The organism is Carboxylicivirga mesophila, from assembly GCF_018271975.1.
GTDB lineage: Bacteria > Bacteroidota > Bacteroidia > Bacteroidales > Marinilabiliaceae > Carboxylicivirga > Carboxylicivirga mesophila.
The window spans coordinates 57,672-253,169 of the sequence record NZ_JAGUCN010000003.1 but is presented as its reverse complement, the minus strand read 5'-3'; the positions used below and the strand labels follow the sequence as shown (position 1 = coordinate 253,169).

The window sequence follows — 195,498 nt, the reverse complement described above, 5'->3', positions numbered from 1 at the left end:
TTGCGCAAATATGGTGTGGACACCAGCCAAATTATTTATGGTGGAGAGCGATTGGGGATTTATTTTTTAGAAACAGGAGCTGTGGCGCGTGCCAGTAAAGTGGTTTACGATCGTGCGCATTCGTCATTCTCAAGTATCCAAAAAGGGATGGTTAATTGGGAAGAGGTGTTGAAAGATGCCAGCTTCTTTCACTGGACAGGTATAACACCTGCCGTTTCACAAGGTGCGGCCGATGCCTGCAAGGAAGCTATTCAGGTGGCCAACCGTATGGGGGTAACTGTTTCGTGTGATCTGAATTATCGGAAAAACCTATGGAAATACGGTAAAAAGGCATCAGAAGTGATGCCCGATTTGGTAGCTGGTTGCGACATCGTATTGGGTAATGAGGAAGATGCAGCCATGGTATTGGGCATCCATCCCGAAGGTGTTGACGTAACGGGTGGACATGTCGAAGCAGAAGCCTATCGCAGTGTATCACAACAAATCATGCAACAGTACCCTCGTGTAAAGAAGGTCATCACTACGCTTCGCGGTTCCGTCAATGCCAATCACAATACATGGTCGGGTGTACTGTATGATGGCGAAACATTGTTTAAAGCAGCTGATTATGATATCACACACATAGTCGATCGTGTGGGAGGTGGCGATTCATTTATGGGCGGACTCATATATGGACTGCTCACCTATGAAGGTGATGATCAGAAAGCGCTTGACTTTGCTACCGCAGCATCCTGCCTGAAGCATACTATACCAGGCGATTACAACCTTGTGACAGTAGAAGAAGTGGAAAAGCTGATGGCTGGCGATGCCTCAGGACGTGTATCGAGATAATAGTTTTTTGAAGGAGGACTGAACAGTAGTGCATGCAACCAAAGTGTTGCTGCACGCTGATTCGGTCAATTAAAGCAGACTAGATAAATGGCTAAATATTCAAGAATAGAAGTGTTTCAGGCGATGAAGACGACCGGTGTTGTACCAGTTTTTTTTCATCAGGATATTGATGTGTGTAAAGCAGTGGTAAGGGCTTGCTATAATGGTGGCATCAGGGTATTTGAGTTTGTTAACCGGGGTGATTTTGCCCATGAGTTATTTGCCGAACTGAATAAGTATGCCCTGGCTGAATTACCCGGAATGATTTTGGGAGCAGGCTCTATCGTTGAAGAAGCTACTACTGCTCTCTATATCCAGAATGGCGCCAACTTTATTGTTTCACCACTATTGAATGAAAACATGGCACGCATTTGTAACCGGCACAAGATTATGTGGTCGCCAGGTTGTGGAACAATCTCTGAAATCAATATGGCACAAGAACTAGGTGCCGAGGTGATTAAGTTATTTCCTGCCTCAGAGGTTGGCGGGCCATCATTTGTAAAGGCCGTTAAAGCCCCAATGCCCTGGACTGATGTCATGCCAACAGGTGGTGTTACCTGTGATAAGGAGAACTTATCAGAATGGTTTGCAGCAGGAGTGACTTGTGTAGGTATGGGATCCAACCTGTTTCCGAAATCCATTATGGAAGCGGAGGATTGGGCTATGCTTGAACAGAAGGTCACTCTATTGATTAGCACCATCGAACAAATCAGAAACTAAGATATTTTATCATGACAAAATCAACAACACAAGTGTCGAAGTATAGATATCGTATACTGGCCATGCTGGTGTATGCTACAACCATTAACTATTTCGACCGAAGCATTATTGGGGTAATGGCTCCAACCCTGGAAAAAATGTTCCATTGGAGTAACACCGATTACGCCAACATTATGATTGCCTTTAAAGTAGCCTATGCAATTGGGATGCTTACCATGGGAGGGATCATCGATCGCTTAGGAACCAAAAAGGGTTATACTTTGGCCATTGGAATCTGGAGTTTGTTTGGAATGCTGCACGCGGCCGTACGTCCTGCTTTTAGTGTTATTGGTTTTGCGGCAGCCCGTTTCGGATTAGGCTTTGGTGAATCAGGACATTTTCCAGCCGCTCAAAAAACTGTTGCTGAATGGTTTCCTAAGAAAGAACGTGCATTTGCAACAGGCTTATTCAATGCTGCCACCAGCATTGGAGCCATTATGGCTCCATTTATTGTTGGATGGATAGTGGACGAATACACTGGCCAAAACTGGCAGATCCCTTTTCTTTTTACAGGCGTTTTGAGTTTTATCTGGATTATTCTATGGCATCGGATGTATAAAAAACCTGAAGATCATCCGAATGTGACTAAGGAAGAGCTGGTCTATATTAACGCCGATACTACGGCCGAATCAGATGAGAAGATAGCCTGGAGAAAAGTGTTGCCAAAACGTCAGACCTGGGCTTTTGCAACAGCTAAAATTACCGATGCCGTCTGGTGGTTTTATCTGTTCTGGGGAGCTAAGTTCCTGGCCGATACTTTTGATGTGAACATTAAGAACATCGGTATTCCTTTCCTGATTATGTACCTTCTGGCCGATGGTGGCAGTATCTTCGGCGGTTGGTTATCGGGAGCTTTTATGAATAAAGGCTGGACAACCAATAAAGCGCGTAAGATGACATTGTTGCTTTGTGCGCTAATCATTTTGCCTGTAAGCTATGTGGCTATTACAGATAGCAAATGGCTGGCTGTGGTGTTAATTGGTATTGGCGCTGCAGGTCATCAGGCCTGGTCGGCCAATATTTTCACCCTTGTGTCTGATGTCTTTCCTAAAAAAGCAGTAGCTTCAGTAACCGGTATTGGCGGTATGATTGGAGCAGTGGCCGGTATTGTTGGGGATAAACTGTTGGGTACAGTACTTGACACGGCTGGTAATACCGGGTATTTCTGGGCATTTATGATAGCCGGATTCGCCTATTTGTTTATCCTGGGATTGGTACACTTGTTAATGCCAAAAATGACCCAATTGGACGAAAACCTGAATGAAGTAAAAGAATAAGTATAAATAAAGAAGATATGACAACAGTGAATTACGATCGTCGCAGGGCCTGTCATCCGGGTGACGTGAAACAATACGATACAGAGAGATTAAGAAAAGAGTTTCTAGTAGAAACTCTTTTTGTAGAAGACGAGATTAACCTGAGCTACTCACAATATGAGCGTTATATTTTAGGTGGCGCTTTTCCGGTGGAGCAGGCTTTGGCGATGGAAACCATTGATGCCATTAAGTCGGAGTACTTTTGCGAACGCCGCGAACTGGGTGTTATCAATATTGCCGGAGATGGTGTGGTTAAGGTGGATGGAAAAGAGTATCCCCTAACAGCTAAGGAAGCCATTTATATTGGCCGTGGCAGCAAGGAGATTGTTTTCTCAAGTGTTGATAAAAACAACCCGGCTAAATTTTATTTGAGCTCAACACCTGCCCATAAAGAGTATCCAACTACCATTGTGAATAAGGAAAAAGCCAATATTCTGAATATGGGTTCGCAGGCCACCAGTAACGAACGCACTATTTACCAGTTAATCGTTCCGGGTATTGTAGAATCGTGCCAATTGGTGATGGGGCTGACGGAGTTGCACGAAGGCTCGGTGTGGAACACCATGCCAAGCCATACGCATGATCGCCGCATGGAGGCATACTTCTATTTTGAAGTGCCACAAGGGCAGGCCGTGTGTCATTTGATGGGTGAGCCGCAGGAAACACGTCACCTGTTTATGCACAATGAGCAGGCGGTTTTTTCACCTGAGTGGGGAATTCATTCAGGTGTTGGTACCAGCAACTATTCATTCATTTGGGGTATGGGAGGTGAGAACCTCGATTATACCGATATGGACCATATTCAGCCAGACGAGCTGAGATAAGGCGAATTTGAGATGATTACAATTATTAAGAAAAGAAAATAGGGAAAGATGATCAACGAATTATTTAATCTGGAAGGTAAAGTAGCTCTGATTACAGGTGGTACACACGGTATTGGCATGGCCATTGGTAAAGTACTCGGCAAGGCTGGCGCTAAAGTATGTGTAAACGACTTATCGGAAGAAAAACTGGCAGCATGTAAAGCAGAATATGCACAAGATGGTATCGATGTTTATACCCTGGTTTTTAATGTGACTGATGAGGCTGCTGTTGATAAAGCCATCTCGCAGATAGAAGCTGATCTTGGAGGGGTAGATATCCTGGTAAACAACGCTGGTATTATCAAGCGTGTTCCAATACTGGATATGCCTGTTGAAGATTACAAGCAGGTGATTGATGTGGATTTGGTGGCACCATTAATTGTAGCTAAACGTGTGGCGCCAGGCATGATTGAGAAGCGTGCCGGAAAAATCATCAATATGTGCTCTATGATGAGCGTGTATGGACGTAACTCAGTATCGGCTTACGCCTCGGCTAAAGGAGGATTAAAGCTGTTGACAGCCAATATGTGCTGTGAGTGGGCTAAGTATGGTCTTCAGATTAATGGTATCGGCCCTGGTTATATTGCGACTTCGCAAACGGCTCCAATTCGTGAAGACGGACATCCGTTTAACGACCTGGTGATGATGCGTACACCGGCAGCCCGCTGGGGTGAGCCCGAAGATATTGGTAATGCAGCCCTTTTTCTGGCTTCCAAAGCCAGTGAATTTGTTAATGGACATATATTGTATGTCGATGGCGGTATTTTGGCCAACTTTGGCTATGTGAAAGGCGAAAACGATATTGAAGCATAGGTATGAAGCAATTTGTTTTAGTTCTGTCGGTTGTTGTGCTGCTTGTAATGAGCAGCTGCAGCCGGCGGCAGCTACAGGTAACTGTCAGTAACCCGTCTGAGTTAGACAGAAATAATGAACTGGTCGCCATCAGCCTGAACAACAACAAACTGGAAGGTGATGTTTTTTCTGTGAAAGATGAAGTTTCCCATCAGATTATAAAAAGTCAGTTGATTGATATTGATGAAGACGGTGCAGCTGATGAGATAGTATTTTTAGCCAATTTACCAGCCAATGCATCAAAGCAGTTTGTGATTACCACAGGAGGAAAAGCAGATGCTGATGATAGTATCAGAACATTCGCCCGCTTTGCTCCTGAGCGTACTGATGATTTCGCATGGGAGAACGACCGGGTGGCTTTTCGTACTTATGGTCCCGAAGCACAGCGAATGGCCGAAGCTGGCGAGCCGGGCGGTACGCTATCCAGTGGTGTCGATTGCTGGCTAAAAAAGGTGGATTATTCCATTATTAACAAATGGTACCAGGGCAATGTGGATGAGCCAGGCTATTACCATATCGACCATGGTGAAGGACTCGATAACTACCATGTCGGGCCCAGCCGTGGATGCGGCGGAACTGGTGTCATGGTTGACGGTCATCTATATACATCAAAAAATTTTACGAGTTACAAGGTCCTGAATAATGGTCCTGTTCTGAGTGATTTTGTGTTGGAGTATGAGGCATATGCTGCCGATGACCAATTGATTAAAGAAACTAAGCATGTTAGTATTGCATTAGGCAGTAATTTTACCAAATATATAATTGAGGTAGAAGGCACAGATACACTGACGGTTGGACTGACGCTGCACGACAATGAAGGCCTGGTTAGTATCAATGAACCAGCTGGCTGGATCAATTACCACACACCTCATAAAGGGGAGATGCTTAGCAGTGCTATTATTGCACAGCCAGGTTATTTGGCAGGTACAGACATGGTTGAGTCTGATGTGAAAGACGAGAGTCATGCATTGATGCATTTAAAGGTAATAGACGGTAAAGCGGTCTTCTTTGCAGGCTTCAACTGGAGTGCCAGTAAACAGTTTACCAGTAATAAAGAGTGGGAACAACACTTGACGCAACAAGCTAAAGCATTGGCTAGTCCTTTAGAAATAATTGTTCGCTAAGATTTTGATAGTACGTTTAAATGTGATTATCCTCGTCAATGGCTTTGGCGGGGATTTTTTTATCCCCAAAACTGCCCCAGATAATACAATAATGGCAGGTAGTCCTTCAATTCTTTTTTAAGATGCTTCAATGCTTTACTGATATGCTTTTCTACAGCCTTCTCGCTAATATTCAGTTGTGCAGCTATATCCTTGTTTTTTAGGTCCATCCGTCGGCTCATTAGAAACACCTCTAAGCATTTAGGCGGAAGCTGCTGAAGGGCAGCCTCGTATTTCTCGTTGAGCTCTTTCTCGATTAAACTGCTGATGGCATCGTTTTGCATTTCATAATGCTGAACCTCTTTTATTGATAGCTGGTCACTATCTGTTGTTCGTTCTTTTCTTTGCAATTGTTTGAGGCACTTATTGCGGGTAATGCCAAACAAGTAACTGTTCAGTGAAGTATTAATCTCCAATGTGCTGCGTTGGGTCCAGATGGCCATAAATACATCCTGCACCACATCCCGCGCTTCATCCTCATCAATGAATTTGCAGGCATAGTAAAAAAGTGACTTCGAATATTTGGAGAATAACTCCTTGTAGATAGTCACCTCGCCATTCCTGATGGCTTGTAATATGATTTTTTCAGATGGATTCATGGATTCCCTAATGGCCTCAAATATACTTAATCCATAAGTAAAACAAAGGAAAATCAATTTATTCAAAAAAAATCACATTTAGAGGTAGGGTAAATCGCCATTACCGGAACATACTATAAAAACAGAAGTAATGGAGATGAGTGAAGATATATTGATACAGTATATTAAGGGAGAGCTCCCGGCTGATGAGATGGACCACGTTTCATATCAGCTCAGGCAAAACGAAGAGCTGTTTCATCAGTATATTCAGTTGAAGGATATCTGGGATTATACTGGCCTTACAACCGATGTTCACAAGTATGATGTGAAAAGAGAGTGGAAGCGATTACCAATTCGTTCTGCCGGAAGAACTAGTTTTATGAAATTGGCTGGTGTAGCTGGTGTTGCAGCAGCTATGGTTATAGCATTTTTTGTTGGTCAGTTGGTTGAAACAGACTCAGATAGTAATTCGTTGGTAAGTGGCGCACATGTATTCACAGCACCCGAAGGGCAAATTTCTGAACTTACATTGTCTGACGGTTCAAATGTTGTTTTAAATGCAGGTTCCAGCCTTACCATACCATCTAACTTTGGTAAGCAAAATAGGGATGTGCAGCTTTCAGGAGAAGCCCATTTTAATGTTACTAAAAATCCGGATTTAATATTTAAAGTAAAGTCTGGTCAGCAGTATGTTAGTGTGTTAGGTACCATATTTAACATACGAGCCTACCCTGGGGAGACCAAAATTATTACCACCCTTGAAGAGGGAATTGTTAGATGGGAATCAAATGGTCGGCATATTACCCTTAAGCCCGACATGCAGGTTGTTTATGATTTGGAAAATCAGGATGTGGAGCAGATAAGTGTAGACGCGGGCCGTATTGGTCAATGGTCAGTTGGCAGGTATGTGTTTGAAAATGCACCATTTATTGATATCATAGATGTGATAGAGAAATGGTATGATGTAGAGATTGACTGGCAACAAACCGATTTTGAAGGCGAGCATTACAATGGTGTCATTAAAAAATCAGCTTCTTTAAATGAAACACTGGAATTGATAGCAGCTATGACTCCTGTCAGGTACGAAGTTAAAGGGCAACAGATTAGTATTAGGCGTATGAGATAAATAAAAATCGGAAGGTGCTACCAACACCTCCCGATTAAATAACGATGTCTTGCAGGACATCAATATTAGTAATTTAACATTTCAAATTTATGAAAAAAAAGTGGAACTGTTGTTTTCTCTTTAGGAGGAGAACTACAACTAAACTGGTCAGGGTTATGAGACTAACCATGTTATTTTTAATTGTATCATTTATGCATGTGGCTGCCAGTTCATACTCGCAAAGTAAGAACAGCATTACATTAAAGCTGAAGAACGCTACAGTTGAGGAGGCGTTAAAGATGATACAAAACAACTCAGGAATAGATATTTTCTTTCAGTCAGAAATGATTCCGAAAGAAACAAAGGTGGACCTTAATGCAGAGTCATCATCCATTGGTGAAATTATGGATGCGGTGCTGAAGCATACCGACTTGACCTACCGCATGATTGATGAGAACATTGTGATTGTACCGAAAACTTCATCGGATATAAAACCTATTCAGCAAGATGCAATTGTTATTACCGGGAAAGTAATGGATGTTAATGGCGAGCCGTTGCCTGGTGTTAATGTGTTTGAAAAAGCGAATACGACTCACGGGGTAATAACAGGTATTGATGGAACTTATTCTATTAAGCTGAGCGTAAGAGAGGCCGTCCTGACTTTTTCATATATCGGATTTGAGGAGCAAAGTATAGTTGTTGGTGACAGAACCCAACTTGATATCACATTAATTGAAGAAACAACCGGATTGGATGAAGTGGTAGTAGTGGGTTATGGTGCACAAAAGAAAGTTAACCTTACAGGATCAGTTGCTAAAGTGGATGGAGATGCTATTGCCAAAGTGTCTAATCCTAATACTTCTAAGTCTTTGCAGGGATTGGCAAATGGTATCACGGTAATTGACAGGGGTGGTGCTCCCGGAGGTGATGATCCTCAGATTTTTATTCGTGGTGTTGGTACAACAGGCAATTCTAATCCTTTAATTTTAGTTGACGGTGTCGAAATGAGTTTAAGTGATGTTCCGTCGGCCGATATTGAAAATGTGTCGGTATTAAAGGATGCTGCCTCATCTGCTATTTATGGTTCAAGAGCTGCCCATGGGGTTATACTTGTAACAACCAAAAGAGGAAAGGAAGGTAAGATGCGTGTGTCTTACGATGGCTATGTAGGTGTGCAGGACAGAGCCGTAAAGCCTAAAGCGGTTGGGGCCCGAGAGTACATGGAGATGGTTAATGAAGCCAGTGTCAACAAAGGTAATTCACCTATCTTTTCGGAAGAAGATATTACAATAACGGAGTCAGGAAGCGATCCATACGGACACCCTTATGTGGTTTATCCTGACGAAATTTACAATGCTAATTACATTACTGAGCATACAATAAAGGTAAGCGGAGGTACAGAAGAAGGTAAATATCTGCTATCACTGAATTACCTCGATCAGCCAGGTTTAACTGATAACACAAGCTTCAAACGCTACAATATGCGTTTAAACACCGACTTTAAAATCGGTCAGCGCATGGACGTAGGCGCAGATATACAATATCGTCATATGGAGCGTGAATGGCCTGGCGGCCTTGGCAGTGCCCAAAAAACTGCCTGGTCAATGGTGCCCACAACACCAGTGCAATACGAAAATGGTAACTATGCATTGGATGATCAGAATAATAACCCGGTTGCATACCTGGATCCTTCCGTTATAGGTACACAGAACTATAATAGAGATGAAGTATATGCCCAGTTGAAGGCGTCCTATGAGTTACTGGAAGGCTTGAGTGTTAAAGGTGTTGCTGCGGTTAATGGCGGTTGGACCATGGATAAAAACCATAATCGGACGCATAAGTTTTTTGATGAAAACGATAATTACGTTAATACCTGGAATCCACAAAGTAGTGTGTGGGATCGACGCATTACAAGCTACCAGGTAACATTACGTGCTTTGGCCAATTACACCAAAAATTTCAATGGTGTTCATGATTTGAATATTCTTGCTGGTGCAGAGCAAATCAGTCATCGCAGTCACTATCTGACAGGTTCGAGAAGTAACCTTATTTCTGATGATATGCCATATATTTCATTGGGTGATTCAGAATATCAATACGTTTACAGCGATATTCAACGCAATGGTTATTACCCGGTTAAGTATGGACTTAATTCGTTCTTTGGAAGGGTTAACTATGGCTATAAAGAGCGTTACCTGGTTGAAGCCAATGTGCGTCGGGATGGTTCATCTCGTTTTGCAGAAGGCAATAAATGGGGAGTATTTCCATCGGTTTCTGCGGCCTGGCGTATTTCTCAGGAAGAATTTATGACTTCAGCAGATTTTATTACCAACCTTAAGCTGAGAGCTTCATGGGGTCAAATGGGTAATGAGCGAATTGGCGAATTTAAGTACCTGCCCCAATATGCCGTTGAGGATAACGTGATGAATGGCAACCTTGTGACGGGAGTTACTCAGTACGACATGGCCAATTCTGATATTAGTTGGGAAACTGTTGAGTTGTCCAATATTGGGCTTGATTTCTCGCTGTTTAACGGGAAATTGTTTGGTGAGCTGGAGTATTACCGCAAAGATACCAGAGACATCCTTTTAACATTGGGTATACCTACTTACATTGGCCTTGGTGCTCCAGAGCAAAATGCAGGTGTTGTACGTAACAGTGGATTCGAAACGCTTTTAGGTTATCGTAAGAGTCATGGCGATTTTAGATTTACTACCACATTCAACTTTTCATACAATAAAAATGAATGGATAGATCGTGCAAGTGATGATGAATTTATTGATGGCTGGAAAATGCAAAAGGAAGGACACGCACTTGATGCTTATTATATCTTCCGGACTGATGGTTTAATTGCCAACGAAGAAGAACTGGCCGAATACAAAAGCTCTTTTACTGAAGATCCAAGGGGTATCAATGGCCTGAAACCTGGAGATATTAAGTTTGTTGATGTCAATGGGGATGGTGCAATTGATAAGGACGATCGTCAAATATTACATTCCAATATTCCAAGGTTTACGTTCGGATATAACTTCAATGCTGAATACAAAGGTTTTGACCTGAGTCTTTTCTTCCAGGGGGCAACAGGAGCTAATACATACATCTATGGTGAGTGGTACGAAGGTCCTTCATATGGTGCTTTTACTGGTATTCACTTCCGCGATCGCTGGACTCCTGAAAATGAAAATCCTAACGCATCAATTCCTCGATTGGAGGCTGCTTCGGACAGAAACTTTACTAAATACAACGATTTTTTCCTGACAAAGAATAATTACCTGCGATTGAAAAATGCGCAGTTAGGTTATAACCTGCCGTCTGGTATTCTGGAGAAGGTGAATATTGAAAAGGCGCGGATTTATGTTTCAGGAACAAACTTATTTACAATTAGTAACCTTGATCAAGGCCTCGATCCTGAAAGTTTTGATGGTCGTGTAAGATCATATCCTACAACCAAAATTATCTCTTTGGGAATGAATGTAACTTTTTAAATAAGTTGTTAAAAAAGAATTAAGATGAGAAATAATAAATATACTATACTGTTTGTACTTATGGCCCTGCTTGGGCTGCAGGCATGCAACGATAATATTAATCTGGAACCGGAAGGTATTATTACCGAAGAAAATTTCTTTACGTCACCTGCCGACTTTGATAAGGCTCTGGTAGCTGCTTATGCCCGTTGGAACTCTTCAGGCAGGTATCACTGGATGGAATCAACCACAGACAATGCTATAACGACGCATGGTTGGAACCGTGGATATGAACTGGGACATGGCAATGCATCAAGCTTTTCCTATTTTCCAGGTAATAAGTGGTATGAGTGTTATGTGTCAATACAGCGTGTTAATACCATTATCCAAAACATTGGAAACTATGACTGGGCAGCAAATGGTCAGGAAGATGAGAAAGCACGTATTTTAGGAGAAGCTAAAACTATGCGGGCCTTCTATTACTACGAATTAGTTGGTTTGTTTGGTCGTCCAATGATGATTTTGGAGACTCCTTCAACCGTAGAGCAGGCCGAGAGTGTTAAGCAAGCTGCAAATCCAAAGGAAGTATTTGATTTTATTTTAATGGAAATGGAGGAAGCTATTCCAGGCTTACCTGATTATCCTGAAAATAAATCTATTATCGGTAAAGCAGCCGCTCGTACTTTTAGAGCACGCTTTGCCGCATCAGCTGCCGGATACCTTAATGATAATGAGTATTATAAGATAGTGAGAGATGAAACGGCAGAAGTCTTGAAAATGCAATATTCTCTGACTGATAATTACGAGGATCTGTTTACAATGGACAATGAGAAGTTGAATGAAACCATCTTGTTACGTATGTATAACGTTGAGTTTAAAAACTGGTGGGGTGAAAATTACCCGCAGTCAGTTTGGGGATACAGCGTTGTTGTACCAACTAAGTCTCTGGTTGATGCCTATGAGTATATTGCCCCGAAAGTGGAATATCGCCCGTATGAAAATAAAGACCCTCGATTTAAAGCTTCTATTTATGCTCCGGGTATGGAGTTTAGCTGGGGTTATTACAACACTATCCCCAATAATGTATTAGATGGAAAGTTTCATCCTGACCGTGATTATGCTGACCTGAATGATCGTTGGGTTGTTGAAGGTGATGTATTTGGCGAAGGAGGCGGAGGCGAATGGAATAAGACACCTACAGGATTTAATACAAAGAAGAATTTCGCCGAACCAAATACATGGGACACTTATAACAATTTGGTTTTAGTGCGACTGGCAGAGGTGATGCTGCTTAGAGCTGAGGCATTAACCGTTTTGGGGGAGAACGAAAGTGAAGCACGTAGTCTGATTCAGGCAATTAGAGATCGGGCCGGCAATACAAATAATATTGATGACGTGATTACAAACCGATATAACGGAAGTTTATTGGAACTTATTCGTAACGAACAGCGTGTAGAAATGGCCTTAGAAGGAATGCGTCCTTATGATATTCGTCGATGGGGAATTTTTGAGGAGGTTATGAAAGAGCCTGTTGAGGGTATTGAATACCGTCAATTTGTGGATGAGGATGGCAATAACCTGACCGAACCAGTTGATGTTGTTAAACCGGTTATTGATGCGAGCGCGCGTAAGATTGTTGCCGAGAACTATTTCTGGTGGCCAATACCGCAATATGAGATGGATCAAAACGAGGGGCGGATTGAGCAAAACCCTAATTGGTAAATAGGAACCACAGTAAGTGTATCCCGGATATTCTCCGGGGTGCCTTACACTTTATAAAGTTAAGGCCCTTTGAATACAATGCCGTTAAGATGAAAAGTAGAAAATGAATACATTGTGTAGTCATCTTATTATCGGCTAAATAGCTTCAAAAATGAAAATAAAATTGATTGGCCTTTTGGCACTTATAATTATTACAGGTTGCAGATATCGACAAAGTGATTCGAAGCAAGAGATAACATGTGCAACAGTGGATCTGTCGCTTCAATCTGACAATGCTATTTTACAAGAAGGATTCAACTGGGCCGTGCATAAAACCAGTCAGTTTGTGATGACTGGCAAAACCGGATTAGTCAATAAGGATGAACGAACCCCTGATGGAACAGGCACTGCTGTATATATTCCATCTTATTGGGCCGGGTATTATGATCGTACAGCTTTCTATAGTAGAGACTTTGTTCATCAGGCAGTTGGTGCTCAAATTGTTGGATTATGGGATGAAAATTACACCATGTTTAACGCGTTTGCAGCTAACTCTACCGAAGCAAGAGATTGGTGGACACTGTGGGCATTTAATTTTGATGGAACGCCACACCACATTGATTACAGAAGCGAGAAAAAGTTTGTGAAGGAATTGCCTGCTCAGTTTGAGCTGATAGAAAAGGCTTTTAAGCAATACCTTTGGAGTGGAGATGAACGGTACATAAGGGATTCTGTACTTTGGAATTTCTATACCCGAACCTTAACGGACTTTATTACTTTACATGATACCAATAACAACGGTGTTGCCGAAGGTAAAGGTGGTATATGGGCAGGTAGCTGTACCTATAACGAACGGGGCGAGTACCCGATTGAAGCAGGCGATGGCATTGCTTGTCAATACCAGGCAACCTTGGCCTATGCGCATATGTTGATGGCCCGTGGTGAAGAAGGTAAAGCTCAGCTATGGTATGATAAATCAGCAGCACTTAAAGACTATTTTAACAATGAGTGGAGCGTAGCAGATGATGGTACATATGCACGAGGGTTAAATAAAGAAGGGGTGAGATTAACCGGTTTTGGTAAAGAGAACTCGTGGTTTATGCCTTTGAAATTAATCACAGACCCCGGTAAGCGAAATGATGATTATCTGCAGTTTATTGCAGATAATTTAGGACAAGGGATAGGAACAACGCCAACGGCTCCTCCCAATATCGAAGCCTATACTTATTTGCCTGATATGTATTTCCATTACAATTGGAGCGATGAAGCCTGGAAGTGGATGAAATATATTTTGTCTGTTAAAGATCTTCCACACGAGCGTCCTTCTCAGGGCACCAATGGTGATTATCCCGAAATATCATATACCATCGTTTCACAAACAGTGGAAGGGCTGATGGGAATTGATCCAAATGCTAATACGGGTCAGGTAAAAACGTTGGCAAGATTACCAAAGGACATTGGTGCCGTTAAAGTTAATAATGTTCGGTTTGGCGACTATTGTATTGACCTGGAACATGTCGGTGTTCAAAAATCAGTATTAACAAACAAATCTGCACAATCATTAAACTGGGAGGTATGTTTTTACGGAGATTACGATAACATTATTGTGAATGAAATAGTAATGCATGCAGAACAAATGACTATTAATGGCTTGAAAGTCAGTTTTGTTCAGGTGAATGCGGAGGCTGGTTTATCCATCACTGCAGAAGCCCAGATATACTAAAATTCAATAATTCGTCACAAGCATTCGTTTGTTAATCCGTTCAGTGATATTTAATTACGAGCAGTCAACGATGCGCTCCGGAATGGTCTTGTGAAGAAAATTTAAACGATATAAAAGAGCAATGAATCTTAAAAATATAACGTTACTGTTGGTCTTTATAAGCACAGTAATAACAAATAGTAATGCAAAAGAGAACCAGGTATCTTCGCCTGATCAAAATATTAAAGTAACGATTAGTATCGGAGAAGAGATTGCCTATTCGGTTGATTATAAAGGTCAGAAGTTGATTGCTCCATCCGCTATATCTATGGATCTGGGATTTGGTGATGTGCTCGGACATAGGCCTGAGTTGATGGGTAGTAAAACAACAACAGTTAATGAGGTGCTTAAGCCGGTTGTTAAAGAAAAGCGTTCTGAGGTAAAGAATCATTACAATGAATTAATCCTGAGTTTCAGAGGTGATTATCAGCTGGCCTTCCGGGTATTTGACGATGGCATGGCCTATCGCTGGATAAGCAAACGGAAAGGGGATATCACGGTTTATAACGAAGAGGCGAATTTTACGTTTGCCACTAATCAGATGGTTTATTTCCCTGAAACAAAAGGATTCATCACTGCTTTTCAACACACCTACAAGTACCTGCCACTGGATAGTATCTCTAGCAACAGGATGTGTATCACACCTGCTTTGGTGGATGTGGAAAAGGGACCAAAGGTGGCCATTACTGAGGCTGACTTAAGAGATTATCCTGGCATGTTTTTAACCGGTAACAGCAATAATACCTTAAAAGGTAAATATGCTCCTTATATTTTGAAAGGCGACCGACTGGTGAAGAAAGAAGATATTAAACGTGCAGATTACCTGGCAAGAACAACAGGTACACGCAGTTTCCCATGGCGCGTTGTAACAATTGTCGATAACGATGGTGACCTGCTCAATACTGAGATTGTCTACCGCCTGGGAGCGCCGTCTAAAATCAAGGATCCTTCATGGATCAAAAGTGGTAAGATTGCATGGGATTGGTACAATGCCAACAACATTTACAACGTTGATTTTCGCGCTGGCTTAAACTATGATACTTATAAATATTACATCGATTTTGCAGCAGATAATGGTATTGAGTATGTAGTGCTGGATGAAGGCTGGTCAAATACTTATGATATCTGGGAACTGAATGAAGATATGCGCATGGATGACCTGACAGCTTACGCTCTTGAAAAAGAGGTAGGACTGATCCTGTGGGTAGAATGGAGCACCTTCGATGCTGATATGGAGGCCCTGACCGATAAGTTTGTTGAGTGGGGAGTGGTTGGTATAAAAATGGACTTTATGAACCGCGACGATCAGTACATGGTACGTTTGTATGAAAGAGTGGCTGAAACCTGCGCACGTAAACAATTAATGGTCGATTTTCATGGGGCTTTTAAGCCAACAGGTATCCGTCGTACCTATCCTAATATCATGACTTACGAGGGTGTTGCCGGACTGGAGAATTGTAAGTGGGCCGACTATTCTGACCCGGAGTATGATGTAACCTTTCCGTTTATTCGCATGCTGGCCGGCCCGGCTGATTATACGCCTGGCGCTATGAATACAGCACAAAAGAAAAACTTTAAGCCAATCTTTAACCGCCCGATGGGACTGGGTACAAGAGCGCATCAATTGGCCATGTATGTGGTATTTGAAAGTCCTTTGCAGATGCTGGCTGATTCGCCAACTGCCTATATGAAAGAAACCGAATGCCTGGCATTTCTTTCAGAGGTACCTGTTGAGTGGGACGAAACCGTGGTGCTGGATGCTGAGGTGGGGGAGTACATAGTTATTGCTCGTAAACACGGAAACGACTGGTACCTGGCTGCCATGACTGATTGGACCAAACGTGATGTGACCATTGACCTGTCTGAATTAAGCACTGGCACATTTACCCTGGAAGAATATGCGGATGGTGTTAATGCCGACCGAAATGGTAACGACTATAAAAAAACGATTAGAACCATTTCAAGTGATGAAACCATTGAAGTGAAAATGGCACCCGGTGGCGGATGGGCGGCAATCCTTAGGGGTTCTGAAAACTAAATAATTGTGGTAACTTATACATGTCAGTATCGATTTTACTGTTCGCTACAAATTTGATTTAAAGCATAAATCCTATTCATATGAAAAATATCTTCCTAATAGTCTTGTTTCTGATTTCTTTCCAGATAAATGGGCAAAACAATGCTAATATTTGGGAAATAAACAAAGATTGCAGCATCAGCTGGTCAGTCAATGGCGCTGTTTTACCCCACCACGATGATATCGAGATGAGCGGTAAGTTTATTTCTGCCGTGGTAAAATATGGCGTTAATGCCGATAACAGCTTCAGTATTGGTCGTGAAATAGTGTGGCCAATGTTACGCATCATTCCTAATCAAACCCGGGGTGGTTTACTGCGTACCATTAATGATGATGTCGTGGAGGGGATTCATATCGAGGGACGCAGACCAACGCAGGAGCTGGTGCATGAAGTGCAGCACGATGGTACGCTGTCGGTACGAAGAGAGTTGCAGTTTAGCTATTTCAGAACCAGGCCTGTCTTAAAATTGCAGTTGGAGAGTACTCATTTCACCTCATACGACCAGCCTGTTTTTTGTGAGAAATACGTGCTTCGTAATCCTGGTGATAAAGCTGTTTTTGTAGAAATTCCGGAAACCAATAAACAGTGGCTTGCACATGCTGAACGGACTGTGGATGGGCCACACTTTGTGACATATCAAACCATTAATGGTGGTTCAAAAAAGATTGCTGCCGGTGACTCTATCGTTTTTTACACCACTATTTCGGCACATCGTCAGAATGAAAAGGCGGCTGACATAGACGTTGAAGAGGAATTAGTTAAAAGAGCCTCTTTTGTTGGCCAATTGTGCGACAACCTGGTATTGGAAACACCCGATAAGACTTTAAATACAGCTTTTGCATTTGCTAAAATAAGAGCCAATGAAAGTATTTATCAAACCAAAGGCGGGCCAATGCATGGTCCTGGCGGATTGAACTATTATGCGGCTATCTGGGCCAATGACCAGGCCGAATATATCAATCCTTTCTTCCCGTTCCAGGGCTATGATTATGGTAATGAATCGGCCATTAACGCCTTCCGTCACTTTGCCCGCTTTATGAATGATGCGTATGAACCCATCCCATCATCTATAATTGCCGAAGGCATTAGCTATTGGAATGGAGCAGGAGACAGGGGTGACGCTGCCATGATTGCCTATGGAGCTGCGCGATTTGCACTCACATATGGCGACAAAAAAACAGCTGAGGAGTTGTGGCCATTGATCGAATGGTGCCTTGAGTTTAGCCGTCGTAAAATAAACGAACACGGCGTTGTGTCGTCTGATTCAGATGAGCTGGAGGGGCGTTTCCCGGCAGGGGATGCTAACTTATGTACATCTTCATTGTATTACGATGCCTTGCAATCAGCATCGTTTCTGTGCCGGGAGTTACAATTAGGTAACGAACTAGCCGACAATTATGCCACACAGGCTTTAACCTTAAGGAAAAATATTGAGCAATATTTTGGTGCCAATGTAATGGACTTTGACACATACAGGTATTACGAAGGGAATGATATCCTTAGAGCCTGGATATGCATCCCTTTAACAGTTGGTATTTATGAGCGGAAAGCGGCCACCATCGATGCCCTTTTCTCACCCGATTTATGGACGGCTGACGGTTTAGCCACCGAAGCTGGTGATACAACCTTTTGGGATCGTTCTACCTTGTATGGCTTAAGAGGGGTATTTGCAGCCGGTGAAACCAAGCGTGGGCTCGAGTTTCTGAAATATTACTCTAACCGCCGCTTGCTGGGCGATCGTGTTCCCTATCCAGTTGAGGCTTACCCGGAAAATAACCAACGTCATTTATCGGCAGAGAGCGCCTTGTACTGCCGGGTATATATCGAAGGATTATTTGGTATTCGACCAACCGGGTTTAACTCATTCAGCATTACACCTCAGTTGCCAGATGAGTGGGACTACATGAATATTCGGAAAATGCATGGTTTCGGTCAGCAATTTGATGTTGAGCTTATTCGAAAGAAAGGTAAGGTTCAGGTAATGATTAAAGATACTCAGGGTAAAGCATTATTCAGGAAATCAGTGACGAATGGCACTACCATTCAGGTTAAATTATAAAACAGCAATAAGATGACTATGAAACAACTCTTAAAGAATATGCTGGCACTGCTGTTTGGTGGATGCCTGATTCAGCCAGTCGCTGCCGAAGAGCTGAAATTGACATCGTTTGATGGCAATACGGTATTGACGGTGAATGTTGATGAGCAAATAAGCTGGTCGGTGGAAAAATACAATCGTACCATTTTACCGAAGGTGATTGTTGATATGACTGTCAATGGAAATCCCTTAGCGAAATCGCCTAGTCTTAAATCAAAGAGTGAAGTTGACAAGGGCGAATCCTTTGAGGTGATTGTGCCACTTAAAAACCGTGAAGTACCCAATGAGTACAAAGAGTTACAGCTTGACTTTAAAGGAGGTTTCGGTCTTCAATTCAGAGTCTATAACGAAGGCGTAGCATATCGTTTCGTTACATCATTAAGAGGTGATGTTGAGGTTAATAACGAAGTAATGGACATGGTTCTTCCTGATGGTACCAACTCTTATTTTCCCAAAGAGGTATCTACTTATTCGCATTATGAGCGCAATTATTTGCAGTTAAATGTGGATTCTATTCCTGTCGGTGATTTTTGCTCTCTGCCTGTTTTGTTTAATCAGGATAATGATCAGCTTAGGGTGCTTTTTTCGGAAGCCAATGTCTATGATTATCCCAATATGTTTCTGGAATCAGCCGGTAATAAGCAATTGGTATCCAGGTTTCCAAAGGCCGTAAAAGAAACAATTCCTCAACCGGGAGCAGGAGCAGATAGAAATGTGCTTATTACCAAAGAGCACGATTACATTGCCAAAACCAACGGTAAAAGAACGTATCCGTGGCGTCTGTTTGTGATTACTAATGATGATAAATCCTTGTTGGAGCAGGATATGGTGTTGAAATTGTCTGATCCTCTTAAAATCGAAGATACGTCCTGGATCAAGCCCGGTAAAGTCGCCTGGGACTGGTGGAACGATAATAACATTTACGGTGTTGATTTTGAATCAGGCCTGAATACCAAAACCTATAAGTATTTCATCGATTTTGCCTCTTCTTATGGTATTGAATATGTGATACTGGATGAGGGGTGGACCAAATCGACTACCGAGATTCTTGATTTCAATCCCGATATGGATGTGAAAGGATTGATACGTTATGGTGAAGAAAAGGGGGTAGGTGTCATTTTGTGGTGCTTATGGAAACCATTGGATGAAAACATGCAGGAAATACTGGATACTTATGCCGGATGGGGTGCCAAAGGTATTAAGGTGGATTTTATGCAACGGGCCGATCAGTATATGGTTAATTCCTATGAGCAGATTGCCAAGGAATGTGCCGAGCGAAAATTGTTAGTGGATTACCATGGTTCATACAAACCCAATGGCCTTCGAAGGGCCTACCCAAACGTTATTAGTTATGAAGGGGTTAAAGGGAATGAGAATAATAAGTGGAGCGAAGATATAACACCCTTGCATAACACCATCTTACCATTTATCCGTATGGCCGTTGGACCCATGGATTACACTCCTGGTGCAATGATTAACATGCAGAAGGAGAATTTTAATATTTCATTCAGTCGGCCAATGAGTATGGGGACGCGTTGTCATCAGATGGCCATGTATGTAGTTTTTGAAAGTGGCTTACAAATGATGTGCGATAATCCTTCTAACTATTACAAAGAAGAGGAATGTACGCAGTTTATTTCCAAAATTCCGAGTGTTTGGGACAGAACCATTGCCATGCAGGCAAGCGTTGGTGAATATGTGGCTATTGCACGCCAGAACGGTAAAAGTTGGTACCTCGGAGGTATGTCCAACTGGGAAGAGCGAACCATCCATTTGGATTTCTCCTTTTTGCCAACAGGTACTTTCGAACTGGAGCTGTTTACTGATGGTGCAAATGCTAATAGGTTTGCACAGGATTACAAAGTGAAAACTATCACAGTACACAAGGGTGATAAGCTGACTTTGAAACTGGCCAAAGGTGGTGGCTTTGTCGGCATATTAAATCCTTTAGAATAATTTTTTCAATCTGTTTTTTGATTTCTGATTCATTTTAATGGCGTGAGCAATCACGCTGTTAAAACTGAATCAGCAGGGATAGCTATGGCTATTCACTTAGACCATTTTAACTCAAATTGACGTTTGCATAATTCAAAACACATGAAAATGAATAGTTTAAAATCAATCTATAAAAAGTGGCTGGTTGGTATGCTGGCACTGTTGTTAATGAATGCATGCAAAACTGACAATGATTTTAACGAAACCATTGATGCCCGGTTGAAAGGACGTCCTGTGCAAAAAGCTACTGTTTTTGTTTCAGCGCCTGAAGATGGGGCAGCCATCTACTTAAACGGTGTGTATACAGGTTTGAATACACCGGCCACCATTAATGTTGAAGCTGGCACACATGATATTGGTGTTGGTATTGAATCAGCAGTACAATACCTGAGGCGGAGCATTGAGATCACTGATGTGTCATCATCAGTTGATTTGACTCTGACAGAGCAGGATCTTGTGGCACCCAAAACCTGGAGAGCCTTGTTTATTGGCGTTAAACAGGTGACTAATGGTAGCTGTGTAACAAGCTATACAACCGAGCAGTTGGATCAGGCATACAATTTCTTTCAGTGGAGCTTTAATGATGTTGTGGAGCCTTGGTCATATAACACCATGAACTGGGAGTTTGTGCGTCGTGATATTAGTGATGAACTTGTGCAGCTTAGCTCTGATAATCTGATTACACCTTCAGTGCTTGAGACCTACATGCCAGATATTAATGTGGGTGAGTATGACTTGGTGGTGACTTTCTTTAGGGGCGAACAAGCCGCCTGCTCAATAGCCGGTTTTATTGGAATTGCCTGGTATGATGTGACTGCATTGTATTGCCATTCATCTTACTATACAATAAGGTATTATGATGATTTGGAAGGTATGATTCAATACAGTATGGAAAATGATCCTGGAGTGTTTATTCACGAGTGGTTACATACCGTGGCTGAAATGTTTTATCCTGGTCAAGGCGTCAGAGTTCCTTCTTTCAAAGGTCAGGTGGTGCATGCCGCCGAACGTTATGGATATGTTCATCCATGGATGGATTGGTATAAGGATATCATCCGTGGCCAAGTGGAAGAAAGAGATGGCTTTTCAGGTATTGGACCTGATGCCTTTTTGAAGTGCTCAGTTAGTGAAAGTGCCCTTGGGCAATGTCAATAATTGTTAGTATCCCTGGTCTTAACCTCACCATTTATTAATCTAACGCAGACAGATTTTTTGGTTAAAATGGTCTTTTAGTGCTTTACCCTAGGTTATCAGGCTTTTATAAAGCATCTTTTGTCAGGGTAAATGTCAAATATAATGATTATGAAGTTGATACATTTATACATTACATTATTCGGTTTACTGTTTTTAACAGGCTGCCGAATCAATACAAAAACACATTTAGATAATGAAATTAGTTTTAACCTGATAGATATCCCGTTTAGCACAAACGGCGCTTCATTGGCTCTGCATCAGGATGCAGGAGGACACATGCAGAGAAGCTTGATATTAAGTGATGTCAGTGGCAATAGCGATTTTGGTCTGGGACAGTTTATTGAGCTACAGCCTGAGGGACTTGAACCAGGTAGCAATATTGAATGCATTGGCCACCCACATCTGGTTTCGTTCAGTGTAAATAAAAAGCTTGTGTTGGAAGCCTGTTTTGCCTCTTCGAAGGAGATGAGGTTCAGAGGGCAATCAAATACACTTCAACTAAAGTTGGCTGAGCGCCTCATGAATGAAGAACGTTGTGCTGTCAAGCAACTTTCATCAACAGAGTATCATTTAGAATTAAAATTCAGGTTTGGTATATCAAGGTATATCCTAAGCTGTTTGAGCGGGGCCATTACCAGATCCAAAGAAGGTTTTAGAATTGAGCCAACCAATGGTGATAGTTATGAATTGGCTATTAGGGAGACTGATAGTAAGTGGCAGTACACTTATCGGTCAGAAGACTTTGAGGCCTGCACAGCAACTACTGATGAAGCCTATAGAAAATGGTTAATTGATATGCCGGCCATTCCGGAAGCCTATCAAAAAGCAGGGCAGATGGGAGCTTATATTCTTTGGTCATCGATGCTGGCAGAGGAAGGCTATATCACACGACCTGCTATGCTGATGTCAAAAAACTGGATGCACTATATCTGGAGTTGGGATCATTGCTTTAACGCCATGGCATGCTCATATCAGATGCCGGATGTAGCGCTTGATCAATTCCTGATAATGTTCGACCATCAGGATGAAAATGGGCGTTTGCCCGATTTAATCGGAAGGGGACGGGTGATTTGGGATTACCTCAAACCTCCGGTTCATGGCTGGTGTTTAAACAAACTGATGCAACAAATAGATTTGAAACCCGAACAGTCTGAAAATGTGTTGAATAAGTTGGGTAAATGGACCCGCTTTTGGTTGACCCGGATGGATGCAGATAGTAATGGTTTGCCCGAATACACACATGGCAATGACTCAGGATGGGACAATGGCTCAGAGTTCGATTTGAATGGAAAAGCTCATCAGTGGGGGCATTGGGAAAGTGCAAACCTGTGTACCTATCTCATATTGCAGATGGATGTGTTGGCAAAGCTTGCTGACGAACTTAAGGGACCAGAAGAGGCGAAAAGATGGCAACAGCAATCAGACGAGTTGCTGCAACTTATGATCGTACAGCTGTGGAATGGAGAACGATTCATTACCCGTAACATTGACACAGGAGATTATAATCATGAGTCACATAGCTTAATGGCATATCTGCCATTGGTGCTTGGTAGCAAGTTACCATTAAGTATCAGAGAAAAACTTATTGCTGATCTGATGCAGAGCGGACATATTACGCGCTGGGGATTGGCTACAGAGGTTCCTGGAACTGCACTGTATGATGATGATGGGTACTGGAAAGGTCCCATTTGGGCGCCTTCTTCACTAATTATCATAGATGGACTAGAGCAATGTGGGGAACACGAATTGGCCACTCAATTGGCCGAGAAGTTTTGCAAACTATGTGCTGAAAATGGTTTTGCCGAAAACTATAATGCCTTAACGGGTGAAGGATTGCGCGATAAATCCTATACCTGGACAGCCAGTGTGTTTTTTATTCTGGCTCACGAATATCTAAACGATTAAAGCACAATTATATAATTGAAACATTATTAAATCAATAAGTATGAAACCAATTTATCTACAAGTTATATTAGTATTATTTGTCCTGTTCACAGCCTGCGATAGCGGCGAAAAAACTAAACAGGATACCTCATTCACCATTACAGTTAACGCCAGTGAGCCTGGCGCCATTTATCTCGACGGTCAATATACCGGTTACACAACACCAGCTGAATTAAAAGTGAGCGAAGGCCAATATGTGATTGGTGTAGCTACCCAAACGAGCCACTCCTACCTTCGCAAAGAACTGACTATTAATGAAGATACCGATCTGATGCTCACGACTGCCGATAAGCCTGAACCCAAAGTATGGAAAGCGCTTTGGGTAGGTGTACATGAGGTGACAGGATTATCAGAATCTGGTCAGTGCAGTTCGCAATTCAGCAAGGAAGAGCTGGATGCAGGCTATGATTTCTTTATGTGGAGCATTGAGAATCATTTTGAGCCATTCTCGTTTAATACCACAAAATGGGAGGTAGAACGTAAGGATATCAACACACCCATTCAACTGCATAAAGCCAGTAACACCTGGTTTACACTAGAGCCTGAGTCTATTACCGAATTGATACCGGAGATAGATGCAGGTAACTATGATGCAGTGTTTGTTTTCTGGCGCGAAAAAGATGGTTCATGCAGTTTCAAGAGCTCTTATTTTGGACTGGCCTGGATCGATCCTTTAAATGATCCTATCAAAACCGGTTACATCACCATCAAGTTTGATGCCGGCGACAATATTCAGGATAATATCAATTGGTACAAAGAAAATGACCCGGGTGTATGGGTGCATGAGTGGTTACATACCGTTGGCGAAAACTATTTTCAGGACCGTGGTGAGCGTATGCCTGAGAAAGGTGGTGACGGCCTGGTGTTGCATGCCGCAGAAAAGTATCAATATACCTATCCATGGATGGATTGGTACCGCGATTTTATGACCGGGCAGGTCAAAGAACTGGGATCAGGGCATACCTATTGTGGTATTGGACCGGAGGCACTGCTTCAAAAGTCACTTCGTGAATCTGCAATGGAATAGTTGCACACAGTATATGGGCTTTTAATTATCAATTCAATGATTCAAAACAGGCCCTTAACCAATTAATCCTATTGTTTATGGATATATATAATCAAATCTGCCATTGGCTCTGCCTTCTGATTATTACGCTCATGGGTTGTTCTCATTCTGCAACATCGCGCTTTACAACAGATATCAGATTGGCTGACAAAAAAGGGGCTAATACTTTTACTCTTGTCGAGAAGAGCGAGGCCTGCCCGATTTATATCGATACGCAGGATGCTACTGTTGTATTAACGGCTGTTAATCACTTTGCCGATGATGTGAAACTTGTATCAGGTGTCAAACCGGTTGTTTATGAAGATGATGAGGTTCACGGTCATCAAGCTGTTATTGTTGGCACTATTGGTTCTAATAAATTAATTGATCAGCTAATTGCTCAAAATAAACTTGATGTTAATGCTATAAAAGGTCAGTGGGAATCGTCCATCATCGCTACAATAGACAATCCTATGCCCGGGCTCGATAAGGCTTTGGTAATTGCCGGAAGCGATCGCCGTGGTACAGCCTATGGTGTTTTCACCCTTTCAGAAAGTATCGGTGTTTCGCCCTGGTATTGGTGGGCTGATATAATACCGCAGAAAAGGAAGGCATTGTATATCCCTCAGGGTGTTTATGTGCAGGGTTCTCCATCCGTAAAATATCGTGGTATTTTTATCAACGATGAGGGTTTTGGAGGGCTGAATGTGTGGGCACGTAAAACCTATGAAACAGAAATTGGTGATATTGGCCCTAAAACCTATGCGCGTGTTTTTGAACTATTGCTTCGGCTCAAAGCCAACTATTGCTGGCCTGCCATGCATGCCTGTACCAAGCCTTTTTATTATTACGAAGAAAATCCTGTTGTGGCTGATAACTATGCCATCGTGATTGGTACCTCGCATTGCGAGCAGATGCACTGCAATACCATGACCGAGTGGAACGAAAAGGAACAAGGGCCCTGGAACTATAAAGTCAATCCCAAGCGGATCAAATCATTCTGGCATGATCGGGTCGATCGCACAAAGAATTATGAGAATATTTACACACTTGGCATGCGGGGTACCGAAGATATAGAAATGCAAGGGGCTGAGAGTATTGATGAGATGGTGGACATAACACGGCAAACCATCGCCGACCAACGGCAGATTCTGGAAACTTCGGTTGGTAAAAAAGCTGAGGATATTCCACAGGTATTATGCACCTACAAAGAAGTGTTGGTGACCTATCAGAATGGACTTGAGGTGCCGGATGATGTAACCTTATTATGGGCCGATGATAACCATGGTTATACACGTCAGTTATGCACTCCTGAAGAACAGCAGCGCAGTGGCGGTTCGGGGGTGTATTACCACCTCTCTCTTTTAGGCACACCGGAGGGCTATTTGTGGCTCAACACTATCTCACCAAGCCTTGTGGCATACGAAATGACAAAAGCCTATCAGTACGGAGCTGATCGTATTTGGATGTTTAATGTAGGCGATATTAAGCCTCATGAAAAAGAGTTGACCTTTGCCATGCAAATGGCATGGGACATCAATCGTTGGACGCCTAATAACGCTTATTTATTTATGGAAGAGTGGGCTGAAAATACATTCGGAAAAGAAACAGCCAAAGATATAGCTGCTGTGATGGCCGATTATTATCGCTTAGCAGAAGCTGGCAAGCCGGAACACTGCTACCGTCTGGATTACTCACCGGAGGAGTTGGATCAAAGAATTGAAGCATACAGAAACCTGGCTGAGCGAGCTGGTAGAATTAACGATAAATTGCCGGAAGATTTAAAGGCAGCTTTTTATCAATTAGTGGAATATCCGGTTTTGGGTTGTCGTTGGATGAATGAACGTAACCTGCTAGCCAGAAGGAGTCTTCAAAAGGCGGCCATGGGCAATTTATCAGCGCTTGGTGATGCCGGGCAGGCGAAATACTGTCATGCACAGCTGGATTCAATCACCCACCATTACAATGCCGTAAATGCAGGTGGCAAGTGGAATCATATCATGAGCTGGCACCCCTGGATGAGTGACAAAATGCCTGAAGTAGCCACTGATGAATTGGTGCAGAAGGCTCAGTCATCACCATTGGCGCACACGGTCCAACTAAGTAAAGTCAAATGCCACAAAGCCCTGGTATTGAATGATGGAATGTTGCAGGCAGCTAAGGATAGCAAACAGCACGCCGATAGTCTGGTTGGTCACTACACTTGGGATTCAGAAAGAACCGGGCAGGTTCCAGTCTGGATATTTGCCACCATCCCAACCAGCTATGTGCCCTCGTATTGTCTGGCTGTAAATGGCAAAGAGATTAAGAGCCCATTAAAGCATATTGGCAATATCTGGCATACCCAGGCAGCAGCCCCTGTTTGGTATAAGGTGGGGCATGTCAATATTACTAAAGGTGTTAATGCCTTAGCCCTTAGCTTACCTGATTCTCTTCTTACTATTGGCGGTATTCACTTGGGGTGGTATCCGCCTTCTCGACCGGATTATTCACAACATATTATGAGTATCGATTATGTTGCCAGTCACAACAGCAAGGAGTCATCTGTTATGGAGACAAGAGGTTTAGGAATAGGAAGTGGTGTTTCGATTACTCCATTCACATCCCCTTCCTTAAAGGCCCATCAATATGGTGAAGCCGCCTGGATAGAATATGAGATAGCCATTTCAAAGGGACAGTCTGAAATTGAAATCAGAACATTGCCCACACAGCGCATTCACGATGGCAGAGGTTTATGTTATGCCGTGTCAATTAATGATGAAGAAGTACAGGCGTTTAATGTACAGGCAGATGAGTTTACGCCCGAATGGCAGGATAATGTCATTCGGGGCTTTACATCCCGAAAAGTTAATTACAGTGCTGTTAAAGATGAGTCAATACGTCTAAGAATCTACTTTTTAGATCCTGGCTTAGTGATACGTGATATTGTTGTTTATTAACGAGCAGTGGAGTTGTAATTTATAGAGTTAATTAGTGTGATAAATGTCTGGAGGCTGGCTTAACGAAGCTGGCCTCTGTTTTAAAAAGAAAGGCCATCTCAATTGAGACAGCCTTCTGGAAATATATAGAAGATTTGATTCTGATTAAATGTTTGGATTCACATAGCGGAAGTGTGAACCAAAACGGTCGAATGCAGCTTTATCAAGCATCTCCTGGTGATCAGGGTGAGCTACTGAGATAATCAGTTTAGCACGCTCCTGCATTGTTTTACCATACAAGTTAACAGCACCGTGCTCAGTTACAAACCAGTGCATGTTAGCACGTGTAGTTACCACACCTGAACCTTGCAACAGAGTAGGAGCAATTTTAGAGATACCTTTAGCAGTTACAGAAGGCATTGCAATGATTGGAAGCCCGCCTTTAGAGTAACCAGCACCACGAATAAAGTCAATCTGACCACCTACACCAGAGTAGTGAGTTGTACCAATTGAATCGGCACAAACCTGACCAGTGATATCAATAGCTAGGGCAGAGTTAATGGCAGTTACTTTATCGTTCTGGCGAATCACGTTCACACTGTTAGTGTGGCGTACATCCATCATAGCTACCATTGGGTTGTCATCAATAAAATCATATAGTTTCTGAGAGCCCATCAGGAATGAGGCTACCATCTTACCTGGATCGATTTGCTTGCGCTTACCGTTTACTACACCAGCTTCAACGAGTGGCAGGATACCATCGGCAAACATCTCAGTGTGTACACCAAGGTCTTTGTGGTTGCCAAGCTGAGCCAATACCGCGTTTGGAATACCACCAATACCCATCTGAAGACATGCTCCATCTTCAATTAGTTCAGCAACGTTTTTACCAATAGCAATATCCATATCAGTTAATTCACCCATGTCGTGAGTGTATAATGGGCTGTTATCTTCTACAAAGTAGTCGATTTCGCTCATGTGGAATATTGCATCACCCCATGCGCGTGGCACATTTGGGTTCACAGCCGCAATCACAATGTCAGCGCACTCAACAGCTGCGCGTGTAGCATCTACCGATGTACCCAATGAAACAAATCCGTGCTTATCAGGTACCGAACACATAATCATGGCTACATTTACCTTACATACGCCTTCGCGGATTAATTTTTGAGTCTCGCTTAGGAATACAGGAATGTAATCAGCATAACCAGCTTGAGTTTGCTTGCGCAGGTTGCCTCCAACGAAGAATTGTTCCGATACAAATACGCCTTCAAATTCAGGATCTGCAAAGTCCACTTTATCCTCGATATGGATGTGCTGGATTTTAACATCATAGAATTCTTTGTTGCGGCCACGCTCAACCATTGCCTTAATCAATTTGTGTGGTGTTACAGCCACACTACTAAGGTGTACACGATCGCCCGTCTTAATCACTTTTACTGCCTCTTCAGCCGATATAGCTTTATAACTCATGACTTTATTATTTATAGATATTTTTCTTTATTCAGTGGCTGCAAATTTAGAAAATTATGGATGGATGCAAGCGTTTATTAATAATTATTAAGGAGAATCCTCATATTTAAAACAAATCTGAAATAATACACTTTTTAACGATTGGAACTGAAAGTAAACCCCCGATGCATGCTTACCGTATTTTTCTACTTATTGATAAGGTTTTCATGGTGTTAATAATTTTTAACCATTGCTCTTAGTTGTAACTGGTCAGCTGGGTGTAATTGAAATTTTATGTAACTTGTATTGCATACTCTTCAGAAGGTTTGGCTATGAAAACTCTTGTATTTTTTTCGATGTTGGTGGTCGTGTGTATAATTGGCTGTAAAACCACTAAAACAGTTTCAACAGATGAGCTTCCTGCCCAGGAAATAAGTGTTGAAAGTAGTGATTCAACCGAATATGAGTTGATTGTTTTTGACCCGCGGTTCGAAACTTTTTTGGCTACGCAACCCTATCCAAAAGAATTTTATTCAGATAATTATTATCAGCAATGGAATTACCGCTATTGCATAGAGTGGAATATTCGACATACCAATCCTATGCGATATGGTGACTTTTATGAAACGTCCATACCATATGAGCTATCAGTGGATTATGGACTGGATTTCAATTTCAGGCTTTATCAGTATTTTCAGTTTATTGAGCAGGAATATGGCATTGTGTTAATTCGTCGCAGGGGCGCTAATGTTTCTTTTTTGCGGAGAGGCCTATTGCCAGTATGGTGCCCACAATAACCAGTATGGCTCCGGCATAGGCCAGCGGTGATACTTTATCGATGTTAAACCACCTGATATCGAACCATACCATGAGCTCTAACACAATAAAAGTGATAACCGGGTTCATAATTATCACAATGCTTATTTTATTGGCTTCGGTGTATTTAAAAGCGGCCGACAGAGTGCCATAGGCTACAACGGTATTTAATCCAAGGGCAATTAATAATAGCCAAACCCACCATTCATAAGACTGTACGAATAAATTAAAATCTACCCATGGCAGAAAAAGCAGGACTGGCAGGCCAAATATGATGAGGTTAATTTGTTGCGGATGATACTTTTGCACTAATTTTTTATTGAAAAAAGCATAACCAGCCCAGCTACTAGCTGCCCCAAGTATCCACAATACGCCTTTGTTGAGCGCTTCTTTCTGGCTAATCATCTCATTAAGCTGGTGGTAATAGAAGAGACCAAAGCCAACAGTGGCAATACCAAAGCCAATAGCGCGTGTCAGGTTAATCTTTTCTTTGAAAACAGTAAATCCGATAATGCCAAGCATCACAGGGCCAGTTTGTATTATAATTTGGGTGACGGCCGGGCCGGCAAAATTAATACCCTGCATATAGCCAATGTAATTGCCTGCTAATAATATAGCTCCTGCTATCATCATTAATGGAGGTCGCTTATATACCTTAAGCATTTCGGGCTTTTTGAAGGTATAGTATGCGATTAACACCATGGTGGCCACAAAAAAGCGTGACCATACAATTGTGTAGGAGTCAAAGTAGTTTAGCGCAACCTTTAATGCGATTGCTAAAATGCCCCAGAGTAATGCAGTGGTGGCAGCCAGTAGTATCCCCTTCATTGGGTGCTGTTTAGATTAATTACAACAAAATTTCTTCAATTAAATCACCTGTGAAAATTCATGTTGCAAAGGACCTCATATTTCATCATTCATGAACCAAGTTTCACCTAAACACGAACTAAGCAACTTGGTTCATTGGAGGTTAAACTTTGAGCAAATGTAACCAGAATGCCTATATGCGTATGCTGATATTTAGCAGCAGGCCTAAAAATGAATTAATCCGTTAATTTATAGGTATCGCCCGGCAGAATTCTTTTAAAATCAATTATATTTGTTTCATTAATTAAGTGGCTACTTAATCGTTTTGAAATAATAGGTTGTATGTCAGTTAATTAATTGCGGTTATCCCGCCTGGTTCTTAATTGATAACGAGATAATAGAAAACCAAAATTTAAACACATGAAAAGCATTATTCGAATAGCATCTTTTGTTGTTGCCGCTACGATGTTGTTAACTGCCTGTAACAGTAAGAAAGCTAAAAAAGACAAAGCCCCGGAGATAAAGAAGGAAAGTGTTGAGAAAGAGGTAAGAGAATTTGTTTATCCATTGCCAACATCTTTTGAAGTAACAGAAATGCTTAACCGTATTGAAGCTGCTTACATTCTGTCATTGTCAAATCCTGTGGCTAATGTTGATAAGTATCTGACTGAAAAAGCACAGGCTATCAACCTGGGTATTTACAGTGCTGATTTGAGTTATGCCAGTACCTATCGTCAGCAGCAGGAGACTCTGGATTTTATGAATGCTTCTAAAACATTGGTAGATAAATTGGATATCACACCGGCATTAAACAAGGAGTTGCTTGAAGCCATTGAGAATAACTTGGATAACAAAGATGAGTTGGTTAATGTGATCACTAACTCATTCTACAATACATATGAGTATCTGAATAAAAATGACCGTGGTTCAGTATCATTATTGGTAATAGCCGGTAGCTGGGTGGAAGCTTTGTATATTGCCTGCCACATCTCTGAAGAAACATTTAGCAACAAGGAGATGGTGGCTATTATTATGAAGCAGAAAGATCCATTGAACAAGTTAATGTCAATGCTTGAAGTGCATGCTGCTGATGAGAATATTAAGTCAACTATGGATGATTTAAAGATTTTACACGAAATATTTAATAGTGTAGATGAAGGAAGTATCACCATGGAGCAGTTAGACGCCATTGAAAAGAATGTAGCTGTGCTTCGCGAGAAGTATGTGTCGTAAGTGATAGAGCTTAATGATATTTTGGGGGGAGCCAATATCGGCTTCCCCTTTTTTGTGAGGTGCTGATAAAAATTTGCTATCTTTCAAACCAACCCATAATAGTCAAAAATGAGTGAACTTTTTCTGGATGCTTTAATGCAGATCTTTGCACTTCTGACTGACCAGCGCGAGGAACAAAAAACGGGCGATGGTTTTATTGAAGTGAAAAATTTCTTGCTGCGAAATCTGAATAATGAATACGCAGAGCAGGCATTAGAGCGTTACGAATTCTATATAAACGAATATCACAAAGATTCATATAGCAAGGATCAGAAGGTAAGAGATAAGCAGGCGTCAACCAATATGGACCGGCTGGCTAAGATTTGTGATGAACTGAATCAGGAGCTGGAGCAATCAGAAAAGTATATGCTGATTAGCAACATGCTGAATTTTATTATGCGTGATGGCCGCGTATCTGAGGAAGAACGTTTCTTTACCGATGCGTTAGCAAAGCACCTGAAGCTGGATGAAAGAGACTACACAAACCTTCGGAAGTTTATACTCTATTATCCTTTGGAAGTTGATGATAAAGACAGGTTACTTCTGATAAGTGGTCAAAAGGAGAAGCCTGATGAAAACATCAAGCATATTTACAATCCCAAGCAGCAGATATTTGTTTGGGTGCTACATGTGCAGGAGACCAATCTGCTGTTCTTTCGCTACTCCGGTAACCGGAACTTATACCTCAATGGGCATATTATTGAGCAAAACAAGGGAGTGGCTTTCAGGCCCGGGGCAGTGATAAAAACATCTCGTATGGCTCCTGTTTATTATGGCCGGGTGGCAGAGCATTTTATTGCCAGGCCGGGCAGAGCCCGTATCCTTTACAGGGCCCTGGATGTAACCTACAAATTCAATAATAACCAGGTTGGTATTCATCCATTTAGTTTTTCTGGACGCTCAGGGCAGTTGGTGGCTGTGATGGGCGGCAGTGGAACGGGTAAATCTACCTTATTGAATGTATTAAACGGGAATCTCAAATACCATAGTGGCCGTATCCATATTAATGGCTTTGATCTGCATAAAGACGCCGAAGCGCTGGCTGGTGTAATCGGCTATGTACCCCAGGATGATTTGCTGAAAGAAGAGTTAACCGTGTTTGAAAACCTTTATTTTAACGCGCGTCTTTGCTTTAGCCATTTCAATAAAGATGAGATCACGGAGTTGGTAGAGAAAGCCTTGCATGATTTTGATTTGGTGGAGGCGAGGGATTTAGTTGTTGGATCGCCGTTGAATAAGATATTGAGCGGAGGCCAGCGAAAGCGCCTTAATATTGCCCTTGAACTCATCCGTGAGCCATCTGTATTGTTTGTTGATGAGCCCACCTCAGGCCTGTCATCCATGGATTCGGAAAAGGTAATGTTGTTGCTTAAACGGCAAACGCTGAAAGGCAAACTGGTTTTTATTAATATTCATCAGCCAAGCAGCGATTTATATAAGCTGATTGATAAGCTGCTAATCATTGATAAAGGAGGGCGGATTATTTACAATGGTAACCCTATGGATGCTATTACTTATTTCAAGAAAAAGGCCTCCTATGTAAATCCGGAAGAAAAGGAGTGTTATGCCTGTGGTAATGTGCAAACTGAACAACCGCTGCGTATTATAGAAGCGCGTATGGTTAATCCATATGGTAAATTTATTCGTCAGCGAAAGGTATCGCCCCAGGAATGGTATAAGTACTATGTTGAAAACTTTGAGGATAAGTTTGAATGGAAAGAGCCGCAGCACAATGCTAAACGAGAGAAACTGCCGGCCAACCTGTATAATATACCGGGGCGGATGCAGCAGTTTGTTATTTATTTTCTAAGGGATACATTGTCGAAGATCAAGGATAATCAGTACATGATGATTAACATGATGCAGGCGCCTATTCTGGCACTCATCCTTGGGTATTTTACCAAGTTTATCAGTGGCGACGGGGCAGATGATTCGGCATATGTGTTCGCTAATAATGTAAATATACCGGCTTATTTATTTATGTGTGTGGTGGTGGCTCTGTTTTTAGGCCTGATAGTGAGTGCCGAAGAGATATTCAAAGACCGGCGTCTGTTGCAACGGGAGTCATTTCTGAATTTAAGCCGGTTCAGTTATCTGAATAGTAAAATAGTTGTGCTGTTTGCGATATCTGCCGTTCAAACCCTTAGCTTCGTATTAATTGGCAACTATATCCTCGAAATTAAAGGATTGACATTAAGCTATTGGTTGATTTTATTCAGCACGGCCTGTTATGCCAATATGCTTGGACTTAACATTAGTAGCGGGCTTAACTCTGTAGTGGCTATTTATGTGCTTATTCCTTTAATATTGGTACCACAGCTACTGTTTAGTGGTGTGATTGTCAACTTTGATAAGTTACATAAAACAATTTCATCGGAGCAGTATGTACCCCGAATAGGCGATTTAATGACTTCTCGGTGGTCGTATGAAGCGCTGGCGGTTAACCAGTTTAAAAACAACGCATACGAAAAGTACTTCTTTGATTTAGATCAGCAAATAAGTTCTGCTTCATACAATAGTAATTTGTTGATTCCTAAGTTGAAAGACCTGAATGAAACATGTCGTTATCATTTAGAAAGACAGGAGGAAGATGAATTGCAGCATGCATCGCAGTTGCTGGTTGCAGAACTCCTTAAGTTAACAGGGCGCAAAATTTCGCATTACCCATTTTTGGCCTATAATTTAAGTGGCAGATTTGATTATGGAACTGAAGCATATGAGAAGGTAGCAGAGTTGCTGCAGCAAGAAAGTGATAACAACAAAAGCTTATATGCTCAAGGCAAAAATAAAAGGGACCAATTATACGAGGAACTCATAGGTAAATATGGTTCGAAAGAAGCTTTTCTGGAGTTTAAGGATACCTACCAAAATGAAGCTTTGGAGGAAGTAGTGCTGAATAAGCGGGAATTAAAACAGATGGTGGTTACCGGGCATGGCATTATTCAAAAGAAGCATCCAATCTTCAATAAGCCAGTATCAAATTTTGGGCGTTCTCATTTATATGCGGCTGATAAGCGGGTGCTGGATGTTTATATCTCAACACCGCTCTTTAACATGATTATTGTTTGGCTGGGGGTTGCTTTCTTTTATGTCACCCTTTACTTCGATATTCTAAGAAAAGTCATTCGCTACTTCGAAACATTTAAGTTGCGACGACTCAATCAGCGATTACAAAAGATCAGAACTTAATAACCCTAGTTCGATGTAAAATTTAAATAGAACTCAGGTTAATAAAAATGGCTGCTCACTAATGGGCAGCCATTTTTATTATATGTTGTATTTTCTTGCTTAAAATGGGAAGTCTTCTTCAACAGGGGCTGTTGTTTGTTCTTCCTCTTTGGGTTTTTCTGCCGCCTGATGAATAGCATTACCATTGACAAAAATTGCTTTGTAAGGTGCATCGATGGGGCAAGGGTGTTCGCAGGCGCCGCAACCAATGCAAATATCCTGGTTCACCTCAGGGATTAGTAGTTTACCTTCGTAGGGTACCATATTAACGGCTTTTGTGGGGCAATGCTCAGAGCAGGCACCACAGTCGGTTCCATCGGTATATACCACACAATTTTCCTTAACAAATACCGCTTTGCCTAGTTGTGTCAGTTGTTTTTCTTCAATGGTGATGGGTAATATGGCACCAGTGGGGCATATCTGGCCGCAACCCCGGCAGTCGAAATTGCAATAACCCGACAGATAATCCATGTGGGGTTGCATAAAACCTTTTAAGCCATATTGGTTGACAGCTGGTTGCAGCACTTGTGTTGGGCAAGCGGCTACACATAAGCCACAGCCTGTGCAAATGTCGTTAAAACGTCTAATACTGATGGAACCCGGAGGTGCTACAGGATGGTCTTTCTCATTTACCAATAACTTTGATGTGTCTTTCTTTGATTTGACATCAGCCAATACTGTTTGTCCAAGGAGTAGGCCAATGCCAGTGGCAATCACAGTGCGCCTTTCGCTATTGGTTATATCTGCAGATGATTGCTTTTTAGCGGTGAAAGCCAATGCACTATCTTCGCATGCAGTCAGGCAGTTGAAGCAATCAACACATCGCGAATGGTCAATGGTAAAAGTTTTGATGTCGATACATTCGCTTTTGCAGGCGCCAATACACTTTCCACATTTCGTACAGCTATCAGCTTTGAACTGTATCTTCAGAAATGAGATTTTGGATAATAGGCCAAGAAAGGTACCTACCGGACAGATGGTGTTGCAGAACAAACGACCACGCTTGTATGACATGTAAGCGATGGCTACGAGTAATACCAATGAGAAGCTAAAGATAAACCAGGGTGCCATAACCAATTTGACAGGACTTAAGGTGTACACCTCTACTTTGTGTAATAATAAGGATAAGCCATTGTTGACCAACACTACCACAGGCCTGATAAGGTAGGTCATGATTCGTCCGAAATTGCTGTAGGGGTCGAGTAGTGTAACTACCGTTGAAAAGGATAATATCAAGCCAATAATAGTAATGCCAAGTAGCGTGTACCTCAATATGGGGTAACTCTTTTTTTTCTTGTAGAAAAACTTTTTAGTAGAGCGCTTCCTCGCTATCCACGCAAATGCATCCTGCAATATACCCAATGGGCATATGCTGCTGCAATAGATGCGGCCCATAAAAGCGGTCAATGCAATGATGATTAAAAAGCCAATGGTTCCTATCGCAAAGGTGCTCAGAAACTTCATTAGTGACGGGATAAACTGCAGATATAATATTTCCTGAACTGTTTCATTGGCATATTTTTCATAAATATCGAGAAACAGAGAAATAGTGAGAATAAAAAACAAGAGTGATACTATCACCCTTGCTTTCTTAAGTTTGCTATAATTCATTTGCCTGAAAATTTTGAGGCATCTACGCCATTTTTTGCTTGCTGATGCTTAACTCTTCAAGATTCATATTTCCTAAACGCATACTGTGGGCAATTTTGATGTGCCCTATCTCTGATGGTTCCAAACCAAACATCTTTGTTGCAGCTGCATCGGCCGCAACAATATCCGACGATGCAATAAGCGCTTTCAAATTAGTTACATCAGCAACTGATACGCCTCTTGGTCCGTTTTTAGTCATCATGTTGTAGCCATCGATAATGTTTAAATCGGGCTTTTTGAAGGTGCAAAAATCGGCTATACACTGGTGTAGATCGTTGGAATGATAGAATTTACGATCCCATACAACGCCCATCAGGTTTTTCATGGCCAGCGAAATACGGGTGCTGCTGTGGTGTTTCATTACAGGTACATTAATGAACACATCCGATTCGAATATCATTTTGTGCACCTTGGCTTTTTTCAAACTTACACCATTGGGTATGTCCACTTCTTTGTAAAATGATTCGGTATTACCGGGTATCATCTTACCACCGGCAGCTTTCACGGCTTCTTCGATGCCGCTGTTGCGGTAGCAGCGATCCCATTTGTTACAGGTGTTGTCAAAAACATAGACTTCAGAGGCCCCGGCTTCTTTACAACGTTGCACAATGCGGGCTACCACATCGGGGTTGGTGTTGGCTGCTCTTTCGGGTGGTGCATCCCAGCCTATATTGGGTTTTACCACTACTTTTTGTCCGCTTTTTACATATTTTTCTATGCCGCCTATAGCTTCTATGGCGCGGTCAAACATATCGCCACCATTTCCGCCTCTCACTGCTGCCAGATCGTATTCTGTTGATGCAGGCATGCCTTTCACACTTTCCAAGCCGCCAAATAGTGGTAGTGCGCCACTTAGCAGGCTGGCCCCTATACCTGTTCTTAAAAAGTCTCTTCTTTTCATGCTGTACCGTTATTCTGTTAATACCCGTTGTTTTCCTGTAGAGAGGTCACAAACAATGAAATTACTAAAAATAATACTTGCGTTGGTTGGTAATCAGTAATTTAAACCAGATATAAATAAAGAGAGACTGCCAGTTTATGGTATAAAAAAAGCCTCAGCTATTTCTAACTGAGGCTTTTGGGTGGAAGATCGGGTTCGAACCGACGACCTCTGGAACCACAATCCAGCGCTCTAACCAACTGAGCTACAACCACCATTTCTGTTTTGCGATGCAAAGATAGTATTTGTGAACTAATATTTGCAAGAAGAATGAAAAAAAATAAAAAAAACTTTTTCCTTTGTATCTGTTTATTCATGGGAGATATGAAGTTTTTTATTGAAAATCAGAGAGTAGAAAAAGATGTGGAGTGGGTAAAAAATCAGGTGCGTTTGCACATGAATGGTGCTACTACTTCACAAATGGAGAGTCGGGGTATTAATTATCGGGTGAATTATGGTGTTGCTATGCCTCACCTGAAGCAATTGGCGCGCCGGATACGGGTAAGTTATGAGTTGGCAGAAAGGTTATGGTTTCTTGAGATTAGAGAGACCATGCTATTGGCTGCTATCATTGTTCCGGCAGAGGAAATGACTGTGGAACGGTGTGAGGAATGGGCTGCTAAAATTGATAATGAAGATTTGGTGGAGCGAACGGCTATGTTTTTGTGGCCGAGGTTAACGGCCGCCAATCAATTGATGCCGATGTGGTTAAGCGCTGCTGATTCTTATTTATCAGCTATGGCCTGCTATACCTATGGGCATCAGTTGAAAAACGCAAAAGTGACTGGCAATGTTGGGGTCGATGATTTGATGGCATGTCTAAAAGTGCAGAGTAACCCTTTGGTATGTAGATCCGTATCCTTTGCTTTGCGTATGTATATGCGTACTTCTCCTGATTCAATCAAAGAGGTGGAAACATATATTGAAGACCTGAAAAATAGTAGTGAACGATATCAGTTGACTATGGCTGAAGAGTTAAGGGCGGAAATTGATTTTCTGAAGGAAGCATAAGTGCTGTTAGACGAGATGTTCACTCATTTGGTGAAAAATCATGTTGGGTTCCTATTTTAAGATTTATATTTGTTCACCCCTAACTTTTTTCTGGAAATGATAATGCAAGCTACAGGCTTGAAAAAACAGTAAATCCATTTGATTTATGAACGCATTGGAAGCATATTTTGCGAAATTCAGGGAGAATACGATCGGTTGGGATGCTAAGCTACAAACGCCTTACGGGGAAAAACCATTGGTGTATGCTGATTGGATTGCCAGTGGCCGGCTATATGGCCCAATTGAGGAATTGATGAAGAATAAAATTGGACCGATGGTGGCCAATACGCATTCTGAGTCGAGCGATACTGGCATGATTATGACCAATATTTATAAGCATTCTCACAATATTATAAAGAAGCATGTGAATGCCGGTGAAGATGATATTATTATCACGGCTGGTTTTGGCATGACCTATGTGATTAACAAGCTGCAACGAATACTTGGAATGCGAGTGCCTGAGCAGGCACAGCGTTATTGCAGTATTCCGGTTGAGCAGCGCCCGGTTGTGTTTATCACGCATATGGAGCACCACTCGAATCATACCTCGTGGCTTGAAACCAACGCGGATGTAGTGGTGATTGAGCCGGATGATCAGCTGTTGGTTAATCCGGACGCCCTGCGCCGTGAAGTTCAGAAATACCGTAACAGGACCTTAAAAATTGGGTCTTTTATCGCCTGCTCCAATGTGACTGGCGTAAGAACGCCTTATTACGAACTGGCGCAAATCATGCATGAAAACGGCGGGTTCTGTTTTGTTGATTTTGCAGCTTCTGCACCATACGATACCATTAATATGCATCCTGGTAATCCGCTTCAAAGTCTGGATGCGATCTTCTTTTCACCTCATAAGTTTTTGGGTGGACCAGGTAGTTCCGGGGTGATGGTGTTCAATAGGGCCCTTTACCATAATTCGGCGCCCGATAATTCAGGAGGTGGTACGGTGGACTGGACCAATCGCTGGGGTAAATACCGCTATGTGGACGATATAGAGGCGCGCGAGGATGGTGGTACACCTGGCTTTTTGCAGTCAATCAAGGCAGCGATGGTCATCAGGCTCAAAGAGCAAATGGGCGTTGATAAAATACATGATCGTGAAAAGGAAATAGTTGAAAAGATATTTAGGGAGTTTAGAACCATCCCCGGCATGAATATATTAGCCGATAATGTAGAAGACCGTCTTGGAGCTATTTCGTTTTACATCGATAAACTGCATTTTAACCTGGCAGTTCGTTTGTTAAACGACCACTATGGCATTCAGGTGCGCGGCGGATGTTCGTGTGCTGGAACCTATGGGCACTACCTGTTGCATGTTGATTATTATACATCCAATAAAATCACCAGTAAAATCAATAAAGGCGACCTTTCGGAAAAGCCTGGCTGGATACGGATGTCAATTCACCCAACAATGACCGATAAGGAAGTAGATTATTTGATAGATGCCGTTAGGCAGGTTGCCACCAACTGGCAATCTATGAGCCTTGATTATGAATATGTAGCTGCTCACAACGAGTATTTCCATAAGGATGTTCCAGTTAAAAAGCCGGTTGATTACGATTCCTGGTTTTCATTTTAAAAATATTGAAGCGAGCCGCAGTGCTCGCTTTTTATTTGAATACAAACTGCGGTTTGGGTGAAATTATAAAGCGGGAATAAGCGGTCTGCAGGGCGCTATTTATATAGCTTTTCTTAGGATAATTGAAATAAACGGCTATTTTTGCGATGACCCATGCATGATTCACCTTTTTCTAAAAAGCACATAATTAATGAAGATAGTTGAGGTATCAGACAGACGTTCAAGGAAGCAGTTTTTAGATGTTGTTGAAGCCATCTACCATGATGACCCGGCATATGTCAGGCCTCTGGATGCGATGATTGAGGAAGTATTTGATCCCAATCAAAATACATATTTCAATCATGGTACAGCAACGCGTTTTATATTACTTGATAATGATGAGGTAATTGGGCGTGTGGCAGCATTTGTTAATTATAAAAAGGCCAATGGATTTGAACAGCCTACAGGTGGATTAGGCTTTTTTGAGTGTGTCAATAATCAAAAAGCGGCTTTTATGCTGTTTGATGCAGCTCAGAAATGGCTGAAGGAACAAGAAATGGAAGCCATGGACGGGCCCATTAACTTTGGCGAAAATGATAATTTCTGGGGGTGTCTGGTCGAAGGTTTTACACAGCCGGGTTTTGGCATGCAATACAATCCGCCATATTACAAGGACTTCTTTCAGGCTTATGGTTTTGTAACTTATTTTGAGCAGATAACGAACCATCTTGACTTAACGGTGCCATTTCCAGAGCGTTTCTGGAAAATTGCAGGGTGGGTGGTTAAAAAGGAAGGATTTTCTTTTAAGCATTTTAAAATAAAAGAGGCCGACCGTTTTATTGATGATTTTGAAACCGTTTATAACGATGCCTGGCGCTTTCATGAGAATTTTACTCCCATTGATAAAAAGATGCTGAAAGCTACCATGATGAAGGCCAAGGCGTTTATGATGGAAGATTTAATTTGGTATGCATACCACGATAATAAGCCAATTGGCTTCCTGGTATTGTTTCCTGATGTGAATCAGATACTGAAACACTTTAACGGAAAACTGACTTTATGGAATAAACTGCGTTTTCTGTGGATGAAGCGTAAGAAGGTGATGACAAGGGCCCGCGTAGTGATTTTGGGGGTTGTCCCAAAATTTCAGCGTTCTGGTATCGAGTCGGGTCTGTTTTGGCACCTTAAGGGTACCGTAGATAAAAATCCGCATTTGAAAGAACTGGAACTATCCTGGGTAGGAGATTTCAACCCTAAAATGAGGGTGTTGCAAGAGTCAATGGGCGCGGCTTTTGGTAAAAAACACATTACCTACCGCTATGTATTTAATCACAAAAATAATCAGGAGGTTAGAGCCGCTTCTATACCTGTTGATACCAAGTATAATGCGAAAACTGAAAAAGAATTATAAATTTCAGAGATTAAATACATTAAAAGCTTTGCAGGTTAAAATTTATAGTTTACCTTTGCAGCCCGATACGAATAAGAATATTAAAGAATTAAATTATATAACAATGAAACAGGGAATTCATCCAGACAATTACAGGTTGGTAGCTTTTACCGACATGTCAAATGGGGATACGTTCATTACTCGTTCTACTGTTAACACTAAAGATACTGTTGAAATCGACGGAGTTGAATATCCTCAGGTTAAGTTAGAAATCTCAAGTACGTCACACCCATTTTATACTGGTAAGATGAAACTTGTTGATACTGCAGGACGTGTAGATAAGTTCATGAGCAGATACCAAAAGCACTTTGATAAGCGCAAGTAATTGCTGCTTAGCTACAAAATATAAAGCTTCGGAGTTTCCGGAGCTTTTTTTTTACAATTATCGTAAATTGCCTCATGCTTCTCTTGTGAGGATTAAACACATTGAAAAATGAACCTGGTACTTTTTGATAATAACTATCGAAGTGGTATGCTGCCGCTGGCTTTTACCCGTCCGCAAGCAGCTATTCGTATTGGTATATTAACTGTTAAAGAAAAGTGGGAGGTCTGGACGAAAGCCTCTGCCAGTTATTTGGTCGATGATGTGTTGTCACAGAAATTCGCCACTAACATCCAGGAAGATAATATATTTATCTCAGCCTCTGTGCTACCAAACGAGGAATTGGTTCATGCCGTTGGTCAATTGGAAAAGGGGCAGGCTCTGGTTAAGGAAGGACTTCTTATAGCAGTTCGTGCTTCTGAATTCTCCCTGCAAGAAGCACAGGCAAATGCACTTGAAAAATGTGAAGTAATTAACTTTGAAGGTGAATTTGTACTTCTTGATAAGATCTATAAGCTCATTCCACATAACCAGGCTCAGATAAAAAGTGATTATAAGGTACTGACCCGTGATAGACAGTCGCAAGCTATCGACGAAACAGTGACAGTTGTCGGGCTCAATAAAAACCCTGAGTTGATTCATCAGATTTTTATTGAAGAGGGAGCAGAGGTCGAGTATTGCTCATTGAATCCCAAAGAGGGCCCCATTTATATTGGTAAAAATGCCAAAATATGGGAAGGTGCTATGATGCGTGGGCCTATTGCAATTGGCGAGTCGGTGCATATTAGCATGGGTGCTAAAATACTGCCAGGCGCTACCATTGGCCCATGGTCGAAGGTTGGAGGAGAGGTGAGTAATTCGGTTATTACCGGTTATTCTAATAAAGTGCATGATGGTTATTTAGGCGATTCAGTGTTAGGCGAGTGGTGTAATTTAGGCGCCGATACAAATACTTCCAATCTGAAGAATGATTTTGCCATGGTGAAGCTGTGGGATTATTCGGCTGGTAGATTTGGAAAAACAGGTTTGCAGTTTTGTGGCCTGGTAATGGGCGACTATTCCCGGTGTGCCATTAATACCGCCTTTAATTCAGGCACTGTTGTAGGTGTTGGCTCAAATATTTTTGGAAGTGGTTTTCCGCGTAATTTTGTTCCATCTTTTGTAATTGGCGGGCCGCAAGGGTACCGGATTAATAGTTTAAAGGCTGTGATTAATACAGGCGCAAAGGCTATGGCCAGACGTAATGTTGAAATGTCGGAACAGGATGAACAAATTCTGGAGGCTGTTTTTGAGCAAACGAAACAATACCGAATATCCCTCAAATAGGTTTTGGCACGCCAATTGACAATTAACGCAGCGGATGGTTAAATACTTAGCCTCCGACAATTTGTCATTAAATGACATTTGATTAAGAGATGAGAATTATGGATAATAATACATTTGGTTTTGATGAGGTGCTGATGTCTGATGTTTTTGAGTCTGATGCTGAGTTTATTCCAATCGTTACAGATGAGGATGAACAAAATGTCAGTGCGTTTGAGGTACCTGACATCTTGCCAATTCTGCCATTACGAAATACGGTTTTATTTCCTGGTGTGATTATTCCGATATCTATCGGTCGTGAAAAGTCCTTAACCCTGATCAAGGAGATCCAAAAATCTAAGGGCGTATTTGGAGCAGTAGCACAGAAAGATATCAAGGTTGATGATCCGCAGAAAGAGGATTTGTATGACATAGGTACAGTGGCTAAGGTTATTAAGGTGCTGGAGATGCCCGATAACTCTACATCCGTCATCATTCAGGGCAAAAAGCGCTTCCAGATTGAGGAGATGATTACCGATGAGCCCTACCATATGGCAAAGGTAAAAGGGCTGGAGGATGAAAAGGATGAGAAGCAGAAGAATGAATTTGAGGCAGTCGTAAGTTCCATCAAGGATTTATCGCTACGCGTCATCAAAGCTTCTTCTAATGTGCCGCCTGAAGCATCATTTGCCGTAAAAAATATCGAAAACGATGCCTTTCTAATCAACTTCGTTTGTTCCAACTCAGATATTAGTGTTGGTGAGAAGCAACGTCTGTTGGCCGAGAATAAGCTGTTCGACCGTGGTATGTTGCTACTCGAACATCTGGCCAAAGAAGTGCAGATGCAGGAGTTGAAAAGCGATATTCAGAGTAAAGTCAAACTGGATATCGATCAGCAGCAGCGCGAATATATGCTGCAGCAGCAGATTAAGACCATACAGGATGAGCTGGGTTCAAGTCCTATCGAGCAGGAAATTAGGGAGCTTAAGGAAAAAGCCACCAAAAAGAAGTGGAGTAAAGAAGTAAAGGATCTATTCAAGAAAGAACTGGATAAGCTGCAGCGTTTAAATCCAGCAGCAGGTGAATATTCGGTGCAGCATAACTACTTACAGACCTTAATTGATTTGCCTTGGAACGAGTATACCAAGGATAACTATGACATGAATCGTGCAGAGCGTATACTCGATCGCGATCATTATGGGCTCGATAAGGTCAAGGAGCGCATCCTTGAGCACTTGGCTGTTCTTAAGCTGAAAGGTGAATTAAAGTCGCCAATTATTTGTTTATATGGCCCTCCGGGAGTTGGAAAGACCTCTTTGGGTAAATCCATTGCCGAGTCATTAGGACGTAAATACGTGCGTATGTCATTAGGCGGTGTGCACGACGAGGCCGAAATCCGCGGCCATCGCAAAACTTATATTGGTGCAATGCCTGGTCGTATTATTCAGAGCATCAAAAAGGCCGGTGCAGCCAACCCTGTGTTTATTCTTGATGAAATAGATAAGGTAAATGCCAGTGCACATGGTGATCCTTCGGCAGCCTTGCTGGAGGTGCTTGATCCTGAGCAGAATGAGCATTTTCATGATAACTTCCTGGAAGTGGATTTTGATCTGTCAAAAACAATGTTTGTGGCTACAGCCAACACATTAGGTAATATATCACAGCCACTGCTCGACAGGATGGAGCTTATCAATGTAAGTGGCTATATATTGGATGAAAAGACGGAAATCGCAAAGCGCCATCTATTGCCTAAGCAAATGGAGAATCATGGGATTCCTAAAGGAACTATCTCTGTAAGTAAGAAGGTGATGGCGCACATTGTTGAATCATATACGCGTGAGTCGGGCGTGAGGGAGCTGGATAAAATACTGGCTAAATTGTGCCGAAAGATTGCATTGAAGATTGCCAAGGGTGATGAGCTGAAGAAAACCATTACTATAAAAGACGTAGCCGAGTATTTAGGTGTTGTGCGTTTCTCAAAGGATAAATGGCAGGACAATACGACGGCTGGTGTGGTGACTGGCCTGGCATGGACTGCTGTTGGCGGTGAAATTCTGTTTGTTGAAACCAGCCTGAGTAAGGGCAAGGGTAAACTAACGCTTACGGGTAACCTGGGCGATGTGATGAAAGAATCGGCTTTACTGGCTGTTGAATACTTACGGGCCAATGCCGATAAGCTGGGTATTAAGCATGAAACTTTTGATGAGTGGAATGTGCATGTGCATGTACCAGAGGGTGCTATACCAAAAGATGGGCCATCGGCTGGTGTTACAATGGTCACCTCATTGGCATCAGCATTTACACAGCGTAAGGTGCGTGCCCGATTGGCCATGACCGGCGAAATTACGTTACGGGGTAAAGTATTACCTGTAGGTGGTATAAAAGAAAAGATATTGGCGGCCAAGCGGGCCGGTATTACTGATATAATCCTTTCACAAGAAAATCAGAAGGACATTGAAGAAATAAACAATATCTATCTGGAAGGTTTAGAATTCCATTTTGTTAAGGATGTTTCAGAAGTTCTGAGATTTGCTTTACTGGATGAAAAAGTTAAAAATCCACTGAAAATATAATAATAGGCCGGTTCAACCGGCCTTTTTTAATGTCCTCAATTTTGCAAGTGGGTGCCAATGGGGCACTAGTAATTTGATACTACTTCTTCTAGCGGATTAATGAGCTCCTGGCAATAGCTGTTTTCAAACTGGATAAGCACCTTTTCTAATTCATTGTCGAGCCTCGATAAGGATTTTCGCGTAATGGCTTTGGGTATATGTTTGTAATAAGCCTGCGATATGGCACCTGTTATACTAGCTATTGTATTGCTTGGCCCTTCCAGCCAAATGGCTTTACGAATGGCCTCCTCAAAGTTTTCGGCATCGAGGAAAGCAGCTATTGCACAAGGAACAGGCGAGCAATAGTGTTGTTCCATCATTGTAGCGCATTCTTTGCTCAGTGTCTCAGGTAAATCGTATCCGATTGTGTTAATTAAAAAGTCTTTGATGCTGGTTCTGTCACATCCTGTTTTAGCCAGAAAAATACTGCCGCAAAGGGCTTGTGAGGCTTTGATTTTCTCAGCCGTAGGATGTGTAATTGCAGTTGCCTTTTCGGCTTCGGCGATAGCCTGTTCCAGGGAGATGGCCGCAAACCCTATCGGGCTAATACGCCTGGCTGCACCATCGCCACAGCTTTTATATGGCTTTGTTTGGTTAGATAGTGCCCACTCCAGAAATTCTGCTTGATACCCTGCTCTCGGATATTTCTGAGTCCATTCTCTTAGGGCTTGCTCAAATGAGATATGCCTTAATATAGCATCAGCAGTAGCAATGGTTAGTATGGTATCGTCGGTATAAGCCGAAAATGGTTTTAATAGTTGGAAATCAATACTCGACTGTGGCGAGTTTATAAATGCCGAGCCAATAATGTCTCCTACAATCGCTCCTCTCATTAGTAATCTATTAGGTTTTGGTAGGGTAAAAATAGTGTTTAGTTTTTCTGTTAGATAAGATAATATTTATACTTATGGTTAACGTCTTATTTCTCCGGACCAACCGCTATATATTTTTGACTAAAAAAGAAATTTTAATGGTTTACAACTTGATTTTGCTAGATTATTTCACGTGATTCTAAAGTGTAAATTGCACATTATCTACCCGATGGTTGAACGATTAAAATACATGTTTGGATTGCTGCTTGCCATAATAGCCATTGTTGTAATTTGGTACTTCAGGGCTGTAGTCTCTTTTTTAATTGTATCAGCTGTTATATCGTTGGTTGCACGACCTATTTTTGATATCATTCAGAAAATTCGCATACGCTCCTGGAAGCCATCTAATAGTGTGAGTGCTTTGCTGACAGTCCTTACTCTCTGGGTTTTTATTCTGGCTTTCTTCCGCATTAGTGTTCCATTCATTGTAAAAGAAATACATTTTTTATCCAATGTTGATTTGGATGTTGTTTTTGCAAGGGCTGAGCGTCTGCTCGGTTCTCTACTCCAGCCTTTAAGGGATACCGAGTTTGGTAAAGCCGGACTGGATGTTGTTGAAGGGCAGATTAAAGAGACTGCACTGACCTTTTTCGATTTTTCCAGGCTAAGGGGGATATTCGCATCATTAGCTGGCTTTCTTGGTGGCTTATTTATTTTTGCATTTAGTGTGTCATTTATCACTTTCTTTTTTCTGAAAGAAGAATGGCTGATTATCGAAGGGCTGTTGTTATTTATTCCCAGTCATTATGAGAATGCGTTGAAGCATATGCTGGCCTCAATTAAAACTTTATTACGACGGTATTTTATTGGAATTATAGTGCAGATAACGCTAATCAGTGTGTTTGTAACATTAGGTTTAGCCATGATTGGCCTCGAAATGCAGCACGCTGTGATCATTGGTTTATTCTCTGGTTTTGTGAACGTCATTCCTTATATGGGGCCTCTAATAGGCGCTTTCTTTGGGTTTCTGGTAGCTCTGGTGGCATTTGTTCAAACAAGTACGCCTCCTGAATTTGTACCATTCATGCTTGGTGTTATATTGGTCTTTGTCATCGTTCAGTTGTTGGATAATATCGTATTTCAACCCTTTATATTCTCAGCAAGTGTCAGGGCTCATCCCCTCGAAATTTTTATACTCATATTAATGGCAGGTTATATGTCCGGTATTATCGGCATGTTTCTGGCCATACCTGTTTATACAATTATTCGGGTGATAGCCAAGGAGTTTTTCTACAATTATAAACTGGTGCAAAAACTTACCCAGAAAATAAAAGAATAAAAGGTCGGAAATGCTATATTTGTCGCATTAAACAATTTTAGTATTGATTCGTTATCAATGGTTGAAAGTTGAATTGTTAAAAAATAACAATAAAAATTAAAAAAGAAATTGAGGTATAACGGGGCTTTCAGCTGCATATATGATGTAATCCTCAGCAACTAATAGCGACTAATTATGGTAAAGACTTTATCCGGTTCCCTTTGGCGGGGAGAAAAAAAATTAAAGTTTTTCTTTTTGTGCTTCGCCCTGTTTTACTGGGCAGGATTCACAACGGAGGCTTTTGCAAAAAAGCAAGGCCCTCAGCCTGACGTAAAAGTAGGAGAACGCCTGTTTTATGGCTTAATACCAACGGGAGAAGGTTCCAATTCTTGTGTGTCGTGTCATGCTATGTATCCGGCTGATTCGATGAACTGGAATCCATCAGCCATTGAAATGGCCAAGGTAGCGGCAGAAATGGATTTGGCTACTTTTAAAGAGCACTTACTCACACCAACAGGTGCCATGCGCGAAAAGGTGCACGTTAAATATCAGTTAGATGATGAACAGCTATTTCATCTGCAGGGCTATCTGGCAGAGCTGGCTGATACAGGAGTGAAAGAGCAACCTATTTCAATTAATAAATTGCTGATATTCCTTTTGCTGGGTGGATTAATGACACTAGCCCTGGTTGATATCTTTTTTACCAAAAAAATACCTTACAAGGCGGTGCACGTTTTAATAATCATTTTTGGTATCAGCTTTCAACTGAAAATTGTTGCGCACGAAATGATTGACTTGGGAAGAAGCCAGGATTATATGCCCGATCAGCCCATTAAATTCTCGCATAAAGTACACGCGGGCGATAATAAAATTGATTGCTTGTATTGTCACTCCAATGCTGATGAAGGTAAGTCGGCCGGATTGCCGAGTGCCGGCTTGTGTATGAACTGTCACCAGGTTGTACGTAATGGATCTAACTCTGGTCAGTTCGAAATCGCCAAAGTAGTTGATGCATACGAAAACAATAAAGATATCGAATGGGTGAGAATTCATAATTTACCTGATCATGTATTCTTTAGCCATGCGCAGCATGTTAACGTTGGTAAGCGTGAGTGTCAGGAATGTCATGGCGAAGTTGAAAATATGCACATTCTTAAGCAGGAGAATGAACTGTCAATGGGGTGGTGTTTGGATTGCCATAAGAAGACGAATGTTGATTTTCTGGATAACGATTACTACAAAACATTCGAAGCTCTGCATAAAGATTTGGCAGAGGGCGTTCGTGACTCTATCCAGGCAGCCGATATTGGCGCTAACGATTGTATGAAATGTCACCATTAATTAACACAGAGATTTAAGATACAAGATAAAAGACACTGTTACAGGATTTAACTGATTCTAATGTTTTAACTCTTGTTACTAAAGTTACACAATATGAAAGAATACTGGAGAAGCCTTGAAGATTTATTGCCTGAAGAAGACGCTTCGCAAGAAAAAAAATCTTCTGTGGTACTTTCTGATACTAGCGAGTCCTCAAAAAATACACGCCGTGACTTCTTAAAGTATTTCGGTTTTAGTATTGCATCGGCTGCTGTTTTAGCCGGTTGTGAGCGTCCTGTTAAGAAAGCTATCCCCTATTTGATACAACCTGAGGAAATCAGGCCCGGAACGGCCAACTATTATGCATCAACCTTTTACGATGGTGCCGAGATGGTTCCCATTTTAGTGAAAGTGCGTGATGGCCGGCCAATAAAAATTGAAGGGAATGATCTTTGCCAGATGACTGGCGGATCAGCCTCGGCCCGTGTGCAGGCTTCCTTGTTGAATCTGTATGACGAGTCGCGTCCGGCGCAGCCAATGCTAGATGGTAACCCAATACGCTGGGAAGATGTGGATGCTAAGCTGTCGGAAACGCTGGCTGCATGGGATACTTCCAAAGAATTTGTAATTCTGACACCCAGTATTATTAGTCCATCAACTAAAAAACTATTAAAGGATTTTAGTACCAAGTATCCATTTGTGGTGCACGAAACCTTTGATGCTTTTTCATATTCGGCGCTTCGCGAGGCTTATCAAATGAGTTTCGCTCAGCCAATAATACCAGCTTTCCGCTTCGATCAAGCCAAACTGGTAGTTGGCTTTAATGCCGACTTTTTAGGTACCTGGCTGCAACCAACAGCATTTGGTCGTCAGTATGCTTCGGCTCGTAAATTAACAGATGGGCAGCGTGACATGATGCGCCATGTGCAGTTTGAGGCAACCATGACACTTACCGGTTCCAATGCCGATGAGAGAGTCCCAATGCCTGCAGTTGATGAAGCCTACTATTTGGCTGCACTTTATGCTCAACTGGCAAAAGAAGCTGGTATTGCAGTAACTTCTGTTGATGCACCACAAGCTATCGTTAAGGTGGCTGATGAATTAGCAGACGCCAAAGGGAAATCATTAGTCGTATCCGGAACCAATGACAGTAGTATTCAGCGCTTGGTGGTTGAAATCAACTACTTGCTCGAAAATATAGGAAAAACAATCCTTGTGGACCGTCCGCTTAACTTGTTCCAGGGCGATGATAAGGCCTTTGATGACTTGCTAACCCGTATGGAAAACGGTAATGTTGGTGCTGTGATGTTCTGGGAAACCAACCCGGTATATCAGGCTCCTTTGCAGGGGCGTACCGAGGAAGCAATTAAAAAGGTGCCTCTGCGTTTGGCTGTGCAATCACAACAAACCGAAACAGCCCTGCTATGTAACTACCAGCTGCCGGCACCTCATTTTCTTGAAAGGTGGGATGACACCGAGTTGGTTAGTGGTGTTTACACACTGACGCAACCCGCTATTCGGCCACTGTTTAAAACCCGTTCACCACAGGAAAACCTGATGGCATGGGCCGGTTTTGAAGGAAGCTATTATGATTACATCAAGTTATATTGGAAAGAGAATATTTACAGCCTGGAGCTGGCAAAAGGTAAGCAGTTCGAATCATTCTGGAAGGTAAGCCTTAGGGATGGTATTGTGGCTGGTAACCCTACATCAGGTGCAACATCCTATCAAGGAGCCGATATTTCAGCCATAGTTAAGGCGAATGCTGCTGCCACATCAGGTAATGATTTGGAACTGGTATTATACCAAAACGTTCCTGTTGGTGATGGTACCCTGGCCAACAACCCGTGGTTGCAGGAATTACCTGAACCGGTATCGCGTGTTTGTTGGGATAATTATGTGTCTGTCTCGCCAGCTTTTGCTGCGTTACGTGGTTGGACGCAAGGAGATGTAGTCAATGTTAATGGCATTGAATTACCTGTGTTAGTGCAACCTGGTCAGGCTAGAAATACCTTGTCCGTTGCAGTTGGTTATGGGCGTAGTAATGCCGGGCGCGTAGCCAGTGACCTGGGTAAAAATATATATCCATTGGTTGAGCTAAGCAATGGTCATCGTGCTTATGTGATTCCAAAGGTAGAGGCTGTAGCTACAGGATCAACCTATGAGCTGGCCGCAACCCAATCGCATCACTCAATGGAAGGACGTGCATTGGTTCGCGAAACAACGATAGCTGATTACCTGGCCAATCCTGCTTCTGGCAATGAGATGCATGAAAAGGTTGAGAAATTACATACTACATTATATCACGAGCATGAGTACAAAGGCCATCACTGGGGAATGGTGATAGACCTGAACTCATGTATTGGTTGTAATGCCTGTGTAGTGGCATGTTCAGCTGAAAATAACGTGCCGGTGGTGGGACGTAACGAAGTTCGTCGTTCGCACGAAATGCACTGGATTCGTTTGGACCGTTACTACGCTGGTGATTCTGATAATCCGGAGGTGGTTCGACAGCCGGTGATGTGTCAGCATTGCGATAATGCGCCATGTGAGAACGTTTGTCCGGTGGCAGCAACCAACCACAGTTCTGAAGGTATTAACCAGATGGCCTATAACCGTTGTATCGGAACACGTTACTGTAATAACAACTGCCCTTATAAAGTGCGTCGATTCAATTGGTATGATTATACAGGAGCCGATACAATTCCTAATAACCGTGTTGATCCGGCAGGTATGACACTAGATCTGAAACGGATGGTGCTCAACCCTGATGTGACCGTACGCGCCAAGGGGGTTATTGAAAAATGCTCAATGTGTATTCAGCGGATTCAGGATAAGAAACTAAATGCCAAAAAAGATGGTCGCCAGTTAGCCGACGGAGAGATTAAAACGGCTTGTCAGCAGACTTGTCCGGCTGATGCTATCACGTTTGGCGATATGAATGATCCAAACAGCAAGGTGTCGAAACTATTGAAAGATGCCCGTCAGTATGGTTTATTAGAAGAGCTACACACCTTACCGTCGGTTGTGTATTTGACCAAAGTAAGAAATAAGGATAAAAATAAAACGCTAAGCTAATGTACGTATCACCAGTAAGAGAACCGCTCATTAGCGGAGAAAAAAGCTACAGTAAAGTTACCGAGGATATATACGCCCCGATGACCGGTAAGCCTGGCAAATTTTGGTTTGGTGGATTAACATTAGCCTTAATTGCATTAGGATTCGGACTGTTCTCGATCTTCATTACGGTTTGGGATGGCATCGGAACATGGGGACTGGACAGAACCATTGGATGGGGTTGGGGTATCACCAACTTTGTGTGGTGGGTTGGTATCGGTCACGCCGGTACGTTTATCTCGGCCATCCTGTTATTGTTCCGTCAGAAATGGCGGACATCAATTAACCGTAGCGCCGAGGCCATGACCATTTTTGCGGTAATGTGTGCCGGGTTATTTCCACTCATTCACATGGGTCGCCTGCCTTTAGGCTTCTTTATTTTTCCATATCCTAACACACGCGATGTTTGGGTGAACTTTAACTCTCCACTGTTGTGGGATGTGTTTGCTATCTCTACCTACCTGACTGTTTCATTGTTGTTCTGGTATATGGGGCTTATTCCTGATATTGGAACCATTCGCGACCGTTTGAAGGAGGGCATTAAGAAGAAAGTGTATTGGTTCCTGAGCTTCGGTTGGACCGGTTCTGCACGTCATTGGGCACGTCATGAATCAATGAGTTTAATACTGGCAGGTTTAGCTGCTCCTTTGGTGCTTTCAGTACATACCATTGTTAGTTTTGATTTTGCCACGTCGGTGATTCCAGGCTGGCACACCACCATCTTCCCACCTTATTTTGTTTCTGGTGCGGTATTCTCTGGTTTTGCCATGGTGTTAACCTTGATGATTATCACGCGCAAGGCCATTAATCTGGAAGATTACATCACCAAGGCGCATCTGGAGTCAATGAATAAGATCATTATTGCCACCGGTTCCATTGTGGGTATCGCCTATATTACTGAGCTGTTTATAGCTTGGTATTCGGGTGTGGTATACGAACAGTATGCTTTTGTCAATAGAGCTTTTGGTCCTTACTGGTGGGCCTACTGGATCATGATGACCTGTAATGTGATTACTCCTCAGCTCTTCTGGATTAAAAAGATACGGCGTAGTTTTGCTGCCACATTTGTCATATCCATTTTCGTGAATATTGGGATGTGGTTTGAGCGTTTCGTGATTATCGTAACCTCACTGCACCGCGATTTCCTGCCTTCTAGCTGGAGTATGTATTCACCAACCTGGGTTGAGGTAGGTATTTATATTGGTACGTTTGGCTTATTCTTCACGTTGTTCTTCCTCTTTATCCGATTCTTCCCGGTAATTGCTATTGCAGAGGTGAAGAGTGTATTGAAGACATCAAGTGAGAAGTTTATAAAGAAAGGAAAGTAATTATGGCACAGAAAGCTTTTGTATCAGGATATTATCTGGATGATAAGGACCTGGTTGAGGGAATTAAAGCCTTACAGGAAAAAAATATAGAGATTGCCGATGTGCGCACACCTTTTCCCGTGCACGGACTGGATACAGTGCTAAAGATGCGTCGCTCGCGATTACCCCGGGCCGGATTTATTGCAGGTGCCATGGGTGCAGCTATTGGGTTTGGCTTTCAGGCCTGGGTATTTACAGAAGCATGGCCCCTGAACTTTGGTGGAAAGCCATATCTGTCGGTGCCTTCCTTTATTCCGGTTACCTTTGAGTTAACTGTACTGATGGCAGCCTTTGCTTTGGTCTTTGGATTCTTAATCAGCAGTAAGCTGGGGCCCGGTGCCGATAATATCATTTTTGATGAAGAAGTAACCAACGATCGCTTCCAAATTCTACTCGAAGTGAGTGGAGGTAATAGTGATGAGTTACAAGCAGAATTGCAATCTGCCGGAGCCGAAGGTGTACAACATCATGATGTTTAAAAAAGACATAAGCATCAAGACAAAAGACTCTAGACTATTGTTTCTTGATACTTGATCCTTAAATCTTGATACAAATTATTGAACTATGTATAAGTCATTTGAATTTACAAAAAAGATAAAGTCCTTTTTAATTGCGATGTTGGTCATAGGCGCTCTATTAGCCGCGGCAGGTATTGCAATGAATCTGGATCATACACACCGCATTTGGGCCAATGTGTTGCTCAATGGCTTTTTCTTTACAGCCATTGCCATGAGTGCTGCTTTCTTCGTGATAGTGCATGTTTTGGGTGAATCTGGTTGGCACACCGCTGTGCAACGTATTCCCGAAGCCATGTCCTTGTATGTGCCTGTGGGAGGAGTTTTTATGCTATTGGTTTTAGTGGGTATGCATGATATCTACCACTGGAGCCATACTGAACATCTGGACGAGGTTTTGCAGGGAAAAGCTCCTTATCTCAATCCTTTATTCTTCAGCATCAGGACGGTGGCCTACATCGTTATCTGGAGTTTATTGGTGCTTTGGTTCAGAAAAACATCATTAAAAACTGACAGCACAGACGATATTCAGCTGTTTAATAAGCAACGGACGATAGCAGGTATTTTCATTGTCATATTTGCGGTTACCAGCTCAACTTCGGCCTGGGATTGGATTATGTCTATTGATGCCCACTGGTTCAGTACTTTATTCGGGTGGTATATGTTTGTGAGCACTTTTGTGGCGGCTGTTGCAGTTATTATCGTTCTTCTGGTCGTACTTAGAAGAATGGGTTATATGGAGCACGTTAATGAAGAACACCTGCATGATTTGGGTAAATACCTGTTCGGGTTCAGTATATTCTGGGCGTATTTGTGGGTGTCGCAATACCTGTTGATTTGGTACAGTAATATTCCGGAAGAAACAGTTTACTACGTCAAGCGCATTCAGAATTTTGAAACTGTATTTTATGCCAATGTGATCATTAACTTTCTGGCTCCATTCCTGATTCTGATGGCACGCGGTACCAAACGCAAACTCAACTGGCTCATAGCTGCAGCCGTGATTGTATTCATTGGCCATTGGATAGATATGTATCTGGCCATTATGCCAGGTACAACCGGTCATGCCGAGTTTGGTATTCTTGAAATTGGTATGACTGTATTTGTGTTGGCGGTTTTCTTGTTTGTGTTTTTCTCTAGATTTGCCAAAGCACCTGTTGTACCTGAAAATCATCCTTACTTTAAAGAGAGTTTTGATTATGACAATATTCGATAAAGATATGAAGCACCTTCGTTCCTTTAAAATGATTGGCATGGCCATGTTTGTGCTGGTTGTAATGTCGAGCTGCGATAAGAACCGAAATAAACCAGGATATAGTTATTTCCCGGATATGGAACAATCACAGGCTTATGAAACATATACCGATAATCCAAACTGGGAGAACGGGCGCACCAATCAGTTGCCTGTCGAAGGCACCATTCCACGTGAGATGATTCCATATGATTTTGAGAAAACCGAAGTGAACCGTACCTGGGCAGGGCAAGAGCTGGACAATCCATATGCAGATGATAAAAGCATTGTTGAAGAAGGTCACCGATTATACAACATTTACTGCTTGCATTGCCATGGAGATATGGGCGATGGAAACGGGCATTTGTATACTTCACAGAAGTACTTGTTTATGCCAGCTAATCTCAATTCAGAGAAAATTCGGACCAATCCCGATGGAGAAATCTTTCATGTTATCACTGTTGGTTATGGCGTGATGGGCGCCCATGGTGCGCAGATATTACCTGATGAGCGCTGGAAGATTGTCTCATACATTCGCGAGGAGTTGCATGTTAAAGCCGATGAGGCTGCGAAGGTTGCAGAACAAGAACAGAATGAAGAAGTAGCGCCAAGTGAAGCTGAATCGTAGAAAAGTAATTAATTAAATATGGTTGAGAGGCCCGGTTTATTTTAAGCCGGGCCTTTCTAATTCTTATTGGACGATTGTTGAAGTTGTATTATTGAGCCATCAGTTCAAAACGTTCATCATTGGCCTCAATAAAGCCTTTGTCGGCTTCCTTATTAGTAGGTGCTCTTTGTTTCCGCAAAGCCAATGCATTTTCAAGCCTGATACGATAACCGTTCTTATAGGCCATCATATGAGCCTGTTCAAAACCCATTTGTTGAATGATATGCATGAAATTTTGTGCTTCCTCATAGTCTATAAACTCACCCAGGGTAAATTGATTAATGCTGTCGTAGGTGTCTTGCTTTAATCCAAGCATATTCTCTTTATATTGGCTTAAATCCAAATCCTTATAGGCACCAATCTGGATGGCAAACAGGATACCATCGTAATTGTCTTTTGGGATGGCTGCGCTATGGATGCTGTAGGTGATTTTTTGAAGTGAATCTGGGTTTATTTTCTTCTCAATATAAACAGTGTCAATTCGTGGTACTGCCGTTGCCGTTGATTGCTGGCCTGGCACATTGATAAAGCCCTGCGCTAACAGGAGTATGAACAGTGTGACAGAAAAAACAATGGTAAAGTAAAACCATAGCCGCAGCTGGCCAATCTTAGTCGATTGTTTTTGAGCAGTCTCCCTTAATCGACTTAACTCTTTATCCAAGGCTTCAATACGCAATTGTTGCTTCTGTTCCGATATGAAATTTTCGGGTGCTGACATGAGTTTGGGTGTTTAATGACTACTAATTTAATGGATTGCATTAAGCTTGTAAATGTTACCAACCGTTAATTAACTAACAAGATATTAACAGCTTAATGTTTTTATAGGAGAGAAATGGTTTAATAGCCGGCTTTTGCAAATACTTCGCGAATAGAAGGATAGGTGTGATTCAGTATTTCATTAATAGCCTCCCTTTTCACCCAGGTGGCCGATACAATGTTTTCCTCGGTCTGCGGTGTTGGATTTTCAAAGCCAAAGTAGTCCATAAAAAACCAGGCTGTTTCTTTAAGGTAGTGTACCCCTTTTTGCTCGTAGGTATGGAAAGTACATAGCAAAGGGTGGCGAATAACCAGATCGGTGATGCCACATTCCTCTTCTACCTCTCTTAAGGCTGTTTTTCTAAAGCTTTCATCCTTTTCGCATTTGCCCTTGGGCAAATCGTAAACGCCTAAGCGGTGAATCACTAAAAATTCATTTTTGGGATTCATCACCAGACCGCCGGCAGCTGTAATAAATCGAAAGCATTTTTTAAGAGCATTCAGCAAAACCTCCTTCTTACGGCCATACACATAGGCCGCTTTTAACGACGTATTATTTTCAAAGGTGTTAATAAATATCTGGAGCTCATGATGTGATGTGTACTTGTGCAGTGCATCAAAGTTTTGGGAGAGATCCTGCTCCAGTTTATCCGTTAAAAAAAGTGTTCTGTCCTTGAAAAAAACTTTATACATTTGCGGTATGGAAAAATTAGCAGAAATTGTAGCCAATCAGTTGTTGCAAATTAAGGCAATAAAATTGCAACCTGCAAACCCCTTTACATGGGCATCGGGGTGGAAATCACCTATCTATTGTGATAATCGTAAAACGCTTTCATATCCGAATGTGCGTGATTTCATTAAGTTGGAATTTGCACGTCTGGTACTTGAAAAATATCCTGATGTGGATGTGGTTGCTGGAGTGGCAACCGGTGCTATCGCACAGGGTGCGTTGGTGTCTGATGCCATTAATAAGCCATTTATTTATGTTCGGTCGGCTGCCAAAGGCCATGGTTTAACCAACCTGATTGAAGGTGACCTTAAGCCAGGGCAAAAAGTAGTGGTGATTGAGGACTTGATCTCAACAGGCGGAAGTAGCTTAAAGGCCGTGGAGGCAATCCGCGAAGCAGGTGCTGAAGTTTTAGGGATGCTGGCTATTTTTACTTATGGTTTTCCGGTTGCTACTGAAGCTTTCGAAAAGGCAGGCGTTGAATTGACTACTTTAAGTTCTTACGAACAAATGATTCCATTTGCCAGTCAATCGGGCTATGTAACGGCCGATGATGTGGCTACTTTGCAAGAGTGGAGAAAAGATCCGGCTAACTGGAATAAATAGCAAGATATTAGCTGTTAGCTTATGGCTGCCGGCTTAAAAATATTAATTCTGAGCAGGCCTGTTTTAGGCTTGCTCTTTTTCTTTATTAATATAGGTGTGCAGCATGTTAGTTGGCGCCAAACGAATGATAGAGACCATTAGACACTACTGCCTTCTAACTTGCAACTAACAAACTATTTGTATTATGACAACATTCGAAAGCGATATAAAAAAGGCCACTTATCCGGCAGAGAAGATGTTTAATTTCCTATCCGATTTCGATCATTTTGGCGAGGTGATCCCGAAAGATAAGATTAATAACTGGCAGTCATTTGGCGATAGTTGTCGTTTCTCCATCGATCCCGTGGGCGAAGTTGGACTGCGCATTGTTGACACAGAGGCACCCAAGATGATTAAGTTCACCGCTGAAGGCAAAACGCCCTTCAACTTCTTTTTGTGGATACAACTAAAAGAGATGGCTGAGGATGATACCCGTGTGAAACTCACCATAAAAGCCGATATGAACCCGATGATTAAAATGGTAGCCAGTAAGCCCATCAAGAAGTTTCTGGAAGTATTAAGCGATGCCATTGCCAATCATCAGTATTAAAGTCTAGAGCTGTCAGTTAGTGCTTATTAGCTATTGACTGTCAGCTTTGCCCTTTTTCATTACATCACAAATTGCACCTCCTTAAAGGCATATTCACGTTTTTGCTTCTTGGTGTCCACAAGTGTTAGCAAGCCCATCTCATTCACCGAAGCTATCTGTGCCTCAAATGTCTCCTTATCATCCCGGTAGCTGTAAGTGCCTTCTTTACGGTACAGGTTGGTCAGGTAATCGTCATTTATCAATGCCATGCGGTGTGTTTCCAGCTGATGGTAACGCTCAATAATATTGTCGAGCAATAGTTCCAGTACTTGTTCAAGTTCAAAGTGCTGACCAGTTAATTGTTTCAGCGAAACCGGGTTGGGAGCGTCCGATACAAACACTTCCTGGTTAACATTCAGGCCTATGCCCACAATACAATAGTCGAGCGCACTGCCCAGTATCGAATTCTCAATTAAAATACCGGCCACTTTTGAGTCATTAACGTATATATCATTCGGCCATTTAATGGTGGCATCCTGCTGGCTTACTTGCTTAATGGTGTCAATCAGTGCCAGTGACACGGCTTTTGAGATATAAAACTGCAGGTGTGGCGCCAAAAATGTAGGTTTAAGCAGTAGGCTGAATGTGAGGTTACTGTTTGGCTCACTCTCCCATTTATTGCCTACCTGTCCTTTGCCAGCTGTTTGGTAGTTTGTAATCACAACACTATGCTCAGCCAGTTCTCTTTCGCTTAAGAGCCGTTTAAGTTCGGTATTGGTAGAACCCAGTTCGGGGTATACTAAAAAATCAGGTGCTGAATATGTCATCATTACAGTTTATTGTGAAAATATGTCAGGCCAGGCGGCTCATTATCTATTTGACAAAAATAGATGTTTATAATTTTTTAAAAGTAGTATCTTTGAGCAAAAGTATACCATCGCCGGAAAATGTTGATCCAACAGGAGTCGTGCCCCAGGTATATTTTAACCTATACTTTATAACTGCAAAACAAAGCAACAGAAAAGACAACAACTGCGGATGAATGAAGAGAATTACTCTGCTAAACAATTAGCAGATGCTATTGTTGAAGGTATTCAGGATAAGAAAGGCACAAATATTGCTATCTTGGATTTATCAAAATTAGATAACACGATTTGTCAGTATTTTGTGATTTGTGATGGTGAAAGTACTACACAGGTAGATGCGATTGCTGACGGGATTGAAGATTACGTGCGTAAGCATTTAGGCGATAAACCAAATCATGTTGAAGGGCGCGAAAATGCGCTTTGGATTTTATTGGATTACTTCGATGTGGTGGTACATGTTTTCCATAAAGATCAGCGAGGGTTTTATAACCTCGAAGAGCTGTGGGCCGATGCCAAACGTACGGATATTGAAAACCTATTTTAACTAGAAAGTAAGCACATGTCAAACGGAAAACCGAATACACCGGGAGGTGACAAGGATAAGTCAAAGTTTCCGAAATTTAATCTGTATTGGGCATACGGCTTAATAGCCATTGCACTTATATTGGTAAGCCGAATGGACTTCGGACAGGGGCCTCATAAGATTTCCTACAGTGATTTTAAAAATGAGGTACTTGTTGGAGGTGATATCGATAAAATCATTGTTGTACGAAATGAAGGTGTTGCCGAAGTAACCATTAAAGAGGATAAGCTGGATAAGTACAAGCACCTGTTTAATGAAAATTTGACCAATTCAGGTCCGCCAGCTGCAGGTCCACATTTTACCTTTAACTTATCTACCATTGATAAGTTTGATGAAGCGGTGGCATTGGCCGAATCAGAGCAAAACACAACCATTCCGGTAGATTACGAAACACGAACAGACTTCTTTGGTGAGTTTTTTACGTTTATGTGGCCACTGTTACTGTTGGTGGCTATCTGGATATTCATCTTTCGCCGGATGGGTGCACAAGGGGGTGCTGGTGGTGCCGGTAATATATTCAACGTTGGCAAGTCAAAAGCCAAAATGTTTGATAAAGAGTCAGACATTAATGTGACGTTCAAAGATGTGGCCGGTCTGGTGGAAGCTAAGCAGGAACTTGAAGAGATTGTTGAATTCCTGAAGCGTCCTGAAAAATATACCGAGTTGGGTGGTAAGATACCTAAAGGCGCCTTATTGGTAGGTCCTCCCGGAACAGGTAAAACATTATTGGCAAAGGCTGTTGCCGGTGAGGCCAACGTGCCGTTCTTTAGCATGTCAGGTTCCGACTTTGTGGAAATGTTTGTAGGAGTTGGTGCCAGCCGTGTGCGCGACTTGTTTAAGAAAGCCAAAGAAAAATCGCCTTGTATCGTGTTTATCGATGAGATTGACGCCATTGGTCGTGCCCGTGGCAAAAGCCCTAACATGGGTGCCAACGATGAGCGTGAAAATACCCTGAACCAATTACTAACCGAGATGGATGGTTTTGGAACCAACAGTGGTGTTATTATTCTGGCTGCTACCAACCGTGCTGATATTCTGGATCGCGCCCTAATGCGTGCCGGCCGTTTCGACCGTCAGATACATGTTGAGTTACCAGACCTTAAAGAGCGTAAAGCCATCTTTGAGGTGCACCTGCGCCCGCTGCGCCTGAAAGATGATGTGGAGAGTGATTTCTTAGCGAAACAAACACCAGGCTTCTCAGGTGCCGATATTGCTAACGTTTGTAATGAGGCGGCTCTGATTGCGGCTCGTGGTGATAAAAAGATTGTTGAGAAAGAAGATTTTCTGAGTGCCGTTGACCGAATTGTTGGTGGTTTAGAGAAGAAGAATAAGATTATTTCAAAGGATGAGAAAAAGGCTATTGCCTATCACGAGGCTGGTCATGCCACTATCAGCTGGTTGCTGGAGCATGCTCACCCGCTGGTAAAGGTAACGATTGTGCCGAGAGGTAAAGCCCTGGGTGCTGCCTGGTACCTGCCTGAGGAACGCCAATTAACAACCACCGAGCAAATTCTGGATGAGATGTGCTCAACACTTGGAGGCCGTGCTGCTGAGGAAATCATGTTTGGTAAGATTAGTACCGGCGCTTTGAATGATTTGGAGAAAGTAACGAAGCAGGCCTACGCCATGGTGTCCTATTATGGGATGAGCGATAAGGTGGGCAATATCAGTTATTTTGATTCTTCAGGTCAGTCTGATTACTCATTTAATAAGCCATACAGCGAGAAGACAGCTGAATTAATGGATGAAGAAGTGGGGCGTATCATTGATCAAGAATACAAGCGTGCTAAGAAAATATTGGTGGAGAATCATGAGAAGCATACTAAATTAGCTGAATTGCTGCTTGAGAAAGAAGTGATTTTCAGTGAGGATCTCGAAAAAATATTTGGTAAACGCATTTCTGAGCATGTTATTCAGGAAGAGGATGTGAATGATAATGAAGCTGCTGAAGACTCAAAGCCTGCAGCCGAAGCTTCTTCGGATGATAATGCATAATCGTACAAAAATAATATCAGATAAAGCACGGGCCAACATTTTAAGCAGGCTTGAAAGTGCTAGACAGGAAAACAGCGGATTGATGCCTGAAAGGGTGCAGTCCGCTGCTGTTTTTCCGTCACCGGATAATTTGTTATCCACCTTCATTGAAGAGTTTGAAAAGGTCAATGGTCAGGTGTTTGTCTGCGATAATCAACAAGCGGTGGCGAAGCAGTTGGTAACATTGGCTGACGAGCGCTGTTGGAAGAATGTCTTTTGTTTTGAAGAGTCATTGTTGCCCTATATACCCGATTCAATTCAACTAGGTAGTGATGAAGATTTTGAATCAATGCAGGTTGGAATTACCAGATGTGAGATGTTGATTGCGCGAACAGGTTCCGTTATGGTGAGCTCGGCAGGTGCATCGGGGCGCCGCTTAAATGTTTTTCCGCCGGTGCATGTTGTCATTGCTAATGTTGATAAGTTGGTGCCATTTTTAGATGATGCCATTAGTCGTTTCAAAGAAAAATACAAGGGCAATAAGCCATCTCAGGCAACCGTCATTACCGGGCCCAGCCGAACAGCAGATATTGAAAAGACCTTAGTTATGGGTGCGCATGGCCCAAAAGAACTGATCGTACTAATTCATCAATAATGATGATTTTCTTTTTTGGCAGGATATGTTAACTTTGCACCACTAAAGATAATCGATGAATAATTTCTTACAGCGCACTTTAACGGGTATCTTGTTCGTAGGAGCAGTAGCCGGTTCAATTTTTATACATCCCATTGCCTTTTTTCTGGTGTGTTTGCTGGTAGCTGTACTAGGTATTTTAGAATTAGGTCGATTATTGGAGCGTAAATATGGTAAACTCAACATATTTGCATCGCTTCTGCTGGGGCTTACATTTCAGGTGTTAGTGTTTCTCGATTCGCAAGGCTATATTGACCGTACATGGTATGTGATTTTGATGCCAATGGTGTGGTTGCCTTTTGTATATGAGTTATTCAAAGGAGGGGAAAATCCTTTTCAACGCATTGCATTAACGCTGATGGTACCTGTGTATATATCGCTTCCCTTATCGTTTCTGTTTCTAACCGGCTGCATCAATGGCGTTTTTCAGGCTTCCATTCTGTTAGGCTTTTTTATTCTGGTTTGGAGCAACGACTCTGGTGCATATATAGTAGGCGTGAGTATAGGTAAGCATAAATTATTTGAACGAATATCTCCAAAAAAGACCTGGGAAGGATTTATTGGAGGCATTATATTTACAATTGTTGCTGCAGTCATTATTTTTAAGTTATCAGGTATTGCCAGTCTGGGTGTTTGGATAGGAGCAGCCTTAATTGTATCAATTTTTGGTACCATAGGTGATTTGGTTGAATCGATGCTTAAGCGTAATGTTGACATCAAAGATTCTGGTTCTATATTGCCCGGACACGGAGGAGTGCTGGATCGGTTTGATGCAGTGTTGTTTGCAGCCCCAATGGTATTTGCCTTGTTTGTATTATTTGGATAAAAGGATTAAGAAGTAACACAATGACAATTCATAAAGAAGGATACGGAACGATTATCGTTGTGCTGGCTTTTCTGCTGGCACTTAACTATGGAATATTTTTTCTGACAGGTGTTGAGGTCACTAAATTTACAAGTCTGGCCTCGTTTGTTGTATTTGCATTAGTACTCAATTTTTTTCGTAATCCTAAGCGTGAGGCTGTTGTGCAGGATGGAGCTATCATTGCGCCGGCTGACGGTAAGGTTGTAGCCATCGAAGAAGTAGAAGAGGATGAGTACTTAAAAACTAAGTGCCTGCAGGTTTCGATTTTTATGTCGGTATTTAACGTGCATATCAACTGGTTTCCAATCAAAGGTATTGTGAAGTATTTTCGTCATCATAACGGGCGTTTTATGGCAGCTTATCTGCCAAAGTCATCCACTGAGAACGAACGTACCAGTGTTGTGATAGAGAACGAAAAAGGCACGCAGATTCTTGTACGTCAGGTGGCAGGAGCAATGGCTCGTCGGATTGTTTGCTACGCCGAAGAAGAAAAATCGATTGAGCAAGGTCAGCAAATGGGCTTTATCAAATTTGGTTCGAGAGTTGACTTGTACCTGCCGCTCGATACACGTATTGATGTACAATTAGAGCAAAAAGTAATCGGGCGTCAAACCATATTAGGGTGGTTAAAATAATCCCTAGAAACTAACAATATAGAGAGCTGTCCTGCCGGGATGGCTCTTTTTTTTACCCCGATGCAACTTCTATGGCTTAAGTTTGTTATGTACAGGCAAACAGGTTTTAGTGCTTTTACGCATGAAAATATAGGCGCAAAATAGGTAATTAAATACTTTTATATATTTTTATCGCCTTGTTCATACAATAAACATTGAAGCTTGAAGTCGTTAATAAAATCATGTTATTATGAGTCAATCATTATCTATGGCAGGTAATCTATCGGAAAAAAAAGAATCTACGCTAAGTGGCATTTGGCTTTTTATATTTATTGAGTTACTCCTATTTGCAGGTCTGTTTCTGTTATATGGAGTTTATAGGTACAAAAATCCGGTAGCTTTTGACCTGGCAGCAGGTGAGTTAAGTATCACATCAGGTGTACTGAATACCATCATTATCTTAGGGGCGAGCCTCGGTATGGCATATTCATCAGTGGCCATTCGAAAAGGCAATAAGATGGCAACCCTATTCTGGTTACTGACAACGCTGTTTATCGGATTTATGTTTTTGGTGAATCGCTATTTTGAGTGGAAAGGAAGAATTGATTTTGGCTTCTTCCCGGGGAGTGAGGAGCTGGCCCGTTTGGGGCATGGTGATGTGCTATTCTTTGGGTTATATTTCTTTATGACCGGTTTACATGCCATTCATTTACTGGTTGGGTTTATCGGATTAATCTATGTTACCAGCCGCGTTAACAATAATTCTTTAAACGGTGGCAATTATGCATTGCTTGAGAAAACTGGTTCGTATTGGCATCTGGCAACACTCATTTGGGTATTGATCTTCCCACTGTTTTATTTATTGTAAATCTAAAACCTTAAAATTATGGATAAGCAAAATACCATCTCCGCAAAATCATATACCCTTGTTTTTATTGGTTTAGTTTTATTGACCCTGATATCGACCGGGTTAAGTTCACTCAATCTGGGTTATATCAGTACCATTATTGCATTCGGATTAGCCATTGTTAGTGCTCTGGTAGTATTATCAAAGTTTATGAATGTAAAGCTTGATGGCAGTTTCGCTCGCTTGCTTTTAGCCGGCATACTGGCATTGGCCTTACTCATCTTTTTTGTTGGATTTGTAGGTTAAGATCATTTACATATACAAAGAAAGGCGATGGTTACCATCGCCTTTCTTTGTATATGTATAATTATTTTGCTCTAGTGTTCGTCCTCAATATGAACAGGTTTTGATTTCTCTGGTAAAATCAGGTTAAGAACAACGCCTACTAATGAAGCGAGTCCTATGCCGGCCAATGAGAAGTTCCCAAAATCAATTACTGCGCCTCCTATACCAACGGTAAGAATAACCGAGACAATCACCTGATTGCGTGTTTTGGTTAAGTCAGCTTTGGAATCAATCAATGTGCGGATACCTACACTGGCTATCATCCCGAATAAAAGTAGCATAATACCTCCCAGGACTGCCTGAGGGATGGATTTAAGTAATCCACTAATCTTACCAATCAGTGAAAAGCAAATAGCGGTAATTGCCGAAATGCGCAATATTTTAGGGTCTGTTATCTTCGTTAAAGAAATAGCTCCTGTAACCTCTGAATAGGTGGTGTTGGGTACACTACCTATCAGTGCCGCAAAAGATGTAGCAATACCATCGCCTAGCATAGTGCGATGTAAGCCCGGATCTTTTACATAGTTTTTATCAGCAACTGCACCAATGGCATACATATCGCCCACGTGTTCAATAAGTGGAGCAATGGCAACTGGTATCATATATACAATTGCTTTCCAGCTCCATTCAGGCATGGTAAATGGCGGTAGAGCAAACCAGGCTGCTTCTTTAATGGGAGTGAAGTCAACTTTTCCCAGTATCAATGACAACACATAACCGGCCACAATACCCAGGAATATAGGAATCAGTTTGATAAGACCTTTGGTGTAAATAACAACGACAATGGCAGTTAATAAGGATACCACAGCAATCAGCCAGTCAGTTTTAGCCATATCAACCCCTACCGATGCTAATGAAAGTCCAATTACCATAATAACGGGTCCAACTACCACTGATGGGAACAGGCGTTCGATAAAGCCTAATCCACGGGCTTTAATAAGCGCCGATACGGTGATGTAAACGATACCTACAGCAATTAATCCGGATAAGGTGCCTGGCAAACCAAAAAGTTTGGTAGCCTCCACAATAGGCGCAATAAATGCAAAGCTACTACCCAGAAAAACAGGTACCTTGCCTTTGGTGATTAAATGAAAAATTAATGTTCCTACACCGGCAGAAAACAAGGCGATAGATGGATCAATACCTACCAGTAACGGAACTAATACTGTGGCACCAAAGGCCACAAATAAGAATTGAATGCCAATAATGACCTGTTTACTAAGGTGCATTGATGGTTTTGTTTGCTTCATGATGACGATTACGTTATGTGTTTGACGCTGCAAAAGTAAGCATATCAATGTAATTACTTATGAATTAGTTCTTATTTAGTGACTTTCTCAATAAGAATGTGGGATGAGTGTGGCAATTTTTGGGCAAGCCAATTAAAAATATTAGGTTTGTTTGAATTGACAGTAGACCTATGCAGAAAACACTAACAAATCCTAACGCCGGTTTTGGGGCAATGGCCGTTTTTATGACAGCCATTTCTACCATTTTAGGGGCCATTTTGTTTTTACGTTTCGGATATGCTTTAGCAAATGTTGGTTTAGGAGGTTTGTTAGCCATCATCATTATCGGACACGCCGTTACAGTGCCTACAGCACTTGCCGTAGCTGAGATAGCTACCAATCAGCGCGTACAAGGAGGCGGGGCTTATTACATTATTTCGCGTTCTTTTGGTCTTAATATCGGAGGTGCCATTGGTTTGGCCTTATACTTATCCCAGGCTATTAGTGTGGCTTTCTATATTATCGCCTTTGGCGAGGCATTTGACCCGCTCATTCCTTATTTACCTTTTGAGGTAGATGCGCTTATCTTTAAAAAGATTGTGACCCTTGTGCTGATGACTATCCTTTCTGTGGTAGTACTGTTAAGAGGTGCCAATATTGGAATGAAGGCGCTTTACGGAGTAGTGGCCCTGTTGTTTGTATCCATCCTGTTCTTTTTAATGGGGACACCTGTTTCAGAAGGAATCGAACTGAGTTTCAATAATACCATCGAAGGTGGCGACACCTTTTTTATGGTGTTCACCATTATATTTCCTGCTTTTACTGGTATTGCTGCTGGCCTTGGTCTGTCAGGCGATTTAAAAGACCCTAAGAAGGCCATTCCTAAAGGTACTTTGCTGGCGACGGTAGCCGGTATGATTATTTACGTATTGGTGGCTTTTAAAATGGCGCTATCGGCAACACCGGAGGATATGCAGGCCGACCAGCTGATTATGTCGCGTATTTCGGTTTGGGGACCGATTATTCCTGTGGGGCTGGCTGCCGCTTGTTTGTCTTCAGCTATAGGCTCTCTACTGGTGGCACCACGTACTTTACAGGCCATTGGTTTTGATTGTATCATGCCTTTTGACCATTTTAATAACTGGATTGCCAAAGGGCGTGAGGCTGATAATGAGCCCATCAATGGCAGCGCTATTACCATTGTCATTGCTTACTTCTTCATTATCATTGGTGATGTTAATTTTGTCGCCGAGATAATCTCCATGTTTTTCATGATTACCTACGGCTTTATCTGTCTCATCTCATTTCTCGAACATTTCGCAGCCGATCCGTCTTATCGCCCTACCTTTAAATACAATAAATGGTATTTCTCACTGATTGGGGCTATTCTCTCTTTCTGGCTCATGTTCCAAATGAAGTGGACCTATGCAGCGCTGGCATCCCTTTCAATGGCAATTACCTATTACTTTATTACGGTAAGCAACCCCGAAAGGCAAGGCCTTGAAAAACTGTTCAAAGGTGTGATTTTTCAGCTCAGCCGGCAGATTCAGATATTTATTCAGAGGGCCAATAAAGATGAGGAAGAGAGCCATTGGCGACCTTTTGCCATTTGCGTTACAGAAGATTCATTTAAACGACAGGCTGCCTTTGATTTGCTTAGATGGGTTTGCTATAAGCATGGGTTTGGTACTTATATTCATTTTATTAAAGGATTTCTGAATAAAGATACATACGATGAGTCGCAAGAAGCACTGAGCAGGCTGATTAACCAGGCCGAGGGCAGCAAAAGTCGCTTGTACCTCGATACCATCATTAGCCCGTCTTACACATCGGCCATTGCCCAGGTAATCCAGCTATCGGGCATAAGCGGAAAAGGTAATAACCTCATATTATTTGAGTTTTCGCGTAGTAATCCTGAAGCCTTAAAGCATGCGTTGGAGAATTACCAGTTGTTTGATGCGACGGGTTTTGATGTATGTGTGCTCAATTCGTCCTATAAAGGATTTGGCTATAAGCGTGAGATACATGTGTGGATTGGAGCGCACGATTTTCGTAATGCCAATCTGATGATTTTGCTGGCTTATATCATTTCAGGTCATCCGGAGTGGCGTAATGCCGTGATTAAAATATTTGCTTTCTTTCCCGAAAGTCAGGTTGAGAAGCAACGCAAACGACTGTTGGGCTTAATTCAGGAAGGGCGCCTGCCGATTTCACCTTCCAACGTCGTGTTTTTGCCTATGAGCGGCGATGAAACGCCTCGTCAGGTAATTATGCAGCGCAGTACCGACGCTGATTTGGCAATCGTTGGTTTTAAGCCTGAAAATATAAAGGATGCCCCCGAAGCGATGATTGACTTCGGGGATATGAGCAACATCTTGTTTGTTAATACCTCTCACAAAAAGGATATTTAAGAAGTAATGAATTCGAAAGACAGATCTGCCGGCGATGTTTTTTCCGTTGTTGAAGCATGGTGCTCCAGGCATCATCCAATATTGATTGGAAGTATAATGGTGTTGTTCTCAATTTTTTCATTATTACTTTTCAACCTGCGAGTCAGCGAAGGCGGCGACGATAGCACCTACATCATACGGGCCGTTAATTTTATTAATAATGGTACCTATCCTTCATTTCAGGGGCCGCTTTATCCCTTGTTTCTATCACTGTTGGTAGGCTTGTTTGGTATAAAGTTGGGCTTGCTTAAGCTATCGTCATTTGCATTGATGTTGACGGGTATATGGTTTATATACAGAGTTTTCAAAGAGCGTGTTAACTACACATTGCTATTTTCTACTCTATTAATCAGTAGTTTAAGTAGCTTCTATATCTATTTTAGCAGTCAGACCTATAGCGAAGCCCTCTTTATTTTAATTCAGATACCTGTTTTTGCCTTCGTGTTTAAGTTAATTGATGACGCCTCTGATCAATTGGCATGGAAACCACTCATCCTGTTAAGTCTGACAATTGTGGCAGGCTACCTGACACGCACCGTTGGTGTTGGAGCTTTAATAGCTGTACTCTTGTTTATGACCATCAGTAAGCGCTGGAAGGAAATGGGTGTATTGCTAATTTCATGTGCAGGTATTCTTTTCCTGTTTTTACTGATAAAACAGGCTATATGGAGTAATGGGTGGTTCGACGGCGGACAGGCCAGTACACTCATGTACAAGCATCCATATCAACTCGATCAGGGAAAGGAGACGTTATCAGGCTTTATCAGCCGTTTTATTGATAATTCAAACCTCTATCTGTCAAAGCATTTTTTGCATATGATAGGCTTAAAGGATGTGGCTGTCAAATCAACCAACGGATTAATTACTTTAGTGCTGTATGTGCTGTTTTTAGTGGGGAGTTTGCGCGCATTTAAACGTAACAAATACATCCTGTTTACTGCCATCTATGTGGCAACCATGCTGGGCATAACTTTTATAGTGCTGCAAAAGCTGTGGGACCAGTATCGCTTAATTGTACCATTTTTCAGCATGATGCTGTTAGTTGTCCTCTACGGCTTATTTCAGCTGGCTGAAATCAGTAAAAGTAAGATGGTACAGCGATTAGTGTTGGGGCTTGTACTGTTTAGTGCAGGTAGTGCTTTCTCTCATTCTGTTTCGGAGGTGGATTTGCTAACATTAAGAAAAAACCTGAGGGGTGATTTGTATGAAGGGTATACCGACGATTGGCGTAACTATTTGTCGATGGCCGAATACGTGGGCAAAGAGTTGCCTGAACAGGCATATGTAGCGGTTCGAAAGCCCAATATGGCGCGTATCTATGCCAATGGTAAAAAGTTTTATGGGATATACAGGTACGATACCAATGATCCTGACGAACTGTTGAAGCGACTGAAGGAACGTCAGGTGAGTCATGTGATAATGGCCAGTCTGCGTAAGAATCCGGCGATTAATAACGGACAGACGATTAATACTATTCAACGCTATTTATACATTATATCGCAAAAGTATCCATTGGTTTTTAAGCTTGAACATCAGATAGGTACCAGTGAACCGGCTTATTTATTCAGAGTGGATTATGATGCTGCAAAAATTAGTGAATGACAAAAGGGCTGACAATGAAAGTTAACGAGGAGCAGAGAGCTTATTTTGAATCCAGGGCAAAAAACTGGGTAAAATACCGAAAGAGAAGGAGCTACTATTGGGATTCAATTACGCGCTATTGTAATTATTTTATTCATGATGAGAGTTCTGTTTTAGAAATAGGATGTGGCTCGGGAGAGTTGCTGGCAGCTGTCAACGGGAAAAGCAAAACAGGGATTGATTTTTGCGCGCCTATTCTTGAGCAGGCGCGTGAGCAGTTTCCTCACATTCAGTTTGAGCTCATGGAAGCCGAGAATATACAGCTGAATCAAACTTACGATGTCATTATTCTGTCGAATCTGATTGGGGTAATAGATGATATCGAGCACGTATTTAAGCAGCTCAAGAAAGTGTGTCATCCTGAAACCCGAATTATTGTCACCTATTATAATCGTATTTGGGAACCAATTATACGTCTGGCCGAATGGATTGGCATCAAGAAACGGACACCTGAGCAAAACTGGTTGTCAACCGGTGATATTGCCAATCTGTTGTACTTGGCCGACTTTGATGCGTATAAAACCAATCGCAGCATGCTGATGCCTTACCGCATACCACTGGTGTCCGGATTACTCAATCGTTTTGTGTCGCGATTGCCTTTTTTTCAGCTATTTGGATTGAACCAATTTGTGTTTGCCCGGCCCTTTCCACCTCGCCTGACGCAGGAAGAGGTTGACCAGCGTTATTCTGTATCAGTAGTGGTGCCTGCACGCAACGAAAGTGGCAATATCGAAGCAGCTATTCTGCGAACACCACAAATGGGCCGATTCACCGAACTTATTTTTGTTGAGGGAAATTCAACTGATGATACCTGGGCGACCATACAGCAGATGGCTGAAAAATATAAAGAGACGCACCGTATTAAAATTATGCAGCAGGACGGAAAAGGCAAGGGTGACGCTGTAAGAAAAGGTTATGCAGCTGCTGAAGGAGATATTCTGATGATATTAGACGCTGATTTGACGGTGCCGCCCGAAGACCTGCCAAAGTTCTACAACGCTATCACCCGCGGAAAAGGCGAGTTTATCAACGGCGTTCGGTTGGTATATCCCATGGAGAAGAATGCCATGCGCAGCCTAAATACCATTGGTAACCATTTCTTTTCGCGCCTGTTTAGCTGGATACTGGAGCGGCCCATTAAAGATACTTTGTGTGGGACTAAAGTCATGTTCAGGAAAGACTATATTAAGCTGGCGCGAAACAGAAAGTTCTTTGGCGATTTTGATCCTTTTGGCGATTTTGACCTGCTGTTTGGCGCCTATAAGCTCAACCTTAAAATAGTTGATTTACCCATTCGCTATCGCGAGCGCAAGTATGGAGATACCAATATATCGCGTTTTAGTCATGGCTTTATTTTGCTGCGCATGTCGGCTTTTGCAGCAGGTAAAATTAAGTTTTGGTAGATAAAATACCGGTTGATAACTTGTCAGAGCGGCTATTTTTTCCAAATTTTACGGTCTTGTAACTTATTAATGGCACTGCTGTCACCAGACCAAACAACTGGAGCTGGTGCCTTATGATGATACTTAAATAACTATGAAAATAGCCATATTCCCGGGTTCATTCGATCCCTTTACAGTCGGACACGAAGATGTTGTAAGAAGAGGTTTAAGCCTTTTCGATAAAGTGATTATTGCCGTTGGTTATAACTCCAATAAGAAAGATTTCTTCCCGTTGGAAGACCGGATGAAATGGATTCGGGACGTGTTTGTAGACGACGAACGTGTGAGTGTTGAAAAGTATGAAGGATTAACCGTTGATTTTGCTAAAGAGGTAGGCTGTACCCATATCTTAAGAGGTATTCGCACAGCAGCTGACTTTGAGTATGAGCGTGCTATTGCCCAGGTTAATAAGGCAATGAGTGGTTTTGATTCGGTCTTTCTGTTAACAACACCTGAGCACACACCTGTTAATAGCTCCATTGTTCGCGACATTGTTAAGCATGGAGGTGATGCAGGCCAGTTTCTGCCTAAGGCTATTCAGATTAATATCCAAAAATATCTGTAATGCGCTTGTTTGTTCTCCTGATAGCCTTATTAAATATAGGCTCACTACTGGGGCAGCAGCCGCTCAGGTGGGTTACCGTTAAGGGAAATGCACCTGATTATGCCGGCTATGATCTTGTCGTACAAAAGGTCGTTAATCCCATTTCTATGGAAATGGCTGATTTAATGGTTGTCAGGGTGAATGAAAAGGGTGATTTTGAGCAAAGTATCGAACTGGCGGCAGTTACGCATGCCAGTATTGACATGGGGAAGTTTCGGGGCCATATATATCTGGAACCAGGTCAAAGCTATGAACTGGTGCTGCCTCCTTTCAAACCACGCACCGATGCCGATAGATTCAATCCGTATTTTGTACCTGAAGAAATAGAGTTAGGAATAGCCAACGCTGATGCCCAGGGACTGAATCGATCTATTACGGCTTTTGACAACTATCTGACTGACCAATACAATGGTAATGCAGTGCGCATTTTTGCCAACGCCGATGTAAAGCTGGCCAATCATATCATGTCTACAACGGATAGCCTGCATTCAAGCGCTCACCCTTATTTTTCGAAGTACAGGCAGTATGCCTATGGCGAATTGCGCATGCTGGCCTATAAGCGTAATAAGCGAAAAGCCATTTATGAAACGTTCAAAGGCGATTCTATAAGTGTTATGATGCCTTCGTTTATTCAGTCTTTTAATACCTATTTTAAAGGCTTCTTCAATTATTATTTCTCGTCATCGGCCGGTGAAGCCTTGCGCGATGCTTATGCCAAAGGAGCCAGTTTCGACAGTTTATCAAGCGTTTTACAAAAGGACACTTTGTTCGCTGATGGCCTTTTTGCTGAATTGTTATTACTAAAAGGTTTTTACGATGGTTTCTACTCAGGCCGTTATGAGCAGGAAACGATTATTCGCCTCTTTAAAGAAGCTACTGAGCAAAGTGCGTTCTATCGGATTAGAGAAATAGCAGCGGGCTTGCATAAGCAGGTTACCTGGCTGCGAACAGGCTCAGCTGCGCCACAGTTTACGCTTTATCGGCTCGATGGTAAAGAGCGTTCTTTAAGTGATTATGAAGGCAAATTTGTTTACCTCAACTTCATGCATACCAGCAATCATACCTGTAAAGAAGAATTACAGTTACTGAATGTGCTGTATAAACAACTGCGACGTGAATTGACGATTGTCACTGTTATTATGGATGAGGACCCAACTGCCGCTGAACAACTGGTGAAGGCTAATAAGTTTAAATGGGATTTTTTGCATTATGGGGCCATGCCCAAAGTGGCGCTCGACTATCGTATTAAAGCCCTTCCGGCCTATTTTGTGATTGATCCGACGCAGAAGTTGCGCTTATCGCCTGCTCCATCGCCCAAGGAGAGCTTTACCCCAATATTTATGGAGGCTCAGCGTAAGTACCATTATGAGCAATTGCGCCGTGAGCAACCAAAGCAAAAAAGTATTTACGATTTGTAAAACGTTATCGGTTAATAGAGCGGGTAGAAGCATTAATAGGATTAGTGTAAAGTCAATTAGGGTAATTCGGGCGATGTGCAAAATAATTACATTGTACAACCCCGCCGGGGTTGTGGGTTTTTTACCAATTAGATCTATAAATATTTGACACCGCAGGTGTCATGTTTGCAATAAGAGGATGCCGGCGGCATCCCATATTTATAGTAATATTTACGTTTCATTCATCGACCTCAGAGCGGGTCGAATATAACTGAATTAAAACATTACCCGAAACTTGACTTGGCGCTAGTCTTTTTGTTTCTTTTTCGGCGATGGAAATTATTGCGATAAGTGAGAGCAGAGTCAAGCTTGCTTGAACTATGCCGAACAAAGCAATAATCTCAAAGAAAAAGAAAACCCGTCTGGTAAGACAAAGTTCCTTGAAGCCTCAGGCTATGCATAGTGCTGATAAATCAATCATAGCTAAAACTTTTTTAAGTAATTACGGCTTCCCCACAATTATATTCAAGTGATCCGTTTTATCAAAGCAAAGTATTGACTACCTATACGTATGTTTTTGCTTTTTCATGCTTACACTTTTTTATTTTTACTCGGGTCAACGTATGCTTAAACTGGGGTTAAAAATATATTTAACCCGGGTTAAATTACTAAATGCACAGTATGTTTTTTTAAAAGCCTGCTTATGAAAAAACATACTCCTGCTGTATAATTACCAACAATGTACTTTAGAAAATAGAGATAGCTTATTTCTTTACCCGTCCCGGGTTTTTGCTGATAAAGTCTTTCCAGCTTTTAGAACCACCGGATAGAGTTACTCTCTGGTTTTGAAGAAAATGGCAATAGGCAGCTGCCAGTCCATCGGTGGCATCCAGGTATTTGGGTAGTTCACCAATCTTAAGCAGGTTTTGCAGCAGCATGGCTACCTGTTCTTTGGAGGCACGGCCATTGCCCGTGATGGCTTGTTTAATACGGAGTGGTGCATACTCAAAAATTGGCACTGAGCGCGATAGAGCCGCCGCCATGGCCACACCTTGAGCGCGACCCAGCTTCAGCATCGACTGTACATTTTTGCCATAAAAAGGTGCTTCAATGGCCAGCTCATCCGGGTGGTAGGTGTCTACCAATTGTACCACGCGCTCAAATATCTTTTGCAGCTTCAGGTAGTGGTCGCCGTATTTATGCAGTTCGAGCACACCCATGGTCACCATCTCGGCCTTGTTGCCTATAGCGCGTACTATGCCATAGCCCATAACGGTTGTGCCGGGATCGATGCCTAATATAATACGCTCTTTAGCCAAGCTGTACCTCGTTAAGAATAGAACTAAAGGTTAAGCACTTATCGCCAAAGGTCCCCTTGGCGTTGTTAATCAGGATGGCGTTGTATTTATTGATGGTGTCCAAATCAGAGGGGTTATATACCTGCATCTGGCAGGAATAGTTAGTGTTCCCTTCCTCTACAACGGCCATTACCTGGTACAATTCAACACGGATATTCTTAACCAAATCTTTCATGGTTGGCACGTAATTGCGGTTCATCCACTGTTTCCACTCATCAGTGATGGTATCGTCAATCATAAAAGTGGTGTTGAATATATACATAGTCAATTAGTTTATACAGTAATAAATAGGCAGAAGGCAGAAGTCTGTTTAGAAATCTTCTGCCTTCTGCCTTGATTTTTTGTTTACTTGATAATATCAAATCCAGTATAAGGAACCAATGCCTCAGGTACTCTGATACCATCAGGCGTTTGATTATTTTCAAGGATGGCAGCCACAATTCGTGGTAATGCCAATGCACTGCCGTTAAGCGTGTGGGCCAGTTGTGCTTTTTTCTCACCGTCCTCTTTGTAACGCAATTTCAGGCGGTTGGCCTGGTAGCTTTCAAAGTTTGATACTGAGCTAACTTCTAACCAGCGCTCCTGAGCTGCTGAGTATACCTCAAAATCATAGGTGAGGGCAGATGTAAAGCTCAGGTCGCCACCACACAAACGCAGTATACGCCAAGGTAATCCCAGCTTCTCAACCAATGTTTGAACGTGAGCCACCATTTTGTCAAGAATCTCGTATGATTCATTTGGGTGGGCCACTTGTACAATTTCTACCTTGTCGAACTGGTGCAGGCGGTTTAATCCGCGCACATGGGCACCCCATGAGCCAGCTTCACGACGGAAACAAGCTGAATAAGCACAGTGCTTAACCGGCATTTCTGAAGCCTTCAGAATTACATCGCGGAAGATGTTGGTAACAGGTACCTCGGCCGTTGGAATCAAATACAGGTTATCGGCTGTAACATGATACATTTGTCCTTCTTTATCGGGTAACTGCCCGGTGCCAAAGCCCGAGTCTTCGTTTACCACTAATGGTGGAATCACCTCGCTGTAACCTGCTTTTTCAGCTTCATCAAGAAAGAAATTGATCAAAGCGCGCTGCAAACGGGCGCCTTTGCCCTTATACACCGGGAAACCGGCGCCTGTTATCTTGGTGCCTAATTCGAAATCAATCAGGTCATATTTCTTAATCAAATCCCAGTGAGGCTCTTTTACCTCCAACTGTGGCATGGTGCCGCCGTTTTTCACTTCCACATTGTCTTCCTCGCCTTTACCCGGAGGAACAATCTCATTAGGGATGTTAGGAAGGGATACTAACTGCTCGTTCAGCTGCGATGTTATATCATCCAGGGAAGTGTTCAGATCCTTGATCTTATCTTTTAATTCACCGGTGCGTGCTTTAGCCTGGTTAGCTTCTTCAGCTTTACCCGCTTTAAACAACTGACCAATCTCTTTGGATAGGGCATTCATCTCTTGCTGAAAAGATTCAGCTTCTACCTGTGTTGCTTTTCGGCGGTTATCCAATTCGATGATGCTGTCAACGATTGTGCTGGCATCGAAGTTCTTTATTTTCAGTCGCTCAACGACTAATTCTTTATTGTCCTGAATGAATTTTAACGTCAACATATTGTTGTATGGTTAGCGAGTAAAAAAAATCTCCTGAAATTATTACGAAAGTAATAAAAACAGGAGATTTAATAATCTTTTCAAGAATCTTATTCAGCAGTGAATGGTACTACTGAAACATAAGATCTGTTGTCTTTCTTCTTGCGGAAAGCTACAGTACCTGTTACCAAAGCGAATAATGTGTGGTCTTTACCAATACCAACATTCTCACCTGGGTGGTGCTGAGTACCACGCTGTCTAACGATGATGTTACCAGCTTTGGCAGCCTGACCGCCATAAATTTTTACGCCGAGTCGTTTACTTTCCGACTCTCTACCGTTCTTCGAACTACCGACGCCTTTCTTATGTGCCATCTTATTCTAATTTTTTGAGTTTTTAACCTACGATTTCTTCAATCTGAATTTGAGTGAAGTACTGACGATGTCCGTTCTTCTTTTTGTAACCTTTTCTTCTTTTCTTCTTGAAAACGATTACTTTATCACCTTTAACGTGTGATAGAACTTTCGCCGTTACTTTAGCACCTTCTAAAACAGGAGCGCCAATTTTAACGTCACCTTCGTTGTCTGTTAAAAGTACTTTTTCAAATTCAACTGTAGCACCTTCCTCGGCACTCAATCGATGCACAAAGATTTTTCTTTCTTTCTCTACTTTGAATTGCTGTCCAGCAATATCAACAATTGCGTACATGTCACCAATTTTTATGGTTTTATCCAGGAGGTGGACTTCCGTTTTAAAGCCACTTTTTCGACCCCACAGGATTCAATGGAGTGCAAAAGTATATAAAATTACTTTTCGGCACAAATATTTTTGTTACTGACAGCTGAAAATTAGTTTTTTATGGCTTGAAATCGAGGCCGCTGATAGTTATAAAACGGTGTTGGCCTGTCAATGTTAAAAACTAATTGTTATATTTGCTTGAATACAAAGAATAACACTCATTCACTCTTTTTATTGCATTCATTAGCAAAAGAGTGAAGATCTAATAAGCCGCTATGAGTAGAAAAAAAATCAAGTTAAATATTCTTGGTTTGTCATATAGCCAGACTCAATCTGGAGCTTACGCGCTGGTGTTAGCCGAAGAGGATGGAGAAAGGCGTATTCCAATTATAATTGGTGGTGTTGAAGCCCAGTCTATAGCCATTAAGCTTGAAGGATTGGAGCCTCCTCGACCCTTAACACATGATCTCTTTTTAAATTTTTCTAAGTCTTTTAATATTGATGTTATTGAAGTAGTTGTTTACAAACTTGAGGAAGGAATTTTCTATTCCGAGCTGGTTTGTCGTCGGGATAATGAGCAACTGCATATCGATTCGCGTACATCAGATGCTGTCGCTTTGGCTCTGCGTTTTGGCTGTCCTATCTACACTTACGAAGACATTATTGAAAAAGCCGGTATTGTGCTTGATTTCGATAAGAAGGAAGAAGGTCACTCAATTACGCCAGTGGAGCGTAGTGAGAGTAAATCAGTCAGTACAGAGTACAAATCAAAAACGATTGCTGAACTGAAGAAGATGCTTGATGAAGCTATCATGGCTGAAGATTATGAAAAGGCTTCTAAGATCAGAGATGAAATTAACCGAAGAGAAAAGTAGAAGTATCACCCTCCTGAATCATTTACATTATTCAATTTAATCCTAAACCTTATGAAGAAATTTCTTCTAGTAGCTACTTGTCTCCTTATGGGACAGTTGATATTCTCGCAAGATACAACTGAACAAGTGGTGGAAGTTGGCACTGCGGCCTCATTTGATATGATGAGTATCGTGAGAGGCTTGTTTGGTATGGCTGTGTTAATTGGTATAGCCTGGTTATTTAGTCTCGATCGCAAAGCAATCTCCTGGAAAGTGGTGGGTATTGGTTTAGGTATTCAGTTGTTGTTGGCTGTGTGTGTACTATATGTGCCTTTTGTACAAAGCATCTTTGAGTTTTTAGGAAAGCTATTTACACTAGTGCTCGATTTTACTAAAGTTGGGACAGAGTTTCTGCTTGGTGATTTTCTGGATACTTCTAAATTCGGTTATATTTTCGCTTTCCAGATATTACCAACCATCATATTCTTTTCGGCACTAACCAGTGTTATGTTTTACCTGGGCGTTATTCAAAAGGTAGTATGGGCATTGGCCTGGATGTTAACGCGTGCCCTTAAGCTGTCAGGAGCTGAAAGCTTGTCGGTTGCAGGTAACATCTTTCTTGGACAAACAGAAGCGCCTTTAATGATCAAAGCTTATCTGCCAAAGATGAATGCCTCAGAAATGTTTTTAGTGATGGTGGGAGGTATGTCCACAGTGGCTGGTGGTGTTCTGGCTGCCTACATTGGTTTTCTGGGTGGCGATGATCCGGTACAGCGACTGATGTTTGCCAAGCATTTGTTAACCGCATCGGTGATGGCGGCTCCGGGTGCTATTGTTATCTCCAAGGTGCTCGTTCCTCAAACTGAAGAAATAGTTTCTGAGATTAAAATATCAATGGATAAAATTGGCAGCAATATACTGGATGCCATGAGTAATGGAACTACCGAGGGGTTAAAGCTGGCTGCCAATGTGGGTGCTATGCTACTGGTGTTTTTTGCATTTATCGCCCTCATCAATTATGGCTTTGATAAGGTGGGTGAATGGACCACATTAAACAATTCGATTGCGCAGTGGACCAATGGACAATACGAGCACTTTAACCTTGAATTTATTCTGGGCTATTGCCTGGCGCCACTAATGTGGTTGATTGGTGTGCCTTCGCAGGATATTGCTCTAGTGGGCCAATTGTTGGGAGAGAAGATTATTGCCAGTGAGTTTGTAGGCTATACAAGCCTGGCAGGTTTTAAAGCTTCAGGGGCCCTGACAAGTAGTAAATCGGTTATTATGGCTACATATATGCTTTGTGGATTTGCCAACTTTGCTTCCATCGGCATTCAAATTGGGGGTATTGGAGGCTTAGCGCCCAATAAGCGCGAATTCCTTTCTCGCTTCGGATTCAGAGCATTGCTGGCAGGAACTTTAGCATCATTGATGTCGGCCACCATTGTAGGTATGATTATGGGCTAAAAAAAGCCTCTGACTTAATTGCAGAGGCTTGATATTTTGGGTCGAAATCAGGCTATTAGATGCCTCTTGCGTCAACCTTTACTGGTTGCTGAAGAATGAGTGTTAAACCATCTGAGGTTTTACAAACAGCCACAATGTTAAGTGTTTTATTCATCGAACTACCTTGTGGGAGTTTGATGCGTATTTCACCTTTCTTAGATGAAAGCTTATGAGCTGGTGACAAATTTTTGTGGTAGTATTTATCTTCAATCAGTTTGCCTTCATAAAACTCAACCGATTTAATGGTTTTAGCACCTTCTCCTGCCAATGATAAGACTAGGTTATAAGTACCGTTTGTTCTTATATTATCAACTTTTTGTACGTTAATAGCCGGGTCAGGGCGTTGCTTACCAAGATTGGTGTAGCGTTTCAGCCCAACGCCGGGTAAGCCATTTTTATATTCGTACTCGGCTGTTAGCTGGCCATCTCTGTCGTAGCGTTTACAGATGCCGTTTAGTCTGCCATCTTTGTAGGGTTGTTCCTTGTAAACTTTACCGGTTGAGTGGTAGGTAAGGCGCATGCCATCTTTCTTATTGTTGGCATAATTGATGCTCTCCAATAGTTTGCCAGTTGTAGAATAACGCTTGGATAAACCATGGCGAATAGCCGACTTGCTGCCATCTTTAAACTTCATGGATACTTCCCATTCAACAGGAGCATTAGGATCATCGTTAAAGTGGCTCTTCTTGATGAATGTGCCATCGGCATTTTTGTTACCTGTCTTTACGACTTGTTTTTGTGGTCCGAAAAACTGGCAGCTGCTAAAAATCAGCGCCAAAGCGACCGTAATTAAAATTGTCTGTTTCATTTTTAAAGGGGGTAGTTTTAAAATTAAGGATTAAAAAAAGGCTGTCAATTACCTGACAGCCCTTCCTATTTTGTATGCTTATACTATAAAAGAGCATCCAGTTTAGATGCCAAAATAGTTTTAGGAACAGCTCCTACTTGTTTGTCAACTACTTCACCGTTCTTGAAGAACAGGATAGTTGGGATGTTACGAATACCAAACTTCACTGAAGTACCTGGGTTGCTGTCAACATCCATTTTTGTGATAACGGCCTTCTCACCGTACTCTTCTGCCAATTCTTTTACAATAGGAGTTACCATTCGACATGGTCCACACCATTCTGCCCAGAAATCAACCAATACAGGTTTATCTGAATTTAGTACTAACTCTTCAAAATTGGCATCAGTAACTTCGATCAACATAGCAAATCTGTTTTACTTTATTAGTATAAAAATTTTAACTTCTTAATTTGAAAGTGATTGCCAAAGTTATACAAAATAATTTCGGCATGTTCAAAAATACACAATTTTTAGTATATACATGTAACAAAAGAAACCTGATTCTTGTCAAGCACCTTTATGCAATACTCATTTCTATATCTTCATGTTCGTCAATGTATTTAATGAGGTCATCGTTCAGGTCAACCCGCATGCTGCGCGATAAAAATTGCACCGCATTCTTAGTCTCCGGGTCCTGTACTATAAACTTTAACGTTACATTGCCTTCATTTGTTTGCAAAATATTCGATAACTCAGTTATTAGCTCTTGCGAGATGGCGTTAAGCGGTACTTTCAGCGTAATGGTGTTAACCAGTGTATCTCGTAATTCGCTCAGAAACTTAATGTTGTTGATTTTCAGTTCCAGCTCCTCCTGGTTGAAGCGTTTAGGCTGAACACGTCCTTTAACCATTATAAAGTAACCAATCTCCAGATAGGGCAGATACTCGGTGAAATCATTACCAAAGAAAGCAAACTCGTAGGAGCCGGTGTAATCCTCCATGGTCATAATGGCGTATGGATTTCCCTTCTTCGTAGTGCCACGTCTGACATTGACCACACTGCCAGCTACAGTGATATCTCTACCGCGTATTGCCTCCAGATCATCCAGCTGCTTAAGGCGGTGGTGGATGAAGAAGTTCATCTCCAGTTTGTACTGGTCTAGCGGGTGAGCCGACAGGTAAATGCCAATATACTCCTTCTCGTGGTTAAGCTTTTCAATAATGGAGTATTCAGGGCAGTTGGGCATGTCGGGCGTTTTGATTTCAATGCCAGCGCCTATTGCTCCAAAAAGTGAGTTCTGCGATGATGCTTTATCAGCCTGGAAGCGGTTGCCATAGCGGATAAGGTGTTCAATAAAGTTCAGCTCATCGTTCTCTTGCTTGCCAAAGAATTGAGCCCGGTGATAATTACCCATGGTGTCGAATGCACCCGAGTAGGCCAATGCCTCAATGTTTTTCTTGTTGACAGTGGTTAATGGCAAGCGCTCTACAAAGTCATAAACCGATTTGAATGGCCCATTCTTCTCCCGTTCCTGGATGATAGCATCTACAGCTCCTTCTCCAACACCCTTAATACCTGCCATACCAAAACGAATAGCTCCGTCCTTGTTTACCGTGAACTTGCGGTACGATTCGTTTACATCTGGCCCCAATACGTCCATCCCCATGTTTTTACACTCTTCCATGAAGTTGGTAATCTTGGTAATGTCGCTGAGGTTGCGGCTTAATACGCCCGCCATAAATTCAGCCGGGTAGTGCGCTTTCAGGTAACCTGTCTGATAGGCAATATAGGCATAGCATACCGAGTGCGATTTGTTGAAGGCATAACTGGCAAATGCTTCCCAGTCTTTCCAGATCTTTTCAATCAAATCTTCCGGTTTGGCAATGGTTGTCTTGCCATCTTTGCAGGCCTGCACAAATTCCTCACTATCCAAACAGCCTTTAATGAACTTCTCCTTCAATTTGTCCATCATGGCCATTATCTTCTTACCCATCGCTTTACGGAGCGAATCGGAATCGCCTCGAGTAAAGCCGCCTAAGGCCCGTGATTGAAGCATCACCTGCTCCTGATACACTGTAATTCCGTATGTATCCTTGAGGTAAGGCTCCATCATCGGATGGTCATAAACAATCTCTTCTTTACCATGCTTACGGGCAATAAAAGAAGGTATGTATTCCATTGGTCCCGGACGATACAGGGCATTCATGGCCACCAGGTCTTCAAAACGGTTTGGCTTAAGGGCCTTTAAGTGCTTCTTCATCCCGGGCGACTCAAACTGGAAGATGGCAGTGGTTTCGCCTCGGCTAAAAAGCTGGAAAGTCACTTCATCTTCGAGGTTGACATTATTGATATCAACATCTATACCTTTAGAGAGCTTGATGTTACCAAGCACTTCTTTAATAATGGACAGGGTTTTTAAACCCAGGAAGTCCATCTTTAGCAGGCCAATATCTTCAACAAAACGGCCATCGTATTGAGTGGTAAGTAGATCTTCGCCTTTTGTAGGCATTACCGGTACGTGTTCATCAAGGGGGTTTTTACCAATGAGTACGCCACAGGCATGCACACCTGTTTGCCTTACTGAGCCTTCCAGTGCCTCGGCAAACTTGATGGTTTTGGCAATTAGCGGATTGGAGGATTCCTTTTCTTCCAGTAATGCAGGCTCTTCCTTATAAGCTTTTTTGAAACTCATCTTTGGCGCTTCGGGCACCATTTTGGCAAGCCGGTTGGCTTCAGCCAATTCCAGTCTTAGAACACGTGCCACATCCTTAATGGAGCTTTTAGTGGCCATGGTACCAAATGTGCAGATATGTGCCACCTTCTCCTGACCATATTTATCGGTCACATAGTCAAGTACATCCTGGCGTCCATCGTCATCAAAGTCGATGTCGACATCGGGCATGGAGATACGATCGGGGTTCAGGAAACGCTCAAACAGCAAATCGTACTTAATGGGATCGACGTCGGTAATGCCAACACAATAGGCAACGGCGGCACCGGCAGCAGAACCACGTCCGGGCCCTACGAGTACCCCATTGTCTTTAGCCCAGTTAATAAAATCCTGTACAATCAAGAAGTAACCCGGAAATCCCATAGTTTTAATGGTTTCCAGCTCAAACTCCAGTCGTTCTTTTTTATCATCAGTTAACTCATCACCCGGATAACGTTTTTTGGCCCCTTCAAAAGTCAGGTGCTCCAGGTAGTCAGATTCCAGCTTAATGGGTAATACCTTGTCATATCCACCAAGCTTCTCATAGCGTTCTTCGCCAAACTCTTCAATTAATTTAGCTTCATCAAACTGCTCCCTGTACGATTCCAGCGAACCAAAATCCTCAGGAATATCAAAAGGCGGCATAATCGGGTTAGAGTCCAGCTTAAAGTATTCTACCTTCTCAGCTATCTCTGCTGTGTTGGCCAGCGCTTCGGGAACATCAGCAAAAAGTTCATTCATTTCTGCTGTGGTTTTAAACCACTCCTGCTTGGTATAGCGCATACGGGTTGGGTCGTCATAATCGCGTCCGGTACTTAAGCAGACTAGTACATCGTGAGCCTCTGCATCTTCGGGATTCATAAAATGTGAATCGTTGGTGGCGATAATTTTAACGCCCAGTTCAGCACTCAGGCGTCGTATTACTTTATTTACTCTTACCTGGTTCTCCCACACATCGGTTCTTAGGCGCGGATCGTTGTTTCGGTGGCGCATGATTTCCAGGTAGTAGTCCTCGCCAAACACATCTTTATACCATAAAATTGTTTCCCGCGCCTTGTCGATGTTACCGGCCATAATGTTCTGGGCTACTTCGCCTCCCAGACAAGCGCTGCTGACAATCACACCTTCGCTATATTGTTCCAGTAATTCCTTATCAATTCGCGGTTTGTAGTACATCCCTTCGGTGTGGGCAATAGACGTGAGCTTCAACAGGTTTTGATACCCTGTATAGTTTTTAGCCAGTAAAATGATGTGGTGACCTCCCGAATCGGTTTTATCGTCTTTTCGCAAGTGTCCTCTTTTGGCTACATAGGCCTCAACACCAATGATGGGTTTTATGTCAGCCTTGCTACATGCTACGTGAAATTCTTTGACACCAAACATGGAGCCATGATCGGTAATAGCTACAGCAGGCATACCATCTTCTTTGGCTTTGGCGGCAATATCGGCAGTTTTCGCTGCTCCGTCTAGTATCGAATACTGTGAGTGCACGTGCAGATGCACAAACGGTTGTGGATCGATGTTTTTCTTTGCTTCCTCCCACTTGCGCTCTTCCTCTTCAATCGATACTTCATCAAATGCAGAACTGACTTTGAATGATTCGTATTCAATGCCTGCCAGCTCAATGGTGGTTGGATTATTAAGTTTAAAGGCCTGTATTTGATCAGGCGACATATTCAGCAACTGCGTTGGCAGGCCATCCACCCTTATTAGCTCAAGAAAACAGCGTGAGGTAGCCTCCACATCGGCAGCTGCGTTATGTGCTTCGGCAAACGGCACGCCAAATAGTTTCAGGTGCAGTTCGGTTAGTGTTGGATTTTTGAGTTGTCCTTTTCGTTTTAGATCACAATATTCTTTACTGCCCGTCATGGTGTCCAGTGTTGGCGCGTTGACCAACACTTTCTCATCCATTTCACAGCGTAGCAGTTCGCATCCAACAATGTTGATGTCGAAGGATACATTGTGCCCAATCACAAACTTGGCTTGTTTGACGTCTTCAATGAAATCGAGTAAGGCCTCTTTTAACGGAATACCTTTCTCGTGAGCTATTTCTGTAGAGATACCATGGACCGCTACTACGTCTTCGGGGATGGTGTAGCCGTCGGGTGTGATAACATGGTTTTTGGCAAACAGAAAATTACCCTCTGTATCATGACACTGCCAGGCTAGTTGCACCATTCTTGGCCAATTGTCAAAGTCATCTAAGGGGGCTTTCCATTTTTTTGGTAAACCGGTTGTTTCGGTATCAAATATTAAAAACATCTCAGTATCAGAATTTTCTATTTCCTTGCTTATTCGTCTGGGTGGTTGGCGAAGTTAATGAATTAATAGGGGAATGCCGAAGGGAAACAAGTTAATGTGTTGTTAGTATTTAGCGCTTATCAAATCGGAAAAGTACCAGTTTTCAGATGGTTGTTACCGGCTAAAAATAAACGACTTGTATTAATATTTGAGCTCAAAATATTGGCAGATACATTAATTAGCTTTATCTTTGCAGCCGCAAAACGAGTTTTTGCAATTGTTTAATTTATAAAACGTAATACTATGCCTGTAAAAATTAGACTGGCACGTCACGGACGTAAAAGGTATGCTTACTACCACATTGTAGTAGCCGATAGCAGAGCGCCACGCGATGGTAAGTTCATTGAAAGAATTGGTTCTTACAACCCGAACACTAATCCTGCTACAATCAACTTAAACTTTGACAAAGCCCTTGAGTGGTTAGGAAAAGGTGCTCAACCAACAGACACTACCCGTGCGATTCTTTCGTACAAAGGTGTGATGATGAAGAAGCACTTACTGGATGGTGTTAAAAAAGGTGCTTTTGATGAGGCCGAAGCTGAAAAGCGTTACAACGCTTGGTTAGCTGAAAAAGAAGGAAAGATTCAGGCTAAAAAAGATCAATTAGCAGGTGCTAAAGCTGACGCTACTAAAGAGCGTTTAGAGCAGGAAGCTAAGATCAATAGCGAAAGAGCCGAAGCTCTGGCTGCTAAAAAAGCTGAATTAGCTGCTGAGGCAGAAGCTGCTGCTAAAGCTGCTGCTGCAGAGGCTGCTGGCGAAGAAGCAGAAGAAGCTGCTGAAGAAGGAGCAGAAGAAGCTCCGGAAGCTCCGGCTGCTGAGTAATTCAGACCGATCTTTTTCTAAAAATATAAAAGCCATCCGATAGGGTGGCTTTTGTTATTATATGGCTATTGATTGCGCAACAATATCAGGGACGACTTTAATTATGGCTGTTTTATTATCAGTACCTAAAGTCTTTTAAGTCGTTAATTGATCTAGAAAATTAATGAACCTGCAAATACCACCAGCCCACCTAAAATAAAGCCTGTGTGCACTTGTGCTGGCGTGTGTGCTTTAAGATACAAGCGTGCGGTACCCACCATTCCGGCAATAATAAGAGCCAAGGAGAATAGTATCCAAATATCCAGGCCGAAGCGGAAAGAAAGCGCCAGAAGCGCACCAGTTAATCCACCGATACCTATCATATGCATACTGATTTTCCAGAAGAGTGTGATAAGTAATGCTATGGCAATTGCAATGATAGTGGCCAGCATAAAGCTTTGAATAAAGCTTGGCACAACGGGTATGCGGCTTAAAAAGAAATAACCAAGACAATAGAAGAGGCCAGTGAATACCGTTGGAAGAATGCGTTCTTGCCGGTTCTTCATGTATATGCTTTTAATAACACCCAATAGCATAAATAGGGGCATCAGACTCAGCGGCAGTGCACAGGTGCTCAGAAATACAATCAGGTAAATGATTCTTTTATGATCGAGCGGAAGGTATGAGAAGTGACCACCAATATTGAAAATGAGGAACAATCCCAGTGTAGGAATGAGCATGGGATGAAATACGGTGGATACTATTTTTGAAAAGGTGCGCATTGGGTGTATTAAAAAGCCGGTGTTAACCGGCTGTTATTATAATTCTTTTCTTAATCGGGCCACGGGAATATTAAGTTGTTCCCGGTATTTGGCCACCGTTCGACGAGCAATGTTATATGATTTTTCTTTAAGAATGGCTGCCAGCTTATCGTCCGTTAGTGGTTTGCGTTTGTCTTCATTGGCAATGCATTCCTCAAGTATTTTTTTAATCTCCCTGGTACTTACTTCCTCGCCTGAATCAGTTTGCATACCTTCCGAGAAGAAATATTTCAACGGAAAAATCCCAAAGTGCGTTTGGATATATTTGCTGTTAGAAACCCTCGATATGGTCGAAATATCCAGATTAGTTCTTTCGGCAATATCCTTCAAAATCATTGGTTTCAGCTTGGTTTCATCGCCTTCTATAAAGTAATCGTGCTGATAATCGAGAATAGAGTTCATTACGGTCATTAGCGTATTCTGCCGTTGCTTGATGGCGTCGATAAACCACTTTGCTGAATCGAGCTTCTGTTTAACAAACATGACAGCGTCTTTCTTCTCCTGCGTCTGATTCTTTTTGTTGCTGCTGTAATCTTGCAGCATATCCGAGTAGGCATTGCTGATGCGCAGTTCAGGTACGTTTCTGTTATTGAGGCTCAACTGAAACTGTTCGTCCTCAATCTCCAGGATGAAATCCGGAATAATGTGCTGAACAGTTTTGGTCATTGGGTTGCTGTAGGAGCTGCCTGGTTTTGGGTTGAGTTTAAGTATCTCACCCAGTGCATCTTTTAGCTCATCCTCATCAATGTGTAGGCGTTTGGCTATCTTATCGTAGTGCTTTCGCGTAAACTCCTCGAAGTGATGCCTTAAAATCTGGTAGGCATTTTCTATGTCGGGGAAAGTACGGTCTTTACGTTGTATTTGTAAAATAAGGCATTCTTGCAGATCACGGGCAGCCACGCCAGCAGGGTCAAAATCCTGAACAATCTCCAGCACATCTAGGGCTTCGCGTTCGTCAACCTCTATATTTTGAGCAAAAGCCAAATCGTCAATTATCTCATCTACTTCTCTGCGCAGATAGCCATCTTCATCAACATTACCAATGATGTACTCCGCAATATTTCGTTGTCTGTCTGACAGAATACGCAGCCCAAGCTGGGCTATCAGATGCTCGTGAAAAGTAGCGCCTGTTGAAAAAGGGATATCTTCGTGTTTATCGTCCTTTGAAAAGTTACGTGACTGAAGCTTATAGGCTGGAATATCTTCGTTGTTGATGTATTCATCAATGGATAGCTCATCGCGTTCAATTTCCTGCTCAGGTGCATCCATTTCATCCTTATCCGGATCGGGTTGTTCGCGTTCCAGCTCCAGAATTGGGTTTTCTTCCAGCTCTTTTTTTATTCGCTGCTCCAGCTGAACTGTTGGAATTTCCAGCAGCTTTATCACCTGTATCTGAAGAGGTGATAGCTTTTGAAGTAGTTTTTGTTGTAAACTCTGTTTTAACATTCTTCTTGCTTCGTTCTTGTCATGCCTGCGTCGAGCGCACTGCTTACATCCCTTAATAGTGAGTTTCAACAAAATTAAGATTTATTCATCAAAACCTATATACGCACTCCGTTTTTTGATGAATAATAAAAAGAAATGCCGGATATCTGTCATATCCGGCATTTAATATCTTGAAAAACATGCGCTTCAATTAAAATTCAGCTGTTTTTGGTGTACGTGGGAATGGAATAACGTCGCGAATGTTGCCCATGCCCGTTACAAACAGCATCATGCGTTCGAAACCTAAACCAAAGCCACTGTGAACAACAGAACCAAAACGACGGGTGTCGAGGTACCACCACATTTCTTCGGCTGGTATGTCCATCTCCTGCATGCGTGTAACCAGCTTATCGTAGTCTTCCTCACGTTGCGAACCGCCAATGATTTCGCCAATTTGTGGGAATAATACATCCATCGCCCTCACTGTTTTGCCATCGTCATTTTGCTTCATGTAGAAAGCTTTAATGTCCTTTGGATAATCGGTCAGGATAACTGGCTTTTTGAAGTGTTTTTCAACAAGGTAACGCTCGTGCTCCGACTGAAGGTCGCTGCCAAAGCCATCAATTGGGTACTTGAATTTGCCTTTTTTGTTCGGCTTCGAGTTCTTTAGTATTTCAATGGCCTCGGTATATGGCAGACGGATGAAGTCGTTAGCCAATACAAACTGCAATTTTTCAATGAGCTCCATTGAGCGCTCGTCGGCCTTTTTGTTTTTCTCTTCTTCCTGAAGTCTTCTGCTTAAGAATTCCAGATCGTCCATGCAGTTATCCAATGCATATTTGATCAGGTATTTAAGAAATTCTTCAGCCAAATCCATGTTATCATCCAAATCGTAGAAGGCCATCTCTGGTTCAATCATCCAGAACTCCGCCAAGTGACGAGATGTATTGGAGTTTTCGGCACGGAAGGTTGGTCCAAAGGTGTAAATTTCACCCATGGCCAAGGCTGCCAGCTCACCTTCCAATTGACCTGATACTGTCAGGTTGGTGGCTTTACCAAAAAAGTCTTGTGAATAATCAATAGTACCTTCCTCTGTGCGCGGCATTTTATCGTAATCCAGCGTGGTTACTTTAAACATTTCACCGGCTCCTTCAGCATCTGAAGCAGTAATAATTGGGGTGTGAATATTAACAAATCCTTTCTTTGTATAGAATTCATGCACCGCAAAAATCATAGCATGACGAATGCGGGCGATGGCTCCAAAAGTATTGGTGCGGTAACGCAGGTGGGCATTCTCACGCAAGAATTCCAGCGTGTGTTTCTTTGGCTGAATCGGGTATTTTTCCGGATCACAATCTCCCATCACCTCAATTTCTTTAGCCATTATCTCTACCTTCTGGCCGCTACCGGTTGATTCAGTTATCTCACCATTGATAGAAACAGCTGCACCTGTTGTAATACGCTTAAGCAAAGCTTCATCAAAGTTAGGTACATCAACAACTATCTGAATATTATGAATGCATGATCCGTCATTTAGTGCAATGAAATTAACTTGTTTATTACCTCGCTTGGTTCTTACCCAACCTTTCACATTAGCTTGCTTACCAAATTCGGTACTTTTCAGCAGCTCCACAATTTTTGTTCGACGAATCTGTTCCATTTTTAATATCTATTTATATTCAGGTTTGCAAAATTAATGATTTGTTTTTATTGAGCGCTAAGTCACTGGTTAAATGCAAGTGAATTACACATTTTTCTGTCAGATTATATATAAAAAAAGGTGACTCATTGCGAATCACCTTTCCTTTGCCTGCATAAGCAGTTTATTTTTTTGTGAATCGCTCCATTTTATTGTCGTAATTAATATAGTAACGCCCCTTTTCGATACCAGCTACATTTACTTCTGAACCATAGCCCTTAAATACGATGCCTCCATATTCATCATAGATTTCGTATAATGTAGGAGAGGAGAAGCTGATCTTATCATCTACTTTATTGGGTGAGAAGGTTACTTCCGCCTGTGTTGAAATCGTTTTTGTTTCCTGCGAGTAACGAGGCTTATTACGATAGTCAACCTGCTTAATTCTGAATTTATTTTCACCAGTATGCTGACGCACATCAACACTGTAAGTGTTTGATTGGTTGGAACCATTGCCCTGAACTTCACCTACTTTTACCCACTTGTTCCAGCGGTATTGCTCAACAATGAAAGGTAATGCACCGGCTTCTTTTGTGGTCGTCCAGTTTAATTGGTTGTTGGAAACTGTCAGGTTAACAACCTCAAAAGTTGCTCGGGGATTAAGCACCTCAGGATTCAGTACCTTGGGTTCGCAGTCATCTTTAAATTTGATGCCCACAATAATGGCCTCGCCTAAGGTAAACTGAAATACTCCTAAATCAATCTCAAAGGCGCTTGAATTAATTTCGTCAGTTGTCGTTTGGCCGTTTACAGTTACTTCGTATACGCAGAACCCAACACCGGAAGCGGCAAATGGATTCTTTACATACAGGTTTTCACCCTGAAATGTGCCTCTAAGCTCAAGCTCACCAGCTTGAACATTAACCATGGTTAAAACCGTCGCAAAGAATAATAGAAATATCCGTTTCATTTAGGCTAGACTCAATTAGTTATTTTTGGGATACGCAATTTATAAAATTAGACCCACATAGCAAAAAAATCGCTCCGAACGATTCAAAAAATCCACGACCGGACGTATTTCTTTGATTAAAAATCATTTCTGAGGTGGTTCTACCCAATCTCCATGCTCTTTTATCAGGTTAATTAGTTCGTCAACGGCCTCTTCTTTTGAGAGGTTTCGTTTAATCAGTTCACGTTTTTTAAACAGGCTAACCGTATCAGGGCCGGAGCCAATGTAACCGTAGTCAGCATCAGCCATTTCGCCAACGCCATTCACCACACAGCCCATTACTGCCACTTTAAGGCCTTTAAGATGCGAGGTGCGTGCTTTTACCTGTCGTGTTGTTTCCTGCAGATCAAATAAGGTTCGGCCACAACCCGGGCATGAGATAAATTCGGTTTTGGTAAATCGTACCCTTGATGATTGTAAAATACCGAATGCCGTGTTAATGATTTCCTGATGTTTTATCTTCCCCAGATTATGTAAAAACAAACCATCGGCTAAGCCATCTAGAAATAAAATACCAGCATCGGCTGCTGATTTTATCTGAAAATCTTCATCGTTATCGTCCTCGTACTTATTGTTTAGCACCACAGGGTGTGTTAACTGTTGCTCAATCAGTTTAAAGATAAATGCTCTTTGCTCAACGGGCCGGTTGATGTGGGACGATTCAAGAAGAATAATTACTTGTGTGTTTTCACGCAGCTTATCCGTTATTTCATCGTTGAATTCAGGATAGGAGATAGATAAAAAGCTTGTTTTAGGGAGTTCCGGTGTATCGATAAATTCTTCAGCAGTCAATACCGGAATGGTATTATCTGAGGTATTAGCGGTTTTCCAGGCTTTGAACGGTATCAGGTATTTCTGATAATGGTTTTTGACATCATCAGGGCTTTCAATTACCAGATAGTCTGGTTTAAGGGCTTTTCCTGTTGAAAACTCGTCAACAGCCTCGCAAATAACCACAGGAACATTATCGCCACCCATATTGAGTACAGCATGTGTTTTTCGCCTGTTGTATTCAAACGGCGTGAAATACAGCTTGTCCGTTGAAGGTATTGGCTGATGGTTATTTCTGGCAGTGATGTGTTTAACCAGTTTTGTGGCAACCGGCACTTCTTTCTCAGGATCTTCGGTCAATGAAACACGGATGGTATCACCCAATCCGTCAACAAGCAATGCGCCCGAACCAACGGCCGATTTTATGCGTCCCTCATCCTCACTACCTGCTTCCGTAACGCCCAGGTGAAGGGGGTAATTCATATTCTCCTTCTTCATGGCTGATACCAATAACCTGACTGTATGCACCATGATGCGCGTATTGCTGGCTTTAATGCTTAGTACAATATCTCTAAACTCCAGCTCTTCACACATCCGCAGGTATTCCATGCAAGCCTCAACCATGCCTTGAGGGGTATCGCCGTAACGGCTCATAATGCGGTCAGAAAGGGAGCCATGATTGGTGCCTACTCGAATAGCAGTGCCATATTGTTTGCAAACATCCAAAAAGGCTGACAGCTTTGACTTGGCTACAGCCAGTTCTTCGTTGTATTGTTGGTTGGTATAGTCAAGATTGAACTTTTTAGCTCCGCCAGAGAAATTACCCGGATTGATACGGACCTTTTCTACATTGGATGCTGCTACCTTAGCAGCATTAGGATTGAAATGGATGTCAGCTACCAGCGGTGCCTCATAGCCTTTTTCACGTATGATGCGCTTCACTTGCTCAAGTGTGTGTGCCTCACTACGTCCCTGGGTGGTAATGCGCACAATGTCTGCCCCGGCATCCAATATGCTCATCACCTGTGTGGCTGTCGCTTCAGCGTCTAAGGAATTGGTGGTGGTCATCGACTGGATTTGAATAGGACTGTTGCCGCCAATGGTTTTAATACCAACTTTAACCGGACGCGTGGGGTTGCGGTGATAGTTAAATAAATCTTCGCAGTATAATGGCTCGTGTGACATCTGATTGTAAATTGATTCAATGATTAAATGCAAAAGTAAGCATTAATGTTTAGCGGGCTATGCACAATTATCAAAGTAAATGATGACTCGCATTTTTTAGGTCTTTATCCCGATTCATTTCTTTATCGTACTTTTGAGATATTAAATCAATCAGTATGTCAATTGTTGTAAAAAACGTTGTTAAGGAATTTGGGCAACAGAAAGCTCTTAAAGATGTTTCATTCTCCATATCTTCAGGTGAGATAGTTGGTTTCCTTGGACCTAATGGTGCAGGCAAATCGACGATGATGAAGATAATCTCAGGTTTGTTGCCGCAGTCGGCCGGAGAAGTTGAGGTGTGTGGCATTAGTAACACCGATTACAATGAGGTATTTCGTCGGAAGATTGGTTATTTGCCGGAGCATAATCCCCTGTATCTGGATATGTATGTGAATGAATACCTTTTGATGGTGGCTGAACTATACAAGCTGGGTAATAAACGAGCACATGTTGATGAAATGATTGAACTGACTGGTTTAGGATTAGAACAGCATAAGAAGATTGGTGTTTTATCGAAAGGGTATCGGCAACGTGTAGGACTGGCGCAAGCGCTGATTCATGATCCCGAAGTGCTCATACTCGACGAGCCAACCACAGGGCTTGATCCCAACCAGATTCTGGAAATACGTAACCTGGTAAGAACTGTAGGGCAGGAGAAGACGGTGATGCTGAGTACCCATATTATGCAGGAGGTGGAAGCTATTTGTGAGCGCGTAATAATTTTAAACCGGGGCGAATTGCTTATCGACCATCCTTCCACCGACCTGTCTCGATTAGAGGCTGGTAATAGCTCAACGGTGTTTGTTGAGTTTGATCGTCAACCTGTATTGGAAGAACTTCAAGGTATTGTTGGTGCAGGAGAAATCAAAAACGTATCGGGATACGGCTATGAAATTAATGCCCAAGCCGATATCCGTAAGGCTGTTTTTGACTTTGCGGTGGCACAGGGATTAATCATACTGACCTTGACCCGACAAGAGCGGAACCTGGAGAGTGTGTTTCACGGATTGACCAAAGAATAGCATCTGACACCTAAGGTGCCAACTGCCGGATAATCCAGCTGTTAGCCTCTAAGTGGTACTGAAAGCGATCATGCATCCGATTGGCCTTACCTTGCCAGAACTCGATGCTGATGGGCTCAAGTATGTAACCGCCCCAATGCGCTGGACGCGGTATGCTTTGATCTTCATACTGTTTCTTCAGTTGCTCAAATTTATTGGTTAATTGCTGACTGTCTTCAACCACCTGACTTTGGTTTGAAGCCCATGCGCCCAACTGGCTTTCACGCGGGCGCGACTGGAAATATTCATCCGATTTTAGCGAGGGTACTTTTTTAATGGTGCCACGTATGCGCACCTGACGTTCCAGTTCGGGCCAGAAAAAGTTAAGGGCAGCCTTATTTGTTACAGAAAGTTCCTGTCCCTTCTTACTGTTGTAATTGGTGAAAAAAACGAAACCATCCGTTTGTACGTCCTTTAATAACACAATGCGGCAATTGGGCATCAAATCCTCATCTACCGTTGCCAGTGTTACTGCCGTAGGTTCGTTACATTTAGCCTTCAAGGCTTCCTGTAACCAATCATTAAATTGCTGAAAGGGTGAGGTTTTCAGGTTCTCTTTGTGGAGGTTTCCCTTGGTGTATTCTTTACGTATATCTGCCAGTTTGTTCATTGTTCCGTTCTCATTTTAAATTCAGAACAAGAAATGGTCACTATTGTTTACACAAAAAAGAGGCCTTAACTGAGCAAACTTTTTAACGAGCTTTGTGTTTAAGGTTTCTAAACTATCAATTAACAGACAGAATCTATCTTTATGAAGATATATACAAAAACCGGAGACAGAGGACAAACAGATTTGCTGGGTGGCGTGCGTGTTGCCAAAGATGATATCAGGGTGGATGCCTACGGAACTTTTGATGAGGTCAACTCTTTTATTGGGTTGCTTCGTGCTAAGCTCGATCCTAAACACGCATGGCAGGATAAGCTGCATCATTTACAGGTTGAGTTGATGAATACCATGAGTCATCTGGCAACTCCTGCCGAATTGAAGGAAAAGAATACCATGCCCTTGCCCGATGGGATGGATAAATTCTGTGAAGAATGGATTGATGAAATTGAAGCTGGACTAAGCAGCCGATCGGATCATTTTATACTGCCAGGTGGCAATGAAGTATCGGCATTATGCCATGTAGTGCGTTCGCAGTTGCGCAAGGGTGAACGTAAACTCACCACTCTGCATCGGGTTCATCCCGTTGAGCGTTCGATTCTGTTGTTTATTAATCGTTTGTCCGATTTGTTTTTCAGTTTGTCACGAGCGGCTATGGAAGAAGCTCATTTAACTGAAGAGCGCTGGAAAGCTTTTTTGTACAACCGGGGGAAGTGATGGATGGGATATAGCTGTTAGCTTTTTTTCTACCTTTGCAGCAAAAGTATTTCAATGATTGAGAAACATACCTGTCGTCAGATTGGCGTTATTGTTAAAACACACGGCATTGCCGGAGAAGTGGTGCTGCGATTGTTTAATGAATTTTCCATTGATGATGTGGATGTGGAGTTTCTTTACCTTGAACTGGATGGTGGTTTAGTGCCTTTTTATCTGGAGGAGGCACGTGAGAAAAATCAAACCGATGTATTGGCAAAGCTAGAGCAGCTGAAAGATGATCAACAGGCTTTAAAGGTGATTGATGCACCGGTTTATGTCGAGAAACAGGGAGAAGAGGCTGTTGAAGAAGCACCTTTTTCGGCCTATCAGCTGGTGGGTTACGAAGCCCAGGCTGCAGGTCATGGGTATATCGGCGAGATTGTGGCCATCCGTGAGATCTCGAAAAATCCGTTGTTTGAGCTGGATAATGATGGCGAAGAGGTGCTGATTCCGATAGTTGACCATTTTATTGTCTCTATTGATGATGAGCAGCGACTGGTCATTTTTGATTTGCCCGAAGGATTAATATAGCCAACAGCTGCATAAAGCTAGCTGTCGGCAGATTCTCTAAATGCCTGAGTTCAAAATTTAGTTCAAACTCAGGTTAAAAGTCTTTTCCTTCATATTGAGAGATGGTTTTGCGCCATGCCGGCAGCAGCTCCAGTCCTTCTTCGGTGGTTTTGTTGAAGCCAACCATTACTGAGCTACATGTGGCCTTAACGGTTTGTGTGGCGTTGCATACCACCTGTTGTTCCATCTTTAAGCTTTTAGTTCCCAAGCCAACAATGGCAGTTTTAACTTCTATGGTGTCTTTCAGGTAGATGGGGGTGAGAAAATCAGTGTTGATGTTCACTACAATTAGCGTTTCATCACTGGCAAATATGGTTTTCCCCAATACCTCGGTCATATAATACATACGGCCGAGATCAAAATATTCCTGAATGATGGTGTTATTCACATGGCCTAAGCCATCTATGTCGTTAAACCGGATTTGGACCGGTGTGCTGTGGTTGAATGTTGTTTCCTTCATGTAACTATAACTTATAGCCAACAACTTTGTTTACTCCCTTATGATTGTAACCTGCCCATCCTTAGTTAATTTGATAATGCTCGATGGTGCCGGATTTTTCATTTCGTCTTGTCTGAACTTAACGATGTAATCAACTCCTGCCTTTATTGCTTCATTCACTTGAGCAAAATTCTCAGGTGATGGCTCGCCGTTCGAATTGGCAGATGTTGATACAATAGGCTTTTTAAAACGGGCACACAACTCTTTCGAAAACTGTTCCTCAGTGATGCGGATGCCCACACTGCCATCGGCTGCCAGAATATTAGGTGCCAGATTTTTGGCATCATCATAGATAATTGTTAACGGCTTAGTAGTGAGTTCGGCCATATCGTAAGCTACCTCAGGTATGTCATTCGCGTAGCCGGCCAGCTTGGCTGTATTGTCAAGCAAAACCAGCATGCCTTTAGAGTTGTCGCGCTGCTTTAGTTCATAGACACGTCTTACTGCGTCGGCGTTAGTCGCATCGCAGCCTATGCCCCAAATAGTATCTGTTGGATACAGGATGATGCCGCCATTGCGCAACACCTCAAGGGCTTGTTTTAAATCGTCGTGCATGTTAGTTTGTTTTTTTACGAAGATAGAAAAAGACGATTGAAGATGACAATGGATTGCCGGATTTTAGAATTGATTGGTTTGTCAGGGGCTTCCCCTAAAAGTAATCACTTGAAGACGCTTCTAATGCAAAAAAAAACCTGACAGGATGCCAAATCCCATCAGGTTGCTATCTTATACGCTAAGCATTTAAACTATAAACTCTTCAGCTAAGCAAGCTGTCAATCATCTTTAGTCTATAAGTCTAGCCTCTATTAGTCTGTAATTAAACCGCTACATTATTTTCGCGCAGTGCATCGTTTAATGAGGTCTTTTTATCGGTCGATTCTTTACGCTTACCAATAATCAAGGCTGCAGGCACCTGGTATTCACCGGCAGGGAATTTCTTGGTGATGCTACCTGGTATCACCACCGAGCGCGGAGGTACATAGCCTTTGTATTCCTTGGGCTCGTTGCCGCTTACGTCAATAATTTTGGTTGATGCTGTTAATACCACGTTGGCCCCCAAAACGGCTTCTTTACCAACATGCACGCCTTCAACCACAATACAACGCGAACCAACAAAGGCATCGTCTTCGATAATTACAGGAGCAGCTTGTACTGGTTCTAATACACCACCAATACCAACACCACCGCTCAGGTGAACGTTTTTACCAATTTGTGCACAGCTACCTACTGTGGCCCAGGTATCCACCATGGTTCCTGATCCTACATAGGCCCCAATGTTCACATACGATGGCATCATAACCACGCCCGATTCTAAGAAGGCGCCATAGCGTGCCACAGCATGCGGTACAACGCGTACGCCCTGTGAAGCGTAATCTTTCTTAAGCGCAATTTTATCATGGAATTCAAATGGACCCACCTCAATGGTTTCCATCTGCTGAGTTGGAAAATAAAGAATAACAGCTTTCTTCACCCATTCATTTACAATCCATTCGTCTCCCTGTGGTTCTGCCACACGAATTTCTCCTTTATCCAGTTGTTCAATTACTGTTTTGATGGCTTCAACGGTTGCCGGGTTATTTAGCATCGACCTGTCTTCCCAGGCTTTTTCAATGATACTCTTCAAATCGCTCATTTACTTCTGATTTTTATGTTTGATGGCAAAAATAGTTCTTAATTATAAGACTTCACTATAAAAAACTGATAAGCAATTTTGTTTTAACTAATTAGTATTTACCTGTTAAAAGCTGTTAATTATATCTCCGTTTGTTGAAAAAATAACACGCTACTTCCTAACTTGTTTTATCTTAACCTTGCCTAATCTCTGTATATGAAGAAAATCTGTTTATTAGTGGTCTTTTTTAGTTGTGTGAGTGCCTTATCTGCTCAAACCAGGCAAGTGTGGTTGCACGGTAAAGTGATGACACAGGGTGATAAACGCAATATACCACTTGCCCAGGTGGCCAGCTTTAAAAAAATGAATGTATTTGCGGCTGATTCAGCGGGTGAGTTTAAGGTGATACTAGATGCCAATGACAGCATAAAAGTATTCGCTTTGGGCTTCGAGGCCCGCACGTTTTATCTGGATAGTCTCCATATTGACCCCGATTTAATGTATCTGTTCCCCCTTAAGGCTACTTCTTACCAGATTCAGCAGGTGGATGTTAATTCGAACAAGCATTATATGGATTATCAGGATAAGCTGAAGATGATGAGGAGTAAGCAGATGGAAATGGATCTGGTGTTGCCGGCTGATATTGAACTTGGCCGACAACCAGATGTCCCTGTGGATATTCTGCCTACCTACAGGCGTAATCCACCTGTGTTAGCTGCTTTTTTGCAGCCTGCAAATGTCATCTATTACTATACATCTAAAACAGAGAAGCAAAAGCGAAAAATGATGAAGTTGCTGAAGTATGAAAAGCAGCGGCAGATGATGACGATAGAGATGTTAAGTGAAGTGAGTGGGTATAAGGGAACTGAATTGGATGAGTTTATTATGTATTGTAATGAACACATTAAGTTCAGTGAAATGGATACACCACTTAGTATCAAATATAAGGTGGTTGATTTGTTGGAGGAATATAAAAAAGATGAATAGGATGCGCGCACTGATAACGATATTGGTTTTAATGACTGCTCAACGGCTAATGGCTCAAAATGATGATGATCACCGTGTTATTATGGTAGGCAAGGTTGTAAAAAGCGACAGTACCACAGCGGTGCCATTTGCCTTTGTGGCCAACAGTCATACAGGTTATGGTAAGGAAACCAATGAAAGTGGAGTGTTTAAGTTAACTACCATGGCTACAGATACCCTGTTTTTTAGGTGTTTGGGTTATCAGGATACCATGCTTGTTGTTAAGGATGAAATGCTTAGTGATACGTTGCTTTGGGTAGTCAATGAAAAAAGCTACGAACTCGGGTCCGTTGATGTGCTGATGTTTAAGTCCTATGCTTCGTTCAGGCACATGGTGGCCAATATGGATATGATGCCCGATAACCGCTATCACATGCCTATTAGTGTTAATGTAATGGCTGTTAAGAAGGCTATTCGCGAAAAGGATAAACGGTTTGGGCCTGGTATAGCGTTTGGTGGGGGCAGTGCTACCCGAAAAGAAAAAAAGTACGCAGCTTTTTCGGCCAATGAAAAGCGTTATGAACGATTCAGAGAGATGACTTCCAGGGAAAATATGCAATACCTGACAAAGTTGGATGGCGCCGACCTGGATTCGTTTATGGTATTTCTACGGACTAAGCATAAAATCAATCCTGATCTTAGCGATTATAAAATGATGGAGGCCATTAATCTGGTGTTTGAAGAGTTTCTGGCTCTCAATTCGGATAGCCTTAAAGTTGGAAATAATGACATATATCACCCTTGAAATTGAACTTACACTTTGGTGTGAATTTTGAATGATGAATCAAGGCTTGCAAGTATCACATAATAAGGCTTTAGGAATCGGACGTGCGGGTCTTTAATTGAACGAAGAATTTCGACCCATGACTTATTATATAGTAAGGGGTGCAAATAGTAAGCTTATTAGGCTTCGAAAATACGAATTGTAAAAAAAAACGATATTTTTTTGACTATTTCTTTGGCGTTATAAAAATCAATCCTACATTTGCTAGCGTAAAAAGCAACAACGGTGTTCTGGGTAAAACCGAAATGCCAATATTTTTTAAAGAGACAATTTCAAGATGAAATTCAATTTATCACTCATTCTCAACATTATTATTATTCTCGTGGTCATTATTATTAGAACCTAGAGGAGTGAGAATGCTATGTAGATAAACAAACGAATATAAGTTACTAAGAGCTTTTCTCACACATACGGGAAAAGCTCTTTTTTTTGATACAAACGGAAACGATACAATGAAAATAACACTTAGAAGCGCAACATCAACACAGGGCAGGCGTATGGCCGGAGCCAGAAGCTTATGGCGTGCCAATGGCATGAAGGAGCAGCACTTTGGTAAGCCGGTTATTGCTGTGGTTAACTCCTTTACCCAGTTTGTACCAGGTCATGTTCACTTACACGATATTGGGCAAATGGTAAAGCAGCGTATCGAAGCCAACGGATGCTTTGCTGCTGAGTTTAACACCATTGCCATTGATGATGGTATCGCTATGGGGCATGATGGGATGTTGTATTCGTTACCATCACGAGATATCATTGCGGATAGTGTTGAATACATGGCCAATGCGCATAAGGTGGATGCCATGGTTTGTATCAGTAACTGCGATAAGATTACGCCTGGTATGCTAATGGCAGCTATGCGTTTAAATATCCCAACCGTATTCGTTTCGGGTGGTCCGATGGAAGCCGGAAAGGCCGGAGGCAAGGCGTTAGATCTGGTGGATGCCATGGTAATGGCGGCCGATGATACAGTGTCGGATGCTGAAGTAGAGGAGGTGGAACGCAATGCGTGCCCAACCTGTGGGTCATGTTCAGGCATGTTCACTGCCAACTCAATGAATTGTTTAAATGAAGCAATAGGTTTGGCTTTGCCCGGAAATGGTACCATCGTTGCCACGCATGTTAATCGTAAGCGCTTGTTTGAAAAAGCTGCCGATCTGATAGTGGACATCACCAATCGCTATTATGGCGAAGGGGATGAGTCGGTTCTGCCACGTTCAATAGCCACTTATAAGGCCTTTGAAAATGCCATGACACTGGATATTGCCATGGGTGGGTCTACCAATACGGTTTTGCATATTCTGGCCATAGCTCACGAGGCAGGTGTCAACTTTACTATGGATGATATAGACCGTTTATCACGCACTACACCTGTTTTGTGTAAGGTCGCTCCTAACTCGCACTACCACATTGAGGATGTGAATCGTGCAGGTGGTATCATGGCGATATTAGCTGAGCTGAACCGTGGTGGCTTATTGCATACCGATGTGAGTCGTGTTGACTTCCCAAGTCTGAAAGAAGCTTTAACAGCTTATGATGTGATGGGTGACTCAGTATCGGACGAGGCAAAGGATGTTTATTCAAGTGCACCTGCAGGCATGTTCAATTTAACCATGGGCTCGCAGAAAACACAGTACGCACAACTGGATTTGGACCGTGAAAAAGGCTGTATCCGCAGTGTGGAAGGCGCTTACTTCAAAGATGGTGGTTTAGCCGTATTGTTTGGGAACCTGGCTGAGAAGGGGTGCATCGTCAAAACTGCCGGCGTAGATGAGTCCATCTTCACTTTCAAAGGAACAGCACGAGTATATGAGTCGCAGGATGATGCCTGTGAAGGTATTCTTTCGGATGAGGTGAAGGCTGGTGATGTGGTGATTATCCGCTACGAGGGGCCAAAAGGCGGTCCGGGCATGCAGGAAATGTTATACCCCACCTCTTACCTGAAGTCGAAGCACCTGGGTAAAGCTTGTGCCTTATTAACTGATGGTCGTTTCTCTGGTGGAACATCAGGCCTGTCAATTGGCCATGCATCGCCGGAAGCTGCTGGTGGAGGTAATATTGCATTGGTCCAAAACGGAGATCCTATTTTAATTGATATTCCAAACCGAAAGATAGAATTACAGATAAGTGATGAAGCGCTGTCTCAGCGTAGAGCAGCCGAAGAAGCAAAGGGCGACAAGGCTTTTAAACCAGCCAATCGCCAGCGAAACATATCAAAAGCCCTTAGAGCCTATGCCAGTTTGGTAAGTGCTGCTGATAAGGGAGCAGTAAGACTGATTGACTAAAACATTAACAGGGATAGCTATTAGCAAGTAACTATCAGCCATAAGCTAAATATTATGGAAACACAAACGCAAACATCAACCATGGAAGCCAAAGAAATGAAAAAGAAACGGATGAGTGGCTCCGAAGCCGTAATGCAATCTTTGTTGCATGAGGGAGTAGATTTATTATTCGGATATCCGGGTGGGGCGATTATGCCAGTGTACGACGCACTATACCACTATCAGGATAAGTTGAACCACATTCTAACACGTCATGAGCAGGGAGCTGTTCATGCGGCTCAGGGCTATGCGCGAGTCACTGGCAAAGTTGGCGTTTGCTTTGTTACAAGTGGACCGGGTGCAACCAATGCCGTTACCGGTATTGCTGATGCCATGGTGGATTCAACACCTCTTGTTGTCATCAGTGGTCAGGTTGCTTCACCGTTATTAGGCACCGATGCTTTTCAGGAAACTGATGTAGTAGGTATCACGCAGCCTATTACCAAATGGAATTACCAGGTGAAAAGGGCGGAAGAGATTCCGGAGGCCATAGCCAAAGCTTTTTATATCGCGCGAACAGGTCGTCCCGGGCCAGTGTTGATTGACATCACTAAAGATGCACAGTTTGCGCAATTCGACTTTGAATACAAGCCGGTTAATAAGGTACGCAGCTATAAGCCACGAACAGCCGTTAAGCTTGATAAGGTTGCTGAAGCGGTTCGGTTAATTAACCTGGCTAAAAAACCTTTGGCACTGGTAGGACAAGGAGTAGTGCTTGGTGGTGCTGAAAACGAACTGATGGAGTTTTTGCAAAAAACAGGTATGCCTGCTGCCTGGACACTTCTGGGATTATCAGCTATGCCATCCGATTTTGAACAGAACGTTGGAATGCTTGGTATGCATGGTAATTACGGGCCCAATGTTAAAACCAATGAGGCAGACCTGATAGTGGCTATCGGCATGCGCTTCGATGACCGTGTAACAGGTAACGTGCAGAAGTATGCCAATAATGCCAAAGTGGTGCATCTGGAGATAGATCCTGCAGAAATCAATAAAATCATATATGCCGATGTGCCGGTTTTGGGTGATGTGAAAGAATCATTACCCATGTTAACCGATATGGTATCAAAGAATAATCATGAGGCCTGGTTGAGTGAGTTTAAGGCTTGTGATAAAATTGAAACACAAAAAATTATACAACCAGAGCTTTTCCCTGCCAAGGAAGGCTTAACCATGGGAGAAGTGATAAGGCGCGTGACCGAGCAATACAGTGACGATGCTATCATGGTAACTGATGTGGGGCAGCACCAGATGATGGCATCACGCTACTTCAAGTTTAAACAAACCAGGAGTGTAGTAACATCAGGCGGGCTTGGTACAATGGGATTTGGTTTGCCAGCTGCTATGGGTGCTAAACTTGGTCAACCAGAACGCCCGGTATGTTTGTTTGTTGGTGATGGTGGATTTCAGATGACTATACAAGAGCTGGGAACCATCTTTCAAACACAGGCTGATGTGAAAATCATCTTACTGAATAATAACTTCCTGGGAATGGTTCGTCAGTGGCAGGAGTTGTTTTTTGACAGACGCTACGCATCAACCGAATTGATTAATCCCGATTTCCAGGTGATTGCCAAAGGGTATGGCATAGCTACCGAAAAAGTAACCGAACGTGATGATTTGGATGCTGCCGTAAACCGTATGGCTGAGCACAAGGGAGCCTATTTATTGGAAGTGGTGGTTGAGAAAGAAGGTAACGTGTTCCCAATGGTACCAACGGGCGCTTCAGTTTCAGATATTCGCCTTGAGTAGTACCAAATTAACAGATTACCAAATCGACAATTCAACATTTAAAGAAGATGAAACAAGAATTCACATTATCAATATATTCTGAAAACCACGTCGGCCTTCTAAACCAGGTGACAACCGTGTTTACACGTCGTCATATTAATATCGAGAGTCTGACCACTTCAGAATCGGCCATCCCAGGCATTCATAAATTTACCATTGTGGTATTTACATCACGTGAGCAGGTAAACAAGCTGATGTTGCAAATTGAAAAACGCATTGATGTTATTAAAGCCTATGTATTTACGGCCGATGAAATTGTGCATCAGGAAGTGGCATTGTATAAAGTAAAAACGGAGTCTTTACTCAATGGAAATGAAATAGAGCGTCTGGTTCGCCAGTATGGTGCGCGTATTCTGGAGGTGACCAAAGAATATACGGTTATCGAAAAGACCGGACATAAGCGCGAAACGCAGGAGTTGTTTGAAAAGCTTGACCATTTTGGTGTTCAGCAATTCGTTCGTTCAGGTCGCATTGCAGTAACCAAACTCAAAGAAGAGTTGCTCTCTAACTACCTGAAAAAACTCGAAAAAGAGAAAAGTCTTTTGGATTAGGCAGAAGTCAGAGGTTGAAAGGCAGAAGAAAATTAAAAAGCTGATAGCAGTCAACTATTAGCCAATAGCTTAAAATACAAACATTAATCAAATAATATCATGGCAAAAATTAATTTTGGAGGCGTTGAAGAAAACGTTGTAATGAGGGAAGAATTCCCATTGGAAAAAGCACGTGAAGTTTTAAAAAACGAAACGATTGCTGTAATTGGTTACGGTGTGCAAGGTCCAGGGCAATCCCTCAACCTGAAAGACAACGGTTTTAACGTGATTGTTGGTCAGCGCAAGGAATCAAAAACATGGGATAAAGCAATTGCTGATGGTTGGGTTCCTGGTGAAACTCTTTTCGAAATTGAGGAGGCGCTTGAAAAAGCAACAATTATCCAATACTTGCTGTCTGACGCGGGTCAGATTCAGATGTGGGACACTGTGAAAAAGTACTTAACACCTGGTAAAGCGCTTTATTTCTCACACGGATTCGGAATTACTTACAAAGACCGCACAGGTATTGTACCTCCTGCTGATGTGGATGTTATCCTTGTTGCACCAAAGGGATCAGGTACTTCATTGCGTCGTATGTTCCTGGAAGGACGTGGCCTGAACTCTTCATATGCCATCTTCCAGGATGCTACCGGTAGAGCCAAAGACCGTGTTATTGCATTAGGTATCGGGGTTGGTTCAGGTTATTTGTTTGAGACTGATTTCAAACGCGAAGTATACTCTGACTTAACAGGTGAGCGTGGTACTTTGATGGGATGTATCCAGGGTATTTTTGCTGCTCAGTATGAGGTGTTACGTGCCAATGGACACACACCTTCAGAGGCCTTCAACGAAACAGTTGAGGAATTAACTCAGAGCTTGATGCCGTTAGTAGCTGAAAACGGTATGGATTGGATGTATGCCAATACATCAACCACTGCTCAGCGTGGTGCCTTGGATTGGTGGAAGCCTTTCCGTGATGCGACTAAACCAGTGTTTGAGAAGTTGTATTCCGAAGTAGCTGCCGGTAACGAGGCGCAACGCTCAATCGACTCTAACAGCCAGGCCGATTACCGCCCTAAGTTAGAGGCTGAATTGAAAGAGTTACGTGATTCAGAAATGTGGCAGGCAGGTGCTGCTGTTCGTAAGTTGAGACCAGAAAACCAATAATATGCAAGCTGTCGGGATTATCTGATTGTAGATAATCCCGACAGCTTAATTCTTTTGTGATATGTAAATGGCTAGCAGCTATTGCTGATAGCTGTTTTGTCGCAGACAAAACAAAATCCGAAGGGGATAGGAATTCGGAAAACACATAAAACATTAATCATGGATAATAAAGTTTATATATTCGATACCACTTTAAGAGACGGCGAGCAAGTGCCGGGATGCCAGTTAAACACTATTGAAAAGATAGAAGTAGCCCGTCAGCTCGAGAAGCTCGGCGTGGATGTGATTGAAGCTGGATTCCCCATTTCGAGCCCCGGAGATTTTAATTCGGTGGTCGAGATTTCTAAGGCTGTTCAGAATCCAACTATCTGTGCCTTAACGCGTGCTGTCAAAAAGGACATCGAAGTGGCTGCCGATGCTTTGAAGTTTGCCAAGCGAGGTCGTATCCATACGGGTATTGGTACATCACCTTATCACATTAAATACAAATTAAATTCTAACGAAGATGAGATTGTAGAACGTGCAGTGGAAGCTGTTAAATACGCCAAGCGATTTGTTGAAGACGTAGAATTCTATGCCGAAGATGCCGGTCGTTCAGATAATGAGTACCTGGCTCGTGTGGTTGAAGCTGTTATTGCTGCTGGTGCCACGGTGATTAATATACCGGATACAACCGGCTACTGTTTGCCATCAGAATACGGCGCTAAAATTGCCTATCTGGTGAATAATGTGCCTAATGTGGATAAAGCAATTCTATCGACACACTGTCACAATGACTTGGGAATGGCTACTGCCAATACATTAGCAGGTGTTGTTAACGGGGCCCGCCAGGTGGAGGTAACCATTAACGGATTAGGTGAACGAGCTGGTAATACTTCATTAGAGGAAGTGGTGATGGCCATGAAATCGCATCACGACCTGGACTATAGAACAGGCATAGATACTAAGCAAATCATGAAAACCAGCCGATTGGTTTCTACCTTGATGCGTATGCCGGTTCAGGCCAACAAAGCCATTGTAGGCCGTAATGCATTTGCTCACTCATCAGGTATCCACCAGGATGGCGTGTTGAAAAACCGTGAGAACTACGAGATCATCGATCCGGCTGAGGTAGGTGTTAAAGAGTCGAGCATTGTTTTGACTGCACGCAGTGGTCGGGCTGCCCTGAAGCACCGTTTGCATGTATTAGGATATGAATTTGAAGGCCCGGAGCTGGACGAAATCTATCAGCAGTTCCTTGATTTGGCAGATAAGAAGAAGGACGTGGCTGATGAGGACTTAGAGGCATTGGCTGGTACTGAAAAAGAGAAACAGGATCGCTCAATAAAATTAGAGTCATTACAGGTGATTTCAGGAAGTTCAACCATTCCGACTGCTACCGTTGCTGTTAGCTTTAGTGGTGATGTGTTTACCGAAACAGCTTCAGGTAACGGTCCAATTGATGCTGCCTTTACTGCTGTAAAAGCCCTGGTGAAACGTAAGGTGCATCTGGAAGAATTCCTGATTCAGGCTATAACGCGTGGTAGTGATGACTTAGGTAAAGTGCATGTGCAGGTTGAGCACAAAGGACATACTTATTATGGTTTCGCTGCTAATGTAGATATCATAACAGCCTCGGTTGAAGCGTTTTTAGATGCCATCTCAAAAATCGGATAATAAGAGATTAGTCAGTAGTTAATAGGCAGAAGGCAGAAGAGGTCGTCAAGTGCCTGAAAAATAAGCTAACGGCTCATGGCCAGCAGCTAATAGCTAAAAAAATATGGGAAAAACATTATTTGATAAAATATGGGACAGTCACGTTGTCAAAACGATTGACGACGGACCTAATGTTCTTTATATCGACCGTCACTTCATCCATGAGGTAACGAGTCCGCAGGCTTTTGGTGGTATAAAGGCCAGAGGAGGAAAAGTAGCACGTCCATCGCAGGTGATTGCTACACCCGACCACAACATTCCTACGGTTAATCAGCATTTAACCATCCAAGATGAGCTATCGCGTCATCAGGTGGAAACACTGAAGAAAAACTGTGAGGAGAATGGCATTACCATGTATGGATTGAATCATCCTTATAATGGCATTGTACATGTGGTAGGTCCTGAGTTGGGTATAACCCAGCCGGGTATGACCATTGTTTGTGGTGATAGCCATACATCTACACACGGTGCATTTGGTAGCATTGCATTTGGTATCGGAACCAGTGAAGTAGAGATGGCTTTGGCAACACAATGTATTATGCAGCCTAAGCCAAAGAGCATGCGCATTAACATTGAAGGCGAGCTGGGCAAAGGAGTGACATCAAAAGACATCATCCTTTACATCATCTCTAAGTTATCAACAGGTGGTGGAACCGGCTATTTTGTTGAGTTTGCAGGTTCAGCTATTCGTAGCTTGTCGATGGAAGCCCGCATGACTGTTTGTAACATGAGTATTGAAATGGGGGCTCGTGGTGGAATGATTGCACCCGATGAAACCACTTTTGAATACATCAAAGGACGCGAACAGGCGCCTAAGGGTGAAGCATGGGATAAGGCAGTGGCTTATTGGAAATCCCTGGTGACTGATGCAGACGCTAAGTTCGATAAGGAATTGACATTTGATGGCGCCGATATTGAGCCGATGATTACCTATGGCACTAACCCAGGCATGGGCGCCAAGGTGTGTGAGAATATTCCTACGCTGGAGTCCATTGAAGATAGCTCACAGGGTTCTTTCCAGAAGTCGATGGAGTACATGGGCTTTGCAGCCGGTGATAAACTGGAAGGCAAGCAGGTGGATTATGTTTTTGTTGGTAGTTGTACTAACGGACGTATCGAAGATTTACGAGCTTTTTGTGAAGCTGTAAAGGGTAAGCAAAAAGCCGAAAGTGTTACTGCATGGATTGTGCCGGGAAGTAAGCAGGTTGAGAAGCAAGCCATTGAAGAGGGTTTAAAGGAGCAGTTGGAAGCTGCTGGTTTTGAATTGCGTCAGCCTGGTTGTTCAGCTTGTCTGGCGATGAACGATGATAAGATTCCGGCAGGTAAGTATGCGGTGGCTACATCGAACCGCAACTTCGAAGGCCGTCAGGGACCTGGCTCGCGTACCATGCTGGCTAGTCCGTTAACTGCCGCTGCTGCTGCAGTAACGGGTGTTGTAACTGATCCACGTACCATCTTTAACTTATAATCAGGAGGAAGAAATATGCCAATAGATAAATTTGTAACAGTGCAGACTTCGTTTGTGCCAATGCCAATCGAAAATGTGGATACAGACCAGATTATACCGGCCCGATTCCTGAAGGCAACTACCAAAGATGGTTTTGGTGATAACCTGTTTTACGATTGGAGATATGAGAAAGATGGTTCACCAAAAGCAGATTTTGTATTAAATAATCCTGCCTACTCAGGTACTGTATTGGTAGCGGGTAAAAACTTTGGAAGTGGCTCCAGTCGTGAGCATGCGGCCTGGGCAATTGCCGGCTATGGATTTAAAGCGGTTGTTTCCAGTTTCTTCGCCGATATCTTCAGAGGTAACTCTTTAAATAATGGGGTGTTGCCTGTTCAGGTGTCTGAAGCATTCTTAGCTGGATTATTCAAGGCTGTTGATGCTGATAATAAGGCAGAAGTGAAGATAGATTTGGAGAATCAGACCATCACTAATGTTTCAACAGGAGAGTCAGAAGGTTTCGAAATTAACTCCTACAAGAAAAACTGCTTAATGAATGGCTACGACGATATCGACTATTTATTAAGCCTGAGCGAGGAGATCGAAGCATACGAAGCACAGGCTGTTAAGTTCTAGTAGAACAACAGCTGATTAATGTTTAGCAGAGTTTGATAATAGATAGAAAGTCATCTCGACTACCGTTCGGCGCGCCATCGCCGAACGGGGTCGGAATGATGAAAAGCTGGCTGAACAGATTGCAAAACCAATAACCACAAAAACCAAAAGATTACATGACTATAGAGCTAATGGATACCACTTTACGCGACGGCGAGCAAACTACCGGGGTGTCGTTTAACGAATCGGAGAAGCTGGCCATGGCGACCATGCTGCTCGAAGAGTTAAAGGTGGACAGGATAGAAGTAGCATCGGCGCGAGTCAGTGATGGCGAATACCGGGCGGTGCAGAAAATTACGGAATGGGCCGCGAAAAAAGGTCTGCTTGACAAAGTTGAGGTACTGGGTTTTGTTGATGGAAGAACATCTCTTGAATGGATACAAAGTGCCGGAGGAAGAGTCATCAATCTGCTGACCAAAGGGTCGTTGAAGCATGTTACCGGACAGTTGGGCAAAACCCCAGAGGAGCATGTGGCGGATATCAGAAAGGTTTTGCAGGCTGCTGAAGAAATGGATATTGATGTAAATATCTACCTGGAAGACTGGTCGAATGGGATGATTGACTCACCCGACTATGTTTATTTCATATTGGATCAGTTACAGAATTCATCCATCAAGCGTTTTATGCTGCCCGATACTTTGGGTATTTTAAACCCGGATCAGGTAAAAGAGTTCTGCTCTTCTATCATCACGCGTTATCCAAACCTGCATCTCGATTTTCATGCCCACAATGACTATGATTTGGCGGTTGCTAATGTATATGCCGCTATTAAAGCAGGTGTTCAGGGCATTCATACAACTATCAATGGTTTGGGTGAAAGAGCTGGGAATGCACCTTTGGCTAGTGTTGTTGGACTTGTCAATGATCAGCTGGGCGTTAAAACAAACATCCAAGAGGCTAAGATCACAAAGGTAAGTCAGCTGGTCGAAAGCTTTTCAGGTATTCGCATACCAACCAATAAACCGCTGACGGGCGAATTTGTTTTTACACAATGTGCAGGTATTCATGCCGATGGCGATAATAAGGATAACCTGTATTTCAACCGCCTGATGCCTGAGCGGTTTGGACGAGTACGCAAATATGCATTGGGCAAAACATCGGGTAAGGCCAATATTCTTAAAAACCTTGAAGAACTGGGCATTGACCTTTCTTCTGAGGAGATGAAGAAGGTAACGGAGCGTGTTATTGAGCTGGGTGATAAAAAAGAAACGGTTACTACCGAAGATTTGCCTTATATTATATCAGATGTGCTTAAGAGTTCTTCTATCAAAGAGCACATTAAAGTAAAAAATTACAGCTTGCAATTGACCAAAGGTTTGATGCCACTGGCCAACGTGAGTATCGAAATAGATGGTGAGGTTTACCAGGAAACAGCCAATGGCGATGGGCAGTACGATGCCTTTATGCATGCCATCTGGAAGATTTATGAGAAACTGGGCAAAAACCACCCGGTGCTGGAGGATTACATCGTAACCATCCCACCAGGCGGAAAGACAGATGCCTTGGTGGAAACAGTTATCTCATGGGAGTTTAAAGGCAAACTATTTAAGACGCGTGGTCTGGATGCTGACCAGACGGAAGCGGCGATTAAAGCAACTGTTAAGATGCTTAACCTGATTGAAAACGGAAATTTGAAAATAATAAATTAATAAGACGCAAGTAGCAAGACATATGACGCAAGACTCTTTAGCAGTAACTATGATGCGTTATATAAATCATCTTGATACTTGATACTTACATCTTTGTACTATGAATATTAATATTGCAGTTTTGCCGGGTGACGGCATCGGACCAGAGATAGTGGCACAGGCACAGAAAGTAATTGATGCTGTTGCCAGTAAGTTTGACCACAAAGTAAACTACACAAATGCATTGGTTGGTGCTACGGCCATCGATCAGGTAGGAAATCCTTATCCGGATGAAACGCATGAAGTGTGTATGAATTCTGATGCCGTGCTTTTTGGGGCCATCGGTGATCCTAAGTACGATAACGATCCAAAGGCTAAAGTACGTCCTGAACAAGGTTTGCTGGCTATGCGCAAGAAATTGGGTTTATACGCCAATATCCGTCCGGTAACTACATTCCCATCTCTTTTAGATAAGAGCCCATTGCGTCTGGATATTGTTGAAGGCGCTGATTTTGTAGTAGTACGTGAGTTGACTGGCGGTATCTATTTTGGTGAGAAAGGGCGCTCAGAGGATTTGAAAAAGGCCTTTGACACGTGTACCTACACAACAGAAGAGATCGAGCGCATCCTGAAGCTGGCTTTCTCTTATGCCGGTAAGCGCGATAAGCGTTTGACTGTGGTGGATAAGGCCAATGTACTGGCTACTTCTCGCCTGTGGCGCGAAACAGCTCAAGCTATGGAAGCTGATTATAAAGATATAGAGGTGGATTACATGTTTGTTGATAACGCTGCAATGCAATTAATACAGTGGCCGAAGAAATTTGATGTAATGGTCACAGAGAATATGTTTGGTGATATCATCAGCGATGAAGCTTCAGTTATCACTGGTTCACTTGGCTTGCTGCCATCAGCATCAGTTGGTGTTCATACTTCTGTGTTCGAACCTATCCATGGTTCCTACCCACAGGCGGCTGGTAAAGACATTGCCAATCCAATTGCTACAGTCTTATCAGCTGCTATGCTTCTGGAATCGCTTGACTTGCTTGACGAGGCAAAAGCGGTGCGTGATGCTGTCAATGAATCACTCGATGCCGGTGTGGTAACCGAGGATATAGCCCGGGACGGCAAAGCCAGTAAGACGTCGGAAGTAGGTGATTGGCTCGCTAATTGCATCAAGAAGAATTAAATTTAAACCTGTCAGGATGCTAAATCCTGACAGGTTTTTTACTACTGACTACTCCCTAATAACTACAGACTAAAATATCCCAACAACAAAATGACAACAAAAAACGGAATAGCAGCTTTTAAGGATTATTACCCAACATTGGAGGCTGTCCGACAAGCTAAAAAGACAATAAGTGAGGTGGTTGAAACAACGCCTCTGATGCGCAACTTCAACCTCTCCGAACAGTATTGTTCCAATATCTACCTCAAAAGAGAGGATTTACAGACAGTACGTTCATATAAAATACGTGGAGCCTACAATAAGATTAAGAGTCTGACCAAGCAGCAGGTAGCTTCAGGTATTGTATGTGCCAGTGCCGGCAACCATGCACAAGGCGTAGCCTATTCGTGTAAAAAACTAGGCATCAACGGCTTTATATATATGCCCACCACTACGCCTAAGCAAAAGGTGAATCAGGTCAAGATGTTTGGGAAAGGCTATGTTGAGGTGGTGTTAAAAGGTGACACTTATGATGATGCTTACAATGCAGCTATGGAAGAGTGTTCACGTACGGGTCGAACATTTATTCATCCCTTTGATGATCCCCAGATAATCGAAGGTCAGGCCACCGTTGGACTCGAAATATTAGAGCAGACCGATAAGCCCATCGATTATATCTTCGTGCCCATTGGTGGAGGTGGATTAATCTCTGGTTTAGGGGCATATATCAAACAAATCACCCCGGATACAAAGATTATTGGTGTTGAGCCTGCAGGAGCACCGGCCATGCAGCAGTCTATGGAGAAAGGCGAGGTTGTTGAGCTGGATGAGATAGATAAATTTGTGGATGGAGCTGCGGTTCAAAAGGTGGGGAATATAACATTGCCAATCTGCCAGCGTGTAATGGATGATCTTATTCTTGTGCCCGAAGGCAAAATATGTACAAAAATATTAGAACTCTATAACTACGAGGCAATTGTTGTAGAGCCAGCAGGTGCATTGAGTATTGCCGCACTGGATTTTTATGCTGAGCAGATTATTGGTAAAAACGTAGTTTGCATTCTTAGTGGCAGTAACAACGACATTACCCGTACAGAAGAGATTAGAGAACGATCCCTGCTGTATGAAGGCTTGAAGCATTATTTTATAGTGCGTTTCCCGCAACGTGCAGGGGCTCTGAAAACGTTTGTTGATAAAGTACTGGGACCTGGTGACGATATCACACATTTCGAATACAAAAAGAAGACAGCCCGGGCCATGGGACCGGTGGTCATAGGTGTTGAGGTGCAAAAGCCTGAAGACTTTGAAGGTTTGCAAAAGCGCATGGCAGAAAATGGTTTTGTTGCTGAATATTTAAATGAGAAACCAGATCTGTTTCAGTATCTGATTTGATTTCAATAAGATAATAAGCAGAAAGCGTCTTGCAGTGTAGGGCGCTTTTTTGCGTTTTACAGTCCGCGTTTGTTAATGACTAAGCAAATCCGTTATCTTTGAGGCATTAACCCATATAACCAGTTAGCTTGGACCAGTCCGGCGAAAATATTAACCTGTCACTCATCCAAAATGGCAATCACTTCGAGTTTGCCCGTTTAATGGATCGCTATTCCGATGCACTTTATCTATTTGCAAAAGGTATATTGGCCAGCTCTCCTTTGGCCGAGGAAGTGGTGAGTGATATCTTCGTTAAAGTGTGGCAGACACGTCACCAGCTTGATAAGGTAGCTAATATTAAAAGTTACTTATTTAATGCGGTAAGGAATCAGGCTATAACCTATCTGCGCAAACAACACAGTGAAGTGGTTTCCATAGAGGATATCAATCATTATTATTTCGAACCGATAGATGCACCTGATGAATCCGCGCTCAAAGAAGAGCAGTTAAGGCGGATATATAAGGCGATTGATTACCTGGCTCCACAAACCAAAATGGTGTTTTCATTGGCTAAAATACAAGGGCTTAAGTATAAGGAAATTGCTGAATTGCTGAATATCTCAGTTAAAACGGTTGACTATCACGTGGCATCAGCCGTTAAAAAGATTTGTGAGTCAATTGACAAAGAAGAAGATGGAAAGGGCTTGCAAACTTTAAGTCTGTTTTTGGCAATGTCGGGTTGCTAATTGCCCTAATATCAGATTAATAATTCTATAGATCATCTTTTTTTGAAAAAATTTAAATTTCTTACTAGTGATTTTTAGTTTCTGTGCGTCATGTATATGCAAAGCGGATGATGCATGGATAATATTGAAGAGAAATACAGATTACTGGCCAGACAATTGAATGGCGAACTGAATGATGCTGAGCATGAGTTATTAACTGACGAACTAAATCAAGATGAAACATTTGTGGCTAAGCAATATGTTCTTCAGGTGTTCTGGCAAAAGTTTTTCCCGAAAGTCAAATCACAATCACATGAACGTATCATGACAGATACGATGAAGCGAGTGATGGGTATTAAAGAAGTTAAGCGGCCTCAAATGACCATATGGTACAGTGCCATCGCCATTTTAGTGGTTGCACTGGGTATTTCGTTAGCCCGTAATTTGTTGGTTGATAAGAATAATGAGCTGATTCAGTATGTGGCTAATGTTGGGGAAACAAAGAAAGTTGTGTTGCCCGATGGAACAAAAGTTGATCTGAATGCCGGCTCATCGCTGGTAATTCAAAAAGATTTCACGGCAGATAAACGACAGGTTATCCTAACAGGTGAGGGTTACTTCGATGTAGCTAAAGATGCAGAAAAACCTTTCGAGATCACAACATCCCATTTGAAAGTAAGTGTTTTAGGTACCAGGTTCGACCTGAAAGCTTATGCCGATGAGGACGAGATAAAGGCTGTACTGGATGAAGGAAAAATCCAGTTGGACGGAGAATTTAATAAGCAACAACCGGTTTTTCTGAAGCCCGGATACGCAGCTACGTTGAATAAGAATACCGGCGAGCTGCAGATACAACCACACAAGCAGCAAAGTGCGGAGCAGTGGCGCGATGGTAAGCTGGTGTTTTATAACCATACACTGGCGCAGATTGCCCGCATTTTGGAACGACGATTCAATGCCAGGATTATTATACTTAATGATGAAGTTAAAGAATATCGTTTCTCAGGTGATTTCAGTCATGCCAACCTGTTTGAGCTCTTAGGTTACTTATCAGCAGCCAGGCCATTCACTTTTGAAACATCAGGGGAGTATATTGTGATATCGAAATAATCAAATCAGCAGCAATGTAAATACAAATAAAAAGGAGATGCGCCAACATCTCCTCAAAAATTAGATTTCAATTTTTTTGTTTAACACGTAAACAGTTCAAATTTATGAAAAAAAAACCGTTCCGGGAAGGATTGTGTTTAGACAATTCCTACGGTAAATTGTGGAAAGTCATGAGATTGACATTAGGATTAATCATCTTTTTCAGCCTTCAGGTTTCGGCTCTTACCGAGGCTCAATCACAGAAGGTAAACGTTAAGCTTAACAATGCAAGCCTTAAGGAAGCATTGGAGGTTTTGAAAACGCAAAGTGATCTTAACTTTATTTATAACAATGACTTGGTTAATGATAATAGCCAGGTTACTATTAATGCCACTAATAAAGAAATATCTGAAGTGCTTCAGATATTACTAAATCAAAAGGGGCTTGATTACCGCATTGTTGACAATAATGTTATCATTTACCCTGTTAGTATTTCAGCCAATCAGCGACAGGACAATGCCGGGCAGATGGTTCAGCAGCAATTGGTGGTGTCGGGTCTGGTAACTGATGATATGGGTGAACCGTTACCTGGGGTAAATGTGTTCGAAAAAGCGAACTCAGCAAACGGTGTTATTACCGGTGTGGATGGAACTTACAAGATTGAGGTTGGCTCAGAGGATGCGATTCTGACCTTCTCATTTATTGGCTTTCAGGCACAGGACGTAAATGTTGCTGGTCGCCCTACTATCAATATTACGTTAGTTGAAGAATCTATTGGTTTGCAGGAAGTGGTGGCTGTAGGATACGGCATTCAGAAGAAGACTGAGGTAACCAGCTCCATTGCTAAAGTTACGGCTGATAACTTCAATAAAGGTTTTGCAACCAATGCATTACAGTCAATTGAAGGTAAAGTAGCCGGGTTACAGATTGTTCGCACCGCAGGAACTGATCCAAATGCCTCTCCCAGAGTGCGTTTGCGTGGTACTTCTTCGTTAAATGCAACATCCGATCCTTTAATTATTATTGATGGAATCACGGGCGGTGATATTAGTTCTGTAGCCCCGGAAGATATTGAAAGCATGGATGTACTCCGTGATGGTTCAGCCGCTGCCATTTATGGTACACGGGGAACCAATGGGGTTATCATCATCACCACCAAAAAAGGTGCAACAGGTGATTTAAAAGTAGAGTATTCGGGCTATGTATCTACAGAAGATGCTGTGGCGTTACCAAATGTACTATCAGCTGACGAATACCGTGCCTATGGCGATGCTACCGGTATTAATTATGTGGATGGCGATGCCAATACCAATTGGTCTGAAGAGATCATCCGTAAGAATGTGTCACATGTGCACAACGTCTCATTCTCGGGTGGTAACCAAAAACTTAGCTATCGTGCGTCTGTCAATTACCGTAACCTTGAAGGTATCGTTATTAATACGGGGCAGGAGTATCTGAACGGTCGTATTAATCTAACTCATAAAGGCTATGACGATCGTCTGAAAGTACAGTTGAACATGTCATCAACGATTATTGATAAGGATTACACGTCCTATTCGGCATTTGATATGGCGGCTATACTCAATCCTACGCAGCCTGTAAGAAACAGCGATGGCACTTATTGGCAACCAAGTGGCTATGGTGAATTCAACCCGGTTGCCAGGTTGGAGCAGGAGCGTCGTGGTGGAAAAGAGAAAAATAGCCAGATGAGCTTAAGAGTCGATTTTGAGGTTTTTGATAATTTTACTTTGAGTGGTTTTGGTGCCTTGGATGTGCGTGATTTACTTGAGCATGAATATGATGAGATTGGCTCACGTAGTTCAGAAACCGGGGGGTACCTGGGCCGTGCCAAGCAAAAAACATGGCACAACTATAAAAAGATGTTTGAAGGAACAGCTAATTACAAAAAGGTAATTAACAGTCATGTATTAACATTTTTGGGAGGTTATAGCTATGAGGGACGCTCATACGAGGAGTTTTGGGCCGAGAATAAGGACTTTATCAGCGATGCTCAGAAATACCATGACTTAAGTGCTGGTAGTGGCCTGGCTGATGGTCGTGCAGCTATGGACAGCTACAAGCAATCTGAGAAACTGATTGCTTTCTTTGGCCGATTTACCTACTCATATGAGAGCAAGTACCTGTTTTCAGCTACCGTTCGTCGCGAAGGTTCTTCTAAGTTTGGTGAAAACAATAAATGGGCAACGTTCCCTGCTGTTTCTGCCGGATGGCGTATTGTAGAGGAAGACTTCCTGAGTGATACAGAGTGGCTTAATGAGTTAAAACTAAGAGTGGGCTATGGTGTTACAGGTAACATTGTTGGCAGTCCTTACCTGTCTATTCCACGAATGGGCGCTGGCGGTTTATATGTGCTGAACGGTCAGTATATTAAATCATACGGTTCAACCACCAACCCTAACCCATACCTGAAGTGGGAAACCAAAAAAGAAACAAACATTGGTGTTGATTTTGGGTTTTTCAACAACCGTTTAAGTGGTTCGGTTGATGTATATCAGCGTAAAACAAGCGATTTATTATGGAATCTTGTAGCACAGGTGCCTCCTATGATTCACAATGATGTGCTTTCTAATATTGGTGAGATCAACAACCAGGGTGTTGAATTAGCCTTGAACACTAAAATTTTAAATAATGGTGTTTGGAATGTTGGTTTAGATGCTACTTTCTCATATAATAAAAACGAGCTGGTGAGCTTGTCTGATGCTACCTTCCAGTTCCAGGCGGTTAACTACGAAGATCTGCCTGCTCCTGGTCAGCTGGGTACTATCTTCCGTTACGAAGAAGGTCATCCAATCGGCTCTTTCTATGGCTACAAGTATAAAGGGCTGACAGAAAACGGGGAATGGATCTTTGAAGATTTCGATGGTGAAGAAGGCATTACCGATGCTGACCGTACCTTTTTAGGTAATGGTAACCCCAAAATCAATCTGTCTTTTAGTCCGTATGTAAACGTTAAGGGCGTTGATTTCTCAATGAACTTCAGAGGGGCCTTTGGTTTCGATATCCTGAATGTGAATAAGATGTACTACGGCAATCCGCTTTGGTACCCAGGTAACATGTTACGTTCGGCCAGTAATTCACCGGTTAATGCCGATCCTCAATACTCTGATTACTACATCGAGAAAGGTGATTTCCTGAAACTGGACAATATTACATTAGGATATACTTTACCTAAAAAATGGTTATTCGGACTGGATTATACACGCGTATATTTTTCAGCACTGAATGTGGCCACCTTCACAAATTATTCAGGATTGGATCCTGAGTTGGAACTGGGTGCAAGAGCCGGTGTTGATCAGCGCGGATTCTATCCTCGTACAACAACTTATACTTTAGGTTTAAACGTTAAATTCTAAAAATCAAATCGATGAAAACGAATAGATTATATAATTCATTTACAGCATTACTCATCCTGATAGGCTTCGCTGCCTGTACCAACCTGGATGAGAAGGTGTACTCTGAAACCACCACTAAAACATTCTACAGTTCTGCTGAAGAGGTGACGGCCAATTACCTGAAGCCCTACACACGTTTGTATGTTACTTCGTCACTGGCACACTGGATTTGCGGTGAGTTAAGCTCAGACTGTGCGGCATGGACTCAAAAAGGTAAGCACGGATACGACGGCGGTAAGTGGCAGCAATTGCACTACCACACCTGGACACCTGAGCATCATGAGATTAAAGGCGCATGGAATAACACCTATCAGGCCATTGGATATTGTAACGAATTTCTGAATAACATTGAAACTGTAGATGTATCAAACATGAACCTGCCTGTTTCCATTGAACAGATGAAGGCTGAGATGCGAGCTTTACGTGCTTATCATTACTACCTGTTGGTGGATAATTTTCGCGATGTGCCGGTGGTGACAAAGGTGGGAGAACCACGTTCACCAGAACCATTAGCCGCTGCCGCTGTGATTCAGTTTATCGAAGACGAAATTGCTGCTGTGATTAATGATTTACCGGTTAAAGGCGATGCTTCTGCTTATGGACATTTTACAAAGGCGGCCGCTCACATGCTATTGGCTAAGGTATATTTGAATAGCGAAGTGTATACCGGAACTGCCCGTTGGCAGGACTGTATCAACGAAGTGGATAAAATTCAGGGCTATACAATGGTGGCAGACTGGAAGGAGCCTTTCAAAGCCAGAAATGAAAACTGTGACGAGAATATATTTGTAATTCCTTTCGAAGAAAGTAAGATTACCGGTTTTTATCACCATGCATTTATGATGCATTATAGTCATCAGCAAGGATTTAATCTGCAATATATGCCATGGAATGGTATCGTTGTGCAACCTGACCACTATCGTTCGTTTGATGTAGCTGATACACGCCTTGAGCAATTCCTTGTCGGACCTCAGTTTGATCAAGAGGGTAACCCATTATTGGGTGTTGAGGAAGCCAAAGATGAACCATTGGTATTAACTGTTGACATCACCAGTATGACCAACTCGCGCGAGGATGAAGGAGCACGTAGTGTGAAGTATGAGGTAGTAATTGGTGAAGCATGGGAGCTCAATAATGATTATGTTATCTGGCGTTATACCGATGCGCTGATGATGAAAGCAGAAGCTTTAGTAAGATTGAGTAAGGCTGCAGATGCTTTGCCAATTGTAAATGACGTACGAGAGCGTGCGTTTGGTAATGCTGATCATAACTATACCGAAGCTACTTTAACTTTGGATGAGTTCCTGGCTGAAAGAGGTCGCGAGTTCTCTTTCGAAGGACATCGCCGTCAGGATTTAGTGCGCTTTGGTAAGTTTGGTGATGCCTGGTGGGATAAAAAGCCAACGACAGGTAAAGAGGTATTCCCATATCCTTTAACCGCTACCGATAATAATCCTAACCTATCTAACTAGTTGCTTAAAAAGTGAGGTTTTAAGAATGCTTCTTCCGGCTGTGTCTGAATTCAATATGCGTTTCAGGTAATTATCAGGCACAGCCGGTATTTTTCAAATAGTTTATTTAACAGACTGCTGATGACATATATTAAACTGATTACTCTTCTAAGTCTTTTTATACTTGTTGCATGCACGCCGAAAGCCAGGCAGGAGCAGACAATACAAAAGGATTACACCCAATTTGTTAAGCCTTTGGTAGGTACGCTTGGCGAGGGTAATACCTATCCGGGGGCTCAGGTACCCTTTGGTATGGTACAGCTCAGTCCGGATACTGAAAAGTGGGAATGGGGTGCGGCTTCCGGCTACGAATATTCCGATAGTACCATTTATGGTTTCTCGATGACGCACCTGCATGGAACTGGTATTCCTGATATGGGTGATATCTTATTTATGCCAACAGTCGGGCAAACACATATTCGTCCTGGTAAAAAGGATTTTTCCGAAACTGGTTATCTGTCTAAGTTTTCGCATGAAAATGAAACGGCAGAGATTGGTTATTACTCGGTTGTGTTGGATGATTACAACATTAAAACAGAATTGACATCCACCAATCGTGCAGGGATGATGCGTTATACCTTTCCGGCTTCGGACAGTGCACACGTTGTGTTAGATTTGAGCCATGTGCTGCGTTTCGATGTGGTATGGTCAAATGTAAAAGTTATTAATGAAACAACCATCGCCGGGATGCACCAGGTGAAAGGATGGGCAAAGGAGCGTTACGTCTATTTCACTGCTGAATTCTCGCGTCCTTTTGATGAAACGCGGCTATTTTCAGGAGGGAAAGAAGTGAAATACGACTCTTATAAAACGTATCGTTTCCGCAGTAGCAAAGAGGCAGCTGGACCTGATATTCAGTTTGTGGCCGATTTCCGGACAAGCGAAGATGAGCAGTTGTCTGTTAAAGTGGGTATTTCGCCAATCAGCACGGCTAATGCCATGAAAAACCTAAAAACGGAAATGCCTGACTGGGATTTCGAAAAATATGTGTCAGCCAGTAAGGAGTTATGGAATAAGGAGTTGGCAAAGTTTGATGTGGAAGGCACACAGCAGCAAAAGGAAACGTTCTACACCGCTGCTTATCATGCATTTATGTCACCTACAACCTATTTCGACGTAAATCGCAATTACCGTGGTCTTGACCAGAATATTCACGCGTGCAATGATTTCGATAATTACACAGTATTTTCCTTGTGGGATACATATCGTGCTACGCATCCTTTGTTTTGTTTGACTCAGGCTGACCGGAATGCGAACATGATTAATGCCATGCTGGCCCATTATCAACAAAGTCCTGATAAGTTGTTGCCAATCTGGTCGTTCTGGAATAACGAAACCTGGTGCATGATTGGTTACCATGCGGTGCCTGTTATTGTTGATGCCTATTTTAAAGGTGTTGAGGGGGTGGATTGGGAGCTGGCTTACCAAGCTTGTGTGAACTCAGCGACGCATCCCGAGTACGATGCAACGGCTGAGTATGAGCAATTAGGCTATGTGCCTTACGATTTGGAGAACGAATCAGTTTCCAAAACGCTGGAGTATGCGTACGATGATTATTGCATAGCCCGTTTTGCAAAGGCTCTGGGTAAAGAGGCGGATTATAATCGATTTGCCAAACGTGCCATGGCCTACAAGAATTTGTTTGATAAAGAAATTGGCTGGATGCGTCCAAAAGACAGCAAAGGGCAATGGAAGGCTGATTTCGATACGCATCATTTTGAGCACTTGGGGGCATTTACCGAAGGTACTACCTGGCAATACACTTGGACTGTTCCACATGATGTACAAGGATTGGTTGAATTATATGGCAGCAAAGAGGCCATGGCTACTAAGCTGGATTCTGTATTTGCTTACAGCAGCGGTAAAGATTACAAAGGTGTGGATGATATTCATGGGCGTATTGGTGAATATTGGCACGGTAATGAGCCGAGTCATCATGTGACGCATTTGTATACTTATGTTGGTCAGCCTTGGAAAACGCAGCAGTTAACTCGTCACATTATCGACACGCAATACGGTAACGAACCGGGTTCGTTGTGTGGTAACGATGATTGCGGACAAATGAGTGCCTGGTACATTTTCAATGCTATGGGCTTTTATCCGGTTTGTCCGGGTAGCAATGACTATGTGATTACTTCTCCGGCCATACCTTCTGTAACCATGACCTTGAGCAACGGCAACAAATTAGTGATTGATACCGAAAATTATTCTGATGATAATGTTTATATTCAATCGCTTAAGATAAATGGTGTGGAATGGAAGAAGTGCTGGTTCTCATTCAATGATATTAAAGAGGGCGGGCATATCCATTTTGTATTGGGTGATGTACCAAACAAAGAGTGGGCTTCTGCGGAAGAACACTATCCGCCATCCATGTCAAATAACGAGCTTTAATCTTCGTCAGGAACTTAATGTGTTGCACGCATTACTCTGGCAATGTTCTGAAATACAACGATTATGAAAAATATATTACTAATTAGTCTGTTAATAATTCAAGGTTTGATGCTTAAGGCACAAAATGAGGATCTGACCCAATATGTAGACCCGTTCATCGGTACGCAGGAGATGGGACACGTTTTTCCTGGTGCCTGTGCACCTTTCGGAATAGTGCAGTTAAGTCCCGAAACTGATAGTGTACAGTTTTTTCACGAAGGCAAATACAATAAGGATGTGTATCGCTACTGTGCCGGCTATCAATACACCGATAAGTCGATTGTAGGCTTTGCACACACGCATTTTAGTGGAACGGGTCACTCTGATTTGGGCGATTTCCTGGTGATGCCAACGGTTGGTAAGGTACAGCACAATCCGGGCACTATCGATGATACCTCAAAGGGCTATCGCTCACTATTTCGTAAAGAAACGGAAGCGGCCGAACCGGGTTACTATACCGTTGAACTCGATGATTATAAAATCAAAGCTGAGCTGACAGCCACACAGCGCGTAGGCTTTCACCGTTATACCTTTCCAAAATCGGATGCGGCGCATATCATTTTGGATTTAACGCATGGCATTTACAATTACGATGGTAAAGTATTGTGGTCAACCATCCGTGTTGAGAACGATACCTTGGTCACAGGATACCGTATAACACGGGGGTGGGCACGTACTAACTACCAGTATTTTGCCATGAGCTTTTCGAAGCCAATCAAAAGCTATGGTTGCAGCAACAACGAAGAAGTGAAGTACAATGGTTTCTGGCGTAAGTTTGACCAAACGGATAACTTCCCGGAGATGGCTGGCAAAGCCTTAACTGCTAACTTCGATTTCGATACAGAAGAAGGCGAGGAGATTAAAATCAAATTCGCTTTGTCTGCAGTAAGTACCGATGGTGCACTGAAAAACCTGCAGGCTGAAGTGCCCCACTTTGAATTTGATCGTACACGCAGCGAAGTGAAGCAGATGTGGAATAAGGAGCTGAGCCGCATAAAGGTAGAGGCCGATGCAGAAAAGAAGACGGCTTTCTATACCTCAATGTATCACTCGTTCATTCATCCAAGCGAGTACATGGATGTGGATGGTCAGTACCGCGGTTTGGATCACAATATTCACCAGGCTGATGGCTTTACCAACTACACTATTTTCTCATTATGGGATACTTATCGTGCTCAACACCCTTTGTTGACATTGATTCAGCCAGAGCGTTCATCGGACATGGTAAACTCGATGCTGGCGCATTATGAGCAGAGTGTTCATAGCATCTTACCTATCTGGAGCCATTACGGAAACGAGAACTGGTGTATGATAGGTTACCATGCAGTGCCGGTAATTGCCGATGCTTATGTGAATGGTATCAAAGGTTTCGATGCTGAGAAGGCGCTCGAAGCATGTTTGTCAAGCGCTAATTTTGACAGCTACGAAGGCATTGGTGAGTACAAAAAGTACGGCTATGTTCCACATGAAACCAGTCATTACGGGGCTTCCATCACTTTGGAGTATGCTTACGACGATTACACAATCGCACAATTGGCTAAGGCAATGGGTAAAAAGTCTGTTGCCAATGAGTATATGAAACGTTCGGAGTACTGGCGCAACCTGTTTGATAGACACACAGGCTATGTTCGCCCTAAAACCAAAGCAGGCGATCATCTTGATAATTTTGATCCATTGGATACGCATGGTGCCGGTTTTATCGAAGGTAACTCATGGAACTACTCTTTGTATGTGCCTCAGAATGTGGGTGGGTTGATTAATGAGATGGGTGGAAAGGAGCGTTTTGCTCAACACCTCGATTCATTGTTCACCATGCATATTCCGGATGAGTACTTTGAGCATACAGAAGATATTACCCGTGAGGGAATTATGGGCGGTTATGTTCACGGTAACGAGCCTAGTCACCACGTAGCTTACATGTACAATTGGGCCGGTAAGCCTTGGAAAACGGCTGAGCGCATCCACGAGATTATGCGAACCAAATACCTGAACAAGCCTGATGGATTGTGTGGTAATGATGATTGCGGGCAGATGTCGGCATGGTACATCTTTTCATCGATGGGCTTTTATCCTGTTTGTCCGGGCTCTGGCGAGTATGTGATTGGTTCTCCATCGGTGGAAAAGGCCGTTTTGCAATTGGAAAATGGCAAGCAATTCACCATCCGCGCTAAGAATGTGTCATCAAAGAATATCTATATCAAGTCGGTGACATTGAATGGACAAGCCTTGAACAGAACATTCATCAGGCACAGCGATATTGTTAAAGGTGGTGAGCTAATCTTCCATATGAGCAGCCGACCCAATAAAAAATGGGGACTGGAAGGAGATGCTTATCCCTATTCGTTCACACCTGTAAAATAATAGTTTTCTTTTTGGGATAAAAAACTAATAAAATAATGAATATAAATAAGATAGCGGGCCTAAGCTTGGCCTGCTCTACCCTGCTCATGTCTTGTTTGAACCAAAATGACACATCAATAGTTGTAACCGACTATAAATGTCGGGTTCAGACAGAAGAATGCAATTCGCCTGTTGGCGAGGAAGTTGGTAATGTGGTGGACGGCGATATTTACTCAAAGTTTCTAACATTTACTTCATCGGCAACTGTTGAGTTAACACCCGTAAAACGCAGCCGGTTAAACAGCTATACACTGGTTTCGGGTAATGACGAACCATTGCGCGACCCGGCCAGCTCGACCTTGGAAGGCAGTCGTGATGGACAAACCTGGAAGCTCTTAGATAAGCAGTCGGATATCACTTTCCTGGAAAGAAACCAGAGTCAGGAATTTCAGGTAGTAACTGAAGAAACGTTTGCGCATTATCGCTTTCATCTCGCTACCAACGGGCACGATATTCTGCAATTATCGGAGATTAAGCTAAATGGTGCTTGGGACCGCAATGATAAGCATCCGATTGCCCAGTTCAAGGCTGACCAGACTGCTTTTTTCGATAAAGGAACAGTGCAGTTTCAAAACCTGTCGGTGCAAGGCGATTCGTATCAGTGGTACTTCGAAGGCGGTGAACCGGCAACAAGTACAGAGACAAATCCGATGGTTAACTATGTCGCTCACGGCAGGTATCCCGTTAAGCTGGTAACAGTTAATAATCAATTGACAGATACGGCTTTTTACGATGCATTTGTTAATGTGAAGCGCTTAGGTGGTTGGGAGCATTTTGAGTATCCACACATCAATTTTGTAAACACCACCTTGGGCGGTAACGGCGATTTGTACCAGGAATTGGTGCCGGAACCCATTGAGCTGATCAACAAGGTAAGTCTGGATGTTTGTCAGAAGCTGTATCGCAGTGTTGATGAGGTTAATGTGCTTAAAATTTTAGACTATTCAATTGAAGATATAGAGACCATTTCTGCAAAAGGCGGTAATCCACCTCATATTAATATCTTTTTCAGTTCGAGCTATTTGAAAAACAAGAAGGGAGAACTGAGTGACAAAGAGCTGATTGCAGAAATTATTGGAGTGTTGTACCACGAGCTCACTCATGGATATCAGTATGCACCTAAGGGTGCAGGCGGTTATCAGCGTGGAGCCGATTACTTTGGGCTGATTGAAGGTGTAGCCGACTACGTGCGTCTGAATGCTGGTTATTCAAGTTATGATTACCGCAAGGTTGGCGGACACTGGAACGATGGCTATAAAACCTCAGCCTTCTTTATCGATTGGTTGCATACAAAAGACCCTGCTTTTGTGTATAAACTCAATCAAAGTGCTCAAACAATTATTCCGTGGTCCTGGGAAGCAGCTTGTCAAAGCATTCTGTCTGTCTCTGTTGAGGATTTATGGAACGAGTATCAGAACTATCTAAAAACCGAAGAATCAATTTAATCAAATCACAAGAAAATGAAAAAATCAATTATCTATACACTCATGATGGCCTTGATTTTACTGCTGTCATGTCAGAACGAAGCAGAGTTTAATATCGACCATCTGCAAAGTCCTCTTAAAGCAAAGTTTGAAGCTAACAAAACGCGCGTATTCATCGATGAAGAGGTACAATTCACTAATAGTTCGATAGGAGCAAAAGCGTATGAATGGAGCTTTGAAGGTGGCACACCATCAACAAGTTCAGATGAGAGTCCGGTTGTAAGTTATGCTTCTGAAGGTACTTATAAAGTTGTATTAACCGTTAAGGATGGAGCCAAGCAGAATGTGCTTACACAAGAAAGCTATATAACTGTTTATGGCGATGAGTGCTGGCAAGATATGGTGATGCCAACCATTAATTTTAAAAATACTTCGGCAGATAAAACTTTATACGAACAAATCGTACCTGACCCTCAGAAGCTAATTCATACAGCTTGTTTTGACGTGGCTCGCTGGTTATTTATTTGTCCCGATGAAATGGATGTATTGCAGACCATTAATTACTCGGTTGAAGATAAGGATGGTATTTCAGCAAAAGGAGGTCAGGCACCGCACATCAGTATTTTCTTCAGTGCTACCTATTTGCAAAGTTGTAAGGATAAAGGGATGACCGATGCCCAACTCCTTGATGAAGTAAAAGGGGTGTTGTATCATGAAGTAACACATGGTTACCAGTTCTCGCCTCAAGGTGCTGGTGAATACAAGCCGGGTGATGATTTCTATGGCTTTATCGAAGGTATGGCCGATTATGTCCGTTATGTGAGCGGTTACCTGACAACAAACGATCGTGCGCAAGGTGGCCATTGGAATGATGGTTACAAAACATCAGGCTTCTTTATTGATTGGCTGCATTCAAAAGATACTAACTTCCTGAATAAGTTGAATCATTCTGCTAAATCAATCAATCCATGGTCATGGGAAGCTGCTATTCAGAGTATTACTGGTAAATCTGTTCAGGTGCTTTGGGAAGAATACCAGGGTGATATGAAAACAGGTAAAATTGCCGAAATAGACGAGCTATTGAAGCGTTTACGTGCCGGCGAAGATGTTGATTTTGGTAATGATGATCCTGCTCCGGTAACATTGATTGATATCACCGACCAGAATCCAACTGTTACCTATCAAACCGAAGAGTTTGATTTCTTCGAATGGGGAACGCCTGAAATGGCCTTTGATAATGATGCAGGTACATCTTTCTTCAATATGAATAATACAACCTGGTATGCATTTGAAACGGCGAAGAGTTATAATGTGACAAAGGTAGCTATTACGGCAACTGCCAACTTACTGGGAATTGATTATGTATTTACGCCAGACGAATTTGTAGTGTCAGGTTCAGATGATGGCACTAACTGGACTGAAATTACATCAGTGGAAAATACTGGTATCGTTAGTTTTGAAGAGCGCAAAGAGTTTACCTTCCAAAATAGTGCCTACTATAAGTTCCATAAAATCACGTTGGCTGCTGATATAGAAGAAGGTGACAACAAGCGAATCATGATTGCTGAGCTGGAACTATTCGGTGCCGAAGGAGATGGAGGAGAAACCCCACAGCCTGATTTGACTGATATTACAAAGGACAGCCCAAAAGTGACCGTTAAACCTGCTGGTGAGCAGGCTTATCCGGAGTGGGGCTTGCCTGAGCATGCTTACGATGGCAAACAGGATACTCAATTCTTTAATTGGGTGAATGATACCTGGTTGGCATTCGAGACGGCTAAGAAATATAATGTTACAAAAGTGGCATTGAGTGCTTCCAATAATATTTTTGGCATTGAGTATGTATTTTCGGCTGATGAATTTACGCTCTTAGGTTCCGACGATGGAACTAACTGGACAGAGATTACCAAAGTAGCTGATACGGGAATCACTGCTTTTCAGCAAAAGGAAGAATTTACCTTCGAGAATACTGCTTATTACAGGTTTCATAAAATTGAGCTGACTGCTGATGTAGAAGAAAATGGGCGTATTGTGATTGGTGAGCTTGAAATCTGGGGTGTTGCAGAATAATAGTTAGTAAACTTCCAAGTAATTAATAGGTGGATTATTGTTTCCCGGCTTATGTTTTAACTTTGGTTAAGGCTAGGCCGGGATTTTAAAATTTAAATAGATGAAACAACTTTGGTTTTTGATGATATTCGGTATTGCATTAAGTGCCTGCAATAAGCAGAACAACTATACCGAGTATGTTGATCCGTTTATTGGAACGGGTGCGCACGGGCACACTTATCCTGGTGCACAGGTGCCATTTGGCATGGTGCAACTGAGTCCTGATACACGCAATGATGAGTCGTGGGATGGTTGCGGGGGCTACCACTATTCCGATTCGTCGATCATCGGTTTTAGTCACACCCATTTATCGGGTACCGGAGTAAGCGACTATGGCGATGTATTGCTTATGCCCATTATGGGTGAGTTAAAACTTGAAACAGGAACGAGCGAACAGCCCGAAACCGGTTATCGATCGTTGTTCTCTCACGATAGTGAAACAGCTTCGCCAGGATACTATTCAGTTTATTTAGATGATTATCAGGTAAAAGCTGAATTGACAGCTGGTAAGCGAGTTGGTTATCACCGTTACACCTTTGATAATGCAGGTGATTTGCAGATGATGCTCGACCTGATTCACCGCGATCCTGTGATTGCCGCTGAAATAGAAGTTACAGGGCCTAATACTTTGCAAGGGCAGCGTCGTTCAAAATACTGGGCTGGCGATCAGCATCTTTTCTTTGCCATAGAGTTCTCAAAGCCTTTCAAGTCGGTTGATTTGTATGAGAATAAGAAGCTGCATTCTGCCGATAAAGTCATTAAAGGTTCGCAGTTACAATCGGTTATAAACTTTGATGTGGAAGCAGGTGAGCAGCTGGAAGTGAAAGTGGCCTTATCCATGGTGAGTGCCGAAGGGGCGGTTACTAACTTAAAACAGGAAAGTACCAATGTCAATTTCGATTCTGCGTATAAGTTGGCGTTAAATGAATGGCGCGAAAAGCTGGGTAAAATTGCAGTTGAAGGCGGCTCATTAAAAGAGAAACGAAATTTCTATACGGCATTGTACCATTCATTGTTAACACCTAACCTCTCGCAGGATGTAGATGGCCGCTATCGTGGTATGGATGGCGAAATTCATCAGGCTGACGGCTTCACCAATTATACGGTCTTCTCTTTATGGGATACCTTCAGAACACTGCATCCTTTGCTGACGATTGTGGAGCCTAAGTTAAGCGCTGACTTTGTGAAATGTTTGGTTCAGAAGAGTAAGGAATACGGTGAGCTGCCGATGTGGGAGCTGGCCTCCAACGATACACGATGCATGATTGGTTATCATGCGGTTTCGTTAATTGCTGATGCCCATGCTAAAGATATTAATAATTTTGATTTGGAAGAAGCATATGCCGAGATGAAACGTACTGCCATGCTGGATAAGCGCGGCTTGAAAGATTACCGTACTTTCGGTTATGTGCCTTCCAATAAGAGCAGTCAGGGTGTATCAAAAACGCTCGAATATGCCTACAACGACTGGTGTGTGGCGCAAGTGGCTAAAGCTTTAGGTAAAGAGGACGATTACCATTATTTTATGAATCGCTCTAAAAACTACCGCAATATATATGATCCATCAACTCAATTTATGCGTGGCCGTATGGCAGATCATAGTTGGGTGAGCGATTTTGATCCAATGGCAGTGGGTTATAACTACACCGAAGGCAATGCCTATCAGTATAGTTTATTTGTGCCGCATGATGTCGTTGGAGTAACCCAACTATTGGGAGGACAAAAAGCCTTGAAAGAATGGCTCGATCGTTTGTTTGAAACCGAAATGGCCTATGAGCTGGAAGAAGGAACGGATGTAACCGGACTCATCGGGCAGTACGCACACGGTAATGAGCCGAGCCATCACATGGCTTACTTGTATAATCATGCAGCAGCACCATGGAAAACGCAGCACATTGTACGTGAAATCATGGCCACCCAATATGCCGATACGCCTGGTGGTTTGTGCGGAAATGAGGATTGCGGTCAGATGTCGGCCTGGTATGTGATGAGCGCTATCGGATTGTACCCTGATAATCCGGGCTCGCCTTATTATTCGGTTGGTTCACCTGTCTTCGATAAGGTGACGATGCACCTGGATAATGGACAAACCTTTGTCATTGAAGCTAAAGGAAACAGCAGCAGTCATATATATCTGCAGGATCTTAGCCTTAACGGTTGCGATTACCGTAAGAGTTTTATCGCCCATCAGGATCTACAAAAAGGCGGAAGCTTGCAGATGCAAATGGGTGCTGAGCCCAATAAAGAATGGTTCACGCAACATTTGTCCAATGAATCGACTTACCAAGCTGCTCCACATTGCTACTTGAGCAACTCATCCGATGTGTTTATTGATGAGTTTTTAGTTGATATGCGTTGCGACGATGAGGCAGCTGAAATACGTTATACTTTGGATGGCACAACGCCTGACAAGAGTAGCTCATTATTTCAGAAGCCTTTTACGATTAATCAATCAGCCACGCTTAAGATGCGTTCCTATAAAGAAGGCTGTGAAGACGGTTATGTAGTAACTCGTGCACTAAAAAAGGAACGCGCTTTACCTGTTAATACATCTCAACTTAAGAAAGGATTGAAGTACTCCTATTATGAAGGTATCTACCGTTCTATCTACGATTATGCACAGGACGAGCCAGTAAAGACTGGAGTTATTGACGTGCCCACATTGACTATTTGCGACCGAAATGAATGGATTGGTTTAGCATATGACGGCTTAGTGTACATTCCTAAAAATGGCACCTACCATTTTTACATCTCGGCCAATGATGGGTGTATGTTGAAGATTAACGGGGAAGAGCAGTTTGAAAGTGACGGACGCAAGTCGTTTCCGTTTGCTCAACAATGCAGTATTGAACTGAGCAAAGGTTATCATCATTTTGAGATCGGTTTTTACCAGTGCTCAGACGGTATTGAGTTAATAACCGAATGGGAAGGACCAGGCTTTAAACGGCAGACTATGCCAGCCAGCTGTTTCTTTCATCAGTAGTATTTAATCCCACACGAAGCGCCATTGTCCATCACCTTGGCGCTTCCATACCGTGTGGAAGATACCTTCAGAAGTTTCGCCACTCGTATGGTTAATTAACTGATAGTTGCCATAGGTGTAGGCTAGATCTCCCGAAGCAGCAACGTCCACTTTATCAGGGCTCCATTTTAGCTCAATGTTTTGATAGGTGTCAGTGTGATCTTCAAAATAAGCCTGGATGGCATCTTTTCCTTTTATCAGTTTGTTGTTTCTCATTATGACAGCGTCTTCTGCAGCATAAAACAAAAAAGCTTCAGTTACTCCTTTTTCCTTAGCCATTTGAGCAAAAGCCAATTCGGTTTGTTTAACTTCTTCCAGGTAGTTAGTCATGGTGTTTGTTTGTGATGTGCAGGCAACAATTGTGAGCAATAATAAGATGGCAGCTCTGTTCATAGTAGGATATTTTCTAAAAAAGAGCAACTTCCGAAGAAATTGCTCTTGCTTTTTATTCATCTTCAGAAGTATTGTCTTTCTTCTGTTTTAATCGTTTGGCATCTTTTAAGCATTTATGAATCATCCATTCAAGCTGACCATTGACACTTCTGAATTCGTCATCAGCCCACTTTTCAATCTGCTTAAATGTTTCAGGGTCAATTCTTAGTACAAATGATTTCTTTTTACTCATAAATTAGTTGTGTAATGTGCCAGTATTAATTACAGGCGTGGCCTCTTTATCACCGCACAAAACTACCATTAAATTACTAACCATTGAGGCCTTTTGGTGTTCATCAAATTCAATGATCTCATCCTCGGATAGTCGTGTCAATGCGTCTTCAACCATGCCTACGGCACCTTCAACAATTTTTTTACGCGCTGCAACAATAGCCACGGCCTGCTGTCGTTTCAACATCGAACCTGCTATTTCAGGAGCATAAGCCAGATAGCCAATCCGTGCTTCTGTTACTTCAATGCCGGCAATGGCCAGTCGTTCGGTGATTTCCTGTTCAAGCGCTTCGTTTACTTCATGCATACCCGAACGCAATGTCACTTCGGCCTGCTCATCATCGAAATTATCGTAGGGATAAGAGCCTGCCAGTTTACGGACAGCTGCATCCGTCTGCACGCGCACAAACTCTTCATAATGATCCACTTCGAAAGCCGCCTTGTAGGTATCCTTCACTTTCCATACCAATATCACATTGATAAGGATGGGATTACCAATTTTGTCATTCACTTTAACTTTGTCACTGTCGAAGTTACGGGCTCGTAGTGATATGCGTGTTTTTGTGTAAAATGGGTTGGCCCAAAAAAAGCCATTGTCTTTAACCGTGCCTTTGTATGCGCCAAAGAGTACGAGCACTTTCGAACCGTTAGGGTTGACAATAAAGAAACCTGGCAGAATGGCCAGTATAAAAGGGATAGCTATTATCAATGGATATAGCTCCAGTTTAATGATGGTGGCAAGGGTCGTAGCCAGCAACATCAGAAATACGATAAGCATCGTATAGCCGCTTTGGGGTTTAGTTGTTTTTTCTGTTTTCATAGTGATATCAAAATAGTATCACAATGATAATTTATTAAATTTTAATTATCAAGCCTTGAGTAAAAAAATATAGTTAATTAATGAGTACATGAACGTAGTTTGTTACTTTAGTCTATAATTTATTCACAATGAAATATTGGATTATTCTTCTTATGTTCTTTAGTTTATCAAACATCTATGCAACTAATTGGTGGTATGATGGGTATGCCATAACTAATGATGGTGAGAAGATTTATGGTCAGATTTATGTTCCGCCATATAATCAGACAACCGGGACTTGGGTTATATCAGGAATTGATTTAGAGGGTTTTTATCATCGTGTACTGTTCAAACACGATGGCTCGCAGTCGGATTATGCTCCTGAAATGATTCGTGAATTTGGCTTTACATATAAGGGAAGCGATTACAAGTTTGAAAGTACTTGTCTGCATTATAAGAGTATCATTAAGTCAGAAAGAATCAGACATCGGTTTTTAAATGTGGTCCACCGGGGAAATATCTCTTTACTTCGGGATTCCAGAATACTCCCGGGTTATGTTGCTGGTAGAAGTGGTTTTCCTGAGTACATAACCTACTATGATTATTACCTGTCCTCATCTGATAACAAACTAATACGATTGTTTTCCTCAAGTGAAACAGAAGACCTCAAAATGGTATTGGAACAGTTAGGTATGAACAAGCGTTTTTTAGATAGTATTGGAACGATCAAGGTTCGAACACTCGCTGATATCCTCTTTCAATACGATTTATGGTTATCAGAAAGGAAAGAGCCAGCACAGCTGGTTATCTGATCAATTTGATGATTTTAAGAATAACAAATAATACAGTCAGTGTAAAAATAATGGTAGCGCCTGACGGTATGTCTAAGAAGTAGGCAATAAGCAGTCCGGACATGCTTCCAATCACACTGATTAATACCGCACCAATCATCACTTTGTTAAGGTTTTTGGCAAATAGATTAGCCGCAGCTGCAGGTATAGTAAATAATGATAGTACCAGAATAATTCCCATCACCTTTATGGAGAGGACTATAGCAATGGAAACCAATGCAGCACTAATGTATTTGATTGTCTGAACAGGTAAACCTGATACTTTAGCAAAATCGGTATCAAAAGCAACGGTGACAATGGCTTGATAATATAAGCTTATTAGTAGTATGCAAACGACTGCTGTGGCTGCCAGCCAAATCAGATCAGTCATCTTAACGGTTAGGATGTCGCCAAATAAAAAGCCCATCAGGTTGGGTGTATAGCCTGGTGTGAGGAATACAAATAGAATACCGATGGCCATACCTAGCGACCATAAGATAGCAATCGAACTATCTTCTCTGATACCTGCCTTACTACTGCTCCATTCGATGCCGAGGGCTGATAATACTGCAAAAATCCCTGCACCTAAAAACGGTGGAAAACCAAGGTAATAGGCAATGCCCATGCCTCCAAACGATGCGTGAGTGATACCACTGCTGATAAATACATTGCGACGGGCAACAATGTAGCTACCAACTATCCCGGCAATGATGGAAGATAAGAAGGCTGCCAGCAAAGCATTACGAAAAAATGCGAAGCTGAAGAGTTCAAGAAGTTCATTCATGGTCATGATGTTTTAATACCCTGTGCGGAACGTGACCATGACTGACTAGTTCAATTGGGCAGTTATACGACTGGAGAATTTCGTTGGTAATCTTATTCGAAGGATGGTAATGCAATCCTCCATTCACGCAAGCGATGGTCTTAACCATAGACGAGATAGTTCCAACATCGTGTGAAACTAACAAAATGGCCATTTGCTCATTTAATTCACCAAGCAGATTATACAAATTAGCCTCAAATGTTTTGTCAACATAGGTATTAGGTTCGTCCAATATCAAAAGATTTGGCTTACTTATTAAGGCTCTGCATAAGAATACGCGCTGCATTTGTCCGCCTGAAAGCTCTCCAATTGGCACATTGTGTGATCTATCGAGGCCAATAAATTCAAGCAGTTCATCAACTCTATTAAGCTGCTCTTTGTTTGCTCTTTTCCACCATTTGTCTGTAGCAAACCGGCCGGATAAAATCACATCCTTGATGGTGACCGGAAATTGCTTATCGATAGTGTTAACTTGTGGCAGGTAGCCTATATTAACGCTATCAGATTTGATTATCCGACCCGATAATGGCTGAATCAGGTTTAGTATTATTTTAAGAAGCGTTGTTTTACCACCACCATTAGGTCCTATTATGCCTATAAAATCGTTGGCATGAACCGTTAAGTTAACCTGGTTCAAAACAACGTTTTTGTCGTAAGCTGCCCGAATGTTATCAAGCTGAATAAGTGGTTCCATCTTATTGTTGTTCCAGATGACTGATAAATCGATCCATCTCCTTTAGCCAATCATAAGAAAGTGGATTAACCTGTATGGTTTCGGCACCAATTTCATCTGCAATAACCTGGGCGTTTGTTTGGTCAAACTCCTGTTGAATATATATAGTTCGGATATGCTTTTGACGAGCTAATTCAATGGTTGCTTTTAAACGAGACGGAGAAGGTGTTTTACCTTCAAATTCAATCGTTAACTGTTCAAATCCATAGTCTCTGGCCAGGTAGGTATAAGCAGGATGAAATATCATAAATGCCAGGCTGTCATTACTTGCTTGCAGATTGTTCAAACGTTCATCCATCTCATCCAACTGATTCAGGAACTGCTCATGATTTAAGGCTATTAACTCTTTGTGCTGAGGAAAAAGCTCTGTTAGGTAGTTTTTTAGATTCTTCATGATGCGCCTCACCTGTTTTGGTGATGTCCAGGTATGCGGATCAACCCCGGCCGAGCAGATGTGGCCTGGTTCATGGTCATGATGGTGATGTTCGCCTTGAATTATTTCAATGTTCTTAGACAGATTGTACCATTGCATCGTTTGATTGGCAGCTTTCAGTTTATCTGTCCAACTCGACTCAAATCCCAGGTGACCCATTTTTATATAGGCCACCGAACCTGAAAGCTTTTTGATTTGAGCTGCAGAGGGCGCATAGCTAGCGTGGTCAGACCCTTGGGGAATCATGATATTGATATCGATGGAATCTTTAAGTAATTGTTCAATAAAATATTTCTGCGGTGCTATACTTACCGAAACAATTGGCTTTTGATTCGTCTCTTTGACAGTTTGGCAGCCTGTTAGAATAACAATTGCCAGTAGGCTGACTAATATCGCTTTTATCATTTATATCTGTTTGTAATGCGGTTATATACCATAGTATTTGCTATCGCAAAAATACTAGAATGCAATTAATATTGCAACGATGTTGCAATAAATATCAGACTCTGGAGTCTTTAATGACTTTGGCCAAACAATTCAAACACAGCTCCGGTATATGTTTTAGATACAGGTACTTCAACTAAAGGTTGCGTGTTTAGTTTAATACGCAGACCTTCTTTGGTTCGTTCAATCAGCTTAACTTTCTGAAAATTGACCATATAAGAGCGGTGGACGCGGATAACTTCAAATGGCTTAAGAGTATCTTCCAGTCGCTTTAGCGTATTACGCAGTAAAAACTTCTCTTGTTTTTGATGGTTTGAGTAATAGATAGTAACATAATTATCGGCACCTTGCAGGTAGAGTAAGTCTTCCAGTTTAATAGTTAATCGCATGGTTCCTTTTTCATCTCTGAACGGTACCATCCCAATTTTTTCCGTATTCTGGTTATTGCCTTCGGCAATAGCCTCCAGTTTTTCTTTATTGTCTATCCAGGCAAAATATAGCCAGGTAACTGTATAAGGAATGAGTAACACGAGCGCTGTATTTTGGATGGAAACTTTAATAGCCTCATCAAATGATCTGGGATCATGCAAAATCAGCATCTCGTATAGTGTATAAAACAATGACATGCTACTTATCTCAATAGCAATCCAGATAAGGTAACGGCCAATTGAAATATATTTCCCTCTTTTGGCCAGTTGGTACATGATGATGCGGCTGATTACAACCACCAGTACGCCAGTGAGTATCACCAGACTGGAATATAAAAGAAGTTCCAGCTTTGATATATTAAACCAGGTGGTAACGCCAAATGGTGCATAGATATTAATAAATACCAATGCAAACGCAGCCGTAAAAAGAATAAGACTGACAATATTCTTTTTCTTGACCAGATAGGATGGTATTTTTTTGCTTAAATCCATGGTGTATAAAGATGCACTAAAATCTTTAATAATGATGGCAAAGATGATTGGTTTTTGGTGCTTCATCAAGAATTTGACTTCAAATTTAATCCCAATATTTGAAATTTCACCCCTAAATATGGTTTTTAAGCCCAGTAAACCGGTGGAGATCACATAAAATTGCAAAGCTGCCAATTCTTGATTTGGTTTGCATTCGAAGATGACAAAGTGCATCGAATTAGCGTATAATTATGAAACTCCATGAATTATTTTTTTCTATATCAAACTCTGAAAGCACAATTTTCATCGGGAGATGCCACACACACTCCCGGTGAGAGTGCTTTTGGTTTTTATACGCATGAGTTTCATTCGAGGCAATCTATTCCATACCTTACCCAGGCAACTTCTCCTTTCGATATTGAGTGTTCAGAGACTAACCTGAATAAGGATTTTACATATCCTGTCTTTCATCCTGATAAAAGCATCGCATCTGAAGGGTGCATTATTTTATTGCATGGACTGAATGAGCGTACTTGGGATAAGTACCTGCCATGGGGATATCAATTAGCCAACTATACCCGGAAGACTGTCATCTTATTTCCGATAGCCTATCATATGAACCGTTCACCTAAGGAATGGTGTGACCCACGTAAGATGAACGCTTTTGTTAAGGAGCGCAGGACATCTACGCCAGGTATTGATGGTTTGAGCGTTGCTAACGTGGCCTTAAGTGATCGTTTAACAAAGCATCCTGAACGTTTCTTTCTTTCCGGATATCAGGCAGCCAGCGATTTATTGGACTTAATTGCTTCCATACGTGAAGGGCAGCATGCATTGATAAAAAAAGATGCACAGATTGATTTCTTTGCCTATTCAATCGGTTCGTTCCTGTCTCAAATTATGTTTTTGGCACACGGAGATGACGTGTTAGCTAAGAGCCGGCTGTTTGTATTTTGTGGAGGCAGTGTTTTTGAGGATTGGCAGGGGGTGTCGCGTTTCATCATGGATAGTAAGGCATTTCAAAAGCTTCAGGACTATTATAAAAGGGACCAGCAATTTAATAATACAACCGTTAAGGGTATTATTGGTAATACAGCCTTGGGTCAGGCATTTGTCGATATGATTTCGATGAAGAACTTACGGAAGAGAAGTAATGGCTACGTAGCTACATTGAAAGATCGCATGGCAGCTGTTGTTTTAAAGAACGATACTGTGGCCATTGCCGATAAAGTAAAAAATACATTAGGTGGAATGCAGGTAGAGGAATGGGATTTTAATTATGCCTATTCTCACATCATGCCATTTCCATTGCTTTCTAATAAATTTGTTAATCAGGTTAATGAGGCTTTTGACAAATTAATGTTAAGAGCTACCCTGCTTTTTACAACATAACGAGAATGATTGAATGTTAACCTGAAAAAAAGGGCGATGAGTTAAACGTAACCATCGCCCTTTTTTAGAAGTATTTTGTATTTGCTTAGCCCAGCATCTCAGTAACTTGTTTAAGTACGTTTTCGCCGGTGAAACCAAATTTCTCGTCCAGTACCGTGTAAGGAGCCGAGTAACCAAAGTGATCAAGTCCCCAAACTGTGCCGTTCAGTCCAACCAAACCTTCCAAAGTAACAGGTAGTCCTGCTGTCATACCAAATCGTGGCACATCAGCTGGCAATACTTCAGCCTGGTATGCTTTATCCTGATTGCGGAATAAACCTTCCGAAATAACAGAAACCACATTTACTTTCAGGCCTTTTTGCTCGCGTAGCAGCTTAGCGCCTTCAACCAATGTGCCAACTTCTGAACCAGATGCCAGTAACACAACGTCAGGTGTATCAGCATCCTTCTCAACAATATATGCTCCCTTTTCGGCCTGAAGTGCTTTGTTATAGTCACTCTCAGGTAAATTAGGAATATTCTGACGTGAAAGAATCAATGCAGTTGGTGTTTTAGTATTCTCCATGGCCATCTTCCAGGCTACAGTTGTTTCATTGACATCAGCCGGACGAACAACCAGCATGCCGTTGTCACCGTGGTGATTCTTCAGTTTTTCTAATAGGCGAATCTGTGCTTCCTGCTCAATAGGCTGGTGAGTAGGGCCGTCTTCACCCACACGGAATGCATCATGAGTCCACACATACTTAACCGGCAATTGCATTAAGGCAGCCATACGGGCAGTTGGTTTCATGTAGTCAGAGAATACAAAGAAAGTACCACATACCGGAATCACACCACCGTGCAAGGCCATACCGTTGGCAATGGCACCCATGGTTAATTCAGCCACACCAATTTGAAGGAAGGCTCCTGAGAAATCACCTTTTTTAAATACTGTGGTTTTCTTTAAGAAACCATCCGTTTTATCTGAGTTAGCCAAATCGGCCGACATCACAATCATGTTTTCAACTTGCTCAGCAAAAACACCAAGTACAGTTGATGAAGCACCACGTGTAGCTGCTCCGGCCTTTTGCTCGATGGCCGCATAATCGATATTGGTTTCACCAGAGATGAATTGAGCCAGCTTGGCTGCCAATTCAGGATTAGCCTTTGCCCATTCAGCTTGTTCTGCCTTTTTATCAGCAACATATGCTGCTTTTTTGTTGTTGGCCTCATTGTAAAGCGCTTCCACCTCGGCAAATACCTGGAATGGATTTTCAACATCAGCACCCAGGTTTTTAAGTGTGTCTGCAAATGAAGCACCGGCAGCACTCAATGGCTGTCCGTGTGTTGAAACCTGCTTTTCGAATGAGTCGCCGTTTGCAGTAACAGCACCTTTACCCATTATTGTTTTACCAATAATCAGGAATGGTTTTTCAGTTTCAGCACTGGCTGCATCCAAAGCCTTTCGAATCTGGTCATGGTCGTTACCATCAATCGTCATGGTCGCCCATCCCCAGGCTTCGTATTTCTTAGCAGTATCTTCAATGGTTACATCATCAGTAACTGTTGATAGCTGAATGTCATTTGAATCATAGAACATTACCAGATTGCCAAGACCAAGGTGTCCGGCAATACGGCCAGCACCCTGTGAAATTTCTTCCTGGATACCACCATCTGAGATGAATGTGTAGATATTGTGGCTCATCCATTCACCAAAGCGTGCAGCTAAAAAGCGCTCTGCAATAGCAGCACCAACTGCCATCACATGACCTTGTCCAAGTGGGCCTGATGTATTTTCAACTCCTCTTGCAAAATCCACTTCAGGGTGACCAGGTGTTGGGCTGCCCCACTGGCGGAAGTTAGCAAGCTCTTCCATGCTATAAGTACCTGTTAATGCTAATCCTGCATACAACATAGGTGACATGTGTCCTGGGTCAAGGAAAAAACGGTCGCGGTTAAACCAGGTGCGATCCGCCGGGTCATAGTTCAAATACTCCGAAAACAATACATGCATAAAATCTGCTCCCCCCATTGCACCACCGGGGTGACCTGATTTTGCTTTTTCAACCATTGCGGCTGATAAAATCCGAATGTTGTCGGCTGCCAACTTTGAAATGTTCTTGTCCATTACGTTTTTAAAATTTTTTAGATTTCATACAGTCATTGTTGCTGTATGGAACTAGTTGTTAAGCCTGTTAAGCCAGGCCTAGCAACAGGTTGCTATTGCTGTTAATGTTTATAAAAACCGCACAGCAGCAGAACCGTCTTCAAACATGGCGCAAAAATACACTTTTTTCTGAACCCTATAAATTTAAATAGATATGACTTTTGTTGCTTTTGGCTGATCTGCCACTTCTTATGAGGAATTTAACTGCTATGTGCTATGCTAAACGGTAGGTGAAGAATGGTAGTAATTGTTACTTTTGTGTTTGAAATAATAGGATGTAGCTATGCTAAAAATTGTTGCTGATAATAAAATACCTTTCCTGAAAGGAGCCTTGGAACCATTTGCTGATGTAACATATTTTCCGGGAGGAGAGATTGATAAAGAGAAGCTGAAGGAGGCCGACGCTTTGGTTACGCGCACACGAACCAAATGTAATGAAGCAACATTACAAGGTACTAGTGTTAAGCTTATTACTTCAGCCACGATTGGTTTTGATCATATTGATACTAATTGGTGTGAAACGCATCAAATTAGCTGGACCAATGCACCAGGTTGCAACTCCGAATCGGTTAAGCAATATGTTGCCGCCATTTTGGCATTGCTGGTGGAGGAGCAAGGTTGGCAGCTGGCAAATAAAGCAATAGCTGTAGTGGGTGTTGGCAATGTTGGCAGTAAGGTGAGTGCCTTGGCTCAAGCTTTGGGTATGACTGTGTATGAAGTTGATCCTCCCCGTGCTAGACATGAGGGGGGTCAACGCTTTTATCAACTGGATGACATAATTGACAAAGCAGACATTATTACTTTTCATACGCCATTGACAAAGGAAGGTGATGATAAGACATATCATTTGTGTGATCGCGGCTTACTTTCAAGAATGAAACCAGGAGCTGTGGTCATTAACTCATCGCGGGGTGAGGTGGTTGATGGCAGTGCATTAAAGGAAGCGATAGCAAGTAAACAGATTGGACAGGCAGTATTGGATGTTTGGGAAAATGAGCCTGAGATTGACACTGATTTATTGGCTAAAGTTTGGCTGGCGACACCGCATATTGCAGGCTATTCGCAGGATGGAAAGGCTAAGGGTACCGAAATGAGTGTCAGGGCGGTTAGTCGTTTTTTTAAGCTGGGGATTGATGATTGGGAAGCCCGGAATATACCTGAACCCGAAGAGCCTGTAATCTCAATTGATTGTAAAGGTCTGGATGAAGACCATATTATTGCTGCAGCTATCCTGCATACATATCTGCTAAAACGTGATGATGCTGATTTAAGGGGTGATGTAAGTCAATTTGAGTCTTTACGCGGAGCTTATCCGGTTCGCAGAGAGTTTCATGCGTATGACGTTGAGCTGCTTAATGGAACTATGGTATTGGCAGATAAAATGAAGGCCATAGGTTTCAGCAAGGTGGCAGTAAAGTAGAGTGGCAGCACAGAACTGCACTGCCACTCCAGATAAAACCAGATGCTAAACCTTACTTAATTGAAGGTTTTGACTAATGACGAACTCTTTAAGAGCTTCGCGTAATGTTGGCTGACCTATCTCCTGTAGGTCATAGTAAACTCTTGTATTGGGCTTATTAATTTTAACGATACGGTTTAAATCAATTGGCGTACCAATAATTACAGCATCGCATGGTACATTATCAATGGTCGTTTGTAAATCTTTAACTTGCTCATCGCCATATCCCATAGCGGGTAGTAAAGTGCCAATGTTTGGATATATCTGATAGGTTTCGGCTAGTTTACCTACGGCATAATCACGTGGGTCAACTATCTCGGCAGCACCAAATTTTTTGGCGGCCACAGTGCCTGCACCAATCTTCATCTCACCATGCGTAAGTGTTGGGCCATCTTCAATTACCAATACTTTTTTGCCTTTAATAGCGTTAATGTTATCTACCCGAATGGGTGATGCTCCATCAATCACGGTGGCATTAGGATTAACCATATCGATATTGGCTCTTAGCTGATTAATGTCTTCAGGTGCAGCACTATCCATTTTGTTGATAACCACAATGTCTGCCATTCGCAGGTTTACTTCTCCCGGGTAATAACTGAGCTCGTGATTAACACGATGTGGATCGACTACAGTAATCAGCAGGTCTGGTTTGTAGAAAGAGAAATCATTATTGCCACCATCCCAAAGTATCACATCACACCCATCAGGATCGTTTTCTGCTGCATCGATTATTGCTTGGTAGTCCACACCTGCATAAATCACATTGCCTCTCACAACATGTGGTTCATACTCCTCCATTTCTTCAATGGTGCATTTGTGAAAAGCCAGATCGTCAATAGTGGCAAAACGCTGAACTTTTTGTTTGACAAGGTCGCCATAAGGCATCGGGTGACGAATAGCCACCACTTTTAGTCCTTGGTCCATTAGTTGCTCAATCACCTTGCGGGAAGTCTGGCTTTTGCCGCAACCGGTGCGTGTTGCACAAACGGCAATAACAGGTTTGTTGCTTTTTATCTGGGTGTCATTAGGGCCAAGCAGCATAAACGATGCGCCGGCGGCATTCACCCTGGCCGACAGGTTCATCACCCTGCTATAGGGTACGTCGCTGTATGAGAATACACACACATCGGCTTCTTTCTCGATGATCAGCTTTTCAAGGTCTTCTTCTGCAAATATGGGAATGCCTTCGGGGTACAACTCGCCAGCTAATGCAGCTGGATATTTACGTCCGTCAATATCCGGTATTTGTGCAGCTGTAAAAGCAACCACTTTATAGTCATGGTTATTCCTGAAAAAGGTGTTGAAGTTGTGAAAATCTCTTCCGGCAGCGCCGATAATAATGGCTTTTTGCATAATCTTGTTGATTTGGTTAGTGAAAATTAATGGTGTTCGGTTCTCAAAATGTGAGATACTATAAATGTACCTGAAGGAAATATAAATGGCTAGTGGGATAAACATGTTAAGAAACAGAATGTTAATCTTGAAATAGTCGTCCTGTTAATGTATTTTTATAAGTTTGCCGCATGAATTTTCTGGCTCATCTATATCTTTCTGGTAATATTCCACCTGTTCAGGTCGGTAATTTTATAGGCGATCATGTAAAGGGGCGCGACTATGAAAAATATGCGCCTTTAATTAAGCAGGGAATTCTGCTTCATCGCAAGATCGACCATTTTACCGATACGCATCCGGTTGTGAAGCAAAGTACTCAACGTCTCAAGGAACGCTATGGGCGATATGCAGGTATTGTAACCGATGTTTTCTATGATCACTTTTTGGGTGTTAATTGGGATAAATACAATGATATATCTCTCAATAAGTTTGTGAGTCAGAGTCATAAGGTGTTGCTGAGGCATTATTTTAGTTTGCCAGCTGGTGTAAAAAGGTTCTTGCCATTTATGGTTAAGAGCAGGCGACTGGAAACATATGCCACCAAAGAAGGTATTAAAAAGAGTCTTGAGATTATGGCTAATTATTCTTCACTGCCTCATGAAGCTCATTGGGGGCTGCAACAGATGGAGTTGCACTATGATGCGTTTAACGAAGAGTTTCTGAGTTTCTTTCATGAATTAAGAATGATGGTGGATGAGGAACTTTCCTTAATTGAAATTTAAGTCAGTTGAGCTTTCATCATTCTGTCTTTTCCATTTATATCTTTTCGGCATTCAATGTTTGTGTAACCTGTATCTCTTAAAAGGTCAGTCATTTCTTTTGCCAGATATTCGTTAATCTCAAAATACAGATAGCCATTGGGTGCTAACATCTGAGTGCCCAGCTTGGCGATGGTTCTGTAAAAAATCAGCGGATCGCTGTCAGAAACAAACAGCGCTGTTGAAGGCTCATAATTTAATACATTAGCCTCCATCATGGCTTTTTCAAGTTCGCGAACATAAGGCGGGTTACTAACGATGCAATCAAACTGCCCGTCAGTGCTGGTGCAGTTTAATACATCCACCTTCTCAAATATTACCTCTTGCTTTAGGCGCCGGGCATTGGCGGCAGCTGTTTCCAGGGCTTTATCTGATATATCCCAGGCAGTAATACAGGTATCTGGCAAATGTACTTTCAGCGATAGGGCAATGCACCCACTACCTGTCCCTATGTCCAATAAACTTTTAGGTTGATGATTGTCCTTGAGTATCCAGTCAACCAGTTCTTCTGTTTCAGGGCGTGGAATGAGTACTGAAGGGTTGACATCAAATGAGAGACCGTAGAACTCTGTTGAACCAATGATGTATTGGAGTGGTACATGATTTTTGAGCTGCTTAGTATAGGTGTCCAGTGTGTGCTTATCTTCCTCGTTTAGCAAATCGTTATTCATCAACAGCAATTGTGTATTATCAACTTCTAAAACATGCTGAAGCAGAAGCCTTCCAAACTGTTTGATTTCATAGTCAGGATAGATGCCTTTTAGCTCAGAAAGGAGATTGGCTGTGTATTGCAGAATCGTAGTACCACTCATTTTTTGTATCTTGAACGGCAAAATTACTAAACTCAAATGAATCATTTGTCGCAAGAGGAGAAATACATGCAGCGTTGTCTGCAGTTAGCTCAAATGGCTGAAGGAAATACGTATCCTAATCCAATGGTAGGAAGCGTGATTGTGCACAAAGGAAAAATTATTGGAGAAGGATATCACCAAAAAGCTGGCGAACCGCATGCCGAAGTGAATGCCGTCCATTCAGTAAAGGATCAATCACTTCTACGTCAATCGACTTTGTATGTAAACCTTGAGCCATGCGCTCATTATGGAAAAACACCACCTTGTTCAAAACTAATAATCGATAAGGCAATTCCTCATGTGGTTATTGGTTGTATTGATTCATACTCCGAGGTTGCAGGGAAAGGCATTGAAATGATGAAGAAGGCCGGTGTAGATGTTAAAACGGGTGTTTTGGAGGCTAAGAGTTTAGAATTGAACCGTCGATTCTTCACATTTCATAATAAGCAACGGCCTTATATTATATTGAAGTGGGCCGAAACGCAGGATGGATTTGTGGATATTAAACGAACAGATGCTGATTATGGTCAACCGACATGGATTACAAACGAGTGGGCGCGAAGAGCTGTTCATAAGCAGCGTACTACTGAAGAAGCAGTATTGGTTGGCACGCAAACGGCTCTGAAAGATAATCCATCGCTTACTGTTCGTGATTGGTCAGGCAAGCAACCTTTGCGCTGCGTGATTGATAAAGAATGCCAGTTGGATGGTCAGTATCACTTATTAGATAATACGCATCAAACTGTTATCTATAATCTAAGAAAAGAAGATCGTGTTAAATTAACTGAATACGTTAAGCTGGATGCCGGGAAGGATTTGACTTTACAGATTCTTAAGGATTTATGGCAGCGTAATATTCAATCGCTTATTGTTGAAGGCGGAAGCGCCACTCTTCAGTGTTTTATTAATGCTGACCTGTGGGATGAAGCGCACAGGTATGTTGGCGATGTGTTTTTTAAAAAAGGAGTAAAAGCCCCTGAATTTTCGGCTAAAATTAAGCAAAAGCATACATTCGGAGATAGTCAACTATTTGTGTATCGTAATAATTTGTAAATTCATCACTCACATAATCTGACCAAAGCAAATGGATTTTATTGAGAGTATACCTCCTCTTGTCATTAACATTGTTAAGGCCGCCTACGTGCTGGCCATGCTGATGATTGTGTTTCTGGTAATGCTCGAAAACCGAAGCCCCTTGAAGGCCATACCATGGATGTTGGTATTATTATTCGTGCCTGTGCTAGGCGTGGTATTTTACATCTTTTTCGGCCAAAACCTCAGGAAGGAAAAGATAATCAGGCGAAAAGGATTGAAGAATCACGATCTGGTCAGTAAAATTGCACATGCGCAAAGTCATAAACTGGCAGATGGTGTTATGGACGATCTGCCAAGTCTTGAGACACACAAAAAGCTTATTCAGCTATTTCTTAACAATTCATCGTCGATACTAACAATTGGCAATCAGGTGGATGTGCTTAATAATGGAGAAGAGACTTTTAATGCCATCCTGACAGCACTCAGGCAGGCTCAGCATAGCATACATCTGCAATACTATATATTTGACGAGGATGAAATAGGTAATCAGATTCTCGACATATTAAAAGAGAAGGCTAATGAAGGCGTTGAGGTGCGCATGATAGTAGATGATGTAGGCAGCTGGGAGCTTAAGCGTTCTTTTTTTAGCCAGATGAAAACCTACGGCATTGAAGTATATAGCTTTTTAACGGTTCGCTTTCCATCGCTTACTTCGAAGGTTAATTACCGTAACCACCGGAAGATTGTGGTTGTCGATGGTGAAACAGGATTTCTGGGAGGCCTTAATGTAGCCGATCGTTACATTAAGGGCAATCCTGCCTATGGTATCTGGCGAGATATGCATTTACGTATCACCGGAGATGCTGTCAATGCACTGCAGTCGGTGTTTTTTGTTGATTGGTATTTTGTCAGCCAGCAGGATATTGCCGATCCGAAGTACTTTCCGCATAAAAAACCTGCCGGTGATAAGTTGGTTCAGATAGTTACCAGCGGACCAGATTCTGACTGGCCTGGCATTATGATGGGATACTATCAGGCCATAGCTACGGCACAAAAATATGTATACATTACCACCCCTTATTTCATGCCTGGCGAAAGTGTGCTAATGGCACTAAAGGCATCGGCCATGAGTGGCGTCGATGTGCGTATTATTATACCAGAGAAGAGTGATGCATATTTTACGGCTCTGTGCACCAAGTCTTATATTAAAGAGATGTTGGCCGCTGGCGTTAAGTTCTATTTCTATCAGCCAGGCTTTTTGCATAGTAAGATGATGGTGGTAGATGATGAAATGTGTACCATCGGCACCACAAATATGGATTTCAGAAGTTTTGAACAGAATTTTGAAGTCAATGCATTTATATACGATCGTGATAAAGCGCAGGAGGTCAGGCGATACTTCTGCAACGACTTGCAGCAGTCGGTATTGATAGATGCTGAAGAGTGGCGTAAACGACCACGGTGGCAAAAGGCTAAAGAATCGTTCGCACGTTTATTTAGCCCCTTACTTTAATTAGTCATTTTAAATCAATGTGTTTGAATATTAGGAAAGACGCCGAATCATTCACAAAAACATTTTATAGGGTTGATTTAACGGCACCGCCTTCCAGCGTATAAACCTGTCCGGTTACAAATTCGGCCATTGGTGATAAAAGCCAGGCTGCTAATGTACCTAAGTGGGCCGGATTACCAAGCTGTTTGGCAGGTATGGCGTCAATAAAAGCCAGTTTAGTCTTTTCAAATTCCTGACCAGTCATCTGACTCTTCTTTTCAATCAGTCGGTTAATAGCCGGGGTGTTGTGGGAGCCAGGAGCCACCATGTTGAAGTTAATGTTTTGTCCGCTGACTTCCTGAGATACAGTTTTCATCATCCCCACAACCGATAGCCTTAGTGAGGTGCTTAATACCAGGTTTTCGTATGGTTGCTTAACTGACGAACTTTCGACGTAAACCACTCTTCCATAGTGCTTAGTTCTGAAATGGGGTAACAGTTTTTGTGTAAGCTCTACTTTCCACCTGAGAATATTACGGTAAGCATCGTCCCAGTCTGATAGGCGGGTTTCTTCAAAGAGTTTGGCCGGAGGTCCGCCCGCATTGATTAAGATGCCATCTATATCGTGTTCGTTGGCGAGACTGGCCACGCGGTTGATTGTATCTGATGAGGTGATATCACCTTTAACGGCGATGAATTTGCTTTTATATACGGCTTTCATTTGATCAAGACCATCTTGCTTGCGGGCAATGCCAATTACTTTAGCCCCATCATTCATGAGAGCGGTGGCGGTGGCCTGTCCAAAGCCGCTTGTGGCGCCGCATACAATAAAGGTGTGGTTTTTAATCTGTAAGTTCATGGTTAAAAAAGTTTCCTTTATTGACAAATGAAGTCGCAAAAGGTTTACTTTTTCTTACGTGATTTGGCCATGGGGTTAAAATTTAGACATCGTTGTACCCATTTGTCCAAATCATCATCCATATCAGTGCCTGCTGGTTCTATCATTACGAATCCTTTCATAGGGCGGCCGGTGAAATCCATTTGCTTGCAGCCTTCCTCAGTTAGGTATTGCTCGTAAAGGTTGGGTGAAATACGCGCCATTAGGTTGTTTTTAATGATACCAACGCACATTTTATCATCTACCATAAAGCACAATCCGCCCATCATTTTCTTCTCAATGAACTTAGCAGCTTTGCTTTTTAGCGTTTGTCTTACTCTATCAGCCAAATATTCGTCGTAGGCCATAATGGTTACATAAATGGATATCCTACACTAATGTAGGCTCTGGCTTTCCAATCGTCAAGATTAGTGCCAATGCCCAAAGTTATTGGACCAATGAGGCTATTAACGGCGATACCACCACCAAAGCCAATAATGTGCTCTTTAGGACCAAGGAAGAAGGATTGATCGGCAAATATATTATTGCCAAAATTAGGCGCATAAATACCATTTACAACAGCATGGGCATAAAGCACCTTAGTGATGTTAAAATTCAATTTTATACTGGCTAGTCCATAGTTTTCTGCAATTTTCTCACGGTAGTTCAATCCAACAAAAGCCGCATCTCCTGTGCTGATGTTATAGGCTGTACCACCAATATTATGCATGTCGAAAAACGGCGCATTGGCCGAAAAAGCGGCTAGTGATAGTCCGGTTTCTATGGTAGAGTTTTTTGAGGTTGTGATGGCTTTTGTATAGCGAAGCGAGCCTGCCAGATAATGCTCTTCCGGCACTTTAATGAACGGTTCGATGATGGCTTTGCTACTGGCTTCTCCATCATAATATTCGTAGGTTTTAAAGTTGGCTTTACCCGCAAAGTGCAGGTGATGTCCTTTAGTAGCAAAGAATCGCTTATTGAGGGTGTTGCGATCAATGATGAATGAGCCGTAGATAAAACCATTACCAAAACGTTTCACTCCTTGATCGAATATATCTGAAAGTCCGGTTTCCTGACTGACCTTTATTTCCTGCCAGTCGAGCTTGGCCGTTACAATGGTTTTTGTTTTGTATGACAGGAAAATACCTGCTCCGGCTTGAGCTTTATAGAAATTTAGTGTACCGGCTGTTTTTAAATTCTGCTGGTAGATGGGCAGGTAAGTGCGTTCAAAATATCCATCGCCAATAAACCCGGTAGATTGCTGCTCACCCAGGTAGGCAATCATTTCGCCGTGTGCTCTTGGCTTTTCCGAAATGTCGGTGGTTAAGGACAGGCGACTGTTTTTAAATAACAGGTTTCTAATTGTGAGGTTAGAAATGATACCTGCTTTTAACTCATTATCGTAATGAATCGAAAACTTCGCCTGCGCCAGGTTAGTTTCTTCTGTTTTAAATATCAGGGTATATGCTCCGTTGTTATTTTCTATATTGTAGGTGATTTGGTTGTAAAAGCGCGTGCCTATCAGTCGTCTAACACCTGTGTTTATATCTTCTACGCTTACAGTATCGCCTTCGTGGATGCCTAGTTTTGTGAAGAAAAAGTTTTGTGATACATGTTTCCGGTTGATGATCTTGATATCGGAAACAATTATTTGTTCGGGAGTATAATTTTGGGGGGATTGTAAAGTTTTAGGATATCTGTTTATTGAATCTCCTAATTGTTGCAGTTGTGTAATCTGCTCAAGGGCTGCTTGCTCGCCTCTTTCAATAATAGCAGTGCCGTCAAAAAAGCTGGCCGATGTATACGGGTGCAATTCTGGTGTGATAATATAATCAGTGGCATCAATGGACTCCTGAAGCACAATATTGCTGCCTATCATAGCTGATGTCATCAGAATTTCGGTTATGCTCTTAAGTTCATCTATTTTAGGCTTATCACTTGTGCCAACATTCACACCAATGATTATGTCGGCCCCCATTTCGCGGCAAAGTAAAACCGGGAAATTATCTAATACACCACCATCAACCAGGTACATACTGTCCTTTTCAACAGGGGTGAACACCGAAGGAATGGCCATGCTGGCTCTCATTGCTTCTGACAGGTCTCCTTCTTTAAAAACATATGGCTTACCTTCAACCAGGTCAACAGCAACGCAGCGAAACGGAATAGGGAGCTCATCAAATGAGTGGCAATTGGATACATGCCAGGTTAGTTCAGAGAGCATTTCAGATATGCGATGACCTCGCACCATGCCTGCCGGCAGGCTAAGGCCTTTTTTAGTGATGTCAAAACTTAACTGAAAACGGTTGTAGTCAGCTTTTTCTTCCGGTACGACATCACTCAGCGGTATTTGATCACTCAGAACAACAGCCCAATCAATATTATTAACAATTGAATCTAATTCAGCAGCTGAGTATCCGGAAGCATACAAGCCTCCAATAATACTTCCCATGCTGGTGCCTGTTATATAATCAGGTTTGATGCCGGCTTCTTCCAGCACTTTAATGACACCAATATGTGCCAGCCCCTTGGCGCCACCACCACTGAGTACCAAGCCTATTTTAGGCCGTTGCTCCGGCGTTTGTGCATGCAATAGGTGGTTAATTGTACACACGAAGATGATAACTAAACAAAGTATATACCTGTGCATGCTACTTATCGTTTGTTTTTAATCATTACAACTGAGCCATACATATCGGGTAATTGTATAAAGATCTCAGGAATGGTTTGTTCAAATTCATCAACTGCTTTTTTTACGCCTTCCCAATTGTGATTGTAGTCGTGGATAATGATAGTGCCGCCATCGCTAAGTTTTGGGTAAAAATAACGGAGTGCATCAATGGTGGACTGGTACAGATCGGCATCAATATGAACAAAGGCGTAGTTAGTTTCTGTTATTCCCTCTGTAGTGTCAGGAAACACACCTTCTTTGATAATAAGTTTTGAAATATCCCCATTGATATATTTCATAACTTCATCAGGTGTGGTGTTGTCAAACTTAACTGTTTGAGGGCGCACTGTTCCATCGCAATCTTCTTTAATGACTTGCTTGGGCAGTCCGCTAAAACTATCGAACAGATAAAACTTACGGTCTGGCAACATATGGTGAATCAAACGAGCTGTTTCACCCTTATATACACCCAGTTCGGCAACTGCCCCTTCAATATTATTATCAGTGATGCGTTTGAGTTGAAGCCATAGAGAATAGTAGCGTATCTTATCTTTGAAATTTCTTTCCTGGTTGATAATGGGCTTCTTTAGCTGCTTGTGCTTTTGCGCATCGAGCCAGGCAAATGGCTTAAATAGTTTGTGCGTATAAAAGCTCCAGAAGTAGCTAAGAGCCATTAGTACAACAAGATTAATGAGAATCAGATTGAGGAATTGGATAAGTGTCATGCCTAATATTGCTTGGTATAACACAAATATAATTCAAATATCAGGCAAAAAAGTCGAATTATCCCGAATTGGGAATATTGTCTATTGAACTGTCTTTTATTAGGCATTAAACCGGCTGATGCGGGGCTTGTTAATTTTGTATTATTTTTAGTACTGAAAAATATAACAATCATGAGATACTTTATTGCCATTTCTTTTCTACTTATTGTAGTGGCTTGTCAAAAGCCAAAGAGACCAACCAAAGAATGGGCTATTGTCTTGCATGGCGGTGCTGGTAACATGGATAGCACTAAATTTAGCGCAGAAGATATTCAGCTTTATGAAGATGGCTTGCGTGCAGCATTAGATATTGGTAAAAAAGCCCTGGTGGATGGGCATTTAGCCATTGATGTGGTAGAGAAGGTCGTGAAGAATCTGGAGGATAATCCGCTTTTTAATGCTGGCAAAGGTGCTGTTTTTACCAATGATGGCCGTAACGAGCTGGATGCTGCTATCATGGATGGCCGTGATTTAAATGCTGGTGCGGTGGCTGGAGTGGGTGATGTGCGTAATCCTATAAGTGCTGCACGATTGGTGATGGAACAGTCGCCACATGTGTTGTTGATTGGTAAAGGTGCTTCCCTTTTTGCGTCAGAACAAGGTGTGGAGATGGTGGACAGCAGTTATTTTTATACTGAGAAACGTTGGCAGTTACTGCAACGTTCGCTTCAAAAGGCAGGTAAAAACGGAACCGTTGGCTGCGTTGTACTCGACAGAAATGGCAACCTGGCAGCAGCCACTTCAACTGGCGGCATGAACAATAAACGATATGGACGAGTGGGTGATGTGCCAGTTATTGGAGCCGGAACTTATGCTAACAACAATACTTGTGCTGTATCAGCCACAGGTCATGGAGAGTACTTTATCCGTTACACGGTGGCTCACGATATTTCTGCTTTAATTGAATACAAAGGATTAACTTTAGATGAAGCTGCTCAAGCTGTGGTTAATGGTAAACTGACAAATGAGGCCGGTAGTGGTGGAATCATCGCCGTAGATAAATATGGAAATATTACCCTGGAAATGAACTCAACAGGTATGTTCAGAGGCTGGGCTGATGCTTCAGGCAATGAGGGTGTTGCTATCTTCAAATAAGCTGCTAAGAAAAAATAAGCCATAAGGTCTTGCTCATGCATTAACCTTATGGCTTATCAAATTATTTAAGTGTGGCTATAGTTCGTCTGAATAATAGGCAATGGGTAGTTCTCGCAAATTGTAACGGTTAGCCATTATTTCGCCGTAGGCACCGGTTGAGCGGATAGCAATTAAGTCGCCTCTGCTGGTGTGTGGCAGGTCAACCGCTTTACCAAAGCAATCGCTTGATTCACATATGGGACCTACCACATCGTATTTTTCTTCCTCTTTATCAGAACTCAGGTTTTCAATTTTATGATAGGCCTGGTATAATGCCGGACGAATTAAATCGCTCATGCCCGCATCAACAATAGCAAATTTGGTGTTAACACCATTCTTTACATAGAGCACTTTTGTAAGTAAGGCCCCACATTGTGCTACAACTGAGCGGCCTAATTCAAAATGCAACTCCTGGTCTGGTTGCAGTTCCAGAAACTCATCAAATAATTTGAAAAAGCTCTTGAAGTCCGGAATCGATTTGCTGTCAGGTTGCTCATAATCTATGCCAAGCCCGCCGCCAACATTAACCACCTTGGGGCAAATGTGACGACTAATAAACCATTTTTGCAGCTCATTGACACGTATACAAAGGTCTTTGAACGAAAGTAAATCCGTAATCTGTGATCCAATATGGAAATGGATGCCTTCAAGTTCAACGTTCTTCAGGCTATTCAATACATTAACCACATTGTCCAGATCCCATTGGTTGATGCCAAATTTGTTCTCTTCCAATCCGGTGGTGATGTAATGATGGGTATTGGCATTTACATTAGGATTAATGCGCAATGCTACTTTCGCTATTTTGCCTTTTAAACCAGCCAGCTCATCAATAATTTCCAGTTCAGGAATCGATTCAACATTAAAGCAGGCAATGTCATTGTCCAGTCCAAGGTTGATTTCCCAGTCAGCCTTTCCAACTCCGGCAAACACAACGCCTCTGGCATCAAAGCCGGTTTCTATGGCTTTCTTAACTTCATTGCCACTTACGCAATCTGCACCAAAACCAGCATCGCAAATGGTTTTTAAGATGCGATCGTTTGCATTTGCTTTAACAGCATAATGTACTTTAAATCCGTACTGGCCAGCTTCTTGCTGAATAGTTGATAAAGTTGTGTTCAATATCTCCATGTCGTAAAAGTAGAATGGAGTTTGAATCTGTTCTAATGCTTCAACAGGGAAATTAAATTTCATTGGTTTCCTGGTTAAACAGTTTATCACTTAATAGATTTAAAGCCTTCTTTTTGTCTTTGGCACTAATTAATAACGACAGGTTGTAATTACTGCCACCGTAAGATATCATTCTGATAGGAATGTCTTTCACAGCGTCAAAAATAGTATTGGCGTAACCTTTATTGTCGGCCACTAGGTCACCTACCACACACACTATCACCTGATCGTTATCTACTTCAACTGTACCGTATTTTTTAAGGTCATTTACAATTTCATCAAGGTGCTTATTGTCATCGATAGTTACCGATACGCCTACCTCCGATGTGGTAATCATATCGATTGGTGTTTTATAACTTTCGAATATTTCAAATACCTTACGCAAGAATCCATAGGCCAGTAGCATGCGTCCCGACTTGATTTTGATAGCGGTAATACCATCCTTTGCTGCAACAGCCGCCATGCGTTCTTTACGCTGGTTGGATGAAATCAGTGTGCCTTCTGCATTAGGCTGCATGGTATTCAGCAAGCGTACTGGTATGTTTGCAAGTTTTGCTGGTAATACACTCGTTGGGTGAAGTATTTTAGCCCCGAAATAGGCCAGCTCAGCCGCCTCGTCAAATGATAGTTCCGAAATACTTTTGGTATTCTCCACATAGCGGGGATCATTGTTGTGCATACCATCAATGTCGGTCCATATTTGTATTTCTTCAGCTTCAATTGCGGCGCCAATAAGTGATGCCGAGTAATCGCTGCCACCACGCTGCAGGTTATCAATTTCGCCAAAAGCATTGCGGCAGATATAACCTTGCGTAATGTAAACTGCTTGCTCTTCCTGTTCCTTCAGGATTTTGCTAATGTTCTCTTTAATATAGACACCATCGGGTTCATTGTTTTTATCAATGCGCATATAATCCAGTGCCGGAAGCAGGGCTGATTGCTTGCCTTTTTCCTGTAGATGAAAGTGAAATAGTGCAGTTGAAATTAATTCGCCTTGCGCTAAAATGGCTTTTTCCTCAAATACCGTGAACATGTCGATGGTAAATGATTTAATAAACTCAAAATGAGATTTAATTAAATCGCGACCTTTGGATTTAAATGCTTCACTCGTAAATAACTCCTCAACCACCTGCTCGTATTTAGTTTCAAGTGTATTGATTACTTCATTAGCTCCGTCGTGATTTTTCTGGTATAAGTAATTGGCAATTTCAACCAGACTATTGGTTGTACCTGCCATTGCTGACAATACCACAATCTTTTGATGATTATCATCTATCAGGTCTGCGACTTCTTTCATGCGTTGAGCCGAACCAACCGATGTTCCTCCAAACTTAAGTACTCTCATTTTGTAACACTATAATATCTACAATAACTTAATGATGCAAAATTATAAGAATTATCAGCACTAATACTCACTATTTGATAGAAATAGACCGTGCTGAATTTTGATTATTAACAAATAAATGGCGCCAGAAAGAAAAACAACCAAAAATAACAAAAAGTTAAAAAAATAACAACAAATTTTATTTTCATGAGTTTTGTGAATAATTTGCATGTTTTACACAAAATGTGAGTTTTTCTTTCGTTAAAATGCCACTACCTTTGTTGAAAATTATTGACGTCATGCGAATTCAATCAGCTCAATTTTATAAAAGTAGTTCTAAGGCCAATCAGTGTCCCAAAGAGGATAGGCCTGAATATGCTTTTATTGGCCGCTCCAATGTGGGAAAGTCTTCATTAATCAATAAGTTATGCGACCGAAAATCGTTGGCTAAAACATCTTCTACGCCTGGTAAAACACAGCTGATTAATCATTTTGACATTGATGGTAAATGGTACCTGGTTGATTTGCCAGGATTTGGTTATGCCAAAGTTTCGAAAACGCTACGTTCTACCTTTGGTGCGCTTATTACCGATTATATCTCGAGCCGAAAGAATCTGATGTGCCTGTTTGTGCTTATCGATTCGCGAATTCCTATGCAGGAGATTGATCTGTTATTTATGAATTCAATGATTGAAAACGGCGTGCCCATTGCGCTTGTGTTTACAAAAACAGATAAACTGAACAAGACCCAATTCAGCACTAACATGAAAAAGTATGAAGAAAAGTTGCTGGAATATTGGGAAGAATTACCACCGGTTTTTTATACCTCATCAAAGAACGGGCTTGGCTCAGAAGCCTTATTGACTTTCATTGATGATTTGAATAGTAAGTGGTAAGTGATTGCTAATGAATGGGATGTTCTAAAATCTCAACAATTATACTTTTTTATGATGTTTGTTCATGTTAAGAAAATATGAATTGCTTACCTTTGCAGCCACAAAGCAACATTGAAATAATCTGATAAACATCAATTTAAATGCCACCGAAAGCTCCTATTAAGATATTTGCGGGAACTAGTACCAAGTATCTTGCTGAAAAAATTAGTCTTTGTTCCGGCAGAGAACTGGGTAGTGTTAACTGCTTGCGATTCAGCGATGGTGAATTTACAACTATGTACGAAGAGACCGTTCGCGGCTCTCACCTGTTCTTAGTTCAGTCTACTTTCCCTCCTTCAGATAACCTGATGGAGTTATTAATGATGATTGACGCTGCCAAGCGCGCTTCGGCTTATAAGATTGTAGCCGTAATGCCTTACTTTGGTTTTGCACGTCAGGATAGAAAAGACCAGCCACGTGTGGCTATTGGAGCCAAGTTGGTTGCCGATATGCTACAAGCAGCAGGAGTCGATCGTGTGATTACAATGGATTTGCATGCCGATCAGATTCAGGGATTCTTTAATATTCCCGTTGATCATCTGTATGCATCATCAATTTTTGTACCGCACATTAAGCACATGAACCTTGAGAATTTGGTAATTGCTTCACCAGATGTGGGTGGTACAAAACGTGCAAATACCTACGCCAAGTTTTTGGAAACACCAATGGTTATTTGCCATAAGCAGCGTTCCAAAGCGAATGTTGTGGATGAGATGCGTATTATAGGTGATGTAACTGATAAGAATGTGATTATTGTGGATGATATGGTGGATACCGCTGGTACTCTGACTAAAGCTGCTGATATGATGTTGGAAGCTGGTGCCAGAAGTGTACGCGCATTTACTACACATGCTGTATTATCAGGTCCGGCATATGAGCGCATCGAAAATTCAGGTTTGACTGAGTTGTATGTCACCGATTCAATTCCATTAAAACAGAAATGTGATAAGATTAAAGTGTTGTCGGTAGCACAACTTTTTGCCGATACTATTGAAAAAGTATATAATTATCAGTCGATAAGCAATCAATTTTTGATCTAAAGTATTATCTTTGCAGCCGCTTTAGAGCAAGCGTGTGATGGGAAATTTAGCCTCACATGGTTATAATTTTGAGTAGCACTTAAAAAAAAGAATTATGCAAACAATTGAAATTAAAGGTACTGTACGTACTGAGTTAGGTAAAAAGTCAACCAAAGCATTACGTGCTGAAGGTAAAGTACCTTGTGTGATTTACGGTGGTGAGCAGAATGTTCACTTTACAGCTCCTGAAGCTGAGTTCCGTAAAGTAATTTACACACCAAATGTTTACATCATCAATGTAAACGTAGATGGAACAGTTTATCCTACTATTCTTCAGGATACGCAATTCCACCCCGTTAAAGAACAAATGTTACACGCTGACTTCCTTTTGGTAAAAGAAGATAAGCCAGTTGTAATTGAGATTCCAGTGAAGTTAGAAGGTTTTGCAGAAGGTGTTAAGGCCGGTGGTAAACTTCAGCTTGAAAAACGTAAACTGAAAGTTAAAGCTCTTGCAAAAGACTTACCTGATACATTAAATATCAACATTGATAGCCTTGGTTTAGGGAAAACAATGCAGGTTGGTCAGTTAAACTTCGATAACCTTGAGTTATTGAATGCCAAGAATGCGGTTGTAGTTGCTGTACGTCTGACTCGTGCTGCTCGTGCTGCTGCTCAGCAAGCTGCTGCCAACTAACAGTCATAGAATATATAAGGAACCTCCATATTTACGTATGGAGGTTTTTTTATATTTTAGCCAAATTGTCGGGCATTAGAATACCAAACTATGATTGGGCTAATAAAGCTATTTAAGAGAACGGAAAAAGATAATACGCCTTCAGATATGAAGTACCTGGTTGTTGGTTTAGGGAATATAGGTGAAGAATATGAGCAAACCCGTCACAATGTTGGGTTTGAAGTGTTAGATGCAATAGCCAAAAGCAATAGTGTACAATTTAAGGATGAGCGCTATGGTGCCATTGCCTCTTATAAGTTTAAATCACGAAACATTATTTTGCTAAAGCCCAATACCTATGTTAATTTAAGTGGAAAGGCTATTAACTACTGGATGCAAAAGGAGAAAATACCATTGTCAAACGTGCTGGTGGTGGTGGATGATTTGGCATTACCTTTCGGAACGTTGAGGCTTAAAACAAAAGGTGGTGATGCAGGTCATAACGGCTTAAAAAGTATACAGAGCACTCTGGGCACTGCTGCATATTCACGTCTGCGTTTCGGTATTGGAAATGAATTCTCGAAAGGCAGACAGGTTGATTTTGTTCTCGGCCGATGGACGGATGAAGAATGGTCAACATTGCTTGAACGTGTAAAAGTAGCCGAAGACATTGTCAAAGCTTTTGCAACTGTTGGCGCTGCCCGGGCAATGAGCCAGTATAATAATAAATAGAGTTGTACATCAAACGCTTTATAAGTGATGAGTGAATCAGGGGTGAGAATCGATAAATATTTATGGGCGGTCAGACTTTTTAAAACCCGGAGCATTGCTGCAGAAGCATGCAAAAAGGGTAAGGTGATGATTAGTGGTATGCCTGTTAAATCGTCGCGTTTGATTAAAGTTGGTGACGAAATAGATATTCGTATTCCACCAATTGTACGACGATTTAAGGTACTTGATGTGGCCGAGAAGCGCATGGGTGCCAAACTTACACCGGATTTTGTAAGGGATATAACACCACCTGATCAGATTGAATTACTTGAGTTGTCCAAACTAGCCAGTAATGCCAATCGCGCAAGAGGCTTAGGCAGACCTACGAAGAAAGACAGACGTGATTTAGAAAGGCTCCAGGAGGGAGAATGGGATTTTTAATTGATTAAGTATGATAGTTGCTCAGCAGAAAAAGAAAGAAAATATTATTGAATATATCCTGTATATGTGGCAAGTTGAGGATCTGATAAGGGCCAATCAACTCGATATGTCTTTAATAGATAAGCACATTATGCCAGGATATCAGCAGTCCGACGATGTTATCCTCGAAATAAGAGACTGGTGGGCCAACTTAGCTGAAATGATGCGCATGGAGAACAAATCGGAGAAAGGGCACCTGCAGGTGAATATTAATACCGTTAATGATGTTAACCGCCTGCATAACCAATTACTAAAAGCGCCCAATGAGGTGGCCTATCAGCATCTGTATAATAGCATGGCAGCTACTATTCAGGAGTTCGATAATAAATCGGGCAACAATTTATCCAATGATATTGAGATTTGTCTGACTGCTATTTACAGCTCATTTCTGTTAAAGCTAAAGCATCAGAAGGTATCAGAACAAACTGAATTGGCGATTAAGAATTTTAGTAAGCTACTGAGTATGCTTGCCAAAAAGTTCAATGAAGAGCAGGCAGGAAAATTGGAACTTTAATTAATGGTACAGGAGGTTGTACCAAACCATTGATACCTGTTTCGAGCCAATGCATAATATAGTTTTTTGAGAAGAAATGGCGGTAGCAGCATTAGAATAAATGCAGGCAGATAAAACAGACCGCCCATAAGCTTCAGTAATTTAATAAGGGCCTTGTCTGCTTCATAACTTTCAGAATTACTTATAATAAGCAATTCTTCAGGTACTTTGCTGCTGACTAATTGAAAAGGTATCAGGTTCACTTTTCTGTCAAGGTTCAATTTTTGAAGTTGTTGTACCAAACCAAAACAGAAGTTGCAACGGCCATCATAATAGGCAATAGGTAAGTGATTTTCTATTCTGTACCTTTCCATGTCTGCTTTTATTGCTCAGGTTCGGTGTTGTTCGCCGATTCTGATTCTAGTTCTGCCCGGTTATCTGATAGATTCGATGATTCAGGCAAAGTATTCGCATTGGGTAAAAAGCCATTGTTTTGGAAGATATCAAAGATGAAGTCTTTATCGCTTAGATTTTTACACCATAGGGCCTTAGTTATTCTCATATACTTTAGTTTAAGAAGTTCCATTTGTTGGTAATTTAAACAAGATTAATACAGATCGGATTAATCTTGTTTTACCAGATTGTTAACTGTAGTGCAATTCAATCTACTTCTGGTAGCATAAAGTAAACATGAGGTGCCTCAAAAGGTTCAGTTATGGCTTAAAAACTACAACATCAGCTCTTCGGTTAATTACCCTAATGGCGCTGCTTTTACTGGTGTCTTTTGGTAATAGCACATCATCATCTCCCTTGGGGTAGAGCCTGAATCGTTCTTTATCTATCCCTAAATCGTCGACAAAATAGGATAGTACCTGCTCGCAGCGTCGCTTACTGATGTCAAGGTTTTCAAGTGCATTGTCTCTACTGTCATTGTAGCCATAGATATCTACTGTTGAGCCGGGATTCTTCACCATATATAGGCCAATGGTGGCTAAATCTACCTGATCTTTGGTGTCGAGCTTACTGTCAGATGAATCAAAATAAACGGATACCATGTTGTTACTGCCATAAATACGCAACGCATGATGCTTAATAGTAACTGTATCAATTTTAATTATTTTTTTCGATTCTAATTGCTTTAATTCTTCTTCAAGTAATGCTACCTCGTCGGCCAAAGGATCTTTTTTGGGTTTGTCAAACACATTAAAGCCATAGCCGCGATGCGTCCACCTGGAGTGACGCTTATCTTTTTTACCAATTTTGTATGCCAAATGAATATTGGTGTACCAGTACTTATCATTATCGGCCCCCAGCAACACATTATCCAGTTTATCCTCTATTGACCAGCGCATGGATGTTTCCAGTCCAATGTCAAAGCTTCGGTTGATGCGGTATTGAAGTCCAATGCTTAGGGGTACCACCAATTCATTAACGCGGGCTGTTTTTTTATAGGGATCATCGGCATCATAGCCCAACACCAGGTAGCCTGCTCCGGCATTTTGTGGTGCCCAGTCGCGATAATGAACAACAGAATCAGTGGCTGTGTAATGCACACGTGTGCGATAAGAGGTCAATCCTACACCAATGCTCAGGTATAAGTTCCATTTATCGCGCATTGGTCCGGGGTAAGCAAACCACTGGTTGATATATGTAACTGCGTTAATGGAGTAATCAAATAAGTTTCCTGCACTATAGAACTGGTCGTTACCAGAGCGGAAATCACTGTTCAGAACCTGAAAGTCAACTGCCCAGGCAGGGTGAATTTGCTTGGATAATTTAACCATTGGCCCAAAATTCCAGTGCCTATCAGGGAGAATGGCATACGATGTTAAATCGTTTTGCATCACAAGTGGCCCGTAACCAATGGCTATCGACCAGGTATTAAAAGACTTGTCTCTCGAATAACGCATGTGCTCTTCCAGCTGCCTATGATCAGTTGAGAACTGTGCATGTACGCTTGATGCACAAAAAGCGAAAAGGCACAAACTTATAATGTATATGGATGTAAATCTCATCATGTTTATTCAATGATCACAAATAAATCAACTCGTCGATTCACCAGGTGAAGACCTCTCGGTGCCAGTTTCTGTGTGTCTGACAGCAGTTCAGCTTCTCCTTTATAGTCTATTTCAAAGCGATTAGGATCGATGTTATAGTCATTGACCAGCGTTCTTAAAGTGGCATTACAACGACGTTGACTCAGCTTAACATTGTATTCGTATGAACCTCTCTCATCACAATAACCAACAATCTTTACTCGTAATGATTTATCCTGGTTCATAACATAGGCTACTTTGGCAAGCGACATGTGGGCTTCCTCTGTAATTTCTGACTTGTCAAAATCGAAGAAGATAGAAGCTGATACACTTTCTTTATATTCAACAGATTCGGTGATGATTGTGCTCGTGTCAGATTTAACCGAGTCAAGCATCGACATGTATTCTATTTGCTTCTTCAGAGAATCCAGCTTTTGTGCCATTGGATCATTGTCGCGCTGGCGTTTGTAGTTGATATTAAAATCTTTATAGGTCCATGCTGCATGGCGTTTGTTCTTCTTGCCTAGCTTATAGGTAAGGTTAATGGAAGCCAGCATGTAGCTATCATTGTCAGCTCCAGTTAGGTTTACATCCAGATTGTCAGCACTCATCTGTCGCATCAGAACTTCTGTACCTACATCAAAGCTCTTGCTGATTCGGTATTTGACACCAACACCAAATGGTATTACCACCTCATTTTGCCGACTGGTTTTCTTGTCCGGTGCACCTTCTCCTCTTCTTTCGTAGCCCATTACCAGGTAGTCGGAGGGCAGCCAGCCATGTGGTGTTGGGTAGCCTGCTGTGCCTTCGTATACGTCGGAAACGATAAGGACACGGTTATCCGATAAAGAATGCTGTCTGCTCCGGAAATAAGTCAATCCAATACCAAGTTTTGCATATATGTTCCATTTGTCGCTAATGGGTCCAAATATGGCCAGCTGATTAATATTCAGCGTTCCGTTAAGTGATACGTCGTACAAATCGCCTTCAAAATAGCGGCCGTTTTTTTGACCATACATATCAGCCATCAGCCATTGTAAGTCAATACCCCACGGACGGTTGAACTGCTTGCTGATCATAATGGTAGGCGCAAATTTCCAGTTGTTGTTAGGGAAAGCAGTGTAGTCAATCACATCAACATAGTAGATGAGGGGGCCTGCGCCAACTGATACCGACCAGGTATTGTATTTGTTCCCTTTGCGATATATCTGCTCTTCCGAAAGTTGTCCCGGGTTGTTCTGTGCTGCTAACCAGATTGGTAGCAGGGCAAAGATCAATATATTTATAAGTATCTTATTCATACGGTTTGGTTTAATGCCAATAATCAGTTAAAGCTATGTTATTTAGCTATTTATAAAAAGAGATGGAAATAAGATTTTTACTAATCGTTTTATTTTGTCCATTAACGCCAGTAATTATCTGTCAAAAGAAAAGCCCTTCCGAAAATGGAAGGGCTTTATCCGATATATGTGGTATGATTAATTACCTGCTTTTGTATTTTTCTAAGCCATCTAACAGCCAGTTTTTATACTTTTTGATATCCGGGTCGTAAGCCACCGGAGTATTCAAGGTCTTTTCGTCTTCATCAATTATTACATAGTATGGCTGACCTTGTTGCTGGTAGCGCTCCATCTGAAATTCGGCCCATTTTTGTCCAACGGTTCTGATTTTCTTACCGGTAATATCAGATACATATGGTTCATCAAGTTTCTTACGGTCATCAACATAGAGTGATACCAATATGTAATCGTTAGCCAGCATAGCTTTGATGGACTCGTTAGACCATACCTTATCCTCCATCTTACGGCAATTGGTACAACCTAATCCTGTGAAATCCAATAGTAATGGTTTATTAACTTTCTTCGAATAGGCCATGGCCAAATCGTAATCCTTAAAGGCAGGAATACCTTGAGGTCCATAGTGCATACCTTCGGGCATGCCACCATGATTATCGTTGCTGCTAACAATGCCCTGTACGGGTGTTTGGTCGCCCACTCCAAATGGAGACTCTGCATAATTCTTTGGGGGTGGGAAACCGCTGATTAGATTTACTGGAGCTCCCCAAAGACCTGGGATCATATAGATAGTGAAGCTTAATACTAATAATCCCATTAAGAACCTTGATACAGGGATGTATTCCATTGGCGAGTCGTGTGGCAGGCGCAGTTTGCCAAGCAAGTAAAAGCCCATTGCGCCAAAAATAGCAATCCAGATAGCTATAAATACTTCCCTTTCGAGAATGTGCCAGCCCATTGTCATATCGGCAATTGATAAGAACTTGAAGGCAAATGCCAGTTCCAGGAAGCCGAGGATGACTTTAACTGAGTTAAGCCAACCACCTGATTTTGGTAATGAATTGAGGTAGCCCGGGAAGGCCGCGAAAAAGGCAAATGGCAGTGCTAAAGCTGATGAGAACCCGAGCATGCCAACGATTGGACCTACTAAGCCTCCTCTTGCTGCATTAACAAGTAATGCTCCAACAATTGGACCTGTACAGCTAAATGATACTAAAGCTAGTGTGAAAGCCATGAAAAATATGCCTAGAAAGCCACCCTTATCTTCATTTTTTGTAGTAAAGTTAACCCATGAACTAGGCATGACTATTTCGAATGCACCAAAAAAGGAGGCTGCAAACACAACGAGCAACAGAAAGAAGAAAAGATTAAACCAAACATTTGTTGATAATTGGTTAAGTGCACTGGCGCCAAAGAAAAATGAAACGACAACACCAAGTAGAAGATATATAACGATGATGGACAGTCCATACAATATTCCATTTCTTATACCTGCTGCCTTAGTGGCACTTGTCTTTGTAAAGAAGCTTACAGTCATCGGAATCATTGGGAATACACAAGGGGTAAGCAAGGCAGCCAAGCCACCACCAAAGGCGAGGAAGAAAATACCCCAGTATGACTCCTCTTCTTCACTTTCGTCCGCATTTGTGCTATCTGTTACTTGTTCAGATACAGGAGCAGCAGTGTTTACAGTTAACTCAAAGTCTACCATTTCAGGAGGCATGCAGGTTTCGTCATTGCAAATCATTGACTCGATGTAGCCTTTGATGATAACGTCACCTTCCTGCTTTAATTGAACTACTTTCTTGAAGGTCGCTTTCTTATCAAACCATTTTAGTTCGGCACCAAATGTTTCGTCAAAATGCGCAGTGGGTTTCGGCTCTTCAGTTATCCCGTCAAGGATGGAGTATGCTTCGCTTTCTTCAACTTCAATACTAGTTGGGACAGCTGTATTTTCGGGCAATTCCGAAGAGTAAACATGCCATCCGTCATCGATGCTTGCTTCACAAATAATTTCAACCTTTCCGTCTTCCAGGTTATTGGTTGAGAATTTCCAGGTAATGTGTTGCTCCATATCCATCTGGGCATGTGCACCTGTAAAAATGGCCACCAGAAGTGTTAGTGCTGCTAATGTTCTTTTCATGTGTGTAAAATTTTCATTTTATGTGCCACATGGAACTCTCAGGAGTTGCATTCAATGCGTCTGGCATTTTGATGCGTGCCCTGTTCGTTTCACACGTTTTTTAATTGTTTCAAGATATCTAATCAGATCGTCTGCAAATTTCAAATTGTCTGATAGTTGACTTTTGTTAATAGGCTTCTGAATTATATTGGATGATTCCATCAAAAACCGGCCTTGATACAGCAATAATTAAGCCAACTATCTAAATCTGTACATGTGTACAAAGTTACAACATTTGAGTCTTTTGAAGCCTATGTAAACTTGTTATAGAAACGTTAATATGGCCTCAAAGAGTATGATTTTGCGCACTCTGCTAGCGTGAGCAGGCAAAAGGGTATTGGCAAATGTGCTACTTGCAGTAAAGACACCTAAAGTGTGAAAGGGGGTGACAGCATGTTTGATTATCTGACATGACTTATATCACTACAACAAAAAAAGGCTGACCTAAGACAGGTCAACCTCTTGTTTATCATTATCTAATATCTTGAATTCTAGGATTCCTAGTGAGTCGGAAGGTACAATTTTAAGTCCATGCGTATATTTGAACTTCCATTTAAGACTAATGGAAGGAAAACCTTTTTTGAGGTAAGCATGCACCATCGGGTGTACATTCAGGATCAATTTTTTCATTTTCAAGCCTTGCACAGCTTGTTTTACAGCAGTTTCAATTTTTTCGGGCCAGAAAAGTGCCGGAGCAATTTTTCCGGTTCCGTTGCAGGTAGGGCATCCTTCGGCTGTTTTAATATGCATCTCAGGTCTTACACGTTGGCGGGTGATTTGCATCAAACCAAACTTACTTAAAGGTAAGATATTGTGCTTGGTTCGATCAGACGCCATAGCCTGTTTCATTTTTTCGAACACCTTTTGGCGATTCTCATTGTTTTGCATATCAATGAAGTCGACAACAATGATGCCTCCCATATCTCGTAATCGCAATTGTCTGGCTATTTCATCTGCAGCAGCCAGGTTTACTTCTAATGCATTGTTTTCTTGATTAGAAGCCGATTTTGAACGATTACCACTGTTAACATCAATAACATGAAGGGCTTCGGTATGCTCTATGATTAGGTAGGCACCGCTTTTAAATGAAACGGTTTTGCCGAAGAGCGCTTTGATTTGACGGTTCACCATGAACTGATCAAAAATACCAGCTGCACCTTTGTAGTGTTTTACAATCTTTTGTCGGTCGGGGGCTATAAGTCCCACATACTCCTTAATTTCCTTACATACTTCTTCGTCATTTACATAGATTGAGTTGAATGACGGATTCAATATGTCTCTTAATAAAGCAGAAGTACGTCCTATTTCACCCATTACCAAACCTGGAGCTTTCACATCTTTAATGCGCGATGTGTGTTCTTCCCAGCGTTTAACAAGCATTTTTAATTCTTTGTCTAACTCTGCTGCTTGCTTGCCTTCAGCTACGGTTCTGATTATGACGCCGTAGTTTTTGGGTTTGATACTCGTTAAAAGTCGTTTAAGTCGTGCTTTTTCTTCTGACGAAGATAGTTTTTGACTAACCGATACTTTATCGGAGAAGGGTAATAGTACAATGTTTCTTCCTGCTATTGAAAGTTCTGATGTTAATCTAGGGCCTTTGGTTGAGATAGGTTCTTTGGCCACCTGAACCAATACATGTTGCCCTGCTGTAAGAACTTCCGGAATCGTCCCGTTTTTGTTAATATCGGGTTCCGGTTTAAGCTTGTGCAATGACACTACTCCTTTCTTAGTTGAAGCAATATTCAAAAATTTTTGTAGGGAACGAAATTGTGGTCCAAGATCTAGATAATGTAAAAAAGCATCTTTCTCGTAACCTACATCAATAAATGCGGCATTTAGTCCGGGCATAATTTTTTTGACTTTACCCAGGTAAATATCGCCTACTGCAAACTGAACATTACTGGTCTCCTTGCGGAGTTCAACTAATCGCTTATCTTCCATTAATGCTAATGAAAGATGATCAGGAGTGACATCTACAAACAGTTCTGCATTCACTATATGATCGCAATTTTATTTCAAAGAACGTTGTATATAAATACAAACAACAAACAGAAAGTGTTACACTTTCTGTTTGTAAAAATTTTAAGACGTAAAGAAGATTACTTCTTCTTCTTATGACGATTTTTTCTTAATCTTTTCTTACGCTTGTGCGTAGCCATCTTATGTCTTTTTCTCTTTTTTCCACTTGGCATGGCTCAACGTTTTAAATGGTTATAATTATTTCTTTACGTTATTCTTAACTTTTGTTACAAAGCTCTTAGAAGGCTTGAACGAAGGAATGAAGTGGGCTGGAATAATAATAGTAGTATTCTTAGAGATGTTACGAGCTGTTTTTTCAGCACGCTCTTTCACTACGAAAGAACCGAAACCTCTCAAATATACGTTCTTACCTTTAACCAAAGAACCTTTGATAGTATCCATAAAAGCCTCAACAGTCTTCTGAACTGTAACTTTTTCAATTCCAGTATTTTTTGAAATTTCGTTTACGATATCAGCCTTTGTCATTTTTTCTTAAAATTATTTAATTATCAATTATTTACAGTCGTTTTCTAAAATTCAGATTGCAAAGATAAATGAAATCTCAATAAAAAAAAACAAATGCATTATTTTTGCTTAAAATTTTAATAATGACGGATTTCGGAATAAAATTGCTGCAATGGTATCATGTTTATAAAAGGTCGCTCCCGTGGCGCTCAGTTAATGATCCATATAAGGTATGGTTATCAGAAATTATATTGCAGCAAACCCAGGTTGTGCAAGGTCTTGCGTACTATGAGCGATTTGTGCAGGAGTTCCCGGATGTACACAGTTTAGCTATGGCTTCCGAGGAAAAAGTGTTGAAGTTGTGGCAGGGATTGGGATATTATTCTCGGGCAAGAAATCTACATACCACTGCACGCTTTATTAGTACTGAGCTGAAAGGGATATTTCCATCAACCTACAATGATATTCTAAAGCTAAAAGGAATTGGGCCTTATACAGCGGCTGCTATCAGTTCGTTTTGTTTTGGCGAACCACGAGCGGCCATTGATGGAAATGTGTATAGGTTTATTTCGCGACTTAAAGGGATACACACTCCCATTGATACTACCGAAGGAAAGAAAGAGTTTGCCTTAATGGCAGAAGTTTTATTGAATAAGAAAGAGCCAGGCGATCATAATCAGGCCATGATTGAGTATGGAGCATTAGTGTGTAAACCTGCTAACCCCGTGTGTAACGGGTGCATTTTTAATGATGACTGTATCGCCTTTAGCCAAAAAACAGTGTCCGAGTTGCCTGCTAAGTCGAAGAAACTTAAACAGCGCCAGCGCTATTTCAACTACTTTCTTATAGAAAATGAAGGGGCTATTTACCTGGAAAAGCGTTCGGGAAATGATATTTGGAAGAACCTTTATCAATTACCGCTGACGGAGACTGAACATGAAGTTGCGCCAGAAGAGTTGTCTGGAGAGCTGGGTACAGAGGTGGTGTTGATTGCTCAAAAGAAGCATATTTTAAGTCACCAGGTGATTAACGCCTCCTTTTACTTTGCAGATAAATCAGTTGTAAATGGTCTTGATGGTGGTTATGTTCTGGTCAATTTAAACGAAATTAAGAACTATCCCTTTTCACAATTGGTCGCTAATTTTCTTGATGAAAGAATCCGAGTTAGGCAGGATTAATCTACTTTTGTTTTAACTTTAAAGTTTTGTATTTTTAAATCATTTAAACCTAAACAGTAAAACCATGTCGGTTAATAAAGTAATTTTAGTTGGTAATGTAGGTAAAGACCCGGAAGTTCGATATCTGGATAATGATGTTGCAGTTGCAAATTTCTCGTTGGCGACAACAGAACGTGGCTATACAGGTAGAGATGGACAGACGGTGCCTGACAGAACTGAATGGCATAACATAGTAGCATGGAGAGGTTTGGCAAAAGTTGTTGAAAACTTTGTGAAGAAGGGAACGCAGTTGTTTATTGAGGGTAAGATCAGGACGCGTTCATACGATGATAAAGATGGCAACAAGCGTTATGTTACCGAAATATATGCTGATAATTTGCAGCTTCTTGGACGAAAATCCGATAATCCGGCTACAGGCGAGCAGGGTGGTGGTATGGCATCGTCATCACAGCCTACCCAGCCGAGTGCACCAATGAATACGCCAGCTCAGGAAGATACTTTCCTAGGTAATGACGAAACTGATGATTTACCATTCTAATTTCTTTAACTTAAAAGTACTTGTTTGGAAACCGATAGTATTAGTACAATAATCTCCTCCAGCTCTTCGGGGCTGGATTTTTTACCTTTTACAATAGGCACGCTTTTCGCTATTATTATCAATCTGTGCCTTTTGCTGTTGTCAGCATTAATTTCAGGTTCTGAGGTGGCCTATTTTTCTTTAGAACCCAGTGATTTAAAGTCCTTGAAGGAAAACCAGAGTAAAAAAAGCAAGCAGGTGCTCAATCATCTTAAGAATAAGGAAACACTTCTGGCAACTATCTTAATCAGCAATAATTTTGTCAATGTGGCCATTGTCATTCTCACATCTTTTGTGGCGGCTACGATTGTTGATTTTGGTGAAGGCACAATTATCAAATTTGTTTTTGAGGTCATCTTTATAACCGGCATCATCCTGTTCTTTGGTGAGATTTTGCCTAAAGTTTATGCTTCGCAATACCCACGTAAATTTGCAGCCTTTATGGCTTATCCACTGATGGTGTTAACCCGCATTCTGAAACCTTTGAGTATTGTGTTGACCCAGTCCACCAGTATTGTTAATCGCCGGATTGCTAAAAAAGTCGGCAGTCTGTCGATGGATGACATTTCACAAGCTTTGGAATTGACAGGGAGTGATATTTCGGAAGAGAAAGATATTCTCGAAGGGATTGTAAAGTTTGGGAATATTGATGTGTCAGAAATTATGACTGCACGTGTTGATGTGATTGATGTGGAGATTAAGAGCAACTATAACAAGGTGCTGCAGGTTATCATTGATTCAGGTTACTCACGCATTCCGGTTTTTGAAGAAACACCGGATAATGTGAAAGGTATCCTATATGTGAAAGATTTATTGGCTCACCTTGATGAAGGTCCTGAATTTGAGTGGCAATCCCTGATTAGGAAGGCGTATTATGTACCTGAAACAAAAATGATTAATGATTTATTGGAAGAGTTTCAGTCGCACAAAATTCATATGGCCATTGTTGTTGACGAGTATGGCGGCACGATGGGAATTGTCACTTTGGAAGATATATTAGAAGAAATTGTTGGCGATATTAGTGATGAACTGGACGATGATGAAGAATATTTCACAAGGATGCCAGATGGCTCAATAGTATTTGAGGCGAAGGTGCTGTTAAATGATTTCCATAAAATCACCGAGACGGATGAAGAGCTATTTGCCAAAGTGAGGGGCGAAGCCGAAACATTGGCCGGATTAATTCTTGAGCTAAAAGGACAAATTCCTCAAAAGAATGATGTTATCAAGCATGGTGACTGTGTTTTTACGATTGTAGCAGCCGATAACAGGCGGATAAAAAAAGTGAAGTTCGAAATAAAGAAGTAGGTATGCTAAGAGTTATAATGCGGCTGGGGTTAATGTTATTACTTGTAATGTTTGTAGCAAGTGCCTGTCGCCAGAAAACCACGCCCAAGCCAAGGGGCTATTTCAGAATTGTTTTGCCTGAAAAGGACTACCAGGCATTTGACCAGCCATTTCCTTATCAGTTTGAATATCCTTCTTATGCCAAAGCAATACCCGATACCAGTGTTAACGCTGAGGCATACTGGTTGAATATTGTTTTTCCGGAGATGAATGGGCAGATTCATATCAGTTACAAGGCAGTTGTTGATAATTTTAATGATCTGCTGGAAGATAGCCGTAAGTTAGCTTATAAGCATACCATTAAGGCTGATGCTATTAACGAACGCATGTTCTACAATGAGCAAAAACAGGTGATGGGCATCCTTTATGAGATTAAAGGGAATGCAGCCTCACCACTCCAGTTTTTTGCCACTGACAGCTTGCATCATTTTATCCGGGGCTCATTATATTTTAACGCCAAGCCTAATCAGGATAGTCTGGCTCCTGTGATCGATTTTGTTGAAGAGGATGTCATTCACCTGATGGAAACGCTTGAATGGACTAATAGATAACTGATGCCTTTTGAAAAACGAATAGATATATCAGCGCACCATAAGGTGGCGATATGGAAGATTGATGAGCGTGTTGAGCAGTTAAAGTGTTTATTAGGCGTTTCAGCAAAAGATGAAGCGGTTGTAAACGCTTTTAGACTTGACAAACGGAAGCAGGAGTGGTTGGCATCGCGCTTGTTACTGAAAGAACTATTAGGCTTTTATCCTGAGCTGATTTATGTGGAAAATGGAAAGCCAACCTTGACTAATGGTGCATCATATATCAGTATTTCACATACCGATGGTTATGCAGCAGTGAGTATTTCCGATAAGCCAACAGCTATTGATATTGAAAAATGCCAGGCAAGAGTTGAAAAGGTCGCCAATCGCTTTGTTCATGCCGATGAAGCAAGTTATATCGAAGAGAATAAGAAATTAAATTACCTGACTTTGTTGTGGTCAGCCAAGGAGGCGCTTTATAAGTATTACAATGTTTATGGAGTAATATTTAAAGAGCAATTCAAAATACATCCGTTTCAGTTAAGCACCGAAGGTGGTTTGTTGTGCGATTTTGTAAATCAGAACACTCTTAGTAAACTGCAACTGGCGTATCTTGCAAATGAAGCTTATACATTGGTCTATTGTTAATGACGAGTAAGATGATTTATAAACAGTTAGAAGAAAAATATGATAAGGGTAAGAAGCAACTGGCATTTCTAATTGATCCAGATAAGTTTTCCTTTGATAAGATGGCTGCTCTAAATGAGATTTTGGCTTCATCAAAGCCCGATTTGTTACTTGTTGGTGGAAGCCTTATTAGTAATGATACAAGTGCATTTGTCAAGGAGTTGAAGAAGCATGTTAGCCAGCCGGTGGTGCTTTATCCCGGTTCATCCATTCAGTTGTGCAGCGAAGTGGATGCAGTGCTGTTTTTGTCATTAATTTCAGGCCGTAATCCCGAGTTTCTGATAAGTCATCATGTGGCAGCTGCTCCGCATATTAAAGCAAATGATATTGAAGCCATTCCTACAGGCTATATGTTAATTGATGGAGGCTCCAATACCTCAGTTCAATACATCAGTCAAACATTGCCCATCCCTTCTGAAAAATTGGATATTGCTGTTGCAACCGCGCTTGCAGGCCAATACCTGGGTATGAAAATGATTTATATGGACGCAGGCAGCGGTGCTGTGCAGCCCATATCACAAGCAATCATAAACGCTGTGCAGGCAGCTGTCGATATCCCGTTGATGATTGGCGGCGGTATTCGAAGTGTTGATGATTTATCAAGAGCCTATGAAGCTGGAGCCGACCTGGTGGTGGTGGGCAACGTGCTTGAGCAGGACTTATCGTTACTGAATGATTTTCACAAAGTAGTTGAGCGTTTTAATAAATAAGACCGGGTAATGGTTCGCCTTCACAGCCATTGGGAAATGGTATCTGCAGGAAGGAACAGATGGTTGGTGCAAAATGGGTCATCGGTGTTGTTTGGTAGACATTTTGCGGATTAATTTTCCAACCATACATAATCAAAGGATGGTACGAACCATTCCAGTTGCGGGCAATCTTTTGGCCATTCGGCAGCTCTTCAAACCAGCCCGGATTGATTTTAATAGCTATATCACCCGAACGATCCGGATGATAATTAAGTTTCAGGCTCCTTAAAGAGGCTATGTCTGAAGCCGAGAAGCGAAGCTCAGAAATAGGTATGGCATATGCAACCCCTTCCATATCACTGATGAAGCTGGCTGCTTCCTCCTTTACTTTGTTAAGATCTATCTTCCGCTCTGCAATCAACGCGTGGTTTAAAAATATCTGACCATCATTATAAGTCATTACCCATTTGCCCTGTCCATATTTAGCCATCAAAAATAGATTGGCCAGAGATGCTGCCTTTTGGCCGCTAAATATACCAGTCGGAACATTGCCTTTGGTATTTTCCACTGCCGGACGGGTTGGTGTAGAAACTGAACTTAATGTGATAAGTGCGTTTTCGAGACCGACTTCTTTGTCAATTGTTTTTAATATATCAGCTATTTCCAAATCGAGCCGCAGCAACATATCCTGTGTTTCGGCATCAAAGCCGCCATCGGGATTTCCATGCACAGTTTTAGCTGTGAATTGCAATGCAATAACATCCGTTACAGAACCTTTGCCATAATTTTCATTAATAATCTGCGAAACAGTAAAATCGCGAATTAGTTTATTGCCAAAAGGCGAGTGAATAACAGGCAGGTAAGCACCATCTCCAGCTTGCTTGGTTAGTGAGTATAAAAACGATGAAGCATGCTCACGTTCTTCTCTGAAGTATTTCATTTGATGGTACTGGTTCAGGTTTTTGAGTGGACCCCATTCCCGGTTGCTGTATGTGTCCAACAGTTTCATGTCATTGAAGTCTGTCACCCATTCAGGTACTGCTTGCGTAGTGTCGACTGTGTTGATGGATATAAAGTCGCCCGTATTGTTATCAATCTGGTAAAGGTAATCCGGTGTATGCCCACCGTTCCAAACCAAATAATTGGGATTAATACCTATGGCAGTTACCCTTGACTTGCCGTTGTTTATCCACTTTAATTCGTCGGTAATGGTTGAGGTTAAAAGTCTTTCTGTTGAAGGATAACTCATTGACCGGTCGCTGGCATTTGGTATATCACCATAAAGTGCGTTTACTTCTTTGTTTCTGATATAATCGTACCACCAGTCTGATACTATTCCGTGCGTGGAAGGGTTGCAACCGGTGGCCAGGGTGGCCAATTTGGCACCATAATAGTTGGTGGCCGACTGGTAGGTGGCATTTCTGAAAAATGCCCCTCCGTTAATCAACCTGTTAAAACCATTGTCTGACAACTGATCTCTAAACGCCACAATTTGTTCAGTACTTAGTTGATCTATCAGAATAAATACAACCAGTTTTGGTTGTTGTGACGGAACACGTTGTCCAAAGCTCAACGTTAAAGCCGTCAATATAAATAATAGGAGTGAAATGCCTTGTTTAATCATTGTCTTAATTAAAGTCAGCGCCAAATATAATTAAGAAAGCAGCTTTGCGCAAACTTTACAAGATGGGTGTGGGCATATTCTAATCAGTCTAAATTATGGAGTAGAATCATTTGTTTTTAAGCTCAGAATGGCTGCTTTTACTGCTTTTGTATAAGACAACATCAACGGCTTCAGTAAAGATGATGCCTCCGCAATTGGCTTTCTCCAGCAGCTTGGTGGCTATTTCGGCAAAGCTGTTGATGCGCTCAATGCGATCAATGAGTTCTATTACAATTGGATGGTTAGTTGTTAAAGAAAAGACCTTGCTGTTATTTAAAATACTATCGGCACCATACGAGAGCATGCCTTTGTATACAGTAATACCAGCCATTTTGTATTTTTTGGCAGCAAATACAACGGCTTCATATAAAGGTCGCTGGTATACTCTGTCATCTTCTTCGATGATCACTTTCAGTTTCTGAGCTTCTCCTTCTAAAACCATTGTGCGAGTGTTAATAAATGAGAGGTCAAATTACGGAGATTAACTTTCAATTTCAACTGAATCAATTGGAGATAAGCTTTATTAAAGGAATTAATTAAAGAAAAAGACATCGGAAAATCGCACAATTAAAAGGTGCTAAAATGTTGATATTGGGAAGGTACTTTGCTTTCAAGAAGCTTGTATGTTATCTAAATATTACTAATTTTACGGATACCCATAATTTACCTAAAATATTTACAAACTCTTAAATTAAGCTTTATGAAAGTGTACCAAGCTGATCAAATAAAAAATCTGGCGCTACTTGGTGGTAGCGGCTCTGGTAAAACCACCCTCGCTGAAGCAATGTTATTCGAAGGCGGGGTCATTAAGCGTCGTGGTGACGTTGAAAGCAATAATACAGTATCTGATTATAACCGAGTGGAACATGAATATGGTTACTCGGTTTTTTCGTCTGTATTATTTACCGAATATCTGGGACGTAAATTTAATATTATCGACTGTCCTGGTTCCGATGACTTTATTGGTGGTGCCATTACTTCCCTTAATGTGACTGATACGGCACTCATGATTCTAAATTCAACGCAGGGCGTTGAAGTGGGCACCGAAAACCTTTTCAGATACACAGATGACCATAAGAAACCGGTTATTTTCGTGGTTAACCAGTTAGATCACGAAAAAGCCAACTATGAGCAAACCATTGAACAGGCCAAAGAGGTGTTTGGCAATAAGGTGGTGGTAGTGCAATACCCGGTTAGTGTAGGAGCCGATTTTAATGCCGTTGTGGATGTGTTAAAAATGAAGATGTACCAATGGGGCCCCGACGGAGGCGAGCCTGAGATACTTGATATTCCTGCTGATCAGAAGGCGATGGCTGATGAGCTGCATAATACATTGGTTGAGGCAGCTGCTGAAAATGACGAATCATTGATGGAACTTTATTTTGAAGAAGGGACATTAAATGAGGACCAGATGCGACAGGGTATTCATAAAGGTTTAATTGCCAGAGATATGTTTCCTGTTTTTTGCGTGTCTGCCAAAAAAGATATGGGCGGACGCCGTTTAATGGAATTTTTAGGTAATGTGGTGCCAAATGTATCAGAAATGCCTGTTCCTGTAACTAATGATGGTACAGAGGTGCCTTATGATGTTAATGGGCCAACATCTTTATTTGTGTTTAAAACCAGTATTGAGCCGCACCTTGGTGAAGTATCTTACTTCAAGGTCATGTCTGGCCAGGTAGAAGAAGGCATGGACCTGATCAATGCCAACCGCAATGCTAAGGAGCGCATCGCACAGTTGTATTGCATGGCCGGTAATAATCGCCATAAAGTTGAAAAGCTGGTGGCCGGTGATATTGGTGTTACTGTAAAGCTTAAAGAAACACATACCAACCATACCCTTAATAGCAAAGGAACAGATTTTGTTTTTGATGCGATCAAGTATCCAAATCCAAAATACAGAACAGCTATTAAAGCCGTTAATGAAAGTGATGATGAAAAGTTGGGTGAAGTGCTGCAACGTATGCACGAAGAAGATCCAACCTTAAGTGTCGAGTATTCAAAAGAACTTAAACAGATTATTGTGTTTGGTATGGGTGAGTTCCACCTGAATACCATGAAATGGCGCATTGAGAATAACGATAAGATAGAAATTGAATTCCTTTCACCACGTATCCCTTATCGTGAGACGATTACAAAAGTGGCGCGTGCCGATTATCGTCATAAGAAGCAGTCGGGTGGTTCAGGTCAGTTTGGTGAAGTGCATATGATTATCGAACCATTCTACGAAGATATGCCAACGCCTGGTTCAATGAAGATTGACGGGCAGGAGATTAAGCTAAATGTTAAAGGGACAGAAGAACATAAATTACCTTGGGGAGGAAAACTGGTTTACAACAACTGTATTGTTGGTGGTTCTATTGATGCACGCTTTATGCCTGCCATCCTGAAAGGTATAATGGAAAAGATGGAAGAAGGACCGCTGACCGGTTCGTACGCACGCGATATACGTGTTTGGGTGTATGATGGTAAGATGCACCAGGTAGACTCCAATGAAATATCATTTAAATTGGCTGGTAGACATGCTTTTAGTGAGGCTTTTAAAAATGCAGGACCAAAAATTCTTGAGCCTGTTTATAATGTTGAAGTGAAGGTGCCAAGCGATCGCATGGGTGATGTGATGAGTGACTTGCAAGGACGCCGCGCCATGATTGAAGGTATGTCTAGTGAAAAGGGTTTTGAAGTAATCAAGGCCAAGGTGCCATTGAAGGAAATGAACAAGTATTCAACCTCATTGAGTAGTATCACAGGTGGACGTGCTTTTTATACCATGTCATTTGCACAATACGATAAGGTACCACCAGAAATTCAGGTGGAGCTGATTAAGGCTTTTGAAGAAGAAGAGAAGGATGATTAAGATGTAAAATAGAAAAAGGAGGGTGAAGGCCCTCCTTTTTTATGTCATAGCCAGAGTAGTTAATTCACAATCAGGTGAACAAGGCCTTCCAGTTCAGCTTTCTCTGCCGGGTTAAATCCCTCCGCTTCTATTTTATAGAAATAGACGCCAGGTTCGGCTTTACGATTGCCAATGCGCCCGTTCCATCCTACTTCTGGGTTGCTCGTGTGAAAAACCTTACGTCCCCATCGATTATAGATAACCATGGTGAATTTATTGACCGAACGAAATAGTACCCTGAATTCATCATTGTCGCCCGGAGTGCTAAATGGTGTAAAGGCATTAGGTACTTTAACTACCATCTCGCTAACTGTGAACACCTCGGGTTCAGTTTCACTTTCACATCCTGCATCAAGGTTTCTGGCGATTAATACCACCGGGTAGCCATTCTCTGCAAACTTTTGAAAAGTAAAGATCGGATTCGCTACAAAGTCTTTACCTGCATCGCCAAATGTCCATTCCCAGTCCGTAACCTTACCTAACGATTCATCGGTAAAGCGAACCACCATCGGGGCCGATCCATCAGTGGCCTCGTTATCTGCTGTGCCTTCTGTTTCAAAAGTATATTTGGCTTCCACGGCAATAGCCGAATAGGATTTGCTGGCTTCCGCCGGAGGCAGGTCAGATGCAAACTTGCCCCCTACAACAACTGAGTATTCTGTATCTTCTGTTGGTGCATCAATAAATGCCGTGTAATCGCTATTTTCCGAAACAGGACCTGAAGGAGAAGAGCTCCATTCATAGCCATAATCAACGGTGAGAGAACTATTATCGCCTTTGTGTTTGTAATATGTCAGTGTTTTGTTCTGGGTATAAGCAGTGAGGCGCAGGTTATCACATGAAGCAAAAGGTATACCCACAGAGTCAACCTGAGCATCAGGCACAAAATTCCAGCAGTAGTGGTTGGTTCTGTTGCCACTGGCTTCTTCCACTTCTACCCGATAGCCATTTTCCCCTATTGAATTAAGCATGCTGCCGGTTGAACCTGGCATTATCTCAAACGCGCCCGAATTGGTTGAATACTGGTACCATTGGTAGTTGATGCCTGGAGGAGCAGTCAGTGTTGCCCCATTAATGTCTTGATAAAAGAAGATGGGATCCTCCACTTCACCACCGCCATATTGTGTTGGTTCGGAGTAAAAGGCATTGGAGCTTATTTGTGCATGGGTTTGTGGCAAAATCAGTGTTGCCAGTATCAGGATGAGTAAGAATCGAACTATTTGCATCGTTTAGATATAGTTAATTAACGCAGACTGTCACTAAAACTCTTTCGACAATAGCCTTGCGCTAAAAGACTGTTATTTTATTCAAAGCTATAATAAATCTTCTAACGATAAAAAGGTAGGGATTATTACATTACAAATTCGTTGTTTACAAATGAACTTCTATTTTTGCAAGAGTAAGTTCATCAATCAAAATCATTAGATAGTGCAGGATTATTTAGAGGGGTTAAATGATGCCCAGCGCAGTGCTGTGGTCGAAACAGATGGTCCATCATTGGTGATTGCCGGTGCTGGTTCTGGAAAAACACGTGTGTTAACGTTTCGTATAGCACACCTGCTGCAGCAGGGCGTTAAACCATACAGGGTGTTGGCGCTGACTTTTACCAATAAAGCTGCCAGGGAGATGAAAGAACGGATTGGCTCAGTGGTTGGTCAGGGCATTGCCGGTAGTTTGTGGATGGGTACTTTTCACTCCATATTTGCGCGTATCCTGCGCTTCGAATCGAAACATCTGGGATATCCTTCGTCTTTTACCATCTATGATACACAGGATTCAAAGAACCTGATCAAGAGTATTGTGAAAAGGATGAAGCTCAATGAAAAAGCGTATAAGCCAGGTAGTGTGCTATCTCGCATCTCAGCCGCTAAAAATGATTTGGTAACACCGGTTGTATATGCGCGAGATGTGAATCGCACAGCTCACGATAAGGCTTCACAAATGCCCATGATTTATGAGATTTATGCCCAATATATGAAAGAGTGTTATAAATCTGGAGCGATGGATTTTGATGATTTATTGCTGAACACTAATATATTGTTTCGCGATTTTCCGGATGTGCTTAAGAAATACCAGGACCAGTTCGATTATGTGATGGTAGATGAGTATCAGGATACCAACTACTCACAATACCTTATTATAAAGAAGCTGGCCGAGAAGCATCAGAACATCTGCGTAGTTGGTGATGATGCCCAGAGTATATATAGTTTTAGGGGAGCCAAAATTGAGAATATCCTCAACTTTAGAAATGATTATCCAGGTTATAAGTTGTTTAAACTTGAGCAAAACTATCGCTCTTCACAAAATATTGTGAATGCTGCTAATAGCATCATCGCCAAAAATAAAGGCCAGATTCAGAAAAATGTTTTCTCGGCCAACGATGAAGGGAGCAGAGTTCGCGTGTTAAAGGCCTACTCCGATGTAGAGGAAGGGTTTTTAATTACGAATGATATCTTTGAGCGCCGTATGAAAGAGCATTGCGAGTATAAGGATTTTGCAATTCTCTATCGTACCAATGCTCAGTCAAGGGTGTTTGAGGAAGCTCTTCGTAAAAAGAATCTACCATATAAAATATATGGAGGATTGTCGTTTTATCAGCGCAAAGAAATTAAAGATTTATTGGCATATTTCAGACTCACCATTAACCCTGCCGATCAGGAAGCGCTTAAACGAGTGATCAATTATCCGGCCCGTGGCATTGGAAAGACCACAATGGATAAACTAACGGCTGCTGCTGATAACAGTGATCAGAGTTTATGGAATGTACTTATTAATCCAAACATTGCTCAATTAGGGATTAATGCTGGTACACAAAAGAAGTTGGCAAGTTTTGTGGCACTCATTGCACAGTTCAAAGCACAACTCGAAAACCTCTCAGCTTACGAACTCGCGGCTGAAATTGCGTCTGCCAGTGGCATCATGAAAGATTTACACAACGATAAGTCTATAGAAGGACAGGGGCGTATTGATAACATTGATGAACTTTTAAACGGTATTAAGGAATTTACTGAAACCAGGCAGGAAGAGGGTGAACCGGCCCAGCTGGTTAACTTCCTTGAAGATGTGGCCTTGCTGACCGACCAGGATAATGAAAAGGGTGATGATATTAATAAGGTGACGTTAATGACCATTCACTCCGCCAAGGGACTTGAGTTTAAAAATGTTTATATCGTTGGTGTTGAAGAAGGGCTGTTCCCGGCCACTCAATCGACCGATAGTGAAAAAAACCTGGAAGAAGAACGACGCCTGTTTTATGTTGCGGTGACACGTGCAGAAACGAATGCGACCATATCGTTTGCGCGTTCTCGCTATAAGTATGGTGAGCTCACTTATAGCCGTCCCAGTCGTTTTATTGGCGACATTGATCAGGCGTTTCTCGATATCAACCCGGAAGATTTTGTGGGTAATGAGCGACCACAGCCATCGTTCCGAAAGCCAATGGGTGCGCAGTCATCCCCCACGCTCAAGCCTCGTATTCGCATGAACTATAGATCATCCGGTGCAGGAGCTGAAAAACCAAAGCTTAAATTTCAATCATCGAACACCAATGGATTACAAGCAGGTATGAAGGTGGAACATGAACGTTTTGGTGTTGGTGAGGTGATTAGTATTGAGGGTGTTGATCCGAATGTAAAAGCTACTGTCAGGTTCGTTAATGCAGGGCAGAAACAATTATTACTCAAATTTGCCAAACTAAAAATTTTGAATTAGTTTTGTGGCATTCGGTTACTGCGCTAATAAACAACACGGTAACACTACTCCTAAGTAAAGAAAAGAAAGTTCCGAGAACAACCGCCGTTTGAAGAATAAATAAGTAAGATTTAATATCTATTAATGGATTACAATTCTAATCGAAAAAATTTGATTCTGCCCGAATATGGCCGTCATATTCAAAAAATGGTTGACCACGCTGTTACCATTGAGGATCGTGAAGAAAGAACCAAGTGTGCCAAAACAATAATTGGCATCATGGGTAATATGTTTCCACATTTACGTGACGTAAACGATTTTAAGCACAAGCTTTGGGATCATCTGGCTATTATGGCTGATTTTAATTTGGATATTGACTATCCGTATGAGTTGTTGGAGAAAGAAACACTTACCAAACGCCCCGACAAAATACCTTATAAGAACAGTAAGATAAGCTATAAACATTACGGTGAACTGGTTGAGAAGATGATTGAACAGGCCATTCTTCTGGAAGATGAAACAGAACGAAAGCACCTGAACGTAATGATCGCCAATCACATGAAGAAGTCACTGTTCATATGGAATAAGGATTCGGTGACGGACGAACGGATTTTTGATGATCTTAAAAGAATGTCAAAGGGTAAGCTGGAGGTTGAAGAAGGAACGAAGTTAACAGAGTTTAAAGAGCAACCTCAGAACAGAAATCGCGGGAAAAAGCGCCCTCAAAATAAGCCAAAGAAAAAGTAGCTAGTTATCCTCTAAGCCTTGACAAAATGAATTGCTTTGAAATCGAAGGCGGTCACCGTCTAAAAGGAGAAATTACACCCCAAGGTGCCAAGAATGAAGCCTTACAGGTGATATGTGCTGTGTTATTAACTTCCGAGACTGTAAGAATTAATAATATTCCGGATATTGTTGATGTTAATAACCTGATTGATCTTTTGGGTGAGATGGGGGTTGTTATCAATCGCATTAACAGAAATGCCTGTGAATTTACTGCGGCTGATGTTAACCTTGAATTTCTTCAGTCTGTTGATTTCAAAAAAAGAGCTTCATCGCTGAGAGGCTCCATCATGATTATGGGGCCGCTGCTGGCTCGTTTCGGTAAGGCTTATTTCCCAAAACCAGGTGGTGATAAAATTGGACGACGACGTTTGGACACTCATTTTATCGGGTTCGAAAAGCTAGGTGCCACTTTTAATTTCGATGCCGAGGATATTTTTTATACAGTTGAGGCCTCAGCTATGAAAGGTACTTATATGCTGCTTGATGAAGCATCTGTCACAGGTACTGCAAATATTTTAATGGCAGCTGTGTTAACCCCTGGTAAGACTACAATTTATAATGCTGCGTGTGAGCCTTATTTGCAACAACTTTCCAAGATGTTGATTAGCATGGGCGCTAAAATATCCGGTGTTGGTTCTAATTTGCTTGAGATAGAAGGAGTAACGGAATTAAAAGGTTGTGCCCATACCATATTGCCCGATATGATTGAGGTAGGCAGTTTTATTGGTATGGCTGCCATGACTAGTTCTGAAATAACCATTAAAAACGTAGGCGTTGAACAATTAGGTATTATCCCGATGATGTTTCAGCGAATGGGGATTAACCTGCAGGTTGTGGGCGATGATATTTATATACCAACACAAGAGCATTACGAAATTGATACCTTTATTGATGGCTCTATCATGACCATTGCTGATGCGCCATGGCCAGGATTAACACCTGACCTGCTTAGTGTTTTCCTGGTAGTTGCCACGCAAGCAAAAGGCAGTGTGCTTATTCATCAGAAGATGTTTGAAAGCCGATTATTCTTTGTTGATAAGTTAATAGATATGGGAGCGCGTATTATTCTTTGCGATCCTCACCGGGCAACCGTTATCGGGCTAAATAAAGAAAATGCATTGAGAGGAGCCAATCTGACTTCACCTGATATTCGAGCCGGAGTCGCCTTATTAATAGCAGCTCTTTCGGCCCAGGGTAAAAGTACTATCCAAAATATTGAGCAGATAGATCGTGGCTATCAGAATATTGATGGACGTCTTCAAAACTTAGGTGCTCGAATTAAACGTATTTAAAGAAATATTAACAAATATTGTGCAACAAACAGGCCGAGAATTTGCCTGTTTAGACTCATTCTATCCTATTCTTTGCTTCTAAGTGAGATTTAATATGCAGAATATCAGTGTTATACATTCTGTCTCTGCATAATATAAAAATAGATTTAAGATTTACAAGTCGTCAAAATATTGTACGCTCGGGCGGCAATATTTAATTTTGTACCCATAAATCAGACGCTTATCACATAAAACCGCATGTTTATCTAAAAAGATAAAATACCTCATATATTTTTCTGAAACTTTACACCGAAAATTAATTTCAACTATTGTATCATGAAGCAGCTAAAGTTAATATTAGCTACTGTAACTGTGGGCTTGTTCTTTCTGTCGTTTATGCATGACAGTGAGACAACTGTAGTTGGTTTGGAAGAAGGGGATAAGGCCCCGGTGTTCCAGACTGAGCAGATCGATGGTACGCCTTTTAATCTGGAGGACCTGAAGGGAAAGATGGTTCTCCTTAACTTCTGGGCGTCATACGATGCGCAGTCACGCATGAATAATTACTACCTGAGTAGCTTGTACGAAACGTATAAGCAGGAGTCGTTCTATAAAGGAGAAGACTTTGTTGTAGTAAGTATTTCTCTTGACCGCTTTAAAGCACCACTCAACCTTGCCATTGAGCAAGATGAAACCTCTGCGTTTTTGCATATCTGCGATTATCAGGGAACCAACGGTAGCATTAGCACGATGTATAACATCAACGAGCCGGTTAATATTCTTATTGACGGTGAAGGGCGTATAGTTAATAAAGACGCTGAGTATTCAAAGATTGAAAAATCGCTAGCCTTCCTTTCAGCGATTTAGTATTTTTCCAAAAACAACATGTATGAAACTGATTAAGGTATATCCTGCCTGTGTGGGACTTATTATGATGTTAATAACTGTGTCGCTTAATGCTCAGGAAACAGGAGTAAATGTTGGGCAGAAAGCACCAAACATTAAACTGCGCAATCCGGATGGAAAGGTAATGGAGCTTGAGGAGTTGCGTGGCCAGGTTGTTTTAATTGATTTTTGGGCTAGCTGGTGTGGTCCTTGCCGACGAGAGAATCCTGTGGTTGTGGATGCATACAAGGCATTTAAAGACCAGGATTTTACCATAGGTAAAGGATTCACAATCTACAGTGTATCACTGGATAAGAAGCAGATAGCCTGGAAGCAGGCAATCGAGGATGATCAACTTAGCTGGCCCTATCATGTGAGTGATTTGGCCGGATGGAATAGCAGAGCGGCTGCCTTATATCGCGTTAATGGCATTCCTGCTAATTTCCTGATTGATAAAGACGGAGTAATTGTGGCCAAAAACCTTAGAGGGACAGCATTAAAAGCTAAATTACAGCAGTTCGTTAAATAACGGATTAATAATAAAACAATGGCAAAAAGGCATACTCTTTTAATGTAGAGTGTGCCTTTTGTCATATACCTGCTTTAATGGTGCCTTGGAGACACTGATATTCTGTCAATTTGTCCATTATTCAACAACTTGGCAGAATAATTGTAATTTTGCAGGCGATTAGCCAATCTGTTAAAGGGCTGGTATTATTTTGGTAATAATAAAGTAAGATATAATGGATAAGAAGTCATCAAAAAAGGAAAGAGCGAAAGAAAAGGCTATGGATGAACAGGCTGCTGAAGAGATTAAGGAAATGGTAGAGGAGCAGGTAGAGCCTGCTGCAGAAGCTGAAAATGCTAAATCTGAGGAACAGGTGGAGGATACCATTGAGCAGTCGGAAGAAGCAACAATGGCCAATAAGCTAAATGAAGCAAACGATAAGTATCTGCGCCTGAGTGCTGAATATGATAACTATCGCCGTCGCACGCTCAAAGAGAAGATGGAGCTTACCAAAACGGCCGGGGAGAGCATTTTGCTAGCATTGTTGCCGGTTATTGATGATTTCGACCGGGCCATGGCGCATATTGATGATGCTAAAGATGTGGAATCGCTTAAGGAAGGGATTAAGCTGATTCAGACAAAATTTAACGACTTTCTGGGGCAGCAGGGCATGAAGGAAATTGAAGCCAAAGAAAAGGATTTCGATACTGATTTGCACGAAGCGGTTACTAAAATTCCTGCGCCAACAGAAGAGATGAAAGGAAAAGTTATCGACTGCATCGAAAAAGGATACACTTTGCATGAAAAAGTGGTGCGTTTTTCTAAAGTTGTTGTAGGAGAATAAAGAGACTGTACTATGTCGAAAAGAGATTACTATGAAGTACTGGAAGTGTCAAAAGGTGCTTCTAAGGAGGAAATAAAAAAGGCTTATCGCAAGAAAGCCATAAAGTATCACCCCGATAAAAACCAGGGGGATAAGGCTGCTGAAGAAAAGTTTAAGGAAGCGGCAGAAGCTTATGAGGTGCTTTCAAACGATGAAAAAAGACAGCGCTATGATCAGTATGGTCATGCTGGTGTTGGCGGTGCTGCCGGAGGTGGTTTCGGAGGTGGTGGTATGTCCATGGATGATATCTTCTCCCATTTTGGCGATATCTTTGGTGGTGGTTTCGGTGGCTTTAGTGGCTTTGGTGGTTCATCAAGGGGGGGACGACGAGTTAATAAGGGCTCGAACTTACGCGTTAAGGTTAAGCTGAACCTGAGTGAGATTGCCAATGGTGCCGAAAAGAAAATTAAGGTGAAGAAGTACGTTGAGTGCAAGCCTTGTGGTGGCTCCGGTGCACAGGACGGTTCTTCTTACAGTAACTGTTCAACGTGTCACGGAACAGGTCAGGTAACACGTATCTCCAATACTATTCTGGGGCAGATGCAAACGTCATCAACCTGCCCGACTTGTGGTGGAGAAGGAAAGATTATCACCAATAAATGTAACCATTGTGCTGGTGAAGGTATTACTCGCGATGAGGAAATCATCAGCCTGAACATACCTGCAGGAGTTGAAGAGGGTATGCAATTGTCTGTGTCGGGCAAAGGTAATGCAGCACGCCGGGGAGGTATCAACGGCGACCTATTGGTACTGATTGAAGAAGAAAAGCATCCTGAACTGGTTCGAGATGGCAATAACTTAATATACAGCCTGAACGTAAGTATACCCGAAGCTATACTTGGTAAAACAGCTGAAATTCCAACCGTGGATGGTGCCGTTAAGGTGAAGATTGAACCGGGCACACAACCGGGCAAAATATTGCGATTGAGAGGGAAAGGATTGCCCGAAGTTAATAGCTATGGCAAGGGTGATTTACTGGTGCACATACAGGTATTCATTCCTAAAGACATCAATAAGGATGAGCGTAAAGCCATTGAGAAGTTACAGGGAGCCGAAAACTTTGAACCTAAAAAGGGAAGTGCAGAAAGTTTTTTTAGTCGCATGAGAAATATGTTTGAATAAAAGATTCATCCATTATATGATTGAAGAGCTGGCCTATGGTTAGCTCTTTTTTTTTATCAATATTTTCAGCTCGTTTATGGAATAAAATCATAGCCTCATAACGTTTGTTTATCAATAAGTCATTGAAGTACATGTAACAGCGTACGGAGATTTTTTTTGTGGTTTGTCAATCGTCAAAAAGCGGCTATTTGCAATGAAACCTTATGTAGCAAACCGCGTTTAGTTGTTGTACCATCAAGGGAAAGAAATGAATGTGCCAACAGGTAATTGTAGTCAGTGCTCCGCACAGAAATTACCTGAGGCTATCCGGATGTTTTTAAACTAGCTTATTATGAAAAAGATGTTGAGCAGTCTGCTTGTATTAACAATACTGTCGGGCTGTATTGGAGATGAGTTTGATACTGATCTTTTAGTAGATGATGTAAATGTCAATGCCGGTGTGGCCATTCCTTTGGCTAAAACCAGCGTGACCATGGAAGATATTCTGTCGGACCAGACAGATATGGTTAAATATGATGGTGAGAATATCATATTGTTCCAGGAGAATGACTCATTGGAATATGTGGGGATAAACGATTTTTTCAGGTTATCAGCCAGTTCTATCGACCTGCTGGTGCCATTTGAAGCGTTTAATACACAGCCCTCATATGAAGCAACTGAGGAGTTAACATTCTCAATTCCTAATGCAGCAGTGAATGAGATGGAACTCAACTACCGACTGTCAGCTTCGGGAAGTAATCTGGAGGAGCCTCTATTATTGACCGTTGCTATACCTGTTAGTAATGTTCCGGGAGCAGTCCGCGAGGTAGTTCTGGAGGTTTATAACGGACAAACAACAGTTCAGTCATTTACTGGCGATCGTATCTCATTACTGCAAAACAAAGTGGACTTAGGGTTATCTGTGCAGCCTTTATATGGAGGTGCAAATTACAGCACATCTATGGGTAACGTTACCCTCACTATTGATGAGCTTTCTTTAAATTATGTGAAAGGAACAATGGATGAGAATCAGGTAACAATGGATGAGGGTATTTATGAACTGGATTTTGACGTGTTAAAGGATATACCAGGCGATATTGAGTTTGCTGATCCGCAGTTGAGTATTATTGTGGATAATGCTACTCCATTTATGGGTGAAATTGCTGCGGGATTAAGTGGTCGCCTTGATGATGGGTCAACAATGCCTTTAAGTTCCGTGCCTTTCACAATTGATGGAGCTGATAGTGGTGAAGAAGTTAAGCGCTCTCGCCATATATTGACATCTGAGAATTCAAATGTCAGCTCATTTATTGCCAAAACGCCTGAACAACTAAATTATGGTGGCATACTCACCCTTAATCCAGGTGGGGTATTAGGTGATGAAGTTGAGCTATACGATGAGGACCGCATCTACATTGGTTATGGATTTGAAGTGCCATTGGAGCTGCGACTTAATGCAGCCTTAGATGAGGAAGTTGTTGAGTTGGGAGACATTGACATGATCGATGATTTAACCAAAGGCAACATTGTGATTACATCGGTTAACAGCTTGCCAATAGGAGCCTCTGCCACAATCGACTTTTATGAGGAGCAGTCCTCATCTATCATTGAAACAATGAATATTGACATGGTGAAACCGGCATTAGTTAATGCTGAGGGTAAGGTCAGTGAGGCCGTTGAGAGTATAGTCGAAGTAACACTTACTGATAAGCAGATTGAGAGTTTAAAGGCTGCATCAGAATTAAGAGTTCGTGTGCAGTTAAATACTTCCGACTATGAGAAGGGGCAGATGGTTGTGTTTCAGCGACAAAATGCCTTGGAGATGCAATTAGGTATCCGTGGAAAAATTGAATACAATAACTAATCTAACATTAACAGATAATGAAACAATTATATATTGCACTTCTGCTACTGGCTATCAGCCTGGGTGTGGGTGCTCAGGATAACTCCTTGATGTTCACTAAAGGTATTCCGCAATCGACGCAACTTAATCCGGCATTTCGTCCGGTAAAAAAATGGTATCTGGCCATGCCGGCACTGGGAAGCGTACAATTCAACGGTTCCAATAGCGGATTCTCCTGGAGTGATATTGTTCGTCAGGGTACTGGTTTGCAAGCCGACTCATTAATTATTGACCTGGAACATGCCGCCAGTCAGATGCGGGATAATAACCTGTTTGCAACAGAAGCATCTCTTCAGGTACTGGGTTTTGGATTTGCGCTTAAAGAATGGTTCTTCACGTTTGATATCAACCATAAGCTCAAGGTCAAAATGAATTATCCACTTACTTTTATGAACCTGCGATATGGTAACTGGGACTATGATGGTAACAAACCGGTTAATCATTCCTTTTCTGATATGTATGTTAATGGTCTTGATTATCATGAGCTTGCCATTGGTGCTTCTCGTACGATTAATGAAAAGCTGACAGTGGGGATGCGTGTAAAGTACCTGGTTGGTGTTGCCAATGTGCAGTCTGAGTATTTCAACCTTGATATGGAAACATTTGAGAATGGAAGTATGCGGATTGTTTCAGATGCCTCATTCCGCACTAATATACCACTTGATATTACCTACGATGCCGAAGGGTTTGTGGATGATTTTGATGTTAGCGACAGTGCTGATGATTTATTTACATCTACTAAGAATACAGGGTGGGGCTTTGATTTTGGTGCAACCTATCAATTAACAGACAAGCTTTTTTTGGGCGCCGCTTTTAATGATATTGGCTTCATTAAGTGGGAAGAGGGTACATCACGTTTATACACCAGTGGTATATTTGAGTATGATGGTGTTGATGTATCAGATGAGATAACAGGTGATGAAGGTGATGCAGATTATCTGGATCAACTGGCCGATGATTTTGAAAACACATTTCGCTTTAACAACGATGGAGGTAGCTATAAAACAGGCCTAATGGGAAGCTTTAATGTGTCTGCTGACTATCAGTTGAAGCGCTGGCTCAATTTGGGGTTGGTGTCTAAAAACTACTTCGTTGACAGCAAGCTGGTGCCACAGGTAACGCTAGCAACCGGATTGCAGGCAGGACGGGTGTTGTCAACAGCTATCACCTACTCGTATATGAAAAATGCTCCAGCCAACCTGGGTGCCGGGATGGCTCTTAATCTTGGTGCTTTCCAGGTCTATGCAGTCACCGATAATCTCAACTCTGTATTTAAGCCATCATCGGCGAAATACGTCAATGCACGCCTGGGTATTAACTTCGTGTTTAATGGTAAGCGCGAGAAAGTTGAAGAAGTTGTTGAAGAGAGTATTGAGTAAAAGAATTACAATCATATAATAAATAGAGAGGCTGTCCGAAAATGAAGAGATATTTTTTATACAGTTAATCTATAACTTCATCACCTCATCCCGGCCTTCTCCTCAAGGAGAAGGTGATATTATCCGAAAAGGCAACTGTATGTAATCCAGGATGATATCTTTTCTAAGTAGTGACTTCCTCTCCTTGAAGGAGAGGATTGATGAGAGGTGTTTTTTACGAATTATAAGTTTATTATAATCATTTTCTGATTTTCGGATTGCCTCTTGTTAGATAGAGGGTTCTAAATAACTAATCTGCTCGGTCAGCTGCTTTGCCAGGTATGGAGCCATCAGTCCACCGCGCGACCCCAATCCGTTGAACAGACCTACTTGTGGATGTTTCTCCAGTAAACTTAGCACCGGACGTCTGTCTGCCAATGTTGGCCGAATACCCGTTATCTGTTGGGTAATGCTTAGTGGCAGATCCGAAATTATTTGCCATTTGTTCATCAATTCCTCCAGTTTATCTTCTGTTGGAGCAAGGTCTTCCCAGTGATGCGCATAGGTGGCCCCTATCTTGAAGCGATTGGCTCCAACTGGCATCACAAAAACTCCCTTACTCAGGATTGATGGCAGGTGCAGGTCCGGAATTTCAACATCCAAAAGCTCGCCTTTGGTATTGTTCCACTTCAAATGCTCAAAGAAACGACTCTTGCTGTCAAAACTACCCCTGCAAAAGATAATGCGCCCGGCTTTTATATGCTTCCATTGTACGCCTTCTTCCGCAATCAGAACATCGTCGTCATATAACTCATCTTCAATCAGAATCTTATTTTGTGTGATAAATTGACGATAGCTGTCCAACAAAGTGATCATATCTAGTCTGGCACATCGGTGAATGGTACCATAGCCATATGGCTGATGGATGCCCTCAGGTAAATCCGTTTTTGCTTCGCACGACAGCTGCTCTTCCAGACCATCTTTTTGCATGCGATGCCGCCAAAACTGTTCATCATCTTTGCCATATATTTTATTAATAGGCATAGGGTAATAAAAGCGTTTTGCCAGAAATTGCTCCAATTCGCTGTATAATGAATGAGCATAGGGCTGGAAGATATCGGCCTGCCAGGTGCGGGTGATGCGTTTAACCACAATTGGATTAATAAGTCCGGCAGCAGCACGAGATGCACATCCTGCTTTGTAAATGTCAATAATCTTATGGGCGATTTTACGCTTCAATAAATGGTAGGATAGTAGCGTGCCAGCCAGTCCCTGACCAACTATCAATATGTCAGTGTGTTCTGTTTTATTCATGGCAATCAGTTTAAATACTGCTTCATCAAACAAAAAAAGATATGGCACATTTGTTCAATTATCTGTAACAAGATTTCAATTCGGCCTGTAGCAGGCTTCCTATATTTCGCACTTCAAAATAATTGGCCGACATTAGAGCATAAAACCTCTAAAAACGAAGTATTATGAAGCAATTAATGAAACTGTCATTCATTTTCGCTATTGGCATTCTGTCAATTTTAAAAGCTTGTCAACCGGCAAAGGAATCTTCATCAGCTAAACACTATGTGTGGATGGGTGAGGGGAAAAATGAAGATTCTGCCCAGTTGGAGAAGATGTTTGTTAAGCTAAAGGAAACAGGTATAGATGGCGTGATGTACCAGTGCGCACTGGAAAAATATCCGGCCGCTATTGAGCTGGCGCATAAGCATGGACTGGAGTTGCATGCCTGGCAAACTATTTTACGTCGTTATAGTGAGCAGTTGTTAAGCGAGCATCCCGATTGGTATACCGTTAGTCGTGATGGTAAATCAACTGCTGAGCACCCACCTTTTGTTGATTATTATAAATGGTTGTGTCCGACTAAACCAGAGGTAAGAGCCTATTTAACCAAGCTTGTTGAAGACTTGGCTGAGGTCCCAAATATTGATGGTGTGCATTTAGATTACATCCGTCATTCAGATGTGATTTTGGCACGCGACCTTTGGGATGTTTATGGTTTAGTGATGGATAAAGAATATGCAGAGTTCGATTTCTGCTACTGTGATGATTGTATCGAACGCTATAAAAAGGAAACCGGAGAAGATGCTTCTGCCTTTGGTGATGCAGCCCCGGATAATGCCAGGTGGCGTCAGTTCCGTTATGATATGGTAACCGAAACAGTAGATGAATTAACCAAGGCCGTGCATGCCAAAGGCAATAAAATAAATGCGGCAGTGTTTCCAACACCTACTATCTCAAAAACATTGGTTCGTCAGGAGTGGGATAAGTGGAGTCTGGATGCTTATTACCCCATGAACTATAACAGCTTTTACCAGGAAGGTATTGATTGGGTAGAGCAGTCATGTATTGAGGGTGTGGAGGCTTTAAACGGAAGAGCACCGCTATACAGCGGGTTATATATGCCTGCATTTCCTACTCCTGTAGAGTTTCAGCAGGCTATTCAGGCATCTAAAAAAGGTGGTGCATCGGGTGTTTGTATTTTTACTCCTTATGAGATGAATGATGAGCACTGGAAAATTCTGAAAGAAGAAATTGATAACTGGTAGAAAAGAGATGATACCTTAAAACAAACTATATGAGAATAAAACAACTGGTAACAGCGATTATAGCGCTTGTATTTTTTGCCTGTACCGAAAAGAAGGAAGAAATGCCATTAAATCTGATTCCCTATCCGGCTGAAGTCACTCAATCAGGAGGTGTGTTAAAGCTTAAGGCTGATGAGCTGAGCATTACAGGGCTGGATGAAGCCATGTTTGATTTGTTGCATAATCAACTGTCTGTTGAGCAAAACCTGGAGCTTCTTTCATCTGAAAATGGAGTGATTAAGTGTGTGGTGAATCAGGAAGCTGATATTGTGCCTGAGGGCTACCGTTTAACGGTTGATAAGCAACAGGTGGTAATTGAAGCAGCCGATAAGGGCGGATTGCTTTATGGTACACAAACGCTGCGCCAGTTGATAAGCAAGTCCAATAATGCTATTGAGATTCCGCAGGTGGTGATCAATGATGCACCGCGTTTTGCATGGCGAGGCATGCACTTCGATGTGTCGCGTCATTTTTTCACTGTGGATGAGATCAAGCAGTTTCTGGACTATATGGCCATGAACAAGCTCAATACGTTTCACTGGCATTTGGTCGATGACCAGGGATGGCGCCTTGAGATTAAGAAATATCCTAAACTGACAGAGGTGGGCGCCTGGCGCGAGAATGTTGGTTTTACAGCCAATCAGGAGAAAGGACTGAATCAAAAGAACACCGAAGCATACGGTGGTTATTATACACAAGCAGATGTGCGAGAGATAGTGGCTTATGCCTCAGAACGTCATATTACAATCGTGCCTGAGATAGAATTGCCGGGGCATTCGGCCGCTGCTCTTGTCGCATATCCCGAGTACTACTGCGATAATGCAGGAGATCTGGAGATATGGGATCAGGCAGGTGTTTCAGCTGGTGTATACTGTGCAGGTAAAGAAGCTACTTTTCAGTTTCTGGAAGATGTGCTGACCGAAACCATGGAGCTGTTTCCTGGTGAGTTTATTCATATTGGTGGGGATGAAACGCCGAAAGATACCTGGTTGGCCTGTCCCGATTGTCGTCGCCGTATGAAGGAGGAAAAGGCACACGACGAACATGAGCTGCAAAGCTATTTTGTGCACCGCATTGAGCAATTCCTGAATAAGCACAACCGTCGATTGATTGGATGGGATGAGATACTGGATGGAGGTTTAGCCCAAAGTGCAGCCGTTATGTCGTGGCGTGGTGTAGCTGGTGGTGTGAAGGCAGCAGAAGCAGGTCACGATGTGGTGATGACACCTATGTTCCCTTATTATTTCAACCATACACAAAACCATCTGAGCTCGTCACCGGGGCATCCGGGTATCCGCACTCTGCGTGATGTTTATACATTCCCATCTATTCCAACAGATATATCACCTGATAAACGTAAGCACGTCATTGGTGTGCAGGCTAATATGTGGAGTGAATACATGCCAAAGTTTGAGCATATTGAATATAACCTGTTTCCGCGTGTGTATGCCATCTCAGAAGTGGCCTGG

General features: G+C 42.0%; 159 protein-coding genes and 1 tRNA gene (1 of these 160 cut by a window edge). 105 read left to right on the top strand and 55 right to left on the bottom strand.

Annotated elements, in window-relative coordinates; translation table 11 throughout:
- From KEM09_RS04740 to KEM09_RS04715, 6 genes are all read left to right on the top strand, one after another.
- Window positions 1–831 (top strand): sugar kinase (locus KEM09_RS04740; protein WP_212226160.1); only part of this gene is annotated, 831 nt, incomplete at its 5' end.
- 87 nt (window positions 832–918) lie between these two features.
- Window positions 919–1,590 carry a bifunctional 4-hydroxy-2-oxoglutarate aldolase/2-dehydro-3-deoxy-phosphogluconate aldolase gene (locus tag KEM09_RS04735; protein ID WP_212226152.1) on the top strand — a complete coding sequence of 224 codons (672 nt, stop codon included), beginning with the start codon at window positions 919–921 and terminating at the stop codon, window positions 1,588–1,590.
- 11 nt (window positions 1,591–1,601) lie between these two features.
- On the top strand, window positions 1,602–2,906 hold the full coding sequence (locus KEM09_RS04730; RefSeq protein WP_212226150.1) for an MFS transporter: 1,305 nt from the start codon (window positions 1,602–1,604) through the stop codon (window positions 2,904–2,906).
- A gap of 17 nt (window positions 2,907–2,923) precedes the next feature.
- Complete coding sequence (gene kduI / locus KEM09_RS04725) at window positions 2,924–3,769, top strand: 5-dehydro-4-deoxy-D-glucuronate isomerase (RefSeq protein ID WP_244824838.1); 846 nt, start codon at window positions 2,924–2,926, stop codon at window positions 3,767–3,769.
- Between the two features lie 48 nt (window positions 3,770–3,817).
- Window positions 3,818–4,621 carry a gluconate 5-dehydrogenase gene (locus KEM09_RS04720; RefSeq protein ID WP_212226148.1) on the top strand — a complete coding sequence of 268 codons (804 nt, stop codon included), beginning with the start codon at window positions 3,818–3,820 and terminating at the stop codon, window positions 4,619–4,621.
- 2 nt (window positions 4,622–4,623) lie between these two features.
- Window positions 4,624–5,784 carry a DUF4861 family protein gene (locus KEM09_RS04715; protein ID WP_212226146.1) on the top strand — a complete coding sequence of 387 codons (1,161 nt, stop codon included), beginning with the start codon at window positions 4,624–4,626 and terminating at the stop codon, window positions 5,782–5,784.
- Between the two features lie 59 nt (window positions 5,785–5,843).
- Here KEM09_RS04715 and KEM09_RS04710 read toward each other — a convergent pair whose 3' ends face one another.
- Window positions 5,844–6,488: an RNA polymerase sigma-70 factor gene (locus tag KEM09_RS04710; RefSeq protein WP_212226141.1), complete on the bottom strand. Its 645-nt coding sequence runs from the start codon at window positions 6,486–6,488 to the stop codon at window positions 5,844–5,846.
- A 64-nt stretch (window positions 6,489–6,552) separates the two neighbouring features.
- Between KEM09_RS04710 and KEM09_RS04705 the strand changes: the two genes are divergently transcribed.
- From KEM09_RS04705 to KEM09_RS04655, 11 genes are all read left to right on the top strand, one after another.
- Window positions 6,553–7,527, top strand: a complete 975-nt coding sequence (locus tag KEM09_RS04705; protein WP_212226138.1) for a FecR family protein — start codon at window positions 6,553–6,555, stop codon at window positions 7,525–7,527.
- Between the two features lie 155 nt (window positions 7,528–7,682).
- Entirely contained in the window at window positions 7,683–10,991 is a 3,309-nt protein-coding gene (locus KEM09_RS04700) for a TonB-dependent receptor (RefSeq protein WP_212226135.1), read from the top strand.
- Between the two features lie 24 nt (window positions 10,992–11,015).
- Window positions 11,016–12,692 (top strand): RagB/SusD family nutrient uptake outer membrane protein, encoded by a 1,677-nt coding sequence (locus KEM09_RS04695; RefSeq protein ID WP_212226134.1) that lies wholly within the window; start codon window positions 11,016–11,018, stop codon window positions 12,690–12,692.
- A 151-nt stretch (window positions 12,693–12,843) separates the two neighbouring features.
- Window positions 12,844–14,394, top strand: a complete 1,551-nt coding sequence (locus tag KEM09_RS04690) for a hypothetical protein (protein ID WP_212226132.1) — start codon at window positions 12,844–12,846, stop codon at window positions 14,392–14,394.
- 121 nt (window positions 14,395–14,515) lie between these two features.
- Window positions 14,516–16,471, top strand: coding sequence for a glycoside hydrolase family 97 protein (locus KEM09_RS04685; protein ID WP_212226130.1), 1,956 nt, complete (start codon window positions 14,516–14,518; stop codon window positions 16,469–16,471).
- Between the two features lie 80 nt (window positions 16,472–16,551).
- Complete coding sequence (locus tag KEM09_RS04680) at window positions 16,552–18,570, top strand: hypothetical protein (RefSeq protein WP_212226128.1); 2,019 nt, start codon at window positions 16,552–16,554, stop codon at window positions 18,568–18,570.
- A gap of 18 nt (window positions 18,571–18,588) precedes the next feature.
- Window positions 18,589–20,565: a glycoside hydrolase family 97 protein gene (locus KEM09_RS04675; protein ID WP_212226125.1), complete on the top strand. Its 1,977-nt coding sequence runs from the start codon at window positions 18,589–18,591 to the stop codon at window positions 20,563–20,565.
- Between the two features lie 147 nt (window positions 20,566–20,712).
- A complete protein-coding gene (locus tag KEM09_RS04670; protein ID WP_212226122.1) occupies window positions 20,713–21,759 on the top strand; it encodes a PEGA domain-containing protein in 1,047 nt (348 codons plus the stop codon).
- Window positions 21,760–21,906: 147 nt separating this feature from the next.
- Entirely contained in the window at window positions 21,907–23,703 is a 1,797-nt protein-coding gene (locus KEM09_RS04665) for an amylo-alpha-1,6-glucosidase (RefSeq protein ID WP_212226118.1), read from the top strand.
- Between the two features lie 40 nt (window positions 23,704–23,743).
- Window positions 23,744–24,769, top strand: a complete 1,026-nt coding sequence (locus KEM09_RS04660) for a PEGA domain-containing protein (RefSeq protein WP_212226115.1) — start codon at window positions 23,744–23,746, stop codon at window positions 24,767–24,769.
- A 77-nt stretch (window positions 24,770–24,846) separates the two neighbouring features.
- Window positions 24,847–27,726, top strand: coding sequence for a glycosyl hydrolase 115 family protein (locus KEM09_RS04655; protein WP_212226112.1), 2,880 nt, complete (start codon window positions 24,847–24,849; stop codon window positions 27,724–27,726).
- Between the two features lie 144 nt (window positions 27,727–27,870).
- Here the strand turns inward: KEM09_RS04655 and KEM09_RS04650 are convergent, their stop codons facing one another.
- A complete protein-coding gene (locus KEM09_RS04650; RefSeq protein WP_212226110.1) occupies window positions 27,871–29,178 on the bottom strand; it encodes an acetyl-CoA hydrolase/transferase family protein in 1,308 nt (435 codons plus the stop codon).
- Between the two features lie 311 nt (window positions 29,179–29,489).
- On the opposite strand from KEM09_RS04650, the gene KEM09_RS04645 reads away from it, so the two are divergent.
- On the top strand, window positions 29,490–29,954 hold the full coding sequence (locus tag KEM09_RS04645) for a DUF6146 family protein (RefSeq protein WP_212226109.1): 465 nt from the start codon (window positions 29,490–29,492) through the stop codon (window positions 29,952–29,954).
- Here KEM09_RS04645 and KEM09_RS04640 read toward each other — a convergent pair.
- Window positions 29,902–30,801: a DMT family transporter gene (locus tag KEM09_RS04640; protein WP_212226107.1), complete on the bottom strand. Its 900-nt coding sequence runs from the start codon at window positions 30,799–30,801 to the stop codon at window positions 29,902–29,904. The genes KEM09_RS04645 and KEM09_RS04640 overlap by 53 nt on opposite strands.
- Before the next feature lie 399 nt (window positions 30,802–31,200).
- Here KEM09_RS04640 and KEM09_RS04635 point away from each other — a divergent pair, with 399 nt between their 5' ends.
- Both KEM09_RS04635 and KEM09_RS04630 read left to right on the top strand, forming a co-directional pair.
- Window positions 31,201–32,013: a hypothetical protein gene (locus KEM09_RS04635; protein ID WP_212188609.1), complete on the top strand. Its 813-nt coding sequence runs from the start codon at window positions 31,201–31,203 to the stop codon at window positions 32,011–32,013.
- 108 nt (window positions 32,014–32,121) lie between these two features.
- Window positions 32,122–35,241 carry an ATP-binding cassette domain-containing protein gene (locus KEM09_RS04630; protein ID WP_212226106.1) on the top strand — a complete coding sequence of 1,040 codons (3,120 nt, stop codon included), beginning with the start codon at window positions 32,122–32,124 and terminating at the stop codon, window positions 35,239–35,241.
- Window positions 35,242–35,340: 99 nt separating this feature from the next.
- On the opposite strand, the gene KEM09_RS04625 is transcribed toward KEM09_RS04630, so the two are convergent.
- From KEM09_RS04625 to KEM09_RS04615, 3 genes are all read right to left on the bottom strand, one after another.
- Window positions 35,341–36,891, bottom strand: coding sequence for a 4Fe-4S binding protein (locus KEM09_RS04625; RefSeq protein ID WP_212226103.1), 1,551 nt, complete (start codon window positions 36,889–36,891; stop codon window positions 35,341–35,343).
- Between the two features lie 22 nt (window positions 36,892–36,913).
- Window positions 36,914–37,831, bottom strand: coding sequence for a DUF362 domain-containing protein (locus KEM09_RS04620; protein ID WP_212226101.1), 918 nt, complete (start codon window positions 37,829–37,831; stop codon window positions 36,914–36,916).
- Between the two features lie 179 nt (window positions 37,832–38,010).
- Window positions 38,011–38,086: transfer RNA gene (locus tag KEM09_RS04615), tRNA-His, on the bottom strand.
- 108 nt (window positions 38,087–38,194) lie between these two features.
- Between KEM09_RS04615 and KEM09_RS04610 the strand changes: the two genes are divergently transcribed.
- From KEM09_RS04610 to lon, 6 genes are all read left to right on the top strand, one after another.
- Complete coding sequence (locus KEM09_RS04610; protein ID WP_212226097.1) at window positions 38,195–38,881, top strand: DNA alkylation repair protein; 687 nt, start codon at window positions 38,195–38,197, stop codon at window positions 38,879–38,881.
- A 145-nt stretch (window positions 38,882–39,026) separates the two neighbouring features.
- Window positions 39,027–40,496 carry an aminotransferase class V-fold PLP-dependent enzyme gene (locus KEM09_RS04605; protein WP_212226095.1) on the top strand — a complete coding sequence of 490 codons (1,470 nt, stop codon included), beginning with the start codon at window positions 39,027–39,029 and terminating at the stop codon, window positions 40,494–40,496.
- Between the two features lie 190 nt (window positions 40,497–40,686).
- Entirely contained in the window at window positions 40,687–41,886 is a 1,200-nt protein-coding gene (locus KEM09_RS04600) for a GNAT family N-acetyltransferase (protein ID WP_212226092.1), read from the top strand.
- Between the two features lie 103 nt (window positions 41,887–41,989).
- A complete protein-coding gene (locus KEM09_RS04595) occupies window positions 41,990–42,250 on the top strand; it encodes a type B 50S ribosomal protein L31 (RefSeq protein WP_200464468.1) in 261 nt (86 codons plus the stop codon).
- A gap of 108 nt (window positions 42,251–42,358) precedes the next feature.
- Window positions 42,359–43,573 (top strand): putative sugar nucleotidyl transferase, encoded by a 1,215-nt coding sequence (locus tag KEM09_RS04590; RefSeq protein WP_212226090.1) that lies wholly within the window; start codon window positions 42,359–42,361, stop codon window positions 43,571–43,573.
- A 98-nt stretch (window positions 43,574–43,671) separates the two neighbouring features.
- Window positions 43,672–46,122 (top strand): endopeptidase La, encoded by a 2,451-nt coding sequence (gene lon / locus KEM09_RS04585; RefSeq protein WP_212226087.1) that lies wholly within the window; start codon window positions 43,672–43,674, stop codon window positions 46,120–46,122.
- Window positions 46,123–46,187: 65 nt separating this feature from the next.
- Here the strand turns inward: lon and KEM09_RS04580 are convergent, their stop codons facing one another.
- Window positions 46,188–46,994: an ADP-ribosylglycohydrolase family protein gene (locus KEM09_RS04580; protein ID WP_212226084.1), complete on the bottom strand. Its 807-nt coding sequence runs from the start codon at window positions 46,992–46,994 to the stop codon at window positions 46,188–46,190.
- A 208-nt stretch (window positions 46,995–47,202) separates the two neighbouring features.
- On the opposite strand from KEM09_RS04580, the gene KEM09_RS04575 reads away from it, so the two are divergent.
- The 7 genes from KEM09_RS04575 to KEM09_RS04545 all read left to right on the top strand — a co-directional run bounded on the left by KEM09_RS04575 (window position 47,203) and on the right by KEM09_RS04545 (window position 56,469).
- Window positions 47,203–48,312 carry an AI-2E family transporter gene (locus tag KEM09_RS04575; RefSeq protein WP_212226080.1) on the top strand — a complete coding sequence of 370 codons (1,110 nt, stop codon included), beginning with the start codon at window positions 47,203–47,205 and terminating at the stop codon, window positions 48,310–48,312.
- A gap of 174 nt (window positions 48,313–48,486) precedes the next feature.
- Window positions 48,487–49,632, top strand: coding sequence for a cytochrome c3 family protein (locus KEM09_RS04570; RefSeq protein ID WP_212226078.1), 1,146 nt, complete (start codon window positions 48,487–48,489; stop codon window positions 49,630–49,632).
- A 93-nt stretch (window positions 49,633–49,725) separates the two neighbouring features.
- A complete protein-coding gene (locus KEM09_RS04565; protein WP_212226075.1) occupies window positions 49,726–52,689 on the top strand; it encodes a Fe-S-cluster-containing hydrogenase in 2,964 nt (987 codons plus the stop codon).
- Window positions 52,689–54,056: an NrfD/PsrC family molybdoenzyme membrane anchor subunit gene (nrfD, locus tag KEM09_RS04560; protein ID WP_212188622.1), complete on the top strand. Its 1,368-nt coding sequence runs from the start codon at window positions 52,689–52,691 to the stop codon at window positions 54,054–54,056. Before KEM09_RS04565 ends, nrfD begins: the two co-directional genes overlap by 1 nt.
- A 2-nt stretch (window positions 54,057–54,058) precedes the next feature.
- Window positions 54,059–54,574, top strand: coding sequence for a DUF3341 domain-containing protein (locus KEM09_RS04555; RefSeq protein ID WP_212188623.1), 516 nt, complete (start codon window positions 54,059–54,061; stop codon window positions 54,572–54,574).
- A gap of 85 nt (window positions 54,575–54,659) precedes the next feature.
- On the top strand, window positions 54,660–55,826 hold the full coding sequence (locus tag KEM09_RS04550) for a hypothetical protein (protein WP_212226072.1): 1,167 nt from the start codon (window positions 54,660–54,662) through the stop codon (window positions 55,824–55,826).
- Window positions 55,810–56,469, top strand: coding sequence for a c-type cytochrome (locus tag KEM09_RS04545; protein ID WP_212226070.1), 660 nt, complete (start codon window positions 55,810–55,812; stop codon window positions 56,467–56,469). The genes KEM09_RS04550 and KEM09_RS04545 overlap by 17 nt, the downstream gene beginning before the upstream one ends.
- 88 nt (window positions 56,470–56,557) lie before the next feature.
- Here the strand turns inward: KEM09_RS04545 and KEM09_RS04540 are convergent, their stop codons facing one another.
- Both KEM09_RS04540 and KEM09_RS04535 read right to left on the bottom strand, forming a co-directional pair.
- Window positions 56,558–57,226 (bottom strand): hypothetical protein, encoded by a 669-nt coding sequence (locus KEM09_RS04540; protein WP_212226068.1) that lies wholly within the window; start codon window positions 57,224–57,226, stop codon window positions 56,558–56,560.
- 119 nt (window positions 57,227–57,345) lie between these two features.
- Complete coding sequence (locus KEM09_RS04535; RefSeq protein ID WP_212226067.1) at window positions 57,346–57,957, bottom strand: NUDIX hydrolase; 612 nt, start codon at window positions 57,955–57,957, stop codon at window positions 57,346–57,348.
- Window positions 57,958–57,964: 7 nt separating this feature from the next.
- Here KEM09_RS04535 and pyrE point away from each other — a divergent pair, with 7 nt between their 5' ends.
- Entirely contained in the window at window positions 57,965–58,597 is a 633-nt protein-coding gene (gene pyrE / locus KEM09_RS04530; protein WP_212226066.1) for an orotate phosphoribosyltransferase, read from the top strand.
- 184 nt (window positions 58,598–58,781) lie between these two features.
- On the top strand, window positions 58,782–59,186 hold the full coding sequence (locus tag KEM09_RS04525) for an SRPBCC family protein (RefSeq protein WP_212226065.1): 405 nt from the start codon (window positions 58,782–58,784) through the stop codon (window positions 59,184–59,186).
- Window positions 59,187–59,245: 59 nt separating this feature from the next.
- Here the strand turns inward: KEM09_RS04525 and KEM09_RS04520 are convergent, their stop codons facing one another.
- The gene (locus KEM09_RS04520; protein ID WP_212226064.1) at window positions 59,246–59,995 is read right to left on the bottom strand and encodes a biotin--[acetyl-CoA-carboxylase] ligase; all 750 of its coding nucleotides are present in this window, start codon (window positions 59,993–59,995) and stop codon (window positions 59,246–59,248) included.
- 208 nt (window positions 59,996–60,203) lie between these two features.
- Here KEM09_RS04520 and rsfS point away from each other — a divergent pair, with 208 nt between their 5' ends.
- From rsfS to KEM09_RS04485, 7 genes are all read left to right on the top strand, one after another.
- Window positions 60,204–60,575, top strand: coding sequence for a ribosome silencing factor (gene rsfS / locus KEM09_RS04515; protein WP_212226063.1), 372 nt, complete (start codon window positions 60,204–60,206; stop codon window positions 60,573–60,575).
- 15 nt (window positions 60,576–60,590) lie between these two features.
- Window positions 60,591–62,609 carry an ATP-dependent zinc metalloprotease FtsH gene (gene ftsH / locus KEM09_RS04510; protein WP_212226061.1) on the top strand — a complete coding sequence of 673 codons (2,019 nt, stop codon included), beginning with the start codon at window positions 60,591–60,593 and terminating at the stop codon, window positions 62,607–62,609.
- Window positions 62,602–63,243 carry a LutC/YkgG family protein gene (locus tag KEM09_RS04505; RefSeq protein ID WP_212226058.1) on the top strand — a complete coding sequence of 214 codons (642 nt, stop codon included), beginning with the start codon at window positions 62,602–62,604 and terminating at the stop codon, window positions 63,241–63,243. The genes ftsH and KEM09_RS04505 overlap by 8 nt, the downstream gene beginning before the upstream one ends.
- Window positions 63,244–63,298: 55 nt before the next feature.
- Window positions 63,299–64,108 (top strand): phosphatidate cytidylyltransferase, encoded by an 810-nt coding sequence (locus KEM09_RS04500; protein WP_212226054.1) that lies wholly within the window; start codon window positions 63,299–63,301, stop codon window positions 64,106–64,108.
- Between the two features lie 20 nt (window positions 64,109–64,128).
- The gene (locus KEM09_RS04495) at window positions 64,129–64,782 is read left to right on the top strand and encodes a phosphatidylserine decarboxylase family protein (RefSeq protein WP_212226051.1); all 654 of its coding nucleotides are present in this window, start codon (window positions 64,129–64,131) and stop codon (window positions 64,780–64,782) included.
- A 229-nt stretch (window positions 64,783–65,011) separates the two neighbouring features.
- Window positions 65,012–65,629 (top strand): cytochrome c oxidase subunit 3, encoded by a 618-nt coding sequence (locus tag KEM09_RS04490; protein ID WP_212188636.1) that lies wholly within the window; start codon window positions 65,012–65,014, stop codon window positions 65,627–65,629.
- A gap of 18 nt (window positions 65,630–65,647) precedes the next feature.
- Window positions 65,648–65,914: a cytochrome C oxidase subunit IV family protein gene (locus KEM09_RS04485; RefSeq protein WP_212226048.1), complete on the top strand. Its 267-nt coding sequence runs from the start codon at window positions 65,648–65,650 to the stop codon at window positions 65,912–65,914.
- Between the two features lie 71 nt (window positions 65,915–65,985).
- Here KEM09_RS04485 and KEM09_RS04480 read toward each other — a convergent pair whose 3' ends face one another.
- On the bottom strand, window positions 65,986–67,203 hold the full coding sequence (locus KEM09_RS04480) for a uracil-xanthine permease family protein (RefSeq protein WP_212226046.1): 1,218 nt from the start codon (window positions 67,201–67,203) through the stop codon (window positions 65,986–65,988).
- A gap of 170 nt (window positions 67,204–67,373) precedes the next feature.
- Here KEM09_RS04480 and KEM09_RS04475 point away from each other — a divergent pair, with 170 nt between their 5' ends.
- The 5 genes from KEM09_RS04475 to KEM09_RS04455 all read left to right on the top strand — a co-directional run bounded on the left by KEM09_RS04475 (window position 67,374) and on the right by KEM09_RS04455 (window position 74,737).
- A complete protein-coding gene (locus KEM09_RS04475) occupies window positions 67,374–69,593 on the top strand; it encodes an APC family permease (protein ID WP_212226043.1) in 2,220 nt (739 codons plus the stop codon).
- A gap of 6 nt (window positions 69,594–69,599) precedes the next feature.
- The gene (locus KEM09_RS04470; RefSeq protein WP_212226041.1) at window positions 69,600–71,234 is read left to right on the top strand and encodes a glycosyltransferase family protein; all 1,635 of its coding nucleotides are present in this window, start codon (window positions 69,600–69,602) and stop codon (window positions 71,232–71,234) included.
- A 14-nt stretch (window positions 71,235–71,248) separates the two neighbouring features.
- Window positions 71,249–72,676: a glycosyltransferase gene (locus tag KEM09_RS04465; protein WP_212226039.1), complete on the top strand. Its 1,428-nt coding sequence runs from the start codon at window positions 71,249–71,251 to the stop codon at window positions 72,674–72,676.
- Between the two features lie 133 nt (window positions 72,677–72,809).
- Window positions 72,810–73,280, top strand: a complete 471-nt coding sequence (coaD, locus tag KEM09_RS04460; RefSeq protein WP_212226038.1) for a pantetheine-phosphate adenylyltransferase — start codon at window positions 72,810–72,812, stop codon at window positions 73,278–73,280.
- The gene (locus KEM09_RS04455) at window positions 73,280–74,737 is read left to right on the top strand and encodes a TlpA family protein disulfide reductase (protein WP_212226036.1); all 1,458 of its coding nucleotides are present in this window, start codon (window positions 73,280–73,282) and stop codon (window positions 74,735–74,737) included. Before coaD ends, KEM09_RS04455 begins: the two co-directional genes overlap by 1 nt.
- Window positions 74,738–75,480: 743 nt before the next feature.
- Here KEM09_RS04455 and ruvC read toward each other — a convergent pair.
- The 5 genes from ruvC to rplU all read right to left on the bottom strand — a co-directional run bounded on the left by ruvC (window position 75,481) and on the right by rplU (window position 78,378).
- Complete coding sequence (ruvC, locus tag KEM09_RS04450; protein ID WP_212226034.1) at window positions 75,481–76,035, bottom strand: crossover junction endodeoxyribonuclease RuvC; 555 nt, start codon at window positions 76,033–76,035, stop codon at window positions 75,481–75,483.
- Window positions 76,028–76,336, bottom strand: a complete 309-nt coding sequence (locus KEM09_RS04445) for a DUF4286 family protein (protein WP_212226032.1) — start codon at window positions 76,334–76,336, stop codon at window positions 76,028–76,030. Before KEM09_RS04445 ends, ruvC begins: the two co-directional genes overlap by 8 nt.
- Window positions 76,337–76,419: 83 nt before the next feature.
- Window positions 76,420–77,691, bottom strand: coding sequence for a serine--tRNA ligase (serS, locus tag KEM09_RS04440; RefSeq protein ID WP_212226029.1), 1,272 nt, complete (start codon window positions 77,689–77,691; stop codon window positions 76,420–76,422).
- Window positions 77,692–77,780: 89 nt separating this feature from the next.
- On the bottom strand, window positions 77,781–78,044 hold the full coding sequence (rpmA, locus tag KEM09_RS04435; RefSeq protein WP_212188647.1) for a 50S ribosomal protein L27: 264 nt from the start codon (window positions 78,042–78,044) through the stop codon (window positions 77,781–77,783).
- Window positions 78,045–78,066: 22 nt separating this feature from the next.
- Window positions 78,067–78,378 carry a 50S ribosomal protein L21 gene (rplU, locus tag KEM09_RS04430; RefSeq protein ID WP_212188648.1) on the bottom strand — a complete coding sequence of 104 codons (312 nt, stop codon included), beginning with the start codon at window positions 78,376–78,378 and terminating at the stop codon, window positions 78,067–78,069.
- Between the two features lie 305 nt (window positions 78,379–78,683).
- On the opposite strand from rplU, the gene KEM09_RS04425 reads away from it, so the two are divergent.
- Window positions 78,684–79,283, top strand: a complete 600-nt coding sequence (locus KEM09_RS04425; RefSeq protein WP_212188649.1) for a bifunctional nuclease family protein — start codon at window positions 78,684–78,686, stop codon at window positions 79,281–79,283.
- Window positions 79,284–79,334: 51 nt separating this feature from the next.
- Window positions 79,335–80,729, top strand: a complete 1,395-nt coding sequence (locus KEM09_RS04420; RefSeq protein ID WP_244824836.1) for a NupC/NupG family nucleoside CNT transporter — start codon at window positions 79,335–79,337, stop codon at window positions 80,727–80,729.
- Between the two features lie 55 nt (window positions 80,730–80,784).
- Here the strand turns inward: KEM09_RS04420 and KEM09_RS04415 are convergent, their stop codons facing one another.
- From KEM09_RS04415 to dnaE, 3 genes are all read right to left on the bottom strand, one after another.
- Entirely contained in the window at window positions 80,785–81,576 is a 792-nt protein-coding gene (locus KEM09_RS04415; protein WP_212226026.1) for a toxin-antitoxin system YwqK family antitoxin, read from the bottom strand.
- 83 nt (window positions 81,577–81,659) lie between these two features.
- Window positions 81,660–81,977: a thioredoxin gene (trxA, locus tag KEM09_RS04410; RefSeq protein ID WP_212188652.1), complete on the bottom strand. Its 318-nt coding sequence runs from the start codon at window positions 81,975–81,977 to the stop codon at window positions 81,660–81,662.
- A 154-nt stretch (window positions 81,978–82,131) separates the two neighbouring features.
- Window positions 82,132–86,526: a DNA polymerase III subunit alpha gene (gene dnaE, locus KEM09_RS04405; protein WP_212226018.1), complete on the bottom strand. Its 4,395-nt coding sequence runs from the start codon at window positions 86,524–86,526 to the stop codon at window positions 82,132–82,134.
- A gap of 282 nt (window positions 86,527–86,808) precedes the next feature.
- Between dnaE and KEM09_RS04400 the strand changes: the two genes are divergently transcribed.
- Window positions 86,809–87,387 carry a 30S ribosomal protein S16 gene (locus KEM09_RS04400; protein ID WP_212226016.1) on the top strand — a complete coding sequence of 193 codons (579 nt, stop codon included), beginning with the start codon at window positions 86,809–86,811 and terminating at the stop codon, window positions 87,385–87,387.
- 152 nt (window positions 87,388–87,539) lie between these two features.
- Here the strand turns inward: KEM09_RS04400 and KEM09_RS04395 are convergent, their stop codons facing one another.
- From KEM09_RS04395 to ispG, 5 genes are all read right to left on the bottom strand, one after another.
- Window positions 87,540–88,148, bottom strand: coding sequence for a PAP2 family protein (locus KEM09_RS04395; protein ID WP_212226013.1), 609 nt, complete (start codon window positions 88,146–88,148; stop codon window positions 87,540–87,542).
- Between the two features lie 36 nt (window positions 88,149–88,184).
- Window positions 88,185–89,633, bottom strand: a complete 1,449-nt coding sequence (gene rpoN / locus KEM09_RS04390) for an RNA polymerase factor sigma-54 (RefSeq protein ID WP_212226010.1) — start codon at window positions 89,631–89,633, stop codon at window positions 88,185–88,187.
- A gap of 190 nt (window positions 89,634–89,823) precedes the next feature.
- A complete protein-coding gene (gene asnS, locus KEM09_RS04385) occupies window positions 89,824–91,272 on the bottom strand; it encodes an asparagine--tRNA ligase (RefSeq protein WP_212226007.1) in 1,449 nt (482 codons plus the stop codon).
- A gap of 163 nt (window positions 91,273–91,435) precedes the next feature.
- Window positions 91,436–92,221, bottom strand: a complete 786-nt coding sequence (locus KEM09_RS04380) for a hypothetical protein (protein ID WP_212226004.1) — start codon at window positions 92,219–92,221, stop codon at window positions 91,436–91,438.
- 123 nt (window positions 92,222–92,344) lie between these two features.
- The gene (ispG, locus tag KEM09_RS04375; protein ID WP_212226002.1) at window positions 92,345–94,216 is read right to left on the bottom strand and encodes a (E)-4-hydroxy-3-methylbut-2-enyl-diphosphate synthase; all 1,872 of its coding nucleotides are present in this window, start codon (window positions 94,214–94,216) and stop codon (window positions 92,345–92,347) included.
- Between the two features lie 155 nt (window positions 94,217–94,371).
- On the opposite strand from ispG, the gene KEM09_RS04370 reads away from it, so the two are divergent.
- Window positions 94,372–95,277: an ATP-binding cassette domain-containing protein gene (locus KEM09_RS04370; RefSeq protein WP_212225999.1), complete on the top strand. Its 906-nt coding sequence runs from the start codon at window positions 94,372–94,374 to the stop codon at window positions 95,275–95,277.
- 10 nt (window positions 95,278–95,287) lie between these two features.
- Here the strand turns inward: KEM09_RS04370 and pdxH are convergent, their stop codons facing one another.
- Window positions 95,288–95,926 (bottom strand): pyridoxamine 5'-phosphate oxidase, encoded by a 639-nt coding sequence (gene pdxH, locus KEM09_RS04365; RefSeq protein ID WP_212225996.1) that lies wholly within the window; start codon window positions 95,924–95,926, stop codon window positions 95,288–95,290.
- Window positions 95,927–96,067: 141 nt separating this feature from the next.
- On the opposite strand from pdxH, the gene KEM09_RS04360 reads away from it, so the two are divergent.
- Together KEM09_RS04360 and rimM are read left to right on the top strand one after the other, a co-directional pair.
- Window positions 96,068–96,637, top strand: coding sequence for a cob(I)yrinic acid a,c-diamide adenosyltransferase (locus KEM09_RS04360; RefSeq protein WP_212225994.1), 570 nt, complete (start codon window positions 96,068–96,070; stop codon window positions 96,635–96,637).
- A gap of 54 nt (window positions 96,638–96,691) precedes the next feature.
- Complete coding sequence (rimM, locus tag KEM09_RS04355; protein ID WP_212225992.1) at window positions 96,692–97,207, top strand: ribosome maturation factor RimM; 516 nt, start codon at window positions 96,692–96,694, stop codon at window positions 97,205–97,207.
- A gap of 73 nt (window positions 97,208–97,280) precedes the next feature.
- On the opposite strand, the gene KEM09_RS04350 is transcribed toward rimM, so the two are convergent.
- The 3 genes from KEM09_RS04350 to KEM09_RS04340 all read right to left on the bottom strand — a co-directional run bounded on the left by KEM09_RS04350 (window position 97,281) and on the right by KEM09_RS04340 (window position 99,378).
- Entirely contained in the window at window positions 97,281–97,706 is a 426-nt protein-coding gene (locus tag KEM09_RS04350; protein ID WP_212225990.1) for an acyl-CoA thioesterase, read from the bottom strand.
- 30 nt (window positions 97,707–97,736) lie between these two features.
- A complete protein-coding gene (locus KEM09_RS04345; protein WP_212225989.1) occupies window positions 97,737–98,300 on the bottom strand; it encodes an L-threonylcarbamoyladenylate synthase in 564 nt (187 codons plus the stop codon).
- 262 nt (window positions 98,301–98,562) lie between these two features.
- Window positions 98,563–99,378 carry a 2,3,4,5-tetrahydropyridine-2,6-dicarboxylate N-succinyltransferase gene (locus tag KEM09_RS04340; RefSeq protein WP_212225988.1) on the bottom strand — a complete coding sequence of 272 codons (816 nt, stop codon included), beginning with the start codon at window positions 99,376–99,378 and terminating at the stop codon, window positions 98,563–98,565.
- Window positions 99,379–99,573: 195 nt separating this feature from the next.
- Between KEM09_RS04340 and KEM09_RS04335 the strand changes: the two genes are divergently transcribed.
- The 21 genes from KEM09_RS04335 (at window position 99,574) to KEM09_RS04235 (ending at window position 133,044) form a co-directional block, all read left to right on the top strand.
- On the top strand, window positions 99,574–100,344 hold the full coding sequence (locus tag KEM09_RS04335) for a hypothetical protein (RefSeq protein WP_212225987.1): 771 nt from the start codon (window positions 99,574–99,576) through the stop codon (window positions 100,342–100,344).
- A 1-nt stretch (window position 100,345) separates the two neighbouring features.
- The gene (locus tag KEM09_RS04330; RefSeq protein WP_212225986.1) at window positions 100,346–101,128 is read left to right on the top strand and encodes a peptidase associated/transthyretin-like domain-containing protein; all 783 of its coding nucleotides are present in this window, start codon (window positions 100,346–100,348) and stop codon (window positions 101,126–101,128) included.
- A gap of 491 nt (window positions 101,129–101,619) precedes the next feature.
- A complete protein-coding gene (gene ilvD / locus KEM09_RS04325; RefSeq protein WP_212225985.1) occupies window positions 101,620–103,449 on the top strand; it encodes a dihydroxy-acid dehydratase in 1,830 nt (609 codons plus the stop codon).
- Window positions 103,450–103,503: 54 nt separating this feature from the next.
- Window positions 103,504–105,240, top strand: a complete 1,737-nt coding sequence (gene ilvB / locus KEM09_RS04320; RefSeq protein ID WP_212225984.1) for a biosynthetic-type acetolactate synthase large subunit — start codon at window positions 103,504–103,506, stop codon at window positions 105,238–105,240.
- A gap of 47 nt (window positions 105,241–105,287) precedes the next feature.
- The gene (gene ilvN, locus KEM09_RS04315; RefSeq protein WP_212188671.1) at window positions 105,288–105,830 is read left to right on the top strand and encodes an acetolactate synthase small subunit; all 543 of its coding nucleotides are present in this window, start codon (window positions 105,288–105,290) and stop codon (window positions 105,828–105,830) included.
- A 99-nt stretch (window positions 105,831–105,929) separates the two neighbouring features.
- Entirely contained in the window at window positions 105,930–106,976 is a 1,047-nt protein-coding gene (gene ilvC / locus KEM09_RS04310; protein WP_212225982.1) for a ketol-acid reductoisomerase, read from the top strand.
- Between the two features lie 159 nt (window positions 106,977–107,135).
- On the top strand, window positions 107,136–108,632 hold the full coding sequence (locus KEM09_RS04305; RefSeq protein WP_212225980.1) for a 2-isopropylmalate synthase: 1,497 nt from the start codon (window positions 107,136–107,138) through the stop codon (window positions 108,630–108,632).
- 103 nt (window positions 108,633–108,735) lie between these two features.
- Entirely contained in the window at window positions 108,736–110,139 is a 1,404-nt protein-coding gene (gene leuC, locus KEM09_RS04300; protein WP_212225978.1) for a 3-isopropylmalate dehydratase large subunit, read from the top strand.
- A gap of 15 nt (window positions 110,140–110,154) precedes the next feature.
- On the top strand, window positions 110,155–110,754 hold the full coding sequence (gene leuD / locus KEM09_RS04295; protein ID WP_212225975.1) for a 3-isopropylmalate dehydratase small subunit: 600 nt from the start codon (window positions 110,155–110,157) through the stop codon (window positions 110,752–110,754).
- Between the two features lie 155 nt (window positions 110,755–110,909).
- A complete protein-coding gene (locus KEM09_RS04290) occupies window positions 110,910–112,442 on the top strand; it encodes an alpha-isopropylmalate synthase regulatory domain-containing protein (RefSeq protein ID WP_212225972.1) in 1,533 nt (510 codons plus the stop codon).
- A 100-nt stretch (window positions 112,443–112,542) separates the two neighbouring features.
- Complete coding sequence (gene leuB, locus KEM09_RS04285; RefSeq protein WP_212225968.1) at window positions 112,543–113,607, top strand: 3-isopropylmalate dehydrogenase; 1,065 nt, start codon at window positions 112,543–112,545, stop codon at window positions 113,605–113,607.
- Between the two features lie 90 nt (window positions 113,608–113,697).
- Entirely contained in the window at window positions 113,698–114,978 is a 1,281-nt protein-coding gene (gene ilvA / locus KEM09_RS04280; RefSeq protein ID WP_212225965.1) for a threonine ammonia-lyase, read from the top strand.
- 128 nt (window positions 114,979–115,106) lie between these two features.
- Window positions 115,107–115,703, top strand: a complete 597-nt coding sequence (locus KEM09_RS04275) for an RNA polymerase sigma factor (protein ID WP_212225962.1) — start codon at window positions 115,107–115,109, stop codon at window positions 115,701–115,703.
- 114 nt (window positions 115,704–115,817) lie between these two features.
- Window positions 115,818–116,792, top strand: coding sequence for a FecR family protein (locus KEM09_RS04270; RefSeq protein WP_212225959.1), 975 nt, complete (start codon window positions 115,818–115,820; stop codon window positions 116,790–116,792).
- A 170-nt stretch (window positions 116,793–116,962) separates the two neighbouring features.
- Window positions 116,963–120,145, top strand: coding sequence for a TonB-dependent receptor (locus tag KEM09_RS04265; protein ID WP_212225944.1), 3,183 nt, complete (start codon window positions 116,963–116,965; stop codon window positions 120,143–120,145).
- Between the two features lie 11 nt (window positions 120,146–120,156).
- The gene (locus tag KEM09_RS04260) at window positions 120,157–121,656 is read left to right on the top strand and encodes a RagB/SusD family nutrient uptake outer membrane protein (protein WP_212225941.1); all 1,500 of its coding nucleotides are present in this window, start codon (window positions 120,157–120,159) and stop codon (window positions 121,654–121,656) included.
- 120 nt (window positions 121,657–121,776) lie between these two features.
- Window positions 121,777–124,089 carry a GH92 family glycosyl hydrolase gene (locus tag KEM09_RS04255; RefSeq protein WP_212225934.1) on the top strand — a complete coding sequence of 771 codons (2,313 nt, stop codon included), beginning with the start codon at window positions 121,777–121,779 and terminating at the stop codon, window positions 124,087–124,089.
- Between the two features lie 63 nt (window positions 124,090–124,152).
- Complete coding sequence (locus KEM09_RS04250; protein ID WP_212225932.1) at window positions 124,153–126,489, top strand: GH92 family glycosyl hydrolase; 2,337 nt, start codon at window positions 124,153–124,155, stop codon at window positions 126,487–126,489.
- 35 nt (window positions 126,490–126,524) lie between these two features.
- Window positions 126,525–127,973: a basic secretory protein-like protein gene (locus tag KEM09_RS04245; RefSeq protein ID WP_212225930.1), complete on the top strand. Its 1,449-nt coding sequence runs from the start codon at window positions 126,525–126,527 to the stop codon at window positions 127,971–127,973.
- Between the two features lie 15 nt (window positions 127,974–127,988).
- A complete protein-coding gene (locus tag KEM09_RS04240) occupies window positions 127,989–130,022 on the top strand; it encodes a basic secretory protein-like protein (protein ID WP_212225928.1) in 2,034 nt (677 codons plus the stop codon).
- Between the two features lie 100 nt (window positions 130,023–130,122).
- Window positions 130,123–133,044: a GH92 family glycosyl hydrolase gene (locus tag KEM09_RS04235; RefSeq protein WP_212225926.1), complete on the top strand. Its 2,922-nt coding sequence runs from the start codon at window positions 130,123–130,125 to the stop codon at window positions 133,042–133,044.
- 3 nt (window positions 133,045–133,047) lie between these two features.
- Here KEM09_RS04235 and KEM09_RS04230 read toward each other — a convergent pair whose 3' ends face one another.
- Genes KEM09_RS04230 through KEM09_RS04220 form a run of 3 tightly spaced genes read right to left on the bottom strand, consistent with a single transcriptional unit; the run spans window position 133,048 to window position 134,566 of the window.
- Window positions 133,048–133,536 (bottom strand): YybH family protein, encoded by a 489-nt coding sequence (locus KEM09_RS04230; RefSeq protein WP_212225924.1) that lies wholly within the window; start codon window positions 133,534–133,536, stop codon window positions 133,048–133,050.
- Complete coding sequence (locus KEM09_RS04225) at window positions 133,529–133,708, bottom strand: type II toxin-antitoxin system antitoxin (RefSeq protein ID WP_212188690.1); 180 nt, start codon at window positions 133,706–133,708, stop codon at window positions 133,529–133,531. Before KEM09_RS04225 ends, KEM09_RS04230 begins: the two co-directional genes overlap by 8 nt.
- 3 nt (window positions 133,709–133,711) lie before the next feature.
- The gene (locus KEM09_RS04220; protein ID WP_212225922.1) at window positions 133,712–134,566 is read right to left on the bottom strand and encodes an SPFH domain-containing protein; all 855 of its coding nucleotides are present in this window, start codon (window positions 134,564–134,566) and stop codon (window positions 133,712–133,714) included.
- Window positions 134,567–134,694: 128 nt separating this feature from the next.
- On the opposite strand from KEM09_RS04220, the gene KEM09_RS04215 reads away from it, so the two are divergent.
- On the top strand, window positions 134,695–135,357 hold the full coding sequence (locus KEM09_RS04215) for a hypothetical protein (RefSeq protein WP_212225920.1): 663 nt from the start codon (window positions 134,695–134,697) through the stop codon (window positions 135,355–135,357).
- Here the strand turns inward: KEM09_RS04215 and KEM09_RS04210 are convergent.
- From KEM09_RS04210 to KEM09_RS04195, 4 genes are all read right to left on the bottom strand, one after another.
- Complete coding sequence (locus tag KEM09_RS04210; RefSeq protein ID WP_212225918.1) at window positions 135,350–136,159, bottom strand: metal ABC transporter permease; 810 nt, start codon at window positions 136,157–136,159, stop codon at window positions 135,350–135,352. The genes KEM09_RS04215 and KEM09_RS04210 overlap by 8 nt on opposite strands.
- Window positions 136,152–136,892, bottom strand: a complete 741-nt coding sequence (locus tag KEM09_RS04205; protein ID WP_212225916.1) for a metal ABC transporter ATP-binding protein — start codon at window positions 136,890–136,892, stop codon at window positions 136,152–136,154. Before KEM09_RS04205 ends, KEM09_RS04210 begins: the two co-directional genes overlap by 8 nt.
- Before the next feature lies 1 nt (window position 136,893).
- Window positions 136,894–137,769 carry a metal ABC transporter solute-binding protein, Zn/Mn family gene (locus KEM09_RS04200; RefSeq protein WP_212225914.1) on the bottom strand — a complete coding sequence of 292 codons (876 nt, stop codon included), beginning with the start codon at window positions 137,767–137,769 and terminating at the stop codon, window positions 136,894–136,896.
- A 110-nt stretch (window positions 137,770–137,879) separates the two neighbouring features.
- Window positions 137,880–138,794, bottom strand: a complete 915-nt coding sequence (locus tag KEM09_RS04195; RefSeq protein WP_212225912.1) for a LytR/AlgR family response regulator transcription factor — start codon at window positions 138,792–138,794, stop codon at window positions 137,880–137,882.
- A 174-nt stretch (window positions 138,795–138,968) separates the two neighbouring features.
- On the opposite strand from KEM09_RS04195, the gene KEM09_RS04190 reads away from it, so the two are divergent.
- Window positions 138,969–140,099, top strand: a complete 1,131-nt coding sequence (locus tag KEM09_RS04190; protein ID WP_212225910.1) for a DUF6051 family protein — start codon at window positions 138,969–138,971, stop codon at window positions 140,097–140,099.
- An 85-nt stretch (window positions 140,100–140,184) separates the two neighbouring features.
- On the opposite strand, the gene KEM09_RS04185 is transcribed toward KEM09_RS04190, so the two are convergent.
- Window positions 140,185–142,206 carry a transketolase family protein gene (locus tag KEM09_RS04185; RefSeq protein WP_212225909.1) on the bottom strand — a complete coding sequence of 674 codons (2,022 nt, stop codon included), beginning with the start codon at window positions 142,204–142,206 and terminating at the stop codon, window positions 140,185–140,187.
- Window positions 142,207–142,528: 322 nt separating this feature from the next.
- On the opposite strand from KEM09_RS04185, the gene pdxB reads away from it, so the two are divergent.
- Window positions 142,529–143,665 carry a 4-phosphoerythronate dehydrogenase PdxB gene (gene pdxB / locus KEM09_RS04180; protein WP_212225907.1) on the top strand — a complete coding sequence of 379 codons (1,137 nt, stop codon included), beginning with the start codon at window positions 142,529–142,531 and terminating at the stop codon, window positions 143,663–143,665.
- 45 nt (window positions 143,666–143,710) lie between these two features.
- Here pdxB and KEM09_RS04175 read toward each other — a convergent pair whose 3' ends face one another.
- Window positions 143,711–145,057: a cyclic 2,3-diphosphoglycerate synthase gene (locus tag KEM09_RS04175; RefSeq protein WP_212225905.1), complete on the bottom strand. Its 1,347-nt coding sequence runs from the start codon at window positions 145,055–145,057 to the stop codon at window positions 143,711–143,713.
- Between the two features lie 170 nt (window positions 145,058–145,227).
- Between KEM09_RS04175 and KEM09_RS04170 the strand changes: the two genes are divergently transcribed.
- On the top strand, window positions 145,228–145,818 hold the full coding sequence (locus KEM09_RS04170) for an acyl carrier protein phosphodiesterase (protein WP_212225903.1): 591 nt from the start codon (window positions 145,228–145,230) through the stop codon (window positions 145,816–145,818).
- On the opposite strand, the gene prmC is transcribed toward KEM09_RS04170, so the two are convergent.
- The gene (gene prmC, locus KEM09_RS04165; RefSeq protein ID WP_212225901.1) at window positions 145,815–146,666 is read right to left on the bottom strand and encodes a peptide chain release factor N(5)-glutamine methyltransferase; all 852 of its coding nucleotides are present in this window, start codon (window positions 146,664–146,666) and stop codon (window positions 145,815–145,817) included. The two genes, KEM09_RS04170 and prmC, sit on opposite strands and share 4 nt — an antisense overlap.
- Window positions 146,667–146,702: 36 nt before the next feature.
- Between prmC and ribD the strand changes: the two genes are divergently transcribed.
- Both ribD and cls read left to right on the top strand, forming a co-directional pair.
- The gene (gene ribD, locus KEM09_RS04160; protein WP_212225899.1) at window positions 146,703–147,758 is read left to right on the top strand and encodes a bifunctional diaminohydroxyphosphoribosylaminopyrimidine deaminase/5-amino-6-(5-phosphoribosylamino)uracil reductase RibD; all 1,056 of its coding nucleotides are present in this window, start codon (window positions 146,703–146,705) and stop codon (window positions 147,756–147,758) included.
- 31 nt (window positions 147,759–147,789) lie between these two features.
- On the top strand, window positions 147,790–149,253 hold the full coding sequence (gene cls, locus KEM09_RS04155; protein ID WP_212225897.1) for a cardiolipin synthase: 1,464 nt from the start codon (window positions 147,790–147,792) through the stop codon (window positions 149,251–149,253).
- Window positions 149,254–149,317: 64 nt separating this feature from the next.
- On the opposite strand, the gene KEM09_RS04150 is transcribed toward cls, so the two are convergent.
- From KEM09_RS04150 to KEM09_RS04135, 4 genes are read right to left on the bottom strand one after another with little or no spacing between them, the layout of a single operon-like run.
- Window positions 149,318–150,091 (bottom strand): SDR family oxidoreductase, encoded by a 774-nt coding sequence (locus KEM09_RS04150; protein ID WP_212225895.1) that lies wholly within the window; start codon window positions 150,089–150,091, stop codon window positions 149,318–149,320.
- A 44-nt stretch (window positions 150,092–150,135) separates the two neighbouring features.
- Window positions 150,136–150,477 carry a TfoX/Sxy family protein gene (locus tag KEM09_RS04145; protein ID WP_212225893.1) on the bottom strand — a complete coding sequence of 114 codons (342 nt, stop codon included), beginning with the start codon at window positions 150,475–150,477 and terminating at the stop codon, window positions 150,136–150,138.
- A 5-nt stretch (window positions 150,478–150,482) separates the two neighbouring features.
- The gene (locus tag KEM09_RS04140) at window positions 150,483–152,759 is read right to left on the bottom strand and encodes a patatin-like phospholipase family protein (RefSeq protein WP_212225892.1); all 2,277 of its coding nucleotides are present in this window, start codon (window positions 152,757–152,759) and stop codon (window positions 150,483–150,485) included.
- A gap of 5 nt (window positions 152,760–152,764) precedes the next feature.
- Entirely contained in the window at window positions 152,765–153,505 is a 741-nt protein-coding gene (locus KEM09_RS04135) for a TylF/MycF/NovP-related O-methyltransferase (RefSeq protein ID WP_212225890.1), read from the bottom strand.
- A gap of 171 nt (window positions 153,506–153,676) precedes the next feature.
- Here KEM09_RS04135 and KEM09_RS04130 point away from each other — a divergent pair, with 171 nt between their 5' ends.
- Entirely contained in the window at window positions 153,677–154,639 is a 963-nt protein-coding gene (locus tag KEM09_RS04130; RefSeq protein WP_212225888.1) for an isoaspartyl peptidase/L-asparaginase family protein, read from the top strand.
- Window positions 154,640–154,714: 75 nt separating this feature from the next.
- Here KEM09_RS04130 and lysA read toward each other — a convergent pair whose 3' ends face one another.
- Both lysA and KEM09_RS04120 read right to left on the bottom strand, forming a co-directional pair.
- Window positions 154,715–155,869, bottom strand: coding sequence for a diaminopimelate decarboxylase (lysA, locus tag KEM09_RS04125; protein ID WP_212225886.1), 1,155 nt, complete (start codon window positions 155,867–155,869; stop codon window positions 154,715–154,717).
- Window positions 155,859–157,190: an aspartate kinase gene (locus KEM09_RS04120; RefSeq protein WP_212225884.1), complete on the bottom strand. Its 1,332-nt coding sequence runs from the start codon at window positions 157,188–157,190 to the stop codon at window positions 155,859–155,861. Before KEM09_RS04120 ends, lysA begins: the two co-directional genes overlap by 11 nt.
- A 278-nt stretch (window positions 157,191–157,468) precedes the next feature.
- Between KEM09_RS04120 and yihA the strand changes: the two genes are divergently transcribed.
- The 6 genes from yihA (at window position 157,469) to KEM09_RS04090 (ending at window position 161,501) form a co-directional block, all read left to right on the top strand.
- The gene (yihA, locus tag KEM09_RS04115; RefSeq protein ID WP_212225876.1) at window positions 157,469–158,065 is read left to right on the top strand and encodes a ribosome biogenesis GTP-binding protein YihA/YsxC; all 597 of its coding nucleotides are present in this window, start codon (window positions 157,469–157,471) and stop codon (window positions 158,063–158,065) included.
- Between the two features lie 140 nt (window positions 158,066–158,205).
- Window positions 158,206–159,144 (top strand): ribose-phosphate pyrophosphokinase, encoded by a 939-nt coding sequence (locus tag KEM09_RS04110; RefSeq protein WP_212225874.1) that lies wholly within the window; start codon window positions 158,206–158,208, stop codon window positions 159,142–159,144.
- Window positions 159,145–159,238: 94 nt separating this feature from the next.
- Window positions 159,239–159,817: a 50S ribosomal protein L25/general stress protein Ctc gene (locus KEM09_RS04105; RefSeq protein WP_212225872.1), complete on the top strand. Its 579-nt coding sequence runs from the start codon at window positions 159,239–159,241 to the stop codon at window positions 159,815–159,817.
- A 90-nt stretch (window positions 159,818–159,907) separates the two neighbouring features.
- A complete protein-coding gene (pth, locus tag KEM09_RS04100) occupies window positions 159,908–160,528 on the top strand; it encodes an aminoacyl-tRNA hydrolase (RefSeq protein WP_244824833.1) in 621 nt (206 codons plus the stop codon).
- 27 nt (window positions 160,529–160,555) lie between these two features.
- On the top strand, window positions 160,556–160,948 hold the full coding sequence (locus KEM09_RS04095) for an RNA-binding S4 domain-containing protein (RefSeq protein ID WP_244824831.1): 393 nt from the start codon (window positions 160,556–160,558) through the stop codon (window positions 160,946–160,948).
- Between the two features lie 10 nt (window positions 160,949–160,958).
- On the top strand, window positions 160,959–161,501 hold the full coding sequence (locus KEM09_RS04090) for a DUF4924 family protein (RefSeq protein ID WP_212225867.1): 543 nt from the start codon (window positions 160,959–160,961) through the stop codon (window positions 161,499–161,501).
- On the opposite strand, the gene KEM09_RS04085 is transcribed toward KEM09_RS04090, so the two are convergent.
- The 7 genes from KEM09_RS04085 to KEM09_RS04055 form a co-directional block, all read right to left on the bottom strand.
- Window positions 161,498–161,854 (bottom strand): DCC1-like thiol-disulfide oxidoreductase family protein, encoded by a 357-nt coding sequence (locus tag KEM09_RS04085; protein ID WP_212225865.1) that lies wholly within the window; start codon window positions 161,852–161,854, stop codon window positions 161,498–161,500. The two genes, KEM09_RS04090 and KEM09_RS04085, sit on opposite strands and share 4 nt — an antisense overlap.
- 8 nt (window positions 161,855–161,862) lie before the next feature.
- Window positions 161,863–162,042: a hypothetical protein gene (locus tag KEM09_RS04080; protein WP_212225863.1), complete on the bottom strand. Its 180-nt coding sequence runs from the start codon at window positions 162,040–162,042 to the stop codon at window positions 161,863–161,865.
- Window positions 162,043–162,193: 151 nt separating this feature from the next.
- On the bottom strand, window positions 162,194–163,498 hold the full coding sequence (locus KEM09_RS04075; RefSeq protein ID WP_212225861.1) for an OmpA family protein: 1,305 nt from the start codon (window positions 163,496–163,498) through the stop codon (window positions 162,194–162,196).
- A gap of 2 nt (window positions 163,499–163,500) precedes the next feature.
- On the bottom strand, window positions 163,501–164,817 hold the full coding sequence (locus tag KEM09_RS04070) for an OmpA family protein (protein WP_212225859.1): 1,317 nt from the start codon (window positions 164,815–164,817) through the stop codon (window positions 163,501–163,503).
- A gap of 181 nt (window positions 164,818–164,998) precedes the next feature.
- The gene (locus KEM09_RS04065; protein ID WP_212225857.1) at window positions 164,999–166,954 is read right to left on the bottom strand and encodes a protein-disulfide reductase DsbD family protein; all 1,956 of its coding nucleotides are present in this window, start codon (window positions 166,952–166,954) and stop codon (window positions 164,999–165,001) included.
- Window positions 166,955–167,437: 483 nt separating this feature from the next.
- Window positions 167,438–168,988 carry an Rne/Rng family ribonuclease gene (locus tag KEM09_RS04060; RefSeq protein ID WP_212225855.1) on the bottom strand — a complete coding sequence of 517 codons (1,551 nt, stop codon included), beginning with the start codon at window positions 168,986–168,988 and terminating at the stop codon, window positions 167,438–167,440.
- 222 nt (window positions 168,989–169,210) lie between these two features.
- Window positions 169,211–169,498 carry an HU family DNA-binding protein gene (locus KEM09_RS04055; protein ID WP_212188722.1) on the bottom strand — a complete coding sequence of 96 codons (288 nt, stop codon included), beginning with the start codon at window positions 169,496–169,498 and terminating at the stop codon, window positions 169,211–169,213.
- A 122-nt stretch (window positions 169,499–169,620) separates the two neighbouring features.
- Here KEM09_RS04055 and mutY point away from each other — a divergent pair, with 122 nt between their 5' ends.
- The 6 genes from mutY to KEM09_RS04025 all read left to right on the top strand — a co-directional run bounded on the left by mutY (window position 169,621) and on the right by KEM09_RS04025 (window position 174,506).
- A complete protein-coding gene (gene mutY / locus KEM09_RS04050; RefSeq protein WP_212225853.1) occupies window positions 169,621–170,655 on the top strand; it encodes an A/G-specific adenine glycosylase in 1,035 nt (344 codons plus the stop codon).
- Between the two features lie 64 nt (window positions 170,656–170,719).
- Entirely contained in the window at window positions 170,720–171,193 is a 474-nt protein-coding gene (locus KEM09_RS04045; RefSeq protein WP_212188724.1) for a single-stranded DNA-binding protein, read from the top strand.
- Window positions 171,194–171,217: 24 nt separating this feature from the next.
- On the top strand, window positions 171,218–172,540 hold the full coding sequence (gldE, locus tag KEM09_RS04040) for a gliding motility-associated protein GldE (protein ID WP_212225851.1): 1,323 nt from the start codon (window positions 171,218–171,220) through the stop codon (window positions 172,538–172,540).
- A 2-nt stretch (window positions 172,541–172,542) separates the two neighbouring features.
- A complete protein-coding gene (gene gldD / locus KEM09_RS04035; RefSeq protein WP_212225849.1) occupies window positions 172,543–173,130 on the top strand; it encodes a gliding motility lipoprotein GldD in 588 nt (195 codons plus the stop codon).
- A gap of 3 nt (window positions 173,131–173,133) precedes the next feature.
- A complete protein-coding gene (locus tag KEM09_RS04030; RefSeq protein WP_212225848.1) occupies window positions 173,134–173,757 on the top strand; it encodes a 4'-phosphopantetheinyl transferase family protein in 624 nt (207 codons plus the stop codon).
- Window positions 173,758–173,768: 11 nt separating this feature from the next.
- Entirely contained in the window at window positions 173,769–174,506 is a 738-nt protein-coding gene (locus tag KEM09_RS04025) for a phosphoglycerol geranylgeranyltransferase (protein ID WP_212225846.1), read from the top strand.
- Here the strand turns inward: KEM09_RS04025 and KEM09_RS04020 are convergent.
- Window positions 174,496–176,109, bottom strand: a complete 1,614-nt coding sequence (locus tag KEM09_RS04020; RefSeq protein WP_212225844.1) for an alkaline phosphatase family protein — start codon at window positions 176,107–176,109, stop codon at window positions 174,496–174,498. The two genes, KEM09_RS04025 and KEM09_RS04020, sit on opposite strands and share 11 nt — an antisense overlap.
- Window positions 176,110–176,215: 106 nt before the next feature.
- On the bottom strand, window positions 176,216–176,590 hold the full coding sequence (locus KEM09_RS04015) for a DUF190 domain-containing protein (protein WP_212225842.1): 375 nt from the start codon (window positions 176,588–176,590) through the stop codon (window positions 176,216–176,218).
- A gap of 258 nt (window positions 176,591–176,848) precedes the next feature.
- Between KEM09_RS04015 and KEM09_RS04010 the strand changes: the two genes are divergently transcribed.
- Window positions 176,849–179,005 (top strand): elongation factor G, encoded by a 2,157-nt coding sequence (locus KEM09_RS04010; RefSeq protein WP_212225840.1) that lies wholly within the window; start codon window positions 176,849–176,851, stop codon window positions 179,003–179,005.
- Window positions 179,006–179,064: 59 nt separating this feature from the next.
- Here the strand turns inward: KEM09_RS04010 and KEM09_RS04005 are convergent, their stop codons facing one another.
- Window positions 179,065–180,270 carry a T9SS type B sorting domain-containing protein gene (locus KEM09_RS04005; RefSeq protein WP_212225838.1) on the bottom strand — a complete coding sequence of 402 codons (1,206 nt, stop codon included), beginning with the start codon at window positions 180,268–180,270 and terminating at the stop codon, window positions 179,065–179,067.
- A gap of 202 nt (window positions 180,271–180,472) precedes the next feature.
- Between KEM09_RS04005 and KEM09_RS22075 the strand changes: the two genes are divergently transcribed.
- The 9 genes from KEM09_RS22075 (at window position 180,473) to KEM09_RS03960 (ending at window position 191,450) form a co-directional block, all read left to right on the top strand.
- The gene (locus tag KEM09_RS22075) at window positions 180,473–182,755 is read left to right on the top strand and encodes an ATP-dependent helicase (RefSeq protein ID WP_212225836.1); all 2,283 of its coding nucleotides are present in this window, start codon (window positions 180,473–180,475) and stop codon (window positions 182,753–182,755) included.
- Window positions 182,756–182,878: 123 nt separating this feature from the next.
- A complete protein-coding gene (locus KEM09_RS03995) occupies window positions 182,879–183,481 on the top strand; it encodes a DUF4290 domain-containing protein (protein ID WP_212188734.1) in 603 nt (200 codons plus the stop codon).
- A 26-nt stretch (window positions 183,482–183,507) separates the two neighbouring features.
- Window positions 183,508–184,812, top strand: coding sequence for a UDP-N-acetylglucosamine 1-carboxyvinyltransferase (gene murA, locus KEM09_RS03990; protein ID WP_212225834.1), 1,305 nt, complete (start codon window positions 183,508–183,510; stop codon window positions 184,810–184,812).
- A 315-nt stretch (window positions 184,813–185,127) separates the two neighbouring features.
- On the top strand, window positions 185,128–185,658 hold the full coding sequence (locus KEM09_RS03985) for a TlpA family protein disulfide reductase (protein WP_212225825.1): 531 nt from the start codon (window positions 185,128–185,130) through the stop codon (window positions 185,656–185,658).
- Window positions 185,659–185,680: 22 nt separating this feature from the next.
- The gene (locus KEM09_RS03980; RefSeq protein WP_212225823.1) at window positions 185,681–186,205 is read left to right on the top strand and encodes a TlpA family protein disulfide reductase; all 525 of its coding nucleotides are present in this window, start codon (window positions 185,681–185,683) and stop codon (window positions 186,203–186,205) included.
- 214 nt (window positions 186,206–186,419) lie between these two features.
- Window positions 186,420–187,028, top strand: a complete 609-nt coding sequence (locus tag KEM09_RS03975) for a nucleotide exchange factor GrpE (RefSeq protein ID WP_212225821.1) — start codon at window positions 186,420–186,422, stop codon at window positions 187,026–187,028.
- A gap of 12 nt (window positions 187,029–187,040) precedes the next feature.
- Window positions 187,041–188,189, top strand: coding sequence for a molecular chaperone DnaJ (gene dnaJ, locus KEM09_RS03970; RefSeq protein WP_212225819.1), 1,149 nt, complete (start codon window positions 187,041–187,043; stop codon window positions 188,187–188,189).
- 331 nt (window positions 188,190–188,520) lie between these two features.
- Window positions 188,521–190,032 (top strand): hypothetical protein, encoded by a 1,512-nt coding sequence (locus KEM09_RS03965; protein WP_212225817.1) that lies wholly within the window; start codon window positions 188,521–188,523, stop codon window positions 190,030–190,032.
- Between the two features lie 17 nt (window positions 190,033–190,049).
- Complete coding sequence (locus KEM09_RS03960) at window positions 190,050–191,450, top strand: DUF5723 family protein (RefSeq protein WP_212225815.1); 1,401 nt, start codon at window positions 190,050–190,052, stop codon at window positions 191,448–191,450.
- A gap of 267 nt (window positions 191,451–191,717) precedes the next feature.
- On the opposite strand, the gene KEM09_RS03955 is transcribed toward KEM09_RS03960, so the two are convergent.
- Window positions 191,718–192,743: an NAD(P)/FAD-dependent oxidoreductase gene (locus KEM09_RS03955; protein ID WP_212225813.1), complete on the bottom strand. Its 1,026-nt coding sequence runs from the start codon at window positions 192,741–192,743 to the stop codon at window positions 191,718–191,720.
- 164 nt (window positions 192,744–192,907) lie between these two features.
- Between KEM09_RS03955 and KEM09_RS03950 the strand changes: the two genes are divergently transcribed.
- On the top strand, window positions 192,908–193,990 hold the full coding sequence (locus KEM09_RS03950; RefSeq protein WP_212225811.1) for a family 10 glycosylhydrolase: 1,083 nt from the start codon (window positions 192,908–192,910) through the stop codon (window positions 193,988–193,990).
- 29 nt (window positions 193,991–194,019) lie between these two features.
- On the top strand, window positions 194,020–195,498 hold the 5' portion of the coding sequence (locus KEM09_RS03945) for a glycoside hydrolase family 20 protein (RefSeq protein WP_212225807.1). Its footprint extends 780 nt past the window's final position; the window shows 1,479 of its 2,259 coding nt (coding positions 1–1,479); the start codon lies at window positions 194,020–194,022; its stop codon lies off the right edge, out of view.

What these genes read in the sequence shown, in the direction of transcription:
- KEM09_RS04150 (WP_212225895.1), bottom strand. Translation starts at nt 150,091, where the DNA reads ATGAACTTACAGATTAAAAACCACACCTTTATTGTATGCGGCGCCACA.
- ribD (WP_212225899.1), top strand. Translation starts at nt 146,703, where the DNA reads ATGAATCATTTGTCGCAAGAGGAGAAATACATGCAGCGTTGTCTGCAG.
- KEM09_RS04500 (WP_212226054.1), top strand. Translation starts at nt 63,299, where the DNA reads ATGAATAATTTCTTACAGCGCACTTTAACGGGTATCTTGTTCGTAGGA.
- KEM09_RS04715 (WP_212226146.1), top strand. Translation starts at nt 4,624, where the DNA reads ATGAAGCAATTTGTTTTAGTTCTGTCGGTTGTTGTGCTGCTTGTAATG.
- rimM (WP_212225992.1), top strand. Translation starts at nt 96,692, where the DNA reads ATGATTGAGAAACATACCTGTCGTCAGATTGGCGTTATTGTTAAAACA.
- KEM09_RS04665 (WP_212226118.1), top strand. Translation starts at nt 21,907, where the DNA reads ATGAAGTTGATACATTTATACATTACATTATTCGGTTTACTGTTTTTA.
- rsfS (WP_212226063.1), top strand. Translation starts at nt 60,204, where the DNA reads ATGAATGAAGAGAATTACTCTGCTAAACAATTAGCAGATGCTATTGTT.
- KEM09_RS04680 (WP_212226128.1), top strand. Translation starts at nt 16,552, where the DNA reads ATGAAAAATATCTTCCTAATAGTCTTGTTTCTGATTTCTTTCCAGATA.
- KEM09_RS04645 (WP_212226109.1), top strand. Translation starts at nt 29,490, where the DNA reads ATGAAAACTCTTGTATTTTTTTCGATGTTGGTGGTCGTGTGTATAATT.
- yihA (WP_212225876.1), top strand. Translation starts at nt 157,469, where the DNA reads ATGCGAATTCAATCAGCTCAATTTTATAAAAGTAGTTCTAAGGCCAAT.
- KEM09_RS04240 (WP_212225928.1), top strand. Translation starts at nt 127,989, where the DNA reads ATGAAAAAATCAATTATCTATACACTCATGATGGCCTTGATTTTACTG.
- KEM09_RS04215 (WP_212225920.1), top strand. Translation starts at nt 134,695, where the DNA reads ATGAAATATTGGATTATTCTTCTTATGTTCTTTAGTTTATCAAACATC.
- KEM09_RS04145 (WP_212225893.1), bottom strand. Translation starts at nt 150,477, where the DNA reads ATGGCCTACGACGAATATTTGGCTGATAGAGTAAGACAAACGCTAAAA.
- KEM09_RS04095 (WP_244824831.1), top strand. Translation starts at nt 160,556, where the DNA reads ATGAGTGAATCAGGGGTGAGAATCGATAAATATTTATGGGCGGTCAGA.
- KEM09_RS04590 (WP_212226090.1), top strand. Translation starts at nt 42,359, where the DNA reads ATGAACCTGGTACTTTTTGATAATAACTATCGAAGTGGTATGCTGCCG.
- KEM09_RS04130 (WP_212225888.1), top strand. Translation starts at nt 153,677, where the DNA reads ATGAGATACTTTATTGCCATTTCTTTTCTACTTATTGTAGTGGCTTGT.
- KEM09_RS04720 (WP_212226148.1), top strand. Translation starts at nt 3,818, where the DNA reads ATGATCAACGAATTATTTAATCTGGAAGGTAAAGTAGCTCTGATTACA.
- KEM09_RS04670 (WP_212226122.1), top strand. Translation starts at nt 20,713, where the DNA reads ATGAATAGTTTAAAATCAATCTATAAAAAGTGGCTGGTTGGTATGCTG.
- KEM09_RS04245 (WP_212225930.1), top strand. Translation starts at nt 126,525, where the DNA reads ATGAATATAAATAAGATAGCGGGCCTAAGCTTGGCCTGCTCTACCCTG.
- KEM09_RS04265 (WP_212225944.1), top strand. Translation starts at nt 116,963, where the DNA reads ATGAGATTGACATTAGGATTAATCATCTTTTTCAGCCTTCAGGTTTCG.
- KEM09_RS04565 (WP_212226075.1), top strand. Translation starts at nt 49,726, where the DNA reads ATGAAAGAATACTGGAGAAGCCTTGAAGATTTATTGCCTGAAGAAGAC.
- coaD (WP_212226038.1), top strand. Translation starts at nt 72,810, where the DNA reads ATGAAAATAGCCATATTCCCGGGTTCATTCGATCCCTTTACAGTCGGA.
- ilvD (WP_212225985.1), top strand. Translation starts at nt 101,620, where the DNA reads ATGAAAATAACACTTAGAAGCGCAACATCAACACAGGGCAGGCGTATG.
- KEM09_RS04535 (WP_212226067.1), bottom strand. Translation starts at nt 57,957, where the DNA reads ATGTATAAAGTTTTTTTCAAGGACAGAACACTTTTTTTAACGGATAAA.
- KEM09_RS04190 (WP_212225910.1), top strand. Translation starts at nt 138,969, where the DNA reads ATGAATTATTTTTTTCTATATCAAACTCTGAAAGCACAATTTTCATCG.
- KEM09_RS04580 (WP_212226084.1), bottom strand. Translation starts at nt 46,994, where the DNA reads ATGAGAGGAGCGATTGTAGGAGACATTATTGGCTCGGCATTTATAAAC.
- prmC (WP_212225901.1), bottom strand. Translation starts at nt 146,666, where the DNA reads ATGAGTGGTACTACGATTCTGCAATACACAGCCAATCTCCTTTCTGAG.
- dnaJ (WP_212225819.1), top strand. Translation starts at nt 187,041, where the DNA reads ATGTCGAAAAGAGATTACTATGAAGTACTGGAAGTGTCAAAAGGTGCT.
- KEM09_RS04480 (WP_212226046.1), bottom strand. Translation starts at nt 67,203, where the DNA reads ATGAAGCAAACAAAACCATCAATGCACCTTAGTAAACAGGTCATTATT.
- KEM09_RS04685 (WP_212226130.1), top strand. Translation starts at nt 14,516, where the DNA reads ATGAATCTTAAAAATATAACGTTACTGTTGGTCTTTATAAGCACAGTA.
- KEM09_RS03980 (WP_212225823.1), top strand. Translation starts at nt 185,681, where the DNA reads ATGAAACTGATTAAGGTATATCCTGCCTGTGTGGGACTTATTATGATG.
- KEM09_RS04485 (WP_212226048.1), top strand. Translation starts at nt 65,648, where the DNA reads ATGGATAAGCAAAATACCATCTCCGCAAAATCATATACCCTTGTTTTT.
- pdxB (WP_212225907.1), top strand. Translation starts at nt 142,529, where the DNA reads ATGCTAAAAATTGTTGCTGATAATAAAATACCTTTCCTGAAAGGAGCC.
- KEM09_RS04170 (WP_212225903.1), top strand. Translation starts at nt 145,228, where the DNA reads ATGAATTTTCTGGCTCATCTATATCTTTCTGGTAATATTCCACCTGTT.
- KEM09_RS04330 (WP_212225986.1), top strand. Translation starts at nt 100,346, where the DNA reads ATGCGCGCACTGATAACGATATTGGTTTTAATGACTGCTCAACGGCTA.
- KEM09_RS04065 (WP_212225857.1), bottom strand. Translation starts at nt 166,954, where the DNA reads ATGAAAAGAACATTAGCAGCACTAACACTTCTGGTGGCCATTTTTACA.
- rpmA (WP_212188647.1), bottom strand. Translation starts at nt 78,044, where the DNA reads ATGGCACATAAGAAAGGCGTCGGTAGTTCGAAGAACGGTAGAGAGTCG.
- leuB (WP_212225968.1), top strand. Translation starts at nt 112,543, where the DNA reads ATGAATATTAATATTGCAGTTTTGCCGGGTGACGGCATCGGACCAGAG.
- pth (WP_244824833.1), top strand. Translation starts at nt 159,908, where the DNA reads ATGATTGGGCTAATAAAGCTATTTAAGAGAACGGAAAAAGATAATACG.
- KEM09_RS04505 (WP_212226058.1), top strand. Translation starts at nt 62,602, where the DNA reads ATGCATAATCGTACAAAAATAATATCAGATAAAGCACGGGCCAACATT.
- KEM09_RS04700 (WP_212226135.1), top strand. Translation starts at nt 7,683, where the DNA reads ATGAGACTAACCATGTTATTTTTAATTGTATCATTTATGCATGTGGCT.
- KEM09_RS03975 (WP_212225821.1), top strand. Translation starts at nt 186,420, where the DNA reads ATGGATAAGAAGTCATCAAAAAAGGAAAGAGCGAAAGAAAAGGCTATG.
- KEM09_RS03960 (WP_212225815.1), top strand. Translation starts at nt 190,050, where the DNA reads ATGAAACAATTATATATTGCACTTCTGCTACTGGCTATCAGCCTGGGT.
- KEM09_RS04395 (WP_212226013.1), bottom strand. Translation starts at nt 88,148, where the DNA reads ATGCGCACCTTTTCAAAAATAGTATCCACCGTATTTCATCCCATGCTC.
- KEM09_RS04305 (WP_212225980.1), top strand. Translation starts at nt 107,136, where the DNA reads ATGGATAATAAAGTTTATATATTCGATACCACTTTAAGAGACGGCGAG.
- KEM09_RS04135 (WP_212225890.1), bottom strand. Translation starts at nt 153,505, where the DNA reads ATGACACTTATCCAATTCCTCAATCTGATTCTCATTAATCTTGTTGTA.
- KEM09_RS04570 (WP_212226078.1), top strand. Translation starts at nt 48,487, where the DNA reads ATGGTAAAGACTTTATCCGGTTCCCTTTGGCGGGGAGAAAAAAAATTA.
- KEM09_RS04400 (WP_212226016.1), top strand. Translation starts at nt 86,809, where the DNA reads ATGCCTGTAAAAATTAGACTGGCACGTCACGGACGTAAAAGGTATGCT.
- kduI (WP_244824838.1), top strand. Translation starts at nt 2,924, where the DNA reads ATGACAACAGTGAATTACGATCGTCGCAGGGCCTGTCATCCGGGTGAC.
- KEM09_RS04185 (WP_212225909.1), bottom strand. Translation starts at nt 142,206, where the DNA reads ATGGACAAGAACATTTCAAAGTTGGCAGCCGACAACATTCGGATTTTA.
- KEM09_RS04070 (WP_212225859.1), bottom strand. Translation starts at nt 164,817, where the DNA reads ATGAATAAGATACTTATAAATATATTGATCTTTGCCCTGCTACCAATC.
- KEM09_RS04005 (WP_212225838.1), bottom strand. Translation starts at nt 180,270, where the DNA reads ATGCAAATAGTTCGATTCTTACTCATCCTGATACTGGCAACACTGATT.
- KEM09_RS04660 (WP_212226115.1), top strand. Translation starts at nt 23,744, where the DNA reads ATGAAACCAATTTATCTACAAGTTATATTAGTATTATTTGTCCTGTTC.
- KEM09_RS04525 (WP_212226065.1), top strand. Translation starts at nt 58,782, where the DNA reads ATGACAACATTCGAAAGCGATATAAAAAAGGCCACTTATCCGGCAGAG.
- KEM09_RS04490 (WP_212188636.1), top strand. Translation starts at nt 65,012, where the DNA reads ATGAGTCAATCATTATCTATGGCAGGTAATCTATCGGAAAAAAAAGAA.
- KEM09_RS04080 (WP_212225863.1), bottom strand. Translation starts at nt 162,042, where the DNA reads ATGAGAATAACTAAGGCCCTATGGTGTAAAAATCTAAGCGATAAAGAC.
- KEM09_RS04575 (WP_212226080.1), top strand. Translation starts at nt 47,203, where the DNA reads ATGGTTGAACGATTAAAATACATGTTTGGATTGCTGCTTGCCATAATA.
- KEM09_RS04205 (WP_212225916.1), bottom strand. Translation starts at nt 136,892, where the DNA reads ATGGAACCACTTATTCAGCTTGATAACATTCGGGCAGCTTACGACAAA.
- pyrE (WP_212226066.1), top strand. Translation starts at nt 57,965, where the DNA reads ATGGAAAAATTAGCAGAAATTGTAGCCAATCAGTTGTTGCAAATTAAG.
- KEM09_RS03995 (WP_212188734.1), top strand. Translation starts at nt 182,879, where the DNA reads ATGGATTACAATTCTAATCGAAAAAATTTGATTCTGCCCGAATATGGC.
- serS (WP_212226029.1), bottom strand. Translation starts at nt 77,691, where the DNA reads ATGTTGACGTTAAAATTCATTCAGGACAATAAAGAATTAGTCGTTGAG.
- KEM09_RS04370 (WP_212225999.1), top strand. Translation starts at nt 94,372, where the DNA reads ATGTCAATTGTTGTAAAAAACGTTGTTAAGGAATTTGGGCAACAGAAA.
- KEM09_RS04420 (WP_244824836.1), top strand. Translation starts at nt 79,335, where the DNA reads ATGAAGAAATTTCTTCTAGTAGCTACTTGTCTCCTTATGGGACAGTTG.
- KEM09_RS03985 (WP_212225825.1), top strand. Translation starts at nt 185,128, where the DNA reads ATGAAGCAGCTAAAGTTAATATTAGCTACTGTAACTGTGGGCTTGTTC.
- KEM09_RS04470 (WP_212226041.1), top strand. Translation starts at nt 69,600, where the DNA reads ATGAATTCGAAAGACAGATCTGCCGGCGATGTTTTTTCCGTTGTTGAA.
- mutY (WP_212225853.1), top strand. Translation starts at nt 169,621, where the DNA reads ATGACGGATTTCGGAATAAAATTGCTGCAATGGTATCATGTTTATAAA.
- pdxH (WP_212225996.1), bottom strand. Translation starts at nt 95,926, where the DNA reads ATGAACAAACTGGCAGATATACGTAAAGAATACACCAAGGGAAACCTC.
- KEM09_RS04015 (WP_212225842.1), bottom strand. Translation starts at nt 176,590, where the DNA reads ATGGTTTTAGAAGGAGAAGCTCAGAAACTGAAAGTGATCATCGAAGAA.
- murA (WP_212225834.1), top strand. Translation starts at nt 183,508, where the DNA reads ATGAATTGCTTTGAAATCGAAGGCGGTCACCGTCTAAAAGGAGAAATT.
- KEM09_RS04640 (WP_212226107.1), bottom strand. Translation starts at nt 30,801, where the DNA reads ATGAAGGGGATACTACTGGCTGCCACCACTGCATTACTCTGGGGCATT.
- KEM09_RS04425 (WP_212188649.1), top strand. Translation starts at nt 78,684, where the DNA reads ATGAGTAGAAAAAAAATCAAGTTAAATATTCTTGGTTTGTCATATAGC.
- KEM09_RS04110 (WP_212225874.1), top strand. Translation starts at nt 158,206, where the DNA reads ATGCCACCGAAAGCTCCTATTAAGATATTTGCGGGAACTAGTACCAAG.
- KEM09_RS04120 (WP_212225884.1), bottom strand. Translation starts at nt 157,190, where the DNA reads ATGAGAGTACTTAAGTTTGGAGGAACATCGGTTGGTTCGGCTCAACGC.
- rplU (WP_212188648.1), bottom strand. Translation starts at nt 78,378, where the DNA reads ATGTACGCAATTGTTGATATTGCTGGACAGCAATTCAAAGTAGAGAAA.
- KEM09_RS04030 (WP_212225848.1), top strand. Translation starts at nt 173,134, where the DNA reads ATGCCTTTTGAAAAACGAATAGATATATCAGCGCACCATAAGGTGGCG.
- KEM09_RS04705 (WP_212226138.1), top strand. Translation starts at nt 6,553, where the DNA reads ATGGAGATGAGTGAAGATATATTGATACAGTATATTAAGGGAGAGCTC.
- KEM09_RS04595 (WP_200464468.1), top strand. Translation starts at nt 41,990, where the DNA reads ATGAAACAGGGAATTCATCCAGACAATTACAGGTTGGTAGCTTTTACC.
- KEM09_RS04695 (WP_212226134.1), top strand. Translation starts at nt 11,016, where the DNA reads ATGAGAAATAATAAATATACTATACTGTTTGTACTTATGGCCCTGCTT.
- KEM09_RS04045 (WP_212188724.1), top strand. Translation starts at nt 170,720, where the DNA reads ATGTCGGTTAATAAAGTAATTTTAGTTGGTAATGTAGGTAAAGACCCG.
- KEM09_RS04555 (WP_212188623.1), top strand. Translation starts at nt 54,059, where the DNA reads ATGGCACAGAAAGCTTTTGTATCAGGATATTATCTGGATGATAAGGAC.
- KEM09_RS03955 (WP_212225813.1), bottom strand. Translation starts at nt 192,743, where the DNA reads ATGAATAAAACAGAACACACTGACATATTGATAGTTGGTCAGGGACTG.
- KEM09_RS04495 (WP_212226051.1), top strand. Translation starts at nt 64,129, where the DNA reads ATGACAATTCATAAAGAAGGATACGGAACGATTATCGTTGTGCTGGCT.
- KEM09_RS03950 (WP_212225811.1), top strand. Translation starts at nt 192,908, where the DNA reads ATGAAGCAATTAATGAAACTGTCATTCATTTTCGCTATTGGCATTCTG.
- ilvB (WP_212225984.1), top strand. Translation starts at nt 103,504, where the DNA reads ATGGAAACACAAACGCAAACATCAACCATGGAAGCCAAAGAAATGAAA.
- KEM09_RS04550 (WP_212226072.1), top strand. Translation starts at nt 54,660, where the DNA reads ATGTATAAGTCATTTGAATTTACAAAAAAGATAAAGTCCTTTTTAATT.
- KEM09_RS04010 (WP_212225840.1), top strand. Translation starts at nt 176,849, where the DNA reads ATGAAAGTGTACCAAGCTGATCAAATAAAAAATCTGGCGCTACTTGGT.
- asnS (WP_212226007.1), bottom strand. Translation starts at nt 91,272, where the DNA reads ATGGAACAGATTCGTCGAACAAAAATTGTGGAGCTGCTGAAAAGTACC.
- KEM09_RS04620 (WP_212226101.1), bottom strand. Translation starts at nt 37,831, where the DNA reads ATGAAAAGAAGAGACTTTTTAAGAACAGGTATAGGGGCCAGCCTGCTA.
- KEM09_RS04055 (WP_212188722.1), bottom strand. Translation starts at nt 169,498, where the DNA reads ATGACAAAGGCTGATATCGTAAACGAAATTTCAAAAAATACTGGAATT.
- lon (WP_212226087.1), top strand. Translation starts at nt 43,672, where the DNA reads ATGGATAATAATACATTTGGTTTTGATGAGGTGCTGATGTCTGATGTT.
- gldD (WP_212225849.1), top strand. Translation starts at nt 172,543, where the DNA reads ATGCTAAGAGTTATAATGCGGCTGGGGTTAATGTTATTACTTGTAATG.
- KEM09_RS04335 (WP_212225987.1), top strand. Translation starts at nt 99,574, where the DNA reads ATGAAGAAAATCTGTTTATTAGTGGTCTTTTTTAGTTGTGTGAGTGCC.
- KEM09_RS04020 (WP_212225844.1), bottom strand. Translation starts at nt 176,109, where the DNA reads ATGATTAAACAAGGCATTTCACTCCTATTATTTATATTGACGGCTTTA.
- KEM09_RS04605 (WP_212226095.1), top strand. Translation starts at nt 39,027, where the DNA reads ATGAACGCATTGGAAGCATATTTTGCGAAATTCAGGGAGAATACGATC.
- KEM09_RS03965 (WP_212225817.1), top strand. Translation starts at nt 188,521, where the DNA reads ATGAAAAAGATGTTGAGCAGTCTGCTTGTATTAACAATACTGTCGGGC.
- KEM09_RS04415 (WP_212226026.1), bottom strand. Translation starts at nt 81,576, where the DNA reads ATGAAACAGACAATTTTAATTACGGTCGCTTTGGCGCTGATTTTTAGC.
- KEM09_RS04545 (WP_212226070.1), top strand. Translation starts at nt 55,810, where the DNA reads ATGACAATATTCGATAAAGATATGAAGCACCTTCGTTCCTTTAAAATG.
- KEM09_RS04650 (WP_212226110.1), bottom strand. Translation starts at nt 29,178, where the DNA reads ATGAGTTATAAAGCTATATCGGCTGAAGAGGCAGTAAAAGTGATTAAG.
- KEM09_RS04540 (WP_212226068.1), bottom strand. Translation starts at nt 57,226, where the DNA reads ATGTCAGCACCCGAAAATTTCATATCGGAACAGAAGCAACAATTGCGT.
- trxA (WP_212188652.1), bottom strand. Translation starts at nt 81,977, where the DNA reads ATGTTGATCGAAGTTACTGATGCCAATTTTGAAGAGTTAGTACTAAAT.
- KEM09_RS04655 (WP_212226112.1), top strand. Translation starts at nt 24,847, where the DNA reads ATGGATATATATAATCAAATCTGCCATTGGCTCTGCCTTCTGATTATT.
- KEM09_RS04360 (WP_212225994.1), top strand. Translation starts at nt 96,068, where the DNA reads ATGAAGATATATACAAAAACCGGAGACAGAGGACAAACAGATTTGCTG.
- KEM09_RS04105 (WP_212225872.1), top strand. Translation starts at nt 159,239, where the DNA reads ATGCAAACAATTGAAATTAAAGGTACTGTACGTACTGAGTTAGGTAAA.
- KEM09_RS04210 (WP_212225918.1), bottom strand. Translation starts at nt 136,159, where the DNA reads ATGAATGAACTTCTTGAACTCTTCAGCTTCGCATTTTTTCGTAATGCT.
- KEM09_RS04140 (WP_212225892.1), bottom strand. Translation starts at nt 152,759, where the DNA reads ATGCACAGGTATATACTTTGTTTAGTTATCATCTTCGTGTGTACAATT.
- KEM09_RS04600 (WP_212226092.1), top strand. Translation starts at nt 40,687, where the DNA reads ATGAAGATAGTTGAGGTATCAGACAGACGTTCAAGGAAGCAGTTTTTA.
- KEM09_RS04635 (WP_212188609.1), top strand. Translation starts at nt 31,201, where the DNA reads ATGAAAAGCATTATTCGAATAGCATCTTTTGTTGTTGCCGCTACGATG.
- KEM09_RS04675 (WP_212226125.1), top strand. Translation starts at nt 18,589, where the DNA reads ATGAAACAACTCTTAAAGAATATGCTGGCACTGCTGTTTGGTGGATGC.
- KEM09_RS04255 (WP_212225934.1), top strand. Translation starts at nt 121,777, where the DNA reads ATGACATATATTAAACTGATTACTCTTCTAAGTCTTTTTATACTTGTT.
- KEM09_RS04200 (WP_212225914.1), bottom strand. Translation starts at nt 137,769, where the DNA reads ATGATAAAAGCGATATTAGTCAGCCTACTGGCAATTGTTATTCTAACA.
- KEM09_RS04475 (WP_212226043.1), top strand. Translation starts at nt 67,374, where the DNA reads ATGCAGAAAACACTAACAAATCCTAACGCCGGTTTTGGGGCAATGGCC.
- cls (WP_212225897.1), top strand. Translation starts at nt 147,790, where the DNA reads ATGGATTTTATTGAGAGTATACCTCCTCTTGTCATTAACATTGTTAAG.
- KEM09_RS04085 (WP_212225865.1), bottom strand. Translation starts at nt 161,854, where the DNA reads ATGGAAAGGTACAGAATAGAAAATCACTTACCTATTGCCTATTATGAT.
- KEM09_RS04455 (WP_212226036.1), top strand. Translation starts at nt 73,280, where the DNA reads ATGCGCTTGTTTGTTCTCCTGATAGCCTTATTAAATATAGGCTCACTA.
- KEM09_RS04290 (WP_212225972.1), top strand. Translation starts at nt 110,910, where the DNA reads ATGACTATAGAGCTAATGGATACCACTTTACGCGACGGCGAGCAAACT.
- KEM09_RS04025 (WP_212225846.1), top strand. Translation starts at nt 173,769, where the DNA reads ATGATTTATAAACAGTTAGAAGAAAAATATGATAAGGGTAAGAAGCAA.
- KEM09_RS04090 (WP_212225867.1), top strand. Translation starts at nt 160,959, where the DNA reads ATGATAGTTGCTCAGCAGAAAAAGAAAGAAAATATTATTGAATATATC.
- KEM09_RS04225 (WP_212188690.1), bottom strand. Translation starts at nt 133,708, where the DNA reads ATGAGTAAAAAGAAATCATTTGTACTAAGAATTGACCCTGAAACATTT.
- KEM09_RS04520 (WP_212226064.1), bottom strand. Translation starts at nt 59,995, where the DNA reads ATGATGACATATTCAGCACCTGATTTTTTAGTATACCCCGAACTGGGT.
- KEM09_RS04610 (WP_212226097.1), top strand. Translation starts at nt 38,195, where the DNA reads ATGAAGTTTTTTATTGAAAATCAGAGAGTAGAAAAAGATGTGGAGTGG.
- leuC (WP_212225978.1), top strand. Translation starts at nt 108,736, where the DNA reads ATGGGAAAAACATTATTTGATAAAATATGGGACAGTCACGTTGTCAAA.
- ilvN (WP_212188671.1), top strand. Translation starts at nt 105,288, where the DNA reads ATGAAACAAGAATTCACATTATCAATATATTCTGAAAACCACGTCGGC.
- KEM09_RS04260 (WP_212225941.1), top strand. Translation starts at nt 120,157, where the DNA reads ATGAAAACGAATAGATTATATAATTCATTTACAGCATTACTCATCCTG.
- ilvC (WP_212225982.1), top strand. Translation starts at nt 105,930, where the DNA reads ATGGCAAAAATTAATTTTGGAGGCGTTGAAGAAAACGTTGTAATGAGG.
- KEM09_RS04250 (WP_212225932.1), top strand. Translation starts at nt 124,153, where the DNA reads ATGAAAAATATATTACTAATTAGTCTGTTAATAATTCAAGGTTTGATG.
- KEM09_RS04345 (WP_212225989.1), bottom strand. Translation starts at nt 98,300, where the DNA reads ATGCACGACGATTTAAAACAAGCCCTTGAGGTGTTGCGCAATGGCGGC.
- KEM09_RS04625 (WP_212226103.1), bottom strand. Translation starts at nt 36,891, where the DNA reads ATGAATTATAGCAAACTTAAGAAAGCAAGGGTGATAGTATCACTCTTG.
- rpoN (WP_212226010.1), bottom strand. Translation starts at nt 89,633, where the DNA reads ATGTTAAAACAGAGTTTACAACAAAAACTACTTCAAAAGCTATCACCT.
- KEM09_RS04465 (WP_212226039.1), top strand. Translation starts at nt 71,249, where the DNA reads ATGAAAGTTAACGAGGAGCAGAGAGCTTATTTTGAATCCAGGGCAAAA.
- KEM09_RS04630 (WP_212226106.1), top strand. Translation starts at nt 32,122, where the DNA reads ATGAGTGAACTTTTTCTGGATGCTTTAATGCAGATCTTTGCACTTCTG.
- ispG (WP_212226002.1), bottom strand. Translation starts at nt 94,216, where the DNA reads ATGTCACACGAGCCATTATACTGCGAAGATTTATTTAACTATCACCGC.
- KEM09_RS04195 (WP_212225912.1), bottom strand. Translation starts at nt 138,794, where the DNA reads ATGAAGCACCAAAAACCAATCATCTTTGCCATCATTATTAAAGATTTT.
- leuD (WP_212225975.1), top strand. Translation starts at nt 110,155, where the DNA reads ATGCCAATAGATAAATTTGTAACAGTGCAGACTTCGTTTGTGCCAATG.
- dnaE (WP_212226018.1), bottom strand. Translation starts at nt 86,526, where the DNA reads ATGTTTTTAATATTTGATACCGAAACAACCGGTTTACCAAAAAAATGG.
- KEM09_RS04220 (WP_212225922.1), bottom strand. Translation starts at nt 134,566, where the DNA reads ATGAAAACAGAAAAAACAACTAAACCCCAAAGCGGCTATACGATGCTT.
- KEM09_RS04270 (WP_212225959.1), top strand. Translation starts at nt 115,818, where the DNA reads ATGGATAATATTGAAGAGAAATACAGATTACTGGCCAGACAATTGAAT.
- KEM09_RS04380 (WP_212226004.1), bottom strand. Translation starts at nt 92,221, where the DNA reads ATGAAACGGATATTTCTATTATTCTTTGCGACGGTTTTAACCATGGTT.
- lysA (WP_212225886.1), bottom strand. Translation starts at nt 155,869, where the DNA reads ATGAAATTTAATTTCCCTGTTGAAGCATTAGAACAGATTCAAACTCCA.
- KEM09_RS04445 (WP_212226032.1), bottom strand. Translation starts at nt 76,336, where the DNA reads ATGTATATATTCAACACCACTTTTATGATTGACGATACCATCACTGAT.
- nrfD (WP_212188622.1), top strand. Translation starts at nt 52,689, where the DNA reads ATGTACGTATCACCAGTAAGAGAACCGCTCATTAGCGGAGAAAAAAGC.
- KEM09_RS04075 (WP_212225861.1), bottom strand. Translation starts at nt 163,498, where the DNA reads ATGATGAGATTTACATCCATATACATTATAAGTTTGTGCCTTTTCGCT.
- KEM09_RS04340 (WP_212225988.1), bottom strand. Translation starts at nt 99,378, where the DNA reads ATGAGCGATTTGAAGAGTATCATTGAAAAAGCCTGGGAAGACAGGTCG.
- KEM09_RS04690 (WP_212226132.1), top strand. Translation starts at nt 12,844, where the DNA reads ATGAAAATAAAATTGATTGGCCTTTTGGCACTTATAATTATTACAGGT.
- KEM09_RS04730 (WP_212226150.1), top strand. Translation starts at nt 1,602, where the DNA reads ATGACAAAATCAACAACACAAGTGTCGAAGTATAGATATCGTATACTG.
- ilvA (WP_212225965.1), top strand. Translation starts at nt 113,698, where the DNA reads ATGACAACAAAAAACGGAATAGCAGCTTTTAAGGATTATTACCCAACA.
- ftsH (WP_212226061.1), top strand. Translation starts at nt 60,591, where the DNA reads ATGTCAAACGGAAAACCGAATACACCGGGAGGTGACAAGGATAAGTCA.
- KEM09_RS04230 (WP_212225924.1), bottom strand. Translation starts at nt 133,536, where the DNA reads ATGAATAAAAAGCAAGAGCAATTTCTTCGGAAGTTGCTCTTTTTTAGA.
- KEM09_RS04175 (WP_212225905.1), bottom strand. Translation starts at nt 145,057, where the DNA reads ATGCAAAAAGCCATTATTATCGGCGCTGCCGGAAGAGATTTTCACAAC.
- KEM09_RS04235 (WP_212225926.1), top strand. Translation starts at nt 130,123, where the DNA reads ATGAAACAACTTTGGTTTTTGATGATATTCGGTATTGCATTAAGTGCC.
- KEM09_RS04350 (WP_212225990.1), bottom strand. Translation starts at nt 97,706, where the DNA reads ATGAAGGAAACAACATTCAACCACAGCACACCGGTCCAAATCCGGTTT.
- KEM09_RS04735 (WP_212226152.1), top strand. Translation starts at nt 919, where the DNA reads ATGGCTAAATATTCAAGAATAGAAGTGTTTCAGGCGATGAAGACGACC.